The sequence below is a fragment of the Novosphingobium sp. genome, assembly GCF_965228995.1.
Classification (GTDB): Bacteria; Pseudomonadota; Alphaproteobacteria; order Sphingomonadales; family Sphingomonadaceae; genus Novosphingobium.
In genome coordinates this window covers 570,920-797,749 of sequence record NZ_OZ245852.1, presented here as the reverse complement: position 1 = coordinate 797,749, position 226,830 = coordinate 570,920, and the positions used below count along the sequence as shown (strand labels likewise).

The 226,830-nt window shown below is 63.4% G+C and carries 214 protein-coding genes and 2 tRNA genes (1 of these 216 running past the window's edge); 95 read left to right on the top strand and 121 right to left on the bottom strand.

Annotation, left to right across the window (positions count from 1 at the left end):
* From ACO056_RS03615 to ACO056_RS03580, 8 genes are all read right to left on the bottom strand, one after another.
* Positions 1-807, bottom strand: partial view of an electron transfer flavoprotein subunit alpha/FixB family protein gene (locus tag ACO056_RS03615; RefSeq protein WP_421851943.1) — the 5' portion only. Its footprint begins 123 nt before the window's first position; the window shows 807 of its 930 coding nt (coding positions 1-807); the start codon lies at positions 805-807; its stop codon lies off the left edge, out of view.
* Between the two features lie 146 nt (positions 808-953).
* Positions 954-1,700 (bottom strand): electron transfer flavoprotein subunit beta/FixA family protein, encoded by a 747-nt coding sequence (locus ACO056_RS03610; protein WP_421851940.1) that lies wholly within the window; start codon positions 1,698-1,700, stop codon positions 954-956.
* Positions 1,701-1,812: 112 nt separating this feature from the next.
* Positions 1,813-3,834, bottom strand: a complete 2,022-nt coding sequence (locus ACO056_RS03605; RefSeq protein WP_421851937.1) for a biotin carboxylase N-terminal domain-containing protein — start codon at positions 3,832-3,834, stop codon at positions 1,813-1,815.
* Positions 3,834-4,139, bottom strand: coding sequence for a DUF1330 domain-containing protein (locus ACO056_RS03600; protein ID WP_421851934.1), 306 nt, complete (start codon positions 4,137-4,139; stop codon positions 3,834-3,836). The genes ACO056_RS03605 and ACO056_RS03600 overlap by 1 nt, the downstream gene beginning before the upstream one ends.
* A gap of 4 nt (positions 4,140-4,143) precedes the next feature.
* Positions 4,144-6,282, bottom strand: coding sequence for a methylmalonyl-CoA mutase (gene scpA, locus ACO056_RS03595; protein WP_421851931.1), 2,139 nt, complete (start codon positions 6,280-6,282; stop codon positions 4,144-4,146).
* 43 nt (positions 6,283-6,325) lie between these two features.
* Positions 6,326-6,766 (bottom strand): methylmalonyl-CoA epimerase, encoded by a 441-nt coding sequence (mce, locus tag ACO056_RS03590; RefSeq protein ID WP_421851928.1) that lies wholly within the window; start codon positions 6,764-6,766, stop codon positions 6,326-6,328.
* A gap of 2 nt (positions 6,767-6,768) precedes the next feature.
* Positions 6,769-7,947, bottom strand: a complete 1,179-nt coding sequence (locus tag ACO056_RS03585; RefSeq protein ID WP_421851925.1) for an acetyl-CoA C-acyltransferase family protein — start codon at positions 7,945-7,947, stop codon at positions 6,769-6,771.
* 460 nt (positions 7,948-8,407) lie between these two features.
* Positions 8,408-9,934, bottom strand: a complete 1,527-nt coding sequence (locus tag ACO056_RS03580) for an acyl-CoA carboxylase subunit beta (RefSeq protein ID WP_421851922.1) — start codon at positions 9,932-9,934, stop codon at positions 8,408-8,410.
* 244 nt (positions 9,935-10,178) lie between these two features.
* Here ACO056_RS03580 and ACO056_RS03575 point away from each other — a divergent pair, with 244 nt between their 5' ends.
* Entirely contained in the window at positions 10,179-11,600 is a 1,422-nt protein-coding gene (locus tag ACO056_RS03575; RefSeq protein WP_421851919.1) for a helix-turn-helix domain-containing protein, read from the top strand.
* 59 nt (positions 11,601-11,659) lie between these two features.
* Here the strand turns inward: ACO056_RS03575 and ACO056_RS03570 are convergent, their stop codons facing one another.
* Together ACO056_RS03570 and ACO056_RS03565 are read right to left on the bottom strand one after the other, a co-directional pair.
* Positions 11,660-12,133, bottom strand: coding sequence for a hypothetical protein (locus tag ACO056_RS03570; RefSeq protein WP_421851916.1), 474 nt, complete (start codon positions 12,131-12,133; stop codon positions 11,660-11,662).
* A gap of 13 nt (positions 12,134-12,146) precedes the next feature.
* Entirely contained in the window at positions 12,147-13,037 is an 891-nt protein-coding gene (locus ACO056_RS03565; RefSeq protein ID WP_421851914.1) for a metal-dependent hydrolase, read from the bottom strand.
* 78 nt (positions 13,038-13,115) lie between these two features.
* Between ACO056_RS03565 and ACO056_RS03560 the strand changes: the two genes are divergently transcribed.
* Positions 13,116-13,790, top strand: coding sequence for a TetR-like C-terminal domain-containing protein (locus ACO056_RS03560; RefSeq protein ID WP_421851911.1), 675 nt, complete (start codon positions 13,116-13,118; stop codon positions 13,788-13,790).
* An 84-nt stretch (positions 13,791-13,874) separates the two neighbouring features.
* Here the strand turns inward: ACO056_RS03560 and sucD are convergent, their stop codons facing one another.
* Together sucD and sucC are read right to left on the bottom strand one after the other, a co-directional pair.
* Positions 13,875-14,759, bottom strand: a complete 885-nt coding sequence (sucD, locus tag ACO056_RS03555) for a succinate--CoA ligase subunit alpha (RefSeq protein ID WP_421851908.1) — start codon at positions 14,757-14,759, stop codon at positions 13,875-13,877.
* A gap of 3 nt (positions 14,760-14,762) precedes the next feature.
* A complete protein-coding gene (gene sucC, locus ACO056_RS03550; RefSeq protein WP_421851905.1) occupies positions 14,763-15,962 on the bottom strand; it encodes an ADP-forming succinate--CoA ligase subunit beta in 1,200 nt (399 codons plus the stop codon).
* Between the two features lie 219 nt (positions 15,963-16,181).
* Here sucC and ACO056_RS03545 point away from each other — a divergent pair, with 219 nt between their 5' ends.
* The gene (locus tag ACO056_RS03545; protein WP_421851902.1) at positions 16,182-16,958 is read left to right on the top strand and encodes a 3'(2'),5'-bisphosphate nucleotidase CysQ; all 777 of its coding nucleotides are present in this window, start codon (positions 16,182-16,184) and stop codon (positions 16,956-16,958) included.
* Positions 16,959-17,017: 59 nt separating this feature from the next.
* On the opposite strand, the gene ACO056_RS03540 is transcribed toward ACO056_RS03545, so the two are convergent.
* Positions 17,018-18,019 carry an aldo/keto reductase gene (locus ACO056_RS03540; protein WP_421851899.1) on the bottom strand — a complete coding sequence of 334 codons (1,002 nt, stop codon included), beginning with the start codon at positions 18,017-18,019 and terminating at the stop codon, positions 17,018-17,020.
* Positions 18,020-18,098: 79 nt separating this feature from the next.
* Positions 18,099-18,791, bottom strand: coding sequence for an OmpA family protein (locus tag ACO056_RS03535; RefSeq protein ID WP_421851896.1), 693 nt, complete (start codon positions 18,789-18,791; stop codon positions 18,099-18,101).
* Positions 18,792-18,948: 157 nt separating this feature from the next.
* Between ACO056_RS03535 and ACO056_RS03530 the strand changes: the two genes are divergently transcribed.
* Positions 18,949-20,274, top strand: coding sequence for a hemolysin family protein (locus ACO056_RS03530; protein ID WP_421851893.1), 1,326 nt, complete (start codon positions 18,949-18,951; stop codon positions 20,272-20,274).
* A 150-nt stretch (positions 20,275-20,424) separates the two neighbouring features.
* On the opposite strand, the gene ACO056_RS03525 is transcribed toward ACO056_RS03530, so the two are convergent.
* The 3 genes from ACO056_RS03525 to ACO056_RS03515 are packed head-to-tail and all read right to left on the bottom strand — an operon-like array spanning position 20,425 to position 24,439.
* A complete protein-coding gene (locus ACO056_RS03525; protein WP_421851890.1) occupies positions 20,425-20,838 on the bottom strand; it encodes a DUF3035 domain-containing protein in 414 nt (137 codons plus the stop codon).
* Positions 20,838-21,371, bottom strand: a complete 534-nt coding sequence (gene lspA, locus ACO056_RS03520) for a signal peptidase II (RefSeq protein ID WP_421851887.1) — start codon at positions 21,369-21,371, stop codon at positions 20,838-20,840. The genes ACO056_RS03525 and lspA overlap by 1 nt, the downstream gene beginning before the upstream one ends.
* Positions 21,368-24,439 (bottom strand): isoleucine--tRNA ligase, encoded by a 3,072-nt coding sequence (locus tag ACO056_RS03515; RefSeq protein ID WP_421851884.1) that lies wholly within the window; start codon positions 24,437-24,439, stop codon positions 21,368-21,370. The genes lspA and ACO056_RS03515 overlap by 4 nt, the downstream gene beginning before the upstream one ends.
* Before the next feature lie 234 nt (positions 24,440-24,673).
* Between ACO056_RS03515 and ACO056_RS03510 the strand changes: the two genes are divergently transcribed.
* Positions 24,674-25,165, top strand: coding sequence for a TspO/MBR family protein (locus tag ACO056_RS03510; protein ID WP_421851881.1), 492 nt, complete (start codon positions 24,674-24,676; stop codon positions 25,163-25,165).
* Here ACO056_RS03510 and ACO056_RS03505 read toward each other — a convergent pair.
* The 6 genes from ACO056_RS03505 to ACO056_RS03480 form a co-directional block, all read right to left on the bottom strand.
* Entirely contained in the window at positions 25,150-26,082 is a 933-nt protein-coding gene (locus ACO056_RS03505; RefSeq protein ID WP_421855281.1) for a bifunctional riboflavin kinase/FAD synthetase, read from the bottom strand. The genes ACO056_RS03510 and ACO056_RS03505 overlap by 16 nt on opposite strands.
* Positions 26,082-26,582 carry a dihydrofolate reductase gene (locus ACO056_RS03500; RefSeq protein ID WP_421851878.1) on the bottom strand — a complete coding sequence of 167 codons (501 nt, stop codon included), beginning with the start codon at positions 26,580-26,582 and terminating at the stop codon, positions 26,082-26,084. Before ACO056_RS03500 ends, ACO056_RS03505 begins: the two co-directional genes overlap by 1 nt.
* The gene (locus tag ACO056_RS03495; protein WP_421851875.1) at positions 26,583-27,638 is read right to left on the bottom strand and encodes a 5-(carboxyamino)imidazole ribonucleotide synthase; all 1,056 of its coding nucleotides are present in this window, start codon (positions 27,636-27,638) and stop codon (positions 26,583-26,585) included. It lies immediately after the preceding gene.
* Between the two features lie 4 nt (positions 27,639-27,642).
* The gene (gene purE, locus ACO056_RS03490) at positions 27,643-28,131 is read right to left on the bottom strand and encodes a 5-(carboxyamino)imidazole ribonucleotide mutase (RefSeq protein WP_421851872.1); all 489 of its coding nucleotides are present in this window, start codon (positions 28,129-28,131) and stop codon (positions 27,643-27,645) included.
* A gap of 30 nt (positions 28,132-28,161) precedes the next feature.
* Positions 28,162-28,848 carry a 2,3-diphosphoglycerate-dependent phosphoglycerate mutase gene (gene gpmA, locus ACO056_RS03485; RefSeq protein ID WP_421851869.1) on the bottom strand — a complete coding sequence of 229 codons (687 nt, stop codon included), beginning with the start codon at positions 28,846-28,848 and terminating at the stop codon, positions 28,162-28,164.
* Positions 28,849-28,937: 89 nt separating this feature from the next.
* A complete protein-coding gene (locus tag ACO056_RS03480; protein WP_421851866.1) occupies positions 28,938-29,087 on the bottom strand; it encodes a hypothetical protein in 150 nt (49 codons plus the stop codon).
* 139 nt (positions 29,088-29,226) lie between these two features.
* On the opposite strand from ACO056_RS03480, the gene ACO056_RS03475 reads away from it, so the two are divergent.
* Positions 29,227-29,301: transfer RNA gene (locus ACO056_RS03475), tRNA-Thr, on the top strand.
* 196 nt (positions 29,302-29,497) lie between these two features.
* Here ACO056_RS03475 and ACO056_RS03470 read toward each other — a convergent pair.
* The 6 genes from ACO056_RS03470 to ACO056_RS03445 all read right to left on the bottom strand — a co-directional run bounded on the left by ACO056_RS03470 (position 29,498) and on the right by ACO056_RS03445 (position 37,307).
* On the bottom strand, positions 29,498-31,138 hold the full coding sequence (locus tag ACO056_RS03470; protein ID WP_421851863.1) for a recombinase family protein: 1,641 nt from the start codon (positions 31,136-31,138) through the stop codon (positions 29,498-29,500).
* Positions 31,139-31,160: 22 nt separating this feature from the next.
* Entirely contained in the window at positions 31,161-31,613 is a 453-nt protein-coding gene (locus ACO056_RS03465) for a DUF2924 domain-containing protein (protein ID WP_421851860.1), read from the bottom strand.
* Positions 31,613-32,041, bottom strand: a complete 429-nt coding sequence (locus ACO056_RS03460; protein ID WP_421851857.1) for a DUF3489 domain-containing protein — start codon at positions 32,039-32,041, stop codon at positions 31,613-31,615. Before ACO056_RS03460 ends, ACO056_RS03465 begins: the two co-directional genes overlap by 1 nt.
* 784 nt (positions 32,042-32,825) lie before the next feature.
* Complete coding sequence (locus ACO056_RS03455; RefSeq protein ID WP_421851855.1) at positions 32,826-34,343, bottom strand: helix-turn-helix domain-containing protein; 1,518 nt, start codon at positions 34,341-34,343, stop codon at positions 32,826-32,828.
* Between the two features lie 123 nt (positions 34,344-34,466).
* Positions 34,467-35,150, bottom strand: a complete 684-nt coding sequence (locus ACO056_RS03450; RefSeq protein WP_421851852.1) for a hypothetical protein — start codon at positions 35,148-35,150, stop codon at positions 34,467-34,469.
* A 411-nt stretch (positions 35,151-35,561) separates the two neighbouring features.
* Positions 35,562-37,307: a hypothetical protein gene (locus ACO056_RS03445; RefSeq protein WP_421851849.1), complete on the bottom strand. Its 1,746-nt coding sequence runs from the start codon at positions 37,305-37,307 to the stop codon at positions 35,562-35,564.
* A gap of 946 nt (positions 37,308-38,253) precedes the next feature.
* On the opposite strand from ACO056_RS03445, the gene ACO056_RS03440 reads away from it, so the two are divergent.
* Genes ACO056_RS03440 through ACO056_RS03430 form a run of 3 tightly spaced genes read left to right on the top strand, consistent with a single transcriptional unit; the run spans position 38,254 to position 40,045 of the window.
* Positions 38,254-39,507, top strand: a complete 1,254-nt coding sequence (locus ACO056_RS03440) for a metallophosphoesterase family protein (RefSeq protein WP_421851846.1) — start codon at positions 38,254-38,256, stop codon at positions 39,505-39,507.
* Complete coding sequence (locus ACO056_RS03435; protein ID WP_421851843.1) at positions 39,507-39,737, top strand: AAA family ATPase; 231 nt, start codon at positions 39,507-39,509, stop codon at positions 39,735-39,737. Before ACO056_RS03440 ends, ACO056_RS03435 begins: the two co-directional genes overlap by 1 nt.
* Positions 39,734-40,045, top strand: a complete 312-nt coding sequence (locus ACO056_RS03430) for an enoyl-CoA hydratase-related protein (RefSeq protein WP_421851840.1) — start codon at positions 39,734-39,736, stop codon at positions 40,043-40,045. The genes ACO056_RS03435 and ACO056_RS03430 overlap by 4 nt, the downstream gene beginning before the upstream one ends.
* Positions 40,046-40,127: 82 nt before the next feature.
* On the opposite strand, the gene ACO056_RS03425 is transcribed toward ACO056_RS03430, so the two are convergent.
* Both ACO056_RS03425 and ACO056_RS03420 read right to left on the bottom strand, forming a co-directional pair.
* Positions 40,128-42,446 (bottom strand): CoA transferase, encoded by a 2,319-nt coding sequence (locus tag ACO056_RS03425; protein WP_421851837.1) that lies wholly within the window; start codon positions 42,444-42,446, stop codon positions 40,128-40,130.
* Positions 42,443-42,865 (bottom strand): GFA family protein, encoded by a 423-nt coding sequence (locus ACO056_RS03420; protein WP_421851834.1) that lies wholly within the window; start codon positions 42,863-42,865, stop codon positions 42,443-42,445. The genes ACO056_RS03425 and ACO056_RS03420 overlap by 4 nt, the downstream gene beginning before the upstream one ends.
* Positions 42,866-42,979: 114 nt before the next feature.
* On the opposite strand from ACO056_RS03420, the gene ACO056_RS03415 reads away from it, so the two are divergent.
* Both ACO056_RS03415 and ACO056_RS03410 read left to right on the top strand, forming a co-directional pair.
* Entirely contained in the window at positions 42,980-44,413 is a 1,434-nt protein-coding gene (locus ACO056_RS03415; protein ID WP_421851831.1) for an aldehyde dehydrogenase family protein, read from the top strand.
* 41 nt (positions 44,414-44,454) lie between these two features.
* On the top strand, positions 44,455-45,639 hold the full coding sequence (locus ACO056_RS03410; RefSeq protein ID WP_421851829.1) for an acyl-CoA dehydrogenase family protein: 1,185 nt from the start codon (positions 44,455-44,457) through the stop codon (positions 45,637-45,639).
* A 56-nt stretch (positions 45,640-45,695) separates the two neighbouring features.
* Here ACO056_RS03410 and ACO056_RS03405 read toward each other — a convergent pair whose 3' ends face one another.
* The 3 genes from ACO056_RS03405 to ACO056_RS03395 all read right to left on the bottom strand — a co-directional run bounded on the left by ACO056_RS03405 (position 45,696) and on the right by ACO056_RS03395 (position 49,100).
* The gene (locus tag ACO056_RS03405; RefSeq protein ID WP_421851826.1) at positions 45,696-46,721 is read right to left on the bottom strand and encodes an acyl-CoA dehydrogenase family protein; all 1,026 of its coding nucleotides are present in this window, start codon (positions 46,719-46,721) and stop codon (positions 45,696-45,698) included.
* 145 nt (positions 46,722-46,866) lie between these two features.
* Positions 46,867-48,051 (bottom strand): aromatic ring-hydroxylating oxygenase subunit alpha, encoded by a 1,185-nt coding sequence (locus ACO056_RS03400; RefSeq protein WP_421851823.1) that lies wholly within the window; start codon positions 48,049-48,051, stop codon positions 46,867-46,869.
* Positions 48,052-48,194: 143 nt separating this feature from the next.
* Entirely contained in the window at positions 48,195-49,100 is a 906-nt protein-coding gene (locus ACO056_RS03395) for an alpha/beta fold hydrolase (protein WP_421851820.1), read from the bottom strand.
* Positions 49,101-49,247: 147 nt separating this feature from the next.
* Between ACO056_RS03395 and ACO056_RS03390 the strand changes: the two genes are divergently transcribed.
* Entirely contained in the window at positions 49,248-49,943 is a 696-nt protein-coding gene (locus tag ACO056_RS03390) for a TetR/AcrR family transcriptional regulator (protein ID WP_421851816.1), read from the top strand.
* A gap of 33 nt (positions 49,944-49,976) precedes the next feature.
* Here ACO056_RS03390 and ACO056_RS03385 read toward each other — a convergent pair whose 3' ends face one another.
* The gene (locus ACO056_RS03385) at positions 49,977-52,412 is read right to left on the bottom strand and encodes a TonB-dependent receptor (RefSeq protein ID WP_421851813.1); all 2,436 of its coding nucleotides are present in this window, start codon (positions 52,410-52,412) and stop codon (positions 49,977-49,979) included.
* A 114-nt stretch (positions 52,413-52,526) separates the two neighbouring features.
* The gene (locus tag ACO056_RS03380; RefSeq protein ID WP_421851810.1) at positions 52,527-54,134 is read right to left on the bottom strand and encodes a GMC family oxidoreductase; all 1,608 of its coding nucleotides are present in this window, start codon (positions 54,132-54,134) and stop codon (positions 52,527-52,529) included.
* Between the two features lie 169 nt (positions 54,135-54,303).
* Between ACO056_RS03380 and ACO056_RS03375 the strand changes: the two genes are divergently transcribed.
* From ACO056_RS03375 to ACO056_RS03350, 6 genes are read left to right on the top strand one after another with little or no spacing between them, the layout of a single operon-like run.
* Positions 54,304-55,803, top strand: a complete 1,500-nt coding sequence (locus ACO056_RS03375; protein ID WP_421851807.1) for a class I adenylate-forming enzyme family protein — start codon at positions 54,304-54,306, stop codon at positions 55,801-55,803.
* Between the two features lie 11 nt (positions 55,804-55,814).
* Entirely contained in the window at positions 55,815-57,029 is a 1,215-nt protein-coding gene (locus ACO056_RS03370) for a cytochrome P450 (protein WP_421851804.1), read from the top strand.
* The gene (locus ACO056_RS03365; protein WP_421851801.1) at positions 57,014-57,427 is read left to right on the top strand and encodes a Zn-ribbon domain-containing OB-fold protein; all 414 of its coding nucleotides are present in this window, start codon (positions 57,014-57,016) and stop codon (positions 57,425-57,427) included. Before ACO056_RS03370 ends, ACO056_RS03365 begins: the two co-directional genes overlap by 16 nt.
* Positions 57,424-58,590 carry a thiolase C-terminal domain-containing protein gene (locus ACO056_RS03360; protein ID WP_421851798.1) on the top strand — a complete coding sequence of 389 codons (1,167 nt, stop codon included), beginning with the start codon at positions 57,424-57,426 and terminating at the stop codon, positions 58,588-58,590. Before ACO056_RS03365 ends, ACO056_RS03360 begins: the two co-directional genes overlap by 4 nt.
* A gap of 12 nt (positions 58,591-58,602) precedes the next feature.
* Complete coding sequence (locus ACO056_RS03355; RefSeq protein ID WP_421851795.1) at positions 58,603-60,072, top strand: aldehyde dehydrogenase family protein; 1,470 nt, start codon at positions 58,603-58,605, stop codon at positions 60,070-60,072.
* The gene (locus ACO056_RS03350) at positions 60,072-60,614 is read left to right on the top strand and encodes a carboxymuconolactone decarboxylase family protein (RefSeq protein WP_421851793.1); all 543 of its coding nucleotides are present in this window, start codon (positions 60,072-60,074) and stop codon (positions 60,612-60,614) included. The genes ACO056_RS03355 and ACO056_RS03350 overlap by 1 nt, the downstream gene beginning before the upstream one ends.
* Here the strand turns inward: ACO056_RS03350 and ACO056_RS03345 are convergent.
* Positions 60,595-61,245 (bottom strand): TetR/AcrR family transcriptional regulator, encoded by a 651-nt coding sequence (locus tag ACO056_RS03345; RefSeq protein ID WP_421851791.1) that lies wholly within the window; start codon positions 61,243-61,245, stop codon positions 60,595-60,597. The two genes, ACO056_RS03350 and ACO056_RS03345, sit on opposite strands and share 20 nt — an antisense overlap.
* A 56-nt stretch (positions 61,246-61,301) precedes the next feature.
* Positions 61,302-62,516: a cytochrome P450 gene (locus ACO056_RS03340; protein WP_421851789.1), complete on the bottom strand. Its 1,215-nt coding sequence runs from the start codon at positions 62,514-62,516 to the stop codon at positions 61,302-61,304.
* Positions 62,517-62,685: 169 nt separating this feature from the next.
* Here ACO056_RS03340 and ACO056_RS03335 point away from each other — a divergent pair, with 169 nt between their 5' ends.
* From ACO056_RS03335 to ACO056_RS03310, 6 genes are all read left to right on the top strand, one after another.
* Complete coding sequence (locus ACO056_RS03335) at positions 62,686-64,113, top strand: hypothetical protein (protein WP_421851786.1); 1,428 nt, start codon at positions 62,686-62,688, stop codon at positions 64,111-64,113.
* A gap of 21 nt (positions 64,114-64,134) precedes the next feature.
* Complete coding sequence (locus tag ACO056_RS03330) at positions 64,135-65,613, top strand: acyl-CoA reductase (protein WP_421851783.1); 1,479 nt, start codon at positions 64,135-64,137, stop codon at positions 65,611-65,613.
* Between the two features lie 21 nt (positions 65,614-65,634).
* A complete protein-coding gene (locus ACO056_RS03325) occupies positions 65,635-66,600 on the top strand; it encodes an SDR family NAD(P)-dependent oxidoreductase (RefSeq protein WP_421851780.1) in 966 nt (321 codons plus the stop codon).
* A 70-nt stretch (positions 66,601-66,670) separates the two neighbouring features.
* Positions 66,671-67,420, top strand: a complete 750-nt coding sequence (locus ACO056_RS03320) for an enoyl-CoA hydratase/isomerase family protein (RefSeq protein ID WP_421851777.1) — start codon at positions 66,671-66,673, stop codon at positions 67,418-67,420.
* A 3-nt stretch (positions 67,421-67,423) separates the two neighbouring features.
* Positions 67,424-68,563, top strand: a complete 1,140-nt coding sequence (locus ACO056_RS03315) for an acyl-CoA dehydrogenase family protein (RefSeq protein WP_421851774.1) — start codon at positions 67,424-67,426, stop codon at positions 68,561-68,563.
* A 13-nt stretch (positions 68,564-68,576) separates the two neighbouring features.
* Positions 68,577-69,710 carry an acyl-CoA dehydrogenase family protein gene (locus ACO056_RS03310; protein WP_421851771.1) on the top strand — a complete coding sequence of 378 codons (1,134 nt, stop codon included), beginning with the start codon at positions 68,577-68,579 and terminating at the stop codon, positions 69,708-69,710.
* A gap of 310 nt (positions 69,711-70,020) precedes the next feature.
* Here ACO056_RS03310 and ACO056_RS03305 read toward each other — a convergent pair whose 3' ends face one another.
* The 6 genes from ACO056_RS03305 to ACO056_RS03280 form a co-directional block, all read right to left on the bottom strand.
* Positions 70,021-71,451: a PBSX family phage terminase large subunit gene (locus ACO056_RS03305; RefSeq protein ID WP_421851769.1), complete on the bottom strand. Its 1,431-nt coding sequence runs from the start codon at positions 71,449-71,451 to the stop codon at positions 70,021-70,023.
* Entirely contained in the window at positions 71,448-72,500 is a 1,053-nt protein-coding gene (locus tag ACO056_RS03300; RefSeq protein WP_421851766.1) for a DUF5681 domain-containing protein, read from the bottom strand. The genes ACO056_RS03305 and ACO056_RS03300 overlap by 4 nt, the downstream gene beginning before the upstream one ends.
* Positions 72,493-73,863 (bottom strand): site-specific DNA-methyltransferase, encoded by a 1,371-nt coding sequence (locus ACO056_RS03295; RefSeq protein WP_421851763.1) that lies wholly within the window; start codon positions 73,861-73,863, stop codon positions 72,493-72,495. The genes ACO056_RS03300 and ACO056_RS03295 overlap by 8 nt, the downstream gene beginning before the upstream one ends.
* A gap of 575 nt (positions 73,864-74,438) precedes the next feature.
* On the bottom strand, positions 74,439-75,485 hold the full coding sequence (locus ACO056_RS03290; RefSeq protein WP_421851760.1) for a PQQ-binding-like beta-propeller repeat protein: 1,047 nt from the start codon (positions 75,483-75,485) through the stop codon (positions 74,439-74,441).
* A gap of 103 nt (positions 75,486-75,588) precedes the next feature.
* Positions 75,589-76,410: a phosphate/phosphite/phosphonate ABC transporter substrate-binding protein gene (locus tag ACO056_RS03285; protein ID WP_421851758.1), complete on the bottom strand. Its 822-nt coding sequence runs from the start codon at positions 76,408-76,410 to the stop codon at positions 75,589-75,591.
* The gene (locus ACO056_RS03280) at positions 76,403-77,236 is read right to left on the bottom strand and encodes a helix-turn-helix domain-containing protein (RefSeq protein WP_421851755.1); all 834 of its coding nucleotides are present in this window, start codon (positions 77,234-77,236) and stop codon (positions 76,403-76,405) included. Before ACO056_RS03280 ends, ACO056_RS03285 begins: the two co-directional genes overlap by 8 nt.
* Before the next feature lie 132 nt (positions 77,237-77,368).
* Here ACO056_RS03280 and ACO056_RS03275 point away from each other — a divergent pair, with 132 nt between their 5' ends.
* Both ACO056_RS03275 and ACO056_RS03270 read left to right on the top strand, forming a co-directional pair.
* Positions 77,369-78,346 carry a fatty acid desaturase gene (locus ACO056_RS03275; RefSeq protein WP_421851752.1) on the top strand — a complete coding sequence of 326 codons (978 nt, stop codon included), beginning with the start codon at positions 77,369-77,371 and terminating at the stop codon, positions 78,344-78,346.
* A 29-nt stretch (positions 78,347-78,375) separates the two neighbouring features.
* Positions 78,376-78,900, top strand: coding sequence for a TlpA family protein disulfide reductase (locus tag ACO056_RS03270; protein ID WP_421851748.1), 525 nt, complete (start codon positions 78,376-78,378; stop codon positions 78,898-78,900).
* A gap of 47 nt (positions 78,901-78,947) precedes the next feature.
* Here the strand turns inward: ACO056_RS03270 and ACO056_RS03265 are convergent, their stop codons facing one another.
* Positions 78,948-79,685: a hypothetical protein gene (locus ACO056_RS03265; RefSeq protein WP_421851745.1), complete on the bottom strand. Its 738-nt coding sequence runs from the start codon at positions 79,683-79,685 to the stop codon at positions 78,948-78,950.
* A gap of 46 nt (positions 79,686-79,731) precedes the next feature.
* A complete protein-coding gene (locus tag ACO056_RS03260; RefSeq protein ID WP_421851742.1) occupies positions 79,732-80,022 on the bottom strand; it encodes a GNAT family N-acetyltransferase in 291 nt (96 codons plus the stop codon).
* Positions 80,023-80,087: 65 nt separating this feature from the next.
* Between ACO056_RS03260 and ACO056_RS03255 the strand changes: the two genes are divergently transcribed.
* A complete protein-coding gene (locus tag ACO056_RS03255) occupies positions 80,088-81,116 on the top strand; it encodes a threonine aldolase family protein (protein ID WP_421851739.1) in 1,029 nt (342 codons plus the stop codon).
* Positions 81,113-82,051: a DMT family transporter gene (locus ACO056_RS03250; protein WP_421851736.1), complete on the top strand. Its 939-nt coding sequence runs from the start codon at positions 81,113-81,115 to the stop codon at positions 82,049-82,051. The genes ACO056_RS03255 and ACO056_RS03250 overlap by 4 nt, the downstream gene beginning before the upstream one ends.
* Here ACO056_RS03250 and ACO056_RS03245 read toward each other — a convergent pair.
* The gene (locus ACO056_RS03245) at positions 81,961-82,806 is read right to left on the bottom strand and encodes an SDR family NAD(P)-dependent oxidoreductase (protein WP_421851733.1); all 846 of its coding nucleotides are present in this window, start codon (positions 82,804-82,806) and stop codon (positions 81,961-81,963) included. The genes ACO056_RS03250 and ACO056_RS03245 overlap by 91 nt on opposite strands.
* Positions 82,803-84,092, bottom strand: a complete 1,290-nt coding sequence (locus ACO056_RS03240) for a M48 family metallopeptidase (RefSeq protein ID WP_421851730.1) — start codon at positions 84,090-84,092, stop codon at positions 82,803-82,805. Before ACO056_RS03240 ends, ACO056_RS03245 begins: the two co-directional genes overlap by 4 nt.
* Before the next feature lie 144 nt (positions 84,093-84,236).
* On the opposite strand from ACO056_RS03240, the gene pepN reads away from it, so the two are divergent.
* Entirely contained in the window at positions 84,237-86,858 is a 2,622-nt protein-coding gene (gene pepN, locus ACO056_RS03235; protein WP_421851727.1) for an aminopeptidase N, read from the top strand.
* 10 nt (positions 86,859-86,868) lie between these two features.
* Positions 86,869-87,633: a peptidoglycan editing factor PgeF gene (gene pgeF, locus ACO056_RS03230; protein ID WP_421851724.1), complete on the top strand. Its 765-nt coding sequence runs from the start codon at positions 86,869-86,871 to the stop codon at positions 87,631-87,633.
* 80 nt (positions 87,634-87,713) lie between these two features.
* Here the strand turns inward: pgeF and ACO056_RS03225 are convergent, their stop codons facing one another.
* The 3 genes from ACO056_RS03225 to galE all read right to left on the bottom strand — a co-directional run bounded on the left by ACO056_RS03225 (position 87,714) and on the right by galE (position 89,636).
* Positions 87,714-88,337, bottom strand: a complete 624-nt coding sequence (locus ACO056_RS03225) for an HAD-IA family hydrolase (protein ID WP_421851721.1) — start codon at positions 88,335-88,337, stop codon at positions 87,714-87,716.
* Positions 88,338-88,434: 97 nt separating this feature from the next.
* Complete coding sequence (gene ykgO, locus ACO056_RS03220; RefSeq protein WP_054122357.1) at positions 88,435-88,560, bottom strand: type B 50S ribosomal protein L36; 126 nt, start codon at positions 88,558-88,560, stop codon at positions 88,435-88,437.
* A gap of 71 nt (positions 88,561-88,631) precedes the next feature.
* On the bottom strand, positions 88,632-89,636 hold the full coding sequence (gene galE / locus ACO056_RS03215; protein WP_421851718.1) for a UDP-glucose 4-epimerase GalE: 1,005 nt from the start codon (positions 89,634-89,636) through the stop codon (positions 88,632-88,634).
* 137 nt (positions 89,637-89,773) lie between these two features.
* On the opposite strand from galE, the gene ACO056_RS03210 reads away from it, so the two are divergent.
* The 5 genes from ACO056_RS03210 to ACO056_RS03190 all read left to right on the top strand — a co-directional run bounded on the left by ACO056_RS03210 (position 89,774) and on the right by ACO056_RS03190 (position 94,666).
* On the top strand, positions 89,774-90,487 hold the full coding sequence (locus ACO056_RS03210; protein ID WP_421851715.1) for a DUF4136 domain-containing protein: 714 nt from the start codon (positions 89,774-89,776) through the stop codon (positions 90,485-90,487).
* Complete coding sequence (locus ACO056_RS03205; protein ID WP_421851712.1) at positions 90,484-91,068, top strand: DUF4136 domain-containing protein; 585 nt, start codon at positions 90,484-90,486, stop codon at positions 91,066-91,068. Before ACO056_RS03210 ends, ACO056_RS03205 begins: the two co-directional genes overlap by 4 nt.
* Positions 91,065-92,210 (top strand): M14 family metallopeptidase, encoded by a 1,146-nt coding sequence (locus ACO056_RS03200; RefSeq protein WP_421851710.1) that lies wholly within the window; start codon positions 91,065-91,067, stop codon positions 92,208-92,210. Before ACO056_RS03205 ends, ACO056_RS03200 begins: the two co-directional genes overlap by 4 nt.
* A 52-nt stretch (positions 92,211-92,262) precedes the next feature.
* On the top strand, positions 92,263-92,391 hold the full coding sequence (locus ACO056_RS03195) for a hypothetical protein (protein WP_421851707.1): 129 nt from the start codon (positions 92,263-92,265) through the stop codon (positions 92,389-92,391).
* Between the two features lie 145 nt (positions 92,392-92,536).
* On the top strand, positions 92,537-94,666 hold the full coding sequence (locus tag ACO056_RS03190) for a TonB-dependent receptor (RefSeq protein WP_421851704.1): 2,130 nt from the start codon (positions 92,537-92,539) through the stop codon (positions 94,664-94,666).
* A gap of 138 nt (positions 94,667-94,804) precedes the next feature.
* On the opposite strand, the gene ACO056_RS03185 is transcribed toward ACO056_RS03190, so the two are convergent.
* Both ACO056_RS03185 and ACO056_RS03180 read right to left on the bottom strand, forming a co-directional pair.
* Positions 94,805-95,314 carry a (2Fe-2S)-binding protein gene (locus tag ACO056_RS03185; RefSeq protein WP_421851701.1) on the bottom strand — a complete coding sequence of 170 codons (510 nt, stop codon included), beginning with the start codon at positions 95,312-95,314 and terminating at the stop codon, positions 94,805-94,807.
* A 147-nt stretch (positions 95,315-95,461) separates the two neighbouring features.
* Complete coding sequence (locus ACO056_RS03180; RefSeq protein ID WP_421851697.1) at positions 95,462-96,229, bottom strand: class II aldolase/adducin family protein; 768 nt, start codon at positions 96,227-96,229, stop codon at positions 95,462-95,464.
* A gap of 29 nt (positions 96,230-96,258) precedes the next feature.
* Here ACO056_RS03180 and ACO056_RS03175 point away from each other — a divergent pair, with 29 nt between their 5' ends.
* Positions 96,259-96,897: an SOS response-associated peptidase gene (locus tag ACO056_RS03175; RefSeq protein WP_421851694.1), complete on the top strand. Its 639-nt coding sequence runs from the start codon at positions 96,259-96,261 to the stop codon at positions 96,895-96,897.
* A gap of 4 nt (positions 96,898-96,901) precedes the next feature.
* On the opposite strand, the gene ACO056_RS03170 is transcribed toward ACO056_RS03175, so the two are convergent.
* Positions 96,902-98,641 (bottom strand): chloride channel protein, encoded by a 1,740-nt coding sequence (locus ACO056_RS03170; RefSeq protein WP_421855278.1) that lies wholly within the window; start codon positions 98,639-98,641, stop codon positions 96,902-96,904.
* Between the two features lie 194 nt (positions 98,642-98,835).
* Here ACO056_RS03170 and ACO056_RS03165 point away from each other — a divergent pair, with 194 nt between their 5' ends.
* Entirely contained in the window at positions 98,836-100,356 is a 1,521-nt protein-coding gene (locus tag ACO056_RS03165; protein ID WP_421851691.1) for a M20/M25/M40 family metallo-hydrolase, read from the top strand.
* A 246-nt stretch (positions 100,357-100,602) separates the two neighbouring features.
* On the opposite strand, the gene ACO056_RS03160 is transcribed toward ACO056_RS03165, so the two are convergent.
* Genes ACO056_RS03160 through panC form a run of 4 tightly spaced genes read right to left on the bottom strand, consistent with a single transcriptional unit; the run spans position 100,603 to position 102,485 of the window.
* Positions 100,603-100,830, bottom strand: coding sequence for a hypothetical protein (locus ACO056_RS03160; RefSeq protein ID WP_421851688.1), 228 nt, complete (start codon positions 100,828-100,830; stop codon positions 100,603-100,605).
* 57 nt (positions 100,831-100,887) lie between these two features.
* A complete protein-coding gene (locus ACO056_RS03155) occupies positions 100,888-101,247 on the bottom strand; it encodes a hypothetical protein (protein WP_421851685.1) in 360 nt (119 codons plus the stop codon).
* A gap of 1 nt (position 101,248) precedes the next feature.
* Positions 101,249-101,569 (bottom strand): hypothetical protein, encoded by a 321-nt coding sequence (locus ACO056_RS03150; RefSeq protein WP_421851682.1) that lies wholly within the window; start codon positions 101,567-101,569, stop codon positions 101,249-101,251.
* 10 nt (positions 101,570-101,579) lie between these two features.
* Positions 101,580-102,485 (bottom strand): pantoate--beta-alanine ligase, encoded by a 906-nt coding sequence (panC, locus tag ACO056_RS03145; RefSeq protein WP_421851680.1) that lies wholly within the window; start codon positions 102,483-102,485, stop codon positions 101,580-101,582.
* Between the two features lie 121 nt (positions 102,486-102,606).
* On the opposite strand from panC, the gene ACO056_RS03140 reads away from it, so the two are divergent.
* Genes ACO056_RS03140 through ACO056_RS03125 form a run of 4 tightly spaced genes read left to right on the top strand, consistent with a single transcriptional unit; the run spans position 102,607 to position 107,583 of the window.
* Positions 102,607-103,419: a division plane positioning ATPase MipZ gene (locus ACO056_RS03140; protein WP_421851677.1), complete on the top strand. Its 813-nt coding sequence runs from the start codon at positions 102,607-102,609 to the stop codon at positions 103,417-103,419.
* On the top strand, positions 103,416-103,712 hold the full coding sequence (locus ACO056_RS03135) for a molecular chaperone DnaJ (RefSeq protein WP_421851674.1): 297 nt from the start codon (positions 103,416-103,418) through the stop codon (positions 103,710-103,712). Before ACO056_RS03140 ends, ACO056_RS03135 begins: the two co-directional genes overlap by 4 nt.
* Before the next feature lie 36 nt (positions 103,713-103,748).
* Positions 103,749-105,134 carry a phosphoglucomutase/phosphomannomutase PgmG gene (pgmG, locus tag ACO056_RS03130; protein WP_421851671.1) on the top strand — a complete coding sequence of 462 codons (1,386 nt, stop codon included), beginning with the start codon at positions 103,749-103,751 and terminating at the stop codon, positions 105,132-105,134.
* Positions 105,135-105,144: 10 nt separating this feature from the next.
* Positions 105,145-107,583, top strand: a complete 2,439-nt coding sequence (locus tag ACO056_RS03125; RefSeq protein WP_421851668.1) for a ligase-associated DNA damage response DEXH box helicase — start codon at positions 105,145-105,147, stop codon at positions 107,581-107,583.
* A 306-nt stretch (positions 107,584-107,889) separates the two neighbouring features.
* Here ACO056_RS03125 and ACO056_RS03120 read toward each other — a convergent pair whose 3' ends face one another.
* The 4 genes from ACO056_RS03120 to ACO056_RS03105 form a co-directional block, all read right to left on the bottom strand.
* Positions 107,890-108,321 (bottom strand): ExbD/TolR family protein, encoded by a 432-nt coding sequence (locus ACO056_RS03120; protein ID WP_421851665.1) that lies wholly within the window; start codon positions 108,319-108,321, stop codon positions 107,890-107,892.
* A gap of 60 nt (positions 108,322-108,381) precedes the next feature.
* Positions 108,382-108,912 carry an ExbD/TolR family protein gene (locus ACO056_RS03115; RefSeq protein ID WP_421851662.1) on the bottom strand — a complete coding sequence of 177 codons (531 nt, stop codon included), beginning with the start codon at positions 108,910-108,912 and terminating at the stop codon, positions 108,382-108,384.
* A gap of 164 nt (positions 108,913-109,076) precedes the next feature.
* Entirely contained in the window at positions 109,077-109,844 is a 768-nt protein-coding gene (locus ACO056_RS03110; RefSeq protein WP_421851660.1) for a MotA/TolQ/ExbB proton channel family protein, read from the bottom strand.
* A 93-nt stretch (positions 109,845-109,937) separates the two neighbouring features.
* A complete protein-coding gene (locus ACO056_RS03105) occupies positions 109,938-110,594 on the bottom strand; it encodes an energy transducer TonB (protein WP_421851657.1) in 657 nt (218 codons plus the stop codon).
* Between the two features lie 463 nt (positions 110,595-111,057).
* Between ACO056_RS03105 and ACO056_RS03100 the strand changes: the two genes are divergently transcribed.
* From ACO056_RS03100 to ACO056_RS03090, 3 genes are all read left to right on the top strand, one after another.
* Entirely contained in the window at positions 111,058-111,843 is a 786-nt protein-coding gene (locus ACO056_RS03100) for a hypothetical protein (protein ID WP_421851654.1), read from the top strand.
* Positions 111,844-111,919: 76 nt separating this feature from the next.
* A complete protein-coding gene (locus ACO056_RS03095; protein ID WP_421851651.1) occupies positions 111,920-113,236 on the top strand; it encodes a homoserine dehydrogenase in 1,317 nt (438 codons plus the stop codon).
* Positions 113,237-113,254: 18 nt separating this feature from the next.
* Positions 113,255-113,617 (top strand): bleomycin resistance protein, encoded by a 363-nt coding sequence (locus tag ACO056_RS03090; RefSeq protein ID WP_421851648.1) that lies wholly within the window; start codon positions 113,255-113,257, stop codon positions 113,615-113,617.
* 18 nt (positions 113,618-113,635) lie between these two features.
* On the opposite strand, the gene ACO056_RS03085 is transcribed toward ACO056_RS03090, so the two are convergent.
* Positions 113,636-114,073: a hypothetical protein gene (locus tag ACO056_RS03085; RefSeq protein WP_421851645.1), complete on the bottom strand. Its 438-nt coding sequence runs from the start codon at positions 114,071-114,073 to the stop codon at positions 113,636-113,638.
* 138 nt (positions 114,074-114,211) lie between these two features.
* Here ACO056_RS03085 and glpX point away from each other — a divergent pair, with 138 nt between their 5' ends.
* Positions 114,212-115,204, top strand: a complete 993-nt coding sequence (glpX, locus tag ACO056_RS03080; protein ID WP_421851642.1) for a class II fructose-bisphosphatase — start codon at positions 114,212-114,214, stop codon at positions 115,202-115,204.
* Between the two features lie 51 nt (positions 115,205-115,255).
* Positions 115,256-116,401, top strand: coding sequence for a serine hydrolase domain-containing protein (locus tag ACO056_RS03075; protein WP_421851639.1), 1,146 nt, complete (start codon positions 115,256-115,258; stop codon positions 116,399-116,401).
* Positions 116,402-116,405: 4 nt separating this feature from the next.
* On the opposite strand, the gene ACO056_RS03070 is transcribed toward ACO056_RS03075, so the two are convergent.
* The 3 genes from ACO056_RS03070 to rpoB all read right to left on the bottom strand — a co-directional run bounded on the left by ACO056_RS03070 (position 116,406) and on the right by rpoB (position 126,933).
* A complete protein-coding gene (locus tag ACO056_RS03070; protein WP_421851636.1) occupies positions 116,406-118,205 on the bottom strand; it encodes a methyl-accepting chemotaxis protein in 1,800 nt (599 codons plus the stop codon).
* A 185-nt stretch (positions 118,206-118,390) separates the two neighbouring features.
* A complete protein-coding gene (gene rpoC, locus ACO056_RS03065; protein WP_421851633.1) occupies positions 118,391-122,671 on the bottom strand; it encodes a DNA-directed RNA polymerase subunit beta' in 4,281 nt (1,426 codons plus the stop codon).
* Positions 122,672-122,754: 83 nt separating this feature from the next.
* Complete coding sequence (gene rpoB, locus ACO056_RS03060) at positions 122,755-126,933, bottom strand: DNA-directed RNA polymerase subunit beta (RefSeq protein WP_421851630.1); 4,179 nt, start codon at positions 126,931-126,933, stop codon at positions 122,755-122,757.
* 286 nt (positions 126,934-127,219) lie between these two features.
* Between rpoB and ACO056_RS03055 the strand changes: the two genes are divergently transcribed.
* From ACO056_RS03055 to rplL, 3 genes are all read left to right on the top strand, one after another.
* Positions 127,220-127,291, top strand: a tRNA-OTHER gene (locus ACO056_RS03055).
* Between the two features lie 356 nt (positions 127,292-127,647).
* A complete protein-coding gene (gene rplJ / locus ACO056_RS03050; protein ID WP_421851627.1) occupies positions 127,648-128,163 on the top strand; it encodes a 50S ribosomal protein L10 in 516 nt (171 codons plus the stop codon).
* 85 nt (positions 128,164-128,248) lie between these two features.
* A complete protein-coding gene (gene rplL / locus ACO056_RS03045) occupies positions 128,249-128,626 on the top strand; it encodes a 50S ribosomal protein L7/L12 (protein ID WP_421851624.1) in 378 nt (125 codons plus the stop codon).
* Between the two features lie 83 nt (positions 128,627-128,709).
* Here the strand turns inward: rplL and ACO056_RS03040 are convergent, their stop codons facing one another.
* Positions 128,710-129,906 carry an MFS transporter gene (locus ACO056_RS03040; RefSeq protein ID WP_421851621.1) on the bottom strand — a complete coding sequence of 399 codons (1,197 nt, stop codon included), beginning with the start codon at positions 129,904-129,906 and terminating at the stop codon, positions 128,710-128,712.
* A gap of 177 nt (positions 129,907-130,083) precedes the next feature.
* Between ACO056_RS03040 and ACO056_RS03035 the strand changes: the two genes are divergently transcribed.
* From ACO056_RS03035 to groL, 3 genes are all read left to right on the top strand, one after another.
* A complete protein-coding gene (locus ACO056_RS03035; RefSeq protein WP_421851618.1) occupies positions 130,084-131,460 on the top strand; it encodes an MATE family efflux transporter in 1,377 nt (458 codons plus the stop codon).
* Between the two features lie 118 nt (positions 131,461-131,578).
* Entirely contained in the window at positions 131,579-131,866 is a 288-nt protein-coding gene (gene groES / locus ACO056_RS03030) for a co-chaperone GroES (protein ID WP_067906513.1), read from the top strand.
* Between the two features lie 49 nt (positions 131,867-131,915).
* On the top strand, positions 131,916-133,559 hold the full coding sequence (gene groL, locus ACO056_RS03025; protein WP_421851615.1) for a chaperonin GroEL: 1,644 nt from the start codon (positions 131,916-131,918) through the stop codon (positions 133,557-133,559).
* Between the two features lie 149 nt (positions 133,560-133,708).
* Here the strand turns inward: groL and ACO056_RS03020 are convergent, their stop codons facing one another.
* Both ACO056_RS03020 and ACO056_RS03015 read right to left on the bottom strand, forming a co-directional pair.
* Positions 133,709-134,098 (bottom strand): type II toxin-antitoxin system VapC family toxin, encoded by a 390-nt coding sequence (locus tag ACO056_RS03020; protein WP_421851612.1) that lies wholly within the window; start codon positions 134,096-134,098, stop codon positions 133,709-133,711.
* Positions 134,091-134,315 carry an AbrB/MazE/SpoVT family DNA-binding domain-containing protein gene (locus ACO056_RS03015; RefSeq protein ID WP_421851610.1) on the bottom strand — a complete coding sequence of 75 codons (225 nt, stop codon included), beginning with the start codon at positions 134,313-134,315 and terminating at the stop codon, positions 134,091-134,093. Before ACO056_RS03015 ends, ACO056_RS03020 begins: the two co-directional genes overlap by 8 nt.
* Before the next feature lie 170 nt (positions 134,316-134,485).
* Between ACO056_RS03015 and ACO056_RS03010 the strand changes: the two genes are divergently transcribed.
* From ACO056_RS03010 to ACO056_RS03000, 3 genes are all read left to right on the top strand, one after another.
* Positions 134,486-135,673, top strand: coding sequence for a serine hydrolase domain-containing protein (locus ACO056_RS03010; RefSeq protein ID WP_421851607.1), 1,188 nt, complete (start codon positions 134,486-134,488; stop codon positions 135,671-135,673).
* A gap of 235 nt (positions 135,674-135,908) precedes the next feature.
* Complete coding sequence (locus tag ACO056_RS03005; RefSeq protein WP_421851604.1) at positions 135,909-137,567, top strand: M28 family peptidase; 1,659 nt, start codon at positions 135,909-135,911, stop codon at positions 137,565-137,567.
* 120 nt (positions 137,568-137,687) lie between these two features.
* A complete protein-coding gene (locus ACO056_RS03000; RefSeq protein ID WP_421851601.1) occupies positions 137,688-138,494 on the top strand; it encodes a ferredoxin--NADP reductase in 807 nt (268 codons plus the stop codon).
* Here the strand turns inward: ACO056_RS03000 and ACO056_RS02995 are convergent.
* From ACO056_RS02995 to ACO056_RS02975, 5 genes are all read right to left on the bottom strand, one after another.
* Positions 138,491-139,012 carry a GNAT family N-acetyltransferase gene (locus tag ACO056_RS02995; protein WP_421851598.1) on the bottom strand — a complete coding sequence of 174 codons (522 nt, stop codon included), beginning with the start codon at positions 139,010-139,012 and terminating at the stop codon, positions 138,491-138,493. The genes ACO056_RS03000 and ACO056_RS02995 overlap by 4 nt on opposite strands.
* Entirely contained in the window at positions 139,009-140,223 is a 1,215-nt protein-coding gene (locus tag ACO056_RS02990; RefSeq protein ID WP_421855276.1) for a DUF445 domain-containing protein, read from the bottom strand. Before ACO056_RS02990 ends, ACO056_RS02995 begins: the two co-directional genes overlap by 4 nt.
* Positions 140,224-140,306: 83 nt before the next feature.
* On the bottom strand, positions 140,307-143,486 hold the full coding sequence (locus ACO056_RS02985; protein ID WP_421851595.1) for an efflux RND transporter permease subunit: 3,180 nt from the start codon (positions 143,484-143,486) through the stop codon (positions 140,307-140,309).
* 16 nt (positions 143,487-143,502) lie between these two features.
* Positions 143,503-144,720, bottom strand: a complete 1,218-nt coding sequence (locus ACO056_RS02980) for an efflux RND transporter periplasmic adaptor subunit (protein ID WP_421855273.1) — start codon at positions 144,718-144,720, stop codon at positions 143,503-143,505.
* Between the two features lie 336 nt (positions 144,721-145,056).
* On the bottom strand, positions 145,057-145,356 hold the full coding sequence (locus ACO056_RS02975; protein WP_147159651.1) for a DUF1153 domain-containing protein: 300 nt from the start codon (positions 145,354-145,356) through the stop codon (positions 145,057-145,059).
* 536 nt (positions 145,357-145,892) lie between these two features.
* Here ACO056_RS02975 and mnmA point away from each other — a divergent pair.
* On the top strand, positions 145,893-147,086 hold the full coding sequence (mnmA, locus tag ACO056_RS02970) for a tRNA 2-thiouridine(34) synthase MnmA (RefSeq protein WP_421851591.1): 1,194 nt from the start codon (positions 145,893-145,895) through the stop codon (positions 147,084-147,086).
* A gap of 4 nt (positions 147,087-147,090) precedes the next feature.
* Here the strand turns inward: mnmA and ACO056_RS02965 are convergent, their stop codons facing one another.
* A complete protein-coding gene (locus ACO056_RS02965) occupies positions 147,091-147,219 on the bottom strand; it encodes a hypothetical protein (protein WP_421851588.1) in 129 nt (42 codons plus the stop codon).
* A 276-nt stretch (positions 147,220-147,495) separates the two neighbouring features.
* On the opposite strand from ACO056_RS02965, the gene ACO056_RS02960 reads away from it, so the two are divergent.
* Positions 147,496-148,626, top strand: a complete 1,131-nt coding sequence (locus ACO056_RS02960; RefSeq protein ID WP_421851584.1) for a serine hydrolase domain-containing protein — start codon at positions 147,496-147,498, stop codon at positions 148,624-148,626.
* Between the two features lie 6 nt (positions 148,627-148,632).
* Here the strand turns inward: ACO056_RS02960 and ACO056_RS02955 are convergent, their stop codons facing one another.
* Entirely contained in the window at positions 148,633-149,613 is a 981-nt protein-coding gene (locus ACO056_RS02955; protein ID WP_421851581.1) for a cation diffusion facilitator family transporter, read from the bottom strand.
* A 19-nt stretch (positions 149,614-149,632) separates the two neighbouring features.
* Positions 149,633-150,262 (bottom strand): pyridoxamine 5'-phosphate oxidase, encoded by a 630-nt coding sequence (gene pdxH / locus ACO056_RS02950; protein ID WP_421851578.1) that lies wholly within the window; start codon positions 150,260-150,262, stop codon positions 149,633-149,635.
* A 99-nt stretch (positions 150,263-150,361) separates the two neighbouring features.
* Here pdxH and ACO056_RS02945 point away from each other — a divergent pair, with 99 nt between their 5' ends.
* From ACO056_RS02945 to fabI, 3 genes are read left to right on the top strand one after another with little or no spacing between them, the layout of a single operon-like run.
* The gene (locus ACO056_RS02945; protein ID WP_421851575.1) at positions 150,362-151,312 is read left to right on the top strand and encodes a DnaJ C-terminal domain-containing protein; all 951 of its coding nucleotides are present in this window, start codon (positions 150,362-150,364) and stop codon (positions 151,310-151,312) included.
* 4 nt (positions 151,313-151,316) lie between these two features.
* The gene (locus tag ACO056_RS02940) at positions 151,317-152,363 is read left to right on the top strand and encodes a YihY/virulence factor BrkB family protein (RefSeq protein WP_421851571.1); all 1,047 of its coding nucleotides are present in this window, start codon (positions 151,317-151,319) and stop codon (positions 152,361-152,363) included.
* Between the two features lie 13 nt (positions 152,364-152,376).
* A complete protein-coding gene (fabI, locus tag ACO056_RS02935; RefSeq protein ID WP_421851569.1) occupies positions 152,377-153,210 on the top strand; it encodes an enoyl-ACP reductase FabI in 834 nt (277 codons plus the stop codon).
* A gap of 17 nt (positions 153,211-153,227) precedes the next feature.
* Here fabI and ACO056_RS02930 read toward each other — a convergent pair whose 3' ends face one another.
* The 9 genes from ACO056_RS02930 to ACO056_RS02890 form a co-directional block, all read right to left on the bottom strand.
* Positions 153,228-153,830 carry a hypothetical protein gene (locus tag ACO056_RS02930; RefSeq protein WP_421851566.1) on the bottom strand — a complete coding sequence of 201 codons (603 nt, stop codon included), beginning with the start codon at positions 153,828-153,830 and terminating at the stop codon, positions 153,228-153,230.
* 103 nt (positions 153,831-153,933) lie between these two features.
* A complete protein-coding gene (locus ACO056_RS02925; RefSeq protein ID WP_421851563.1) occupies positions 153,934-154,446 on the bottom strand; it encodes a demethoxyubiquinone hydroxylase family protein in 513 nt (170 codons plus the stop codon).
* Positions 154,443-154,937 (bottom strand): disulfide bond formation protein B, encoded by a 495-nt coding sequence (locus ACO056_RS02920; protein WP_421851561.1) that lies wholly within the window; start codon positions 154,935-154,937, stop codon positions 154,443-154,445. Before ACO056_RS02920 ends, ACO056_RS02925 begins: the two co-directional genes overlap by 4 nt.
* A gap of 4 nt (positions 154,938-154,941) precedes the next feature.
* Complete coding sequence (locus tag ACO056_RS02915) at positions 154,942-156,282, bottom strand: S41 family peptidase (protein ID WP_421851558.1); 1,341 nt, start codon at positions 156,280-156,282, stop codon at positions 154,942-154,944.
* Positions 156,283-156,378: 96 nt separating this feature from the next.
* On the bottom strand, positions 156,379-157,587 hold the full coding sequence (locus ACO056_RS02910; RefSeq protein WP_421851555.1) for a murein hydrolase activator EnvC family protein: 1,209 nt from the start codon (positions 157,585-157,587) through the stop codon (positions 156,379-156,381).
* Between the two features lie 4 nt (positions 157,588-157,591).
* Complete coding sequence (locus tag ACO056_RS02905) at positions 157,592-158,017, bottom strand: 23S rRNA (pseudouridine(1915)-N(3))-methyltransferase RlmH (RefSeq protein ID WP_421851553.1); 426 nt, start codon at positions 158,015-158,017, stop codon at positions 157,592-157,594.
* Positions 158,018-158,091: 74 nt separating this feature from the next.
* Positions 158,092-158,499 (bottom strand): ribosome silencing factor, encoded by a 408-nt coding sequence (gene rsfS, locus ACO056_RS02900; protein WP_421855270.1) that lies wholly within the window; start codon positions 158,497-158,499, stop codon positions 158,092-158,094.
* A gap of 103 nt (positions 158,500-158,602) precedes the next feature.
* Complete coding sequence (locus ACO056_RS02895) at positions 158,603-159,253, bottom strand: nicotinate-nucleotide adenylyltransferase (protein WP_421851550.1); 651 nt, start codon at positions 159,251-159,253, stop codon at positions 158,603-158,605.
* 5 nt (positions 159,254-159,258) lie between these two features.
* On the bottom strand, positions 159,259-160,569 hold the full coding sequence (locus tag ACO056_RS02890; RefSeq protein ID WP_421851547.1) for a glutamate-5-semialdehyde dehydrogenase: 1,311 nt from the start codon (positions 160,567-160,569) through the stop codon (positions 159,259-159,261).
* A gap of 354 nt (positions 160,570-160,923) precedes the next feature.
* Here ACO056_RS02890 and ACO056_RS02885 point away from each other — a divergent pair, with 354 nt between their 5' ends.
* On the top strand, positions 160,924-162,069 hold the full coding sequence (locus ACO056_RS02885) for a peptidoglycan DD-metalloendopeptidase family protein (protein WP_421851544.1): 1,146 nt from the start codon (positions 160,924-160,926) through the stop codon (positions 162,067-162,069).
* Positions 162,070-162,073: 4 nt separating this feature from the next.
* Positions 162,074-162,430, top strand: coding sequence for a bactofilin family protein (locus tag ACO056_RS02880; RefSeq protein WP_421851541.1), 357 nt, complete (start codon positions 162,074-162,076; stop codon positions 162,428-162,430).
* Positions 162,431-162,507: 77 nt separating this feature from the next.
* On the opposite strand, the gene ACO056_RS02875 is transcribed toward ACO056_RS02880, so the two are convergent.
* Complete coding sequence (locus ACO056_RS02875) at positions 162,508-163,188, bottom strand: DUF1013 domain-containing protein (protein ID WP_421855267.1); 681 nt, start codon at positions 163,186-163,188, stop codon at positions 162,508-162,510.
* Between the two features lie 174 nt (positions 163,189-163,362).
* The gene (locus ACO056_RS02870; RefSeq protein ID WP_421851538.1) at positions 163,363-164,367 is read right to left on the bottom strand and encodes an NAD(P)H-quinone oxidoreductase; all 1,005 of its coding nucleotides are present in this window, start codon (positions 164,365-164,367) and stop codon (positions 163,363-163,365) included.
* A gap of 129 nt (positions 164,368-164,496) precedes the next feature.
* On the opposite strand from ACO056_RS02870, the gene ACO056_RS02865 reads away from it, so the two are divergent.
* The 6 genes from ACO056_RS02865 (at position 164,497) to ACO056_RS02840 (ending at position 171,152) form a co-directional block, all read left to right on the top strand.
* Positions 164,497-164,715, top strand: coding sequence for a DUF1192 family protein (locus ACO056_RS02865; RefSeq protein WP_421851535.1), 219 nt, complete (start codon positions 164,497-164,499; stop codon positions 164,713-164,715).
* Between the two features lie 183 nt (positions 164,716-164,898).
* The gene (clpA, locus tag ACO056_RS02860) at positions 164,899-167,274 is read left to right on the top strand and encodes an ATP-dependent Clp protease ATP-binding subunit ClpA (protein ID WP_421851532.1); all 2,376 of its coding nucleotides are present in this window, start codon (positions 164,899-164,901) and stop codon (positions 167,272-167,274) included.
* A gap of 93 nt (positions 167,275-167,367) precedes the next feature.
* Complete coding sequence (locus ACO056_RS02855; RefSeq protein WP_421851529.1) at positions 167,368-168,372, top strand: ligase-associated DNA damage response exonuclease; 1,005 nt, start codon at positions 167,368-167,370, stop codon at positions 168,370-168,372.
* A gap of 34 nt (positions 168,373-168,406) precedes the next feature.
* On the top strand, positions 168,407-170,002 hold the full coding sequence (locus ACO056_RS02850) for a cisplatin damage response ATP-dependent DNA ligase (protein WP_421851526.1): 1,596 nt from the start codon (positions 168,407-168,409) through the stop codon (positions 170,000-170,002).
* A 74-nt stretch (positions 170,003-170,076) separates the two neighbouring features.
* A complete protein-coding gene (locus ACO056_RS02845; RefSeq protein WP_421851523.1) occupies positions 170,077-170,478 on the top strand; it encodes a group II truncated hemoglobin in 402 nt (133 codons plus the stop codon).
* Between the two features lie 35 nt (positions 170,479-170,513).
* On the top strand, positions 170,514-171,152 hold the full coding sequence (locus ACO056_RS02840) for a YoaK family protein (protein WP_421851520.1): 639 nt from the start codon (positions 170,514-170,516) through the stop codon (positions 171,150-171,152).
* On the opposite strand, the gene ACO056_RS02835 is transcribed toward ACO056_RS02840, so the two are convergent.
* Genes ACO056_RS02835 through ACO056_RS02815 form a run of 5 tightly spaced genes read right to left on the bottom strand, consistent with a single transcriptional unit; the run spans position 171,130 to position 175,109 of the window.
* Positions 171,130-171,417, bottom strand: coding sequence for a DUF167 domain-containing protein (locus tag ACO056_RS02835; RefSeq protein WP_421851517.1), 288 nt, complete (start codon positions 171,415-171,417; stop codon positions 171,130-171,132). The two genes, ACO056_RS02840 and ACO056_RS02835, sit on opposite strands and share 23 nt — an antisense overlap.
* Positions 171,398-171,967 carry a gamma carbonic anhydrase family protein gene (locus ACO056_RS02830; protein WP_421851514.1) on the bottom strand — a complete coding sequence of 190 codons (570 nt, stop codon included), beginning with the start codon at positions 171,965-171,967 and terminating at the stop codon, positions 171,398-171,400. The genes ACO056_RS02835 and ACO056_RS02830 overlap by 20 nt, the downstream gene beginning before the upstream one ends.
* A gap of 10 nt (positions 171,968-171,977) precedes the next feature.
* Positions 171,978-172,511: a GNAT family N-acetyltransferase gene (locus ACO056_RS02825; RefSeq protein ID WP_421851512.1), complete on the bottom strand. Its 534-nt coding sequence runs from the start codon at positions 172,509-172,511 to the stop codon at positions 171,978-171,980.
* A gap of 7 nt (positions 172,512-172,518) precedes the next feature.
* Positions 172,519-173,514 carry a porphobilinogen synthase gene (gene hemB, locus ACO056_RS02820; protein ID WP_421851508.1) on the bottom strand — a complete coding sequence of 332 codons (996 nt, stop codon included), beginning with the start codon at positions 173,512-173,514 and terminating at the stop codon, positions 172,519-172,521.
* 53 nt (positions 173,515-173,567) lie between these two features.
* On the bottom strand, positions 173,568-175,109 hold the full coding sequence (locus tag ACO056_RS02815) for a M23 family metallopeptidase (RefSeq protein ID WP_421851505.1): 1,542 nt from the start codon (positions 175,107-175,109) through the stop codon (positions 173,568-173,570).
* Between the two features lie 283 nt (positions 175,110-175,392).
* Between ACO056_RS02815 and ACO056_RS02810 the strand changes: the two genes are divergently transcribed.
* Entirely contained in the window at positions 175,393-176,424 is a 1,032-nt protein-coding gene (locus ACO056_RS02810; RefSeq protein ID WP_421851502.1) for a DUF3667 domain-containing protein, read from the top strand.
* A gap of 13 nt (positions 176,425-176,437) precedes the next feature.
* On the opposite strand, the gene ACO056_RS02805 is transcribed toward ACO056_RS02810, so the two are convergent.
* The 7 genes from ACO056_RS02805 to ACO056_RS02775 all read right to left on the bottom strand — a co-directional run bounded on the left by ACO056_RS02805 (position 176,438) and on the right by ACO056_RS02775 (position 185,224).
* A complete protein-coding gene (locus ACO056_RS02805; protein WP_421851499.1) occupies positions 176,438-177,418 on the bottom strand; it encodes a quinone oxidoreductase family protein in 981 nt (326 codons plus the stop codon).
* Between the two features lie 19 nt (positions 177,419-177,437).
* Positions 177,438-179,378, bottom strand: coding sequence for an ATP-dependent zinc metalloprotease FtsH (gene ftsH, locus ACO056_RS02800; protein ID WP_421851495.1), 1,941 nt, complete (start codon positions 179,376-179,378; stop codon positions 177,438-177,440).
* Positions 179,379-179,471: 93 nt separating this feature from the next.
* Positions 179,472-180,401 (bottom strand): tRNA lysidine(34) synthetase TilS, encoded by a 930-nt coding sequence (gene tilS / locus ACO056_RS02795; protein WP_421855264.1) that lies wholly within the window; start codon positions 180,399-180,401, stop codon positions 179,472-179,474.
* Positions 180,402-180,441: 40 nt separating this feature from the next.
* Complete coding sequence (locus ACO056_RS02790) at positions 180,442-181,431, bottom strand: tetratricopeptide repeat protein (RefSeq protein WP_421851492.1); 990 nt, start codon at positions 181,429-181,431, stop codon at positions 180,442-180,444.
* A 96-nt stretch (positions 181,432-181,527) separates the two neighbouring features.
* Positions 181,528-182,490 carry a helix-turn-helix domain-containing protein gene (locus ACO056_RS02785; protein WP_421851490.1) on the bottom strand — a complete coding sequence of 321 codons (963 nt, stop codon included), beginning with the start codon at positions 182,488-182,490 and terminating at the stop codon, positions 181,528-181,530.
* A gap of 119 nt (positions 182,491-182,609) precedes the next feature.
* Positions 182,610-184,883, bottom strand: a complete 2,274-nt coding sequence (ptsP, locus tag ACO056_RS02780) for a phosphoenolpyruvate--protein phosphotransferase (protein ID WP_421851487.1) — start codon at positions 184,881-184,883, stop codon at positions 182,610-182,612.
* Positions 184,884-185,056: 173 nt separating this feature from the next.
* The gene (locus ACO056_RS02775) at positions 185,057-185,224 is read right to left on the bottom strand and encodes a DUF465 domain-containing protein (RefSeq protein WP_421851484.1); all 168 of its coding nucleotides are present in this window, start codon (positions 185,222-185,224) and stop codon (positions 185,057-185,059) included.
* A 298-nt stretch (positions 185,225-185,522) separates the two neighbouring features.
* Here ACO056_RS02775 and ACO056_RS02770 point away from each other — a divergent pair, with 298 nt between their 5' ends.
* From ACO056_RS02770 to ACO056_RS02740, 7 genes are all read left to right on the top strand, one after another.
* Complete coding sequence (locus ACO056_RS02770) at positions 185,523-185,720, top strand: YdcH family protein (protein ID WP_054122704.1); 198 nt, start codon at positions 185,523-185,525, stop codon at positions 185,718-185,720.
* Positions 185,721-185,858: 138 nt separating this feature from the next.
* A complete protein-coding gene (locus ACO056_RS02765; RefSeq protein WP_421851481.1) occupies positions 185,859-186,353 on the top strand; it encodes a DUF1465 family protein in 495 nt (164 codons plus the stop codon).
* A gap of 66 nt (positions 186,354-186,419) precedes the next feature.
* A complete protein-coding gene (locus ACO056_RS02760; RefSeq protein ID WP_421851478.1) occupies positions 186,420-187,379 on the top strand; it encodes an MBL fold metallo-hydrolase in 960 nt (319 codons plus the stop codon).
* Complete coding sequence (locus ACO056_RS02755; protein WP_421851475.1) at positions 187,361-188,032, top strand: DUF4230 domain-containing protein; 672 nt, start codon at positions 187,361-187,363, stop codon at positions 188,030-188,032. Before ACO056_RS02760 ends, ACO056_RS02755 begins: the two co-directional genes overlap by 19 nt.
* Positions 188,010-188,837: an adenylate cyclase gene (locus ACO056_RS02750; protein ID WP_421851471.1), complete on the top strand. Its 828-nt coding sequence runs from the start codon at positions 188,010-188,012 to the stop codon at positions 188,835-188,837. Before ACO056_RS02755 ends, ACO056_RS02750 begins: the two co-directional genes overlap by 23 nt.
* Positions 188,838-188,893: 56 nt before the next feature.
* On the top strand, positions 188,894-189,883 hold the full coding sequence (gene nadA, locus ACO056_RS02745) for a quinolinate synthase NadA (RefSeq protein WP_421851468.1): 990 nt from the start codon (positions 188,894-188,896) through the stop codon (positions 189,881-189,883).
* A gap of 15 nt (positions 189,884-189,898) precedes the next feature.
* Positions 189,899-190,819 carry a CDP-alcohol phosphatidyltransferase family protein gene (locus ACO056_RS02740; RefSeq protein WP_421851465.1) on the top strand — a complete coding sequence of 307 codons (921 nt, stop codon included), beginning with the start codon at positions 189,899-189,901 and terminating at the stop codon, positions 190,817-190,819.
* 12 nt (positions 190,820-190,831) lie between these two features.
* On the opposite strand, the gene ACO056_RS02735 is transcribed toward ACO056_RS02740, so the two are convergent.
* Both ACO056_RS02735 and ACO056_RS02730 read right to left on the bottom strand, forming a co-directional pair.
* The gene (locus tag ACO056_RS02735; RefSeq protein WP_421851462.1) at positions 190,832-192,169 is read right to left on the bottom strand and encodes an MFS transporter; all 1,338 of its coding nucleotides are present in this window, start codon (positions 192,167-192,169) and stop codon (positions 190,832-190,834) included.
* A 5-nt stretch (positions 192,170-192,174) separates the two neighbouring features.
* On the bottom strand, positions 192,175-192,984 hold the full coding sequence (locus ACO056_RS02730) for a hypothetical protein (protein ID WP_421851459.1): 810 nt from the start codon (positions 192,982-192,984) through the stop codon (positions 192,175-192,177).
* 116 nt (positions 192,985-193,100) lie between these two features.
* Here ACO056_RS02730 and lipB point away from each other — a divergent pair, with 116 nt between their 5' ends.
* Together lipB and ACO056_RS02720 are read left to right on the top strand one after the other, a co-directional pair.
* Positions 193,101-193,784, top strand: a complete 684-nt coding sequence (lipB, locus tag ACO056_RS02725; protein ID WP_421851456.1) for a lipoyl(octanoyl) transferase LipB — start codon at positions 193,101-193,103, stop codon at positions 193,782-193,784.
* Positions 193,781-194,122 carry a hypothetical protein gene (locus ACO056_RS02720; RefSeq protein ID WP_421851454.1) on the top strand — a complete coding sequence of 114 codons (342 nt, stop codon included), beginning with the start codon at positions 193,781-193,783 and terminating at the stop codon, positions 194,120-194,122. The genes lipB and ACO056_RS02720 overlap by 4 nt, the downstream gene beginning before the upstream one ends.
* 14 nt (positions 194,123-194,136) lie before the next feature.
* On the opposite strand, the gene ACO056_RS02715 is transcribed toward ACO056_RS02720, so the two are convergent.
* Complete coding sequence (locus tag ACO056_RS02715) at positions 194,137-195,021, bottom strand: HpcH/HpaI aldolase/citrate lyase family protein (RefSeq protein WP_421851451.1); 885 nt, start codon at positions 195,019-195,021, stop codon at positions 194,137-194,139.
* Positions 195,022-195,059: 38 nt separating this feature from the next.
* Positions 195,060-196,169 carry an alkene reductase gene (locus tag ACO056_RS02710; RefSeq protein ID WP_421851448.1) on the bottom strand — a complete coding sequence of 370 codons (1,110 nt, stop codon included), beginning with the start codon at positions 196,167-196,169 and terminating at the stop codon, positions 195,060-195,062.
* Between the two features lie 254 nt (positions 196,170-196,423).
* Between ACO056_RS02710 and ACO056_RS02705 the strand changes: the two genes are divergently transcribed.
* From ACO056_RS02705 to ACO056_RS02695, 3 genes are all read left to right on the top strand, one after another.
* Positions 196,424-197,320, top strand: coding sequence for a DMT family transporter (locus tag ACO056_RS02705; protein WP_421851445.1), 897 nt, complete (start codon positions 196,424-196,426; stop codon positions 197,318-197,320).
* Between the two features lie 347 nt (positions 197,321-197,667).
* Positions 197,668-198,768: an inositol-3-phosphate synthase gene (locus ACO056_RS02700; protein WP_421851442.1), complete on the top strand. Its 1,101-nt coding sequence runs from the start codon at positions 197,668-197,670 to the stop codon at positions 198,766-198,768.
* Positions 198,769-198,862: 94 nt separating this feature from the next.
* Positions 198,863-199,603, top strand: coding sequence for an NTP transferase domain-containing protein (locus ACO056_RS02695; protein WP_421851439.1), 741 nt, complete (start codon positions 198,863-198,865; stop codon positions 199,601-199,603).
* A 9-nt stretch (positions 199,604-199,612) separates the two neighbouring features.
* On the opposite strand, the gene ACO056_RS02690 is transcribed toward ACO056_RS02695, so the two are convergent.
* A complete protein-coding gene (locus ACO056_RS02690; protein ID WP_421851436.1) occupies positions 199,613-200,104 on the bottom strand; it encodes a DUF2141 domain-containing protein in 492 nt (163 codons plus the stop codon).
* Between the two features lie 303 nt (positions 200,105-200,407).
* On the opposite strand from ACO056_RS02690, the gene rpe reads away from it, so the two are divergent.
* The 3 genes from rpe to purH are packed head-to-tail and all read left to right on the top strand — an operon-like array spanning position 200,408 to position 204,605.
* Positions 200,408-201,070 (top strand): ribulose-phosphate 3-epimerase, encoded by a 663-nt coding sequence (gene rpe, locus ACO056_RS02685; RefSeq protein ID WP_421851434.1) that lies wholly within the window; start codon positions 200,408-200,410, stop codon positions 201,068-201,070.
* A gap of 4 nt (positions 201,071-201,074) precedes the next feature.
* Positions 201,075-202,997, top strand: a complete 1,923-nt coding sequence (locus tag ACO056_RS02680; RefSeq protein WP_421851431.1) for a heparinase II/III family protein — start codon at positions 201,075-201,077, stop codon at positions 202,995-202,997.
* Positions 202,998-203,012: 15 nt separating this feature from the next.
* On the top strand, positions 203,013-204,605 hold the full coding sequence (purH, locus tag ACO056_RS02675; protein WP_421851428.1) for a bifunctional phosphoribosylaminoimidazolecarboxamide formyltransferase/IMP cyclohydrolase: 1,593 nt from the start codon (positions 203,013-203,015) through the stop codon (positions 204,603-204,605).
* A 52-nt stretch (positions 204,606-204,657) separates the two neighbouring features.
* Here the strand turns inward: purH and ACO056_RS02670 are convergent, their stop codons facing one another.
* The 10 genes from ACO056_RS02670 to ACO056_RS02625 all read right to left on the bottom strand — a co-directional run bounded on the left by ACO056_RS02670 (position 204,658) and on the right by ACO056_RS02625 (position 211,261).
* Positions 204,658-205,308, bottom strand: coding sequence for a cell wall hydrolase (locus ACO056_RS02670; protein WP_421851425.1), 651 nt, complete (start codon positions 205,306-205,308; stop codon positions 204,658-204,660).
* Between the two features lie 201 nt (positions 205,309-205,509).
* Positions 205,510-205,887 carry a DUF1491 family protein gene (locus ACO056_RS02665; protein ID WP_421851422.1) on the bottom strand — a complete coding sequence of 126 codons (378 nt, stop codon included), beginning with the start codon at positions 205,885-205,887 and terminating at the stop codon, positions 205,510-205,512.
* Positions 205,884-206,435, bottom strand: coding sequence for a PaaI family thioesterase (locus ACO056_RS02660; protein ID WP_421851420.1), 552 nt, complete (start codon positions 206,433-206,435; stop codon positions 205,884-205,886). Before ACO056_RS02660 ends, ACO056_RS02665 begins: the two co-directional genes overlap by 4 nt.
* Positions 206,410-206,871 (bottom strand): PTS sugar transporter subunit IIA, encoded by a 462-nt coding sequence (locus ACO056_RS02655; protein ID WP_421851417.1) that lies wholly within the window; start codon positions 206,869-206,871, stop codon positions 206,410-206,412. The genes ACO056_RS02660 and ACO056_RS02655 overlap by 26 nt, the downstream gene beginning before the upstream one ends.
* Positions 206,872-207,021: 150 nt before the next feature.
* Entirely contained in the window at positions 207,022-207,588 is a 567-nt protein-coding gene (gene hpf, locus ACO056_RS02650; RefSeq protein WP_421851414.1) for a ribosome hibernation-promoting factor, HPF/YfiA family, read from the bottom strand.
* A gap of 55 nt (positions 207,589-207,643) precedes the next feature.
* The gene (dnaQ, locus tag ACO056_RS02645; protein WP_421851411.1) at positions 207,644-208,333 is read right to left on the bottom strand and encodes a DNA polymerase III subunit epsilon; all 690 of its coding nucleotides are present in this window, start codon (positions 208,331-208,333) and stop codon (positions 207,644-207,646) included.
* A 40-nt stretch (positions 208,334-208,373) separates the two neighbouring features.
* Positions 208,374-208,976, bottom strand: a complete 603-nt coding sequence (gene coaE, locus ACO056_RS02640; protein WP_421851408.1) for a dephospho-CoA kinase — start codon at positions 208,974-208,976, stop codon at positions 208,374-208,376.
* Complete coding sequence (aroE, locus tag ACO056_RS02635) at positions 208,973-209,827, bottom strand: shikimate dehydrogenase (RefSeq protein WP_421851405.1); 855 nt, start codon at positions 209,825-209,827, stop codon at positions 208,973-208,975. Before aroE ends, coaE begins: the two co-directional genes overlap by 4 nt.
* The gene (locus ACO056_RS02630; RefSeq protein ID WP_421855261.1) at positions 209,824-210,408 is read right to left on the bottom strand and encodes a Maf family protein; all 585 of its coding nucleotides are present in this window, start codon (positions 210,406-210,408) and stop codon (positions 209,824-209,826) included. Before ACO056_RS02630 ends, aroE begins: the two co-directional genes overlap by 4 nt.
* 10 nt (positions 210,409-210,418) lie before the next feature.
* Positions 210,419-211,261 (bottom strand): pyruvate, water dikinase regulatory protein, encoded by an 843-nt coding sequence (locus ACO056_RS02625; RefSeq protein WP_421851402.1) that lies wholly within the window; start codon positions 211,259-211,261, stop codon positions 210,419-210,421.
* Positions 211,262-211,618: 357 nt separating this feature from the next.
* Between ACO056_RS02625 and hemE the strand changes: the two genes are divergently transcribed.
* On the top strand, positions 211,619-212,656 hold the full coding sequence (gene hemE, locus ACO056_RS02620; protein WP_421851399.1) for a uroporphyrinogen decarboxylase: 1,038 nt from the start codon (positions 211,619-211,621) through the stop codon (positions 212,654-212,656).
* Between the two features lie 3 nt (positions 212,657-212,659).
* Here the strand turns inward: hemE and ACO056_RS02615 are convergent, their stop codons facing one another.
* Positions 212,660-213,628, bottom strand: coding sequence for a hypothetical protein (locus ACO056_RS02615; protein WP_421851397.1), 969 nt, complete (start codon positions 213,626-213,628; stop codon positions 212,660-212,662).
* Between the two features lie 67 nt (positions 213,629-213,695).
* Positions 213,696-214,046, bottom strand: a complete 351-nt coding sequence (locus ACO056_RS02610) for a hypothetical protein (RefSeq protein WP_421851395.1) — start codon at positions 214,044-214,046, stop codon at positions 213,696-213,698.
* A 197-nt stretch (positions 214,047-214,243) separates the two neighbouring features.
* On the opposite strand from ACO056_RS02610, the gene ACO056_RS02605 reads away from it, so the two are divergent.
* The 3 genes from ACO056_RS02605 (at position 214,244) to ACO056_RS02595 (ending at position 216,566) form a co-directional block, all read left to right on the top strand.
* Positions 214,244-214,687 carry a CopD family protein gene (locus tag ACO056_RS02605; protein WP_421851392.1) on the top strand — a complete coding sequence of 148 codons (444 nt, stop codon included), beginning with the start codon at positions 214,244-214,246 and terminating at the stop codon, positions 214,685-214,687.
* Positions 214,688-214,860: 173 nt separating this feature from the next.
* Positions 214,861-216,117: a transcription termination factor Rho gene (rho, locus tag ACO056_RS02600; RefSeq protein WP_292939583.1), complete on the top strand. Its 1,257-nt coding sequence runs from the start codon at positions 214,861-214,863 to the stop codon at positions 216,115-216,117.
* Positions 216,114-216,566, top strand: coding sequence for a hypothetical protein (locus ACO056_RS02595; protein ID WP_421851389.1), 453 nt, complete (start codon positions 216,114-216,116; stop codon positions 216,564-216,566). Before rho ends, ACO056_RS02595 begins: the two co-directional genes overlap by 4 nt.
* A 10-nt stretch (positions 216,567-216,576) precedes the next feature.
* Here ACO056_RS02595 and ACO056_RS02590 read toward each other — a convergent pair whose 3' ends face one another.
* Complete coding sequence (locus ACO056_RS02590; RefSeq protein ID WP_421851387.1) at positions 216,577-216,960, bottom strand: nuclear transport factor 2 family protein; 384 nt, start codon at positions 216,958-216,960, stop codon at positions 216,577-216,579.
* Between the two features lie 185 nt (positions 216,961-217,145).
* A complete protein-coding gene (locus tag ACO056_RS02585) occupies positions 217,146-217,844 on the bottom strand; it encodes a dienelactone hydrolase family protein (protein ID WP_421851384.1) in 699 nt (232 codons plus the stop codon).
* Positions 217,845-217,955: 111 nt separating this feature from the next.
* Here ACO056_RS02585 and ACO056_RS02580 point away from each other — a divergent pair, with 111 nt between their 5' ends.
* From ACO056_RS02580 to ACO056_RS02550, 7 genes are all read left to right on the top strand, one after another.
* The gene (locus ACO056_RS02580; protein WP_421851381.1) at positions 217,956-218,234 is read left to right on the top strand and encodes a DUF6489 family protein; all 279 of its coding nucleotides are present in this window, start codon (positions 217,956-217,958) and stop codon (positions 218,232-218,234) included.
* A gap of 13 nt (positions 218,235-218,247) precedes the next feature.
* Positions 218,248-219,540 carry a tRNA uridine-5-carboxymethylaminomethyl(34) synthesis GTPase MnmE gene (mnmE, locus tag ACO056_RS02575; RefSeq protein WP_421851378.1) on the top strand — a complete coding sequence of 431 codons (1,293 nt, stop codon included), beginning with the start codon at positions 218,248-218,250 and terminating at the stop codon, positions 219,538-219,540.
* 75 nt (positions 219,541-219,615) lie between these two features.
* Positions 219,616-221,463, top strand: a complete 1,848-nt coding sequence (gene mnmG, locus ACO056_RS02570; protein ID WP_421851374.1) for a tRNA uridine-5-carboxymethylaminomethyl(34) synthesis enzyme MnmG — start codon at positions 219,616-219,618, stop codon at positions 221,461-221,463.
* 59 nt (positions 221,464-221,522) lie between these two features.
* Entirely contained in the window at positions 221,523-222,158 is a 636-nt protein-coding gene (gene rsmG, locus ACO056_RS02565; RefSeq protein WP_421851370.1) for a 16S rRNA (guanine(527)-N(7))-methyltransferase RsmG, read from the top strand.
* On the top strand, positions 222,155-222,931 hold the full coding sequence (locus ACO056_RS02560) for a ParA family protein (RefSeq protein WP_421851367.1): 777 nt from the start codon (positions 222,155-222,157) through the stop codon (positions 222,929-222,931). The genes rsmG and ACO056_RS02560 overlap by 4 nt, the downstream gene beginning before the upstream one ends.
* The gene (locus tag ACO056_RS02555; RefSeq protein ID WP_421851364.1) at positions 222,928-223,872 is read left to right on the top strand and encodes a ParB/RepB/Spo0J family partition protein; all 945 of its coding nucleotides are present in this window, start codon (positions 222,928-222,930) and stop codon (positions 223,870-223,872) included. Before ACO056_RS02560 ends, ACO056_RS02555 begins: the two co-directional genes overlap by 4 nt.
* Positions 223,873-223,989: 117 nt before the next feature.
* The gene (locus ACO056_RS02550) at positions 223,990-225,144 is read left to right on the top strand and encodes an acyl-CoA dehydrogenase family protein (RefSeq protein ID WP_421851361.1); all 1,155 of its coding nucleotides are present in this window, start codon (positions 223,990-223,992) and stop codon (positions 225,142-225,144) included.
* Between the two features lie 178 nt (positions 225,145-225,322).
* Here the strand turns inward: ACO056_RS02550 and ACO056_RS02545 are convergent, their stop codons facing one another.
* Together ACO056_RS02545 and ACO056_RS02540 are read right to left on the bottom strand one after the other, a co-directional pair.
* Positions 225,323-226,066 (bottom strand): glycine zipper 2TM domain-containing protein, encoded by a 744-nt coding sequence (locus ACO056_RS02545; protein WP_421851357.1) that lies wholly within the window; start codon positions 226,064-226,066, stop codon positions 225,323-225,325.
* A gap of 245 nt (positions 226,067-226,311) precedes the next feature.
* Positions 226,312-226,794, bottom strand: a complete 483-nt coding sequence (locus ACO056_RS02540) for a GAF domain-containing protein (RefSeq protein ID WP_421851354.1) — start codon at positions 226,792-226,794, stop codon at positions 226,312-226,314.
* Between the last annotated feature and the right edge of the window lie 36 nt (positions 226,795-226,830).

Sequence of the window (226,830 nt, the reverse complement as noted above, 5' to 3'; positions counted from 1 at the left end):
CATGCCCGCAAGGTGCTGGATCGCGCCCGAGATGCCGACCGCGATGTAGACTTCCGGCGCCACGATCTTGCCGGTCTGGCCGACCTGGTAGTCGTTGGGCACGTAGCCCGCATCCACCGCCGCACGCGATGCACCCACACCGGCGCCGAGCTTGTCGGCGAGCGGGATGATCACGCTCTGGAAGGTTTCCGCGTCCTTCAGCGCGCGGCCGCCCGAGACGATGATCTTGGCCGAGGTCAGTTCCGGGCGCTCGCTCTTGGCGATTTCCGAACCGAGGAAGGTCGACGTGCCGGCATCGCCCGCAGCCGCCACAGCTTCCACCGCCGCCGAGCCGCCGGTGGCGTCCGCCTTGGCAAAGGCCGTTCCGCGCACCGTGACGACCAGCTTGGCATCGGTCGATTCAACCGTCGCGATCGCGTTGCCGGCGTAGATCGGGCGAGTGAAGGTCTTGGGGCCTTCGACCGAAAGGATGTCCGAGACCTGCATCACGTCGAGCAGCGCGGCGACGCGCGGCGCGATGTTCTTGCCGGTCGTCGTGGCAGGCGCGACGAACACGTCGTAATCGGCCATCAGGCCGGCGACGAGCGGCGCGACGTTTTCGGCCAGAGCATTGGCATAAGCCGCGTCATCGGCCTTGAGCACCTTGCTCACACCGGCGATCTGCGCAGCGGCGGCGGCAGCGGCATCACAGCCCGAGCCTGCAACCAGCGCGGTCACTTCGCCGATCTGCGCGGCTGCGGTCACGACGGCGAGGGTGGCGTCCTTGACGGAGGCGTTGTCGTGTTCGACCCAAACGAGAGTTTTCATGGCATTTTCCTCCGGGGGTTCAACCCCTGATCCGTCCACCCTGAGCTTGTCGAAGGGCTGTCCTTCTCTTGCGCCGCAGCGCCAACCTTCAAGAACAAGGACAGTGCTTCGACAAGCTCAGCATGGACGGGGTGGGATACGAGAAATCAGGCGACGCCCATTTCCTTGAGCTTGGCGACCAGCGCATCGACGTCAGGCACCTTGATGCCCGCGCTGCGCACCGGCGGTTCGGTGACCTTGAGCGTCTTGAGACGCGGCGCGATATCGACGCCGTAGTCTTCCGGCGTCTTGCTCGCGAGCGGCTTCGACTTCGCCTTCATGATGTTGGGCAGCGAGGCATAGCGCGGCTCGTTGAGGCGCAGGTCGGTGGTGACGATCGCGGGCAGCGCCAGCTTCACCGTCTCCAGACCGCCATCGATCTCGCGCTTCACGACGACGCTGTCGCCCTCGACCGCGATCTCGTTGGCGAAAGTGCCCTGCGGACGGCCGAGCAGCGCGGCGACCATCTGGCCGACCTGGTTCGCGTCATCGTCGATCGCCTGCTTGCCGGTGATGATCAGGCCCGGCTGCTCTTCATCGGCAATCGCCTTGATGATCTTGGCAACCGCCAGCGGCTCGACTTCGGTTTCGCTCACGACGAGGATCGCGCGGTCCGCACCCATGGCAAGCGCGGTGCGCAGCGTTTCCTGCGCCTTCGCTGGCCCGACCGAAACCGCCACGATCTCGGTGACCACGCCCTTTTCCTTCAGGCGGATGGCTTCCTCGACTGCGATCTCGTCGAACGGGTTCATGCTCATCTTGACGTTGGCGAGGTCAACCCCCGTGCCATCCGCCTTCACGCGCGGCTTCACGTTGTAGTCGATCACCCGCTTCACGCAGACCAGGGCTTTCATCGTGTCAGGCCTTTCTCAAACTTGTGGCGCGCGCATAAGTCGCCTTTACGTAAACGTCAATCTCGCCGCAGGTGCGAATGCAGGAAAGTCAGCCTCGGCATCAGCCGCGCTACTACTCCATTTCAAGGATGATCGCATCCACTGCAAGGCTTTCGCCCTGCGCGGCGTTCACCGCCTTCACCCGGCCCGATTTTTCGGCGCGCAGGATGTTTTCCATCTTCATCGCCTCAACGACCGCGAGCGGCTGCCCGGCCTCGACGGTATCGCCCACACCGACAGTCAGCGCCACGAGCAGCCCGGGCATCGGGCAGACGAGGTACTTCGACATGTCCGGCGCGACCTTGGCGATCATGTGCTGCGTCAGCGGCGCGATTCGCGCGGGCAGCACGCGCACATCATGACTGCAGCCGCGTGTCGTCAGCTTGAAGCCCGCCGCGCGCGCGGCGACTTTCACCGTGAGCGGCTTGCCGCCCACTTCGGCCATGACCACCCGGTCCCCCGGCGTGTATTCCAGCGCGAGATCGATTTCCGCGCCATCGACGGTGATCGCATCCTCGTCGACCGAAACGGCATACTCGGCCTCGCCGATCCGCACCGCCCATTCCGACGGCGGATCGAGCGTGACCCCCAGTTGCCCATCGACCTGCCGCGCCCGGTCGGCCCGCGCCGTGGCAAGGAAGCCCGCCAGCGCTGCGAGCGAGCGCAGCGTCTCGTCAGACGTCGCCGCACCGTGGAACCCCTCGGGATATTCCTCAGCAATGAACCCGGTGGTCAGCTCGCCCGAACGGAAGCGCGGGTGCTGCATGATCGCCGAGACGAAATCGATGTTGTGGCCCAGCCCCTCGATCTCGAACGCATCCAATGCCTCGATCTGGCGGTCCGCCGCTTGGTCGCGCGTTTCGCCCCAGGTCACCAGCTTGGCGATCATCGGATCGTAGAACATCGAGACTTCGCCGCCTTCATAGACGCCGTCGTCCACGCGCACCCCGTCCACGCCGCGACGGCCATTCGCCGCGCCATCATCGGTCCAGCCTTCCACCGGCGGATCATAGCGCACCAGACGCCCGGTCGAGGGCAGGAACCCGCGATAGGGGTCCTCGGCATAGACGCGGTTTTCGATGGCCCAGCCGTCGATGCCGATATCGTCCTGCGTGAAGGCCAGCTTCTCACCGGCGGCCACGCGGATCATCTGCTCGACCAGATCGATGCCGGTGATCGCCTCGGTGACGGGGTGTTCCACCTGCAGGCGGGTGTTCATTTCGAGGAAGTAGAAGCTCTCGCCGCTCGGGTCCGCGCCCGAAACGATCAGCTCCACCGTGCCCGCCGAATAGTATCCCACCGCGCGGCTGAGTGCGACGCACTGCTCGCCCATCGCCTTGCGCATCTTCGGCGTCACGAACGGCGAGGGCGCTTCCTCCACCACCTTCTGGTGGCGGCGCTGGATCGAGCATTCGCGCTCGTTGAGATAAAGAATATTGCCGTGCTGATCGCCGAGAATCTGGATCTCGATGTGGCGCGGATTGAGAATGAACTTCTCGATGAACACGCGGTCATCGCCAAACGAGTTCAGCCCCTCGCGCTTGGTCGCCTCAAACCCCTCGCGCACGTCCTTTTCGGAGTACGCCAGCCGCATCCCCTTGCCGCCGCCGCCGGCCGAGGCCTTCATCATTACCGGATAGCCGATCTCGTCCGAGATTCGCACGGCATGCTCGGTATCCTCGATCTCGCCCACGAAGCCGGGGACGACGTTGACGCCCGCCGCCTTCGCCAGCTTCTTCGATTCGATCTTGTCACCCATCGCGGCAATCGCATTCACCGGCGGCCCGATAAACGCGATGCCTTCCGCCGCCAGTGCCTCGGCAAAGCTCGTGCGCTCCGAGAGGAACCCATAGCCCGGATGGACCGCATCGGCCCCGGTCTGCTTGCACGCCGCGATGATCTTGTCCGCGATCAGGTAGGACTGCGCAGCAGGCGAAGGCCCGATATGCACCGCCTCATCCGCCATCTTCACGAACGGCGCGCGCGCATCGGCATCCGAATAGACCGCCACGGTCTGGATACCCATCCGGCGCGCGGTCTTGATCACGCGGCAAGCAATTTCGCCACGGTTGGCGATGAGGATTTTCTTGAACATCAGAGGTCTACACCTTCAATAATGAAGAGGCGCGAGGAACTGGTCTTGTGGCGGATGGCCCCGATGGGTGCGTACTCCGGAGAACGCAGAAACGCTTCCGCCATGGCTGCACTTGCGAACTCGATGATCACGATCCGGCCCCACGGCGCATCGCCTTCCATGCCGATCACATTGCCTCCGCGGACAATGTAGCGGCCGCCAAATTGCTCGAGCAGCGGTGTCACTGCATTGCGATAGTCGGCGAAGCCAGCGGGATCATGAACGTCGATCTCGCCGACAATGTAGCCTTTGGGTGTATCAGTCACGTCCTCACTCCGCCGCCGCCAGTTCTTCGCCCGCCGGCGGCATGTTGTGCCCCAGCAGGCGCAGCATATCCGCTGCTGCCTCAACCACGTTGGTGCCCGGGCCATAGATACCCTGCACCCCCGCCTCGCGCAGGAAGTCGTAGTCCTGCGGCGGGATCACCCCGCCTGCGACAACCTTGATATCGCTGCGGCCCGCTTCGCGCAGGTGGCGGATGAGTTCGGGGATCAGCGTCTTGTGACCTGCCGCCAGCGAAGACGCGCCGACTGCGTCGACCTCGTTCTCCAGCGCCAGCTTGGCGGCTTCCTCGGGCGTCTGGAACAGCGGGCTGCTCGTCACGTCGAAGCCCATGTCGCCGAACGCAGAGGCAATCACGTTCGCGCCGCGGTCATGCCCGTCCTGGCCCATCTTGGAGACGAGCATACGCGGCGCACGGCCCAGACGGCGCGTCACGGCTTCCACACCGTCCAGCACCTGCTGGTAGCGCGAATCGCCTGCATAATAGGCGCTGTAGACGCCCTTCACCGGGGTCGGGTGCGTGCCGTGGCGGCCGAACACGATTTCCATCGCATCCGAAATCTCGCCCAGCGTGGCGCGGTGCCGCGCGGCCTCGACGGCGAGCTCCAGCAGATTGCCGCCGGTTTTCGCGCCTTCGGTCAGCGCATTCAGCGCAGCGCGGCACTTGGTCTCGTCGCGGTTCTCGCGCACCCATTTCAGCCGCGCGATCTGGCCTTCGCGCACCGCCATGTTGTCGACTTCCAGCGTATCGAGCTGGTCCTCGCTGGCGAGGCGGTACTTGTTGACGCCGACGATCACGTCATCGCCCTTGTCCACCCGCGCCTGACGGCCCGCCGCCGCTTCCTCGATCATCGCTTTGGGCCAACCGGCCGCCACGGCCTTGGCCATGCCGCCTTCGGCTTCGACCCGCTCGATGATTGCCCACGCCTTGTCGACCAGTTCCTGCGTCAGCGCCTCGATGTAGTACGACCCGCCCAGCGGATCGACCACCTTGGTCATCCCGGTCTCTTCCTGGATCACGATCTGCGTGTTGCGGGCGATGCGTGCGGAAAAATCGGTCGGCAGCGCAATGGCTTCATCGAGCGCATTGGTGTGGAGCGACTGCGTGCCGCCCAGCATCGCGGCCATCGCCTCGATCGTTGTGCGGATCACGTTGTTGTAGGGGTCCTGCTCCTGCAAGCTCACGCCCGAGGTCTGGCAATGCGTGCGCAGCATCTTGGAGCGCTCGTCCTGCGCGCCCAGCTGCGTCATCACGCGGTGCCACAGCACGCGCGCGGCGCGCAGCTTGGCCACTTCCATGAAGAAGTTCATGCCGATGGCGAAAAAGAACGAAAGGCGGCCCGCGAAGGCATCGATATCGAGGCCCGAGGCGACGCCGTACTTCACGTATTCCATGCCGTCGGCGATGGTGAAGGCAAGCTCCTGCACCTGCGTCGCCCCGGCTTCCTGCATGTGATAGCCGGAAATCGAGATCGAATTGAACTTCGGCATCTCGCGGCTGGTGTAGCCGAAGATGTCCGAGATGATCCGCATGCTCGGCTCGGGCGGGTAGATATAGGTGTTGCGGACCATGAACTCCTTGAGGATGTCGTTCTGGATGGTCCCGTCGAGCGCGGCGCGCGGCACGCCCTGCTCCTCGCCCGCCACGATGAAAAACGCGAGGATGGGGATCACCGCGCCGTTCATGGTCATCGAAACGGACATCTGATCGAGCGGAATCCCGTCGAACAGGATCTTCATGTCCTCGACGCTGTCGATCGCCACGCCCGCCTTGCCGACATCGCCCACCACGCGCGGGTGATCAGAGTCGTAGCCGCGGTGCGTCGCGAGATCGAACGCGACCGAAAGGCCCTTCTGCCCCGCCGCCAGATTGCGGCGATAGAACGCGTTCGATTCTTCGGCAGTGGAGAAGCCCGCATACTGGCGGATCGTCCACGGACGCCCCGCATACATCGAAGCCCGCACCCCTCGCGTGAACGGCGCGAAGCCCGGCAGGCCCGGATCCACCGGCGCGTCCTCCGCCGTGTAGAGCGGCTTCACGGCAATGCCTTCAGGGGTCTGCCAGGTCAGGTCTTTCCCCTTGACCTCCTTGGCCGCCGCCTTCTGCCAGTCTTCGATATTCGCCATGATCTTGTTCCTAATGCCGTTCAGTGCGCGCGAGTGAAGCGGATCAATGCGCCTCTTTCGGCGTCTCCATGATCTCGGTCAGCACCCCGCCCATGTCCTTGGGGTGGACGAAGAAGATCAGCGTCCCATGCGCGCCGATGCGCGGTTCACCCAGCACGCGCTTGCCCAGTGCCTCGAACGCCGCCTTGGCTGCGTGAATGTCCGGCACTTCATAGCACATGTGGTGCTGCCCACCCGCCGGGTTCTTGGCGAGGAACGCGGCGATCCCGGCATTGCCCGGCAGCGGCTCGATCAGCTCGATCTGCGTGCCGTTGAGCGCACCATCTGCGCCGGGTGTATCGACGAAGCACACCTTCACACCCTGCTCGGGCAGGTCGAACGGCTCGTGGATCTTGGTCGCGCCCATCACGTCGCGCCAGAACACAATGCTGTCCGCAATCGAAGGCGTCGCAACGCCGATGTGGTTGAGCCGTCCGAGTTTCATCTTCAAACCCTCTCGATCACCATGGCGATACCCTGACCGCCGCCGATGCACATCGTGATCAGGCCATACTGGCCCCCGGTGCGCTGCAACTCGTAAGCCGCCTTGATCGTCAGGATCGCGCCTGTTGCGCCAATCGGATGGCCGAGCGAAATGCCCGAGCCGTTGACGTTGGTCTTGGCCGGATCGAAGCCCAGCTCCTTGGCCACGCCGCAAGCCTGCGCCGCGAATGCCTCGTTGCTTTCGATCACGTCGATCTGGTCGAGCGTCAGCCCCGCGCGCTTCAGCGCCACTGGCACGGCCTTCACCGGGCCGAGACCCATCACGGAGGGCTCCACGCCCGCATGGCCCCACGCCAGAATCTTGGCGATAGGCTTCAGGCCATGCTCGGCCACCGCTTCGCCGCTCGCCAGCACGACCGCGCCCGCGCCGTCGTTGATGCCGCTGGCATTGCCTGCCGTCACGGTGCCATCCTTCTTGAACACCGGACGCAGCCCCGCCATCCCCTCAAGGCTGGCATCGGCGCGGAAATGCTCGTCGGTGTCGAACACGGTCGTGCCCTTGCGGGTCTTGATCTCGACCGGGACGATCTGCTCCTTGAAATAGCCCGCAGCCGTCGCGGCAGCAGCGCGGCGGTGGCTTTCGACCGCCAGCGCATCCTGCGCCTCACGCGTGATCTGGTGCTGCTCGGCGATGTTCTCCGCCGTCACGCCCATATGGATGTTCTCGAACGGATCGTGGAGCGCGCCGAGCATGACATCCATCATGATCTGATCGCCCATCTTCTGGCCGCTCCGCGCTGTCAGCACCATATGCGGCGCATTCGACATGACCTCGCAGCCTCCGCCGATGGCGATCTGCTGCTCGCCCAGCGCAATGCCCTGCGCCGCCGAGACAATCGCCTGCAGGCCCGAACCGCAGAGCCGGTTCACGTTCATCGCCGGGCTTTCGATGGGAACCCCAGCATTCACCGCCGCGACGCGGCTGACATAGGCGTCCTTCGGCTGCGTCGGCACGACAGTGCCGATCACCACGTTCTCGACCTTGTCCGCGCTGATCCCCGCGCGGGCAATCGCCTCCTTGATCACAATGGTGCCCAGATCCGCCGGACGGAACGAAGCGAGGCTGCCGCCGAACGTACCAATGGCCGTGCGCGCGCCGGAAACGATGAAGATGTCAGTCATACCTACTTGTTCCTCTTGAAGCGATCCCAGAAACTGGGCTTCGGCGCGGCGCTTTGAGCCTTCATAGCTTCCCGCCATCTGTTCCAATTGGCCAATTGCTCTTCTACCGTTGTGACTGCGTCGATCGGAGCAGGGTCAAAAGTATTCAAGTTTGGCGGACCTTCTGGCGGGATCGGATACAAGACAAATCCCCGTCCCATGTCCCTGCACATGCCTGACGGATAAGCATCGCGCCGGGCACCGTTGCACAATGCTCTCCATCCATCGCGCTCAATCTCTTTGCGCATCAGCTCGAGTGCATGAAATGCATCTCGACCGTGCCAGATTGATTTGCCAAGCGTGGAACTTTCAGACCGCATTACAACCGTATGCGGTCCCACTTCGAAGTCCAAGCGACAGGCCTCTGCTCCTCCGTCGGAATCGACTATTGTGATTGTTATGGTTTCAGGGTGTGGCATGCTCACAGCGGGATATTGTCGTGCTTCTTCCAGGGGTTCTCGAGGCTCTTGTTCCGCAGTTTCCGCAGCCCCAGCGCAATGCGCCGCCGCGTCGAATGCGGATGGATCACCTCATCGACGAAGCCCTTACTCGCCGCCACGAACGGGTTGGCGAAGCGGTCCTCGTATTCCCTGGTCTTCACCGCCTGCTCTTCGGGCGAGAGGCCGCGGAAGATGATCTCCACCGCGCCCTTCGCGCCCATCACCGCGATTTCGGCGGTCGGCCAGGCGTAGTTGAGATCGCCGCGCAAGTGCTTGGAAGCCATCACGTCATAGGCGCCGCCATAGGCCTTGCGCGTGATCACGGTGATCTTGGGCACGGTTGCCTCGGCATAGGCGAACAGCAGCTTGGCGCCGTGTTTGATGATGCCGCCCAGTTCCTGCGCGGTGCCCGGCAGGAAGCCCGGCACGTCGACGAACGTCACGATCGGAATTTCGAAGGCATCGCAGAAGCGCACGAACCGCGCGGCCTTCTTGGAGGAATTGATATCGAGCACGCCCGCCAGCACCATCGGCTGATTTGCAACCACGCCCACGGTCTTGCCCTCGATCCGCCCGAAGCCGCAGATGATGTTCGCGGCATGCTTGGGCTGGATCTCGAAGAACTCGCCCTCGTCGAGCGTCTTGGCGATCACCTCGTGCATGTCATAGGGCTGGTTGGCTGAAGCCGGGATGATCGTGTCGAGGCTCGGCTCCAGCCGGTCCCACGCATCTGCCGTCGGCCGCTCGGGCACGCCGGAGCGGTTGGTCAGCGGCAGGTAATCGAAGAACTCGCGCGCCATCAGCAGCGCTTCGATATCGTTCTCGCACGCAAGGTCGGCCACAGACGTCTTGGTCGAATGCGTCACCGCGCCGCCCAGCTCTTCCTGCGTGACGATCTCGTTGGTCACCGTCTTCACCACATCCGGCCCGGTGACGAACATGTAGGAGCTGTCCTTCACCATGAAGATGAAGTCGGTCATCGCGGGGGAATAGACCGCGCCGCCCGCGCAGGGGCCCATGATGAGGCTGAGCTGTGGCACCACGCCCGAGGCGAGCACATTGCGCTGGAAAATCTCGGCATAGCCGCCAAGGCTGGCCACGCCTTCCTGAATGCGCGCGCCGCCGCTGTCGTTGATGCCGATTACTGGCGCGCCGACTTTCAGCGCGGTGTCCATGATCTTGCAGATCTTCATCGCGTGCCGTTCAGACACCGCACCGCCGAACACGGTGAAGTCCTGCGAAAACACATAGACCAGTCGGCCATTGATCGTGCCCGAACCGGTCACCACGCCGTCACCCGGCACGGTCTGCTCGGGCATCCCGAAATCGACGCAGTTGTGTTCGACGTAAGCGTCGGTTTCTTCGAAGCTGCCTTCATCCAGCAGGATATCCAGCCGCTCACGCGCGGTCAGCTTGCCCTTGGCGTGCTGGGCATCGATGCGGCGCTGGCCGCCCCCCATACGAGCCGCCTCGCGGCGCTTTTCCATCTCGGCAATATTGGCTGACATTCAGGAAACCCCGGATTCAGGAAAGGATGGCCTGCGCGGATGCCGCATCGCAACAGCGCTGTCCAATGCAATTCAGCAAAGTTGCAAAGCTTCACTTTGCAAACTACGCTGATGAAACTTGGATTCCTCCCAACCCCGCTCACCCTGAGCCTGTCGAAGGGTGCTGGCGCGACAGTGGCTCATGATGCTTCGACAAGCTCAGCATGAACGGGCGCGGGAATTGATCAGGACGTAGCGCAAACCCATGGCAAACCGCCGCATCTTTGCAGGACAGGCCCTGCGCACGCTGCGCAACCGGCGCGGCCTCCGCCAGTCAGAGATGGCCTCGGCGCTCGGCATCAGCGCGCCCTATCTCTCGCAGCTCGAAACCGATGAGCGCCACCTGACGCCTGCGCTGGCCGAACGCCTGCGCGCGGCCTTCCCGATCGACTGGGCCGATTTTGCGCCGCCCGATGCCGATGCCCTAGCGGAATCGCTGCGCGATGCCCTTGCCGATCCACAATTGCCCGGCGCGATCCCCGCAGAACAGGTCGAGCGCCTCGCCCGCCAGTTCCCCATGTTCGCGGAGAGCTTCGTGGCTCTCCACGGCTTGTTCGCCAAGGGCCGCCAGCGCCTCGAAATGCTCGACGAAGCCATCGGCGCGGACCTTGGCGGCTCTGAAATTGCCGGCGGCCGCCTGCCGTGGGAGGAAGTGCGCGATTGGTTCCACCTCGCCAACAACTATGTCGACCGCATCGACCGCGATGCCGAAGCCCTCGCCCACCAGATCGCCGGGGACGAGGCCAGCCCGCGCATTCGCACCATGCAGCAATGGCTGCGCCGGGAAGGCGTCACCATCGAATGGGCAAGCGGTGCCGCGCTCCGCCGCTTCGATGCCGCGCGGCGCCACTTGCAGCTCGATTCCGCGCAGCCCAACGAGTCGAGCCGCTTCCAGCTCGCCTACCAGGTTGCCGCGCTCGCGCTGTCCGGCCAGATCGCCGAGATCGTCGCTTCCGCACCGCTGCAGACCGAAGCCGCGCGCCACCTCCTCACTGTCGGCCTCGGCAACTATGCCGCCGGCGCGTTGCTCATGCCCTACGAACGCTTCCGCAGCGCCGCGCGCACGCTGCGCCACGATATCGACCGCCTGCGCCAGCTGTTCCACGTCAGCTTCGAGCAGTGCTGCCACCGCCTCTCCACGCTGCAGCGCCCGCAAGCGCGCGGCATCCCGGTGTTCTTCGCCCGCGTCGACATGGCCGGCAACATCACCAAGCGCCACTCCGCAACACGCCTCCAGTTCGGCCGCTTCGGCGGCGCGTGTCCGCTGTGGATCGTCCACGAAGCGGTCGCCATCCCCGACCGCATTCACGTCCAGCTCGCCGAAATGCCCGATGCAGTCCGCTATGTCTCGATCGCCAAGGGCCTCGTGAAGCCCAGCGGCAGCTACTACCGCCAACCCCGCCGCTACGCCGTGGTGCTGGGCTGCGAGGCCGCCCTCGCCGACGAATTCGTCTACGCCGACGGCCTCAACCTGACCAATGAGGACGCCGTCACCCGCATCGGCATCAGCTGCCGCATCTGCCCCCGAGACACCTGCGACCAGCGCGCCTTTCCCCCCAGCGACAAGGCCATCGCGGTCGATCCCAGCCAGCGCGATCTGGTGCCCTACCGGATCGTGGAGGGGTAACCGCTACCCCTCCGTCAGCGCTGCGCGCTGCCACCTCCCCTGTTCGGGGAGGATCTGCATCACTCCTGCCCCCGCACCCGCACCACGATCTCCACGACCGCCCACACCAGTGCGATGATGCCGATGTAGAACAGGAAGAACGGGATCAGGTTCGTCACCGGAGCCGCAAATTTCAAACCCCTGCTATCCTTGAACAGCGCGTCGAACAGCGAGGCGATGGGGAAGCACCATGCCGTCAGCACCAGCATCCGCGCGATGCGCCGCGCTGTTTGCACCGGCAGCGCCATGGCTGGTTGCAGCGCAGCCACCAGCCACAGCATCAGCCCGTTCAGCACGCCTTCCATGTGGGTCATGCGCCAGGCCTTGTCGCTGCCCGGCAGTTGCAGCGCGATCTTGCCCGGGATCGGCCAGAGCTCGATGCTGCCGATCAGGTAGAACACGAAGCCGAACCCCGCGACAAAGCCCAGCAGCATGACAAAGCCGCCCTGCACGATCAGCATCCGCTGCACCGGGCGCAGTTCCAAACCGTCCATCGTCAACTCCTCCTCAGAACGGCACCGGCATTGCGGCGCTAGTCGTATCGATCAGCGCCATCGGCGCGCCGCGCTCTCCCGCGTACGCATGCGCATGCGCCGCAATCCACTCCCGCACCCATGGATGGTCCTTCACTGCGCGCGGATCGTGCCCCGGGACCATGGCGCGCAGCAGGGCGGGGACCGTCCCCACGAGGAACCGCGCCGCCCACCACCACACGCGCAGCCGCGAGGCTGGCTGCCGCCAGCGCCCGTCCTTCAGCAGCAGGGCGCGGTAGCACTTGCGGCTCCATCGGATCACGTCGAGCGAGCCATGCATCACGCCGAACGCGCGCCGCCAGTACCCCGGCGAGACCGCCTGATAGACATCATGCGCCACCAGCTTGTGCTCGGTCTCCTCGACCATGTGCCACAGGATGAATGAGGTAACGCCCGCATCCGCACCGCGAAACAGCTTGGTCCGGTTGCCGACCAACCACTCGGTGAGCCCCAAGGTCATGGCCTCGAAGCCCGCGGCATAGGCCAGCTGCACCGCCAGCGGACGCTGCAGGAGCTGCGCATAAGCCTGCGCCATTTCCGCTTCGATCCCCGCGAGCGCCTCATAGCCCTGCGCGAGGATCACATCGTTGAAGCGCCGGTGCGTGCGGTAGTGCTGCGTCTCCTGCATGCAAAAGTCGCGCGCCTCGCGCCGCACAGCGGGATCCGCGATCAGCTTTGCCGCCTCCCCAAGCGTGGCGACGAGGAACGGCTCCAGATGCGGCATCACGAACGAGGCCCCGTTGATCATTTGCGCGAGTTCGGGCGCGTGGGGGATCCAGTGCGCCGGCGTGTCATCGGCAAATGCGAAGGCGCCCTGCCGCACGGTGATCGGCGTGATCTCGCCCGCCTTGCTCTCCACGCTCATCGCCCACACCCCCGGCCTCGCTCCATAACAGCGTTATACCCCTAGTGTTCGCCCATACAAGCGCTCATGCAATCAACCATGCCGAATCGCCGTTCCTCCGTGGCCGAACCACCCCGCGAAGACCTCGCCGCCCGCCTCCTTGAAGAAGCCGAGGCACTGGTGCGGCGCGACGGGCCTGACGGCATTGCCCTGCGCGAACTGGCCCGAGCCTGCGGCTCCTCGACCATGGCGATCTACACGCTCTACGGCGGCAAGCCCGGCCTCATGCAGGCGCTCTACGCGGTCGGCTTCGCGCGGCTCCACGCCTATGCGCTGTCTGCCGAGCACCGTGAGGCTCCCTTGCGCTGGATGGTGCGGCAGATGCTCGCTTACCGCCGCTTCGCGCTCGAACACACCGGGCTGTACCGGCTCATGTTCGGCGGGGAGAAACGCTTCGCCCCCACCGGCCGCCACAGCAGCTTCACCTCGCTTGCCGTGCCGGTCGAGGATGCCTACCCCGCCTTCGCCGCGCTGGTCGATGCGGTCGGCACCTGCCTCGCACACCACCGGGCAGCCGCGCCGGAACCGGCCGAAGTGCAGGACCTCGCCTTCCTTGTCTGGGGCCAGATGCACGGCCTCGTCGGCCTCGAGATCGCAGGATACGCCGATCCGGCTGACGCACTCGCCCGCTATCAGTCCGCCGTGCGCTTCATCTGCAGCCACTGCGGCGCCGATCCGGCCGAAGTGAACGCCGAACTGGCGGCAGCGGGCTGACCCCCACACCACCACCGGCGAGCCCCAACGAAAAAGGCCGGAGGTTTCCCCCCGGCCCTTTCCTCAAACCAAAGACCGAAAACCTCAGCCCTTCAGCACTTCTGCCAGCGTCTCGCCCAGCAGGCTCGGCGAAGGCGAAACGCGGATGCCCGCAGCTTCCATCGCCGCGATCTTGCTTTCCGCATCGCCCTTGCCGCCCGAAACGATCGCACCGGCGTGGCCCATGCGGCGGCCCGGAGGCGCCGAGCGGCCCGCGATGAAGCCGGCCATCGGCTTCTTGCGGCCCTTCTTCGCCTCGTCGATCAGGAACTGCGCAGCCATTTCCTCAGCGTCGCCGCCGATCTCGCCGATCATGATGATCGACTTGGTCTCGTCGTCCGCCAGGAACAGCTCGAGCACGTCGATGAAGTTGGTGCCGTTCACCGGATCGCCACCGATGCCGACGGCCGTCGTCTGGCCAAGCCCGATGTTCGAGGTCTGGAACACCGCCTCATAGGTCAGCGTGCCCGAGCGCGAGACGACGCCGACCGAACCCTTCTTGAAAATCGAGCCCGGCATGATGCCGATCTTGCATTCGTTCGGGGTCAGCACGCCAGGGCAATTCGGGCCGATCAGGCGCGACTTCGAGCCCTGCAGCGCGCGCTTCACGCGCACCATGTCGAGCACCGGAATACCCTCGGTGATGCAGACGATGAGCTCCATCTGCGCGTCGATCGCTTCGAGGATCGCATCCGCCGCGCCCGGAGGCGGCACGTAGATGCAGCTCGCGGTGGCGCCGGTTGCGGCCTTGGCTTCCGCCACGGTGTCATACTGCGGCAGGCCGATGTGGCTGGTGCCGCCCTTGCCGGGGGTGACGCCCGCGACCATCTGCGTGCCGTAATCAAGTGCGGCCTGCGTGTGGAACGCGCCGGTCTTGCCGGTCATGCCCTGCGTGATGACCTTGGTGGCCTTGTTGACGAGAATGCTCATGGATCAGGAAACCTTCCGGACTTCGGCCACGATCTTCTGCGCGGCATCGCCAAGGTCGTTGGCGGGGACAATGGGGAGACCCGAATTGGCAAGGATGTCCTTGCCCTGCTGCACGTTCGTACCTTCAAGGCGCACGACCAGCGGAACCTGCAGGTTCACTTCCTTCGCCGCCGCGACGATGCCGTCGGCGATGATGTCGCACTTCATGATGCCGCCGAAGATGTTGACGAGAATGCCCTTCACCGCCGGATCCGAAAGGATCAGCTTGAACGCCGCAGTCACCTTCTCGGTCGTCGCGCCGCCGCCCACGTCGAGGAAGTTGGCGGGAAATTCGCCGTTGAGCTTGATGATGTCCATCGTCGCCATGGCCAGCCCTGCGCCGTTGACCATGCAGCCGATGTTGCCATCGAGCTTGATGTAGGCGAGGTCATACTTGCTCGCTTCGATCTCCGCCGGATCCTCCTCGGTCTCGTCGCGCAGCGCGACGACATCGGGGTGGCGATAGAGCGCGTTCGAGTCGAAGCTCATCTTGGTGTCGAGGACGAGCAGATTGCCGTCTTTCGTTTCGACCAGCGGATTGATCTCCAGCATGTCGCAATCAAGCGCCATGAACGCGGCATAGAGCTGGCTCGCGATCTTGGCGGCCTGCTTGTTGAGCTCACCCGTCAGCTTCAGCGCATAGCCCACGGCGCGGCCGTGGTGCGGCATGAAACCCTGCGCGGGATCGACAGTGATCGTGGCAATCTTTTCAGGGGTCGAGTGCGCCACCTCTTCGATGTCCATGCCGCCTTCGGTCGAGACGATCATGGCGACGCGGCCAGTGCCCCGGTCCACCACCATCGAGAGGTAGTATTCCTTGGCGATATCGACGCCGTCGGTCACGTAAAGCCGGTTGACCTGCTTGCCCGCGGGGCCGGTCTGCACCGTCACCAGCGTGTTGCCGAGCATTTCCTTGGCGAACGCCTCGACTTCCTCGACCGACTTCGCCAGCCGCACGCCGCCCTTGGCATCGGGGCCGAGTTCCTTGAACTTGCCCTTGCCGCGCCCGCCCGCGTGGATCTGCGCCTTCACCACATAAAGCGGCCCGGGCAGCTGCTTCGCGGCGGCAACCGCTTCTTCCACGGTCAGGGCAGCAATGCCCGCCGGAATGCCGACGCCGAACCGGCTGAGCAATTCCTTGGCCTGATATTCATGAACGTTCATGCGTGATCCCCGCAAAGAGAGAATGAGAGCAAGCGGTTTGAACCCGGCTAGTCGCGCTGCCTTAAGCACACGACTAAGGGCTTGAAAAGGGTTCGCACACCCCATTTCCGCCTGCATGGATGCATTATCGACCTGCACGGCCGAATACGAATGCATGGCCGGGTCGCCGCGCCCCGCGCCACTTGCGCTCAGGGCCCCAAACCCGCATCGCGGGAAGCAATGATCGACTTCGACCGCTTCCGCCACATCATGGCCGAAGCCGGACGCCTGGCCCTCGCCAGCTGGCCCGGCCACGGCCACGCGCTCGATGTGTGGGACAAGTCTCCGAACAACCCGGTCAGTGCCGCCGATCTCGCCGTTGATGCCTACCTCAAGCAGGAACTCGGCGCGCTGCTTCCCTCCGCTGGCTGGCTTTCCGAGGAAACGGCCGACGATCCCGCCCGCCTCGACAAGGGCCTGTGCTGGCTCGTCGACCCCATCGATGGCACGCGCGATTTCGTCCGCGGCCGCCCCGGCTGGGCCATCTCCGTCGCGCTCATTTCCGAAGGCCGCCCCCTCATCGGCGCACTCGACGCCCCCGCGCGCGGCGAATACTGGCAAGCCATCGCCGGGCAAGGGGCCACCCGCAACGACCTCCCCCTCACCGCCAGCAACCGCCTTGAACTCACCGGCGCCCGCGTCCCCGCCGACGCCCTGCCCCGCGTCGACCACGACCTCGTACTCGTCGACAAGCCCAATTCGATCGCGCTTCGCATCGCCATGGTCGCTGCCAATGAAGCCGATCTCCTCGCCACGCTGCGCTGGGGCTACGAATGGGACATCGGCGCGGCCGCGCTGATCGCGCGAGAGGCAGGCGCGGCGGTGAGCGACGCGTTCGGCGCGCCGCTCGCCTACAACAAACGTGATCCTCGCGCGTTCGGGCTGCTCGCAGCTGCGCCCGCAATCCACGCGGCGGCGGTGGACCGGCTGGCGGAGCGCGCGAGCCGGATGGCTTAGGAAGAGGCCTTCGGTGGGCAAGGGCCATCTCCCTGCCCGCCGAAGGCACAAAAGCAATCCTAAGCCGCCTCGAACTCTTCCGTATCGATCGTCGCCTGCATCACCGGGCCATAGCGGTGCCCCGCCACGGTCTGGTGATTGACCAGCGCATCCACCTCGGCCACCAGCGCCGCCGAAGGTTCCCATTCCCACCGCGCGATATTCTCGGCCAAGTGATCCTGCCGCGATGTGCCCGGGATCGCCACGACATGCGGACCGCGCGCCAGCACCCAGCCAAGCGCCAGTTGCGCCGCCGTCACACCCTCACGCGCCGCCAAGGCTGAAAACGCCTCGGCCAGCGAAAGGTTGTGCGCCCAGTTCTCACCCTGGAAGCGCGGCATGTTCGGCCGGATATCACCCTTGGGCATTGCCGCCGGATCGGGCCGCTCGTCCACCAGCAGGCCCCGGCACACCGGCGAGAACGCGACGAAGGTGATGCCAAGCTCGCGGCAGGTCTCCAGCACCGCGATTTCGGGATTGCGCGTCATCGGCGAATATTCGGTCTGCAGCGCGGCGATGGGATGCTCGGCATGCGCGCGGCGCACCGTCTCGGCAGACATTTCCGAAAGACCGATCCCGCCGATCTTCCCTTCACGCACCAGATCACCCAGCGCGCCGACCGATTCCTCGATGGGCACGGTGAAATCGCGGCGATGCAGGTAATAGAGATCGATGTGATCTGTCTTGAGCAGACGCAACGACGTTTCGAGAGCGCCGCGAATCGTATCGGGCTTGCAATCGATCCGCCGGGCCTTGCCGTCGACAATGATGCCGGTCTTGCTGGCAAGGAAGAAGCGGTTCCGCTGGCCCGAAAGCGCCTCGCCGATCAGCGTCTCGTTGTGGCCATCGCCATAGATCCGCGCGGTATCGAGGTGGTCGTAGCCAAGATCGAGTGCGCGGGCGAGCAGGCTCTTGCCATCCTCGTCGGAGGGCGGGGTGCCATAGGCCCAGCTCAGCGACATGCAGCCAAGGCCGATGGGGTTGGTTTCGCGACCGGCAATCGTGCGGCGGGTGAAAGTCATCGAAGCGCTCCTTTGGATGGAGCGATGCCAGCCGGGTCAACGTGGCGTCAACCCGGCTGGAGTGCACTATTTCACTCTATCACTGCCCTTGGCGTGCGCGGGCAACGTCATCCTGCGTCACCGGCACGATCTTGATTTCCACGCGGCGGTTGGCCGAACGGCCTTCCTCGGTGGCGTTCGAGGCAACCGGCTGCGTTTCGCCGAAGCCCTGGCTGCGCAGGCGGCCCGGGTTCACCCCGCGCGAGGAGAGATAATCTGCCACGGCCCGCGCGCGGTTTTCAGAAAGCGTCTGGTTGTAAGCGCTCGAACCGGTCGAATCGGTGAAGCCGTAAACGTCGATCAGCGAATCCGGATACTGCACCAGGCTCTGCGCCACCTTGTCGAGCGTGTCGCGGAAGCCGGGCTTGATCACCGTGCTGTCGGTATCGAAAGTCACGCCGTTGGGCAGGTTGACGAGGATCGCCTTGCCGCCGTCGACCGGGCTCACGTCCACGCCGGTGCCTGCGGTCTGCTCGCGCAGCTGCTTGATCTGCTTGTCATACGTGTAGCCGACCGCTGCGCCGGCGACGCCGCCGATGCCCGCACCGATGATGCGCCCGGTGCCGCCGCCGATCAGGCCGCCCAGCAGCAGACCCGCCAGCGCGCCGCCGCCCGCACCGATCGCGGTGCGCGAAACTTTCTGCTGACCTGTGTTAGGATCGGTCACGCAGGCCGAGAGGCTGACGAGCGAAACAGCGCAAAGGCTGGATACAAGAACGCGCCGGATTTTCATGGTACTTCCCCTGTGAACGGACTCTCCCGAGAGTGTCCCTTTAAGTGAACGACTGCCGCCTCTTGCGGTTCCGGCCCGTCTATTCGCCTTACCATCCTGAACGCCAGCCGAATAGCAGGCCTTCATGCGGCACCGCAAATCTGCTAGCGCCTTTGCTGTGACCCCTTATCCTTGGCCAGACGCCTTCATCATCCTTGGGCTGGTCCTTCTCAACGCCCTGTTTTCCATGACGGAACTGGCGATTGTCTCGGCACGTCCCGCCCGTCTGAAAGTCGCGGCCGAAGCTGGCAGCAAGGGCGCGAAACTGGCGCTCGAACTCGCGGGCGATCCCGGCAAGCTCCTTTCCACCGCTCAGATCGGCATCACTTTGATCGGCATCGTCGCCGGTGCCTACTCCGGCGCCAGCCTCGGCGGGCCGACCGGCGAGCGGCTTGCCGCGCTCGGCCTGCCCGGCGAATGGGCTCCTATCGTTGGCTTCGTGCTGGTGATCGCGATCACCACCTTCCTCAGCCTCGTCGTCGGAGAACTGGTGCCCAAGCAGCTTGCCCTGCGCGCGGCTGAGCCGATTGCCATCGTCGCCGCCGCGCCGATGCAGTTGATGGCCCGCGTCACCGCCCCGTTCGTGTGGACGCTCGACAGCTCCTCCTCGCTGCTGCTCCGCCTGTTCGGCGTGAACCGCACCAAGGAGCAGGACGTCACTGCCGAAGAACTCCACATGATCTTCGCCGAGGCGACCCGCTCCGGCGTGATCGAGGAAGACGAGCGCGCGCTGATGACCGGGATCATGCGCCTCGCGGACCGCCCCGTGCGCGAAGTGATGACCCCGCGCACCGAACTCCACTGGATCGAGCGCCGCGCCCCCGAAACAGACCTGCGCGCCGCAATTGCCGACAGCCCGCACTCGCTCCTCCTCGTTGCAGACGGTTCGGTCGACAACGTGGTCGGCGTGGTCAAGGTCCGCGATGTGCTCTCGGTCCTCCTGCGCGGCCGCAAGGTCATGCTCACGCGGCTGATGAAGAAGCCCGCGATCGTGCCCGACCAGCTGGATACGATGGACGCGCTGCGCGTGATCCAGCTGGCGGAAGTCGCCATCGCGCTCGTCCACGATGAATATGGCCACCTCGAAGGCATCGTCACCCCGGCAGACCTGCTCGATGCCATCGTCGGCAATTTCGTCGCGCATGGTGACGAAGGCGACGGGCCGATGGTGGTGGAACGCGAGGACGGCTCGCTCCTGCTATCGGGCGCGCTACCGGCGGATGCGCTGGCAGACAGGCTCTCTATCGATCTCCCCGAAGACCGCGATTTCGCGACCGCCGCAGGCTTCGCGCTCTCGGTATTGAAGCGCCTGCCATCCGAAGGCGAGCACTTCCACGATCAGGGCTGGCGCTTCGAAGTTGTCGATATGGATGGCCGCAAGATCGACAAGTTGCTGGCCAGCAAGATCAAGCCGGCCCATGTAGCGCCAGTGCTGGACGGCTAAGGCCCGGCTTCTCCCCATTTTCACGAAGTGCAAATGGGGAGGTGGCAGCCTGAAGGGCTGACGGAGGGGTTAGCTACCCCCCACCACCCGCTGCGCGGGCGGTCCCCCTCACCGTTTGGGCTTCGCCAAAACAGGGAGGAACGGAATGGCTCAGCCCGGAATCTGCGCCTGCGCCTCGCGCCCGTCGCCTTCCGGCGCGGCGAGAATATCGCGCACTGCGGCGCCCTTGGCCACGGTCTTGGTCTTCGGATCGCCGACCACGCTGCGGATGCCCACAGCCGATGCGCCCGCCTTGCCGAGCGTATCCGTTTCCACGGCGCTGCGCGGTGCCGGGCCCCCGAACAGGGCATCGAGCGCCTGCTTCGAGCTATCGACATCCTGCGGGCGCGGCGCGCCGGGGTTGGGCGGCATCAGCGAGAAATCGGGCGGAACCACCAGCGGCGCCTGCCTGGTCACGGCGAACTCGTCGGGCCGGATGCGGTTGAACAGCGAGCCTCCCTGCGAGCACGCGCCCAGAAGGGTAGCGCCACCGGCAAGCATCAGGATCGTCGTGGACTTACGCATCAAACAGTCTCCGTGGCGGTATCATTGTCAGCATCCGCCGGCTGGGCGGGCTTTTCGCGCGAAAGCAGCGACCGGGCAAGCAGTATCAGCACACCAAAGGTGATCGCCGCATCGGCCAGGTTGAAGATGAGGAACGGGCGCCACTGGCCAATATGCAGATCGGCATAGTCGATCACATAGCCGCGCGAGGACCGGTCGTAGATATTGCCGAGCGCGCCGCCCAGCACGAGCGCGAGCGCGGCGATCTCGCCCATAACCTTCTCGCGCAGCATCCACACGGCCACGCCGCACGCGATCAGGCCGGTCATAGCCAGCAGCACGAGCTTGGTCTCGCTCGAATCCGCGGTGAACATGCCGTAGGAGACGCCGTAGTTCTCGGTCCAGCGCAGATCGAAGAACGGCAGCAGCTTGATGAGGCCAACCGCCTGCAGATCGAGCGGCCCCGCCACCAGTTCCTTGATCCCGCGGTCCAGCGCAAACACGCCGAGCGCGAGGGCAAAACCCGCCGCCCGCGAGAGCGCAGGGCTCCTCATGCCGGCAGCCCCGCCACCACGTCGTCGCACCGGGCGCAGAGCGCGCCGTCTTCGGTCACTTCGGGCAGGTGCCGCCAGCAGCGGCCGCATTTGTGAAGCGTGGTTGGCGTGATGGTCACTCCCTCGCCCTGCCCGCGCGTCACTGACGCGGTGATGAACAGTTCGGCGAGATCGGCCTCAGGCGCGCCCGCCGGAACCGTCACTTCCGCCTGAAGGCTCGATCCGATCACCTTGTCGCGGCGCAGCGGTTCGATCGCTTCGGTCACCGTGGTGCGCAGCGCCCGCAGTCCTTCGAACCGAGCCGCCAGCGCTTCGTCGCACCACTCGGCCGGCAATTCGCGCAGTGCGCCCAGATGGACGCTGCCACGATCCGGGAACCGCGTGGTCCACACTTCTTCCGCCGTGAACACCAGCACCGGCGAGGCATAGCGCACCAACGCGTGGAACAGCACATCGAGCACCGACCGATAGGCGCGCCGCTTGGGGTCCGTCGGCGCATCGCAATAGAGGCAGTCCTTGCGGATATCGAAGTAGAACGCGGACAAGTCCTCGTTGCAGAAATCGATCAGCACGCGGGTGTAGGTGTTGAAATCGAAATCATCGATCGCGCGGCGCAGCGTAGCATCCACCTCGCTCAGCCGGTGCAGCATATAGCGCTCCAGCTCCGGCATTTCCGCCGCCTCAACGCCTTCGGCATCCCAGTCGAACCCTTCGAGCGCGCCCAACAGATAGCGGAACGTGTTGCGCAGCTTGCGGTACTGGTCCGCCACGCCGCCAAGGATTTCCTTGCCGATCCGGTGGTCCTCGGTGAAATCGACCGACAGCGCCCAGAGCCGCAGGATATCCGCGCCATATTCCTTCATCAGGTCGATGGGCGAGATCGTGTTGCCCAGGGACTTGGACATCTTCATGCCCTTGGAATCCATGGTGAAGCCGTGGGTCAGCACCGCCTTGTAGGGCGCATGGCCGCGCGTCGCACAGGCTTCCAGCAGCGAGGACTGGAACCAGCCGCGATGCTGGTCCGAGCCTTCGAGATAGAGATCGGCATGCGGGCCGGTGTAGCCTTCAGGCCGCAGCAGATCTGGCCACTTGCCCGATTCGAGCACGAAGGCATGCGTGCTGCCACTATCGAACCACACGTCCAGAATGTCGGTGACGCGCTCGTAGTCCTCAAGCCGGTACTCGGCCCCGAGGTACTCCTGCGCGCGCTCCTCGGACCACGCATCGACACCGCCAGCACGCACCGCCGCCACGATCCGCGCGTTGACGGCGGGATCGGCGAGGTACTGGCCGGTCTTGCGATCGACAAACAGCGTGATCGGCACGCCCCACGCGCGCTGGCGCGACAGCACCCAGTCCGGCCGCCCCTCGACCATCGCGCCGATGCGGTTGCGGCCCTTTTCGGGCACCCAGCGCGTTTCGGCGATAGCCTGCACCGCGATCTGGCGAAGCGTCGCGTTCGGATGCTCCAGCGCGCCGCCCTCGTTGTCCCAGCGGTTTTCCGCCCGGCTTTCGGCGTGCGGCATGTCGACCGGTCGGTCCATCGGCACAAACCACTGCGGCGTGCAGCGATAGATCACCTTGGCCTTCGAACGCCACGAATGCGGATAGGAATGCTTGTAGTCGGCAGAGGCCGCCAAGAGACCACGTGCCTCGCGCAGGTCGGCGCAGATCGGTCCATCAGGAGCGTTGAACTTGGGGTTGATAACGCTGCCCTGCCCGCCGAGCCAAGCCCAGTCAGCGCGGTACTTGCCGTCGCCCTCGACCGCGAAGACCGGCTCGATCCCGTGCGCCTTGCACAGCGCAAAGTCGTCCTCGCCATGGTCCGGCGCCATATGGACAAGGCCCGTGCCGCTGTCGGTCGTGACGAAATCGCCGGGAAGGAACGGACGCGGACGCAGGAAGAATTCGGCCAGCGGCGAGTTCACATCCACATTCCCGTCACCCCGGACTTGATCCGGGGCTTGGCTTTCCCCTTCCGGCGCGGCGCTTGAAGAAGAGCCCAGCCCCGTGTCAAGCACGGGGCGACGGAAAAGGTTGGCCATCGGGTGGCGGCAGATGGTTCCGGCGAGGTCGGAGCCTTTGCCCGACCATTCTTCAAGATCAACAAGTCCAGCGCCGGGCCATGTCCGCCTAAGACGATCTTCAAACTCAGAGCGAAGAGCCGCATCGGCCGCCAACACAATCTTATGTTCTTGCAGCGCTTTTACGCTGGGGTGTTCAAAGATGTCGCCTTCGTACGAGCCTGGCACCGTCACAATGATAGTGAAGAGCCTGTACTCAACCTCCGGCCCATAAGCCAAAGCCTGGTTCACCGGGATCGTCCACGGCGTCGTCGTCCAGATCACCGCATGGGCGCCGACCAGTTCGGAAATCGGCGACTCAACGATCTCGAACGCGACGTCGATCTGGGTCGAGACGATGTCCTCGTACTCGATCTCCGCCTCGGCCAGCGCGGTCTTCTCCACCGGGCTCCACATCACCGGCTTCGCGCCGCGATAAAGCTGGCCGCTTTCCGCAAACTTCAGCAGTTCGCCGACGATGGTGCCTTCCGCTTCCGGGTCCATCGTCAGGTACGGATGGTCCCAATCGCCATTGATGCCCAGCCGCTTGAGCTGCTCGCGCTGCACGTCCACCCACTTCTGGGCATAGGCGCGGCATTCGGCGCGGAATTCGACCGGCGGGACCTCGTCCTTGTTCTTCTTCTTCTTGCGGTACTCTTCCTCGACCTTCCACTCGATGGGCAGGCCGTGGCAATCCCAGCCGGGCACATAGGGCGCGTCCTTGCCGAGCAGGCTCTGCGTGCGGCAGACCATGTCCTTGAGGATATGGTTCAGCGCATGGCCGATATGCATGTCGCCATTGGCGTAAGGCGGGCCATCATGGAGAATGAACTTCTCCGCCCCGGCCCGCGCCTCACGCAGTTGCCGATAAAGCCCCTCGTCCTGCCAGCGCGCGAGAATGCCCGGCTCCTTCTGGGGGAGGCCGGCCTTCATCGGGAAATCGGTCTTCGGCAGGAAGACGGTCGAGCGAAAGTCGCGGGTTTCTTGGCTAGGAGCTTCGGTCATGATCGGCGGGCCTTAGCCTCGCTGCCCGGTTTGCGCAATTTCTGGTTCGCTCGGTGGCCAAACCTGCCCACTCCCCCGTTCGTGTCGAGCGAAGTCGAGACACCTGGCGCGGCGTATGGTGTCTCGACTTCCGGCCCTACCGGCCGGAAGTTTATCCCGAGCGAAGTCGAGGGGCTCGACACGAACGGTCTAAGGTGGTGCAATCCGACTTCATGCCCCGCAAAGGACAACTCCATGCCCGCCCCCAATCTTAGCACCGCGTTCCTGAGGGCCGAAGGGCGCGGCGCGCTGGCCATGAATGTCGCCGTCCTGATCATCGCCACCATCGTGATCAACGGCTTCCTCTTCGCCATCGGCTGGGCGCGGCCGAGCGGGCGGCAGATGCCGATGATCCCGCCCGGCGCAATCGTCGGCCTGATCTGGACCGTGCTGCTTGGCCTGATGGGCGCGGCGCGCTGGGTCTATGTGCGCGGCAGCGGGGATTCCGGCTGGCGTTCGTGGACGCCCTTCGCGCTGGCCGCACTGTGCATCGCCTATCCGTTCTACACCAGCGGACTCCAGCGCAACGCCGCCGCGTTCTGGGGCACGGTGATCACGCTCATCGTCGCGGTTGCCGTCATGCTGGTGCTGCGCGGGCGCGAGCGCCGCGCGCCCTGGCTCATCGTGCCGACCGCATTCTGGGGCGGCTACGTCCTCAGCGTGATGATCGCCTACCCGCCAGCCTGATCGAGGAGCCGCTTCGCCTCATCACAATCGCGCTCCATCTGCGCCACCAGCGCATCGAGGCTATCAAACTTCGCCTCGCCGCGCAGGAAATGGTGGAACGCCACCTCGATCTCCTGCCCATAGAGATCGCCGCTGAAGTCGAAGAAATGCGGCTCGAGCAATTCCTTGGGCGGATCGAACGTCGGGCGAATGCCGAGATTTGCCGCGCCTTTCAGCACGCGCCCGTCTGGCAAGTGCCCCGTCACCGCATAGATGCCGTAGCGCGGCCGCAGATAGGTCCCCACATCGAGGTTCGCGGTCGGGAAGTTGATCGTGCGCCCCACCTTGTCGCCGTGCTGGACCGGTCCGCGGATCGCAAAGGGCCGCGTCAGCAGGCGTGCGGCCTCCTGCGGATCGCCCGCCACCAGCGCCTCGCGAATGCGGCTGGAGGAAACGACCTCACCGTCGAGCAGCACCGGGCCCACCGCGCGCGTCGCCAGCCCCACTTCGGCGCCGACTTCGCGCAGCACATTGATATTGCCGCCCCGCGCGCGGCCGAAGGTGAAGTCCTCCCCCGTCACCACCGCCGCCGCACCCAGCCGCGCCGACAGCAGATCGCGCACAAACGAATCCGCCGTCGTCGCCGCCAGCGTGCCATCAAAGGCAAACACCAGCATCGCATCCGCCCCGGCCTCCGTGAACAGCGCCTCGCGCTGATCTAGCGTGGTCAGGCGGAACGGCGGCGCATCGGGCTTGAAGTGGCGCACCGGATGCGGATCGAACGTCGCGATGATCGCGGGCCGACCTTCAGCGCGCGCCCAACGCACGGCCTCTCCGGCAACAGCCTGATGGCCAAGGTGAAACCCGTCGAAATTGCCCAGCGCGATCACCGCACCGCGCAGCGCTTCGGGCATCGTTTCGCTGGCATGGAGGCGCATCACGCCGCGCCCCGCTCGAAGGTCACGAAGTCGTAGGCGGGATAGCCGCCCTCGGCCGGAAAGCTCTCCCGCGCCGTCTCGCGCCACGGTGCCGCCGGGTAGGGCAGCCGCGTGTCGCCGCCGTATTCGCCGTGGACTTCGGTCAGCTCGTAGCGCTGCGCGAGCCCCTCGAACTGCGCAAGCACATCCGCGCCGCCGATCACCGCGACAGGACCATCCCCCGCCAGCGCCAGCGCGCCCGCGACGTCGTGCACCACTTCGGCCCCGGGTGCGGACCACCCGGTATCGCGCGTCAGCACGATATGGCGCCGCCCCGGCAGCAGCCCCGGCAGCGAGGCAAAGGTCTTGCGGCCCATGATCATCGGCGTGCCCATGGTCAGCGCCTTGAAGCGCTTGAGGTCCGCGGGCAAGCGCCACGGAAGGGCACCCCTACCCTCGATGGTGTCGCCAATCGTGCCATCGCTGGCCCGCGCCACAATGAGCATCACCTGCTGCGCCATCTACAGCACCAGCCTCGTCACATGGCCCATCTTGCGCCCGGGCCGCACCGCCGCCTTGCCGTAGAGGTGCAAGTGGTTGGCCGGATCGGAAAGCAACGCCGGCCAATCATGCGCCTCGTCGCCGATCAGGTTATCCATCACCACGCCCGCCGCGCACAGCTCGGTCGAGCCGAGCGGCAGCCCGCAGATTGCGCGGACGTGGTTCTCGAACTGCGAGGTGAGCGCGCCCTCGATCGTCCAGTGCCCGGAATTGTGCACGCGCGGGGCCATCTCGTTGAACACCGGGCCATCGGCGGTCGCAAAGAATTCCAGCGTCAGCACGCCGACATGGCCAAGGCTATCTGCCACCTGCTTGGCCAGCCCACGCGCCGCGTCCATTTGCGCACGTACCGACGCGCCCGCCGGCACTACCGACTGGCTCAGGATCCCCGCCTTGTGCGCGTTCTGCGCTGAATCCCAGAAGCGCACGTCGCCATCGGCCCCGCGCACGAGGATCACCGAAAACTCGGCGTCGAACGTCACGAAACCTTCGTAGACCAGTGCCGCGTCCGGCAATTCCAGCGCTTCGGCATCAGCGGGCGTCATGATCCGCCACTGGCCCTTGCCGTCGTAGCCGTCTCGCCGCGTCTTCAGGATGCCCGGCGTGCCGATTGTCGCAATCGCCGCCGCCAGATCCTGCGCGCTGTCCACCACCGCCCAGGGCGCGGGCCGCCCGCCGAGCGCCTCGACGAAGCGCTTCTCCGCCGCTCGGTCCTGCGCCACTTCAAGCGAGCGCGTCCCCGGATGCAGCACCGCATCACCGAGCGCAGCGAGCGGCGCGACCGGCACGTTCTCGAACTCGTAGGTCACCACCGCGCAGGCCTTGCCGAACGCTGCCAACGCCTCGGCATCATACCAACCGGCGCACGTGAACCCCGCGCAGACGTCCGCCGCGATCGAATCCGCCTCGGGCGCATAGACATGGCAGCGATAGCCGAGATTCGCCGCCGCAAGCGCGATCATCCGGCCGAGCTGCCCGCCGCCGAGGATGCCGATAGTTTCGCCGGGTGGGATCATCCGCTCACACCGGCCGTTCCGCGACCGAAGCGGTCTGCGCCGTGCGCCACGCCACGAGCCGCTCGCTCAGCGCAGGATCCGAGAGCGCGAGGATGGAGGCCGCCAGCAGCGCCGCATTGGTCGCCCCTGCCGCGCCGATGGCGAGCGTGCCGACGGGAATGCCGCCCGGCATCTGGACGATGGAAAGCAGGCTATCCATGCCCTTCAAGGCCTTGGACTGCACCGGCACGCCCAGCACCGGCAGATGCGTCATGGAGGCGATCATGCCCGGCAGATGCGCCGCGCCGCCTGCGCCCGCAATGATCACCTGAATACCCTCGGCCGCCGCGCCCTTGGCAAAGGCCACCAGCCGGTCCGGCGTGCGGTGCGCCGAGACAATGCGGCACTCATGCGCCACGCCCAGCTTTTCGAGCACGGCCGCGCCGTTCTGCATGGTCTCCCAGTCAGACTGGCTGCCCATCACGATAGCGACTTTTGCCGCGCTTTCAGTCATCCCCACGCATCCCCTCTCGTCCGGCGCGCTTCAGCGCTCCGAAAGATAGTACCGCTCGATCTCGGCGAGATTGTCGTCCAGCTCATAGACGATCGGCTGGCCGGTCGGAATCTCGAGCCCGGTGATATCGGCGTCCGAAATGCCCGAAAGGTGCTTCACCAGCGCGCGCAGCGAATTGCCGTGCGCGGAAACCAGCACGGTCTCTCCCTTGCGCAGCGCCGGGGCGATCTTCTCGTCCCAGCACGGCAGCACGCGCGCGATCGTGTCCTTGAGGCTTTCGGTGTTCGGAACCGCGATCCCGGCATAACGCGGGTCGCTCGCGAGATCGAACTCGCTGCCCGCTTCCAGCGGCGGCGGAGGAATATCGAAGCTGCGCCGCCAGACTTTCACCTGTTCGTCGCCGTGCTTCGCCGCCGTCTCGGCCTTGTCGAGACCGGTCAGCCCGCCATAGTGCCGCTCGTTGAGCCGCCAGTCCTTGTCCTCGGGTATCCAGATCCGCCCGGCGGCTTCCAGCGCCAGATGCAGCGTCTTGATCGCGCGTTTCTGGAGCGAGGTGAACGCGGTCGTGGGCAGGATGCCCTTCGCCTTGAGCAGCTCACCCGCGGCAAAGGCCTCGGCCGCGCCTTTTTCGGTGACGTCCACGTCCCACCAGCCGGTGAAGCGGTTTTCAAGGTTCCACTGAGACTGACCGTGGCGGATAAGGATCAGGCGGGGCATCGAAGGTCCTGCATGTCTGCGTTTCGGTAAGCGCGCGGACCTAGCGCTCCCCTCGCTGTTTGGAAAGCCCTGCCGCACCAGGCCGCGCGCTACGTTTCCGAAGGCGCGTCCTCTGCCGCCGCGCCCAGGGCCCGCGCCTGCGCCTTGCGCCGCCGCAGGTTCTCGCGCAGCCGCAGCGCCAGCCGCTCCTCGCGGGTCAGTGCGGGCTTGTCGTCTGCAAGTGGGGTCTTGTCGGCCATGGCGCGCTTCTCTGCCGCGCCGGCGCGCGGCCTGCAAGCCCGTCCTTGACAAACGCAAGCCCCGCCGCCAAAGCGCGCGCCTGCCCGCCCCGGCATTGCCGGGCTCGGGTGCAAGCAGAGATGCTGGCGGAAATGGTGTGCTGCTGTAGCTCAGTGGTAGAGCGCATCCTTGGTAAGGCTGAGGTCGGGAGTTCAATCCTCCCCAGCAGCACCATTTCGTTAGGCGCGCACGTCGATTTTGAGACGTGCGCGCGTTGGGCTGGAGTAAGCCCGCATTCCTGCGCCATTTCGTCCCTGTAGTCTGCTCTACTCAGGACAGAGACAGCGAGCCGAACCTCGAAAACAGACCCTTTCTGGCCTTGAGTCTCAAAGCGGACTGTTGGTGTCCTGAGGGCAGATTTGGCGGGAATTCAGGCGGTCTTGTTGTCGGCAGAGAATCCCAGCGCAGTGCGCTGCTCCGTCCAATCCTCAGGCAATTCGCTGACGCGCAGAAGCCGCCGTGCGGTCAATTCGATGGGCTGGCGGCCGTCGATGATGGCTGTAACGATGTCGGGCGCGAGGAAGCGCAGCCGTGCAAGCCTGCAAAGATGGCTACGCTTAGTGGCATCCTCAATCCAAGGTTCGGTGTTGATTTGCTGCCATGCCGCCCAGCCCTTGCCTAGAAGTTCGATCAGCTTGCCATCCCGATTGACAGGACGGGCGTCGGGATTGCTGTAGACGAGCCGCAGTTCATGACCGCGCCGCCGGAGCGAAGTTGGCACCTCGATGTCGATGCAATCCGTGATGCCCGATGCGGGAAGCGAGATCGCGAATAGATTCGCAAGTTCGCTCCGGCCGATTTTGATTCGGAGTGTGGCAGCGCTCATGACGATGCGTGCATCGAGCGCTTCAAGCATGGCCGCAAGCGCACTCGGTCGCCGCAGGTTGGCGATGACATCATCGTGCCGCGCAGCGATGGTCAATCTAGCGTCCGCAGCACCAAACTCGGCAGCAAGACGGAATGGATCGTCGAGCAGGCTATCGATGGCCCGGTGGACCATTGTTTCGAGATCGCCTGCCGGAAGGCGCCAGGCGTCAGCGCTGGCTGATGATTTGGTCGTGTAATAACGGTAGCGGCGCCCAGAACGGTTGGCATGTGCTGCGATCAGCGGATTGCCATCGGCGTCCTTTATTCGCCCTGCCAACGGGCTCACAAGACCTGAGCGTGGCCGGGTGCCAAGGCTGGTAAGTCGTATCTGCCCCTCCTCCCATACCTTGCGATCAACGATCGCGTCGTGTGCACCCTTGTAGACTTTGTCGCCGTGACACGTCTCACCGAGGTATATGCGATTCTTCAAGACGTGGCGGATTGCACCCGGCTTGTAGGGCTTGCCGCCCACAATGCGACCGTCGCGCATCATGCGGACCCGCGATTTGATGCCGCGCCGTTCCAGTTCGGAGGTTAAGGCCGCCAGCGTCGGGAACTCGCTGTGCAGTGCAAAGATCAGCCGAACGGTGGCAGCCTCGGCTTCGTTCACGACGAGCACTCGGTCTCTGACGTCATAGCCGACTGGGATGGGCCCACCCATCCACATGCCTTTCTTCTTCGAGGCCGCAATCTTGTCGCGAATGCGCTCGCCGGTGACCTCGCGTTCGAACTGGGCAAACGAAAGCAGCACATTGAGCGTCAGGCGGCCCATTGAATTCGTGGTGTTGAACGCCTGGGTAACGCTGACGAAGCTGGCACCAGCACCGTCGAGCACTTCGACGATCTTGGCGAAGTCCGCCAGACTCCGGGTCAAGCGGTCAACCTTGTAGACAACAATCACGTCTACGTTTCCCTGCTCCACCGCGTCGAGCAAGCGTTGCAGCGCCGGGCGATTTATCGAGCCGCCCGAGAAACCGCCATCATCGTAAACATCGGGCAGCATCGTCCAACCTTCGTGCTGCTGCGACAAGATATAGGCAGCGCATGCCTCGCGCTGCGCGTCGAGGCTGTTGAAGGCTTGCTCCAAACCTTCCTCGGTCGACTTGCGAGTGTAGATCGCGCAGCGAACTGCCCCAGTCTGCACGCGGGGGCCGCCTCGGGTATTCCTACTGGCCATGGCGCGGCACCTGGACTGGAGGTGCTGGCGGGCGGCGCAAGCCGAAGAAGCGAGGGCCTGACCAGTGCGCGCCGGTGATTCGTTCAGCGATTGCCGAGAGCGAAGCCCAGGTGCGGCCATCGAACTGGAAGCCCTCCTCCGTGACCAGTACCGAGTGCATACGGCCGTTCCATTGTCGCATCAGCCGGGTGCCGGGCTTTAACCGGATCGGCAAATCGTCGGCCGTGACAACGCCATTCTTGGCAACTGCCTCTAGGGTCCGCCGGGTCACAGTCGACAAACCGCCCAAGGAGCGCTCTTGCAAAGCATGCGCAATGCCGCGGCGGAGCATTGAATGGGGCACTGCAGGGACTGTCCGTCCACACACCTCAGCCCACCGATCGCGCAGCTGAGCTGGCGACAAGGTCGCCAGCTCAGCAAGGTCGATATCGATTTTGGACATCAGACGGTTGTACGTTCGTCGGTTTGGGCGGTCGCAACAGCGGCTGCAGCTAAACTTGGACCTGCCTGGGCGCCGCCGAAGTCTCCAACCGAGTGGGAGGCATCGACTGAAACTACCGCCGAGGCGGGGACGATGCGATAGCGAGTTGCTTCATCGCTCTTGAAACGCTCGATCGCATGACCTTGTTTGCGCAGGCCCGACAGAGCGGCGCGGGCAGTATGAGGCAGCCAACCAGAGGCATCGATGATCTCCGCAAGCGAGGCGCCACCTGCCCGACTCAGCATATCAATCAACGCGCGCTGCCTCGTCGCTCGCTCGACTTTTGGAGGGGACAAAATAGCCGGTGTATTCGCGGAACCGATTGCCACCTCGCAGCCCATAAGTTGAGGGTCACGGGCCATGCGGCGAGGCTTGCGCGTAGAATTCATTGGGTGGTCTCCTGTTCGGAGCAGCGCCGTGCCGCTCCCACCACCCAAGGCCCCGCCGGTCCGCCGGTCGGGGCTGGTTGTCGACTCAATTCCGGCTAAACCTGACGAACAGAGCAATGCTCGGTTCTGGCATGAAGTCGAACATTATCTGCTCCTCAGTAGCGAGCTGTTTGCCGGACTACGAAGAGATGCGTGACTGCGTGCCGGAATGTTGGTCCTAGCGTTCAAATTACCGCCACTCTGGGTTCACAGGACCAGCCATGCGAGCAAGATCGAGGTCGCGCTGCCAGAAAGGTCAGAATATGGGACAAACTCGCCGTTCCCGCGCCGACGATTACGCGGCAGGTTCGTCACCAAAACCCGACACTCGGCGAGCGCAAATTTTGGTTGGACTGCGACTGCAAATGGGCCGGAAGCCGACAGGCAGGTCCCGGGAGGCGATACTGGCTTAGCGGACGTTCAACGGGCCCAAAAGGCTATGGCAGCAGTCGACCACAAATGGCCGTTTGCGTTCATTGCGGCGAACGTCTGATCCCGACATTAGCTGCCGTTCAGCCCGATCAAGGACCGCGATCGGAACATGCCGAATAGCCGATTGAATACGAGGCCTTCAACCCTTGGGCCGCAAACCGGCACGTCGGAACACTGGTGGATACCAGCCTGACCGCTCTGGGGGGGGGCGAAGTGAGATAAGCGGCTCTTCTTTCATCTTGCTTGTGGCATCCGCTAAGGGCGCTGCTTGCGGAAAGCACTCTCATGCGACGTCACTGCCCGCACCTGATGATCAACTGAAGCTTAGTTCATCGATCCGACAGATGCCTCGGCGCAAAAAGCTCTCGGCCGATGTCGATGCTCCGACAGCGAGGCATTCCCGAAGCAGCTTCAAGAGTATCGGAAGATCAAAGGTCGCATCAGAGGGCATGGCCTGGATGGCCTGACCGATGTGCCCTGCAACAGTTGGGCTGGTGACGGCCGGAAGATTGCCTGCCAGGATATTGGTTAGATAGCCCTTCGGCGTGCCGACCGCCGCATGAAAGGCGGCATCGGGTTTGGTCCAGTCGATATACCGCTTTTTCTTGATGGGTGTCGCCGAAGTCGAATCAATAAAGGCGACAAGCGCATCGCGCGACATGCCGGCCAAGCCTGCAAAATAGTGGAGGGGCAACCGCTCATTCTGGCCGACCTCAAGAGCGAATCGGATATAGTCCGTCGGATCGTTGGGGTGCGTCTGATCGAGGAACGCCTCGAGGATGTGTGCCCGTGTCAGCATGCCAAAATGGTTTGCCGGCTTGCCGTCAGTCTCCAACGCAGTGACATCGCCCACCAGACGAAGCGTCGGCGCTCCCTCAACCTCGCTAAACTGTCCTTCCTTCACGAAGCTCAGCTTCTCAAGCAGTGCCTTGTCGATCTGCAGGGTTCGGCCACCATCGGTCAGCATACCGCTGTCGAGATCGGCGACCATCGAACGCGCCGGGCCCAATTGAAGCAACTTTTCCACCATCGGCAGGATTTGGGCGCGGGCTTCCGCGTCGCGAGCATCTAGAATAGCACGTAGATCGCTGTATTTGATCCGCGATGACTGACCAGGATAGCGATAGAAAATGTCGCCTTCCTTGATTGAACCGACCTGCTTCACCGCGATTACCGGTCGGCTGGCATGCTGCTGCACATGTATCACGCCAATCGTTTTCCCGTCGACGGTTGCCGTCGCGATTCCGAAAACGGGCGTGGGATCGAACATGGCTTTCACACTCGTGGAGAAATCTGCGGGGTCGGCATCGGCAAACTCGCCGGAATCCAAGCCGCCGACCGCGTGACTCCAGTCCTCGCCATTCGGTCCCTTGGTATCCTTGTCATGGACCCCGAAGAACAAAAGACCGCCAGCATTGTTCGCCAAGGCAGCTATCGCGCGAAGCCATTTGTCCTGATGCTTGAAGCCGAAGTTTGCCTTGCATTCGCATCGATCTGTTTCACCACCGCCGAGCCGCCACACCCCATCACTGCCCTTGGAGAAATAGCCGACGATGTTGGCCTGTGACAACGGATTGTCATCTGGTTGAGCAGATCCAGCTGGCGTAAGAGCGGGCGGGTTTGCGAGAAAAGCGTCTACCTCAGATTGTGTCGCCGCAACGATTGCCGTTGAGTTACTGTAAGATCCGTTGCCAATCCCGGTGATCCGGCCACTGTTCACTTTGCGATCGGGCCTGTTGAAATACAGCTGAATATCGCTGTTCTTCATCTTCCGGCCGAGCATCGCTTTAATCAGGGCGATCTCGGTATCCGTGATACTACGCTTCCCCATAGTGCAGTTCCCCCTCTGCCCTGCAGCGTAGTCGACGTTGGCTAACGGGACCATCCTCGCGCGACCATGATAACGAGATAGCGATCAACAAGCCGGGAGGCTGATACGGCAGACGGGTCGAAATTAGGTTAACAGGTCGAGCCGGTTCACCCGTTTCATTTCCTTGCGCACCCAATTTTTGTAGGGCTGTGCGGCTCCTTCGAGTTCTTCGGCCATGTGAATTTCCGTTACCGCGAAATCGTCAGGAACGGTGAATTTCAGGCCGGAGCGCAACAACGCGCCAACGACGTAGTCGTAGCTGACGCTGTGATCCTCATGATATTCGATCGCATACAGGCCAAACGCGTCGGCTATTAGTGGGTCGATGATCGTGTAAATGAATTCCCGCGACAGGGCCTGGAAGTCTTCCCGCGCGGGGACGCAAAAATGCTGGATGGCGTTCCGCGCCAGCCGAAGCCGCTCAAAGCATTTCGGATTGGGGATGCGCTTGCCCGTGGTCGCCCACAATATCTGCGGCAGGCGTTCGAAATCATGTGTGCGCCCGCGCTTTATGAGCGTTTCGATATCGAGTATGCCGCCACGATTATCGTCGAGCCCGAATATATCCTTGAAAATCAGAAGCGGATGTTCTCTGGCGATGATAGCCTTCAGGAACAGCTCCCCCGCATGGGCAGCGTTGAGGACGCAAATATGCTGCCAATGCTCGTTTCCGGGATCGAGATAAACGGCGTGGGTATTGGCTTGCGTCAGAGCGCCGATAGCCAGATTTAGGATACGATCGGGAATCTGTAGCAGCGCAGGGTTCATGTCCGCCACGCTACCGTGCTTCCGTACGCAGCACCATGTCCCCTGGCGCTGCGGATCAACATTACCTCATCTGATCGACTGTTCGGGAATAGGAATGGGTGCCATGAATGGCCGGGAATGGGTCATTCCGCCGTCAGCGGCTTGGCTGGTGCTGACCGGAGGTGGATCCTTAATGGTCCAATTTGCAAACGTCGGCTCTTGTCTGAAACCGCCGTTTAGCGAGCCGGCCGTCAACGACTGCTTCGTACCAAGTGCAGACCTTTTTGTGCGCGACCGCGAGCGCGCATAAACGGCGGCTTTTAGGGAGACCGGTCGTCACGCTGAACGGCCGAGAATGGGGCGCATTGCCTACTAGCAGCGTGGGCCTAATGCCGGTTCAGTTGCGTCTGGGCCCTAGGCTGTATGGCAGGTTCAGTGCGGCATGGCCTCTGCCACGAGCGCCAGCGCGGCTTCGATCCGAGCAATGCGGACCAGCAAAGCCGCTTCGCGTGTCTCGCGCCGTGCCAGCACACTCAAAACGCGCGCCAGACGGAGCGCAAGGTCGCCAATCGCCTCGCGCTCTTGCGCGTCGCAAAGGCTGCCATCAGGGCGCGGTCCGATCTGCAGTGTGGTAGCGTGATTCAATGGCACACGAATCGGCCAGGTTGAGTCGTGATGATCGATCGACATGGCAAGACCGTGCTCGCCGGCTGCGGTCTGACGCACCACCACAGCCGCGCGCTGGACATGTAGTCGCTCGACCAGCAGCTCACAGACAGCATCGATAAGGTGTTCGCGGCCGCCGGCTTCGGCCAGGTCGTCGATCAGGATTGGGCCGTCGCGGCGCAAACGGACGAGGTCGGCGCGAAAGCGATGTTCGACAAAGTGGCCAATGCGATGGTGTAGCGGGCCAATCGCCACCGCAGCAAAGGCTGCGCCCAGTCCGCCGGCCAGCGCACCAATGCTCTCGCCAAACCATTTCTCACCCACGATCTCGATTATCTTTTCGGTGCCGGCAAAGATCGCCACCAACGCCAGCGTCATGCCGCCATACAGCAGCGACCGGCTGATCACCACCGGCGCATCATACAGCCGATAACGCAACAGCGACATCACCAGCCCGCCGGTAATCAGAAGCGCGGTGATCGCATACAACGCCGGGGTGGTAATGAATGTCCAAGGCCCGATCACCGCAGCGGGAAACGCGGGATAGATGATACTGTCCAATATCCATCCCACACCCGCAAACCAGCCGAACGCGAGGACGAACCCCAGCATCGCCCAGCGCCATTGCCGCCGCGCATCGCGGGTTTCGCTGCGATACCGCTGCACCAGCGCACCCAGTGACAGCACCGCGACAACTACCACGATCGGAAAAACCGAGGCAGGCAGCAGCACCATGCAAACGATAAGCGGCAGCAAGGCAAGCGCCAGCCAGCCGGTCCAGCGCGGCCTGAATTCGCCAGTGGGAAACGACAGACACGTGGTGACCAACGCGGCAAAGGCCAGCATGGCAACCGCTTCGAACAGCCACCAGGCACCGTTGACCATAAAGAACCACGCCTGATTGCCCGCAATCGCGGCCAGCGCCAGCAGGCCGACCGACAGCAGGGCAGCCACCGGTTCGGCTCGGCGCCGAAACAGAAGGAGCGCACCGCCTGCCAAGACCACCGGCGCCAGAGCAAACAGTCCGACGCAGAGCCAGGTCATCACTGCGGGTGACAATCCTGCAGGCGCTAGCATCCGCTGCGCCGTGCGTTCGCGGTGGACCAGCTCCACCCGCCGCGCCGCGCCGCCAGGATGGCGCACAGTCAACGTCACAGGCTGGCCCTCGTTGACCAACAATCGACGGTTTGCCTGCTCGGCGGCGATCAGATCGTCATCGTTGTGGCGCGGCACGGCGACGCCATCGATCGCTTCGATCTGGTCACCCACCCGCGCCCCCGCCGCGACCGCCTCCGGCAGGGCAGTTTCAATCCGATTGGCAGAGCTGTCGAAGGATATGCCCAGCGGCAGCCATGCGCGTGACGCCGCAGCGCCAAAATCGAGCATGATCCGGGCCGCGCCGACCGTGCCAACCACCAAAAACACCGCCAACAGGCCCCACGTGGCGGCAATCACGATTTGCTCGCCTCGGCCCATCGTGGGCAGACGCCAGACCGTCGATGTTTGCGCCACGCCCGATACCCCCTTATGACTTGCCTCGCATCAAACGTAGCGCCGGGACATTGGCTGACAAGCCGCGTTTCGGGCAACGTCCCGCAGCACGGGCGCTTGCTGGCACGAACGGGCCTCCGCAAAGTTCGCGGTATGCACGTCGCTGTTCAGAGATTGCCCCGTATCCGATCCAACTGCAGTCGGTGGCACCATGTTGAATCGCGGAATGTGGCGCGAATTCAAACGATATTTTCCAAAAGGACTCCTAGAAAAGCCCGGTTGAAGGCAAGATTGCAGCGCGATTCGGTGTTGCGCAAACCGATTTTGGCGCGGCGTCGAGTGACGCTGACAGATGACCAAACGGCAGCCAATTCGGTTTGTTGCTGTAAGGTGCCGGTCCGGGCCGTCCCGCGTGCGGGCCCAGGCCAAACAATCGTAGGCGGCTCAACCGCAATGACCGGTTTCAGGAACTGGCCCTCAATGCTGGAATGACCAAAATTAGGGCGCATACCTGACGGTCCGCTTCGGCGCGTCTGATTGGCGGCATCTGTCGGGAGCGGACGTTCGTAGTGTTTGATGCGATTGACCGAAGGTGGTCGACACCGGAAGTTCGAACGCTGTCCAATGAGTCTCGCTCAGCGGCCGCAATAGGGCTGTAAGCTGCCTGGCAAGTCCTAAGCTAAGATTCCGCAAAAATAGAATTTCGCCGTAATTGCACCCGGAACAGCTATTAATGGGTAGGTTGCGAATTCAGTGGGTCGAACGGCAGACAGCGAAATCAGCCGTCAAGCAACTATTCAAGCTCTTGCTGACGAAAAGGTCGTTAGTCGCAGCGGTCTTACGAAGCGGCTGACCCTACGCCGGCGCTTCGACACGCTCGCAATTTGGCCCGGATCGTCTAATGTGAGCCAAGCATGGAGCACAGCGGAGTTCGTTCGTCAGAGAAATGACGAACCGGAGGGGGTAAATGGGCAGCTTCCGATTTCTGCATGCGGCCGACGTGCACTTGGACAGTCCGCTTCACGGCCTCGCGCGCTACGAGGGCATTCCGCTCGAGGACGTCCGCGGCGCGACCCGTGCGGCCTTCGACAACCTGATCGACCTGGCGCTCCGGGAGCATGTCGACTTCATGGTGATCGCCGGAGACCTATACGACGGCGAATGGAAGCACATGGGGACGGGCCTCTACTTCGCGCACGCCATGGGCCGACTGGACCGAGAAGGCATCCCGGTCTTTCTGCTTGCGGGCAATCACGACGCGGCCTCGGTGATAACTCGTCAGATACCGTGGCCCGCCAACGTACGGCTTTTCAGCAGCCGCCAGCCTCAGACGCACCTGCTGGAAGATCTCGGCGTCGCGGTGCACGGCCAGAGCTTTGCCACGCCTGCAGTCACGGAAAACCTCGTGGCAAAATACCCCGACGCCATCTCGCACGCCTTCAACGTAGGCGTGCTCCACACCGCTCTTTCCGGCGCTCCAGGGCACGCGCCCTACGCCCCCTGCGACGTTCCCGACCTGATGGCGAAGGGCTACGACTATTGGGCCCTGGGACACGTCCACGCCCAGCAGATCGTCTCCACAGAACCGCACGTCGTCTACCCTGGCAACCTTCAGGGCCGTAACATCCGCGAGACTGGTCCGAAGGGCGCAGTGCTCGTGGAGGTGGCCGACAGGCAGGTGAGCTCCGTTATACCCGTCGAGCTCGACGTGCTTCGCTGGAGCAGGATCGAGGTGGACTGCACGGATGCCCGGATGGACGGTGTTACTGACCTGATCCGTTCCGCCCTGGGGTCCACATTGCCAAGTGAAGGCGCAGGCCGACCGCTGATCGTCCGTGTGGCGCTTTACGGATCCTCGGAGATCGCGGGCACGCTGAAGGACCGCGCGGCGGAACTCCGCGACGAGGTTTGCGCGATCGCCACATCCATCTCGCCCGATCTCTGGATCGAGAAGGTGGTCAGCGAGGTAACCTCACCGCCTGCCGCTCAAGGGCCGGAAGCTGGCCTCGACTTCGCCGAGATCATTGACGAGGCGCCTTCCGATCCAGATCTTATCGCGGAGCTGAGGATTGAGCTCGAGCCGTTCCTCGTGTCGGCCAAGTCCTCACTTGGAGAGCCCGAGGAGGACGAGCTGCGTGCGCTCGCCGAAGCCGGTAGCTGGGACCGCATCCTAAAGGCGAGCGCGACCGCACTGCGGGCTCGCTTGTTAGGGGACGCCTGATGCGGTTCGCCACACTCAGTCTGGAGAAGTATGGCCACTTCGAGGATCGCGTCCTCGAGTTTCGAGCGGGCGCCTCCGACCTCCATCTTATCTACGGCGCGAACGAGGCCGGTAAGAGCACGTCGATGGCCGCGGTAAGGGATCTTCTGTTCGGAATCCCCATGCGGTCGCCCTACAACTTCCGCTTCGACTACCCCGCCAGATCGGTCTCAAGCGAGCAATGGGCATGATCTTGACTGCCCGGCAAGTGACCGCCGCCGAAGGGCTCGAACTGGGATTTGTTCACGAGGTCGTACCTGCTGATGACTTGATGACGACCGCGCGACGCCTTGCGGACGCCATGCTCGCGCTGTCGCCAATGTCGCTCCGCGCCTCCAAGCAGGCTGTCCAAAAGGGACTCGATGAGCCAACACTGGCCGCAGCTTATGCTGGTCAGGAGCGGTATCCGGCAGTCAAGGCCCTGTTCCGGTCGAAGGACAGCCGCGAAGGGCCTTTGGCCTTTGCCCAGAAGCGTCCGCCGAAATGGACAGGGCAGTAGGTGATCGACGCAAATGTGCTAGGCGCGCAAGATCGGCTGGAGTCCGCCTACCCTATTCAGAGTAGGTACTCCCAGCGCCGCGCTAGGTGCCCGCTGCCGCCGCCTTGTCCTGACCGCCGGCTATCGCGTCAGCGTAGGTGCCCGGATCGATTGGCTCAAGCACGCCTGCTTGGATCAAGGCAAAGGTTTCGTTTGGCCGATCGATCCAGTCCGTAAGGACCTGTTCGCTTTGTTCACCCATCAGTGGAGCTGGCCTATCCGGCACATCCGCCGCATTGGAAAGTTTGGAGGACCATCGCTCGGCTATAACAGGCTCAGCCAGATATGGATGGATTTCTGTGCGAAATAGCCCACGCTCGCGGAAATAGGCAAAGTCTGGCAGGTCCGCGACGCGCAGCATCCGCGCAGCGGGCACGCCGGCGCCCTGAAGCTCCAGCATGGAAGCCTCTGCTGTCCGCGCCGCAATCCAGGGCGCGAGAACCGCATCGATTTTGTCGCGCGCCGCAATTCGCTGTGCTGGCGATCTGAGTTCGGAGCCTTCGGCCAGCCCGATTTTTTCGCAAAGTCGTTGCCAATCGTCATCGTTGCGCACGGTGACGACACACCATTCATCGTCGCCGGCTGCACGATAGACGCTCCAGGGCCAGTCGGGAGTCTCGTCGCTGACAAGTCCGGCTGAAGCCCGAGCCACATCCTTCGCAAAATGAGCCAGCATGACTTCTGCCTGCGATACGCTGACAGTCCCGCCCCTCCCGGTGCGAAGCCTGCGGATCAGCATTGCAACGACGGCGGTTGCACCGATCCTGCCGGCGACATGGTCGGGGTAGATAGTCACGGAATCGGAAAAGCTCGCGGGATCATCCGGATAGCGCCACGCCAGCGTCATCCCGGTTGCGGCGCGGACGAGTGGACCATAACCCATGCGGACGCTCCATGGCCCCGACGTCCCGAACGCGGAGCTGTCGGCAACCACAAGCGCTGGATTCATCGACGCGAGCGTATCGAAATCCAGACCGAGCGATTCCATCGTTCCTGGTTTGAAGTTCGACAAAATGATATCGGCCTTGGCAGCCAGCTCCAGGAAGAGGGCGCGACCGACGGGATTACGCAAATTGATCCCAAGGCTCCGCTTGTTGCGGTGTCCTGCTGCAAAACTCGCGGACAAGCCGTAAGACAGGTACGATTGTCGGCTGCCGTCAGGGTAAGCCCGCGACTCGACTTTGACGACATCCGCACCGCCGTCGCCAAGCAATCTGCCCTGCTCGGCACCGACCACGATTACCCCGAGGTCAAGCACGCGAAGCCCTGAAAACGGAAGCGTCTCGCTCGCCATTGGCTTCGGCCAGGAAATCGCAGCGCCCTCATTCTTGGCCGGAGCGGGCCCCATGCGGACGCCATCAATCGTGACCACCCCGTTGGGAATTTTCACTTTCCGGCCCGACGGTAGCATCGCCGGAGCAAACGCTTCCCTTGCCAGCATATGGTCTGACGACAGGCATTCATCAAAAGTCAAAACTGCTGCAATCGGAACCCCGTGTTGCTGACCTTCGCGTTCAAGATCGGCACGCTTGCGATCGGCAAAAAAGGACGCAATCGCAGGCAGAAGGTCGGCTGACTTGTAACGATAGGCCGTATTCTCGAATTCAGGACCGGCAAAGGCCTCGGGCTCTCCCATCCACCGGAACATGCCCTGCCACTGCCGCTTGGCGAGCAGGCATATTCGGACGTACCCATCAGAACAGGCAAGGATCGGGTATTGAATTCCTTTGACGGGCCTGTCGCGCGACAGCAGATGGATGGGCCTGCCCATAGTTGCGCTGCCGTTGATACCGTACCCGGGATCAAGCGCCTGAACCGCGCCATCGAGTGCAGAAAAGTCGATGTGGTCGCCCATTCCGGTCTTGAACGCCCGATAGAGTGCGGTCACGAGCACAAAGGCGCCTTGCGACGCTGCGCATTGATAAGCCAGATCACCGGGCGGGAGCAGCGGCGGCTTGCCCCGAATCCCGGACCGCGAAAGTTCACCTGAGAGGGCATGCAGAACGGGATCTGAGGCAGACCATGCTCTAAAAGCGGTGTCGGTCCCGAAGTCGCTGACTGTCATTGTGACAAGGGCTGGTCGCGCAGCCCGCGCCGACGAAAGGTCAAACGTCGACTTGGAATCCACAACAACTGCATGGGCGGTTGCGATGTGATCAGCGATGGTCGCGCTATCCGGACAGCGCTTTCCGACATTTGAAGCTAGGTCAGTGATTTCGTCTGAAGAAGCGCTTGCTACTATACGCAACACGTCTGCGCCCAGCTCTGCCAGGTACCGGGTGAGCGGCGCCAAGGGGCCGCTCACGGCATCGATCACGACGACTCCAGTGAGCGGCTTGGTGCAGGCAGCGGCTTGCTTCATGCTGGCTGACCCTGCTCGAACGTGGGCAGTCCCTCGGGTATTACGACCCAGGGAAGTTTTGAAGCTGTCCAGATATGAATTGCGGGCGCATGGGCCGATGGGTCGTCGAGCGTTCCCGCCTTGAGCGCCACCATCTTGGGTGTTGCGGACGGCACCGATCGAATTGGCGAACCGCAGTTGCCGCAAAATTCACGCGCGAGTGCTGCGCCGCTGGCTGTCCCGCGGTCATCCCACGACGCCAACTTGCCTTCGATCTGCATTGTGCTGGCCCGAATGATCAGGTTCACGGAATAGGCTGCGCCCGATTGGCGGCGGCACTGGGTACAATGGCAAGCAGCCACGACCAGAGGTGGCGCACTGACCGTATACCGGACAGCCCCGCAGTTGCAGCCGCCCTTCAGCTCGACATCGTCAGCCATTGTCCGTCTCCCAGATTTATGCGCAAGTTTCCATTGCATCACTTACCTAACGTCATTAGATTGTAAATACGCAAAAACTTGTCGAGGCTGAATTGGCCTCAAGGGAGAGTGGTGATGGCGACGTTAGCGCCTGCTGAGTTCAGCATGACAATCGACGGAAAAGCGGTGACAAGCGCCAAGACCATTCCGGTCATCAATCCTGCTACCGGGGAGCCCTTTGCGCTTGCCCCTGAAGCAAGCGCCGATCAGTTGGAGAGCGCCGTCGAGGCAGCAACGCGAGCCTTTCCTGGTTGGCGGGATACGCCCATGGCCGAGCGCAAGGCCGCTTTGATCACGGCGTCCGACATCATCGCAGCGCATGTGCCGGAACTCACCGCGCTTTTCACTCGCGAACAGGGCCGCCCGACAGAGGGCGCGAGGGCCGAGGTCAGTGGCGCGGCGATGTGGCTCAAGGCGACGACTCTTTTAGATATTCCTGTCGATGTCACCGAGGATAGCGAGACACGTCGCATCGAGGTTCATCATGTTCCACTGGGCGTTGTGTGCGGGATTGTGCCCTGGAATTTCCCGGTTTTGCTAGCGATCTGGAAGATCGCTCCGGCGCTGATGGCGGGCAATACGCTTGTCCTCAAACCATCGCCCTTCACGCCCCTTACCACGCTGCGCATCGGCGAGCTAATCCGCGATTGTTTCCCGGCCGGGGTTCTCAACATCATCTCGGGCGGCGACGAACTCGGGCCGATGATGACCGCCCATAAAGGCTTTGCCAAGATTACGTTCACCGGATCGACCGCAACCGGCCGGCGGGTCATGGAAACGGCTGCCAAGGACCTCAAGCGGATCACCCTGGAACTGGGTGGTAACGATGCTGCGATCATCATGCCAGACGTGGACGTCGATGCGATCGCAAGCGAGCTTTTCCAGGGAGCCTTCCACAATACCGGCCAGGTCTGCGTAGTCACAAAGCGGATGTTCATTCACGAGGATATATACGATCAACTCCGCGACCGGCTGCATCAGCTGGCCAAAGAGACTGCAGTCGGCGACGGGGCGCAGCAGGGCAGCACCTACGGCCCGATCCAGAATGCCATTCAATTCGCCAGAGTGCAGGACCTGCTCGCCGAAGCCCGCGCGAGCGGACTGACGATGCTCGAGGGCGCACCGGTTCCCAAACGGGGATATTTCATACCTTTGACGATTGTCGACAATCCCCCGGATAACAGTCGCGTGGTGGTCGAAGAGGCATTCGGTCCGGTTCTGCCTTTGCTCAAGTTCGCCGATGTCGACGAAGTCGTCAGGCGCGCCAACGACACGGAATATGGTCTTTCGGGTGCGGTCTGGTCAAAAGACATAGAGCAGGCAACCGCCATCGCTCATCGGCTGGATACGGGCACTGTCTGGATAAACCAGAATCTCCAATCGACACCCTTCACTCCGCTTGCGGGCGCCAAGCAATCCGGGTTTGGGCAGGAGAACGGCCTTCCTGGACTTCTGGAATTCACGCGGCCAAAATCTATCTACATTCCCAAGTCTGGAGCACTGGCATGAGCGTAAGGTTATCGCCGGCTGACGAAGCCTTTCGCAGCGAAGTGCGGGAATTTCTCGAAACGTCGCTGACACCGGAGATCCGTCGTGCCGGCAGTCGGATGACAAGCGTCTATGCCGACCATGAAGCGCAGATGGCCTGGCAGGCCATTCTGCATGCCAGAGGTTGGGCTGCACCGGGCTGGCCCAAGGAATACGGTGGTGCTGGTTGGAGCGCAGTGCAAAAGCACATCTACGCCCGCGAGCGTGTCGCGGCGGGTGCACCGCCGACCTCGCCGATGGGGATCAACATGGCCGGCCCGGCGATCATAGGGTACGGCACGCCGACTCAGAAGGCGCACTTTCTCCCGCGCATGCTGTCTGGCGAGCACTTCTGGTGCCAGGGCTATTCGGAGCCGCAAGCCGGATCGGATCTCGCGGCGCTGCAGATGCGTGCAGTGCGCGATGGCGACGAACTGGTTTGCTCGGGCTCGAAGATCTGGGTGACGCATGCGAACGTCGCCAACTGGGTATTCTGCCTGGTTCGCACGACGCGTAACGAGCGCAAGCAGCAGGGGATCACGTTTCTGCTGATCGACATGACGTCGCCAGGAATCGAAGTTCGCCCCATAGTGATGAATTCGGGCGAATGGATCCAGAACCAGATCTTCTTCGAGAACGTCAGGGTTCCGGTCGCCAATGTCCTGGGCGAAATCGACCAAGGCTGGACCGTCGCCAAATACCTGCTCGAATTCGAGCGCGGCGGAACGGCTTATGCACCCGAATTGCGCGCAAACCTGGATGCGCTGCGCGAGCAAGTCTCAGCTTCGCGCGCTGAAGGCCGGCAGCACTCCCCCAGCGCACACTTCGATGCGCGCCTAGCCGACGCCGCCATCCAGATCGAAGTTCTCGACGCGCTGGAGATGGAAATCCTCTCGGCACTGTCAAATGGCCGTGCTGCCGGAACCGATGCTTCGATGATGAAAATTCTCGGCACCGAACTCCAGCAGCTTGTCACTGAACTCGCACTCGAAGCAGCCGGTCCTATCGGCAGGGCCTGGCAACCCGGGGTTTCCATGCCCGGCGGGCCACTCCTGGGCTATCCCGGGTCTATCGAAGACTACGCGAGCGGCGAGCCCTGGCAGGCGATCGCGCCGCTCCGCTACATCAACGAACGCGCAGGCACGATCTACGCAGGAACCAACGAGATTCAGCGCGGAATAATTGCCAAAGCGGAATTGGGGCTTTGATCGAGTTCAGGAATCATGCCCTCTCAAGTGACTGTCGATTATTCCATCGAGATTGATCAGGCCGACATCGTGGCGGAAAAACGTTCGAGGTGCTGATCGGCATCGCCAAGTTCGCTCTCGATCACGGTCAGGCGCTTGAAGCAACGTCCAATGGGCAGTTCTATCGTCATGCCCATACCACCATGGAGTTGGACGGCCTGCTGCCCGATGAAGCGTCCCGCCTGCGCCACAGTTACCTTTGCTGCGCTGACCGCTCGCTCACGTTCGATCTGCGGCCCGGCCAGGGCAGCCATTGCCTTTCGCGCGATCGCTCCCGATCGACGGGCCTGGATATTCATGTCAACGAGGCGATGTTGAATTACCTGAAAGCGTCCAATCGACTGACCAAATTGCTCGCGCTGCTTTGCATAGACGACCGTGTCATGGACGAGCCGGCACATTAGAGAAGAGGCTTCAATGGCCAGACAAGCGACTGCCTCGTCGGAAACGATCTCAAGGATGCCCGTCGCGTCTGTCGCGATGGGAATGACAGGGGTCTGGTGGAAGGAAAGATCGGCAGCGTTTCGGCCGTCTATTGTCGGAAAGCCGCGCCGCTCGAATTGAGATTTCTCCGGAACAAGGAATATGGCCGGTTTGCCGTCATATTGAGCAACAACGAGTATGGCGTCTGAGACATCCGCGTCGAGCACGATTGGCGCAGATCCATCGATCATCCAGTGTCCGTCGCTGCAATGTGCCCGCACATTGCCTCGCAAGCGGGCATCAAGTCCCGCTACCGCCACGCGCCAATGATCGGTGGCAATTCGGCGCAAAATCTCGTCCCCCGCGTCGGTGCGCGAAAGGCCAAGAAGCCTGGCAGCGATGATCGACGTTTCGAGAAAACTCGATGCTGCACAGCACTCCCCCAAGGCGTCCAGGACCGGCTCGGCGTCCGCAACGCCCAATCCTAGGCCGCCAAGGTCTACTGGAACACAGAGCGGCACAACGCCGCTATCGCCCAACGCCGGCCAGATGGCGGAAGGCTCCTTTTGAGATAATCGTCCGATGATGGCAGCGCGCAAAATTGCGTGATCTTCGCCCATTTACCAGGCCCTCATGTTTCTGCTTCCTTGGGCTAGTTGCAACAGATGAAGCCAACGATCTACCGGCGCGCCCTCTGCATCTGCAGGCTAAACGGAGATTGAATGCTGCATTAGCAAACAACGCCATAGGAGTTTGCGAAAACTGCTAATAGAGCAATTTTTCAATTGCTTGATAATAACGAATGATATTTTCCTCAAGTCCGCAATACACCAGATTTTCCGGCGTTCCTGCATTCAGGCCTGCGTGCGTAATCTCTGCGGCACGGAAATCTTCATTGCCGAAGACATTGAGGATCATCTCATACGATCTCTGGAAGACCTCTTCGGCTTTTTGGGTCGTGGCCGGACCGGGCGTGAGCATGAAGTAATGGACTGTTGTATGGGCAACGTCGCGTGGCATCAATATCATAACGCTGATATAATACTGACTGGTAACAACGACGAGATTGGGAAAAGTCGTATACGCATGCGTAACTAACTTGTGGACGTTTTCATCAATATTTTCGTCAAGCATGCCGGGATAGTAGCCAATTCGGCCAGAAACCTGCCGAATATTTGCCCCAAATGAACTAACAATACTCGGCGCGTCGACGAAGAGTCCACCAATCGACGCTGCGTGAAGCCGCTGAACGTGGTATCCCTCAAGGAACGGCTCAAGGACCAACTTCCAGTTGGCCTTCAGCTCGAACACCTTGTGGCCATAAACATGGGAATCGGGGATCCCGAGTGCATCAAAATCATTGGCGATCTGGTCGGACACGTTTGAGAAGTCGGGATCGCTACCATCAAGTTGTGCGTAGATCACGCCGCCAACGGTTCGCGATGGGAGCTGCTTCAAGCCACGCTTGGACTTGTCCAACCCTTTGAACATGTCCGCGCGGGCAACGCCGACGAGCTTGCCGTCAAGTCCATAGGTCCAGGAGTGATAGGGACAAGTCACACGACCCTGTATGTGAGGTTCGCAGTCCTCGACGAGCTTGGAACCTTTGTGCTGGCAGGCGTTGATGAAGACCCTGAACTCACTGTCACGCGCGCGCGAGATCAGAAGCGGCACCCCATATGCCTCAACAGCAAGGATGGACCCAGGCTCGGAGAACGACGCCACAAGCGCGACAGGAACGGGAAACCGACGAAAGATGTGCGCCTGCTCGGCCTCAAAGCGCTCGCGACCGGTAAAGTTGCTATTTGGACGCGTTGCTTCCAGGGGAACGTTTACCGCATCCTTTTCAGCTGGGATGAGCCGAATGTCGGCTTGCTGGCTGGAGGTTAAGTCGGCCAACCGGGTTATCCGACGCTCGGCAGGCTTAGGCATGTTTGCGACGTCGTTCATGACTCGTCGATCTCCCATTTGCAGTGCAACGCTAATACCAACCCAACCTAATGGCAATAGATTTATTTCAAGCGGCGCAATTCGACGGGCGTCGCTGCGCCGCGCCAATGTCTGACCCGCAGACATGACGCCTAACCAATCGCTTATTGATGGGAGTGGATGGGAAGGTTGCGCCAGAGAAAATCGATCACACTCGAATTGAATGCATCATTTCTGTCACCGGCTACCATATGTCCAGCACCCGCCACGTCAGAAACTTCCAGGCTCGGCAAGATTGCCTTGAAGGCCGCAACCCCGGCGTCAGTGACCACGTCACTTTTCAAACCACGGACCAGCAGGACAGGAAGATCTGGTCGTTTTCCCAGCACCTTGGCGGAATGGGTGATCAGTTCGAGCTGCTTTTCCGGTTCTGCGTCAACGATCCGGGGATCCCAATGCCAATGCAGGCGCCCGTTCGTTTGGAGCCGCAGATTTCGCATCAGGCCACTCGGACTGCTCGGGCGCGCGCGCTCGGGATTGTATCGCGCCACGGCCAAAGCCGCATCGTCCAAGTCAGCAAAGCCATCGGGATTACCCCGCATGAAGCCAACGATGCGGTCAATCCCCACCCGATCCGGGTGAGGCACTATATCCACCAGCACGACCGCTTCCGGGTTCGTCCCGGTTGCTACCGCATGAATTGCGGTAGCTCCGCCAAGCGAGGCCCCCACAAGAGCGAACGGCGCATCAAGAGTCGAGACGATCACATTGAGATCGGACACTCTGTCGTCCAACTCGTACGCGCCCGATTGCGACCAATCGCTATCACCATGGCCTCGAGCGTCGAAATTGATGACCCGATAACCTCGCATGATCAAAGCATTCATCGCCCCTGACCAACTGTGCCGTGTCTGCCCTCCTCCATGAAGCAGAATGACGGCTGGCGCCGCAAGCGGCCCCGCATCGTCAGCGACAAGCTCTACTCCGTCAGGGGTTTGGTAGCGACGGATAGCCTTCGTTAGCGCTGAAGCGCCGATTCGGGCGTCCTGCTCGAATTCTTTATGTTGCACGACCGTTTGGCCCTTTCCATACCCTCCAATCTAGGGATAATAGATTTTTGCAAATTGCGGCGCCGCGGTCAACGGCTAGCGCCGCTGGTCAAATGGCAGTAGCAACAAGTTGACTATGCGGCCGCCAGAAGAATTAAGGACCGATTGATGCCAGGAAAGTTAGCCGGCAAACTCGATGGCCAGGCCGTTCCAGTCGCGAAGCGCCGCGTGCCACGCGCGGGGCGGCCGACTACCGCTCTGATCACGCGCGACGCAGCCGCCGATGCTGCCCTTTCAATGATAGACCAGAATGGTCTGGAAGCCTTGAGCCTCCAAAGCGTCGCGCGCGTGCTCGGTGTTAGTGCTCCGTCACTCTACCATCACTTCCGCGACAAAGACGAATTGCTCGCCCTTGTTGCACGCAGATTGCTGCAGGAAGTCGGTTCCGAGCAAGCAAGCTGGTCCGTCGACTGGGAAGAGCGGATGATCGAGCTAAGCCTCGCGACGCGCCGCGTCATGCTGCGGCATCCGAACGCTGCGTCGTTGGCACTGCGCTTCTTTCCACGGCAGGTCATGCTCCCCGCATATGAACATTCCTTGGCAGATTGCCCATATCCGGCGGAGTTTCATGTTGTCGTGAGCGATCTGACCGAGAAATTCACGTACGGATCGGCGCTTTTCGCTGCGGCGGCAAAAGCGCACCACATTCCGGCAATGCCACCTGTCGATCCTGCGCATTTTCCCTATCTGGCGAATGCGCTCGAGGTAGCGCCCAGCGACGAGGACGTATTCATCGAAGGCCTTCGCACTCTTCTTGACGGAATGCGCACGCGTTTTGGTAAAACCCGCTTGAAAGCAGTTTAAAGGGGAGCCTTTACAGCTCCCCACTTTCAATATTTAGAACTTGAAGCCGACTTCAACAAAAAGTTCGCGCGGATTCTCAACATATACGTTGAGGTCGGCCCTATTTCCGGCCGGAGTACCTGTTCCGGTCCCGCCGGTAAACGGAATGTCGTTCGAAGTGGTTACGACGAGACGGTTGGTCAGATTGCGCCCGATCAGAGAGATATTCCACCGCTTTTCGGGCCCAAAGAGCGCAATCGAAGCATCAAATTTGGTGTAGGCGCGCTGCACCGCATCAGGGTTGAGTGCATCAGAGAAGTTATACGACGAGGTGTAGCTCATGTCCCCGTTGAAAGCCGCGCTCAGGCCCGACGAGGAGACCGGGACTTCCAATGTCGCGCCGAGCCGGCCTGAGAAATGCGGAGCCTTGGGAGCGATCCGGCCTTCGTAGTCCTGGGCATTGAACGCACCATTGGCAAACTGCAGGTTGCATCCGCCGGCTACGGTCTGGCCTGAATAGCAGGCTCCGACGAAGTTGTGGAATTTGGCGTCGTTATAGGCTCCCGCACCTCGTAAGCTCAGCCCCGCGATGCCAGGGACGCGATAGTTGAAGTCGCCTTCGACCCCTCGGGTTGTCAGCTTGCCAGCGTTGCCTGCGACCTGACCGAGGGTTGATGGATTGAAAAACTGCACCTGCAGATCGGTGTAGTCGTAAGTGTACGCCGTCAGGTTAAGGCTGAGATGGCGATCCATCAGCAAAGTGCGCAGGCCAATTTCGCCACCCTTTGCCTTTTCGGCACCGTAGCGGCCGCTCGCATCGTTCGCCCCAGGAACGATCGATTGCGAGATGTTGAATCCGCCAGCCTTGAAGCCTTGCTTGTAGGCGGCATACAAAGTCGTATCCGCGTTCGGCTTGTAGCGCAGTGTTGCTTCGGGAGAGAGGTTGTGATCGCGGTATCGGTCATCAATCCGCACGTTTGCCGGAAAGAATGCGGCGAACGCGATGTGAGCAGGAAGCGACTGCTCGTAGGAATTGCGCGATTCCAGACTGTAACGTGCGCCTGCCGACAATTCGACCTTCCCTCCGAAATTGTACGTGCCTTGCGCGAAGCCGGACATTGAATCGCTCGAGAAGCCGTTACTCCGGCTGAACGTGATATAAGTTCCTGTTGTCGGATCGAGAGGCACCGGGAACACGTAGGCATCGGTGTTGAACACCATTTTGCCATGAGCGTAGTAGAGTCCTGCTAGGACGTTGAACGGTCCTGCCAGCTTGGACTGGAAGCGAATTTCCTGTGAGAATTGCTTGAAGTCGCTTAATTCGGAAAACCCGGCTGGGTAAGCCTCACCCGAGACGTTGTTTAAGTCTGTCTGTTTGAAATGGTAGTATCCGGTGATCGTCGTCATATCGATCGCGCCACCCGTGATGTTGCCAGTAAGGACCGCGTACTGCGACTTGAAATCGCCATAGAGCTGGCCGTCGCGTGCATAGCGATAGTTGGCCTGGGCGACCTGAATCGGGATGTTCGACTGGTCCGAACGTCCGTTGACCGTGCAGTCGGCGTTGGGGCTAGGAGGGATACCATTGGCGGCAAGTGGTGTGGTGCGGCCACCACCACATAGCCGTTCGATGATGTCGGTTGGCCCACGGTCCTGCAGGCTCGAGTAGCCGCCCTTCAGTTCAAATTTGACCGCCTCTGTCGGTGTCCAGTCGACAGTGCCTCGAACACCGATCGATTCCCCGCCGCCGCGTCGATCAGACGTGATCGTGCGGAACTGACCAGGAATGTAGTTGGTGTAGGTCGGCGCCGCGGTATTGATGAAGGCACCATCGCTCTTCGAATAGCGGCCTGCGAGCCTGGCACTCAACGTATCGGAAATCGGCCCTGAAACATACCCTTCCGCATACTTCTCGCGAGACTTGAACTCATATCCACCGCGCAGTCCCAATTCGAAATGATCGGTTGGTCCATTGCTGACGATGCTGATCAGACCACCAGTTGTGTTCTTGCCGAAGAACAATGCCTGCGGGCCCTTGAGAACCTCCACGCGCTGAATATCGAACTGGGGAAGACTAATTTCGCGGCCGCGGCTCATCGCAAGCCCGTCTATCACGAACGAAACCGACTGGTCGAACCCGGCACTCAGCGCGGTCGAACCGACACCGCGCAGGAAGATGCTCGACGAGGATCCCGACGAAGCCTTGCCGGCAATCAGTGAGGGCACCTGGCTGCTGAGATCTGAGACGGTCGATACCTGGTACTGGGCAAGCCGCTCGCCAGTGACCGCGGTGATGGCGACCGGCGCATCGAGCAGGCGTTCACTGCGTCGACGGGCGCTCACGATAATCTCGTCCGGGGCCGCTGCGCTGGAGGCCTGTTGATCGTCGGCTGGGGCACTCGTCGCGGGGGCAGATTGGGCAAGTGCCGCTACCGGCACCAGAGCAGTGGTCGTCAGGGCAACAAGTGCGAGTTGAATCCTACGAGACATTGGCAAAGTCCTCTCCCTGTGATCCGGACACATTAATGCGTCAGATATCAAAACCTGATCTTGTTAGATTAACGTACCCACGCCCAACCTAATGTCAATAGATTGATTGCTCATTTATGCCGCTGCGTGATCGCGTAAAATGATATCGGCTGCGCGCCAGGCCATCGCCATTGTAGGCCCTTGGGTGTTGCCGGCCGGAATCGCGGGCATAATCGAGGTGTCCATCACACGAAGCCCGACTACCCCGCGCACACGCAGCGCCGGGTCGACGACCGAGCTTGCGTCGTTGCCCATGCGGCAACTGCCAACTGCGTGGTATGCGCAAGTGCCGAACCGATCATACGCCGCCAGTATCTCATCGTCGGTCTCAAATTTTGGTCCGGGCATCGTTTCTTCGCCAATAAGCTCGGCGAGCGGCGCCTGTTTCACATATTCGCGGACGACCCTGACCGCTCCAATCATGGACTGCCGATCGGCATCGTTGGCACGGTAATTTGGCTGGAAACTCGCAGCGGCATCCGGATCAAGCGTGGTGATATGGATGCTTCCACGCGAAGTCGGGCGTAGCGAGTACACCACCACATGCATGCCGGGAAATCGCTCGACATCCTTGCGCTGCTTCGCGAAATCAAAGGAGAAAGGTGCGATCAGGACCTGTGCGTCTGGCCTGTTCAGACCTGGGCGAGACCTGAACCATCCGCCTATCTCGTAAGCGGCTGCGGACATCGGACCGGTCCGCGACAAATAGTAGCGCAGCGTTGAGCGCAGCAGACGCCAGCCATGAAATTCCTTGTTCTGCGAGATGTCACGCGTCAATTTCCATTGCATGATCAGGCCGCGGTGCTCGATAAGCCCCTCACCAACCTCGGGGTTGTGATGAACGACCGGAATACCGAGCGCTTCAAGCCGGCTGGCATCTCCAATTCCTGACCGCTCGAGGACGCCCGGGCTGGCCATGGCGCCACCGCATACGATGACTTCGCCTCGCACTTCCACGCGCTCGCGCGCGCCTGCACGAACATATTCAACGCCATTGGCGCGTGTTCCATCAAAGGTGACCCGGTCGACTGTGCAGTCAGTCAGGATAGTGAGGTTGGAGCGCTTCTCTGCCGGGCGCAGGAATGCGACTGCAGCGCTTTGCCGTTTGCCGCCAGCGATGGTGCGCGGCGCGAAGCCGATGCCGTCGCCGTTGTCGGGGCAGTTGACATCATCCTTGCGCGGCCACCCGAGAGCCTCGCCCGCTTGGATCATGGCAGTAGACAATTTATCGCTAAGCGTCGGCATCGTAATCTTGAGCGGGCCGCGATCGCCGCGCGTCTCTGCCGCTCCCAGTTCGTGGCTTTCGAGCGCGGCGTATGCTGCGCCAATTTGCTGCCAATTCCAGTCGTCGCTGCTCAGTTCAGCGATCGCATCAAAGTCTGCGGGCTGACCCCGGACATACATCATGCCGTTAATCGAACTCGAACCTCCCAGTACACGCCCACGGACCCAGACCTCGGATTGCCCCTCGGTGCAGTCGGCGGGCTCGCTCGCGTATGCCCACAAGTGCTTGGGATCGCTCATCACCTTGGCGAGGCCCTTGGGCATGGCAATGAAAGGGTGGCTGTCACGCGGGCCGGCCTCCAGCAGGCAAACCTTGACCCTTGGATCTTCGGATAAGCGATAGGCAAGGACGCAGCCGGCGGCCCCCGCGCCCACGATCACGTAGTCAAAGCCGTCCATGCATCCTCCTCGGGCGCAGCGCGCCGTTATTCTATTATCGCTAGATAAGCTGTAACCGGCTCAGGCCACAACCCCCTTCAGAGAAAACTATTGCCATTAGGTTGGATCTCACTTAGCCTGCGGGCAAATGAGGGTTTTCGCCAGCCTTATGGCGCTCGGAGAGGCATGAATGTCGCAAACACTGTCGAACGCGCTCGCGTGGTGGGCCCGCATGCGCGGGGAGCAGCCGGCTGTGGTCCTGCGGGGCGAGCGACTCACTTATGCAGAATACAAGGATTGGTCGGATCGGATTGCAGCGATGCTGATCGCCAAGGGCTTGCGCCCTGGAGACAGGGTTGCCGTCTGCTCCGCGAATAGCCTCGCCTACGCAGCCCTGATCATGGGAACAATCCGCGCCGGCGGGATCGTGAATCCGGTCAACTTCCGTTACACGGCACGCGAAATTGCCGACTTGTGCGAATCGACCGAACCCAGGTTCGCTTTTGCAACGTCCGACCATGCGGCCCAGATGATCGATGCAGGGCTCGCCCCGCTCGAAATGACCGAGATTGAATCGCTCCGCGAAGGGCAACCGGCCCAGATCGATCATGATCCCGACCCGGACGCTCCTGTCGTCATCATTGCGACATCGGGTTCCACCGCAAAGCCCAAAGGCGTCGTATTCACAAACCGCTCGATGACGGCCTATGCGGCGAATTGGGCCGTCGAGGAAATCAGCACAGCACCCGGCTCTCGCATCATTAGCCTCGCCCCGCTCAACACATCGGCCGGTTTCGTCCAGCTGATGCATTACGCAACGCAAGGCTGTACAATTTACATGGAACCACAATTCGATGCGCTACGTGCTCTTAGATTGATCGAACAAGAACGAATCACGACCTTCGCAGCCGTTCCCGCATTTTTCGAATTTATCGCGGCCCTTCCTGAGTTTGCAACTGCGGACCTGACTTCAATCAGGCTAGCTACAGCCGGTGGCTCGCGGGTGAGCCGCCAATTGCTCGATGCCTACAAAGCCAAAGGCATCATCATCCGCCAGATCTATGGACAAACCGAAGTCGGCGGGAACGCAACGATCATGCCCGAGCATCTCGCCCTCGACGCACCCGACAAATGCGGTTGGGGGGGCGTGTTTATCGACATCCGCGTCGTGCGGCCCGACGGAACGGACTGCGATCCCAACGAGCCAGGCGAAATCGTGATGCGAGCGCCCGGCATGATGAAGGAATATTGGCGCAATCCGGTAGAAACCGCGAAAACAATTAGGGATGGCTGGCTCTATTCGGGTGACATTGGATCACTGGATGAAAGCGGCATGCTAACCTTCATAGACCGGATGAAGGATCTGATCATCTCGGGTGGGCTGAATATTTCTGCTGCAGAAGTCGAAAAAATCGTCTGTGAATTTCCTGGTGTGATTGAGGCCCTTGCGATTGCGGCGCCAGACGCAAAGTTCGGCGAAACCCCGTTTGTCATCTATCACGGACCAAGCGAAGTCGATGTCGCTGCGTTGATCGCGTACTGCAACGACAATCTCTCCAATTACAAGGTGCCGCGCTACGTCGCCTACTCTGCTGACCCGCTGCCACGCCTTGCCACCGGTAAACTGTCAAAGCCTGCTGTCCGTGAACGCTATGCCGGTGCTCATGAACACCTCGCGCGCGTCCGCTAAGGAGCAACAAAATGAACATTCAATCAACAATTTCTGCTGCTCCTGGCCATGTTCCGGAGCACCTTATCTTCGATTTCAACATCCATGGTGATCCTCGGATCAACGAGGATGTGCAAGGCAGCTATGCTGCCGCGCTGGCTGACGCACCGGACATCTTCTGGACTCGGCTTAATGGCGGTCACTGGATCATCAAGTCGTTCGAAGGCATCTCACAGATCGTAACTGATCCGGAACATTTTTCGGCGCGCGAGATGCAGATACCACGCGTTCCCAATCCTCCGAAGTTCATTCCGCTGAACCTCGATCCGCCTGAAAATCTGCCGTATCGCCGAGCCATGGCGCCGATGTTCGGCCCCATTGCCATCAAGGCCCTCGAGCCGGGCATGCGCGAACTGGCAACCAGGATGGTATCGGCAGTTGCCAAGCAGGGTGGTTGTGACTTTCAGGCCGAAGTGGCCAAGATTTACCCGGTTACCGTTTTCATGGACCTCATGGGAATGGACCTTTCGCGGCTTCATGATTTTCGCGAGCTTGCCGAAGGCTTCTTCAATACGCACAGCGATCCTGCCGAACTGGAGCGCTTGAGTGGCTTGATCCTTGGCGAAATGAAGACCTTGATCGATGCCAAACGCGCAAATCCCGATGACAAGCTGATGTCCCATTTCATCAACGTGGATATTGGCGGGAGAACAATGACCGAGGGCGAAATCCTTGCGATGAGTTTTCTGCTGTTTCTCGGCGGAATGGATACGGTGACCAATGTTACCGGGTTTGCATTCCAGCAGCTCGCACAGATGCCGGACGTCCAAGCGGAGCTCGCTGCCGACCCTTCGCTCGTCAGTGCATTTGCCGACGAAGCAATCCGGCTGTTCGGGGTCGTCAACACGCCACGGCTGGTCGTCAAAGACCAGACAATCGGCGAGGCGAATTTTCGGCCGGGCGAAATGGTCCTGTGCATCCTGTGCCTGGGCAGTCGGGATCCTTCAAAATTTGATCGACCAAACGCGTTCGATCTCCATCGCAAGCGCACCGCACACCTGACGTTCTCGTCGGGTCCTCACTTGTGCATTGGTCACGTCCTCGGTCGCGCCGAGCTCAGAATTCTGACCGAGGAGTGGGTCAAATCCATCCCGGCCTTTTCGGCCACCGCAAACGAGAGCCACGCATTCCGGATGGGAACGGTGATGGCACTGGAGAATCTGCCTTTGGAATGGAAAATAGCGTGAGCCGGCATGATGGCGCCGATGCGCCCTATTGGGACGGCCTTCAGCAGGGCAAGCTCGTCCTCCCTCGTTGCAGCGGGTGTCATCGCTGGGCGTGGCCAGCAGGCCATCGATGCGGAGTGTGCGGCAACCTTGGCAACAGTTGGTTCGAGCTTCCGATGCGGGCGACAGTGTTTGCCTGGACCCGCACATGGCATCGCTTCGGCATGACTGAATCGCTCCCACTCCCCTTCACAAGCGTAGTGGCCGAAGTGGACGATTGCGGCGTGCGGTTACTCGGCCGGTTCGAAGATCAGGACGATGCGACACCGCGAATTGGCGAGTCCCTCGCAGGGCATCCCGGCACGACAACAGTGGGCGACGACCACATCCCGACGATTATCTGGAGTCGCTCACGATGAGCCCGCTGTACGGCAAAACCGCAATCGCGGGGGTTGGCTTGCGCCAGTACAAGCGCGGGAAGTCTCCCTTGCCCGAACGCAGCGTGCTGGTCGATGCCATCCTGGCCTGCTGCGAGGAGGCTGGCTTCGACCCTGCGGACGTGGATGGCTTCGTCTCTTATGGTGACGACCACAACGAGCCGGTGCGCCTGATGCCCGAACTTGGCACCAAGGAACTTCGCTGGTCCGCCGCGGTCTGGGGTGGCGGCGGTGGCGGGATCGCTGGCGCATTCGGGGTTGCGGCGAGCGCCATCCTGACCGGACAGGCCAAAGCCGTCGTTGTGTTCCGGGCCCTGGTTGAAGGCGCAAGCGGTCGCTTGTCTGCCGCCGTGATGGCGCACCACCTCAACGATCACCTGCTTGCGGCCGGCGTAGTCTCGCCCGCGCAATCCTGCGCCATTCGGGCAAACCGGCTGTTCGAATATCACGGTGTGTCACGGCAACTTGTCGAAGAACTGGTTCGCGCTTCGTATCACCACGGCTCCAAAAATCCCGAGGCGGCGAGCTACGGTCAGGCTTTCGACGTCGAAATACTGCGCAATTCCAGAAAGATCGCAGAGCCATTTCGATTGTTTGATTGTTCACGTGAGAACGATGGCGCTGGCGCCCTGCTCATGGTGTCCGCAGAGCTGGCGCGTGACCTCAAGAAGCTGCCGGTCTATCTTCTTGGCTGCGCACAGGGGGCAGACGCCGGGTGGGGCGACCTTCTCGAAAACGATGCGGCTGATCTTTATGCAACAGGCGGGTTCAGGACCATTGCGCGTCGGCTTTACGCTGACACCAACCTTTCGCCCGCCGATATCGATGTCGTCCAGTTGTACGAAAACTTCGACGCGCAGGGTATCATGTCATTGATCGACCACGGTTTCTGCAACTATGAAAATGCCGGCGAAGTCATCCGGTTTTCCAACCTGATTGCCGACGGCGGCAATCTTCCAATTAACACTTCGGGCGGCAACCTCGCCCAGGGCTTTATCCATGGCATTGGTCTGCCGATCGAGGCGGTGCGGCAGTTGCGCGGTGAATCGTCGAACCCGGTCGCGGGCGCGCGAACATGCCTGCTGGCTGGTGGGCCAGGTGCTCCCACGGTCAGCTCGGCCATTTTTGCCAATCAGATCCCGTAAAGGACTACGAACATGCACCACGCTCACCAGATGTACATCGACGGTGCATGGGTTGACCCAGCTGCGCCGCGTCGCATGGACGTGATCAATCCCGCTACCGAAGAGCCAGCTGGACAGGTCGCGCTAGGAAGCGCCGCCGATGTCGATCGAGCGGTCGTCGCTGCTCGTCGTGCTTTTGGCAGCTTTGGTCGAACGAGCCGTCGCGAGCGGATCGAATTGCTCGAGGCGATCATAGCGTCGTACAAGGCACGGCGCGCCGACGTTGCTGCTGCCATCACGGCCGAGATGGGGGCACCGGCCGAGCTCGCAGACAAGCTTCATGGCGCAATTGGCCATATCCACCTGAAAATCGCGCTGAACGTGCTCAAAGATTTCGAGTTCTCGCGCCTGCGCGGTTCAACCCGTATCGAGTACGAACCAATCGGTGTCTGCGGCCTGATCACGCCATGGAATTGGCCAATCAACCAGATTGCCGCGAAAGTCGCGCCTGCGCTCGCGACCGGGTGCACAATGGTGCTCAAGCCGTCTGAACTATCGCCCTTCTCCGCCCAAATCTGGGCCGAAGTGCTGGATGCCGCTGGCGTTCCCGCTGGCGTGTTTAATCTTGTGCAGGGCGATGGGCCGACCGTCGGTGCGGCCATCGCCGCGCACCCCGATATCGACATGGTCTCGTTCACCGGATCGACGCGCGCCGGGATCGAGGTGGCCCGCGGCGCCGCGCCGACGATCAAGCGCGTCCATCAGGAGCTTGGCGGCAAGTCAGCCAACATCATTTTGCCAGATGCCGACGTTGGCGCGGCGGCGGCGGCGGGCTTCCGGGCGATCGTCGCCAACGCAGGCCAGTCCTGCAACGCGCCGACACGAATGCTCGTACCTCGTGCCCGGCGCGACGAGGCAATAGCTGCGCTGGCCGAGACCGCAGCATCGATCACGATCGGTGATCCCCTTAGCAGCCCCGACATTGGCCCGGTCGTCAGCCGTGGCCAGTTCGACAAGATCCAGCGACTGATCGCAGCAGGCGTGGCGGAGGGCGCGACACTCGTGGCGGGCGGACCGGGCCGGCCCGAGGGGCTTGACAAGGGTTTCTATGTCCGCCCAACCGTCTTTTCCGATGTGAGCAATGCCATGACGATCGCGCGCGAGGAGATCTTTGGGCCGGTGCTGTGCGTGATCGCCTACGACACCGTCGATGAGGCGGTCGCCATTGCGAACGACAGTGAATATGGCTTGGCCGGCTATATTCAGGGCGTAGATGAAAGTGTGATCGCAGACGTTGCGTCGCGATTGCGCGTCGGCCAAGTGCTGGTCAACCAGCCCCACCCCGATGGAATGGCGCCGTTTGGCGGCTATAAGCAATCGGGCAATGGACGCGAATGGGGTGATTTTGGCTTCGAGGGCTTCCTCGAAGTCAAAGCCGTCCTGGGCGCAAAGCCGCCAGCCGTGGCGCCGGGCCGGCCTGAACCAGCGACGGTCCTCGCCTGATGGCACGCATCGCGTATCCCGACCTTGCCAGCCAAAGCGACGAAGTGCTGGACCGCTTGCGACGCACCGGGTCGCTCAACGTAAACCGCATGATGAGCCATGCAGAAGGGCCCATGCTCGCCTATTCGAGACTTGGGGTCCAACTTTTGCTCAAGGGCAAACTTGACCCGGTCCTGCGCGAGATTGTCATCCTGCGGGTTGGGCAACTTTGTGGATCTGCATACGAATGGCACCAGCACGTTGCCGTTGCCCGCGCTGTGGCCATGGATGAGGCCACACTTCAGGCCGTGAGTGAGCAAGCGTTCGACAGATTGAGCGATGTCCAACAGATAGCCGTCACGATTGCGGAGGAAATCAAACGTGAAAGCGGTGCGCGAGCCGAAACCATCACAAGAGCTCAGTTACACCTGACGTCGGAGCAATTGGTGGAGCTGATCCTCGTGGCTGGATACTACATCATGACGGCAGGCCTGTTGCTATCGCTCGACGTCGAGATCGAGGATGGGCCGTCACTCGGCGAAACTATGGCAACTTCCCGGTAGACTGGTCCAGTCTGATAGTATTCGTCACGGTCTGGGGCACCAGGAAGGCCGGCGACACAAACTGCCCAACGAGGGCAGACAGTGTCTGCTCGCTGCAATCTGTTTCGACCACCAGACGCCCGAGAGAATATTGCTGAACGATCAACCACAGACCGATGTCTTCTGGAGCTAGCGCGCACGTCGCACCGCCCTGAATTTCATGGTTATTGAGCACCGCACTCCAAGTTGCGGTCGCAGTGAGATGGATGAGGGAGCCTGCATGGAGAAACTTCATGCCGCCCCCAGCCCATCTCCTTGAAACCGGATTGTTTTTTGAAACACTCGTCGAGGCGATCAGGTAGTCCTTAACGACATTTGCAAGCGACCTGCTCAAGTCAGTGCGCGCAAAGAACTGCTCGTCGAAGGTCATCAGCCGAAAGGCAGCGACCGCTTCCATCAGCGTGCTCCGGTCACCGAACTCCCGATACAATGTAATGCGGGTTACGCCGGCCTCTTTGGCGATGTGGTCCATCGTGACGGTTTCGAGCTTATGATCGGCCATGACCGCCATAGCCGCGTCCAGCAGGCGCCTCCGGCGCTTGTTTGGTACGATCCTGGAATAGTCCGCCGACGCGGCAAGGGGCGCCAACATGCTCTATGTTTCCTTACGATTGATCCTGGCAGCCTAAGTATGCAGAAGTGCGAACTTCAAGTGCTCCACTTGATGCCCAACTGCAAAAAAGCTGTCATCGAACCGATCCGTACTTCGCGAGGCACATTCGGATTCAGCGAGAATTGCGGCACAAGACGCAACCATTCCTGAAGCAGGATCCGAAGTTCGAGGCGAGCGAGGAAGTGGCCGACACACAAGTGGGGCCCTGTCGCAAACATAAGATGAGCAGGAGATTTCCGATCCAGCTTGAATTCGAGAGGGTCGGAATTCACGCGATCATCCATTCCCGCAAGGGCCAGCGGGCATAGGACCATATCCCCTTTCATCAGGACCGCTTCACCAAGCTTGCAATCCTGTGTCACGAGCCGGGCCGTCGTTACTACACCCGACGTTCGCAAAACTTCGTCGATGAACGGATCGACGAGCGCGCTGTCCTCGCGCAGGTTGCGTTGCAGTTCTGGCATCCGGGCCAGACGTGCCATCATGAAACCGGCTGCATTCGCCACGGTGTCCAGGCCGGCAAGAAAGAGCAGAAACGCCATCGACTCGACCTCATCCTGCGACAATGGCCGCCCCTTGATGGACTCACTCAGGAGTGCAGTCATCAGATCCTCTTGCGGCGTGGCTTTGCGTTGATCAATTACCTCGCGCAGATGGCCAAGAATGGTGCCCGCCAGAACCTGCCTGCGGGGGCCATTTGGCGTTGCGAACCATTCGACCACGATCGCGCGGAACACGTCGAATTTTTCTGCCGGTAAGCCCATCATGTCCATGAAGACCTGAACCGGGAGCGGCATGCCGACCTCGTTCAGAAAGTCGCACGATCCGCGTTCGCGAACCTGCTCGATGAGGCCGATTGCCCGCATGCGAATATCGTCCGCCATGCGGGAAATCCGCTTGGGCGCAAAATGTTGCATCAGAATGCGGCGGTAGGGCGTGTGCTGCGGCGGATCGAGCGAAAGTGGAATGAGCCTCGATTGCGTAGCAGTTTTTGGCACACCAAGCTGTGCCGATGAGAACCTGTCGGGGTTCATGAGCACTTCGCGCATCAGGTCGTGGCGCGTCGCTACCCAATGACCGCCATTCTGCGGCGTAAAGAAGACATCGGGCGCGCCGCGATGGAGGAAAGTTAGTCCCGCCTGGGTGTCATCAGCCAGCCGGGGATCGTCGCTCAAGGCATATAGGTCAAACGGGAATACCAGACTTGCCGGGACATGGTCGGGGATCGGATCGGAAAGGGCTTGGTTCATGGCCATCCTCACAAAATCTACTGACATTAAAATATCGCTTGCCGGGAGGCCATAGCTGGGTTAGCGAGCCGATGATACAAAAAAGCGTTTTTGTTACATCAGCAGATTCGAGACGACCGTGGCGGCCGCCCCGTCGGGCAAGCCAGCGTGGGACAGAGGAGTTGTGAAGATGGCAGTTCAGAGCGAGACGAAGGATTTCATCGCGGATCCTGTCGAGTATTTCGACTGGTCCACCACGCAGCTGTGGTCGATGCCGAAGGCCGATCGCGAAGCTAAGCAATGGGAAGGACTCAAACTTCGCTTCGAGCAACTCCGCAATCGGATCGGCTATCTGAAAAAGTTGGCGGATCGCGACGGGATCGATTCTCTTGATACCTTAGAAGACGTGATCCCGCTTCTGTTCGAGCACACTGTCTACAAGTCGTACCCGGCTTCGCTTCTCGAAAAAAGCCGGTTCGGAATGATCAATTCGTGGCTCGAGAAGTTGACCACGGTCCCGCTCAAGCATGTCGACGTTTCGCTGTGCGACAGCATCGACAGCTGGATCGCCGTGATGGACGCGCAAACCGACCTGTGCATTCATCACTCGTCGGGCACGAGCGGCACCGTCTCGCTCTTCCCCAAGACCAAGAGCGAGCTTGCCACATTCGGCAAGCTTTACCCCTTGCGCTTCCAGAAATTCGGCGATCCTCGTCCGAACGAGGTGCAACCCAAGGCGCATGTCATTTCTCCGTCGTTCCGGAGTGGCAGTTCCGCGCATTTCCGGATCAACGAACAGTATTTCGAGCGGATCGCGCATGGCGACGAAACGTTCATGCACACCGCCTTTCCCGGACACATGAGCGCGGACGTGCTTTACCTTGCTGGTCGTCTGCGCGCGGCGAAGGCGCGCGGGGACCTTGACCGGCTCGAAGTACAACCCACACTGCTTGCACGGCTCACCGAATTCGAGGCCAGCAATTCCCAGCGGGCCCAACAGATGCAGGATTTTCTCAACGAAGTAACGTCAAGCCTGGCTGGCCAGCGCGTCTTCATGGCCTGCGCGCCGACTTATCTCTGGCCTTTGGCTGAAAAAGGTCTCGCAAGTGGACGCGATCATATCTTCGCGCCGAACTCGGTCATTTCGACGGGCGGCGGCGCCAAGGGCATGGTGCTGCCCGACGACTGGATGGACCAGGTCATGAAGTTTGCTGGCGTTGATCGCCTGCCCTTCAACTACGCCATGACCGAGATGAACGCGAACAACATGCTGTGTGAGAAGGGGCACTATCACATTGCGCCCTGGATCATCCCGTTTGTCCTCGACCCCGACACCAGCAAGCCGCTGGCGCGTACCGGCACCGTTACGGGCAGACTCGCGTTCTACGACCTGCTTCCTGACACGCATTGGGGCGGCTTCATCAGTGGCGACGAAGTCACGATGACTTGGGACCGCGAATGCGGCTGCGGCCGTGAGGGACCGTTCGTTGAAAAATCGATCGCTCGCTACACCGAAATGCGCGGTGGGGACGACAAGATCAGCTGCGCCGCGTCGACCGAGGCGCACGAAGAAGCAATGGATTACCTGTCCGAAGTCCACGCGTCCGCAGCCGCTTGATAGATCCGAAAGGCACCTGAGATGGCAACCGTTCTTCAAACCAATCCCAACCTCGAAATTGCTCCGGCAATTATCCGGGGTAAAGTCATAGAAACCGATCTGGTGAGCTTCGGCGGGCGAAATGGAGATCTAGAGTTTCTGGCTCCCGATCCCATGTCGATCCTGGGTCGTCTGCCCTTGGGCAATCCAAATCGCCTCAGGGACGTCTATGAGCTACGTGTCGACGAGATTATCGAATATCTCGAGAACTTGGGCAAAGCCCTCGACATCCGGACCAATGTCCATTTGCAGCACGCCCTCGCCCTCACCTTGCAAACCACGCCAATGACCGAATCTCTGCTGCGCAATCAGTATGAGCGGCTCCCATCGTTGTTTGCGCGCGAAGAGCTGGAAGACATGGTCTCGCAGATCGGCCGCGAATATCTGGAAGGATGGGTTCACGAGCGGACCACGTCGCGCGGCTCGAAGCGCTACGTGCGCGCTTTCGGAGCGCGCGCTCTGCATATCGTTGCCGGTAACAGCCCGATTTTGTCGGCCGTCACGGTCATCCGGAACTCGGTCGCGCGCGGCGACGCTATCATCAAGGCGCCCTCGAACGATCCCTTCACCGGGATCGCGGTCGCTCGCACAATGATCGACATGGCACCCGATCACCCGCTGACCAAGCACATCAGCATCGCGTACTGGAAGGGCGGCGACGAGGCGTTCGAGAGCAAGCTGTACCAACCGCACAACGTCGAGAAGATCGTTGCCTGGGGTGGGTTTTCGTCGGTCAAACACGTGACGAAATATATCCAGCCGGGCCTCGAACTTGTCTCTTTCGATCCCAAGAGAAGCATCAGCATCATCGGTCATGAGGCGTTCGCGAGCGAAACCACCATGAACGAGGCGGCGCAACGGGTCGCGACCGATTTCGGAGCGCATAACCAAGAAGTCTGCGCAAGTTCGCGGATCGTCTTCGTGATGGCCGGGTCGGACGAAGACGGCATCGCCAAAACCGAAGACCTTGCCAGACGGGCGTATGCCAAATTGATCGCCTTGCCGGACAAGATCAGCACCCCTGCCAAATTCGGGATCAACCGCGACCTGATGAGCCATCTCGATGCCGCTTCGCTTTTGGACGACTTCTACACCGTCGTCGGCACGCGCGATGGCGAAGGTGGCGTGATCGTCTCGAAAATGCCCGAGCCGGTCGATTTTGCGCCGACGCTTACCAACCGCGTCGCCAATTTCGTTCCGGTGGACACGCTCGAGGATATCCTGCCCAGGGTCGATGCCTACTGCCAGACAATCGGCATCTATCCCGAGTCACTCGTCCCCCAAATCCAGGATCAGCTTGCGCTTGCCGGCGGACAACGGATGGTGACGCTCGGCTACGCAGGTGCAGGCGTTACCGGGTTTGGTGCGCCACAGGACGGCATCGAACCCGTCAGGAGGCTCTGCAAATGGATTTTTCGCGAAGAATCTGATCCCGCCGTCACTCCGGCATTGTGGCAATAACGTAAAATTTGGGAGCGAATTATGGCCACGAACGCGGTCAAGGGTGCCGAAACGACGAGCCACGAGATCATGCGTGGCGTGGACTTGAGCGGCAAGTTTGCAGTTATCACAGGGGGAAGCGGCGGGCTCGGCTACGAGACGGCGCGAGCGCTGCTGGCGGCAGGTGCTGATGTCTTCATTGGGGCCCGCACGCCCGCCAAGCTGGCGGAAGCGGCCAAGGCGCTGAGGGAATCCTTTCCTGAACGCATTATCGCATCGATCCCGCTCGATCTCGCCGAACTGCCAAGTGTCGATACGTTTGCGGACGCTGTTCTGGCAATTGACCGTCCGATTGACCTTTTGATCGCCAACGCGGGCATCATGGCGTGTCCGCTGGAACGCAACTCGGCCGGCCTGGAAATGCAGCTAGCGACAAACTACGTTGGCCATGCTGCGCTGGTCAGTCGGCTCGCACCCGCTCTGCGCCGAGCCGGCATGGCAAGGGTCATCGCTGTGACATCGAGCGGGCATCACTTTTCGGATATCCGCTTCGAGGATCCCAATTTCGAGACGAGCGAATACGACAAATGGATTGCCTACGGCCAATCCAAGACAGCCAGTTCGCTGCTCGCCCGCAAGGTTCACGGCGCGATGTCGGCGGACGGCGTGACCGGCCTTGCTGTCCATCCTGGCTTCATCCAGACGGACCTGATGCGGCACCTGTCGCGCGAGGACTACCTTGCGATGAAAGATCGCACCGACATCGAATTGCCGACATCCCGGACATATAAGACGGTCGAGCAAGGCGCGGCGACGACGCTGTTTGCCGCCACCGCCCCGGAACTCGCAGGGCAATTTGCCTACCTCGAGGATTGCGGAGTTGCTCCCCCGGCCACACGTCGAGATACGCTCAATGGCGTCATGCCATGGGCGCTCGACGAACAATCGGCCGAAAAACTCTGGAACCAGATGGAGCTGCTTTCCAAGCGGACGATGCCGCTCGGGTGATTGCCGTTGTGTATTGGACAGTTCAGTTGGTTGCGAGGGCGCCAGCTGACAAAATTGTTGGGGGTGGCAAATGGCCGACGCAGATATCATTCGATCCGACAGCAATGGTTTGGCCACGCTAACCCTCAACAGACCCGACAAGCTGAACGCGCTCAACACGCGCATGTTCGAATTGCTAGGTGAACACGTCGCAGACATTGCGAAGTCGGTCGACACGGTTGGCTGTGTCATCGTGCGCGGCGCCGGGCGATGCTTTTCGGCGGGGCACGATCTCGGCGCCATTGGAGAGGGCGAAAGCGGGGCGCAGCTCAATCTCCAGGCAACGGTCATCGAGCAACTTGCGAACCTTCCGCAGCCCGTCATCAGTGCTGTGCACAACCATTGCTATACTGGCGCACTGGAACTGGCCCTTGCGGGAGACATCATCCTCGCTTCGGCCAACGCGCGATTTGCCGATACCCATGGGCGTTGGGGACTGACCCCGATCTGGGGGATGAGCCAACGGCTGCCCCGCCGGATCGGCACATATAAGGCCCGCGAATTGATGTTCACCTGTCGCAACGTCGATGCACAGGAAGCCTTGTCGATCGGGCTTGCCAATGTCTGTTTCGCCGACGCGGATTTCGACAACGAAGTCCAGAAGTTTGCCGATACGATCCTCGCCAACAGCTGGTTCAGCGCGCGTGCCAACAAGCGCCTGCTGGTCGAAACCGACGGACTGCCACTCAAGGCGGGGCTGGCGCATGAAACCTACCGTAACGAAGGCCATGCCCCCGACGTCGATGCCCGGATCGCCGCATTTGCGGCGCGCAAGGCCTGACGGATGAACCTCGAGTTCAGTCCCGAAGAACTGGAGTTCCGCGACGAGGTTCGCGCTTTCCTAGCGGAAAAGCTCACGCCTCGGTTTGCGGAAGCTGGCCGCAACTGCGCCGGCATCTATTGTGAATTGCCGCTCGCGCGGGACTGGTTTCGCGTTCTGGCCGAGAAAGGGTGGAGCGTTCCCCATTGGCCGGTTGAACACGGCGGCACGGGCTGGAGCCCGGCCCAGCACGTCATTTTCAAGCAAGAGCTGGCGATGGCAAACGCCCCGCCGCTTTCGCCGAATTCGACCCACATGGTTGCGCCAGTGATCATCGCATTCGGCACGGCAGAACAGAAGGCGCATTACTTGCCGCGGATCCGATTGGGCGAGGATTGGTGGGCGCAAGGCTACTCCGAGCCCAACTCGGGATCGGACCTCGCCTCGCTTGCGCTGAGCGCGGTGCGTGATGGGGACGTCTACGTTCTCAACGGGTCCAAGACCTGGACGACCCATGCGCACTTCTCGAACAAGATGTTCTGCCTCGTGCGCACCGATCGCACCGGCAAACCGCAACAGGGCATTTCCTTTCTGCTGTTCGATCTCGATTTGCCGGGCATCGAAATCCGGCCGATTGTCTCGATCTCTGGCGACCATGAATTGAATGAGGTGTTTTTCACCGACGTGCGCGTGCCGGTCTCGGGCATTGTTGGGCAGGAAAACGACGGGTGGACCGTCGCCAAGTATCTACTTCGGCACGAACGCTCCACAATGTGGTCGCCCCTTCTTCGCGCGCGTCTCGAGCGGATCAAGGCGGAGACAAAAGGATGCAGCCTCGCCATGAGGCAAAGAATTGCAGATGCCGATATCCGGCTTTCGGCGCTCGAAATCAGCGAGCTTCGCATGCTGTTCAGCGACATGGATGAAACGCGCGCTTCGCTCATGTCATCGATATCCAAGGTCAGCGGAACCGAATTGCGCCAGCACATTACCGAACTAGGCTTGGCTCTGGCTGGCCGAAGCGGCCTCGTCATGCCCGACAGGCCCGAGCAGACCGGTCGGGGTGTCGCCGTCGCCACCTATCTGAACGATCGCGCAGCTTCCATCTACGCCGGCACGAATGAGGTTCAGCGCGACATCATCGCCAAGATCATCCTGCGCTGAAGGACGACAGACGATGGATTTCAGGTTTTCAGACGAACAACAGATGCTTCGCGACGGCCTGCGGCGCTTTCTCGACGATCGCTACCCCTTCGAACTGCGCGCCACCGCATCACGGAGTGAAACGGGCCTGCTAGCCGGTGTATGGAAAGCCTTGGCTGATGAACTCGGTATACTAGGCGCCGGGTTTTCCGAAGACCAAGGCGGCACCGGTGGGGGCCCGATCGAGCACATGATAATCATGGAAGAGCTCGGGCGCGCGCTCATGCTCGAGCCCTACGTCGAGACCATTGTCTTTGGTGCAGAAATCCTCTCGCGCTGCGGCGGTCAACCGGCTCGACAGTCGCTCAAAGCGATTCTCAAGGGCGAGCTGATCCTCGCATTTGCCTGGGCTGAGCCGGGTTTGGACATGGATTTTACCGGAATTGCAACCCGAGCTGTGCGAGATGAAAAGGGCTGGCGCCTCTCTGGCGCCAAGACAATGGTAACGGCAGCACCCTGGGCATCACACTTGATTTTGCCGGCACGCACGAGCGGCGCGCCGGGAGATGCGTCAGGTATCTCGCTATTTCTGGTCGACAAGGCCCAGGACGGGATCAATACTCAGGACTTTGCGACGATCGACGGACGGCGCGCTACCGACATGACGCTTGATAATGTCAAGATCCCGAGCGATGCGCTGTTGGGTCAGGAAGGGAATGCTTTGCCCCTCCTCGAGGAGATCATAGATCGCGCGGTCGCGGCGTTGTGCGCCGAAGCTTTGGGGATCATGTCCCGGCTTCTCGACGCGACGATGGCCTACACGAAGCAACGCAGCCAATTCGGCAAAGTCCTGGCATCGTTTCAAGTACTCCAGCACCGCATGGCGGACATGCTCATGGAGATCGAATTGGCAACTTCAGCGGTTTATTTGGCGACCCTCAACCTTGACGCACCTTCAGATGTGCGCGCTCGGGCAACGTCCGCAGCCAAGGCGATCATCGGCGCGGCTGGGAAGTTCGTGGGCCAGAATGCCATCCAGCTTCATGGTGGCATGGGAATGACCGACGAGCTTGCCGTTGGCCATTACTTCAAGCGCTTGATGGCAATCAATTTTGAGTTTGGCGACGAGGAACACCACCGCCAGCGGTTCGCCGCGATCCTTTCTTAATCGCGAGATGGCTTGGAACGCTCCTTTTGACTACACAAGCACAGGCTTGGCGGAACGAAAGTTTTGACGATCCAAAGTCTGCGATTGGTCGAATTCTTATTCAGCGATTCCGCTATCCGTTTGCCCGCCCTTCGTTTTGTTATGCAATTTGGACGGTTTGCGATGACCCTGATTGAAGCTGACATCCGGCCTCCGGCCTGCTTGCTAGTTGCGTCGCCAAGACAGTTTGCGCCAGCGCGCAACTGGTCGGCTCTGTCCAGCTGCTGACAACCGAGCCGGAGACCGGTCAGCGACCGGTCAGTCTACCTTCTCAAAACCGAGACCTTGGCATATGCCACCTCAGGTCATCGAGCACCTTATCGCTGATCACCATCGGCGGCTTGAACGGCGCGAACGCCATGATGAACGCGTCAGCGAGGTTGGGAGAGGCTATATTGCGCTTGGCGAGATCCTGCTTGCTCTCGACCTTGACCCGGCCCGCTGCATCAAAGTCACGAAGCGGCATTGTCAGCTCATCGATAAGGCGATCCAGATGGGGCATGGCTGAGTCGATGAAGATCAGCTGATCGGGGTCGAAGGCCTCACCCTTGTGGATCGCGTTGTACGTATTGCGTAGGCGGTCTGCGACCAGCCACCAGGCCTGGGCTTTGAGATTTGAAAAATGATCCTTGTTCTTGGTCTGCGCCGTGTAAATGGCATCCGGGCGGAAAACTGAACCGCCGGCGTTGAACTTGTCATAGCGGACATGGAAACCGCGCTGGTCGCATAAATCTCTGAGCATGGCGCCAACTCCGGCGCCAACCCCGATTGAGTCGTAGATGACATGCGCATTGCGCTGGCGCGCGGTATTAAAGACCCGTGCGGTTGACGCCAGAAGTTCATCCTCGCGGGCCTGCCACATGTCGGCCCAGCTCACGAGCGGGCCATGGGCAAAGACCAGCGCACACTTATCGGCGCCGCAGTCCGCGACATCAAATCCGATCCGATGCCGACCGGCGGGCTCGATGTCGAGCGTCTTGTGCGCATCGATCGCAGCCATGATGTGTGCGCGCTTGATGACCGCATTCTCGTCGTCGCCACGCGGCTCGCCCAGATAGATATGGCGGTAGTCGTCTTCACTAACCGCCCGGCAGGCGGCAATCTCGTGGAGGATGGTCCTGCTGACGAAGGGATTTTCGCTGTAATTGACCTTGCGCTTGATGGTGTTCGGCGGGGTATTGAGGACAAAGTACTGATAGACGAAGTCTGTCGCCAGGCGCGGGTTGAACGTCAGCCAAAATTGGGAGCCTTGCTTGCGCAAGGTGGGGTTGAGAATCTCCCATTGATTCTTGGTCAGGTTGTGCGCTTCCTCGATCCAGCAAACGTCGATGCCCTCCATCGATTTGATCTCGTCGATGTGGCGATTGAGGCCGTAAAATACAAACTCGCTTCCGGTCAGTCGATGAGTGATGCGCTCGCGATGAATGATGAACTGATTACGCAAACCGAATTCGAAAATCCGATTCCTGATGAGCGTATAAACCGATTCTTCGATCCTGTTCTGAAACTGGCGGGTGCACAGGATCTTGGCCTTGGACCGGCACGCGAAGAGCACGGCAACGCCGGCCGCATCCCAGGACTTGGATGCCGCACGTCCACCGTACAGCACCCGCGTGCGTGCAGGCGTTTGCCAAAACTGCTTAAGCGCCGGGTTAAGACGAGGACGGCCGGCACCCACTTGCGGCTTCACCTGCACTTTCATGGCGCAGCGTTATCGCCGCCGCCCAGACCCTCTGAGGCATAACCGTCATAGAATTGGTCGAAGTCAGGTACGGCTTGAACCGGGGGCGCCCCTCCATCGCTATTTTGCCTTTCGATCTGCAGTCGATTGATCAGGCTGGTGGTATTGGCCGCGATGTTGAGTTTGGCCCGACGGGGAATATCGCGCTCGATATCCGCAGCCGAGGCGCTGAGTATATGCAAAGCGTAGACGCAATCAGCACCATCAGGCGAAAGAATTGCAAGATTGATTGTGCCACCGCCGGGATCCGCGATTTCCAGGGCTCCGGTCGGGATCTCCCCTTCAAGCGACTCCAGTTGCGCCTCAAAGCTGGACGGCAAGTGGAAGCGCACAACACCGAGCAAGCGTTCAACGCTGACAACGGCAGTGTCGTAGAGCAAAAGCAACTCACCCGCAGCCTGGTTCGCCCGACTTTGCAGGTGCTCGTGGCGCGCCTGCCAAATACGGTACTCGCCAACGAGCGCGTCAAAGGGCTCTGCCTGCCCTGCATCGATCGGCCCCCTCACCTCGCCCCTGAAGCTGGCGTAATCGAGCACCACGTCGTTAGGGCGTGGCCACACCGGCGCAGTATCGGACGGCGGCGAGACTGCTCGAGCGACGCTCTGCTCGGTCACATATTGAACCAACAAGCTGAAGCGACCCATCGTCTCCTTCTGCTGGCGTTCCACCGCCGACTGCACGTGATCAAGATAGCGCTTGATCGCCGAGGGCTCGCCCTTCACCGCACCAATCGCCAGCTTTTTAATGATCGCTTCGTGCGTGGTGATTTTTGAGCGCACGCCGTTCTCATTGATGGCGATTTTATGGCAGGCTGCCTTCAGGATAATCTGATCGAACGGCGAGATAGTTGCGTCAGACTTGCGCGCCCGGACCTTTTTGGACGCGCCGCCAGGGTTGCCCGACCGGCCTTTCTGAAATTGGCTCGCCTTGGGCGGCTTGGCGTAGCCGACCGGATAGTCTGCTGCGGCGTTTGGCGCGATCGGTGATGACGCCTTCGTTAGCTTAGCCATGAGTGGCCTCCCGCTTACGCGTGGCAGCAGGTCGCTTGGCTTCCGCGGTGCACCTGGTCGCGATCAACTCATTCTGGATAGTCTCGAACCGCTCGCCCGAAGCAACAAGCGTCGAGTCTTTACCTGTGTAGGCCTGCCAGCGCCGGATGATGGTGTCGCAGTAGACTGGATCGAACTCGATCAGGCGCGCAGCGCGCCCGGTCTTTTCGGCGGCGATCAAAGTGCTGCCCGAACCGCCGAAGCAATCGAGCACGATTTCGCCGCGGCGCGAGCAGTCGCGCAAGGCATCAGCGATCATGGCGACGGGCTTGACCGTCGGATGCATTGCCAGCTCTTCGGCTCGGCCGACGCCGATGCTGCTGATGCCGGCGTAGTCCCAGACATTGGTGCGGTAGCGGCCCGTATTGCCGAGGCCAAAGCTATTAGTGTGCGGCGCTGTGCCCTGCTTGAACGCGAAGATCAGCTCGTGCTTTGAGCGATAGAACGCGCCCATGCCGCCGTTCGTCTTGTTCCACACGATGAGGTTCTTGAACTCGGTGAATGCCAGGCGCCCGGCGGTCAGCAGCTCGCCCATGTGGCGCCAATCCATGCACACGAAAGAAATGGCGCCGTCTCGCATATGCACTGCAACATTTCCGAGTGTGACGGCCAGGAAGGTCGTAAACTCGCGCTCGGACATCTCGCCGCTCGCGAAAGCAAACTCCCGGTGCTTGACCTTCCCGAGCCCGGTGACATTGCCATCGATCTTCACATTATATGGGGGGTCTGTGAACACGATGTCGGCGCGCTCATCCCCCATCAGTGCGCGAAAGTCATCGCGGTCCCGCGCATCACCGCACAGCAGCTTGTGCCGACCCAGCTGCCACAGATCACCGCGGCGGCTGACTTGCGGCCCACCAACTTCCAGCGTCGCGTCTTCCGGTGCGTCGTTGGCACCGGGGTCAGAATCGGCCGCCCGGTCTAGCGTCAGGTCGATCTCAGCAAGGCTAAAGCCGGTGAGTTCGACATCAAAATCCATGTCGATCAAACCCTGCAGCTCAATCGCCAGGATCTCGACGTCCCACCCGGCATTCAACGCGAGCTTGTTGTCGGCCAGCACGTAGGCTCGTCGTTCGGCGTCCGAGAGATGTGACAGCGCCAGCGTTGGCACGGACTTCCTGCCCAACAGCTTTGCGGCTTCAACCCGTCCGTGCCCGGCGACAATCTCGCCGTCGTCCGAGACCAGCACCGGGTTGACGAACCCGAACCGATCGATCGAAGCCGCGATCTGTTTGATCTGCTTCTTGGAATGGACCCGGGCATTGCGCGCGTAGGGACGAAGGCTCGCCACATCGCGTTCAATCAACTGGCTGTGGATACCCATTTTTGCGGCCTCCGATGCGATCCCGCTAAGCCTCTTGCATAGTCGAGTTGGCCTTAGGGTGAATGCACTCCAACTATATGTCAATCCTAGGTGCGCATTTTTCTCCAAACGTCCGCTACATCTCGCCAATTGGATATCAAGTTGTTCGCAGTCTTGACGGTACCGTCAATCTTAAGAAGTTACGACGTCGTAATCTCCATTCGTTGTTGTTGACGATACCGTCAACTCTCTAATTTGCGATCCGCTGGTTCATTGACTGCATCGTCAATTTCTACAGATCCGAATCTTCCATCTCGAATCTTGGCGCCACCGGAACCGAGCGAACACGGAGTCCCTTCCGATCGCTTCAACAATCCCTGCAGCGACCGAGAAAATTCCCTGCTGTTGAGTTTTGAATTCCCTGCTCATTTTCCTCCCCGCAAGCGCCCACAAATGGCGGAATTTCGGGGCGAAATTGATCAAATGCGCTGAAAATGGCCCCCAGAATTCGCTGCAAATTTGTATGAGCAGGGAATTTTAGCTAAATCCGCCAACGAGACTGGTACGCCACTGACTGCGTCGCGCACCATTTCCCCTTAATCGCGCCCTGTCTGGCCCAGCGCCGCTTTCGGATCGATCCTGAAAAGATTGCCGGAGAGATAGTCGGCCAGCCAGATCGCCCCATGGCCGAACCGTAGCGAATCTCCACCAGGCCCCTTCCATTGGACCAAGGGTCGGTTCAACTGCGCGTCGATGATGGTCAGCGGCACGTCCACTGCGGTCACCACCACCAGCCCTTTACCAGCAGGTCCGACGCCATAGGCGATGTCGCCGCCGCGGCCTGGCAGCCCGAGCGCAATCGTCGCGAGCACGGCATGATTTTGCGCGTCAATGCGGGTCACGCTGCCATCGCCCTGGTTCAGCGTCCAGATTGCACCGCCGCCAGCCGCAAGGAAGTGCGGCTTGGGACCGGTCGAGACTGTTCCGACGACCGCCCCGGTGCGGGCGTCGACTGCAGTGACAAGATCATGCGCGGTGCTGGTTACCCAGACCGTATCACCGTCAACCGCTGGTACCTGGGAACCATCGACCAGCGTTACACGCCGCGCGGGCTGGTTGGTGGCCGGATCGATGCCGATGAGCGTCTTGCCATCCACCACGAACCACACGGCATCCTTGCCTGCCGCGATCCCGGCTTCAAAGGGTGGCCCCATCGGGATCGTGGCCACAATTGCCCCGCTCACGGCATCGACCCGCAGAACGGAGTTGGCCTTCTTGCTGCAGATCGGGACCCACAGGCTGCCGAAGCCGGCGGCAAGACCAGCGCACGCTGTGCCCGGCAACGGTACGACCATGACCTCGCGGTTGGTTTGGGGATCGATCTTGCGCAGCGGCCCCTGGCCGGCCACCCACACTGCATCGGGTCCGATCAGGACCCAGTCGGAATCGGAATCCGCTACCTTGAACGTTGCGGCACGGGGCAGCGCGGCAAAGGGCTGCTGGATTTCCGGCAGGCCAGGCTTCTCCGCCGGCTCTGCCAGCGCGCCGTGGCTCGGGATCATCGCGGCGAGCAAAAATGCTGCTGCCCGGCTTAAGCGAATGCGCCGGGTGTTGCGGTGCCGTGTGAAGCGATCGTCAGGCATGTGATCCATCGATTTCGCGAGAAACATCGACGAGCGGCCTATCACACCCCCAGCATGCGCGAAATCGGCAGAAACATCCACCTGGCTCCCAGCCTTCGATTGCCTAGGCCAGCCGGGGATAACCAAGCGCCGCCGCATCGCGCTCCAGCGCGAGCACGGCATCATAGTCGCACGCCTCCAGCGCCGTGAAACCCTCCAGCCCCAGCACATCGCGCAGCTCTGCCGTGGCCGGATCACGCGCAAGATCCGCCAGCGCACCCCGCAGCTGATGGACTTCCGCATCGCTCGCCGCGCTCCGCGTGATCAGCGGCAGCCCCGGCGTCTTTGCGGTCTCGGCCAGAATGCGCACGCCTGCGACAGTCTCGGGCGCAAAGCGCGCCAGATTGCCGAACGTCACGCAATCGATCGCGGCCACATCGGCCTCGCCCCGAGCGACCATCGCAATACTCGCGCGGTGGCTGCCGCTTCGGGCCACGGCGGCAAGGAACCGCCCGCCCACTGCATGCGGCGCGAGCGTGTGGCGCAGCAGGTTCATCCCCGAGTTGCTGCCCCAGTCGTTGATCGCCGCCACCGCGCCGCGCAGATCGGAGACAGCACCAACCCCGGCATCCGCACGCACGATCAAGAAGCTGCCGCCCAGCGCCTCGATGCAGCCGGGATGGCGATAGAGCGGCGTTGCCACGAGGCGAACCCGGTTTTGCAGCTGGGTCATGAAGGGATAGCCGCAAGTCTGCGCCAGCAGGAGCCGCGGATCGAGCCACGCCGCATCGTGCGCGATGCTCTCATCCAGCGCCGCCGGCACATCCGCCATTCCCGCCGCCGCAAGCCTTGCGCCGAGATCCGCCCACAGCGCGCGCGTCGCCTCTGCGATCACCGGCGGATCGCGGTACATCGCAAGGCTGGCGAGGCGCAGGCCCTCAGCCAAGTTTGAGCCCCCTCACAAAGTCCGCCGCCTCGTGCGCATGCACGCGGGTGTGGCGAATCAGGCCCTCGAACTGGCGCTGCATGGTCCGGATCGTCTCCGCGTTGCTGAGCACGAGATACATCTGCCCGGCGAAGATCGCGACGCGGGTCGACCCGAAGATCGTATAGGGGATCGAAAACCGCTCGCGCCCGTCGAACAGGAACAGGCGGAACGAGGGATAAAGCTCCTCGATCAGCGCGCCCATGTGCTCCAGCTGCGCTTGTCGGCCCGCTTTCGAAAGACCGCTCCAGATGCCCGCACCGGCCGCGAACTGCTCGAGCGTCTGCAGCGGCATGCAGCATTCCATGTCGGTCCCCGCCGCGCGGTTGTACTCGAGCCGGAACGCGGCATCCTCTACTTGCGCCAACGGGCTCTGGTGGGCGGCCGCCGCTTCATAGGCGATCACTTCGGTGGTGCGCAGCAGATCGGGAATGCGTGCGGGCACATAGCGGATCTTGGCCCCCGCTGCCTCGGCATGCCAACGCATGAGGAGGCTCGCCCCGTCTTCCTCGGTCGTTTCGATCGTGCCGGTCGAGAGCATGGCCCCGGTCACGCCCTCGTCTTCCGAGAGGCCCAGAAGCCAGTCGATCGTCACCGCATGACGCTCGGCAATGGCGAGCAGCGTTTCCACGCGCGGCAGCCGCACCGTGCGGCCCGAAAGCAGTAGCGAAAGCGCCGAACGGTCGATGCCGATGCCCTGCGCGAAGGCAGCCTGGCTGAGCCGCGAGCGCTCGAACACGCTTTGCAGCCGCGCACGAAACACTTCCGCCAATGCGCGCTTGTCCATGACGGCCCTTGCTGTGACTTAAATCAACATTTGCCGCATTTGGTGAACAAATGCAACGCCCCGTCACCATTGTCTCCTTGAATCTCTACTTTTTGGGTTTGATATTCGGACACAGGGGGCAGTTCCGAAATCATGAACGAGCACAGCCGCGCCGAGTTCGAGCAAGTCCTGCGGCGCGCGACCACTTCAGCCATCGAATGGCCGACGCTGGCGCTGATCGCCGCGTGCCACGCCGCCTGGCTGGCCGCAGGCATGCTTCACGCCGCTGCGCCGTGGCTGGCAACCGGGCTGCTCGCGCTGCCGATCGCGCTGCATTCCTCGCTGCAGCACGAGGCGATCCACCGCCATCCCACCCGCAGCGCCGCGTGGAACGAGGCATTGGTCTTCCTGCCAATCGGCCTGCTGATCCCTTATCGCCGCTACCGCGAAACGCATCTTGCGCACCATATCGATATCCGGATCACCGATCCGCACGACGATCCCGAAAGCTTCTACTGGACGGCGGCAGAGCATCAGCGACTGCCCCGCGTGCTGCGCCTGCTGCTCGCGTGGAACGCCTCGGTCGCGGGCCGGCTCGTGATCGGCCCCGCCATCGCAACTGTCCGCTTCCTGCTGGCCGAAGCGCGCCTCGGGCTCAGCCTGCGCGGCGCGGCGGCGCGCGCCTGGCGCGAGGCCTGGGCGCTCCACGCGCTCGGCTTGATGGCGGTTCTGGCCATCATCCATTTCGTCTTCGTGATGCCGTTCCTCGCCTATTTCGGCGCGGTCTACCTTGCCATGGCCCTGCTCGGCCTGCGCGGCTTTGCCGAGCACCGCTGGGCCGAAGCGGTGGATGCGCGTACCGTGATCGTCGAGCGGTCGTGGCTGGGCTGGCTGTTCCTTCACAACAACCTCCACCTCGTCCACCACAAGCAGCCTCACCTGCCGTGGTATGACCTCCCCGAAGCCTTCCGCGCGCACCGCGGCGAATGGCTGGCGCTCAATGAGGGCTATGTCTTCCCAAACTACCGCGCCGTATTCGCCGCCCATGGGCTGCGCGCAAAGGAACCGGTGGTCCACCCTGAGCACCATGGCCTTGCGCCGACGGGCTCACGAAGTCAGACAAGCACCTGAGGATTCGGCCCCGCGCAGGAGAGACCGTGATGAAGGCAACCATGGCCCGCAGGCTCCGGCTTCCCTTGCTGGTCATCGCGGCCGCCGCCTGCATCGGCGCGGCCAAGCCGCAGATCGGCGAACCGGGTCCGCCTCTCGAAATGACGATGATCGACGGCACCAAAGTCACGCTCGCACAGCTTCGCGGGCAGGTCGTGGTCCTCAATTTCTGGGCCACCTGGTGCGGCCCCTGCAAGAAGGAACTGCCGCTGCTCGACGCCTACTACGCTGTCCAGCGCGAGCACGGCCTGCGCGTCTTTGCCGTCACCACCGAGAGTTCGGTCCCGGTAAGCCAGCTCAAGAAGCTCTTCGCCGTCCTGCGGCTCACCCCGCTCCGCTCGATCAGGGGCAAGTACGCCCCGATCAACAATTCGATCCCCACAAACTATGTCTTCGATCGATCGGGCCGCCTGCGCTACGCGCAGGCCGGTGCTTTCGAACTCGACGATCTCAACCGCGAACTGGTGCCGCTGCTGCGCGAACCGGCGCCCGCAGACCTTCCCTCCACGACCTGATCATCCGCCCCTTACCGCGCGGCGCACTGCAAGGCATCGAGGCTGCTTCACGTGCTCTGCGGCGGAACCAGCCCCGCCACCAGCGCCTGCACCGGAGCGCTTGCGGCCAGCAGTCCATGCGCCGGCTGCGCCAGAAAGACGATGGCCGCGCCCCAGGCGAAGGCGGGATGCACCCGGCGATACCGCACCAGATCATGTAACGGCCCCAGCAAGGCAAGGACCAGCACCAGCGAGACCGAAATCGGCACGATCATGTCTATCCCGAACTGACGCACCAAACCCATGCGGGCTATGGCCGGATAGGTCAGCAGCACCAAGGCGCTCACCAGAAGCCGTTTGTGCCATGCGGGTGTCCGGCGCAGGATCAGCGCCCATGCGTAGAGCGCGGCAAACACGAGAAGATCGAGCTGGTCGGTGGCGAAGAGCTCGGCGGGGGTGAAGAACGGCGGGATTGCTCCGCGCGCGATGCACAGCACATTGGTCGCGCTTCCCAGCGGCACCATGATGGCGACGAGTGCGATGGAGAGCAGCCCCAGCCGCTGGTGCAAGGCCCGCGCACCGCTGCGGATCAGCACGCCCTGCACCACAAACAGCAAGACCCACGCAGCCATAACCAGACCATGGATGTGAACCCAAAGCGGCAAACCTTCCGGCGAGGTCACATTCCGGGCGTAGGAGGGACCGAACCCCGCCACGAACACCGCCGCCAGAACCACCGAAATCATGGCCATGAACGGCCGGTCGCGCTCACTGCTGAATCGCAGCGCACCTTCATGCTTGGTCAAACAGCATCCTCCCCGAACTCCCCGCGCCGGAAACCGGCACGCCCCCTCAGGCCAGCAGGTCAGCCCATTCCGGATGGCGCCGGAACGCGGCAGCGACATAGCTGCACTCCGGCACGATCTTCCAGCCTTGCGCCCGCGCATCGGCGATCAGCGCCTCGACCAGTTTGCCGGCAATCCCGCGCCCGCCGATCTCGGATGGCACCAGCGTATGCTCGGTCGTGAGCACATCGCCGCGGCGCACCCAGGTCAGCCGTCCCACCGCACCGCTGTCTGTGACGCGCGCCTGATATTCGCCGTCGGAGCCCTTGTCGATCAGGGTAATCGCTGGATCATCCATCGCTTGTCGCCTCCAAAGGCAAGGTTGCTTCCCCCCGCGCGCCATGCCGGTTAAAGGCAGCGCCCATGAAGTTCTTCTCCGACAACGCCGCCCCTGTCCACCCTCGCATCTGGGCGGCCATGCAGGCCGCCGATAACGCGGACACCGCCTATGACGGAGATGCTCTCTCCGCGCGCCTCGATGGCGCCTTCAGCGATCTCTTCGGCGTTCCTTGCGCCGCGCTCTGGGTGGCGACCGGGACTGCCGGCAATTGCCTCGCGCTGTCGGCCATGGTCCCTCCGCATGGCGGCGTGGTCTGCCACCGCGAAGCGCATATCGAGATGGATGAAGGCGGCGCGCCCGGTTTCTTCCTCCACGGCGCCAAGCTTCTGCTCGCGGATGGTGAAGGTGCCAAAGTCACGCCCGCGACGATCAGCGCTGTGCTGGATGCGATCCGTCCGGGCGTCCATCAGGTCCAGCCGCATGCGATCTCGATCACGCAGGCCACCGAATGCGGCCGCGTCTACACGCCCGCCGAAGTCGCCGCCATCGGCGCGCTGGCCAAGGAACGCGGGCTTGGGCTCCACATGGACGGCGCGCGGTTTGCCAATGCGATCGCGCATCTCGGCTGCCATCCGGCGGACGTCACGGTCCGCGCCGGGGTCGATGCGCTTACCTTCGGCTGCGTCAAGAACGGCGGGATGAGCGCGGAGGCAATCGTGTTCTTCGCGCCCGATCTGATCGACGTCGTCCGCTACCGGCGCAAGCGCGCCGGGCACCTGCAATCGAAGGGCCGCTACCTCGCCGCGCAGATCCTCGCGATGATCGAGGGCGATCTCTGGCTGGAAAACGCCCGCGCCGCCAATGCCGCCGCGCAAGCCATCGCGGCAGCCTGCGGTGATCGCCTGATTCATCCGGTCGAAGCCAACGAACTGTTCGTCGCGCTCGCCCCCGCCGAAGCGGCTGCCTTGCGCGCGCAGGGCCTCGATTTCTACGACTGGCCAGTAACCGACGACGCACCCGCGGGCACCCCGGGCGCCGCCCGCCTTGTGACCGCGTGGAACAGCCCGCCCCATGAAGTGGAGGCGCTCGCCCGCGCCCTTTCCGGGCTATGAGCGTCGATCACCAGACTGCCGAGGCACGGTTCCTCGAGCCGCGCATCCTCGCGCCCTTCCTGATCACCGCGCTGATCTGGGGCTCGACGTGGATCGCGATCAAGTACCAGTTGGGCGATGTGCCGCCCAGCTGGTCGGTTACCTGGCGCTTCACCGGTGCGGCGATCGGCATGTTCGTGTTCGCCGCCTTCAAGCGCTTGCCGCTCATGCCCGACACGCGCGGCCTGATCGTCGCGGCGGTGATGGGCTGCAGCGTGTTCAGCCTCAACTTCCAGTTCGTCTACCGCTCCGAACAGTACATTACCTCAGGCCTCGTCGCCGTGCTCTTTGCGCTGCTGCTGGTGCCCAACACGGTGCTCTCGCGCGTGTTTCTCGGCCAGCGCATCACCCGCGGGTTCATGGTCGGCACTGCTATTGCGCTTGTCGGCATCGGGCTGCTGATGCTCCATGAATACCGTCTGGCGCTCGCGCAGAACGCCGCCATGGGCGCAAAAGTGCTGATCGGCGGCCTGATGGTCATGACCGCACTGCTGTTCGCCTCGGTTGGCAACGTGGTGCAGGCGAGCCCCGCCGCGCGCGGCCAGCCGGTGCCGACGCTGCTCGCCTGGGCGATGATGATCGGCGCGCTCGTCGATGGCACGATTGCGTGGATTCTTTCGGGCCCCCCGCGCTTCGATCTGACGCCGTCTTATGCGGGCGGGGTCGCATACCTCGCCATCGTCGGCACTGTTGTCACCTTCCCGATGTACAACGGCCTCCTGCGCGCGCTCGGGCCCGGCCGCGCCGCCTACAACGGCGTGCTGGTGCCGGTCGTCGCGATGCTGATCTCGACCGTGTTCGAAGGCTACCGCTGGTCGCTGCTGGCCGGTTCGGGCGCAACCTTGGCGATGATCGGACTGGTCGTGGCATTGAGGGCCCGCAACCCCTCGCGGTAAGTCGGATAGGCCGGCCGCCAGCCGAGCACGCGCTTCGCCTTGCCGTTCGCCACGCGCCGGTTCTCTGCATAGAACGCCAGCGCCATCGGTGAGAGCGCGGCTTCCTCCAGCGTCTGCAGCGGCGGCGGGGCGATACCCATCAACCGCGCCGCTTCCTCGATCACCGCATTCTGGCTCAAAGGCTCGTCGTCGGCGAGATTGTAGACGCCCGCCGGACCTGCCATCCCCGCGATCACGCCTGCGGCAATGTCCGAAACATGGACCCGGCTGAACACTTGCCCCTCCATCGCGATGCGCTTCGCCGCACCATCGCGCACCCGGTCGAGCGCGCTGCGTCCGGGGCCGTAGATGCCCGGCAGGCGGAACACCCGCACACGGCTATCGAGGGCCTGCCACGCAAGGTCCGCCGCGGTCCGCGCCGAGCGCCGGCCGCCGCCGACCTCGGCAGTTTCATCAACCCACGCCCCGCCAGTATCGCCATAAACGCCGGTGGAGGAGAGGTAGCCGATCCACTTCGCGGGCGCGGCCTGCAGCGCTTCCCCATAGGCATCGAGCACCGGATCGCCCCCTTCGCGCGCCGGAGGAACCGACGACAGCACGTGGCTCGCCCCGGCGAGCGCCGCGAGGACCGCATCCCTGTCCTCGAAGCGCACCGTGCCATCCCGGCCCGTGCCTTCCACGTCCCAGCCCGCCGCCCGCAACTGCGCCGCGAGGACCTTCGAGGTATACCCCATGCCGAAGATGAGCAGCCTCACGGCTTGGGGTCCGGCATGGGCGGCGGCACGACTTCGCTGGCGTTCGGCACGTGGTCCTTCTTCCATTGCATCGCCATGCGCACCCGCGTCTTGCCCGAGGGGTGATCGAAGAACAGCATTTCCTCAAGCGGCCCCGGCGCGATCTTGCGATAGTCTGAAAGCTTCATCGCCGTCCCGGCAAAGCCATCCGGCTCGCGCGCGGCATCGAGCCCGAAGGCATCGGCCTCGCTCTCCTCCACCCGCACGATCGTGTTGATCACGGGCGTCGCGAGCAGCACCAGCACGCTCATCACCCCGCTCAGCACCGGCAGCGAGGCGGGATCGCCGATGCCTGCAATACCCCACCGCCGCCCGCCATAGCGGATCAGCGGCGAGGTGATCCGTCCGGCCAGCCACAGCAGCGTGCCGAAAACGAGCGTGAACAGCGCGATCCGCTTCCAGATATGGCCCAGTGCATAGTGCCCGATCTCGTGCGCCATCACCGCTGCCGTCTCGGCAAGGCTGGTCTTGCGATAGAGGTTGTCGTTGAGCGAAATCCGCACCGTGGGGCCGAGGCCGGAGACGTTCGCGGAAATCCGGTCTGATTGGCGCGAGGCGTCGATCAGGTAGATATGCTCGGCCGGGACATGGCTCGCCGCAGCGATCTGCACGATCCGTGCGCGCACCGGCCCGGCCGGCAGTTCGGTGGAGGTGTTGAACAGAGGGAACAGGAAGATCGGCGCAAGCAGCATGATGGCCGTCATCGCAGTGGCGACGACCCCGGTGCCGATAAGCCACCAGCGCACGGGGTATTTGCGGATCACCGCATAGATGATCAGCAGAAACAGGCTCCCGAACACCGCGCTCAACACCAGCCCGATCACCTGATCGCCCAGCCAGGCCGCCAGCGACTGGTTCATCAGCCCATACTGCTTTTCGCGCCAGAAACCGGTGTAGACCGACCAGGGCAAGCTCAGCACGCTATCGGCAAGGAGGAACACCATCGCGCAGGCCATGATCCCCAGCCAGGGCCGCCAGCCGCGCCGATGCATACCGTCGCGCACCTTGGGCAGCAGCCGCAGGCGCAGCAGCAGCCAGCACAGCCCGACCGAAAGCAGCGTCCCCCACAGCTGAAGCCATTCGCCCCCTTCGAAGTAGGCATCGGACCGGGCCTTCGCCGGGGCGCTCAGCGTCGCCAGCCACAATTGCGTCGCATGATCGACATCGAACGCGGCGGCATGAGCAAGGCCGGGCACAGCCGCGAGCAGCCCCGGAGAAGCAAGTGCAATCAGTCTTGTCAGCGGCATGGTTTGCGACCCCGTCCCCTTGCCATATCCCATGGCGCATGGGTGCGGCCCGGTCGCGGCCCCGTCAAGCGCTCTTGCCGGGAACTTTTAGACGCCCGCCGATTTTGCGCTTTCCCGCAGGCGCAGGCTCCCTACATTGGGGACATGAACGATCTTTCCCACGCCCCCGCCGTCGCCGCCCCCGTGATCCAGCGCGCGGATTACCGTCCGCCCGAATGGCTGGTGCCGGGAATCGCGCTCGATTTCGCGCTCTCCCTGACCGCCACGCGGGTGCGCGCCGATCTGGTGGTGGAACGCAGAGGCGCGGCGCGGGGGCCCCTGCGGCTCGATGGCGATGGCATTGCCGCCAGGACGGTGCTGGTCGACGGCGCCGCGCACAACGATTGGCGCATGGACGGCACCAGCCTGGTGATCGACCTGCCCGGCGACCGCCACACGGTGACAATCGAGACCGAGATCGATCCATCCGCCAACACCCAGCTTTCCGGCCTCTACGCCTCGAACGGCATGCTCTGTACCCAGTGCGAGGCCGAGGGCTTTCGCCGCATCACCTTCTTCCCCGACCGACCGGACGTTCTCAGCCGCTACACCGTGCGGATGGCGGGCGACAAGGCGGCCTTCCCGGTGCTTCTCTCCAACGGCAACCCGGTCGCTTCAGGCGAGGATGCTGACGGCACCCACTGGGCCGAATGGCATGATCCCTGGCCCAAGCCTTCCTACCTCTTCGCGCTCGTCGCGGGCGATCTCGTTGCCTCGCGCGATAGCTTCACCACCCGCTCGGGCCGCAAGGTGGACCTCGCCATCTACGTCCGCGCCGGAGACGAGACGCGCACCGGCCACGCGATGAAGGCGCTGATCGATTCGATGCGCTGGGACGAGGAAGTCTATGGCCGAGAGTATGATCTCGACCTGTTCAACATCGTCGCCGTGGCCGATTTCAACGCGGGCGCGATGGAGAACAAGGGCCTCAATGTCTTCAACACGCGCTACATCCTTGCCGATCCCGAAACCGCGACCGACGGCGACTACGACGCGATCGAAGGCGTCGTCGCGCACGAATACTTCCACAACTGGTCGGGCAACCGCGTCACTTGCCGCGACTGGTTCCAGCTGAGCCTCAAGGAAGGCTTCACCGTTCTGCGCGACCAGCAGTTCAGCGCGGACATGGGCTCGGCCCCGGTCAAGCGGATCGAGGACGTGCGCATCCTGCGGGCCGCGCAGTTCCCGGAGGATTCGGGCCCGCTCGCCCACCCGATCCGTCCAGATTCCTATCAGGAAATCAGCAACTTCTACACCGCGACGGTCTATAACAAGGGCGCGGAAGTGATCCGCATGATGACCGTGCTGGCGGGCCCCGAACGCTTCCGCAAAGGCACCGATCTCTACTTCGACCGCCACGACGGCGAGGCGGCAACTTGCGAGGATTTCGTCCGGGCCATCGAAGACGGTGCCGGGCTCGACCTCAAGCAGTTCCGCCGCTGGTACGAACAGGCCGGCACCCCGCGCGTGACCGCCAAACTGGTCCATGCCGAAGGTACTGCCACGCTCACCCTCTGCCAGACCGTGCCCGCCACCCCCGGCCAGCCGGACAAGCAGCCGATGGTCATCCCGCTGCGCACCGCACTGTTCGATCGCGCCACCGGCAAGCACCATGGCGAGCAGCTCCTCGTGCTGACCGAGGCCGAGCAGACCTTCACGTTCTCCGGCTTCAGCGCGCCGCCGGTCCTTTCGATCAACCGAGGCTTCTCGGCTCCCGTCGCCATCGACATGCCGATGCCGACCGCCGACCTCGTCTTCCTCGCCGCGCATGATGACGATCCCTTCGCGCGCTACGAGGCGATGCAGCAGCTCATGGTCCGCCACCTCGTCGCTGCTGTCTCTGGCGAGCTGGCCGACGAGGCGCGCGGCGAAGGCCTCGCTGCCATCCGCGATGTCTACGCAGCGGTTCTGGCCGATACCGCGCTCGACGATCTCATGCGCGGCGAACTCCTTATCCTCCCCGGCGAAGGCTATATCGCCGAACAGCTCACAAAGGCCGATCCCGCGCGCATCCACGCCGAGCGCGAGGCGCTGAAGCGCTGGCTCGGCAGCGAGCTCGCCGCGCAGTGGCGTGCGCTCCACGATCGCTGCACGGCCGTGCCCTACAGCCTTGAGGCAGCCGCACGCGGCGCGCGCAAATTGAAGACGCAGGCGCTTGTCTATCTCGCCGCCAGTGAACCCGCTGCAGCCGCGCACCGCGCCAAGGCCCAGTACGACGCGGCAGACAACATGACCGATCGGCAGGGCTCGCTCATGGTCCTGGCCGGGATCGGCGCTGCGGAGTGCGATGCAGCCCGCCGCGCCGCGCTCGCCGATTTCCGCGCGCGCTTTGCCGGCAATGCGCTGGTGATCGACAAGTGGTTCTCGATCCAGGCCGGCGCGCTTCACCCCGATACCCTCGCGCATGTCACCGCGCTTGCCGATCACCCGGATTTCACGTTCACCAACCCCAACCGCGTGCGCGCGCTTTACATGGCCTTTGCCGCCAATCCGCAGGCGTTCCATGCCGCCAGCGGCGCAGGCTACCGGATGATTGCCGATCTCATCCTCAAGCTCGATCCGATCAACGGCAATGTTGCGGCGCGCTTCGTGCCGCCGCTCGGCCGCTGGCGCCGGATCGAGCCTGTACGCGCCGCACTGATGCGCGCCGAGCTTGAACGCATCGCCGCCGCCCCCGGCCTCTCGCGCGATGTGCGCGAACAGGTGAGCAAGAGCCTGGAAGGATAAGGGATTGGGGATGAACGAGCCGGTTGAAGCACTGGCCCACCCGGCGCTGGCAGGTGCGGCGCATGGGTTCCTCGGTCGGCGCGGCGGGGTCAGCACAGGCCTCCATGCCGGGCTCAATGTCAGCTACAGCGAGGACGATCCCGCACACACCGCTGAAAACCGCCGCCGCGCCGGCGCTGCGGTGCTGCCAGGTGCGCGGCTTCTCACCTGCTTCCAGATCCATTCGCCCGACGTCGTCACCGTCACGGCGCCGTGGGATGATGCGGACCGGCCCAAGGCCGACGCACTCGTCACGAACCAACCCGGCCTGCTCCTCGGCATACTCACCGCCGATTGCGCGCCGGTGCTGTTCCATGATCCGCACGCGGGCGTGATCGGGGCCGCGCATGCGGGGTGGAAAGGCGCCATCGGCGGCGTGACGGACCGCACGGTCGAGGCGATGGAAGCGCTCGGCGCAGACCGCGCGCGCATCGCTGCCGTAGTCGGCCCCTGCATTGCGCAGAAAAGCTACGAAGTGGATGCCGCCTTCGAAACTCGCTTCGCGTCCGAAGACGCAGACAACGCCCGCTTCTTCAAGGCGGGCCGCGCCGGGCACAGCTGGTTCGATCTCGAAGGCTATGTCGCCGCGCGGCTCGCCGGATTCGGCGTCGGCACTGTCGCCATGCTGGGCGAGGACACTTACTCGCAGACAGAGCGCTTCTACTCGTTCCGCCGCTCAACCCATGCCAGTGAAGTTGCCTATGGCCGCCAGATTTCGCTGATCGGCCTGCGCTGAGTGCAAGACAGTCCCTGTCCCCCTCGTCCCCTGTCCCCTTCGTCATTCCCGCGAAGGCGGGAATCCAGCGCGAACAAACGCTAAAGCAGCCCCATCCCGCGCAGATCCGCTTCCAGCGCCCCGGCCCCTCGCGTGAAGTGATGCACCCGCCAGCCGAGCGCCGCGGCGCTGGCGATATTCGCGGCGTTGTCGTCGATGAACAGCATCCGCTCCGGAGCATGGCCAAAGCGGCGCGCGGCGAGGTGGAAGATCGCCGGATCGGGCTTGGCCAGCCGTTCGACGCCGCTCACCACGACATCGCCCATATGATCGAGCACGGGGAAAGTAGGGCGGAACATCGCCCAGGTATCTGCGCCGAAATTGGTGATCGCAAACTGCGGCACGGCGTTCGCCGCCAGCGCCTCGACCAGCGCGGGCGTGCCTTCGATCGGCCCGGGGATCGTATCCAGCCAGCGCGGGGCATAGGCCTCGATCAGCGCGCGGTGCTCAGGGAATGCCGCCACCTTCTCCGCGATCAGGTCCGCCAGCGGCTCGCCCCCATCGTGGCGGAAGTGCCACGGCACGGTGACGACATGCGCGAGGAACCAGTCGAGCTCGGCCGGATCGTCGATCAGCTTCTCATAAAGGTAGCGGATGGACCACTGCACCAGCACGTGGCCGATATCCCAGACGACCGCATCGACCTTGTCGCTCACGTCGTTCATCCCTTCCGCACATGCAAAAAGCCTCCGCGAGTGGCGGAGGCCTTCTGCCGGTTCAAGACCGTGCGATCGCAATGCCCCGCCGAAGCAGGGCCAGCAATCAGCCCTGGCGCGCCTTGAAGCGCTTCTGGGTCTTGTTGATGACGTAGGTGCGGCCGCGACGGCGGATCACACGGTTATCCCGGTGGCGATCCTTTAGCGACTTCAGGCTGTTGCGAATCTTCATGGCGAATCCTTATGCCCGAGCCGACCGGGCCGAAATTGGAACGCGGCGGTTATGCGCGAGGAACAGGAAAGTCAACCGTCCCCGCGGATCTCGCCAAGTTTCCGTTCCCACGCCAGTGCGTGGCTCACGATCACGTCCAGATCGGCATAGCGCGGCACCCAAGGCAGCGTCGCCTTGATCCGCCGGTTGTCCGAAATCAGCGAATCGGGATCGCCCGCACGGCGCCCTTCCAGCTTGCGCTCGATCTTGAGGTTGGTCACCCGGTCCACCGCATCGAGCACCTGAAGCACCGAGAACCCCTGACCATAGCCGCAGTTCATCGTCAGGGAGCGATCAGGCTCTGCGATCAGGGCCTCCAGCGCCAGCACATGCGCAGCTGCCAGATCGGAAACGTGGATATAGTCGCGCACCCCGGTGCCGTCTGGCGTATCGAAATCGGTGCCGAACACGCCGACATGGCTGCGCTTGCCAAGGGCGGCTTCCACCGCAACCTTGATCAGGTGCGTCGCCCCGGCAGTCGATTGGCCGGTGCGCGCTTCCGGGTCCGCACCGGCCACATTGAAGTAGCGCAGCGCGCAGTAGTTCAGCGGATGCGCCCGCGCGGTGTCCGCCAGCATCGTCTCGGTCATCAGCTTCGACATGCCATAGGGATTGATCGGCGATTTGGGGCTGTCCTCCGTCACGGGCGAGACTTCCGGGATGCCATAGGTCGCCGCAGTCGAGGAGAAGATGAAGTGCTTCACACCAGCCTCCACCGCCGCCGCGATCAGCGCGCGGCTCTTGGCGGTGTTGTTGTGATAGTACTTGAGCGGGTTCTCGACTGATTCCGGCACGATAATCGAACCGGCGAAATGCATCACCGCGCCGATCTTCTGCTCGGCAAAGATCCGCGCCAGCAAAGCGCCATCCTCGATATCGCCTTCATAGAGCGGCACGCCGTCCGGAATCGCGAAGCGGAAGCCGGTGGTCAGATTGTCGATCACCACAACCGGCCAGCCCGCATCCTTCAGCGCCAGCACCGCGTGGCTGCCGATATACCCGGCGCCGCCGGTGACGAGAACGGGAACCTGGCCCATGCGAATCACTCTCCTCTGGTAATGCTGCACTGCACTAGCAGCCTCCTCATGCGTTGGAATCGACAAACGAACCGTTCATGCGCAAGACAGGCCGCAGGACGTAGTTTCCGCGTTCGTCCGTCCCGAAAGGCCTCTGCATGAAGTTCACCACGCCCCTGTTTGCCGCGCTCCTCGTCTGCAGCGCGGCGCCGGTGCTTGCGCAAGGGATGCCGGGTGAGGGCCGCTGGGGCGGGGGGTGGCATGACGAAGACCGGATGGATCCCGATCCGCGCTATCCGTCCTCGCGCCAGAGCGTGCAGCCCTCGAAGAAGATCGATGTCACCGCCTACCGCTCTGCCGATGCCGAAGCGCTGCTCGGCAAGGGCCGCATCGTGATCAGCCGCTTGCCCACCGATGCGGGCGACAACGACGACGGCAAGCTCCCGGTCTATGAAGCCGCGGTGATCGACGAGCTCGCCCGGCGCGGCTATGATACGGCCACGGCGATGGACCCGGGGCAGATCGCCGAAATCGGAGTGAGCCACAGCGTGGCCGTCCCCGAAGAAGCCCCGCGCAAGAAAGTCAGCGGCGCCATGAGCACCACCATCAGCAATCGTGGCAGCGGCTTCGGTCTCGCGCTCGCGGTCGATCTCACCAAACCCGCCAAGGCCATCGTCGCCACCAGGCTCGATCTGCGCATCCGCGACAAGGCCAGCGGGCGCGTCCTCTGGGAAGGCCATGCCGAAGGCGAAGCGCGCGAGGAAGACGGCGGGATCAACAACAGCCAGATGGCCGCCCGCCTTGCCACTGCGCTGCTCAAGAAGTTCCCCGATGGTCAGGTCGTCCAGCCGCTTGCGGCGATGACGCCGTGAAGGCGCGCTTCCTCCTCGCCGCGCTAGCGCTTGTCGCTGCGCCAGCGCTCGCCGCCCCGGTCGAAGTCACGCGCTTCCACACCCCCGAAAGCGTGACCGCGCTGGGCCGAGGCGCGGTTTCCGTCGTCGCTGCGACCGGCATGGACGCAAACAGCCTCGAAACCCGCGTCTGGCTGCAGGCCGTGGAAGCCGAATTAGCCGCACTCAGGTTCGGCACGGCGACGCCGGGCGCCGCCGATGCCGTGGCCGAAGTGCGCGTCGAGCGCGAAGTCCAGCGTACCGAACGCCAGCGCGGCCCCGTCTCGGTCGGGGTCGGCGGCGCGACGGGCGGGTGGAACAGCGGTGTCGGGCTTGGCCTCGGCTTCAGTCTCGGCGGGGGTCCGAAATCGCGGGTCTATACCCGGCTTGTCGTCACCATCCGCAGCCGCGCCACCGGGCTTTCGCTGTGGGAAGGCCGTGCGGAGAATGTCGAAAACGAGAAGGCCAAGGCCGCTGCCGTCGATCAGGCCGCGCCGCGTCTGGCCCATGCGCTGTTCTCGGGCTTCCCCGGGACGTCGGGGGCGACTATCACGGTCAAATGACCCCAGAATCCAAACGCACCGCCATTACCGTCGACGCAGGCTTTGACAGCGGCAATATCGAAGTCCTCGGCGTCGACGGCGCCACCGCACGGCTCGCCATCCGGCGCGATACCAGTTCCGAATTCTTCCAGTGGTTCCACTTCCGCGTCAGCGGCTGCGCGGGCCGCGCTTTGGAACTCAGGATCACTGGCCTCGCCTCGGCCGCTTACCCTGATGGATGGGTCGGCTACCGCGCCTGCGTTTCGGAAGACCGCGACATCTGGACCCGCGCCGAGACCCGCTATGAGGCGGCGGTGGATGGCGGGACGATGACGATCCGCTACACGCCCGAAGCGGCCACTTGCTGGTTTGCTTATTTCGCACCCTATTCGATGGAACGGCACCACGATCTCGTCGCCGAGATGGCCGCGAGCGATGGCGTCACCCACCGCGTGCTCGGCACCAGCCTCGATGGCCAGCCGATTGACTGCCTCTCCGTTGGCGAAGGCGAAACGCAGGTCTGGCTGATCGCGCGCCAGCACCCCGGCGAATCGATGGCCGAATGGTGGGTGGAAGGCGCGCTCGACATGCTGACCGATCCGGCCGATCCGCACGCCCGGGCCCTGCGCAAGCGCTGCCGCTTCCATGTCGTGCCCAATTGCAATCCCGATGGTTCGCGGCGCGGGCACCTGCGCACCAATGCCGTGGGCGTGAACCTCAACCGCGAATGGCACGAACCCAGCGCCGAGCGCTCGCCCGAAGTCCTCGCGATCCGCAATGCCATGGACGAGACCGGCGTCCACTTCGCGATGGACGTCCACGGCGATGAGGCGATCCCGGCGGTATTCTTCGCCGGCTTCGAGGGCATCCCCGGCTGGACCGAGCCGCAGGGCGAAGGCTATCGCCGCTACCGCGCAATCCTCGAGCGGCGCACGCCCGATTTCCAGACACGGCGGGGCTATCCCGCGGCGCGGCCCGGCAAGGCCAACCTCTCGATGGCCACCAACCAGATCGCGCAGCGCTTCGGTGCGGTATCGATGACGCTCGAAATGCCGTTCAAGGACAACGACGACCTGCCCGATCCGGTGCAGGGCTGGAGCCCGGAGCGCAGCAAGCTCCTTGCGCGCGAATGCCTCGCCTCGCTGCTCGAATGGCTTAGCTGATCTCCGCAGGCTCGTTTACGGATTGTTAGGCAATCGGGCGCATGTTTGCGTTATGGCCCGTGCTATCGCCCTTGCTGCTGCTGCTCCCGCTGCCTCTCTGGCGGAACTGCTGCGCTCCGCCATCGTGATTGGCTCGGCGCTCGCGCTGATCCTCGCTGGTCGCGCTTTTCCGCTGTTCTGACAGCGGCCTGACCCCTCCTGACCGTGACCTTGACCGGCGGCCCCAGCGGCTGCCGGCTTCTGTTTGCGCGCACCATATTATCGCGAAGGATTCGCAATATCATCCTTGCATGTGCGAATGACTCGCAATAGAGAACCTCTTGAGAATGCCTCTCAAGAAGGAACTGCTCGTGAAAACCCTTGCTGCCCTGCTCTTCGCCTCCAGCGCTCTCCTGCCCATTGCTGCGCAGGCAGAGGCGGTTCCGATGGCAGCGGATGCCGGGGATGCGGGCGAAAGCACCGATCGCCATCCCATCGTGGTGACCGGCCAGGTGGAGAGCTACCGCAGCGATACCGCCGCCGGCCTCAAGGCGCCCACGCCGCTGCTCGATGTCCCCCAGTCGGTCACCGTGCTCAGCCGCGAACAGCTCGATGATCAGGGCGTGACCCAGCTCGGCGATGCCCTGCGCTATGTCCCCGGTGTCGTCCTCGCGCAGGGTGAGGGCAATCGCGATCAGATCGTGCTGCGCGGCCAGAACACCACCGCCGATTTCTTCATCAATGGCCTGCGCGATGACACGCAGTACTACCGCTCGCTCTACAACATCGACCATGTCGAAGTGCTGCGCGGCGCCAATGCCTTGCTCTTCGGGCGCGGCGGCGGTGGCGGCGTGATCAACCGCGTGCGCAAAGCGCCCTCGCTATCCGGCCAAAGCCTCGACGCGAACGCGGCAGTCGGCACGTTCGGCGATTTCGCGCTGGCTGCCGATATCAATACCCCGTTTTCACGCGATATCGGAGCGCGCCTCAACGGCACTTACGAGGAGTTCGACAACCACCGGCAGGACTTCCACGGCCGCTTCATCGGCGTGAACCCCACGCTGGCCTTCGCACCGAGTGCGGGCACCAGGATCGACCTTTCCTACAATTACGACGATGATAGCCGCACCGCCGATCGCGGAGTGCCTTCGCTGAATGGCAAGCCGCTCGAAGGGTATCGCGATACGTTCTTCGGCCGCAAGGACACCAATATCGCTGCGGTGAAAGCGCATATCGTCGAGGCGCGCCTCACCCAGCAGCTGGCCGACAGCCTCACGCTCGCCGTCGCCGGCCAGTACAGCCACACCGACAAGTACTACGCCAACATCTTCGCGGGTGCCGCAGTCAATCCGGCCACGCAGACCGTCTCGCTCAGCGCCTACAACAGCACGGTCCGGCGCGAGAGCTGGATCGGACAGGCGAACCTCACCTGGCAGGGCAAGACCGGCGGCATCGGCCACACCGTGATTGCCGGGATCGAAGGCAGCGATCAGGCTACCGACGCGGCGCGGCAGGAAGGCATTTTCCCGGGCAACAAGGCCTCGGCCACCGTCTCGCTGGCAGACCGCCTCGATATCCCCGCGATCACCTTCAGCGCGCCCAGCCGCTCGACCCATGCCAAAGTAACCACGTTCTCGGCCTATGTGCAGGACCAGATCGAACTCGCGCCTTTCCTCCAGATCGTCGGCGGCGTGCGCTATGACAGCTTCAAGATCCGCGCCGACAACCTCCTGAACAGCACCAGCGCCGGGCGCACCGACAACAAGTGGTCCCCGCGCGCCGGCGTGATCGTGAAGCCCCGCGCCAACCTCTCGCTCTACGGCAGCTATACCAGGAGCTTCCTCCCCCAGTCGGGCGACCAGTTCAGTGCGCTCGATGCGACGCAGGCCACGCTCGCGCCCGAAGAGTTCCGCAATCTCGAAGTGGGCGCAAAGTGGGACGTGACGCACGCACTGGCCCTGACCGCCGCGGCCTACCGGCTCGACCGCGAAAACTCGCGCTTCAACGATCCCGTCACCGGCCTGCCCCAGCTTTCGGGCAAGACCCGCACTCGGGGCATAGAGCTTTCCGCCACCGGCCGGATCCTGCCGCAATGGCAGGTCAGCCTGGGTTACGCCCTGCAGGACGGCAAAGTCCGCTCCTCGACCACCGCCGCCCCCGCCGGCCGCGCGCTGGCGCTGCTCCCCGAAAGCCAGATCACGCTGTGGACCCGCTACGACGTCAGCACAAAGCTCGGCTTCGGCCTTGGCGTGACGCACCAGTCCTCGGCCTACACCACCGTTAGCAACACGGTCACCCTGCCAGCATGGACCCGCGTCGATACCGCAGTGTTCTACAAGCTGACCAAGGCGGTCTCGGTCCAGCTCAACGTCAACAACCTGCTCAACGAACAGTATTTCCCCACCGCGCACACCGACAACAACATCTCCACCGCCCAGCCCCGCAGCGCGCGGCTCGCCGTGCGGATGGGATTCTGAAGACCACCCTTCGTCATTCCCGCGAAGGCGGGAATCTAGTGCCGCACACGCAGCGCTGGCCGCTCTGGATTCCCGCCTTCGCGGGAATGACGAGGGTTTTGCGGTGGTACTGACTCACGGGATGCAAGAAAGCCCCGCCTACAACCCCGGCGTGGTCGCCGTCACCGGCACTGGCAGCGGCACGCCGGGCTCCACCCCCCGCGCGATCCGACCGGCGCGCTGGATCGTGCGCACCAGCCGCGGATAGACCCCGCAGCGGCAGATATTGGTGATCGCGGCCTTGATATCGGCTTCGGTCGGATCGGTATTGTGCGCCAGGAGCGCCGCTGCCGCGATCACCAGCCCCGGGGTGCAAAAGCCGCACTGGATCGCCTGCTCAGCCACGAACGCCTGCTGCACCGGGTGATTGCGATCGGCCGAGAGGCCCTCGATCGTGGTGATCGAGCGCCCTTCCGCCTCACCCAGCGACAAGGTGCAGCTCGGCATGGCTTGCCCGTCGACAATCACCATGCAGGCCCCGCATTCGCCGGTGCCGCAGCCATACTTGGTGCCGGTCAGATTGGCGGCATCACGCAGCGCCCAGAGCAGCGGCGTGTCGCTCTCCAGCTTGATCTCGATCGGCTGGTTGTTGACGGTGAGGATGGCCATATGCAGTCGGCTCTAGCAGGATATTGATCCCAGCCCTTACTCCGCTCACCCTGAGCTTGTCGAAAGGTGCTTGCACGGCGGTGGCGCAAGATGCTTCGACAAGCTCAGCATGAGCGGTTCGTTTGGGGGGCTAGAGCGCGGACAAGATCAATCCCGCCAGGAGCGGTCGATCTGGTCGATCCGCCGCGTCCAGGCGTTGAAATCGCCGACGCCGGGGCCGCCACCCGGCGGGTTCGCCATGTTGAGATCGCGCTGGTGCACATTGATCACGTCCTGCGAGATCATCACCGGCGGCCGGCCCATCGATAGCGTCGCCATCTGGATTTCGCACGCGCGCTGCAGCGCCCACATCTGCACGAACATCGCCTGCAGGCTCTTTGCCATGACCACGGGACCGTGGTTGCGCAGCATGAGGATGTTCTTGTCGGCAAGGTTCGCCAGCAGCCGCTCGCCTTCCTCGGCGCGGACGGTGATGCCTTCGAAGTCATGGTAGGCCAGCCGTCCCATGAAATTGCAGGCGTAGAAGTTGATCGGCATCAGCCCTTCCTCGAGGCTGCACACCGCCATCGATGCCGTGGTGTGTACGTGGCAGATGGCGTGGGCCCAATCGAGGTGGCGGTGGAAATAGCCGTGCTGGGTAAACCCGGCGAGGTTCACCGGGTGCGGATTGTCATCGAGCTTGTTGCCGTCGATGTCGATCTTGACGAGGTTGCTCGCGCAGACTTCGGAATAGAGCAGCCCGAACGGATTGATGAGGAAGGCGCCTTCCTCGTCCGGCACGCGCAGCGAGATGTGGTTGTAGACCGATTCGGACCACCCCATCAGATCGAAGATGCGGTAGCAGGCAGCCAATTCCTGCCGCGCCTGCCATTCGGCATCGCTGCAGTTGATGTTGGGGCGGATTTGGGTGGCCATCGCATACTCTCCCGCTATCATTCTCGCAGATGTGCAATCTCTATCGCATGACCAGCAACGCGCAAGCCATCGCGCAGCTTTTCCGGGCCGATGTCGCCGGGCGCAATCTCCCGGCACTGACCGAGGTCTACCCGGACAGCCAAGCGCCGGTGATCGTTGCGGAAGGCACGGGACGCGCCCTCACGATGATGCGCTGGGGCTGGCCCCCGTTCGGTGAGGTGAAGCGCCCGATCACCAACGTGCGCAATCTCGCCTCCCCGATGTGGCGCAGCGCGCTCGCCGATCCCGCGCGGCGCTGCCTGGTCCCAGTCACCGCGTTTTCCGAATGGTCCGCCGCCCCCGATCCGCTGACAGGCCGCAAGCGCAAGCACTGGTTCGATCTGCGCGCCGACTCTCATGAGGGTGAGCCGCTCTTCGCGTTTGCCGGCCTCTGGCGCCCCACCGAGGAAGGCCCCCGTTTCGCCTTTCTGACTTGCGCCCCGAACGAGATTGTCGGCCGCATCCACCCCAAGGCGATGCCGGTGCTGCTGCATACGGTCGAAACCTTCGACCGCTGGCTCAGTGCAGACGCCGCAGGTGCCGCTGCCATGCAGTTGCCACTGGCCGATGCCCTGATGCGCGAAATCGCCGGGGAAGCGCCCATGCCGCCACAAGGCAGCCTGTTCTGAAGGCTCACACTTCCCCGAACAGCGCCCGCTGCGATTTCTCCAGCTCGTCGAGCGTCCGCCGCCGCGCATGGCGTTCGGTGACGACGCCGACGACAACGCCGCTTTCGTCGACCACGGCCAGTTCATCCGCGCTGAGCCGGTCGAACATGGCGATGACCGTGTAGGCATCATCGCCCGGGCGGAGCGAAACATCGGTCATCCCGGCGAGCGCCGCGATCGGCGCATCGGGCGCAAGGTCCGGGGCATAGGCGGCGGCGGTCGGCACGATGCCGCGATAGCGCCCTTCGCCGTCCACCAGCAGCGCCTTGCTCGCGGAGCCGAGCGGCACGCGCGCCCGAAAAACGTCCACCGGGCAGCTCTCCGGCACTTGCACCCAATCGCGCCGCATCATGCGCGCGGCGGTGAGGCTCGCCGCCCAGCCGATATCGCGCGGGCCACGGATCGTGGAGCCGCGCACATGCAAGCGCCATGTCGAGAAGGAATAGCCGAACAGTTCGCGGGTCGTCGCGCTCGAAAGCAGCGCCGCAGTCAGCACGACCCCCATCAGCGCAAAGTCGTGCGTCGTCTCCAGCATGAGCAGCGCGAGCGTCATCGGCCCGCCCACGATCGACACGCTGAGCGCGGCCATGCCGACCAGCGCAGCGTCGTTGGGGCTGACCATGAGACCGATCCCGGCGGCATTGACCAGCCCTGCAAAGATCTGCCCGGCCAGCGAGCCAATGAACAGCGAGGCAAAGAACAAGCCGCCGCGAAATCCGAAGCTGAGCGAGATGATCGAGGCAGCGATCTTCAGCCCCATGATGATCAGCAGCACCTGCACGACCGGCTGCAGCACGAGATTGAGATGCAGCGCGCCATGGCCTGCAGACAGGGTCTGCGGCGAGGCAAGCGCCAGCGGGATCAGCAGCACACCGCCTGCCACCGGTTTCCACCGGCCGAGCCAGGCCCAGCGCTGCACACGCGATTCGGCGAGCGTCACCAGCCGCATGATCACGATGCCAAGCAGCGCGCAGGCAAGGCCAAGCGCGGCGTAGAGCAGATAATCGGTGAGCGTGATCGCCGTGTCATCGCTCAGCGCGATGAGCCATGGCTCGCCCCCCAGCGCCTTGGCGGTGTAGACCCCGGTCAGTGCCGCTGCGATCACAGGGGCGATCGCAGCAGGGGTGTAGCTGCCGATGACGATCTCGAAAGCGTAAAACGCGCCCGCCAGCGGTGCCCCAAACGCGGCCCCGATCCCCGCACCCGCACCGGCCCCGACCAGCGTGCGCAAATCATTGCGGCGCAGCTTGAGCCACTGGCCGAGCATCGAGGCGAAGCCGCCGCCCATCTGCGTATAGGCCGCTTCCAGCCCGACCGAGGCGCCGGCGCCATTGGACAGGATGGTCTGCACCGCGATCACGATGTTGTCCGCCGGTGCAATGCACCCGCCGTGGAGCGCATTGGCCTCCACCACGTCGACCGGCGTGCGCACGCGCTTGCCCAGCGCAAGCGTGAAGAGCACCAGCGCCAGCCCGCCCAGCGGCAATGCCAGCAGGCGCCAGGTATGATGGATCTGCCCCAGCGCGCTGAGGCGGTTGAAAGTCACGCCGTAAAGCACTTCCTGCAGACCGTGCGCGAGTGTCTGCTGCACGCGCGTGAGCAATCCTGCGCCGCCTCCGGCCGCGGCAGCGAGCAGGATGAAGGCAGCCTCACTCTGGCGCAGGCGCTGGCGGCTGCGGATGATCCGCGGGCGGGCCCACCCCATCAAATCGTCAAGCACAGGCGCGCTCCTCGATCGCAGGGCCGAACCGACTCGGAGAACAATATCAAACAGATGGCCATGGCAGGATCAGTCCGCAATGGTCCCATCTCGCGCCGTTCGCAACCCGGTCCTGCTGGACTTTGGGCATTCCACGCTTCACACTCGGACCAAAACTGGGGCCACGGAACAGGGGCGAAATGGCAAAGCATCTCAAAGTCGCATTCGCAGGTCTGGCCGCGTTGGCTGCCCTTGCCAGCCACCCGGCGGCGGCGTCCGAAAAGGCAGACCGAGCCAAGGTAGCAGCTGCCATCAGCGCCGATCACGACGCTGCGGTGGAGCGGCTGCGCGCGTGGATCAAGCTGCCCACGATCGCCAATATGGGCATCAACCACAAGGAAGGCGCCGAATACATGCGCCAGCTCGCCCTTGATGCCGGGTTCCAGACCGCCAGGGTCATTCCCACCGACGGCGTTCCGGGGGTATTCGCCACGCTCGACGCCGGCGCGAAGACGACGCTGGCGATCTATTTCATGTACGACGTGAAGCATTACGATCCGAAGGAATGGTCGTCTCCGCCGCTCGAAGGCCGGATGGTCGATCGCCCGGGCGAGGGTAAGGTCATCGTCGGGCGCGGGGCGGTCAACCAGAAGGGGCCGGAAACCGCGTTCCTCACGGCCTTGCGCGCCTTCAAGGCATCGGGCGTGAAGCTGCCGGTGAACCTCGTGCTCGTGGCCGAGGGCGAAGAGGAAATTTCCTCGCCGCACTTCTCGCAGATCGTCACGCATCCTGACGTTTTGCCAGCCCTGTCCAAGGCGGTGGGCGTGATCATTCCCGATGCGGGCCAGTCGGTTGACGGGCAGGTAACGCTACTGCTCGGCGCGAAAGGCGCGGTCGAGCTGCAATTGATCGCAAGCGGCGAAAAGTGGGGCAAGGGGCCGACGAAGGACATCCATTCCAGCCTGATGGCCAATGTCGATAGCCCGGCGTGGCACCTCATCAAGGCGCTGAACACGCTCGGCGCGGACGATGGCCACACCCCTGCCATCGATGGCTGGTTCGACAACGTGAAACCGCTGACCGAGCGCCAGAAGCAGCTGATCGCCGCCGATGTCGCGGCCGGCAATGAGGCGGACGACAAGAAGAGCCTAGGCATCAAGCAATGGTACGCCGGTGAGGATTATCTCACCGCCTCATACCGTCTCGCCTCGCAGCCCACCGTCAACATTCAGGGGCTGGTCAGCGGCTATATGGGCCCCGGCGGCAAGACCATCCTGCCCGGCCGAGCGGAAGCCAAGATCGACCTGCGGCTGGTGCCGGACATGACCAAGGACGAAGTCGTCGAAAAGCTGAAAGCCCACCTCGCCAAGCGCGGCTTCGGCGATATCGAGGTCAACGTAAGCGGCGGCTACGGCCCGACCCAGACCGACGAGAACAGCGCGCTGATCAAGGCCGAGCAAGCGGCGCTGGCCGGCGCAAAGATCCCGCAGACCATGTCGGCGCGGTCTGCCGGCAGCTGGCCGGGGGTGATCTTCACCGGGCCGCCGCTGCGCTTGCCCGCAGGCTCGTTCGGTGCCGGGCGCGGCGGCGGTGCCCATGCCCCCGACGAATGGTTCCTGATCGACAGCAACAACCCCAAGGAACTCGGCTTCGACCAGCAGGCGACCCTCTTCGCGGACTTCCTCTACGAAGTCGCGCGGGGCGGTCCTCAAAAGCCCTGAACTGCAATTGGCAGGAAATCACCATCACTGAAGAGCTTGATGAAACACTGGGCAGGCCGGAGCGGCGCTTTCTGCGCCGGATCTTCAACGGTCGCACCGTGCCCATTTGTGCCGATGGCCGGCCATTTCTGACCTACAAGGAGGCCAGCAGGTATCTCTTGTCCTTGGCACCCGAGGCGCGGGAGCAGGCCTATTTGCAGATGAAGAGCGCCGCCGCCCCCGAAACCGCAGACAGCTGAGGACCGCCTACGAATCGCTCGGCATGTCTGCGATCTGATCCGCAGCAGCGGTCGCTTCAGCGCTGAGCTCGCGCAAGGCCTTCGCGGTGTGCGCCAACAGACCGTCGCTGATCGGCCGCTCGCCATTGATGAACCGCCGGATCGCGCGCTCGTCGATCCTGAGGCGGCGCGCAAAGGCCGTGGTGCCGCCAAACAGCTGCACACAATAGGCGAAGTGATCCTGTCGATTCTGCATGGCGGCTCTCATAGATCGTCCTGCGGCTCAGGCAATGCAGGCCCGGCACCGCCGCACTTACTGAAAGCGCAGCGTATTCTCGAACCCTTCGCCCGCCTTGGTCATCTTCGCCAGTTTCCTGAGCATGGCCCTGACATAGCGCTCGAACCGGCGATCATCGTAGATCCCCGTGACCGGGTATTCCTCCTGGCCGAGCAAGTCCTTGAGGCGATCGGCCAATGCGGCCCGGTCATCCTTGCTGGCCGCGATCCGCAAGGCCCGGCAGACCCATTCCTCCGCTGCCGCCTTGTCGTAATCGTCCTGCGCGGAATAGCCGCGCTTGTCCGCCACCACCTGATCGAGCCGTGCGGCTTCCTGCCGGCATTCCAGCCACTTGCGGACCTGCGCGCCGTCCCATGACTTGGCTGCAGCGCTCAACCTAGTTGCCGTCCGCATCGACCATGAACACCACCGTCTTGCCGCGCGATTCAGGCTCCCATCCGGCATCGAGTGCAGAGCGGATACCACGCATCACAACCGCATCGCTGACCTGTAGCCGTCCGCGCGGCAGGCCTTTCATCAAGCGCTTGGGCGCGGGAAACTCCAGCATGGCTTCGCGCTGCGTGTCTTTGCGCCGCAAGCTGATCGTCATGCCCTTCCAGCCATGATTTTCGCTCCACTGCGGCTCGCTGCGCAGCTCCCATTCGTAGGGTTGCCCATCGACATCGACGGTACCGGATAGCCTGTGGATCTGGGTCATGCTGGCACGCCTAGCAGGTTTGGCTGGCCACTACCGCCACATTATCGATCAGACGTGCCTTGCCGAGATGCGCCGCCACGAGCAGCCGCGCCGGACTGCCATCCCAGTTGGCCAAGTCTTCCAGCGTCGCCGCATCGCGCAAGTCGGCGTAGTCCACCACGCGGAAGCCTGCGGCGAGCACTTCGGCGGTGAGGTCGGCGAGGATGCCGGCCACCGCCTCCCCCGCGATAATCCGCGCCGCGGCCGCACGCATCGCCCGGTTCATTGCCGGAGCGGCGGCGCGCTCCTGCGCCGTCAGATACTTGTTGCGGCTGCTCATCGCGAGGCCGTCCGCCTCGCGCACTGTCGGCACGCCGATGATGTGCTCGGCCCGCGGGTGTGTCATATCCAGATCCCGCGCCATGCGGCGGATGATCGCGAGCTGCTGCCAGTCCTTCTCGCCGAACAGCGCGATATCGGGCTGGACCTGGTTGAACAGCTTGGTGACGACCGTCGCTACACCGTCGAAATGCCCGGGCCGCGCCGCGCCGCACAGCACCGCATCGAGCCCGCCCACTTGCACGCTCGTCGCATAGCCCGGCGGATAGATTGCCTCGACCGTCGGTGCCCACAGCACATCGACACCCTCCGCTTCGAGCAGCGCGGCATCGGCCTCGAGCTGGCGGGGATAGGTCGCGAGGTCCTCGTTGGGGCCGAACTGACGCGGATTGACGAAGATCGAGACGACCACATGAACCGCCCGGGCCTTCGCCTCGCGCACAAGCGTCAGGTGGCCTTCATGCAGCGCGCCCATCGTGGGCACGAGTGCCAGCACCGGTCGATCCATGGGCTGCTCCGGGGGCCGATCGGAATTGTCCCCCGATTTCAGCGCAGCGAGCGCGGTGCGCAGCGGTTCCAGAGCAGTCAGGATTTGCACGCGCCACGGCTCTCCAGTAATCCCCGAAACGGGGCTGACAGTCCCCGAAAGGGAATGGCCCTCTAGCCCCGAGCGCTGCCCGGCGGCAAGGGGGGCCGCCACTCACAGAAAGGATGATCGCTTGTCCGCCGCCCCTTATCGAATCGTCTTCGCCAACGAAAAGGGCGGCACCGGCAAGTCCACCACGGCTGTCCATGTCGCGATCGCGCTGGCCTATCAAGGCGCGCGGGTGGCAGCGATCGATCTCGATGCCCGCCAGCGCACGATGCACCGCTACTTCGAGAACCGCGCTGAAACGATGCGCCGCCGCGCCATCACGCTGCCGACCGCGACTTTCGCGGTCAATGACGGCACCAGCACCGAGGATCTCGATGCCATGGCCGGCGAACTGGGTGCGAGCCACGATTTCATCGTGTTCGACACCCCCGGCCGTGACGATCCGCTTGCCCGCCATGTGGCGACACAGGCCGATACTCTCGTCACCCCGCTCAATGACAGTTTCGTCGATTTCGACCTGATCGGGCAGGTCGATGCCGAAACCTTCAAGGTCCGCCGCCTCTCCTTCTATGCCGAACTGATCTGGGAAGCCCGCAAGAAGCGCGCGATGGCGACGATCACGGACGCGCGGAAGGAAATGGACTGGGTCGTTGTGCGCAACCGCACCGGCTACACCGAAGCGCGCAACCAGAAGCGCATCGATCAGGCGTTGATCGAGCTTTCCAAGCGTGTCGGCTTCCGTATCGCCAGCGGCCTTTCCGAACGCGTGATCTACCGCGAACTGTTCCCGAGCGGCCTCACCCTGCTCGACAAAGGGCATCTTGGCGAGCTTGGCACCAGCCACCTTGTCGCGCGGCAGGAGCTGCGCACACTGGTCGCGGGCCTTGCGCTCAGGATCCCGGAGCGGGGCCAACTCGCGATGGAACCCGTGCTTTGAAGTTCCTGGTCCTCGCCGCACTCGCCTGTCTTGCGGTCAAGATGCTGGCAGGCCGCTGGCCGTGGGAACTCTGGGGCCCGGGCGCGAAGGAAGCATCGGAAAAGCGCGCGCGCAACTTGCTCGGCCTGCGGGCCGACGCGGGTTATGACGAAATCATCGACGCGCATCGCCGCCTGATGATGAAAGTCCACCCCGATCGCGGCGGCACCAACGATGCCGTGCACGAAGCCAATGCCGCGCGCGATCTTCTGCTTGCGCGCATTTCTGCGCGCGGGCCCGATGCACGGGGGTGATGACCCCATTTTCACCGCGCTGAGCGGCTTGCGAGGGTGAGCCACCAGTTTCACCCCAGCGTGCTGCGCGAATACGATATCCGCGGCACGGTCGGCAAAACGCTCGGGCCCGGCGACGCCTACGCCCTTGGCCGCAGCTTCGCCACGCGCGTCCTGCGGGATGGACGGCGCACAGTGGCCGTCGGCTATGACGGCCGCCTCAGTTCACCCGCGCTGGAAGAAGCACTTGTCGCCGGGCTCTGCGCCAGCGGTGTTGATGTCTGCCGCATCGGCCTCGGCCCGACACCGATGCTCTACTACGCGGCGGCCTCAATGCCAGAGGTGCAGGATGGCATTCACATAACTGGCAGCCACAATCCCCCCGATCAAAATGGCTTCAAGATGGTATTTCACGGGGGTCCGTTCTTCGGTCCAGATGTACTCGATCTCGGCCGCCTCGCTGCCAGGGGGGATTGGGCGCAGGGCAGCGGGACGGCCGAGTCCGTCAACATCATGGATGCTTATGTCGAGCGACTGCTCGCCGGGCTCGAGGGCATCGCGCCGGACGCCTTGGAGCGCCTCGCGATCGGCTGGGATGCCGGCAACGGCGCCGCCGGCCCGGTGATCGAGCGCATTTGCGCCCGTATCCTTGGCCGCCATGTCCTGCTGCACACGCATGTTGATGGAACGTTTCCCAGTCATCATCCCGATCCCTCCGTCGACGCCAATCTCGCCGATTTGCGGGAGGCCGTCGCGTTACGACGGCTCGACTTCGGACTTGCATTCGACGGCGACGGGGACCGGCTGGGAGTTGTCGACGCCAATGGCCGCACGCTGGCGGGCGACGAGCTGGTCATGCTCTTCGCCGAGGATGTGCTGAAAAGGCAGGCAGGCGCGACAGTTATCGCGGATATAAAGGCCAGCGGCGCCTTGTTCGAGCGGGTCCGCAGGCTCGGCGGCACCCCGCTGATGTGGAAAGCCGGGCACAGCCACATCAAGTCCAAAATGAAGGAGACTGGCGCGCTGTTGGGCGGCGAAGTGACCGGCCACGTGTTCCTCGCGGACGATTACTACGGATTCGATGATGCGCTCTACGCCGCCGTCAGGCTCATCGCGGCGACTATCCGCCTTGGCCAGACTGTGACGGAGCTGCACGATGCCATGCCCGTGATGGTCAATACGCCCGAGCTGCGCTTCGCGGTGGACGAAGCGCGCAAGTTTGCCGTGATCGACGAAGTGCGCGCCCGGCTCGCCGCTGATGGCGCAGACATGGTGGCCATCGACGGTGTACGAGTCACGACCCCCCACGGCTGGTGGCTGCTGCGCGCCTCCAACACCGAGGCCATGCTCACTGCCCGCGCGGAGAGCGCCAGCGAGGAAGGCCTCACCCATTTGCTCGCTGCCCTCGACACGCAATTGGCGGCATCCGGCATAAGGCGCTAGTGTCTGGCGGGTGACCGGCAGCGCTATCCCTCCCGAAATCGAGGCCTGGTTCACCGGGCGCGGCTGGCGCGTGCGGCGGCATCAGGCCAAGATGCTGGATGCTGACGACGCGGGACGCCACGCTCTGCTCGTCGCCGATACCGGCGCGGGCAAGACGCTGGCGGGCTTCCTCCCTACCCTCGCCGCCTTCACCCCCTCACGCCTTGGCGAGGCACCGCCGCCCGAGGGGCTGCACACGCTCTACGTCTCACCGCTGAAAGCGCTGGCGCATGACGTGCAGCGCAACCTGCTCACGCCGATCACCGAGATGGGCCTCCCCATCACGGTCGAGACCCGCAGCGGTGATACACCCTCCGACCGCAAGGCCCGTCAGCGCGCGCGGCCGCCGCATGTGCTGCTGACCACGCCCGAATCGCTTTCGCTCCTCCTCAGCTATCCCGAGAGCGCGCAGCTGTTCAGCACGCTGCAGCGCGTGGTGATCGATGAGGTGCATGCCTTCGCCACCTCCAAGCGCGGCGATCTGCTCGCGCTGGCGCTGACGCGGCTTCAGGCCCTCGCGCCGGGGCTGCGCCGCGCTGCGCTTTCCGCCACGCTGGCTGATCCGGAGAGCTTCCGCGCCTGGCTTGCGCCGTGGGGCGATCTCGATAGCACCGTGCTGGTCCAAGGCGAGGCCGGGGCGCCGGCCGAAGTCGAGATCCTGCTCCCGGACGATGGCCAGCGCGTGCCATGGGGCGGGCACGCGGCGGCGTGGGCGCTGCCGCAGCTCTACGAAGCGATCCGCCGCAACCGCACTACGCTGGTCTTCACCAACACGCGGTTCCTGGCCGAATACATCTTCCAGCTGCTGTGGGATGCCAACGAGGACAAGCTCCCCATCGGCATCCACCACGGCTCGCTCTCCAAGGAGGCGCGGCGCAAGGTGGAAGGTGCAATGGCGCGCGGCGAGCTGCGGGCGCTGGTCTGCACCGCCAGCCTCGATCTTGGCGTCGATTGGGGCGATATCGACATGGTCGTGCAGATGGGAGCGCCCAAGGGTTCCTCGCGCCTGCTCCAGCGGATCGGGCGCGCCAACCACCGGCTCGATCAGCCGAGCCGCGCGATGCTCGTACCCGGGAACCGGTTCGAGTTTCTCGAGGCCATGGCCGCGCGCGATGCCGTGAACGAGGGCCAGCGCGATGGTGAGGACTTCCGTGCCGGCGGGCTCGATGTGCTGGCCCAGCACGTCATGGCGATTGCCTGCGCGGGCCCGTTCGGCGAAGCGGATCTGCTCGCCGAGGTTCGCTCCTCAATGGCCTATGCCTGGGTCGATGAAACGATCTGGGAGCGGGTGCTGCAGTTTGTCGCGACCGGCGGCTATGCGCTGCGGGCCTACGACCGGTTCCAGCGCATCGTGCGGCTCAAGGATGGCACCTGGCGGCTGACCCATCCCCAGCAGGCTGCGCGGCACCGCCTCAACGCGGGGATCATCGTCGATTCCGAAATGCTTGAAGTGCGCTTCCGCAACGGTCGTTCACTGGGGAAGGTGGAGGAAAGCTTCGGGGCAGGCCTGAAGCCGGGCGATACCTTCCGCTTCGCCGGGCTGGACCTCGAGGTCGAAGGCGTCCGCGATCTCGAGCTGATCGTGCGCGGGGCGAAGTCTGCCGGGCAGATCCCCAGCTACAATGGCGCGCGCATGCCGCTGACCACCCACCTCTCCACCCGGGTGCAGGCCATGCTGGCCGACCGCACCGGCTGGGGTCGCTTTCCCGACGATGTGCGCGAGTGGCTGGAAGTGCAGGACTGGCGAAGCCGCTTGCCCGCGCCCGGCGAACTGCTCGTCGAAAGCTTTCCGCACGGCGGGCGGGCCTATACCGTCTACTATACGTTCGAGGGGTGGAACGCGAACCAGTCGCTCGGCATGCTGATCACCCGGCGCATGGAAGATGCAGGGCTCTCGCCGATGGGTTTTGTTGCCAACGACTACGCCCTCGGCGTCTGGGGCCTGCGCCCGGTGAAGGATCCGGCGCGGCTCCTCTCGCCCGATATCCTCACCGATGAATTCGTCGAATGGGTGCAGAACTCTTACCTGCTGCGCCGCGCCTTTCGCGAAGTCGCGGTGATCTCGGGCCTCGTCGAACGTCAGCAGCCGGGCGCGCGCAAGAGCGGGCGGCAGGTCACTTTCTCGACCGACCTGATCTACGATGTACTCCGCAAGCACGAGCCTGAGCACTTGCTGCTCGAGGCGGCCTGGGCCGATGCCCGCGCGCGAATGACCGATGTCGGCCGCCTCGGCGCGCTGCTCGACCGCGCGGCTGCCGAACTGGTCCATGTCGAGCTCGACCGCGTAACGCCGCTGGCCGTGCCGCTGATGGTGATGATCGGGCGGGAATCGGTGCCGGCAGGCATGGCGGATGAAGAACTCCTGCTCGAGGCCGAAACCCTCGCTTCAGCGGCGATGCGGCCGGAGTGAAGAGTGGTTTCGCGCAGAGGCGCGGAGACGCAGAGAGAAGCCAGCACGAGGAGTTGGCCAGCGGCGCAGCCGCATATCTGGATGGCCAGATGATCTGCCCGCAGTTACGCGTCACGAGGCAAATTCCCGGCAGCGTTGCACGACGCCGCGCACTATTCTTCTCCGCGCCTCCGCGCCTCCGCGCGAAACCCTTCACTTTGCGGACGCTGCGATCTCCGGGCAGACCTGATTTGAAACTGCGTTTTGCCACGAAAAAGGGGCGGATCGCTCCGCCCCTTGGTCGTCTGTGGCTGAGAGCCCGCGTCGTTACTTGCTGAACGTCGCGAAGTTCTCGTTGCCCACGAAGCCGAACTTGCTGACCTTCACCTGGGTGATGATCTTGAGCATCCGGTTCGCGATTTCGTACGAGGCATATTCCTCGGGCTGGAACTGAAGTTCCGGCTCGGGGTTCATCGCCTTGGTCGCCTGAAGCAGCGAGACAAGGTTGCCCTCGGTGATCGGCGAACCGTTCCACAGAATCACGTTCTGGGTGGTCAGGACCAGCTTGTTCTTCACCGGGTCGACATGCGGCTTGTCCGTCGGCGGAGTCGCCTGTGGCAAGTCGATGTTGACCGAGTGCGTGGCCACGGGGATGGTGATGATGAACATGATGAGGAGCACGAGCATGACGTCGATCAGCGGCGTCGTGTTCATTTCCATCATCGGCGAGCCATCGTCTTTGCCGCCGCTCATTGCCATAGGGGGTACTCCTGTTTGGTCTCGTTGGCCCGGGTTAAGTCGCGCCAAAACTGACTAGCGTTAGCCGTTCGGATCAACCGGGGTGGAGATGAAGCCGACCTTCGGATAGCCCGCGATCTGCACGTTGTAGATCGTACCGGCGACGCACTTCCAGGGGACGTTCACGTCGCCGCGGATGTGCACTTCGGGGATCTTGTCGGGCTCCATGTTCTGCGCGCCGCCGGCCCGCTTCACGATCGCATCAAGCCGGTCGAACGCCATCTTGTAGAGTTCGTTGTTATCAACCGGCGTGACGTTGTTGATGTAGACGCGGCACTGGCCGGTCCGCGAGGAGCCCTCATAGCCGCCCTGGCCCGGGCTGCGCCCGCCGGCATCGGTCGACACCACCGTCACGAGCAGGTTCTCGACCTTGTCCTGCGTCTCTTCAGACGGCAGCACAGGGACCTTGAGCTTCTCGACGGTCTGGATCGCGACCGGAACCGCGATGAGGAAGATGATCAGCAGCACGAGCATCACGTCCACGAGCGGCGTGGTGTTAATGTCCGACATTGGGCGTTCTTGGCCGCCCGCGCCGCCTGCAGAAATTGCCATTGGTTAGTTCCTATCCGATCATTCCACGGTGAACCGGGTCTTTGCTGGCTTCTGGAGCCCTCTTAGCCCCGGCTGGAACCCGCGTTGTTCCCGAAGAGGGGAGGCAGGCCAACTTGTTACAGATTGGCCCACCGATCCCCGCTTCGCCTCCGCGTTTTCGGGTCTTACTTCTTGGCCGGAGCCGCAGCCGGAGCGGCGGGCTTGGCAGCCGGCGCAGCCGACACGGCAGGCTTGACCACGCCCTTCGAGGCGAGGTTGGCGAGCACGTCGGTGCTGAAGCCGGTCAGCAGTTCGGCGATGCGCTTGTTGCGGGCCTGCAGGTAGTTGTAGGCAAGCACCGCGGGAACCGCGACGAGCAGACCGAGCGCGGTCATGATCAGTGCTTCACCGACCGGACCCGCGACCTTGTCGATCGAAGCCGAACCGGCGATGCCGATGTTGATGAGCGCGCCGTAGATGCCGACCACGGTACCGAACAGACCGATGAACGGCGCGGTCGCACCGACGGTCGCGAGGAACGGCAGGCCGCCTGCGAGCTTCGAGTTGATCGTCGATTCCGAACGGGCGAGCGAACCGTGCATCCAGTCGTGACCTTCGGTCTCGTCCATCTTGCCGGCAGCGTCTTCGGCCGAGAGACCGTCGTCGACGATCTGGCGCCATGCCGAGTTCTTCTCGAGCTTGGTCGCGCCTTCACGCATCGTCGGAGCGCGCCAGAAGGCCGCAAGCGACTGATACTGCTTCATGAGCTTGGCCTGCTCCGCCCACTTCGTGAAGAGGATGAAGAACGAACCGACCGACATGATCAGAAGGATGGTGAAGGTGGTCAGCGGAATCCAGGCGGGCTTGCCACCAGGAAACAGAACTTCCGCGATACCAAACTTGTTCTGGGGCGCGGCAGAAGCGGCAGCTGCGGCGAGCGTGTGGATGAGCATTCGGGTCTTCCTCTTCAATATATCGTAAACGGGGTCAATTTAGGTAAGCTCGGGCGCCGCGGCCCTCCCCGAGGGAAGGCCGCGCCTGTAAGGTCAGTCCTTCGGAATCACCCACCGGATCGAGTTGGTGTACGAACCGGTTGTGGGATTGCCTTCGCCGTCGGTCGCCGGCGCAAAGCGGGCGCGGCGGCGGACGTTGTCGCACGTTGCCTGATCGAGATCGGGGCTACCGCTCGACCTGGTGACTTCGCACGACGTGACCTTGCCGTCAGTACCAACGGACACGCGGAAGCCAGTCACGCCTTCCCGCTCTTCACGCAGTGCGCGCGAAGGATAGTCGTTCGACGTCGCCCAATTGCCGGGGCTGCCCTTGGGGGCCGGGCCCTTCGGCTGGAACTTGGGCGGCGGCGGCGGAGGCGGCGGCGGGGGAGCCGACGTCGTGAACACCGGAGCCGGAGGCGGTGCCTGAGTCACCGTCTCGATCTGTGGCGCAGGCGCGTTGAACGAGATCGGCGGCGGCGGCGCCACGATGGGCGGCGGCGGCTGATCCTTCGGGGGTGGGGGCGGCGGGGGCGTTTCCGGCGGCTTCTCGGGCTCGATGTTGACCGCCGAGGTCACCTCTTTGACCTTCTTGTACGCCTCGTAAGCCAGCCCCGTTACCAGAGCGTAGCCCAAGGCGACATGAAGGATCGCAACGATGATGAGCGCGGTGATCTTGTTACCGCTCATCTGTTGGTCAGCGTATGCCATTCAGCTCCAAAACTCCTGATACTCCGCAACGTCACACATCCGGTGGATGCTTACGTTCACGGAATCGCGCATGGAATCACCCATCCAGCGCGATTGGCCAATCCAGCGATTTCATTCCACCCTGCCGGCAAACCGGACCGCCGACATCGGGTGCAAGGAACCCGGCGGCGGCTTTTGCGGGCTTTCATTGTTGAAATCCCCGACAACGGCGAGCTTTAACGCCGAAGCCAAAGGGGCGCAAATGCTTTATCGGTTAACCCTCAATTCACGGTTTCGCTGCCTGAAACACGTCTTGGCACAGCCGCCATCGCCTTTCGGCGCCAGCGATTCTAAGGACTCAACCATGCCCCGCACCAGATGTTCCCGCCGGAAACGCACATTCCTTCCATTGTGGGCAGGGCTCCTCGCCGCAGCCACGCTCAGCCTTGGCGGCGCAGCCGCAAGTTACGGACAGGAAACGGCTTTGTCCGTTCCGATGGCGCCAGGGCTCGAGGCGGATCCCGACCTTGCCTACGCCGATCTCGTCGATCTTGCGCTGCCCGCGCAGGTCGTGGTGAAGGCCGAAGTGCGCAAGGCGGTGCGCCTCAAGCCCGAGGAAGCGCCCGGCCTCCCCGCCGGCCGCGCCCGGCTCTATATAGAGGCCCGAACGCAGGCGCTGCTGATCGGCGACAATATCGGCGAATCGATCCGCTTTCTCGCCGATGTCCCGCTCGATGCCCGCGGCAAGCCGCCCAAGCTGAGCAAGGCGCAAGTCCTCGTGCTGGCGCGCGCTGTGCCGGAGAGACCGGGCGAACTCCAGCTCGTCGCGCCAGACGCCATGCTGGCGCTCACACCGGCGCGCGAGGCGACGCTGCGGGCGATCCTGACCGAGACCACCCGCCCAGATGCGCCGCCTGCGATCACCGCACTGCGCGAGGCGCTGCACGTCTCAGGCAATCTCGCCGGCGAGGGTGAAACCCAGCTGTTCCTTGGCACAGCGACCGGCGCACCGGTCTCGATCTCGGTGCTCAGGCGCCCCGGCCAGCCGACGACCTGGGGGGTGAGCTTTACCGAAATCGTCGATTCGGCCGCACGCCCACCGCTCCCCTCCACGCTGGCCTGGTACCGCCTCGCCTGCGGCTTGCCCGCTCGCCTGCCGGACCGGGCAAACATCTCCGCCACGCTCGCCGATCGGCGAATCGCGGCAGAGGATTATGGCCAGGTTCTGGCCGATCTCGGCCCCTGCGCTCGCAAGCGCGCCGCACCCTGATACGCACTCGCTACCGGCGGTTGCGGGGTGGGATCAGCTACCCTAAGGCGCGCCATAAGAATTTACGGGGATCATCATGAGCGAACCTTTGCGCATCGCGCTGGCAGGCCTTGGCACCGTCGGAGGCGGCGTTATCCGCCTGCTTGAGGCCAACGCGGGCCTCATTACGCGCCGTGCCGGCCGCCCTATCACGATCAGCGCGATCAGCGCCCGCAATCGCGGCAAGGACCGCGGCGTGGATCTTTCTTCCTATGCGTGGGAAGACGACATGGTGATCCTTGGCGAGCGGCCTGATGTCGATGTCGTGGTCGAGCTTGTCGGCGGTGCCGACGGCCCGGCGCTGGCGCTGGCGCGCACGACATTCGAGGCAGGCAAGGCGCTCGTCACCGCCAACAAGGCGATGATTGCGCACCATGGCCTCGAACTTGCCACCAAGGCCGAGGCGGCGAAGGTCGCCTTCAAGTTCGAAGCGGCGGTGGCTGGCGGGATCCCGGTGATCAAGGCGCTCAAGGAAGGCGCGGCGGCCAATCACATTGACCGCGTTTACGGGATCCTCAACGGCACCTGCAATTACATCCTCTCGACCATGGAAGACACCGGCCGCGATTTCGCCGCCGTCCTGGCCGAGGCGCAGGCCAAGGGCTATGCTGAAAGCGATCCCACTTTCGATATCGACGGGATCGACGCGGCGCACAAACTCGCAATTCTTTCGAGCATCGCATTCGGCACCGCAGTCGATTTCGGCCCCGTTGCGGCTACCGGCATCCGCCGCGTGCTCGCTGCCGATATCGCGCAGGCCGATGCGCTGGGCTACTACATCCGCCTGATCGGCATGGCCGAGACCGAGATCGACGCCGCCGGGCAGCGCCGCCTGTTCCAGCGCGTGCACCCCATGCTGGTCCACCGCGATCACCCGCTCGCCCATGTCGACGGGGCAACCAATGCAGTCGTCGCGGAAGGCAACTTTGTGGGCCGGCTGCTGTTCCAGGGCGCAGGCGCGGGCGATGGGCCGACTGCGAGCGCCGTCGTTGCAGACCTTATCGACATCGCGCGCGGCGATATCGGCGCGCCGTTCTCGATCCCCGCTGCCGAACTGGAAAGCGCTGCTCCGGCGGATAGCGGCCACCGCACCGGCAAGGCCTATCTGCGCTTCACCGTGGCCGACCGCCCCGGCGTGCTGGCGGAGATCACTGCCGCGATGCGCGATGCCGGGGTTTCGATCGAAAGCCTGATCCAGAAGAGCCGCGCCGCGATCGGCAGCACCGAGTCCGTGCTCGTCGCCATGGTGACGCACGAAGGCCCGGAAAGTGCGATCGCCGAAGCGCTGCGCCTGCTCGAAGGCTCGTCCAGCCTCGCCGCACCGCCGCTGGTGATGCACATTCTCGAGGATTGATCCGCCTTGACCGGAGCCGTGAGTGATCGGGCCACGCCCAACCTGCCTTCGCGCAGCTTTGAGGCAACGGCGCGGTTCTACGCGGCGATCGGCTTCAGCGAATCATGGCGCGACACGGGCTGGATGATTCTGAAACGCGGCGGCCTCACCCTCGAGTTCTTTCCCTATCCCGATCTCGATCCGGCCACGAGTTCGTTCGGCAGTTGCCTCAGACTGGCTGATGTCGAAGGCTTCTATGCGGAACTCGTCGCTGCGGGCATCCCGGAGAAGACCTCCGGCTGGCCGCGCCTGCACCGCCCGAAGCGCGAGGCCTGGGGCGGGCTGGTCGGCGCGCTCATCGATCCGGACGGCAGCCTGCTGCGGCTGATCCAGGAGCCGTAAGCCCAACCGTCTTTGCGATCACGGCGCCCTGATCTCTCCGCGCGCGATCCTGTCCGCATCCGAATCGGGCGGTGCCTCGGGCAGCTTGGTGATATCGAAGAAATACATCGGCGCCGGGACCGAACCGAAGCCGATGCAACCCCGGCTGCAATCGGGCAGCCCGCTGACATTGGGCGCGCGCGGCAGTCCATCGCGGGTGGAGTGCGCCGAATCAAGCTCGCCCCGCAGCGGCAGGCGCTCCTTCTCGTTCGCCTCGCGCCCGCCGCAGACGACGATCGCGCCGTCCGGTCCGGATTTCTCGCATTTCTTGGGCTGGCCTGCGGTCAGCAGCCGCTGCGCGATCTGGGCATTGGTATCGGCAGCCGCAGAATCAGCCGGTGCGGCGGCACTTGCCGCGGGCGCTTGCGCCGCATCTGAAGCCGGTGCGGACTGCGCCCGCGCCGTCCCCATTGCCATGATCGACAGGTTTACGCATAGGAATGCGCGCAAGATCAACTTGGGCGCGTACTTGTAGACCATTCCGCGCCTCGACAACCCTGCATACTCCCGTCTAGGGCGAGGGGTAGCTTCCGCCAACGAGCCTCAGGAGTCAATGTGACCGACACGCGCCCCGCCCCAGCCGCCTCGCAGGTTCTCGACCGCGTCCTCGTCCTCGAGATGGTCCGCGTCACCGAAGCCGCCGCAATCGGGGCCGCCCGCCTGATCGGGCGCGGTGACGAAAAAGCAGCAGACGCCGCCGCGGTTGAAGCCATGCGCGCAGCCTTCAACGAACTCTATATGGACGGCACCGTGGTGATCGGTGAGGGCGAGCGCGACGAGGCGCCCATGCTCTACATCGGCGAAAAGGTCGGCGCCGCACCGGGCAAGGGCCCCAAGATCGACATCGCACTCGATCCGCTCGAAGGCACCACGATCACCGCCAAGGCCGGGCCCAATGCGCTCGCCGTGCTCGCCGTTGCGGAGGAAGGCGGCCTGCTCAACGCGCCGGACGTCTACATGGATAAGCTCGCGGTCGGCCCTGGCTATCCCGATGGCATCATCGATCTGGGCCGCTCGCCCAGCGAAAACGTCAAGGCCGTAGCTGCTGCGAAGGGCGTCGAGCCTGAAGATATCATCGTTTGCGTGCTCGACCGGCCGCGCCACTCCGACCTTATCGCCGAATTGCGCGCGCTGGGCTGCGGTATCAGCCTGATCCCGGATGGCGACGTTGCCGGCGTGATCGCGGTGACCAACGAGGACACCGGCATCGATCTCTACATGGGCACCGGCGGCGCGCCCGAAGGCGTTCTGGCGGCGGCAGCGCTGCGCTGCGTCGGCGGACAGTTCAAGGGCCGCCTGCTGTTCCGCAACGAGGACGAAAAGGCCCGCGCGCGCAAGTGGGGCATCACGGACCTGAACAAGGTCTACGACCTCAAGGAACTCGCCAAGGGTGACTGCATCTTCGCCGCCACCGGCGTGACTGATGGTTCGCTGCTCGCGGGCGTCAAGGTCAACAAGAGCGGGGTGATGACGACCGAAAGCGTCGTGATGCGCGCCAGCTCGGGCACGGTGCGCTGGGTCAAGGGCGAGCACCGCAAGCCGCGCTGATCGCACAGGCTCCTGCTGAAGGGAGCCGGCGGACAAACTGGGGGAAGAGAGATGAAGGGCATCGCCGAATTCGAGGCCGTTGTTGCGGCTGCCAACCTGCCCGGCGCTGTCGCGCTGATCACCGACAGCAAGGAAACGCGCTACCAGCACGTGTCCGGGATGGCCGATGCCGTGAACGGCGTGCCGATGCGCGAGGATACGCTGTTCCAGATTGCCTCGATGACCAAGGCGCTCACCAGCGTCGCGGTGCTGCAGCTGGTCGAACGCGGCAAGCTCGATCTCGATGCACCCGTCGGACCGATCCTGCCCGAACTGGCCGAGCCGCAAGTGCTGGACGGGTTCGACGCTGATGGTGCGCCGATCCTGCGCCCGGCCGCAACCCCGGTTACGCTGCGCCACCTGCTGCTGCACACGTCGGGCTGCGGCTATACCTTCATGGATGCCGATCTGCTGCGCCACGCCATGGCCACCGGCAAGATGGCCGCCGGCAAGCGCGCCAGCCTCGATCTGCCGCTATGCTTCGATCCCGGCACCAAATGGCAATACGGGGTCGGGATCGACTGGGCCGGCCTTGCCGTTGAAGCCGTGACTGGCATGACCCTGGGCGAATGGTTCGAACAGGAGATCACCGGCCCGCTGGGGATGACCCAGACCCGCTTCCGCGCCGAATGGGATGCTCATGAGGCGCAAGTCCATGTGCGCGAGGCCGAGGGCGGCTTCAAGACGCAAGGCATGGTGCTTGGCGGCGGTGAATATCACAACGGCGGCGGCGGCCTCTCCTCGACCGCAGGCGATTATGCCCGCTTCCTGCGCATGATCCTGCGCGGCGGCGAACTCGACGGGGTGCGCGTGCTGTCAGCGGAAATGGCCCGGATCGCGCGCGAGGATGCGCTCCCGGCGCACCTCTCCGCGGGCGAGATGACCACCGCGATGCCCAGCTTCGCCAGTGCATTCAATCCGCTCCCCGGCCAGCGCGGCGGCTGGACGCTGGGCGGCTTCCTCGTCAACACAGAAACCGGCCCCGCCGGCCGTTCGCCGGGCAGCCTGCACTGGGCTGGCATCTTCAACTGCTATTACTGGATCGATACCGACCGCGATCTCGCTGGCGTGATCCTCGCGCAAGTAGCGCCGTTCGCCGATCCCGGCGTGCTCGACAGCTTCGCCGCGCTGGAACGGATGGCCTGCGCGAACGGCTGACCGGTCAACTCGCCAGCGCGAGCGGCAACCGGCCGGACGAACCCTTGATCACGGACTTGCGTCGCATCGTAGCGGGCGCGACGACCGCCGCCGGCCGGTGCGCCCTATCGCGGGTGCGGAACGTCGCCACCAGTTCGTTGAGGCGCAAGGCTTCGGCGGCGAGGTTGCGCGTCGCGGCGGAGGATTCTTCCACCATCGCCGCGTTCTGCTGCGTCATCCGGTCCATTTCGCCCATCGCCGTGTTGATCTGGCTGAGGCTCGCGGCCTGGCGTGTTGCAGATCCGGCGATGCTGCCCGTCAGCGCACCGATTTCGCTGATTCGCCGCAGGATCGCCTCGAGCCGGGTGCCGCTATCCCGCACCAGTTCGACACCCGCGCCCACTTGCTCCCCGCTGGCGGTAATCAGTGTCTTGATGCTCTGCGCTGCATCGGCGCTGCGCTGGGCGAGCGCCCGCACTTCGGTGGCGACCACCGCGAAGCCCTTGCCCGCCTCCCCGGCGCGCGCCGCCTCGACCCCGGCATTGAGCGCGAGAAGATTGGTCTGAAACGCAATTCCGTCGATCACACTGATGATCTGGCCGATTTCCTGCGCGGAATGCTCGATGGCCGCCATCGCCTCGATCGCCCGCCGCACGACTTCGCCGCCCTCGCCGGCCTCGCGGTCGGCCTGCGCGATGGTCTGGCTCACGGCCTGCGCGCCGCTCGCTGTCTCGTGGACGATGCCGGTCACGGCGTTCATCGCGCTTGCGGTCTGAGCGAGCCGCGCGGCCTGCGCCTCATTGCGCGAGGCCAGATCCTGCGCCGCCGCGCCGATTTCGGAGATGCTGCCCTGCACGCTCGCCGTACCGACTCGCACGATACGCAGCGCTTCCGCCAGCGAGGCCACGGCCGCGTTGTAATTCTCGCGCAGCGTCTCATAGGCGGGCGGGAAAGACTGATCGAGCTGATGCTCAAGGTCCTTGGCCGCAAGCCGTGCAAGCCCCGCCGAAAGGGCCTCGACCACGGCTGTCTGCTCATTCGCGGCTTGCCGGCGCCACTCCTCCGCCTCGCGAAATACCTGCATCGCACGGGCGACCTGCCCGATCTCGTCAGGCCGCGCAGTGCCTTCGATCGGGACGCTGGTGTCGCCATCTGCCATGCGCTGCATCGCCGCTGCAGTGTCCACCAGCGGCGTTACCACCAGCTTCTGCGCGGCGCGTGCGCACCACAGGATCAGGCCGACCATGCCTAAAGCCAGCACGGCAAGGCCCGTCAGCGCCAGACCGGTCATCTTCACGTTGTTACCGGCCGTTTCGGCGCTGTACGTGCGGCTCAGCGCAACGATGCTGCGCACCTGGTCGCGCTGCACGCGGTAGATCGGCGCGATATCCATGGAGAAGGCCTCTTCCATCGCCGTGCGATTGCCGCTCGACACGGCGGGGAGGAACTTGCTGTCCATGACCTGCCAGAACCTTTCGGCCGCGGCGATCGTGTCGTTCAGGGGCTGGCGCAGCGGCCCGGGCACCGGCGCGGTCTTCCAGTAGGCCTTGCGCGCCTCGAACTCGGCACGCTCATCCTTGAGTTCGTCCAGATAGGCTCCGGCGCGTACGGGATCGCGCAAGATCAGCGAGGCGTTGAGATAAGGTTCGACTACGAACGCCGGCGGCGGCAGCACGTCCGCAAGCATCTCGGCCTGAAGCGCGCTGTCCTGCGTCATCGGACCATCGGCGCGGATGGCGTAGACCACGGCCGAGGCGAGCGCGATGATCGCCAGGAGCAGGCCAATCAGAAGCCGGGCGCCGATACGCGCCTTATCGCTGAGCATGCAGATAACTCCGATTCGGGACTGCCGGAGAAAGGCGTCCTTTGCCGGAGCTCTACGCACCAAGGCCTTGCCACGAGCCGCTCGGTAACCCTGCAAAAACTACGTACGACCTTGCCATGAAACCAAAAACCCCGCCGGCAGGGCCGGCGGGGTCTTCAGTTCAAGCACCGGGGTGGTTCAGCCGATCAGGCCTCGTCACCCTCGATCAGGTAATCACCGGCATCGGCGTCGAGACCGTGGGTTTCACCCTCGACGGCCGCGAGCGGATCGTTGCCGATTGCCGCTTCCGGGCCCTGTGCCAGCTCTGCGGCATGCTCTTCGGCTGCCGAAGCGGGCGCGATGAGCGATTCCTGCAGCTTGCGGTACGAAGCGCGCAGCGCGGCATCGCGGCTGGTGGCCGCAACGCGCAGACGGTTCATGCCCGCACCCGTGCCTGCCGGGATCAGGCGGCCGACGATCACGTTCTCCTTGAGGCCGATCAGCGAGTCCCGCTTGCCTTCGACCGCCGCCTGCGTGAGCACGCGGGTGGTTTCCTGGAACGAAGCCGCCGAGATGAACGAACGCGTCTGCAGCGAAGCCTTGGTGATGCCCAGCAGCACCGGCTTGCCTTCGGCCGGGGCCATGCCCGGAGCCAGCTTGGCGTTGTATTCGTTCATTTCTTCCAGATCGACCTGCTCACCAGCCAGCAGCGTGGTATCGCCACCGTTGGTGATCTCGACCTTCTGCAGCATCTGGCGAACGATCACCTCGATGTGCTTGTCGTTGATCTTCACGCCCTGCAGACGGTAGACTTCCTGGATTTCCGCAACGAGGTACTCGGCCAGCGCCTCGACCCCCATCACTTCCAGAATGTCATGCGGGTTGGGCGAACCGGAAATCAGGTTATCGCCCTTCTTGACCCAGTCGCCTTCCTGAACGTCGATCACCTTGGACTTGGGGATCAGGTACTCGACCGGCTCGCCTTCCTCGGGGATGATCGCGATCTTGCGCTTGGCCTTGTAGTCGCGAACGAATTCGATGCGGCCCGAGATCTTCGCGATGATCGCGTTGTCCTTCGGGATGCGCGCTTCGAACAGTTCGGCCACGCGCGGCAGACCGCCGGTGATGTCGCGGGTCTTGGCGGCTTCGCGGCTGGCACGCGCCAGCACGTCACCTGCCTGAACCGTCTGGCCATCCTCGACCGAAAGCGTGGTGCCCGGCGCCATCAGATAGCGGCCGGTTTCACCCGAGTTCTCGTCAAGCAGGGTCAGGCGCGGACGGAGATCTTCCTTCTTCGCGCGCCCACCAGCGCGGTTTTCGGTCACGACGCGCTGGGCGATGCCGGTCGCGTCGTCGACCAGTTCGGTCAGCGTGCGGCCGTCGATGAGGTCCTGATAGCGGACCACACCCGGCTTGTCGGTGATCACCGGCAGGGTGAACGGATCCCACTCGGCCAGGCGTTCGCCCAGCTTCACCGTGGCCCCGTTCTCGTGGATCAGGTGCGTACCGTAGGGCACGCGGTGCATCGCGCGTTCACGGCCCTCGTTGTCGAGCACCACGATCTCGCCGTTGCGGGCAAGGCTGAGGCGGCGACCGCGCGAGTCGGTGATTGTCGGGATATCACGGTACACCACAGTACCGTCGCACAGCGATTCGAGGTTGGACTGCTCGTTGACCTGCGCAGCACCACCGATGTGGAACGTACGCATGGTCAGCTGCGTGCCCGGCTCACCGATCGACTGCGCCGCGATGACGCCGACCGCTTCACCGATGTTCACCGGCGTACCGCGCGCAAGGTCGCGGCCATAGCAGGTGCCGCACACGCCGACTTGCGCCGCGCAGATCAGCGGCGAGCGGATGCGCGCCGACTGTGCGCCCGCAGCCTCGATCTTCGTGATCGCGGCTTCGTCGAGCAGCGTACCCTTGGGCATCAGCACTTCGCCGGTCTTGGCCTCGATCATGTCCTCGGCCAGCGTGCGGCCCAGAATGCGCTCGCCAAGCGAGGCGATCGTCGCGCCGCCCTGCACGATCGCGCGCATTTCGAGCGCCCGCTCGGTGCCGCAATCGTCGATGGTGACGACGCAGTCCTGCGAAACGTCGACAAGACGGCGCGTCAGATAGCCCGAGTTGGCAGTCTTCAACGCGGTATCCGCAAGACCCTTACGAGCGCCGTGGGTCGAGTTGAAGTACTCAAGGACGGTCAGACCTTCCTTGAAGTTCGAAATGATCGGCGTTTCGATGATTTCGCCCGAAGGCTTGGCCATCAGGCCGCGCATACCGGCGAGCTGCTTCATCTGCGTCGGCGAACCGCGCGCGCCCGAATGGCTCATCATGTAGATCGAGTTGACCTGCGCCTCACGGCCCTGATCGTCGAGCGGAGTGGCCTTGATCTCTTCCATCATGGCCGCCGCCACCTGATCGCCGCAACGGCTCCAGGCGTCGATCACCTTGTTGTACTTTTCCTGCTGGGTGATCAGACCGTCCTGATACTGCTGCTCGTAGTCGGCCACCAGTTCCTTGGTCTCACCCACCAGCGCGTCCTTGCTGTCGGGGATGATCATGTCGTCCTTGCCGAACGAAATGCCCGCCTTGAACGCATTGCGGAAGCCCAGCGCCATGATCGCGTCGGCAAACAGCACCGTGTCCTTCTGGCCGGTGTGGCGATAGACCTGATCGATGACGTCGGCGATTTCCTTCTTGGTGAGCAGGCGGTTGACCAGCTCGAAGGGAACCGTGCTGCTCTTGGGCAGGCATTCGCCGATCAGCATGCGGCCCGGCGTCGTGTTGTAACGCTTGAGGTACTGCTTCCCGCTCTCGTCGGTCTGCGGCACGCGCGCCACGATCTTGGTGTGCATGGTGACGGCACCGGCGAACAGCGCCTGATGCACTTCAGCCATGTCGGCCATCATCATGCCTTCGCCCGGCTCACCCTGACGGTCCATCGACAGGTAATAGAGGCCCAGCACCATGTCCTGCGAAGGCACGATGATCGGCTTGCCGTTGGCAGGCGAAAGGATGTTGTTGGTCGACATCATCAGCACGCGCGCTTCGAGCTGGGCTTCCAGCGAAAGCGGCACGTGGACGGCCATCTGGTCACCGTCGAAGTCAGCGTTGAACGCCGAGCAGACGAGCGGGTGCAGCTGGATCGCCTTGCCTTCGATCAGCACGGGCTCGAAAGCCTGGATGCCAAGGCGGTGGAGCGTCGGTGCGCGGTTCAGCATCACCGGGTGCTCGCGGATCACTTCATCCAGGATGTCCCAGACTTCCTTGCGCTCCTTCTCGACCCACTTCTTGGCCTGCTTCAGGGTCATCGAGAGACCCTTGGCATCGAGGCGGGCGTAGATGAACGGCTTGAACAGCTCGAGCGCCATCTTCTTGGGCAGGCCGCACTGGTGCAGCTTGAGCTCGGGACCGGTCACGATCACCGAACGGCCCGAATAGTCGACGCGCTTGCCGAGCAGGTTCTGGCGGAAGCGGCCCTGCTTGCCCTTGAGCATGTCGGACAGCGACTTCAGCGGACGCTTGTTGGCGCCCGTGATGATGCGGCCGCGGCGGCCGTTGTCGAACAGCGCGTCAACCGCTTCCTGCAGCATGCGCTTTTCGTTGCGGACGATGATGTCCGGCGCGCGCAGCTCGATCAGGCGCTTGAGGCGGTTGTTGCGGTTGATGACGCGGCGATAGAGATCGTTGAGATCCGAAGTCGCGAAACGGCCACCATCGAGCGGCACCAGCGGGCGCAGTTCGGGCGGGATGACCGGGATCACGTCGAGGATCATCCACTCCGGACGGTTGCCCGAATCGATGAACGATTCGACGACCTTCAGGCGCTTGATGATCTTCTTGGGCTTCAGCTCGCTCTTGGTGGTGGCGAGTTCCTCCAGCAGGTCCTTGCGTTCCTGCTCGAGGTCGAGGTCCATCAGCATCTGCTTGACCGCCTCGGCGCCGATTCCGGCCGAGAACGCGTCTTCGCCGTACTCGTCCTGCGCGTCGAGCAGTTCGTCTTCGGTGAGCAGCTGGTAGCGCTCGAGCGGGGTGATACCCGGCTCGATCACGACATAGCTCTCGAAGTAGAGGATGCGCTCAAGCTGCTTGAGCTGCATGTCGAGCAGCAGGCCGATGCGCGAAGGCAGCGACTTCAGGAACCAGATGTGCGCGACCGGCGCGGCCAGCTCGATGTGGCCCATGCGCTCGCGGCGCACCTTGGTGACGGTGACTTCGACGCCGCACTTCTCGCAGACGACGCCCTTGTACTTCATGCGCTTGTACTTGCCGCAGAGGCACTCGTAGTCCTTCACCGGGCCGAAGATGCGCGCGCAGAACAGGCCGTCACGCTCGGGCTTGAACGTGCGGTAGTTGATCGTTTCCGGCTTCTTGATTTCGCCGAAGGACCAGCTGCGGATGCGCTCGGGGCTCGCCAGACCGATCTGGATCTGGTCGAACGTCTCGGGCTTGGCGATCTGGTTGGTGAACTTGGTAAGGTCGTTCATTCTTCATTCCTCGCTTGGAGGGAAACTCTAAGGGCGATCAGTCAGTTGGCCGGCGGGCAGGTGCCGCGCCGGCCATTCGACTGTCACTCCGCCGCCATCGGCATCCCGTCATCGTCGTCCGGCTCGTCGATCGACGAAAGTTCGACGTTGAGACCCAGGCTGCGCATTTCCTTGACGAGCACATTGAAGCTCTCGGGAATGCCGGCCTCGAAGGTGTCGTCACCCTTGACGATCGCTTCGTAAACCTTGGTGCGGCCGACCACGTCGTCGGACTTCACCGTCAGCATTTCCTGCAGCGTGTACGCAGCGCCATAGGCCTGCAGCGCCCAGACTTCCATTTCGCCGAAGCGCTGGCCGCCGAACTGCGCCTTGCCGCCCAGCGGCTGCTGGGTGACGAGGCTGTAGGGCCCGATCGAACGTGCGTGGATCTTGTCGTCGACAAGGTGGTGGAGCTTGAGCACGTACTTCATGCCCACCGTGACCTTGCGGTCGAACGCCTCACCGGTGCGGCCGTCATAGAGCGTCACCTGGCCCGATTCGTCGAGGCCTGCGAGCCGCAGCATGTCGGTCACGTCCTTTTCGACCGCGCCGTCGAACACCGGCGAACCCATCGGCACGCCCTGGCGAACCGACTGGGCGAGGTCGACGATCTGATCATCGCTGCGCGCGTCGATCTCGGCGGTGTAGTTATCGCCGTAGATCTCCTTGAGCAGGTCGCGGACCGCTTCAGGCGGCTGCCCGGCTTCGGGGTTCGGATTGGCTTCGCGCCACGCATCGAGCGCCGCGCCGATCCGCTTGCCGAGGCCACGCGCGGCCCAGCCGAGGTGCGTTTCGAAGATCTGTCCGACGTTCATGCGCGAAGGCACGCCCAGCGGGTTGAGCACGAAGTCGACCGGCGTGCCGTCCTCGAGGAACGGCATGTCTTCCTGCGGCAGAATGCGGCTGATGATACCCTTGTTGCCATGACGGCCGGCCATCTTGTCGCCCGGCTGCAGCTTGCGCTTCACCGCGACGAAGACCTTGACCATCTTGAGCACGCCGGGCGCCAGTTCGTCGCCGCGTTCGAGCTTCTCCTTGCGGTCCTCGAACTTCTCCTGGATCGCGCGGACGGCGGCGTCGTACTGTGCCTTGACCGCTTCCAGCTGCTGCTGGCGCGCGTCGTCGGCGAGGGCGAACTTCCACCACTCGTGGCGCTCGACATCGGCGAGCACCTGCTCGGTGATCTCTTCGCCCTTCTTCACGCCCTTGGGTGCTGCGGCCGAAACCTCACCGACCAGCATTTCCCTGAGACGGTTGAAAGTCGCGCGGTTGAGGATCGCGCGCTCGTCCTCGCGGTCCTTGGCGAGGCGTTCGATTTCCTCGTTCTGGATCGCGCGGGTACGGTCGTCGATCTCGATGCCGTGACGGTTGAACACGCGCACATCGACGATCGTGCCCGAAACGCCCGGCGGCAGACGCAGCGAAGTGTCGCGCACATCGCTCGCCTTTTCGCCGAAGATCGCGCGAAGCAGCTTCTCTTCCGGCGTCATCGGCGATTCGCCCTTGGGCGTGATCTTGCCGACGAGAATGTCACCGGGGTGCACTTCGGCGCCGATGTAGACGATGCCCGCTTCGTCGAGGTTGCGCAGGGCTTCCTCGCCGACGTTCGGGATGTCGCGGGTGATGTCTTCCGGCCCAAGCTTGGTGTCGCGGGCCATGACTTCGAACTCCTCGATGTGGATCGAGGTGAAGACGTCTTCCTTCACGATGCGTTCGCTGATCAGGATCGAGTCTTCGTAGTTGTAGCCATTCCACGGCATGAACGCGACGAGCACGTTCCGGCCGAGCGCCAGCTCGCCGAACTCGGTCGAGGGACCGTCGGCGATGATCATGCCCTTTTCGATCAGATCGCCCACCTTCACCAGCGGACGCTGGTTGATGCAGGTCGACTGGTTCGAACGCTCGAACTTCTGCAGGCGGTAGATATCAACGCCCGACTGGCCGGGTTCGATATCGCCCGAGGCGCGGATCACGATGCGGGTCGCGTCGACCTGATCGACCACGCCCGAACGCAGCGCCGAAATCGCCGCGCCCGAATCGCGCGCAACGGTTTCTTCCATGCCGGTGCCCACGAACGGCGCGTCGGCCTTGACCAGCGGCACCGCCTGGCGCTGCATGTTCGAGCCCATCAGCGCGCGGTTGGCGTCGTCGTTTTCAAGGAACGGAATGAGCGAGGCGGCAACCGACACCAGCTGCTTGGGGCTGACGTCCATGAGCGTCACGTTCTCGCGCGGGCTCATTACGAATTCGCCGTTCTGCCGCGCCGAGACGAGCTCTTCCTGGAACGAACCGTCCGGATTGAGCTCGGCCGAGGCCTGCGCCACGGTGTGCTTCTGCTCTTCCATCGCCGAGAGATAGACCACGTCGCCGGTGACCTTCTGGTCCACGACCTTGCGGTACGGCGTCTCGATGAAGCCGTACTTGTTGACGCGGGCGAAGGTGCTGAGCGAGTTGATCAGACCGATGTTCGGGCCTTCCGGCGTTTCAATCGGGCAGATGCGGCCATAGTGCGTCGGGTGCACGTCGCGCACTTCGAAGCCGGCGCGCTCGCGGGTCAGACCACCCGGCCCGAGCGCCGAAACGCGGCGCTTGTGGGTGACTTCCGAAAGCGGGTTGGTCTGGTCCATGAACTGCGAGAGCTGCGAGGAACCGAAGAACTCGCGCACCGCGGCCACAGCGGGCTTCGCGTTGATGAGGTCGTTCGGCATCACGGTCGAGACGTCGACCGAGCTCATGCGCTCCTTCACCGCGCGCTCCATGCGCAGCAGGCCGACGCGGTACTGGTTTTCCAGCAGCTCGCCCACCGAACGGACACGGCGGTTGCCGAGGTTGTCGATGTCGTCGACTTCGCCCTTGCCGTCCTTGAGGTTCACCAGCTCCTTGACCACGGCGAGGATATCATCGGTGCGCAGCGTGGTGATGGTGTCCGGGCAATCGAGGCCAAGACGCATGTTGAGCTTGACGCGGCCCACCGCCGAAAGGTCATAGCGGTCCGGATCGAAGAACAGGCCGTCGAACAGCGCTTCAGCGGTTTCGCGCGTCGGCGGCTCGCCGGGGCGCATCACGCGGTAGATGTCCGAAAGTGCCTGGTCGCGGTCCTCGGCCTTGTCGGCCTTCATCGTGTTGCGGATCCACGGACCCGTGTTCACGTGGTCGATGTCGAGCAGTTCGAGCACGTCGACACCAGCGCGGTCGAGCACTTCGAGGTTCTCAGGCGAAACTTCGTCGCCCGCCTCGATCCAGATGCGACCGGTGCTTTCGTCGATCATGTCCTTGGCGGCATAGCGGCCGAAGATTTCCTCGGTCGGGATGAGCAGATTCTGCAACCCGTCCTTGGCCGCCTTGTTGGCTGCGCGCGGGCTGATCTTGGTGCCGGCGGGGAACACGACTTCACCCGAAGCGGCATCGACGATGTCGAACGCGGGCTTCGTACCGCGCCACTGGTCGAGCACGAAAGGCACCTTCCAGCCGCCCTCGGCACGCGCCCACACGACTTTGTCGTAGAAGAAGTCGAGGATCTGCTCGCCGTTGAGGCCGAGCGCATAGAGCAGCGCCGTCACCGGCAGCTTGCGCTTGCGGTCGATGCGGACGTTGACGATGTCCTTGGCGTCGAACTCGAAATCGAGCCACGAACCGCGATAAGGAATGACGCGTGCGGCAAACAGATACTTGCCCGAAGAGTGGGTCTTGCCGCGGTCATGGTCGAACAGGACGCCCGGCGAGCGGTGCATCTGGCTGACGATGACGCGTTCGGTCCCGTTGATGATGAAGGTGCCGTTGTCGGTCATGAGCGGGATATCGCCCATGTAGACGTCCTGCTCCTTGATATCGATGAGGCTCTTGGTCTCGGTCTCGCTGTCGACTTCGAAAGTCGCGAGCTTGAGCGTCACCTTCATCGGCGCGGCATAAGTGATCCCGCGCTGGCGGCACTCGTTGACGTCGTACTTCGGCGCCTCGAGCACATAGCCGTCGCGCTCCTTGATATCGAGGCTGGCGGTGCCGGCGAAGTCCTGGATCGGGAAGACCGAGCGCAGCGTCTTCTCCAGACCCGAGACATAGCCCGTGGCCGGATCCGAACGCAGGAACTGCTCGTAGCTTTCGCGCTGAACCTCGATCAGATTCGGCATCTGCACCACTTCGTGGATGTCGCCGAAGATCTTGCGGATGCGCTTCTTGAAACCGGCGCGTGCCGGCTTGGCCGAGGGAGTTGCCTTGGTAGCCATGGAAGGTTCAACCTCTTGTCTGTCACTCAGGCCGGGCAGGAAACCCGGCGGAAACCACACGCGGCGTGTGGTGCCAACGCACGAAACGCCAAACGCCACCCATGGATTCCAGCTGGATTCCCGGTGGTAATTGGCATCATCGCGTCAGACGAAACCCGGACCGCTTCCTTCCTGGGCAATCCCCCGCGTATGGGACCGCCTTGCTCGAAGTGGTGGGCAGAGCCGGCGAAATAGGGGTGATGGGCACCATTGTCAATGTGCGACGACCGGTTAGGACGGTCGCGAACGGCGGTAGCACAACTGGAGAGTGCACCGTGAAATACCGGAACGACGTGCGGTTCAAGCCCCACCCGTCGCTCACCTCTGTTGGCGCCTCAAGTCAGAAGTACGCCCCGGTTTGCTTGACTCTTCGCCGCGCTTGCGCCAATGCGCCCGCCGACCAGACGGGCTTCGGCTCAGAAAGTCATCCGTCCGAGACAGCTGGCGCAGGCTTCCTGCTTAATCTCCAGCCTAGACGGGGAAAAGAGATTCCGGGCGCCAAAAGCGCCCACGGCCTGATGATCCGCTCCTATGCGGAACGCCAGCCATTCGTGCGGTTTTCCGCACGCTCCTTCCCCCCTCAACGGACTCGCCCGTGGTGCCCCTGGTGCCATGGACATACGTAGCCGGTCGTCGGGGGCATGCCCCCTTCGGCCACATGTGAAGGAGTATGGCATGGATCGTTCGCAGAAAGCCGAATCGGTCGCCTTCCTGACCGAGGTGTTCAACGAGGCAGGCACGGTGGTTATCACCCGCAACCTCGGCATGACGGTGGCCCAGTCCACTGCCCTGCGCATCAAGGTCCGCGAGGCGGGCGCTTCGTTCAAGGTTGCGAAGAACAGTCTGGCCAAGATTGCCGCCAAGGGCACCGCGTACGAGGGCATGGTTGACCTCTTCACGGGTCCCACCGGCATCGCCGCTTCGGCGGATCCGGTGGCGGCCGCCAAGGTCATCGTCGATTTCGCCAAGACCAACGACAAGCTCGAAATCGTTGGCGGTGCAATGGGTTCGGTGGTTCTCAACGTCGATGGGATCAAGGCACTCGCCACGATGCCCTCGCTCGACGAGATGCGCGCCAAGCTCATCGGCCTCATTCAGGCTCCGGCGACCAAGATCGCCCAGCTCACGACCGCTCCGGCGGCCAAGCTGGCTCGTGTCTTTGCTGCCTACGCCGAGAAGGATGCCGCGTAAGCGCCAAAAACCGGCGAACGCAATCTTCGGACTGTTTTTCCAATCATTCGCCCGTCCGGGCAAATCACATTGAGGAGTTATCATCATGGCCGATATCGCCAATCTCGTTGCAGAACTTTCGAAGCTCACCGTTCTCGAAGCCGCTGACCTCGCCAAGGCTCTCGAAGAAGCATGGGGCGTCAGCGCCGCCGCTGCTGTTGCCGTTGCTGCGCCCGCCGGTGGCGGCGAAGCCGCTGCTCCGGTCGAAGAGAAGACCGAATTCGACGTCATCCTGACCGGCGACGGCGGCAAGAAGATCCAGGTCATCAAGGAAGTGCGCGCGATCACCGCCCTCGGCCTGACCGAAGCCAAGACCCTTGTGGAATCGGCTCCGAAGGCGATCAAGGAAGGTGTCAACAAGGCCGAGGCCGAGGACATCAAGGCCAAGATCGAAGCCGCTGGCGGCACCGTCGAGATCAAGTAAGATCTTGCAGTTTCGCGGGTGTCTTGAAGCATCCGTGTGACGGAAAGGGCGGGCCGCAAGGCCTGCCCTTTTTGTTTGCGGCCTCAATGAATGTCGATCTGCCGCACCGGGGGCAGGGCAAACTGGAACAGCAGCGCGCCGACCGCGCTCACCCCGGCGACAAAGAGAAACGCGCCGACGTAGGAGCCCGTCGCATCCACGATCGCGCCGGTCACGATCGGTCCGATGATTCCCGAAATGCTGGCTATGCCGGTCTGCCACCCGATCCAGCTGCCGGCGAGACGTGGCCCCGCGTAAATCTGGCCCAGCGCGAAAACCATCGTGGGGCCGATGCCCATTGCCGCGCCCGTCAACAGGAGCCAGCCGAGCACGGCCGCCGGCGAAGCTGCATAGGCGATGCCCAGCACCCCGATGACCATGCCGATCTGCCCGAGAACGGCAAACCGGCGTCGCACCAAACCTTCATCGAGTCCGCGCCGGATCAGAAGATCCGAAACCTGGCCGCAGCCCACCGATGACAGGGCCTGAACCACGTAAGTCGTGGTGGCGAAGGCAGACATTGTCGCAATCGAAAAGCCGCGGCTGGTGGTGAGATAGAGCGGCAGCCACACGACGACAAAGAAGGCGCAGAAGTTCGCCGTCGCATTGCACAGGCCCATCAGCCACAGCGCGCGGTGCGAAAGCAGCTGCAGATAGGGCATGTGCAGGCTGGCCTGCGCGGGTTCGCGGCCCTGCGGCAACGCACGCACGGCGGCAAACCACGGCGCAAGCCAGAGCAGCGTGCCCGCGCCGAACAGGATGAAGATTGCCCGCCAGCCCCAACCACCAAGAATCGCGCCGCCCGCCAGCGTGCCGACGGCCGGCCCCAGCGCGATGCCGACGCCCACGACCGCATTGGCCAGGCCGCGCCGCTCCGGCGGGACATGGCGGGCGATCATCTTCGAACTTCCCGAAAAGGCGCAGCTTTCGCCCAGACCCAACATCATGCGCAGCAGGATGAGGCCGGTGAGGCCGCTGGCAAAGCCCGTCAGCAAAGTGCTGGTGGCCCACACCGCCACACCCATGGCATAGAGGCGGTAGACCGAGACCCGGTCCGCCAGCCACCCGACCAACGGGTGTGCTGGGCCATAGAGCCAGAAAAAGGCCGAAACGGCGATGCCGAACTGCGTGGCGGTGAGGTGCAGGTCCGCCTTCATCAACGGCGCCGCGATGCCGATCGCGCCGCGATCGACGAAATTGAGCAGCACCGCGAGGCCCAGCAGCGCGACAAGTACGGTCACTGCCCTGTTATCGGCCCTGTTATCGGCCCTGTTATCGGCCCCATTGCCGACCCGTGCCTCCTGCGCCCCCGATGCCGCCATTCCGCCGCCCTCCCCGATCCGGCCATGAGGGTAGGGGCGCAGCCGCAGGCCGACAACACCTGTTCTTTGCGCGCCACAACCCCTATGGGCCTCCCCATGTTCGAGGCAGCCCCCACCCGCTGGAGCGATGAATGGCGCGCGACGCTGCATCTTGCCGCGCCGCTCGTTGGCGCGAATCTGCTGCAGATGGCGGTCTTCGCGGTCGACGTTATCTTCGTCGCGCGGCTCGGCCCCGTGGCGCTTGCCGCCTCGGCGCTCTCGGTCTCGCTGTTCGGCCTGCTCATCTGGAGTCTCACCGGCCTTGTCGGCGCGGCCTCCCCGCTGATCGCGGCAGAGATCGGTGCTCGGCGCCACGCCGTGCGTGAAGTGCGCCGCACCGTGCGCATGGCAGGCTGGGCCGGATTCATTGCCGCAGTTGGCGCGATGGGTGTGTGCATGCTTGGCGGACCGCTGATGCGGATCACCGGGCAGAGCGAAGACGTCATCGCGCTCGCCGTGCCGTTCCTCAACGTGCTGATGTGGGCCTCGATCCCGGCCGTAATGGCCGCGCTGCTGCGCACGGTGGTGTCCACGCTCGGCCGCCCGATGATCGGTACCGCGATCAACGGCCTTGCCGTCGCGGTCAACGCGCTGGGCAACTACACCTTTGTCTTCGGCCACTTCGGCGCGCCCGCCATGGGCCTGACCGGCTCGGCGCTTTCAAGCATCGTCACCAGCGCCTGCATGCTGGCGGCCTATGTCGTCGTCATCCGCCGCGATCGCCGCCTCAAGCGCTACCGCTTTGGCGGGCGCTGGTGGCGGCCTGACTGGACGCGCTTCGTCGATGTGCTGCGCATCGGCCTTCCCATCACCGCCACGATCATTGCCGAGGCGGGCATGTTCAATGGCGCCGCTTTCCTGATGGGCCGCATCGGTGAAGTAGAACTGGCCGCCCACACCGTCGCGCTGCAGTTTGCCGCATTCACCTTCCAGGTCCCCTTCGGCATTGCCCAGGCCGCGACGATCCGCGTCGGCCTCGCCTTTGGCGCGCGCGACAAGGCCGCGATCACGCGCTCCGGTCAGGTCGCGATGGTCCTCGGCATCGGCTTCATGGCCGCGATGGCGACGCTGATGCTGGTCTTCCCGAACCTCATCCTCGCCGCCTATATCGACCCGGCAGACCCCGCCAACGCACGGCTGGTGCAGCTTGCCACGCAGTACATGGTCGTCGCCGCCGCCTTCCAGATCTTCGACGGCGCGCAAGCGGTTGGTGCGGCGCTGCTGCGCGGCCTGCAGGACACGCGCGTGCCAATGGGCATTGCCCTGTTCGGCTACTGGATTCCCGGCATCGGCACCGCGCTGTGGCTCGGCCTGATGACCCCTCTGCAGGGCCTCGGCGTATGGATCGGCCTTGCCGTCGGCCTCATCGTCGTTGCCGCGCTGCTGCTCTGGCGCTGGCATCGCCGCGCCGCACTGGGACTCCTTCCGGCCTAAAAAACTTGCGCGCCGGAGGTTGACCTCCCTTCTCCCCCCACCCATATGCGGCATGCTGGCACTCTCCCCCCGAGAGTGCCAAGTGCCAATTCATTTTCATGGAACAAGGGAGATACCCATGACCTTCCGTCCGCTGCACGACCGCGTGCTCGTGCGCCGAGTCGAAGCCGAGGAAAAGACCGCCGGCGGCATCATCATTCCCGATAGCGCCAAGGAAAAGCCCGCCGAGGGCGAAATCGTTGCCATCGGTTCGGGCGCCCGCGCCGAAAACGGCACGATCACCCCGCTCGACGTCAAGGTCGGTGACCGCGTCCTGTTCGGCAAGTGGTCGGGCACCGAAGTCAAGGTCGGCGGCGAAGACCTGCTGATCATGAAGGAAGCCGACATCCTCGGCGTGATCGGCTGATCCAGCCGGGCCTTCTTCCTCAACTTCATTTCATTCAAAGGAAATCATCATGGCTGCCAAGGACGTAAAGTTCGGCCGCGACGCCCGCGAACGCATTCTGCGCGGCGTCGACATCCTCGCTGATGCCGTCAAGGTCACGCTGGGCCCCAAGGGCCGCAACGTCGTGATCGACAAGAGCTTCGGCGCGCCCCGCATCACCAAGGACGGCGTTACCGTCGCCAAGGAAATCGAGCTCAAGGACAAGTTCGAGAACATGGGCGCGCAGATGCTGCGCGAAGTCGCCTCGAAGACCAACGACCTCGCGGGTGACGGCACCACCACTGCCACCGTGCTGGCCCAGGCGATCGTGCGCGAAGGCATGACCGCGGTTGCCGCCGGCATGAACCCGATGGACCTCAAGCGCGGCATCGATATCGCCGTCGGCAAGGTCGTCGAAAACCTCAAGGCGCGCTCGACCCCGGTCGCCGGCACTGCGGAAATCGCGCAGGTCGGTATCATCTCGGCCAACGGCGACGTCGAAGTCGGCCAGAAGATCGCCGAGGCGATGGACAAGGTCGGCAAGGAAGGCGTGATCACCGTGGAAGAGGCCAAGGGCCTCGAATTCGAACTCGATGTCGTCGAAGGCATGCAGTTCGACCGCGGCTACCTCTCGCCCTACTTCATCACCAACCCCGACAAGATGACGGTCGAGCTCGACAGCCCCTACATCCTGATCCACGAGAAGAAGCTCTCGTCGCTCCAGGCGATGCTGCCGGTTCTCGAGGCCGTGGTGCAGACGGGTCGTCCGCTCCTCATCATCGCCGAGGACATCGAAGGCGAAGCGCTCGCCACCCTCGTCGTCAACAAGCTGCGCGGCGGCCTCAAGGTCGCGGCCGTCAAGGCTCCCGGCTTCGGTGATCGCCGCAAGGCCATGCTGGGCGATATCGCCACGCTGACCGCCGGTGAAATGATCTCCGAAGACCTCGGCATCAAGCTCGAGAGCGTCACGCTCGCGATGCTCGGCCAGGCCAAGAAGGTCACCATCGACAAGGACAACACCACCATCGTCGATGGCGCCGGTTCGGCTGACGAGATCAAGGCCCGCGTCGAGCAGATCCGCGCCCAGATCGAAGTCACCACCAGCGACTACGACCGCGAGAAGCTGCAGGAACGCCTTGCCAAGCTTGCTGGCGGCGTGGCCGTGATCAAGGTCGGCGGCGCTTCGGAAGTCGAAGTCAAGGAGCGCAAGGACCGCGTTGACGACGCGCTCCACGCGACCCGCGCTGCGGTCGAAGAAGGCATCGTCCCCGGCGGCGGCACCGCGCTGCTCTACGCAACCAAGGCCCTTGCCGGCCTCAAGGGCGCCAACGACGACCAGACCAAGGGCATCGACATCGTGCGCCGCGCGATCATGGCCCCGGTTCGCCAGATCGCCACGAACGCCGGCCACGATGGCGCGGTCGTCTCGGGCAACCTGCTGCGCGAAGGTGACGAGAGCCAGGGCTTCAACGCTGCGACCGACACCTACGAGAACCTGAAGGCTGCCGGTGTCATCGACCCGACCAAGGTCGTGCGCACTGCCCTGCAGGACGCAGCCTCGGTTGCCGGCCTCCTGATCACGACCGAAGCCGCGATCAGCGAGAAGCCCGACGACAAGCCCGCGATGCCCCCGATGGGTGGCGGCATGGGCGGCATGGGCGGCATGGACTTCTAAGTCCGGCGCTTACCAGGCACCAAGAATTGGGGCCGGAAGGGAAACCTTCCGGCCCTTTTTCTATGTTTGGGTTGATTCAGGAGACTGAGAACTAGTGAAGCTTCGAGGACGATAGCCATCGGATCTTCACTTCCATTTCTCCCGGCCCGCTATCGCGCCAATTCTATCGCAATCCCCAAATCCAGCCCGACCCACGCCCCGTCCGTCGTGAGCGCTGTCGCCCCCTGCTCTGCGGCGAGAGCGAGGCAAGCGCGGTCGCCGAAGGAGAGGCTGTTGGCGCGGGTGGCGGGGCGGAGGGCCCCGGCGCGAAGGGCGGCTTGGGTATCGAAGGGGCGCACGTCCAGATCAAGGTCTGCGAGGCTTTCGACGATAGCCTCTTGCGGCACGCCGCGCTCGGCCAGTTTGGCGACGACTTCGGAAAGATTGACCGCGCTGATGCAGGCCTGCCCGAAGTGCGCCTCGACCGTTTCAGCGCCGCGTTCGCCGAGCATGGCGGCGAGGAGGGCTGAGGCATCGAGCACGTAGCGCGGGTCACTCATCGTCGGCGGCGTGTTTGCGATCTGCAACCAATTCGTCTGACAGGCTCACGCCAACAGGAATATGTGCGCGCAGGCGCGCCTGCACCCGGCTCAGCACGCCGCGCACCGGGCGCACGTGCAGTTCGCCATCGACAATGCACATGATCACCGGATCGCCATCGGCAAGCCCGAGTTCGCGCCGGATATCGGCCGGCACTTGCAGACGGCCCCCGCTCACCAACTTGCCCCGCTGTGCATTCATGTCGAAATACCCGCTTAGTGTCGATTTTGAGCTATTATACATTTTTGCCTGATCTGTCGATTATGCTGCGACCTGTCGCCGCAACGCCGTAGACAGCCGCCATCGCATCGCTAACCTCACGCACCAAAGCAAAGGGGGGATGCAGGATGCGCAAACGGACGGTTGCATTGATCGGCGCGGGGGTTCTGGGGCTCGCCGGGATCGGCTGGTACGCCAGCCTCGATGCAGAAACACGGGGCCTGCTCGCCGCCTTGCCCACCAATCGCGATGTTCTGATGTGGACGGTCCCGCAGCGCGATGCGGCGTTCAGGGCGATGGACCGCTTGCCCGTGCTCGCCGAGGCGCGGGAAATTGCGCCTTCGGATCACCCTCTGCCGCTGCCGTCGGGCAAGCCGCTCGTCATACCCGGCGTCGAAGCCTACATGGCCAGCCAGCGCGCGGCCGGGTTGGTGATCGTGCAGGATGGCAAGGTGCGGTTTGAACGCTACGGCCTCGGCTTCGGACCCACAGGCCGCTGGACCAGTTTCTCTGTGGCCAAGTCTTTCACCTCCACGCTCGTCGGCGCGGCGATCAAGGACGGCTACATCAAGAGCCTCGATGACAAGGTCAGCCGGTATATCCCGGACCTCAGGAGGTCGGCTTATGACGACGTGAGCGTGGCGCAGCTCCTCACCATGAGCTCGGGCGTGCGCTGGAACGAGGACTACGAAGATCCCAGGTCCGATGTCGCCTCGTTCAACAACGCCGAGCCCGAGAAGGGCATGGACGCAACGGTGAGCTACATGAGGAAGCTCCCGCGCGCGCATCCGCCCGGCACCGTCTGGCACTACAACACGGGCGAGACCAACCTGATCGGGGTGCTCGTCTCCTCGGCCACGAAAAAGCCACTCGCGCAGTATCTCGAGGAGAGGATCTGGAAGCCCGCAGGCATGGAAGCGAAGGCAACGTGGCTGCTCGGCAAGACCGGCCACGAAATCGCCGGCTGCTGCCTCCAGGCTGCGACACGCGATTTCGCGCGGATGGGGCTGTTCGTGCTGGCGAACGGCAACGCGGGCGGCCAGCAGATCGTACCCGCCGACTGGTTCGCGGCAGCCACGCACAAGCAGAAGGACATCGGCGAGCCGGGCAAGGGTTATGGCTATCAGTGGTGGACTTATGACGACGGCACGGTCGCCGCGCAGGGCATCTTCGGCCAGGGCATCTTCATCGATCCCAAGCGCCGGCTGGTGATCGCCAGCAATGCCGATTGGCCCCGCGCCGATGCAGGACCGCAACCTGCCGCGCGCGAGGCCTTCTACCGCAAAGTTCAGGGGCTGATCGACGCGGGGGAGTGATTACGGCTGTCCTACAAGCGCCGCACCGGGATAGGCGGGCAGCATGTCCCCGCAGCCCGCCTTCATCTTCGCATCCCGCTACCTCAAGGGCCGCCGGGGCGGGCCGCGGCAATTGCTCTCTGGACTGTGTCAACTGTGTCAACTTGACCTAAATTCATCGCGAATCCCCCAAGGGCCAATGGACAAAACCTGTAACCCGAACTTAGAGGCAACGACTCGTATGGGGGGAATGGCGATGCGCAAGGCGGTATGGGGCACGGCCCTCGGGATACTGGCATGGGCCGGCACCGCGCATGCCGATGGCACGAAGCTTGCGCCCGTGCCTGCGGCACAGAAAGCAGGATTCGACCAGATTCGTGAAGCGGACTTGCGCGCTGACCTCACCTTCATCGCTTCCGATGCGCTGGAGGGCCGCATGTCGCTCCAGCCCGGTGATGATGCAGCCGTCCAGTGGATCGCCGCCGAATTCGCCAAGGCCGGGCTCCAGCCAGCCGCCACCGATGCAAACGGCAAGCCGAGCTACCTTCAGAGCGTGCCGCTTATCGAGTATCGCTCAAACCCTGCCGCCAATTCGCTCACGCTCCGGCTCGGCAATGCCGAGCAAAGCTGGAAGGCGCCCGAACTCATTGGCGGCTACCGCGACGACGTGGACCTCACCGCCCCGCTCGTCTTCGCGGGCTTCGGCATTACCGCGCCGGGCGTAGGCTACGACGATTACAAGGGCCTCGATGTGCGCGGCAAAGTCGTGCTCGTGTTCGAGCATGAGCCGCAGGAAAACGATCCTGCCTCGCGCTTCAATGGCACCGGCAACACGCGCCACGCCACCAATCGGGTGAAGGCGCTCAACGCCCAGGCTCACGGTGCGCTGGCCGTGCTTGTCATGGCCGAACCGAACCGCAAGCACCCGTCCAACCTCGAACGCTACAACCGCATCGGCGGCAGCGCCAAGCGCGTCCCCCCGCTTCCGGGACAGGCGCTGCTCGACGATGAGTTGCACATTCCGGTGCTGACTGTCTCGGATGTTGTCGGCTCTGCTCTGCTCGCCAAGGCGGGGATGACCCCGCAGGCGCTGCAGAGCGCCATTGATGGGTCGTTGGCGCCGCAGTCGCGTGCCCTCGCTGATACGACGGTTGCGCTCCATCTCGAGAACGTGTCGCGCAGCCGGGGCGTGTCGGCCAATGTCGTCGGCTTGCTGCCCGGCTCCGATCCCTCGCTCGCACCCGAAACGGTGATCATCAGCGCGCACCACGATCACGATGGCAGCAACGGGCCGGAGATCTGGCACGGCGCTGACGACAACGGTTCGGGCACCGTCGGCGTTGTCGCGTTGGCGCGTGCCTTCATGGCGAATTCCGTGAAGCCGAAGCGCTCGATTCTGTTTACCGTGTTCGCGGCGGAGGAGCGCGGGCTTCTCGGCAGCTACTACATGGCCATGCATCCACTGCGCCCGCTCGCCACAACGCGCGCCCTGATCAATTTCGACATGATCGGCCGCAACGAGGAACCGAGTGACCAGACCACCGGGCTACTCGATATCCCGAAGGACACCACCAACCGTCTGAACCTCATCGGCGCGCCCTACAGCCCCGATTTCAACCGTGCCGTGCAAACCGCCAATCGCAGCGTGGGCCTCGATCTCGATGATCGGTTCGACCACGAAAATGCACTCAACGTGTTCTTCCGGAGCGATCAGTTTCCCTTCGTTCTGAAGGATGTACCGGCGATGTGGTTCAACACCGGCTTCCACCCCGATTACCACCACACCACCGACACTGCAGACCGGATCAACTACATCAAGATGACGAAGATCGTGAAGCTCGCCTACCTCTCCGCCTGGCGGTTCGCCAGTGAGGCAACGCCACCGGCTTTCGTGCCCGATCCCGCGGGCCACTGACATCCCAGCCGCCGCACACCTGTCCCCTGAGGCCTAGTGTGAATTCAGTTTGACAGTCTATTTGTAAAGACGGATTGTCACTCATCGGGCAGCGTCGCTGCCAGCCATGGAGGGCCGCCTATGCCCGACCAGTTTCCCCTTGAGCCTACACCCAGCCTGTCAGTCGAGACCGTCGTCTCGGTGCGCCACTGGAATGAGTTCCTGTTCTCCTTCACCATCACCCGCCCGCCAAGCTTCCGCTTCCGGTCGGGCGAATTCGTGATGATCGGCCTGATGGGCGACAACGGCCGCCCGCTGCTGCGTGCTTATTCGATGGCCTCGCCCGCCTATGACGAAGTCCTCGAGTTCCTCTCGATCAAGGTGCCCGATGGCCCGCTGACCTCGCGCCTCCAGACGATCAAGGAAGGCGATCACATCTATCTCGGCCGCAAGCCGACCGGCACGCTGGTGGCAGACGCCCTGCTGCCAGGCCGCCGCCTTTTCCTGCTGGGTACGGGCACCGGCCTTGCGCCGTGGATGTCGCTGATCCGCGATCCCGATATCTACGACCGGTTCGAACAGATCGCCGTGGTCCATTCGGTGCGCGGCGTCTCCGACCTTGCCTATCGCGATATGCTGGAAGCACGGCTGGCCGACGACCCGCTTGTCGGCGAAATGGCTGTCGAGCGGCTGACCTACATCCCCACGGTGACACGCGAGGCGTTCCACACCAGCAAGCGGATCGAAGGTCTGATGCTCGACGGAACGCTGTTTCAGGGAACGCTGGGCGAGCCGAAGAACTTCGATCCGGTGCACGACCGCGTCATGCTCTGCGGCTCGATGACGATGATCAAGGAAGTGGCGGCGATGCTGGAGGGCTTCGGCTTCACCGAAGGCGCCAATTCGCATCCCGGTGAATATGTGATCGAGCGCGCCTTTGTCGGTTAGGCCGGCCGTTCGAGCAGGATCAGCGTGGTGTCCCCGTCTACCTGCTCGTCATAGCGGACGAAGCCGAGCTTGGCCGCGACCGCCAGCGAGGGCAGGTTGGTATCGTTGATCATGCAGCCCACGCGGCGCCCCGGGAAAGTGGCGTCGAACCATGCCAGCGAAGCGCGGGCCGTTTCGCTGGCGATACCCTGTCCCCAGGTCTTGCGCGCGAAGATCCAGCCGATCTCCGGCGTATCGTCCAGCCCCTTCCCAAACCCGCGCCACGAATGGAATACCCCGCAGATCCCGAGCACTTCATCGCTACCCCGTGCGCGGCAGGTGAAGATGCCATAACCGAACAGCGCCCACGAACCGGCGTTACGGCAAAGCCGATTGAATTCCTCGACAGTACCGGTTGGCCGACTACCGAGATGCTGGCGGACTTCCTCATCGGCAAGCAAATCGATCAGCGCTTCATGGTCGCGCGCTGCGGGCCGCCACAGATCGAGGCGTTCGGTCGAGAATTCAGGTCCGCTCATAGCGCGACGTCTACCGCGTGGATCGCCACACCGACAAGTCCGCCGACGAGTGTTCCGTTGATACGGATGAATTGAAGGTCGCGGCCGACCGCACCCTCGATCCGGTCGGTTACGGTCCGCGAATCCCAGCGGCGCACCGTCTCGGACACCAGCCGGACGATCTCGTCCCCATATCGGGTAACGACACCAACCAGAGTACGCCGCGCGAACCGGTTGACCAGCACCTGCAGGCGCGAATCCTGCTGCAAAGCGCGGCCCAGCTCCGCCAGCGAGGCCCCGATCCGGTCGCTGCCCTCACCGCGCGCAGCGCCGCCGGAACGAACTGCCCGCAGCAATTGCGCCCTGCCGCGCTCCCACAAGCCATCGAGCCAGGCGGCAAAGGCAGGGTTCGCCAGCACATCACGCTTCATCGCTTCTACCCGTGCATGCATCGCCGGGTCGTTCACCAGAGCATCGGCCAGTGCGCCGAGGCTTTCCTCGATCTTCAAGCGCAGCGGATGATCCTCGATCACCACGGTCTCGGCGAGAAGCTTGTAGAGACCATCAAGGATTCCGCTCGCGAGCCGCTCATCAAGTCCCGTCCAGCGCATGACGGTATTGGCCTTGTCATGGATCATCCGGCGCACGAGATCCTCATTGGCCTCGAGCGCTTCGGCTGATCGGCGGATCAACGCCTCGATCAGCGGCATGTGCCGGCCTTCCGCGATCATGGCAGCAAGCAGGTTACCAAGCAGCGGAGCCAGCGCGAGCCGCTCGATCCGGCTACGCAGCGCCGCCTTGGCCATCCCGCCGAGCTTCTCCTGATCGAGCGATCCAAGCACATCGGCGATGAGGCTGGCTGCACCGGCCCCGAGCCGACTTTCCCCCTGGCGCGGATTGGCGAGATAGTTCCCGGCAGCATTCGCGGCGTTCAGGCTGCGCAGGCGGCGGGCGACGACCGGCGGGGTCAGAAAGTTCGCGCGCAGGAACGCCGCCATCGAATCGGCGATGCGGTCCTTGTTGACCGGTATGATCGCAGTGTGCGGAATGGGCAGGCCGAGCGGATGGCGGAACAGCGCGGTAACCGCGAACCAGTCGGCGAGGCCGCCCACCATGGCGGCTTCGGCAAAGGCGCGCAGGAAACCCCAGCCGGAGTGGTGCACTTCAAGCTGCCGAGCCGCGAGGAACAGCAGGGCCATCAGGAGCAGCAATGCGGTGGCGAACAGCCGCATCCTGCGCGCAGGATCAGTCATTCGCCGCGCGAGGGCCGAGGGATACGCCGGGTTGGCGGCGGAAGGAGCACTTCGCGTCGCGCTCACTCCGCCGGGAAGGCCTCACCCGCAGCATGTCCGTGCCTCTCACGCGCGGCCTCACGCGGGTCGTACGAAAGTACCCGTCGGCCAATCCACGGACCGACCCGCTTCTCGACACCGTCCGCAAGGCTGAACCCGGCAGGGACAAGCAGCAGTGTGAGCAAGGTCGAGAGAGCAAGTCCACCGATCACCACAATACCCATCGGGGCTCGCCAGCCGGCATCGCCGCCGAGCGAGACAGCCGTGGGCACCATGCCCGCAATCATCGCCACGGTGGTCATCACGATCGGCTGGGCGCGCTTGTGGCCGGCCTCGATAATCGCCTCCAGCTTGGGCGTTCCCTTGGCCATCTCCTCGATCGCAAAGTCGATCAGCAGGATCGAGTTCTTGGCAACGATCCCGAAGAGCATGAGGACGCCGATAAAGACGGGGAGCGACAATGCCTGACCTGTCGCAAGCAGCAGCAGCAGCCCGCCCAGCGGCGCCAGGAACAGCGAGCCCATGTTCACCAGAGGCGAAATGAACCGGCGATAGAGCAGGACGAGGACCGAGAAGACGAGCAGCACACCGGCAGCCAGCGCCACCATGAAGTTGTAGAGCATCTCCTGCTGCCAGCGATCCTCACCAGCAGGGGCGTTGGACACGCCCTGCGGCAGGTTCTTCATGATCGGCAGCGCCTTGATCGCCGCATCGGCAGTGCCTTTGACCACGCCTGGAGGGAGGTCGGCACCGACAAAGACGCGGCGGTTCTGATTGTAGCGCTGAATGCTCGTCGGCCCTGATCCGAACCCGATGGTCGCCACGCGCGAAAGCGGGACCGAGCCGCCCGATGTGGTCGGCACGGGAAGGTTCTGCAACGTGGACAGATCGCGGCGTGAGGAAACAGGGAGCTTGACCCGGATCGGCACCTGACGGTCCGAAAGCGAGAACTTGGCGCTGTTCTGATCGATTTCGCCCTGGGTGGCGATGCGGATGACCTGGCTCAGTTCCTGCGTGGTCACCCCCAGGGATGCGGCCAGATCGAGATGCGGCGTGATCACGATCTCCGGCCGCCGCAAATCGGAACTGATGCGCGGTGCGACCACTTGCTTAAGCTGGCTCATCTGCTCGACAAGCGTCTGCGCTGTCTTCTGCAGCAGGTCTGGATCAGAGCCGGAGAGCATGACGCTGATGGCCCGGCCCGAACCGCCGCCGGGACCGCCGCCATTCTGGTTCATGAAGCTGACGCGCGCATCGGCAACCTTTTGCAGGCGCGGCGTCAGCGCGCGTTCGAAAGCCATGCTGGACCGCTCGCGGTTGCGCTTCAGTTCCAGGAAAATGCGGCCATTGCCTTCATTGATGCGCTCAAGCGCAACGTCGATCTCAGGCTCATCCTTCACGAGCGCGAGGATTTCATCGACCTTTTGTTCGGTCTGCTCAATCGTGGTTCCAGGCACCATCTCGATAGTGATGCGGCTGAAATCGCCGTCCGTCTCAGGGAAGAACTGCGACGGAATGACGAAGAAAAGGACCACAGTGAAGGCGAGCGCTCCGGTTGCGACGCCCATCATCCACAAACGGTGATCACGCAGCCGTGCACGGAACCAGCGCCGCGGGAAGCGTTCGCGGTAGGCGGCAACGCCGCTGGTATCGAGCGACCACTGGAGCACCCGCATGTAGCGCTGCATCCAGGGCCCGTTGCCATGCTCTGCCTCGCCGTGCGCCTTCAGGAAGTAGGCAGCTATCATCGGTGTGATCATGCGGGCCACGAGCAGCGAGAACAGCACCGCAATGACCACGGTCAGGCCGAAGTTCTTGAAGAACTGCCCCGAGACGCCGGGCATCAGCGCCACGGGGAGAAACACCGCAACGATCGAGAAAGTCGTAGCAACGACCGCCAGACCGATCTCGTCGGCCGCGTCGATGGCGGCCTGATACGCCGATTTGCCCATGCGCATGTGGCGCACGATGTTCTCGATCTCCACGATCGCATCGTCGACGAGGACGCCCGCGACGAGGCCCAGCGCGAGTAGCGACATCGTGTTGAGCGTAAATCCGATCAGGCTCATCAGCCAGAACGTCGGGATCGAGGACAGCGGAATGGCGATGGCAGACACGATCGTCGCACGCCAATCGCGCAGGAAGAAGAACACCACGATAACCGCCAGCACGGCACCCTCGACCATCGCCGACATCGAGGACTTGTACTGATCCTTGGTGTAGCCGACGCTGGAGAACAGCTGGATGAAATGCACCCGGCCGTTCTGTTCCTTCTCGATCTTGCCGAGTTCCTTGACCGTATCGTCAAACACGCTGACGTCGGATTGCCCGCGTGCACGAGCGATGCTGAAGGTCACGACGGGCTTGCCGTTGTGCTTGGCGATCGATGTGATCTCGCTGAAGCTGTCTCGAACATCGGCAACATCTGAAAGCCGGACGGTACGCCCACCGGAGATGCCCACCTCGGTGCGGGAGAGCTCGAAGGCGCTCTCGGCATTGCCGAGCACGCGCACGGCCTGGCGCGACCCTGCCACTTCGGCGCGGCCGCCCGCGGCGTTGAGATTGACTTGACGCAGCGCGGCATTGATCTGCGTGGCGGTAACGCCTTGTGCCTTCATCCGCATCGGATCGAGGGTGACCGCGATTTCGCGGCTCACCCCGCCATTGCGATCGACTTCGGCCATGCCGGGAACCGAGAGCAGACGCTTTCGCACGGTATCGTCGATAAACCACGAGAGCTGCTCGATGGTCATGTCATCGGCAGACACCGCAAAGTAGGCGATTGGGTCTGACGACGTTTGCGCCTTGACCACTTGTGGTTCGAGGATGCCTTCCGGCAGATCTCCGCGAACCTGATCAACCGCGTTCTTGACCTCGTTTACCGCGGCATTGATGTCCGTCCCGATGACGAACTGCACCATTGTCTGACTGGAGCCTTCGGTCGCCGTCGATGTCAGCGTATCCACCCCGGCAATCGTCCGGACCGCAGATTCGATGCGCTGCGTGATCTGGTTCTCGATCTCAGTCGGGGCAGCGCCCGGCTGGGAAATCGTGACAATGACCATCGGAAATTCAATGTCCGGCTGGTCCTGCACCTTCATGCTCATGAAGGCCACGATCCCCGCCAAGGTGAGACCGAGGAACAGGACTATCGGCACTACCGGGTTGCGGATCGACCAAGCGGAGATGTTGCGGAAGTTCATGCGCGGCGCCCCTCGCTCACGAGCCGGGGCGGGGGGTGGATGCGGCAGCACTTGCCACGACCGGCCGCACGACATCCCCCGGGTTGAGGAACCCGCCAGCGCGCATCACCACCCGTTCGTCGCCCGAAAGGCCTTCGGCAATCACGATGCCTTGCGCCGTCACGTCGCCGGTCTTCACCGCCCGCCGCTCGACCTTGTTGCCCTGACCAACCACATAGACAAAGGGTCCCGTCTGATCGGACAGGATGGCCGATTCCGGCAACATCGGTGCCGTGACCGAACCACTGCGGATCTGCGCGCTTGCAAAGCCGCCGGGACGGAGCGCGCGGTCATAGGCCAGCGCGATGCGGGCGATGCCCTCACGCGTTTGCGCATCGATCGTTGGCGAAAGCTGCCAGATCTGGCCGGTGAAAGGACTGCTCGTGCCGACCGGTGTCACTTCAGCCGCCTGGCCGACCGCGAGCCGCGCGAGATCATTCTCGGCGAGGCGCGCCTGCATTTCGAACTGGCCATCCTTGGCGATCCGGAACAGGACCCCGCTGCCGGGGCTGACGATCTGGCCGGGCTCGACCCCGCGCGTGAGCACGAGACCTGCAGCCGGAGCAACGATGTTCAGCCGCGCACTGCTTGCACGAAGCTGGCCTAGTTCAGCGGCCGCGACCTGGACCTGAGCGACGGCGGCGTCACGCGTCGCGGTGAGGCGATCGACATCCGCCTTGGAAATGAACCCGCGCTCGACCAGCTTGAGTGCGCGGTCGAGGTTCGCCTGCGCGATCCGCGCGTTGGCGCGCTGAACTTCGATATTGGCCGCCTGGCCGGCGATCTGCTGCGCCTGGACTGAACGATCAACCACGGCAAGAACCTGCCCGGCCCGGACCCAATCGCCCGCATCGACCAGCACGCTGATGACGCGGCCGCCTTCGCCGGCGATGCCCACCGGCATTTCGCGCCGTGCCGCAATCGTGCCGCTGGCGGTGATCGTGCCGGTTACGCTGGTGCGGCCAGGGGCAATGACGCTGACCGACTGGGCCTGTGCATTGCGGGCAGACGCTGCGTCTGTCGCCGCTGGCGCCTTGTGCATCAGGTACCAGCCGAGAGCGAGTACAAGCGCGACGACAACCGCCACGATCGCCATGCGACCGCGCCCGCTACCGCCTGATCCGAGATCGACATCACCCATCGCCGGTTCAATGGCGGGCTGGATCCCGGTTCTGATCGTCGCTTCGTAATTCATCTCGTTCACGTGCCTTAGTCCCGGTCGGGCGACGAACTGCCGAAGACGACGACCGATCCCCATCCTGGCGGAAGTGTGTTATCCGACTATATCACTTCCCGCAAGCGCGGGAGCTTCGCTGTTGCCGCACGCAAGCTTTGTCTTAGCGCTGCATCCGACGAGTGACAATTGCGGCTCGACGAAGCGCATGAACTAATGATTTGAGCGTGGCGAGGTTGCAACCGCATTCGCGCCGCGAAGCCCAACCCTTCGGGGCAAACCAAAGCAAATGGCCGCCCCGGCGATCGGGACGGCCATTGCATGACGCAGAGCGCGTTCCTGGCAGGCGCCAGAATTTCAGAACTTCAGCTGGCGCTCGTAGAGATCGCGGTAATGTTGAATACGGGTCACGCGCAGGCCCTGCATGCCCGAGCGGTCGACGGCACGCTGCCAGGAGGCGAACTCCTCGAGCGTAAGGCTATAGCGTTCGCAAACCTCGTCAATCGTGAGGAGGCCGCCGTTGACGGCCGCGACGACTTCGGCCTTGCGGCGCACGACCCACCGGGTGGTCGAGGGCGGCGGAAGGCTGTCGAGCGTCAACGGCTCCCCGAGGGGGCCAATGACTTGCGAAGGCTTGATCTTCTGGTTCTCAATCATGTCAATTCTCGTCTGGTCGACGTTGCGGGGCGACTTCGGGAACTGACCCCTTTGTGGCGTCCACATCATTTCCAATCGTTGAAGAGGCGGGGTTAACAAGCTCTTCAACTTCCGTTTCAACGCTCCTGAGCAACACCGCAGCCGGTTCATGGAAACTGGAACCAGTCCAACCGTGAGGTCCGGATGTGTTGCTATTCGAACCCGAACTCCGGGCAACTACCGATCCTGCCTCTGCCCCTGGCAGCACACCACGGGTATCGTGCGCCGCCACCAGCCGGGCGCACAATTCGCTCCAGCCGAGCGGGCGCAACCCGCGGTTCGAATCGCCAGGAGGTGGCGGCCATGAATCGGAAAATCTCATCTCCATGAGCCGGGCTCTAGCCCACGGTCCTATAAGGGAGGGTAAAGCCCGCCTTCACCAAGAGTTAGCTTTTGCCTCCACGGGCTCAAGCAGGACTCGTGCCCATTTTGATCTGCCACTGGCGCACGAAAGGCCCTATGGGGCGGGAATGCAAAGCAAGTTGGGCACAAACGGGATGGTCGCGACTCCCGGCAGCGAGACTGATCCGGCCGCCGGGCTGAAGCTTAGCGAGCGCGATGTCGCACAACTTTTTTCTCTCCCCACCGGAAAGGGACCACGGCGAATCGTCGTCGCCATGTCCGGTGGTGTCGACAGTTCGGTTGTCGCCGGGCTTGCCGCTGCGAGCGGGGCCGAAGTGATTGGCGTGACGCTGCAGCTCTACGACTACGGCGCCGCTACCGGTCGCAAGGGGGCCTGCTGTGCCGGCGACGATATCCGCGACGCCCGCGCGGTCGCTGATCGGCTCGGCATCGCGCACTATGTGTTCGATCATGAATCGCGATTTCGCGAGGACGTGGTCGAGCGATTTGCGGACGACTACCTCGCCGGGCGTACGCCGATCCCGTGCATTCGCTGCAACATGGGGCCGAAGTTCACCGACCTGCTCACCATGGCGCGCGATCTTGGCGCAGACTGCCTCGCCACGGGTCACTATGTGCAGCGCATCGAGACTGCGCAGGGGCCCGAGCTTCATCGCGCGGTCGACCCTGCCCGTGATCAGTCGTACTTTCTCTATGGCACGACCGCGGAGCAATTGGCGTTCCTGCGCTTTCCACTCGGCGGTCTGCCCAAGCCCGAGGTGCGCGCTATGGCATCGGCGCTGGGCCTCGGTGTCGCCGCCAAGCCCGACAGCCAGGACATCTGCTTCGTGCCGGATGGCGACTACGCAGCAATCGTCACCAAGATCCGGCCGGAAGGTTCGGCACCGGGCGAGATTGTCCATGCCGAAACCGGCGCCGTTCTGGGAACGCATCGCGGCGTGATCCACTACACTGTCGGCCAGCGCCGCGGGCTCGAGATCGGCGGGCAAAGCGAACCGCTTTACGTGACGGCGCTGGACGCAGCGGCACGCCAGGTGATCGTCGGGCCCAAGGCCATGCTCGCTGTCGGTTCGGCCCGACTGGGCGAAACCAATCGCATCGGCCCGATGCCGAGCGGGCCATCGCTCACGGCCAAGGTCCGCTCGCTGGCCAAGCCGGTGCCCGTCGAAGTCGATGGCTCGCTGGGCGAGGGGCAGTCCTGCGTGATCCGCTTCCTGCAGCCGGAATACGGTGTCGCTCCCGGGCAAGCTGCTGTGCTTTATGACGGCGAGCGGGTGATCGGGGGCGGCTGGATCGAGGAAACGACGCCCTGGGCCGGGGGCAATTGAAGCTTCAGTTGCCCCAAGGCTCCAGCACGCAGCCCCAGCCTTCACGGTAGCTTGCGGTCTGTCGCGCGATCAGCGGAAAACGGGCCGTGACGCTGCGCGTGGACGTATCCTCGGACAGCGTGATGAGATCCATTCCAGGCTCGAAATCCTTCCGGCAATCGCCCAGCGATCTGCCACCGACAAAACGGCAGGAGCAGGCGACCCGTGCGCCGTACGCAGTCCCGGTGACCGCATAGCCGTGAAGCTGGGGCCAGATAAATGCCCCGGCTGCGACCATGACGGCAAGCACAAGCAATCCCCAGCGCAGGCGCCGCCTGCGCGGCTGCGTGGGAGGGGAGGCCGGTGTGGGGGATGCTGCTGGTTTGACCATTGCCATACGGGGTCGATCTGGAGGAAAGCTGGCCGCCTGATGGCCCGCCCTTTCCTTGCCCTTATCGCTCCGCTCACGCTTGTGCCAGCCCTGTTCGGCTGCAGCCCGGCTGCGCCGCCCCCGCCCCCGCCCGTATCCGCCGAAGCGCTGAAAGCGGTCTCGGAAAATCCCGGTGTGCCGCGCGAAGAACTGGCGCGGCGCGTCGACGCGCTGTTCAGCGAGAAGGACGCAGCGGAAACCCGTGCCCTGATCGTCATGCAGGGCGGGCGCGTGATCGCCGAGCGCTATGCGCCGGGCTATCACGAGAACACCCGCTTCGTGAGCTGGTCGATGGCAAAATCGATCACCGGCGTCATGATCGGCATGCTCATCTCGGACGGTCGGCTGCGGCTGGACGAGCCTGCGCCGATTCCCGCCTGGCAACGCCCGGGCGACCCGCGCGGCGAGATCACGCTGCGCCAGTTGCTCCAGATGCGGTCTGGCCTGCGCCATGCCGAGGCCATCTCGCCGCCGTGGAAATCGGACGAAGTTCGCATGCTGTTTCTCGACGGGCGCGATGCGATGGCTCGCTACGCCGAGGATCAGCCGCTGCAGTATGAGCCGGGACGCAAATGGGTCTATTCGACGGCCACCAGCGTGATTCTCGCCGATCTCGCAGCACGCGTGCTCTCTCCGGCACCGGACCCCGAGAGCCGCCGCCGCGCCGTGTCGGAGTACCTCCGAACGCGGTTGTTCGACCCCGTCGGCATGCACTCGATGCTGCCCGAATTCGATGCCTCAGGCACCCTCATCGGTGGCAGCCTGATCCATGGCTCGGCCCGCGACTGGGCGCGCTTCGGCGAGTTCCTGCGCAATCGGGGCGCGGTGGCGGGCGCGCAGCTGGTCCCGCGCCAATGGATCGACTTCATGGTGACGCCCTCCCCGCGGGAGACGCAGTATGGCGCACAGATCTGGCTCAACCGGACGCCGACGACGGGCAAGCCCGCCCTCTTCCCGGAGCGCGGGCCGCGCGACCTGTTTGCCTGCCTTGGCCACCTTGGCCAGTTTGTGCTGGTATCCCCATCCCGGCAGCTGGTCGTGGTCCGCCTGGGGAAGACGCAGGAGGACCGGCTCGATCCAGTAACGGCGCGGCTTGGTGAACTGGTCGCGCTGTTTCAGCGATCCACCTAGGGCCACTCAGCGCCGGGGAGGCCCACCCTGCGCCAGAAGCGCCGAGCTGGTCCCATCGGCCGCCGGCGCGAGCAGGTCATGCGCGCCGAGGTCTGCCTCATCGACATGGCCATCCGGATCGGGGTGGATCAGGATTTCAACGCCGGGGAATGCCTCGAGCAGCTTTGCCTCGATCTCGTCCATCACCCGATGCGCTTCGGTTACGGTCATCCGTCCATCGACCCAGACATGGAACTGCACGAAATCCCGGTTGCCGCTGGTGCGGGTACGCAGATCGTGCAGACCCTTGAGTTCAGGATGCTGGGCCACAACAGCGAGAAAGCGTTCGCGCTTTTCGAGTGGCCATTCGTGATCCATCAACTGCTCGATCGCAGCCTGCGATGCATTCCAGGCACCCCAGCCGAGCCAGAGCGCAATGCCGAAAGCGAACAGCGCATCCGCACCGGCAAGCCCCAGCCAGTGATCCAGCGCCAATGCGGCGATCACCGCAATGTTGAGCACAAGATCGGAGGCATAGTGCAGATTGTCCGTCGCGATGGCCAGGCTGCCGGTCGCCCGGATCACGCGGCGCTGATAGGCGAGGAGCAGAAGCGTTGCCCCGATCGCAACCAGCGACACAAGCATGCCCGCTTCCGCCTCGCCCGGGCGTCCGCCGCCCATGAACTCGTCGATCGCGCGCCAGGCGAGGCCCAGCGCCGATAGCGAAATCAGCACGACCTGGAACATGGCGGCGAGAGCTTCGGCCTTGCCGTGGCCGAACCGGTGATTCGCATCGGCAGGCTGTGCACCGATCCATACGCCAAGCAATGTGGCCATGCTGGCAACAAGATCCAGCCCCGTATCGGCAAGGCTGCCGAGCATCGCGGTGGAACCGGTCGCCACGACCGCATAACCCTTCATCGCCAGCAGCAGCGCCGCGACGGAAATGCTGGCATAAGCAGCGCGGCGGTTGAGATCGCCGTGATCAGGGCTGCGGGTCATATCCATCGAAGAACCTCGCTATCGCTCATGGGTAGAGCAGCGAGCTAGTCCAATCGCCGCCTTCCAGCCGCGTGAAGCGGCGGCGTTCGTGGAGGCGATAGGCCCGATCCTGCCAGAACTCGATGGCATGCGGCGTCACGCGATAGCCGGACCAGTGCGCGGGGCGCGGGACGGATCCATCGGGATACTGCGCACGCAGCGCTTCGACCCGCGTCATGTAGACATCGCGTGATGGCAAGGTGCGAGATTGATCCGAGGCGGCAGAGCCGAGGCGCGACTCCGGATGGCGGCTCGCAAAATAGGCGTCCGCTTCGGCCGGAGTGACTTCCTTGATCGTGCCTTCGATTCGCACCTGACGACGCAGGCTTTTCCAGTGAAACAGCAGCGCGACCTGGGGATTCGCTGCCAGCTCACCACCCTTTCGGCTTTCGAAATTGGTGTAGAAAACAAATCCATCGGGCCCGTGGCCCTTGAGTAGAACCATGCGGACCGAGGGAGCCGCGCCGGGCGTGGCTGTCGCCAGCGCCATGGCATTCGGATCGTTGGGCTCGCTTGCCTTCGCCTCGGCAAACCAGTCCTCAAAGATGGCGAAGGGATCGGACTCGGGAATGGCTTCATCTTGGGCATCGGTGGGCACGGCTTGGGTCCTGTCCATTCCAGATCGCGGGCATTCGGTCGCCGTTGCCCTAGCTTAGCCGAACTGCAGTGCAAAGCGAGCCTTGCGGGTAAGCGGGCGCGACCCTAGCTAGAGGTTATGGCTGATCCTTATTCCATTCTTGGCGTGCCGCGCACTGCGAGCGAGAAGGACATCAAGTCCGCCTATCGCACGCTTGCGAAGGAACTGCATCCCGACCGCAATGCAGGAAAGCCCAATGCAGCCGAGCGCTTTGCCGAAGTGACGCAGGCCTATGACCTGCTGTCCGACAAGGACAAGCGCGCCCGGTTCGACCGCGGGGAGATTGACGCGGACGGCAACCCCGCCGGCCCCTTCGGTTTCGGCGGCGGCGCGGGAGGCGGTTTTGCCGGGGCGCAGCGCGGTTATCGCCATGACGGCTTCGAAGGCTTCGGCGGAGCCGGCAATGAAGGCATAGATCTCGGCGACATCTTCGAAGGCCTGTTCGGCGGGCGCGGCGGAATGGGGGCTGGCGCAGGCGCAGGCGCGGGTGCGCGGCGGCGCCCGGCCCCGCGCGGCGCGAACGTAACCTACGCGCTGAAGGTTCCTTTCAACGAGGCGGCCCGGCGCGAGCCGCAGCGGGTGACTCTGGCTGACGGCAAGACAATCGACCTCAAGCTTCCACCCGGCCTGGTGGATGGGCAGCAGGTCCGTCTCGGCGGCAAGGGAGAGCAGGGCCCGGGCGGCTTTGGCGATGCGATCGTCACCATCGAGATTCTGCCAAGCCCCTATTTTCAGCGGGACGGTGACAACATCCTGCTCGAGGTACCGATCAGTCTCGACGAGGCAGTTGGAGGCGCAAAGGTTCGCATTCCGACGGTCGAAGGCCCGGTGATGATGACCGTCGCGGCGGGGAGCACCAGCGGCAAGGTACTACGGCTCAAGGGGCGCGGCTTCACGCGCAAGAACGGCGAGCGCGGGGATCAACTGGTAACCCTCCTGGTGGACATTCCCGCAGAGGATCCCGATCTCAAGGCGCGCCTCGAAGGCTGGCGTGACAGCCGCGATTTGCGTGCCCGGTTCGCAGTCTAGCATCATGGGCGGCGACGCCTCCGAGCGCACGCCGCCCGGGCCTGCCGAGCCGAGCCTTCCGGTGGCCGACCTTTCCCCTGAGGCCCGGCGGCGCGCAGCGGTGGCTCAGCGCCGCGGGCTGGTCGACCTCGACACCAGCCGCGCATTGCGCCTGCGCGCGCTCGAAGTGCTGCGCCGGGTGTGGACAGGCGTGATCCTCGACGGCACGATCCACGCGGGCAATTTCGCCTACATGGTGCTCATTGCGCTATTCCCGTTCTTCATCACCGGAGCTGCGATGTTTTCGTTGGTGGGGGAGGCGGACGATCGGACGGCCGCGGTAAACACCGTGTTGATGGCCATGCCGCCTGTGGTTGCAAACGTCCTTTCACCCGTCGCCCATGCCGTGATCGAGGCCCGCACCGGCGGCTTGCTCTGGATTGGCGGCCTTGTGGGCCTGTGGACCGTCGGCAGTCTGGTCGAGACGATCCGGGATATTCTGCGCCGCGCCTACGGAACCAGCGTGGTCCATGGCTTCTGGCGCTACCGGCTCATGTCGACCGGACTTATCATCGCGTCGGTCGTCCTTATTCTGGTGTCGATCGCTGCGCAGGTGGTCATCGGCACGGTGATGGAGACGGTCACGACGTTTCTGCCGAGGGCGACGAACCTCATCGCCGCTCTGGCACTATACCGTGTGATCCCGGCGCTGGTGCTGTTTGGCTCGCTGTGGCTACTGTTCATCTCACTGACGCCGCGCGCTTACAGTTCCCGGGTCTATCCAAAGTGGCCAGGTGCGCTCTTCGTTACCCTATGGTGGCTGGCGGTTACCACGGTACTGCCCAAGCTTCTGCGGCACCTGTTCGTCTACGATCTGACTTACGGAAGCCTGGCCGGGGTGATGATCACGCTTTTCTTTTTTTGGCTGATTGGCCTAGGGATGGTCGTAGGAGCCGAACTCAACGCTGCTCTGGCTGAAACGCCGGAGGAGCAGGACCTGGTTGGGCAGGCCGACAACCGGGCTCGCGCCGCGAAAGCAGGCGCGGCCGTCCAGATGCAACAGGATGAGTGAAGCAAGAGGTCGCATGACAGGACTTATGGAAGGAAAGCGCGGCCTGATCATGGGCCTCGCCAATGACAAGTCGCTCGCTTGGGGAATCGCTCGCAAGCTGCATGAACAAGGCGCCGAGCTCGCCTTTTCCTATCAGGGAGAAGCGCTCGAGAAGCGCGTTCGTCCGCTGGCCGCCAGCCTCGACAGCGATTTCCTGATTGAATGCGACGTCTCCGACATGGCCGCGCTCGATACGGCATTCGACACGTTGGCTGCGCGCTGGCCGACAATCGACTTTGTTGTCCATGCCATCGGCTTTTCCGACAAGACGGAGCTGCGCGGGAAATTCATGGACACCTCGCTCGACAACTTCCTGATGACGATGAACATCTCGGTATACAGCATGGTGGCCGTGACCCGGCGCGCCGCCGCGATGATGCCGCAGGTCGAGGACGAAAACGGCGTCATGAGTGGCGGCGGATCGATCCTGACGCTCACTTACTATGGCGCCGAGAAGGTCGTCCCGCATTACAACGTGATGGGGGTGGCAAAGGCCGCGCTCGAGGCTAGCGTGCGCTACCTCGCCAATGACTGCGGCCCCGAGGGCATTCGCGTCAATGCGCTGTCAGCTGGCCCGATCAAGACGCTCGCCGCGAGCGGGATCGGCGATTTCCGCTATATCCTCAAGTGGAACGAGCTCAACTCACCCTTGCGGCGCAACGTTACAATCGAAGACGTTGGCGGAGCCGGGCTATACCTGCTGTCCGACTTGTCTTCAGGCGTGACCGGCGAAGTGCATCATGTCGATTCGGGTTATCACACCGTTGGCATGAAGCAGGAGGATGCCCCGGATATCGCGCTTGGCTGATGCGAAAGCCCGGTTGATCAGGGCGGGGGCGGAGCTGTGAGGGGCGCGCCCGCCGTGGACGGCGCTGGCGCGGCAGTCTGCGTCTCGCCGTCGCGCTCGCGCTTCAGCTTGGCCTCGTATTCCTTTTCCAGCACTTCGACCCGCGCTTGCTCGGCCGCCGTATCGGCGTCGATAGTCTTGAGCCGCTTGGCGCGCTCTTCGTCGATGAGCTTGCCGAACTGAACGTCGCTGGACTGCTTTTTCTCGGCATAGGCGCTGTTGATGAGCTGCGACATGCAACCGGTGGCTCCTCCCGCTCCGATCGGCGAGCAGGAATTGGTCCCAAACGCGCCCACGGTTTCGTAGGCTTTGACCCGCTGCGTCCAACCCTGGTTGACCGAATCATTGGGGTTATCGCGCAGCGGCTTGGGGATACGGAAACGCTCGGATTCATCCTTGCGGGCGCAGACCGTGATCGAACCATCGGTCGAAGCCGGGCAGGGATCGTCGCCATAGACGATCAACTGGTTGATCTTCTCGCTCGGATTGTCCTGCGCTTGCGCGGCCGCCGGCAGCGGCATTCCGAGAAGCGCAACAAGGGCCATTGCGGGGGCAAGGGCAGCGAAGGATTGGCGCTTCATCGCGGTTAGGCTCCAGCTAGGGGTAATGCCGGGTGATATAAGGCCTCGACGGCGTGAACGATAGCTGAAGTCAGTACCTTGCGGTGGATCAAGCGGACTTCGATCAGATACGTTTCGACACCGCAATCGCCACACGGCAACCCATGCGGATTGCATTGAAAAGCAGCGGATAGGCCGGCGCGCGCTCCGCCCCGGATGCAAGCGCTGTATCGCGGTGCTCGCGCTCGTCATCCCGAAACTCGCGGATCAATGTCGAAAGCTCAGGGTCCTCATCGCCCAGCTGATCAAGCTGAGCGGTATAGTGACGGTCAATTTCGGTTTCGATGGCGGCGGTGCAGGCCATCGCCGCTTCGGGTCCGATCAGCGCCGTCGCGGCGCCAAGGGCAAATCCCGCTGCGGACCAAAGCGGCTGCAACACGGTCGGGCGTACGCCGCGCTTCACGAGTAGCGCGTCGAACCGTTCGCGGTGCGAAGCTTCCTGCTGGGCCATCGCGGCAATTTCACCGGAGATGGACGTGCGGTCGCCCATGACGGCCAGTTGCCCGGCATAGATGCGAATGGCTCCAAACTCTCCGGCCTGGTTGACCCTGATCATCGCTTCGCGTGTTTCAGTCATCGCGTAAGTCCCTTGCTGCGGCGGCTGAGGAGCACAAGGATCAGCGCCGAACAGGCTACCGAAATCAGGAAGTTGAAGCCAGCAAGGCTCACCCCGAACAAGGTCCAGGCCGGCGTATCGCACCGGATCAGCGGAGCATTCATGATCGATGCAAGCGGGTCGCTGCCGAGGCTGGTCGATGAACACGCCGTGGGCCCTTGCCACCATCCATATTCAACACCGGCGTGGAAGGCACCAATGGCGCCGCTCACGCCGATCGCAACTGCCGCCAGAACGACGAGTGCCCTGCCAAGGCGCGTTCCTCGCGTTACATATGCGGCAAGGGCAAACCCGATTGCCGCAAAGTGGGGGTATCGCTGCCACCAGCACATATCGCACGGTGCGAGGCCGAAACCATATTGCGCGATATAGACCGTCAGGATCAGTGCACTCGGCACCAACACGGCCAAGAGATATGCCCCCTGCTCGGGTCCTGTCACCGGCTTCGTCATACGATCACCGCTTGCGGGCAGCGAGCGCCTGTGGGGCGGTCCGCCCCAGCGTCTGAAGCGCATAGTAGAGCTGGAAGTCGTCGATGCCCTTGGCCTTGAGCTCCTCGGGCGTCATCTTGAAGCGGGGATCCTGCACCTTGTCGCGCTCGAGATCCTTGTCGTCCTTGATCTCGTTGATCAGGTGGCCGCGGAGGTCGCTTTCACGGTAGAACCGGAGCGCGCGCTTGCGCAGGTCCGGGTCCGAGATCTGCGGCACGGCAATATCGGGATCGATTCCACCTTCCTGCACCGAACGGCCGGACGGGGTATAGTAGCGCGCCGTAGTGAGCTTGAGCGCGGTATCGCGAGTCAACGGCATCAGCGTCTGCACACTCCCCTTGCCGAAGCTGCGCTGGCCCATGAGAACCGCGCGGTGCTGATCCTGCAGAGCGCCTGCGACGATCTCGGAAGCGGAGGCAGAGCCTTCGTTGATCAGGACGACCATCGGAATACCCTTCGCGATATCGCCAGGGGTCATCGATTCGGCGTTGTAGGTCTCGTTGTCGCGCGGATAACGCCCGCGCTGCGAAACGATCACGCCGTGATCCAGAAACAGGTCGGAAAGCGCCACCGCCTGATCAAGCAATCCACCCGGGTTGCCGCGCAAGTCTAGCACCAGCCCGGTCACCCTGCCGCCGGTCTTGGCCTTGATCTGCTTGAACGCATCGAGCACTTCGCTGCCGACGTTGGCGCTGAAGCTCGAGACGGAAATCACACCGACATTGCCGTCGACCTTCCAGTCGACCGGCTTCAATTCTATGATCTGGCGCGTGATCTTGACCTCGATCGGTTCATCGCGGCCAGTGCGGAACAGGGTGAGGCCGATCGTGGTGCCAGGAGGCCCGCGCATCTGGTCAACCGCTTCATCGAGCGTGCCGCCGTAAATCAGCTTTCCGTTGATATGGGTGATGTAGTCGCCAGCCTTGACGCCGGCGGCGTCTGCCGGGCTGCCCTTGGTGGGAGCGATGACCTTGACCGCACCATCATCCATCGTGACCGAAAGACCGAGCCCGCCATACGAACCATCGGTCTGCGTGCGCAGGTTCTCGAAATCACGCGCATCGAGATACGAACTGTGCGGATCGAGTGCAGCAAGCATGCCGTTGATCGCGCCCTTGATCAGTTTGTCGTCATCGACCGGTTCGACATAGCTCGTCTTGATCCGCTCGTAGACAGCCATCAGCTTGCTGAATTCCGGCCCGGAGCGAGCATCCACGGCGGCAAGGCCGGCGGTAGTCGCCGGAATGAACGCGACGGCACTGACAAGCGCAGCGGCACGTAGCAGGGGAACGAACTTGAACGCCATGATCGTCTTTCGGCAAAGAGTGCAGAGCCTTGGGTCCGCTTCTATAGAGCCGGGACGATTAACGCCAGATGCGCCGGAGCCATGCAGAAAGGGCAATCAGCGACCGACGAGTGCGAGCGGATTGACCGGTGTGCCATCCTTGCGGAGTTCGATCGTCACCGTAGGCCGGCCCTGCCCGGCGAGGCCCAGCGGCGATCCTTGCAGCACATTTGCCGCGACAGTAACGTCGAGCCGCCCAAGGTTGGTGATCAGCGATGTCCAGCCACCATCATGGTCGATGATGATGATCCGCCCGAAACCGCGATAGTCTCCGGCAAAGGCAACCCGGCCTGCCGCAGGCGCGACAATCTGCGCACCCGCTGCAGGTGCCAGGGTCACGCCGATCGAGCGGGTGGCGCCAGTAGCATCGCCGAACCCGCTGACGATCCGGCCGCTCACCGGCATGATCCAGGAAAGGCCGTCACCAGTTGCGCGGTCAGGCGCTCGTTGATCGACAACGAGCATGGAACCAGGCCGGTCCGGGCGCGGCACTGGTCCGGGGAGGGCAGCCAACTGGCTGCGCAAGGTCCCGTCGGCCCGGAGTCGCTCCATAAGTGCCGTAATGTCGCGCGTATCCTCGGCAAGTGCCAGCGCACGATCAGCCTCGCGGCTGGCGATGCCTTGCGCACTGCGCGAAGCAATGCGCTGGCGGCTTTCCACCGCGACGAGTTGCTGGCGCCGTGCCGTCAGCGATTCTTCGCTCGACTTGAGGTTCACGGCAGCGTGCCGCGCCCTGTCTTGCAACTGGCGGCCGCGCACGATTTCCGAACGTAGTCCGGCTGTGCGGCGCTGAACTTCGGGAAGCATCGTCTCGAGAACGGCACGGAGATAGACGGTCTCGCGAAGCGTGTCGGCGCGCATCAGACTGAAAACGAGCGGGCGGCGGGACATCAACTGCAACGCCGCGGTAAGACGCACCACCGGCTCTTGCCGGGCAGCGATACGCAGCCGTAATGCCGCGCGCTGCTGGTCGATCTCCCGCACGCTGGCCTGCGCGATTGCAATCTCGGCCTCCGATTGCTGGATCCGCGCGGCAACTGCTGCTGCCTCACTGGCGGTCCGATCTGCCGCTGCCGTCGCGCGCCGCGCAGCATCCTCGAGCGCATCGCCGCGCTGACGGGCCTCCGCCAGCGCCCGTGTTGCCGCGCGCAGGGCGTCGCCAGCCTCGTCCGCTGATTCGAACGGAGCGTCCTGCGCCACAACCTGCCATCCGGCAGCGCATGCCAGCGCCAACGTCAAGGCGATCAAGGCAGCGCGTGACGTCATGGCTTCAGTCATCGCGGTGGTAAGGGTGGCCGGAAAGGATGCTCGTTGCCCTCCAGAGTTGTTCGGTGAGCATGGCGCGGGCGAGCATGTGCGGCCATGTGGCGGCGCCGAATGCAAGCAGAAGGTCCGCATCGGCTCTCAGCGCCCCATCGTGCCCGTCCGCAGCACCGATGAGGAAGCGCGCTTCGCGGATACCATCATCGCGCCAACGACCCAGCAGCGCGGCAAAGGCCGTGGATTTTAATTGCTCACCGCGCTCGTCCAACGCCACGGTGCGCACCGGCGTGGCGGCAGGAGTCGGTATTGTACCGCCCCGGTCGGGCAACTCCGTAACCTTGAATCCCCACGTGATCCGACGCGCATAGCGGTCAACCAGCTCCGCCTCGGGCGAGCGACCAATTTTTCCGCGGGCGATGACGTGCAGCAGCATGGTCGTGCCCTAGCCCAGAATGTCTGCGCAATGAATCCCTGCGTTTCCGGACCTGTGGAGCGCAGCTCCGGGCGTCAGGCGGCGCCCTGATCTCCGAACGCCCACATGCGCTCAAGATTGTAGAAACTGCGCACTTCCGGTCGGAACAAGTGAACGACAATATCGCCTGCGTCGATCAGCACCCAGTCCGCCGCAGGCAAGCCTTCGATCCGGACATGGCCGAATCCGCCCTGCTTGATGCGCTCTGCAAGCTTTTGCGCCATGGAAGCAACTTGCCGGGTCGACCGGCCCGAGGCGATCACCATGTGATCAGCCACCGAACTCTTGCCCTCAAGCGGGATCGTGACGATTTCCTGCGCCTGATCATCGTCGAGCGAGCGCAAGACCAGTTCCAGAACGGAACCAGGCGCAGCGGCCAAAGTTCCGGAAGCAGAACTGGAGGTGATACCGGCTTCGACCGGCAAGGGCTGTAGACTTGTCATGGGTGTGTAGATGGTCTCCATGGCTGACGGTTCAATAACTCCGGTTGGAAGAGCGGCAGCTGGTTCAATGCCGCTGACAGAAAACGAGAAGGCAGACTGGCGCTCAATGCGCCCTCGCCTCGGGTGCAGGCAGAATTGCCCGGTGGGTCAACATATCGCGCTGATGCGCATGTTCGGCGCGGCGATGCCAGTACGGATCAGCAGCACGGATCGCCGTGGCTGATCGGACGTCGGGGTCAAAGCGCAAGATGATCAGCGCCGGGGCGCTCCGCTTTGCGCCGATAAAATCCTGACTGTGCCGCCGACGCCAGCGGCGCAGCCATGCCATGGCGGGGCTCGCCATAGCTTTAGCATCATACCCCGGACGGGCGATAACGGCAATCGGCATCTCGCGTGCGATTCGCCGCCAGCCCCACCATCGATGAAACTGCGCAAGGTTGTCGGTTCCCATCAGCCACACAAAGCGTCGCCGAGGGTAGCGGCGCTTCAGCTTCCGAAGCGTATCGACGGTGTAGCGGGTACGAAGTTCTACCTCGACGGTCGTAACCCGGATCGGAGCTCCTCGCGCAGCCTTCCTGGCCGACGCAAATCGCGCCTCAATCGGCGCCATTCCGGCAACTGGCTTGAGCACGTTCCCAGGCGAAACCAGCCACCACACCTCATCCAACCCCAGCGCTTCAAGCGCGAAGAGGCTGATCCGCCGATGCGCCCCATGCGCGGGATTGAAACTGCCGCCAAGCAGGCCAGTGAGCACAGGTTTCAGGGGCGGATCTGCCCGGAACCAAGAACCAGCCACTTGTAGGTGGTAAGCCCCTCAAGCGCGACCGGACCACGCGCGTGCAGGCGGCCGGTGGCAATGCCGATCTCCGCGCCCAATCCGAACTCCCCGCCATCGGCGAACTGGCTCGAGGCATTGTGAATGACGATGGCGCTATCGACTTCCGACAAAAACCGTGTGGCGACAGCTTCATCTTCGGTCACGATGGTGTCGGTATGTCCCGAGGCGTGGCGGGCAATGTGCGCGAGCGCAGCGTCCAGACCGTCCACGACCGCAACCGAGAGCACGGCATCGAGATATTCCGTTTCCCAGTCCGCCGCGTCAGCCGGCTTGATCCGGGGATCAATTGCGCAGGCCCGTGCGTCGCCGCGCAGTTCGCATCCAGCTTCAAGCAGTGGCGCGACGAGACCGTGCGGATCCGGGAATTGCGCATCGACAAGCAGCGTCTCCAGAGCCCCGCAAACGCCGGTCCGGCGCATCTTGGCATTGAGCGCAATGGCGCTCGCCATCGCGGGATTGGCCGAGCGGTCGATGTATGCGTGATTGATCCCGTCGAGATGTGCGAGAACAGGCACGCGCGCATCGGCCTGGACCCTCGCCACAAGGCTCTTGCCGCCGCGCGGCACGATCATGTCGATCAATCCCTCCGCTGCGAGCATTGCGCCTACTGCTGCCCGGTCCTGCGTTGGCATCAGTTGTACCACCTCGGCGGGCACGCCGCCTTCGATCAGGCCTTCGACCAGGGCCGCATGGATTGCACGATTGGAGCGCGCTGCTTCGCTACCTCCCCGTAGCAACGCGGCGTTGCCCGAACGGACGCAAAGCGCGGCGGCATCAGCCGTAACATTCGGCCGGCTCTCGTAGATGATCCCGATCAGGCCAATCGGCACGCGCACGCGGCGCAGGACCATGCCGTTGGGGCGATGGCTTTCATCGATGATCTTGCCAACGGGGTCCTCAAGCGAGGCCACTTGCTCGACCGCAGAGGCCATTGCCTCGATCCGCGCCGGATCGAGGCGGAGCCGGTCGACCATGGCAGACGAAAGTCCCGCCGCGATGCCATCGACAACATCATGCCCATTGGCCTCGAGAATGGCCGGCGCGGCTCGCCGCAGCGCCTTGGCGCCAAGAAGAAGCGCCTCCGCACGCCTGGCAGACGGCAAGATTGCAAGCGCGCGCTGCGCTGCGCGGCCAGCACGGGCAAGCCCTTCGACAAGGGCCGAAGTGTCGATTGCGTCCCCGGCGTTGGGGAGATCACCGACTACGGGATGGGTAGAGACTAGCGCGTTCATGGCGCGCCCTTACCATCCCGGGCGCAGGCTGTCAGCCGGAATGGCCTTGCAAGCCCGACAGCCCGCCGAGTCGCTAACATTTGCCACTTACCGGACTGACGAAACGGCCGATCACCAGCTTCTTTCGGGTCAGGACCATGCGTTTGGCACGGCTCGTCGACGCTGAGGCACGACTCATCCTGCTCGGTGAGCTGTGGATTCGACCCGATTGCCGGGGGCGACTAAGCGGCACGCTCCCGAATGACGATACAGCAACGCATAGGGACGGGGGTCGCTATCTTACCAGTAACAACTCGGTCCAAAGCGGGACCGCCAGAGGATGGCGGGCGTCCGTCATCCCGCTGGCGAGCGCTTGTGGAGCGCGTTCGCAGCTGGTTCCCCGACCGCGAATTCTTCATGCGCTCGAACGGGCATGTCCGCTTCATCCGCATTTCGGCGCAACTGCAGATGCGCGTGGCGGGAGCGGTGGCGGGAGCTGTTTTGCTGTGGGTGCTGATGATGGGGTGGATGGTTATCAGCCAAGCCATTGCTGCCTATAATCAGGCTTCGCTGCTGGAGCGTGAGGCTGCGGTCGCTACTGCGGAGAGCCGCGTCGCGAAATATCGTTCTGGCCTCGGCTCAGTCGCCAGCGATCTGGCAAAGCGTCAGGATTTCATCGAGAAAAGCGTGCAGGGCGCGATCGGACCTCTGCCTCGAACATTACCATCAGGCACGGTTTCTGACAGCACTGAGGAAGCCGGCAAGACCGTTCGCAAGATCTCGATGGAGCTCCCGGAAGTAACCGGACTGGCCAAGGTCGAGGCGCGGCAGTTGGCCTTCATCGAAACACTGACCCGCTATGCCGATGCACGTTCGGCACGCGCGGAGATGGCCATGCGGCGCCTTGGGTTGAACCCGCGCGCTGTGGCCGCAGCGGACCGCGGTGCAATGGGTGGCCCCCTGATCCCCATGGCCACCGGCTCAGAAAACAAGCTGGATCCGCGATTCGCCCGCTTTGGTGCCAGTCTCGCCCGGATGAGCGCGATGGAGCAGGCCCTTGTCCGCATCCCGAACACGCTTCCGGCGAGTCTGGATTACATCTCGAGCGGCTTCGGCTACCGCGTCGATCCCTTTACCGGCGGCGGCGCGTTCCATGCCGGACTTGATTTTCGCGGTCCGATCGGTGCGCCGATCCTCGCTGCTGCGGCTGGTACGGTCAGCTTCACCGGCGTGAAGCAGGGTTACGGCAACTGCGTGGAGATCAGTCACGGCAACGGTTTGCTGACGCGCTACGCCCACATGTCGCGAATTGCCGCCCACGTGGGAGAGGCCGTTGGCCCCGGCCGGGTGATCGGCGCGATCGGCAGCACTGGTCGCTCGACTGGACCCCATCTGCATTTTGAAGTTCGGATTGCCGACCGTCCGGTAGATCCGCGACCGTTTCTGGAGGCGATGCCGCATGTTTTCCAAAAAGCCAGTACCGGGAACGGACACGGCCTCCCGGGCGGCCGGGCAGGGTAGCGCCATGGCCGCGCCCACTTTCTCGGTGCTCGGAGCCGACCTTGCCGTCAAGGGTGACATCACGGCCAGTGCAGAACTGCACATCGACGGACATGTCGAAGGTGACATCACGTGCTCGGGCCTCGTGCAGGGCGAAGCGAGTGCGATCCATGGCGCGATTCGCGCACAGACTGCACGTCTTGCCGGGACGGTTCGCGGCGGTATCGAAGTGGGCCAGCTCGTCGTACTCAAGTCCGCCCGGATTCACGGCGACGTGAAATATGAGGTGCTGACCATCGAGCAAGGCGCCCATATCGACGGCCGACTAAGCCACGGACTTGAGACCGTCGACAACGACACCGCGCTGAATCTCGCCAGCTGAAAAGAAAAACCCCTCCCGCGAGGGAGGGGTTCTGCTGCTTCCGAGCCCTTAACGTCAGAGCGATTCGCGAAGGGCGATCAGCTGTCGGAAAGACCTTCGGCGCGGCGGGCTTCCAGCCATGCAGCCGCTTCGGCTTCCTGCGCTGCCTGCGACGCCGCCTTGGCATGAGCTTCGCGTTCGGCGCGAAGTTCCTCGATCAGGGCCTCACGGTCATTACCGAGGCGCAAGTTACTGGCCGTATCGTCTTCCTCGATCCCGGCCCGCTTCGCAGCCTTGGCGACCAGCGCATCAAGTTCGCGCTGCGAACACAGGCCCAGCGTAACCGGGTCCTTCGGGTTGATATTGGAAATGTTCCAGTGGCTGCGATCCCGAATCGCGGCAATCGTGTTGCGCGTGGTGCCGATCAGCTTGCCGATCTGCGCATCCGAGATTTCCGGATGATTGCGAAGGATCCATGCGATGCCGTCCGGCTTGTCCTGCCGCTTGGATACCGGCGTGTACCGTGGGCCCTTGGTGCGGCTTACCGAGATCGGCGCCTTCTGCATCCGCAACCGATATTCGGGAGTGGCCTGTCCGCGTTCGATCTCGCTCTGGGTCAGCTCACCAGAGTGGACCGGATCGCGGCCGGTATACTTGGCACCCGCCAGATCGTCGGCCATCGCCTGCACTTCGAGGATATGCAGGCCACAGAACTCGGCAATCTGCTCGAACGTCAGCGCGGTGTTGTCGACAAGCCACGATGCCGTGGCATGAGGCATCAGCGGAAAGGTTGACTGGTTGCTCAAGGGGAGCCCCTCCGGACAGCGGAAACAATAAGGGCCGCCCCTTGCGGAGCGGCCGTCGTGCCCGCGATGTAGGCCACGAGGCTGCTTACGGCAAGCCCATTCCCGACGATTCGCCAGACGATTCGAAAGCCAGGACCGCCTTGCAGCCTATTGATCTGCGGCGAGCACAATCTTCCCGATATGGGCACCGGCTTCCATTCTCGTGTGCGCAGCCGCTGCCTCGCGAAGCGGGAATGCCATATCCATGACAGGGCGAAGCAATCCTTCCGCCACCAGCGGCCAAACGGTCTTGTGAATCTCGTCAGCCAGCAAGCCCTTGAATTCATTTGAGCGTGGTCGCAGCGTCGAGCCGGTGAGCGTCAGCCTCCGGCGCATTACCTCAGCCATGTTAAGCTCGGCCCGCACTCCACCCTGCACCGCGATGGTCACATGCCGGCCATCATCGGCGAGGCATTGCAGATTTCGCGCCACATAGTCACCGGCGACCATGTCGAGCACGAGATGCACACCGTTACCGCCAGTGATTCGCGCGACCTCCTCGACGAAATCGCTGGCCTTGTAGTCAATCGCATGGGCCGCTCCCAGCGCCAGCGCAGCCGCACATTTGTCAGGCCCGCCGCATGTCACGATGACCTCAAGGCCAAACAGCTTGCCGAGCAGGATGGCCATGGTGCCAATCCCGCTGGTGCCGCCATGCACCAGCACGCGCTCACCTTCGCTCGCCCAGCCGCGTTCAAAGACATTGTGCCAGACAGTAAACAGCGTTTCGGGCAATGCCGCCGCCTGATCGAGGGGGAGTCCTTCCGGCACGGGCAGGCACAAGGCCGCCTCGGCCAGGCAGTATTCGGCATATCCGCCACCTGCCACCAAGGCGCACACCATCTGGCCGGCAAAGGGTGCCGTGACGTCGGCCCCGGTCGCCACGACCTGACCGGAAATTTCAAGGCCGGGGATCGGCGAAGCGCCTGGCGGAGGCGGATAAAAGCCCTGCCTCTGGATCACATCCGGCCGGTTGACTCCGGCATAAGCGACGCGAACCAGGACCTGGCCGGGCCCCGGTATAGGAACTGGCAGAGTTTCCGGTCGCAGCACTTCTGGCGCGCCCGGCGAATCAAATCCCACGGCGATCATCGTCGCTGGTACCGGCTGCATGCCTTGCCCCCTGATCCGATGCGGCTGCTTGGTATGTGTTTGCACCGCTAATTGGTAAACAGCTTGCAGCGCCAAGTACCTATGGAGCCGGTTGACAGCAAGGCTCAAGCGGCCACAAAGTGTACGGCGATGGAACTTGATGAGCGCCCGCGCCCCAAAGGCGATCTGGCCACCCAGCTGGCGCTGGAGCCGCTCGACAGTTATTCGCATCACGAACTGGACGACCGGATCGCCTTGCTTGAGGCTGAGATCGCCCGCGTGATCGCGCATCGTGGCAAGGCGGCCGCGCATAAGCGGGCGGCAGAAGCGCTGTTTGGTACGCCCTCACCACAGGGCAGTGGATCATGATCTGCGCCGCCCTTCACGTTAGCGGGCGGCGTACCCATATTGTCACTGTGGCGGGCACCGAACCCGACCAGATGTCACTTTTGCGCAGCGTCGGTTTAGCCCCGGTTAAGCGCAAGCATGTTCATCTCCCGCAAGGGAACCAGCCGAGATCGGTCATCCCACGGCCGACGAGAAAGTAGTGCCATGCCCAGTTTCGCGCAAAGCCTTGAAAAAACGCTGCATTCTGCGCTCAGCAATGCATCGGAGCGCAGCCACGAGTATGCGACTCTGGAGCACCTCCTGCTCGCACTGATTGACGACCCCGATGCGGCGCAGGTCATGCAGGCCTGCGGTGTCGATCTGGGAGACCTTGGCGAGGTCGTACGCCAGTACCTCGACCAGGAGTATCAATCGCTCAAGACTCAGGACAAGGCGGACCCGCAGCCGACTGCGGGCTTCCAGCGCGTGATCCAGCGCGCCATCCTCCATGTCCAGTCTTCTGGCAAGGACACGGTCACCGGGGCCAATGTGCTCGTCGCATTGTTTTCCGAACGCGATTCCTATGCGGTCTACTTCCTGCAACAGCAGGACATGAGCCGGCTCGACGCCGTGAGCTTCATCAGCCACGGGATCGGAAAGGGCGGTCGCCAGGTCGAAAGCCGCAGCCCCAAGGGCAGCGAGGAGGCCCAGCCGCAGCAGGAAGAAAAGGCCGACGCCAAGGGCGGCGCGAAGAAGGATTCGGCGCTCGATCAGTTCACCGTCAATCTCAATGAGAAGGCGCTGAACGGGAAGGTCGATCCGCTGATCGGCCGCGGCCCCGAAGTAGACCGCACGATCCAGATTCTCTGCCGCCGCTCGAAGAACAATCCGCTCTATGTCGGCGATCCCGGCGTGGGCAAGACCGCAATCGCGGAAGGCCTCGCGCGCAAGATCGTCGAAGGCGAAGTGCCTGAGGTGCTCAGCGAAGCTGTGATCTATTCGCTCGACATGGGCGCACTGCTGGCAGGTACCCGCTATCGCGGCGATTTCGAGGAGCGCCTCAAGCAGGTCGTCTCGGAGCTTGAGAAGATGCCGCACGCGATCCTGTTTATCGACGAGATCCATACGGTGATCGGTGCCGGCGCCACCAGTGGCGGAGCCATGGATGCGTCCAACCTCCTTAAGCCTGCGCTTTCGGGCGGCACGATCCGCTGCATCGGTTCGACCACCTACAAGGAGTTCCGCAACCACTTCGAGAAGGATCGCGCCTTGCTGCGGCGGTTCCAGAAGATCGACGTGAACGAGCCCACCATCGAGGATACGATCAAGATCCTCAAGGGCCTGCGCACGGCGTTCGAGGAACACCACAAGGTTCGCTACACGCCTGATGCGATCAAGACCGCAGTGGAACTCTCTGCGCGCTACATCAACGACCGCAAGCTGCCCGACAAGGCGATCGACGTGATCGACGAGGTCGGCGCGATGCAGATGCTGGTACCACCCTCCAAGCGAAAGAAGGTGATCACTGCGCGCGAGATCGAACAGGTCATCGCGACCATGGCGCGCATTCCGCCCAAGTCTGTCTCGAGCGACGACAAGAAGGTGCTCGAGCATCTCGACCGCGACCTCAAGCGGCTGGTGTTCGGCCAGGACAAGGCAATCGAGGTACTGTCTTCGGCGATGAAGCTCAGCCGCGCGGGCCTGCGCGATCCCGACAAGCCGATCGGCTCGTTCCTGTTCTCGGGCCCCACTGGTGTCGGCAAGACCGAAGTGGCGCGCAGCCTTGCCCAGATCATGGGCATCCCGCTGCAGCGCTTCGACATGTCGGAATACATGGAGCGCCATTCGATCAGCCGCCTGATCGGTGCGCCTCCGGGCTACGTCGGCTTTGATCAGGGCGGCCTGCTTACCGATGCGATTGACCAGCAGCCGCATTGCGTCCTGCTGCTCGACGAGATCGAGAAAGCGCACCCGGACCTGTTCAACATCCTCCTGCAGGTCATGGATAACGGCCGGCTTACCGATCATCACGGCAAGACGGTCGATTTCCGCAACGTCGTGCTGATCATGACGACCAACGCCGGCGCCAGCGACATGGCGCGGCAGGGTATCGGCTTCGGCGATGTATCCAAGGCGGATGCGGGCGATGAGGCGGTGAAGAAGATGTTCACCCCCGAATTCCGCAACCGGCTCGATGCGATCGTGCCGTTCGCCTACCTGCCGCCGGAAGTCGTCAGCCGGGTGGTCGACAAGTTCATCCTCCAGCTCGAACTGCAGCTGGCGGAGCAGAACGTGCACATCCAGTTCGATAGCGATGCGCGAGCCTGGCTCGCAAAGCAGGGGTATGACCGGCTTTATGGTGCGCGTCCGATGGGCCGCGTCATCCAGGAGAAGGTCAAGAAGCCGCTGGCCGAGGAGCTTCTGTTCGGCAAGCTCGCCAATGGCGGCGAGGTGCACGTCAGCCTCAAGGAAGAGGAAGGCAAGCAGACTGCGCTTTCTTTCGAGCTGACCCCGGCGGCGCCGAAGCTGGTCAAGAAGAAGGCCCGCAAGGGCAAGGGCGGTTCGGCCACGGCTGAGGAGCCGAACGCAGATGAAGCCTGAGAGCAGCAATGGGTAACGAAAAGGGCGGAGCCTTCGGGTCTCCGCCCTTTTTGTCTCTGGCAACCTGAAGGCAATCCCGGCATTCGTGACAGCGTGTCTGGTTGTTTCACGTGGATCAAAGCGGACCCGATGGGAATCCGCATCGTACCGGCAGATGCCTGGATCGATCCTTCACGCCCTGTCGAACGGGCCCTGATCACCCACGGGCATGCTGATCATGCCCGTGGCGGGCATGGCCGAACCACTGCGACGGCGGAGACCCTGGCCATCATGGCCATTCGCTACGGCGTAACGGATGGTGCGGTGCCGGCCGTGTATCATGAGCCGATCCGAATTGGCGGAAGTGTCACCGCAACTTTCCTGCCAGCCGGCCACGTGCTGGGCTCGGCACAAATCCTGCTTGAGCATGCAGGCGAGCGCGTTATCGTGACTGGGGACTACAAACGCAGTCCCGATCCGACCTGCATGCCATTCGCCGCCACCCCGTGCGACCTCTTCATCACCGAGGCCACGTTTGGCCTGCCGGTGTTCCAACATCCTCCAATCGCCGACGAGATCGCCAAACTGCTCGATGCGCGGCGCGAAAATCCGGGCCGCTGCGTGCTTGTGGGCGCTTATGCACTCGGAAAGGCACAGCGGATCATCGCCGAACTGCGGGCAGCCGGCTGGCGCGAGCCGATCTATCTCCACGGCGCCATGGAAGCGATGTGCCGGCTCTATGAGTCGCTTGGAGTTCCACTCGGAGATTTGCGATCCGTTGCCGGCGTACCGAAAGCTGCGCTGGCTGGTGCCATCGTTATCTGCCCACCTTCAGCGCTCAATGACCGCTGGAGCCGCCGATTGCCTGATCCGCTGACCGCCATGGCGAGCGGATGGATGCGCGTGCGTCAGCGCGTGCGCCAGCGGGGTGTGGAACTGCCGCTCGTGATCTCGGATCACGCCGACTGGGCCGAACTCACGGCGACCATAGCTGAAGTAAATCCCGGAGAGACCTGGATTACCCATGGGCGCGAGGATGCGCTCCTCCGGTGGTGCGAACTGCACCAACGCAGGGCTCGTGCCCTCGCATTGACCGGGTACGAGGACGAAGATGACTAGGTCGCAGGCATCCGCAAAAGGCAGGGGCTGATCGATGCAGCGCTTTGCCGCCCTCCTCGACAGCCTGCTGCTGACGCCCTCGCGCAACGGGAAACTTGAATTGATCGCGGACTACCTTCGCGAGACGCCTGATCCAGATCGCGGATGGGCACTTGCGGCGCTGACAAACGCGGTCGATTTTCCCGCGATCAAGGCTGGAACGGTTCGTGGCCTGATGGCGGGTCGCGTTGATCCTGTCTTGTGGTCACTCTCGCGCGACTTTGTTGGCGATACTGCCGAAACGGCCAGCCTGCTGTGGCCGGAGCCGGAGCCTGCTCCACCGCAACCTCCGCCCACACTTGGCGAGGTGGTGACAATTCTGTCGAACGCCACCCGCGCAAATGCTCCGCCTTTACTAGCGGGGCTGCTGGACCGGCTGGACACCCCCGGGCGCTATGCCCTGATCAAGTTTGCGACCGGAGCACTTCGCATCGGCATATCGGCACGGCTTGCCAAAGTGGCCTTTGCGCAGGCGTTTGCGGTGCAGGTCGACGCGGTTGAAGAGTACTGGCACGGCCAGCAGCCGCCCTATTCAGACTTGTTCGCATGGGCGGCGGGGACGGCACCGGCGCCGCGCACGGATCTGTTGCCGCTATTCCGCCCGTTCATGCTCGCCCATCCGCTGGAAAACGAGAACATCAGCCTCGCGGACTATGTGGCCGAATGGAAATGGGACGGCATCCGGGTTCAGCTTGTCCACGTCGGGGGCGAAACCCGAGTCTATTCGCGAGGCGGCGACGAGATTTCAGCAAGCTTTCCCGAAATCGCAGGCGCGTTGCACATTCCGGCCGTACTCGATGGCGAATTGCTCGTCCGGGGCACGGCGCAAGGTGGAGAGGCGGGAGGCGCAGCCAGCTTCAACGCGCTGCAACAGCGGCTCGGGCGCAAGGCCGTATCAAAGGCCCTTCTGGCCGACGCGCCGGCCTTTGTGCGGGTCTATGATCTTCTGATCGTGGACGGAGAAGACCTGCGCGAGCAGCCGTGGACACAGCGGCGTGCAAGGCTGGAGGCACTCATGCCGCGCCTTGATCCGGCGCGCTTCGACTTGTCTCAGACGATTCACGCCGAGGACATGGAGGCGCTCGCCGAAATACGCGCTGGCGCCCGAGATGCGGCGATCGAGGGCGTCATGCTCAAGCACCGCCAATCACCCTATGTCGCAGGGCGCCGGACCGGCCTGTGGTACAAGTGGAAACGCGAGCCCCTGCTGATCGATTGCGTCCTGATGTACGCACAGCGCGGCTCGGGCAAACGCTCCTCGTTCTATTCCGATTTCACGTTCGGCTGCTGGAATGGTGATCCGGATGCGGGGGCGGAGCTGCTTCCGGTCGGCAAGGCTTACTTCGGATTTACAGACGAGGAGCTCCGCTTTCTCGATCGACATGTCCGCCAGCATACGGTCGCAAAGTATGGACCAGTCCGCGAAACCGATCGCAGCCTCGTATTCGAAGTGGCATTTGACTCGGTCCACTTCAGCAAGCGGCACAAGTCCGGGCTGGCGATGCGCTTTCCGCGCATCCACCGAATCCGACACGACAAACCCGCCCATGAAGCGGATCGGCTTGAAGCCCTGCGCGCACTGGTAACTTGATCTCGGTCAAGGCGGCTCGCTTCGCAAACTGGCAGGCGTTGGCTTGCCGCATTATCATGCTGGAGTGAGCATTCTTGGCCACAACAACCGAAACGTCCGTTGCCAGCCCTTATGAACGGATCGGAGGTCTGGCCGTTTTGCGCCAGATCACCGAGCGTTTCTACGAACTTATGGAATCCGAGCAGGCATTTGCGTCGCTGCGCGCAATGCACGCTCCGGATCTGACGGCCATGCGCGAATCGCTCCCGCTGTTCCTTGCCGGCTGGAGCGGGGGGCCGCGGACCTGGTGGGAAGCCAATCCGGGCAAATGCATGGTGAGCATGCACGCGCCCTTCGGCATCAACAGGGAAACCGCCGGACAATGGGCAGATGCAATGCGCCGTGCGATTGCCGACGTTGCGCCCGGCGACACCGCCATCGCCGAAGCGCTCGCAGATGTGCTGGACCGAATGGCCAGGGGCATGGCGAAGGCTTGATTGGCGGAGATCGGGCAAACGGCTAGTGTGCCGCCATGCTGAGTTATGATCAGGATCGACGCAGGCTGGCGATCGCTCTCTCCGGCCTTGCCGGGTTCGTCGATGCTGTCGGCTTCCTGTCGGCCAATGGCTATTTCGTATCGTTCATGTCCGGCAATTCGACCCGGCTGGGCGTTGCGCTCAGCAGTGGGTCAAGCGTTGCGCTCGTACCGGCTTTGCTGATTGCCGGATTTGTCTGCGGCGTGACACTCGGCGCATTGATCGCGCTACGAACTGGCGGGCGACGGAAGCCCATGATTCTCGGCATGGTAGCGACGCTCTTGTTGATCGGTGCGACGGCGCGCTGGGCGGGCCATGAGACCGTCATGTTAGCCTCACTCGTGCTTGCCATGGGGGCAACCAACAACACTTTCCAACGCGGCGGCGAAGTGACGGTAGGCCTGACTTACATGACAGGCGCTCTCGTTCGTCTCGGACAAGGATTGGCGCTCTGGCTTGCTGGCAAGGCCGAGCCAGGATGGATACAATGGGGTCTTCTATGGGCCGGTTTGTTGATTGGCGCAGTGCTCGGCGCGTTCTTCCAAAGCCAATTGCCCTACGGCTGCCTGTGGATCGCGGCAGCATGGGCAGGAATGATGGCCTTGGTCGCGATCAGGCTGCCGGCGGAATCCTGAACAGTTTTTCCCGCGAAGTTGCGCCGCGCAACAAGGCAATATGCGAAGGCGGAATGGCCAGGGCTTGTGCCAGCAGATCGACGACAGCGGCGGTTGCCTTGCCGTCCTCGGGCTTTGCCCTCACCTTCGCCAGGACTCGGCCGGACATGATCTCGACCCCTTCGCTTCGGGCGCCGGGCGTCACACGCACAGAAAGCCTGCCTTCGCCGTCGACGAGGGACCTCAGCGCCTCGGCGGCGGGAAAATCAGTCCTTGGACGTGCCATGGCTTGCCAACGCCTCGCGATGGGCGCGCGCATTGCCCACATAGTGCGCAACACCGAGCTGCATCTCACGGATCGCGATGTCGGTCAGATCGCGCATAAGGGCCGCCGGGCGACCGCCCCATAGCTGGCGCGAAGCGACGCGTTTGCCCGGTGTGAGCAGTGCGCCGGCCGCGAGCATCCCATCGCCCTCGATTACCGCGCCGTTCATTACGACGGCACCAAGCCCGACGAAGGCGCGGTCCTCAAGCGTGCAGCCGTGCAGCATGACCATGTGCCCGACGAGGACATCCTCGCCGATCAGAGTCGGAAAACCTTCAGGATGACGCGGATCGGGGCTGTCGCAGTGGATCACGGTCCCGTCCTGAATATTGCTGCGCGCGCCAATCACGATCCGGTTCACATCACCGCGAATCACGCAATTGTACCAGACAGAGGCCTCCGGCCCGATCTCGACATCACCGATAATCCTGCAGCCCGGCGCGATGAACGCGCTCGGGTGTATGCGCGGCGCCTTGCCGTGAATGGCCGCAATGGTGACGTCCTGATGCATGGCGCTCCCCTCAGACGGCCAGTGGTGATGGCCGATGAATGCGATAGAGAATGTGGGGACGCAGCGGATCTCCTTCCGCAAGCTCGGGATGATTGAAGTCCTCAGCGGGATACCGGATCATTCCGAGCCGCTCCATAAGTCCCCTACTACGAGTATTGCCCAGATTGGTGATTGCCATGATTGCCGGGACGGGCAGGTGTTTCCAAGCCCACTCAAGCGACGCTCCGGCTGCCTCACGCGCGAAGCCCTGCCCCCAGGCGTGATAGGCCAGACGCCAGCCGATCTCATACTGGAAAATCGGCGGACGTGGGGGAAGTATCCCGCAAAAACCGATGAAGTCGCCCCGCGTCCTCCGCTCCAGCGCCCAGAATGCATGCCCCTGTTCGCGTTCGGTCGCGATCATCCGGTCAACCGCCGCGTCGCTTTCAGCGCGCGTAAGCGGAGGCAGATATTCCATGACGCGCGGATCGCAGGCCATGGCCCAGAACGGCTCGCGGTCATCGTCGCGCCAAGGGCGCAAAATGAGCCGGTCCGTCTCGATCATGGAGGAATCAGGCGCCCATCAGCCGCGCCGCATGGAGCGCATGGTAAGTCAGGACTCCCGAACAGCCGGCACGCTTGAAAGCCAGCAGGGTTTCCAGCACCAACGCATCGCGATCTCCGGCCCCAACCGCAGCCGCCGCTTCGATCATCGCGTACTCGCCGCTGACCTGATAGGCAAAGACGGGTACCTGGAAGGCCTCCTTCACGCGCAGCGCGATGTCGAGATAAGGCAGGCCGGGCTTGACCATGACACTGTCGGCGCCTTCGGCGAGGTCGAGCTCAACCTCGCGCAAGGCTTCCTCGGCATTGCCGGGATCCATCTGGTAGGTCTTTTTGTTGCCCTTGAGCAGGCCGCGCGATCCGACCGCATCGCGGAATGGGCCGTAAAAAGCGGAGGCATATTTCGCGGCATACGCCATGATCTGGACGTTGATGTGGCCGCCCCCTTCCAACGCCTCGCGGATGGCGCCGATCCGGCCGTCCATCATGTCAGACGGAGCGATGATATCCGCGCCTGCTGCCGCCTGGTTGAGGCTCTGCCCGACAAGAACGTCGACCGTCGCATCATTGAGGACATAGCCTTCGTCGTCAATCAGCCCGTCCTGGCCGTGGCTGGTGTACGGGTCCAGAGCGACGTCGGTCAGTACGCCCAGCGATTCGCCGCAGGCATCCTTGATGGCCTTGATCGCGCGGCACATGAGATTGTCAGGATTCAGCGCTTCTGCGCCATCCTCGCTGCGGCGATCCGGCTGCGTGTTCGGAAAGAGCGCAATGCAGGGAATGCCTGCAGCGGCGGCTTCGCGCGCGCGCTCAGCCACGAGATCTACCGACCAGCGCGATACCCCGGGCAAGGATCCGATCGGGTCTTCAACGCCGCGACCTTCTGTCACGAACAGAGGCCAAATCAAATCGGCAGGGGTGACAAGCACTTCGCGGTGCAGGGCGCGGCTCCACGCGGTGGCGCGTGTGCGGCGGAGGCGGATGTTGGGATAGCCGGCAGACATGTGCATGTTCTAGGCGCTACCGCCCTATTGGGCAACCGGGCCGACATGCCCGCCTAGCGCGGCGTGCCTACGATGGCACCAGGCCGAACGGAAAGAAGCGCCTGCAGACGCGCCTTGAATGCGGCAACCTGCTTCGGATCCACGGCTTGCGGGCGCTGAACCATCCGGACCGAAAGGGGATCCACTGCCTGCCCGCCACGATAGACCTCGTAGTGGAGGTGCGCACCCGTCGAAAGGCCAGTCGATCCGACATAGCCGATGATCTGCCCCCGTCGGACGGCCATCCCCGGTGCTACAGCTATGCGGCTCATATGGCCGTAGCCGGTGGCAATGCCGCCGCCGTGATCAAGGCGTACGTAGTTGCCATGCCCGCCGTGCCAACCGGCGTATTCAACGCGGCCGTCGGTCACCGCGTAGATCGGTGATCCCCACGATGCTGCGTAATCGATACCAGAATGCATGCGCACGTAGCCAAGGATCGGATGACGCCGCATGCCAAAGCCCGAGGTCATGTGCCCGGCAACCGGCGCGCCGAAGAACCCTGCATTGGTCTGTCCGCCCCCGGTCAGGTCTGCCAGCGAGGTAAAGCTGCCGTCTGGCCCCCAACGCAGCAACTGCGCCCGCGGCTGACCGGAACGAACGACCCCGGCGTAAAGCAGATCACCGGCTGCGCCTTCGCCATCCGCAGCATGCTTGTAGGAGACGACAAGGTCAAAAGTGTCCGTCGGTGCAATCTCTTCGAACGGCAGCACCTGATCGATCGCCCGCAAATAGTCCTGAACCGCGCTTGGCGGTGCACCGGCAGCCCGCGCCGAACGATAGAGGCTCGCGCCGACGAGTCCCTGAACCCGCAGCGGGGTCACATCGATAGCAATAGCCTTGCGAGCGAGGGTCAGGCCGCCAGCTTGCCGATTGATCGACAGGGCCAGATCGAAACGCGGTCGAAACCCGATGGCCATCAGCGGTCGGGGGTCAGACGCATTGCTACGCGCGCCAAGCGTTATGGAAAAGCGGGTGCCCGGTGCAATCTCCGACAAGGGGACCGCACCTGCGATCATGGCTGCGACTTGCCCGGCATCCCCGGAACCAACGCCGGCGCGTTGCAGCATGCGCGGGAGACTGTCGTTCTCACCAATCGTTGCCGATAGCTGTATCTCGGGCCGTTCCGGGGCCGCAGCAAGCCGTGTTACCGCGTCGGTCGCAGCGAAATGGCGCCCCTGCGTAGAACCGGTGGAGAATGATCGCAGCGATTGCGCGCGGAATTCGACCTGCGACGCTTCATCCAGCGCAACCAGCGGCGCTGCCTCGAGCGGCGCGAAACGCGGCCAGAACATGATTGCCATGAGGATGAGGCCGACGAGCAGAGCGAGGCCGCGAAACCATCCGGCACTGCCGACATTCTCGGCAAGATCCGGCGCAAGCGTGCGCCGATCCGCCCAAGCCTCAACGCGGCGACAGAACCGCGTCCACCACTTGGCGAGCGGATGATCGCTCTCACGAAACGTTGGGAGGGGCGGTGGCGGTGCTTCCAGCGGCGGCAGAATGGGTGTCCGGCGAGCAGGCGCCGCGCCGGGACGTGCGCGACCAAAGGTCACGTTCCCGGCCAGCCCCAATTCCTCACGCGGGCCCAACACTCCGGCAGCTTCCCTTTTCAGCGCGGAAACCGACACGCCCGGTCTGGTTTCGCATCGTGCAGACACTGCCACAGCCCTGCACCTTCAAGGTTAATTCAGCGTAAACTGGCTTACGCGGACAACTCCAACGGACTGAAGGGATTTCCAATCCGCTCCGGGCTTACCGGGTTCCGGGCATGGTCACCGGCCGAAGGATTGGCTAACATGGCACCAGTCGGATTCAGCGAGGCGGGGCTGCGGGGGCATGAGCGAAGCACAAGTACTGGGTGATGCCATCGGCGCGGGCCTGACGGCGCGCGCGTTCGAGCCCAACGCTGGTGAAGGCAGCGATGGACATACGCATGAAAGCGCTTGTCTCAATTGCAGTACGCCCCTCATCGGCAGCCACTGCCACAATTGCGGGCAGACAGCGCACGTGCATCGCACGCTCGGCGCGTTCTTCCACGATCTGCTCCACGGCGTATTCCATTTCGAGGGCAAGATCTGGCGCACGCTGCCGATGCTCATCTTCCGGCCGGGGCGGCTGACGCGAGAGTACATCGATGGTCGCCGCGCAAGCTATGTATCGCCATTGGCCCTGTTCCTGTTCAGTGTGTTTGTCATGTTTGCGGTCATCCAGCAGACCAGCGGCGAACTGAACCTGGGCAAGGACGAGCAGGTTCAGATCAATGTCGGGTTGTCCAAAGGGGCGAACGAGGTTGAAAAGTCGCTCAAAGCTTCGCGGGCCAAGCTTGCGGAGGTGGAAGCGAAAGGGGGCGATACGGACGACCTCGAAACCCAAATCGCCCAGCAGGAACGCGCCCTGGCCGCCATGCACCGACTGGGTGGAGAGAAGCTTTCTTCAACCGGCTTTTCGGTTCTCGACAACGTGATCGACGAGACCAAGGCCAATCCCAAGCTGGCGCTCTACAAGATGCAGAGCCACGCCTATAAATACAGCTGGGCGCTTGTCCCGCTTTCGGTCCCGTTCCTGTGGCTGCTGTTTCCGTTCAGCCGGCGCTTCCACCTCTATGACCACACCGTGTTCGTCACCTACTCGCTCAGCTTCATGACGCTGCTCTTCGCGGCCAGCATGGTCGCAGGAGCCGTTGGAGCTCAGCCGTTGGCCGGTCTGCTGGCACTGGTACCGCCAATCCACATGTACAAGCAGTTGCGCGGTGCCTACGGCGTCTCGCGTCCTGGTGCTCTCTTGCGCACCGGGGCGTTGCTGGTCTTCGCTATGACGGCACTGATGATCTACCTGATCTCGATCGCCGCGGAAGCTGGCGCAGGCTGAATACGCGAAACGCTCAGCAATCGAGCACAAAGGGGCCGGCTGCGCGCGCCTCTAGCGCCGCATGCGCTTCCGCCGCTTCGCCAAGCGCAAAACGTCCGCCGAGCGTAAGCGGCAATTCACCTGCCGCAATCGCGGCGAACAGTCTCCCTGATGCGGCCACTAGCGTGTCGCGCGTCGAGATATAGGGCCACAGGAATGGCCGCGAGACTTTCGCGGACTTAGCGCCCAATCGAGAAAGGTCGAACGCCGGGATGGGGCCAGACGCCTGTCCGTAGTGGACAAGGTGGCCCTTGATGGAAAGCGATGCCAGAGAACCCTCGAAGGTATCCGCGCCCACTGCATCGTAGGCCGCGCCCACACCGTCACCCTGTGTGAAAGCCATGACACGCGCAGCGACGTCTTCCTCGCGATAGAGGATAACCTCGTGGCAGCCTGCCGCCTGCGCGATCGCCGCTTTCTCCGGTGATCCCGCAGTGCCGATCACGCGCCCGCCCCTGATGCGAGCCATGCGGGCGACGAGCTGGCCGACACCGCCCCCTGCCGCCTGAACCAGAACCGGCATGCCCGGCCGAACCGGCTCGACCTCGTCAACCAGCGCCTGCGCAGTGAGCCCCTTAAGGAACCATGCTGCCGCGACACCGGAATCGATTCCCTCAGGCACTGGTACGGCAAGGGATGCGCTTATAATGCGCAGGCGGGCGTATCCTCCGTAGTTCCGGGCGATGTAGGCGATCCGATCGCCCACCGCGAAGTCCGTCACACCCTCGCCAATCGCCTCCACGGTGCCTACCGCCTCAAGGCCCGGGATGCCGGGGAGATCGAGGGTGCGGTATGAGCCCGAGCGAACGTAGATATCGTGGAAATTGACGGACGCAGCATGCTGGCGAACAAGCAGCTCGCCAGTCGCCGGCGCAGGCACCTTGATCGGTTCAAGCTTCATTACATCCGGCCCGCCATAAGCGCGGATGACGATTGCCTCACTGGCGGTGCCCATAGAGAAGGTCTGTCCTAGCTTACGCCCCGGCGGGTTGGGGGTCGCCCGATCCGGTGAAACGGCGTCCGGCGCGAGGCACCGTGGCACCCTGCGAGGTCACAGGGCGTGCAGGACCGCTTGGCGCCTCGGGACGATCAAGCTTGCCGTTTTCCATGAGCGCGCGGATTTCCTCGCCGCTCAGGGTCTCGTACTCAAGCAGCGCCTGAGCAAGCAGATGAAGCTTATCCTCATTGGACTTGAGGATATCGGTCGCCCGGGCATGCGCGCCGTCAACCAGTGTGCGGATCTCGCTGTCGATGAGCTTGTTCGTCTCGTCGGACATCATGGTGCGCTGCGAGCCACCCATGCCCAGATAGCCTTCCTGCGCTTCCTCGTACTGAAGCGGCCCCAACTTGTCGGACATGCCCCACTTGGTGACCATGCTGCGCGCCAGGCTGGTGGCATACTGAATGTCGGAAGAGGCGCCGGAGGAGACCTTGTCGTACCCGAAGATCAGCTCTTCGGCGACGCGACCGCCCATGCTCACCGAAAGGTTCGCGTGCATCTTGTCGCGGTGGTAGGAATAGCTGTCCCGCTCGGGCAGACGCATAACCATGCCGAGAGCACGGCCACGAGGGATGATGGTGGCCTTGTGGATCGGATCGGACGCAGCCTCGTTGATCGAGACGATAGCATGCCCGGCCTCGTGATAGGCGGTCATCTTCTTCTCGTCGTCGGTCATCACCATCGAGCGGCGCTCCGCGCCCATCATGACCTTGTCCTTGGCGTCCTCGAATTCCTGCATGGCGACCAGCCGCTTGTTGCGGCGGGCGGCCAGCAGCGCCGCCTCGTTCACGAGATTGGCAAGGTCCGCCCCCGAAAAACCCGGGGTGCCGCGCGCAATCACCCGTGGCAGCACGTCAGGAGCAAGCGGCACCTTCTTCATGTGCACGCTCAGGATCTTCTCGCGACCATCGATATCCGGGATCGGAACGACCACCTGACGGTCAAAGCGGCCGGGACGAAGCAGCGCGGGATCGAGCACATCCGGCCGGTTGGTTGCGGCAATGATGATGATGCCCTCGTTCGCCTCAAAGCCGTCCATCTCGACAAGGAGCTGGTTGAGGGTTTGCTCGCGCTCATCGTTCGAATTGCCAAGACCATGGCCACGGTGGCGGCCGACCGCATCGATTTCGTCGATGAAGACAATGCAGGGCGCGTTTTTCTTCGCCTGATCGAACATGTCACGCACGCGGCTGGCGCCGACGCCGACGAACATTTCTACGAAGTCCGAGCCGGAAATGGTGAAGAAGGGAACACCGGCCTCGCCAGCAATCGCGCGCGCCAGCAAGGTCTTGCCAGTACCCGGCGAGCCCACCAGTAGTGCTCCCTTGGGAATCTGGCCGCCCAGCTTGGAGAAGCGGCTCGGATCGCGCAGGAACTCGACGATTTCCTGCAGTTCCTCGCGCGCTTCGTCGATGCCGGCTACGTCATCGAAAGTGACCTTGCCGGAACGTTCGGTCAGAAGCTTGGCCTTGGACTTGCCAAAGCCCATCGCACCGGAACCGCCACCCTTCTGGACCTGCCGAAGCGCGAAGAACGCCACACCGAGGATGAGAAGGAACGGCAATGACTGCGCGAGAATATAGAGCAGAAGGTTCGGCTCCTCCTGCGCCTTGCCCGCATAGCGGACGCCATGCTCCTGAAGGAGTTTGGTCAGTTCGACATCGCCTGGGACCGGGACAGTGCTGAATTGCTGATCGTTCTTGAGCGTGCCGTTGATCCGGTCTGGCCCGACCTGCACTTCGCGGACGCTATCCTGAACGACACTGGCACGGAAATCGGAATAGGGAATCATCGTACCGGCCGGATCGGTGCGCGTGTTGAACATTGACACGACAAGCAGGAGGGCAAGGAAGATGCCACCCCAGATCAGGAGGCTCTTGATCCAGGGATTGCCCTGCGGCTGGTCGTCATTCATGGCGCGGCTTTCGATCCGGGATGATTTCTGTCCATCCAATGTAGGACGCCCATGGGGAATGGCAATATAACCCGAGGTGCGAATTTCTTGCCCCTAGGGACTTCCCGTTGACGGATCGGCTAACTGGCGCGGTTTTGGCGCAAGTGCGAACCGCCATTCGGATTTACGGCCATCGCCTCGCACCCCGGCCAGCGTGGCAATCCCACCATCGCGGAGGCGATCGTGCCAACGCGCGAGGGCGTTTCCGCGTGGCCTACCGATCCCAAAGTCTTCGACAATGCGCTCAAGCACCCTCAGCGCCACAGACCTTGGCACATCATCCGGATCCCAATACCGGATACGCCCCTCTGCTCTGACTGTGGCAAAGCAGCGCGCGGCTGCCCATTCAATGGCTTCATCCGCTTCGGCAAGATGCCGCGCGCTGGCAGCGATGACCAACGGATCGAGACCCTGGTTGCGGCTCAGCTGCGCACGCAATCTGGCTCGCTCGAAACGGACGTCACTGTTCGAGGGATCAAGCACGGGTTCGATGCCGGCTCCGGCAACAATCCTGGCCAGATCGCTTCGGCGCCAGCCGAGCAGCGGACGAAGCAGACGGCATTGCTGCTCTCCGGGCAGCGGAGAACTGGCTCGCATGGCCGCAAGACCGCGAACGCCAGCTCCGCGTGACAGTCGCATCAACAGCGTCTCGGCCTGATCATCGGCATGGTGAGCCGTTACGAGGGCGCCCAGCCCATTCCGGATGGCCCACTGGCCCAGTACGGCATAGCGGGCCTCCCGCGCGCGCTCCTGCAAGGCAGGCCCCGGGGAAAGCGCAATGGTCAGCGTTTCGTGCTGAATGCCGCGCGCTTCGCACAACCTCGAGACATATCGTGCCTCGGCAGCGCTTTCCGAGCGGAGACCATGGTCTACGGTTGCGGCCATGAAAGAGCCCGGAAGTGCGGCTTGCGCAAGCAGCAGCAGGCCAAGGCTATCCGGCCCGCCCGATACAGCAAGGCCTACCGGCTCCTTCCCGGGCCAAATCGCGTTCCAATCCGCAGAGAAGCGGGTTTCTTGCGCGGTATCAATTGCAGACTACCGGCTTGGTCGCCGCCTCGTATTGCGACTTGAGCCGCCCGGCCAGTTCCGACGGATAAGTCTGGCGGAACTCCGCGAACGCAACACACGCGCGCTTCTCCTCCTTGAGCCGGCTCATCGCGACCCCAAGATAGAGCAAGCTGTCCGCCGCCCGATCACCCTTGCGATCGGACTGATAGTTCTGGAGGAAATACTGCGCAGCAGTCCCGGGCTTTCCATCGTCCAGATAGGCCCGCCCGAGCAGATTTCGGGCATAGCTGATGCGAGCATGGCGCGGATACTGCTGCACCACGCGCAGCAGTTGCTGTTGCGCCTCGGGGAAGAACTTGGCTTCCCACAAACGGTAGCCGTAAGTGTATTCATCCTCGCCCTTGTCATCGGTCGAGGGCTTCTCGATCGCCATGACGGCCGCCACGCGATCGGGTGACGCCTCGGGCTTCACAGCCTCAAGCTTGGCAGTCACAGGTTTCGGGGCGGGTTTCGCTGGCGCCGATGGTTCTGCTGCTGGCGTTTGCGCTGCAGCTGCCGGAACTGACGAGGGCTGCGGGGTAGCAGTTGTTGCCGTCACCGCCGCAGACCCGGCCGTTTCAAGCGCAGCAAGTCGAGCATCAACCTTGGCAAGGTGATTCTGGTTTTCCTCGGTCGCTGCGGTCAGCCGCTGCAACTGCGCTTCCACAGCGTCCATGCGCGTCAGCAGGTCGGTCACGGCAGTCGGTGTTGGGGCAGGCGGAGTGGCACCCCCCGTGGGCGGGGTAATCTCTGGCCCGAACGTCTTGCCCGCACCGTCCGGAAAGACCTTGCGTTGCACCGCCCGGAGCTCGGCCTCGATCCGCTTCAAGCGAACATCGGTGCTTTCCGGTGCGGATTGCGCATGGGCAGAGGGCTGGTATCCGAATGGCCCAAGCGTTGCCGCGAGGGCAACGAGAGCCAGGGCCATCGCCGAACTTTTGCGGCCAGAGCCAAACATGATCTTCATTGTCACTCCCGTCGGATCATCGCGTCTTCCATGCGCCGCCTTGCGGTGCGCACGCAAGCATCTGGACGAGAATTGGTTGCCCGATCGATGGGTTTCTCACAGTTCGCCGCTATTTTTCGGGGCATCGCTGCGAAGTGGCGCACCGCTCGCTACTGCTCCCGATGCTGGCGCTGCCGGGCGGGCGCGCAGGCTGATCCCATCGACCGGCACGTCCTTCATCACTCTCTCGGCCTCGGCAAGGCGCGGTATCTGCTGGCCCGCGACCGTGATCGCAAGGGCGTCAGGCCGGCCGGTCCACAGCTTGGGCTCCACTGCATCGCCGGGAATGGTGTAACTTTCGCCCTTGGCAAGCTGCTTTTGCATCAACTGCTTGCCCTGCCCATCGTAGAACTTGACCCAAATGCCCTGTTCCAGCGCCGTGAAGACCACCGGGCCATTCGCCGACGGCTGGGCACCGGCTGCCTGCGGTACCGGGACCGCATTCCGTACCGGATCCGGCGCCGGTTGCTCGGGCGCGCTGACGAGCGACGGCAACGACACCGCCGGCGCATAATAGCTGCGCCAGAAAATCCCGCCCATCGCGAGAATGCCGCCTACGAGCAAAAGCGCGAGCCAGCCCACGAGTCGGGAAGGTGTCTTGGCAGGATCGCCAACCTCGAACTGGTTGAGCGTTTTCGGCTCGACGCGGGGAATGCTGCCCTGCAGTTCCAGCCGGACTGCATCGGCAATCTCGGCATCGCCAAGCCCAACGACACGCGCATAGGCCTTGGCAAAACCGATCGCATAGGGCCGACCTGGCATCGCGCTGTAGTTGCCTGCCTCAAGCGCCTCGATATGGCGAAGCGTAACACGCGTGCGAAGCGCGATGTCAGCGGTACTCAGTCCAAGCGCCTCACGGGCAGCAACGAGTCGAGCGGAAACGCCGGCTTGCGCATTGTCACCCATGTGTGAGCCCGGCGAAGTCAATTCCGCTCCGGAGCCAGCCGGTTCATGCGAGTGGTCAATCGAGACCCTGTTGCGATCGCCGTCCTTGGCCACGGCGTAGCTCCCGTCGTTCATTGTTGTTCCGGGTATTCTCTATCTGGATGCGAGCCCGTGCGGAGGCAGCATGCCCACAGCCGAAAAGTCAATAATTTTGAGTCTGTAACGGCATGATGTGACGCGTTGATGCGATGAGTTCAATCGTAGTCAATTCCACGCGCGGTAGCCCACGCAGCGATTTCAGCGCGCAGATTGGCGGGCGGACTGGCGAGCCAGCCTTCCATTGCCGCCTGGATGGCAGGTAGCTCGACCTTTCGGACAAGCTCCTTGATCGGCCCGACAGCAGCCGGCGTAATCGAAAGCCGGGTTATGCCGATCCCGAGCAGGGCAAGTGCCTCGAGCCGGCGGCCGCCCATCTCGCCGCACACGGTAACATCGGTGCCCGATGGAGCCACGGTCAGCACGACGCGGCGCAGAAACCGCAAAATCGCGGGAGAAAGCCAGTCATACCGTTCTGCAAGTTTCGGATTGGCGCGATCGGCTGCAAAAAGAAACTGGGTGAGGTCATTCGTTCCGATCGAGAGGAATGACAGCCTCGGCGCCAGCACATCGAGGCATTCCGCCAGCGCCGGCACCTCTAGCATCGCGCCATAACGTATCGCATCGGGCAGCAGCTTCTTCTGCTGCTTGAGGAACGTAAGCTGGCTCTCGAACACGGCACGTGCCGCATCGAACTCCCACGGCTCGGTGACCATCGGGAACATCACATTGAGGGTGCGTCCGCCAGCGGCTTCCAGTAGCGCGCGTGCCTGCACTTTGAGCAGGCCCTCCCGCTCTAGGGCCACACGCAGCGCGCGCCATCCCATGGCCGGGTTCTCTTCGGTCTCGCCATCGTTGTGGCGCAAGTAGGGAAGAACCTTGTCACCGCCGATGTCGACAGTGCGGAACACGACCGGCCGATCGCCCGCCGCATCTAGCACATCGCGGTAAAGTCGAGTCTGGCGCTCACGCGCGGGGAGAGTTGCCGAAACCAGGAACTGGAACTCGGTCCGGAACAGACCGATGCCATCCGCCCCGGTCAGGTTGAGCATCGGCATATCATCACGCAGGCCGGCGTTGATCATGACCCGAACGCGCTGGCCATCTGCCGAAACCGGTTCGATATCGCGCATGGCCGCATACAACGCCTGCCGTTCGCGATTTCGCGCAAAGCGCGCCTCAAATGCCTCGATGAGGGTAGGCGCAGGCCGAACATCGACGACGCCCTGGTCGCCGTCGAGCAGGAGGTGATCGCCCTCACGAACCTTTGCGCGGAGCGCCCGAATGCGCCCGACGACCGGGATGCCCATGGCCCGCGCGACGATGACCACGTGGGCCGTCAGCGATCCTTCCTCCAGGATCACACCCTTGAGGCGCCGCCGATCGTATTCCAGCAGCTCGGCCGGGCCGAGGTTCCGCGCGATCAGGATCGCATCGCCCTTGAGCCCGAGACTGGCCGCCGTCCCAAGCTGGCCGGAAACGATGCGCAGCAGGCGATTGGACAGATCCTCCAGATCGTGCATGCGATCCGCCAGCAACGGGTCGTCGATCTGGCGCATGCGCATGCGGGTACGCTGTTGCACTCGCTCGATTGCCGCCTCTGCGGTGAGACCCGAATCGATCGCTTCGTTGATCCGCCGGCTCCAGCCCTCGTCATAGGCAAACATGCGATAGGTCTCGAGGACCTCCTCATGCTCTCCGCCCATGCCGAACTCGGCCTGGCTCGCCATCCGGTCGATCTGCTCGCGCATCTTGTCGAAGGCGAGATAGACGCGCTGGCGCTCCGCCTCGGTGTCTTCCGCGACGACCTGTTCGATGGTCACGCGGGGCTGGTGGAACACCGCAATTCCGCTGGCGAGACCCTTCACCAATGTGAGGCCAGTGATCCGCTCGTGACCGGTCAGGTGCGCGTCCGCGCCCAGAACATCTTCCTCGTCGATCAGGTCTGCGTTGGCGATAAGCTCGGACAGCACCATTGCCACGGTCTGGAGCGCCTCGATCTCCACTTCTTCGTATCGCCGCGGTTCGACATGCTGCACGCCGAGGACGCCTACGGCACGCGCACGGCGAACGATCGGTACGCCGGCAAACGAGTGGAAACGTTCCTCACCGGTTTCAGGGAAGAACGCGAAGTCAGGATGAGCCGCCGCCTCGGCAAGATTGAGCGTTTCGATGTTCGCGGCGATGGTGCCGACCAGGCCTTCGCCTACCGCCATCCGCGTTACATGGACGGCCGCCTGATTCAGACCGCGCGTTGCGAACAACTCAAGCATACCTTCGCGCAACAGATAGATCGAGCAGACCTCGCTGTTGAGCTTGTCGCCAATGATGTCGACGATCTGGTTGAGCTTCGCTTGGGCACCGGCGCGCGATGCCATGACATCGTGAAGCGATGTCAGGATCGCGCGGGCAGCGGCAGCAGCGGTGATCATGGGTGAAGGCCTAGCGCAGACAGGGCGGTTTGCAAACTGCGCCGCCTTAGACGTTCATGAATTCGTATCCGGCCTGAGGGGAAGACCCTCTGAAATGTTCCTCCGAAACTTCGGTTGCGGCGGGTCGGTCGGCGTGCCCGGCCAACCCGCCGCAATCCACAGGCTAAGTGAGGTCAGTGAACCTGTTGAACCTGCGCAAGCTCTTCCTTGATTCGCAGCTTTCGGAGCTTCAGTTCCTTGAGTAACGCGTCGTTGGGCGACGGGCGGCCCTGTTCATCGGCAATCCGCCGTTCAAGACCAGCATGTTTGGATTCAAGAGCGCTGATATGCGACAGTTCCATGCGGCAACCTCCTCAAGGACACCAGCTTCGACCCACTCCGGCAGCAGGATCGCTACCGAAGCATGTGGGGCCGAAATTTCGCGCCGGCATGGACGGGTCAGCCTCGACTCGTCCGAGCGGGCGCGTTGTCATGCTCCCACAATCGCCGTATCTTGCAAGTCTATCTGCGTCGGGATGTCCAACACGCGCGTTTGTGCGTATCCGGTTGCAGGGATCTGTTAACGCATGGCGGCCTGCAATTTCGCCTGATGGTGGAACGCAGCCTGGCTGTGCAGGGTGATATCTGGGAGTGGTGCGGTTGACCGAAGACGAAATGCGCAAGCGGCTTGAAATGCTGCGGATCGAGCATCGCGATCTCGACGCAGCCATCGATGCCCTGTCCGGAACCGGCGCGCACGATCAATTGCAAGTCGCGCGGCTCAAAAAGCGGAAGTTGCGGCTGAAGGACCAGATCGCCTTGCTCGAAGACTATCTGATTCCCGACATTATTGCCTGATTACAGTTTCTTGACTCCCGCTGAACGACAAAGCCACAACCAGGTTAGGCGTATCGTTCCGGCACAGTTTCAAAACGTGGTGAACGCGCCACAGGGCACGTGTTGAAGGGGGGGCCGGGATGGGCTTAAGCGCATGCCATGGCTCTCATGCCCAACCTCAATCCGCGCATAATCGAGGCGCTTTACAGCGAGGCACTCGTGCTCGCCGAGGAAGTTCGCGCGGTATTTGATCGGCTGCGCCAAGGCCAGGACAAACGAGCGCTGGTCGGAGCGAACGACGATCCCGATGCAGATCTGGCGCATGTGCAAGTAAGCTGTGAAGCCCTGCGCACAACGACAAGAATCATGCATTGCCTGGCCTGGCTGCTGAACCACCGTGCCTATTTTGCCGGAGAACTCAGCGAGTTGCAGCTGCGCAGGCATGGTCGGCTGATTGGCAATTTCCCGCTGAGCGATCCCGTCCAGGTGATGAACCTCCCCCCGGACGGCCAGCGCTGCGTTCAAGCCAGTGAGCGGCTCTATGCCCGCATCCAGCGCCTTGAGCGTGCATGGCGAGGCGATACGGAAGCGCCTGGCAGCGCCATCGAGCGCTTGCGCCACAGACTGGCAGCAGGAGGGCCGGCCGCGTCCTGATTTTCAGCAAACCGGATCAAGCGACGCAGCGTTGCGCCGTTGCCCGAAAATCCCCATATCATCTTCATGGCTTCAACCAATCCTGCGCCGGGCGTCTCCATCCCCGATCGGTCCGAATGGAACACCGGTCATGCGGTTCTGCTCGAACCCCAGGTGCGACGCGTTCTGGCCCCAAATCCCTCGCCTTACACGTTCAACGGGACGCAGACCTATCTGGTGGGTAGCGGGCGGGATGTTGCCGTAATCGATCCGGGTCCGACTGGTGCGGGCGTGGCCGGCCATGCCGATACCAACGGCGAAGGGCATGTCGAGGCCGTCCTCAAGGCAATCGCGGGCCAGCGCCTGATGGCCATCATGTGCACGCATACTCATCGAGATCACAGCCCCGCCGCACTGCCGCTGCAAGCCGCAACCGGGGCCCCGATCATCGGCTGCGCAGCGCTCGCCATCGATGATAGCGGCGCCGGTGTCGGCGTCAGGGCTGATGCGGAGTTCGATCCACTCTACAAGCCCGATCGGGTTCTGGCGGAAGGGGAGCGGTTATCCGGCGATGGCTGGACGCTCGAAGCGGTTGCCACCCCGGGCCATACCAGCAATCACTTGTGCTATGCGCTGCTTGAAACGGGCGCGCTGTTCACGGGTGATCACGTGATGGGCTGGTCAACCACCGTCGTGTCACCACCAGACGGCGAAATGAGCGCCTACATGCTCTCGCTGCAGAAACTCCAGACGCGCGAGGATCGGGTCTATTACCCCGCGCATGGCCCGGCCGTCACCAAGCCGCAACAGCTTGTGCGGGGTATGATCGGCCATCGGCGTCAGCGTGAAGCGCAGATCCTGCGCCTTTTGGGCGAGGCCTCGTTCACGATCCCCGAGATGGTCACCCAGATGTACAAGGGCCTTGATCCACGCCTCAATGGTGCGGCTGGGCGCTCGGTGCTTGCACATCTCATCGACCTCGAGACGCAGGGCCGCATCGCGCGCGGACCAGAGGCGCCGGAGCTCCAATGGACCTTGATCGCCTGACCACCAAGGCCCCGCCACCAGGTCCGGCAAATCCGGTATCCCGGCGGCCGGCAATCCTGCCGTGGCTGCTGTTCCTGTGCGCTGCGGCGGTCGCTGCCTGGCTGGCATGGCAGATGTGGCGGCCGGCGCCGATAGGCGATCCGCTTGCCACGAGCCTGGTCGCGTTCGACAAACAGGATCGCCTCACAGTGTTCAGCGCCGAACTGGCACCGGTCGTCGCGAGTGATGACAGCCGATTGTTTGGCCTCGTCACATCTCGTCAGGTCGCGGTCATCCCGGCAAGGGTCGACTATGCAATTGATCTCGGAAAAGTCGGCCGGGACCGCATGCGGTGGGACCTGGCAAGCAGGACGTTAGCAGTGCGCCTGCCCGCGCTCGAGGTTACTCGCCCGAACCTTGACGAAGCGCGCGCGCAATATCTGCGCGAAGGCGTGTGGATTACACGGGCCGCGCAGGACAAGCTGACGCGCGACAATACCAAGCTGGCCGAAAGGCTGGCTGTGGAACAGGCGGCCAACCCGGTGCTGATGGATCTCGCGCGATCTGCGGCGAAGGACGCCATCCGCCAGAACCTTGCTATCCCCTTGCAGGTTGCCGGGTTCGGCGACGTCAAACTATCAGTTTCGATTGATGGAGAAACGGCAAGGCAATAGCTTGCCCGTTCGGGAACTGTTTCGCCCAGGCAACATGATGCGGGCGAACCATCGGAGTGGGGCAATGGACTTCGCAGCACTGCATTCGAACGATTCCTATCTTTCGGACCAACGGTTTTTCACGCGCCTGGCCCAAGTGCTTGCCGGCCTCATCGTATTCGGTTTTCTGCAGTGGGCGCTGCGCGGCTTCGTCAATCCGGTTCGGACTCCGCTCTATATTCACGCCCACGGCGTTGCCATGCTCGGCTGGCTGGGCACGATCGCTGCGCAAAACAGCCTTGCAGGAAGCGGGAATCTCGCGCTGCATCGCCGGCTTGGCTGGGCTAGTCTCGCTCTCGTTCTCGCCATCGTGGCCCTTGGCACATTCGCAGGCCGGATGGCGCTGGCGACGCACCGGGTTCCGCCGTTCTTTACCGATTCCTATTTTCTGGCCCTCACGCATGTCGAGGTGGCCGTCTTCGCGCTCACCGTCATGTCCGCCATAGCCTTGCGCAGGCAAACCCAGTGGCATCGGCGCCTTATGATCGCTGCAACCGTGGTCCTGATGGAACCCGCTCTCGGGCGGCTCCTGCCCATGCCTTTGCTGGGTCAGATCGCCGGGGGATGGATCGAGGCAGCGCTACAAGTAGGCTTCCTCGGCATCATGGCTCGCCACGATCTGAAAGTGCTTGGCCGCGTCCATCCTGCCACGCTGGTCGGCATGGGCCTCGTCGTCGCAGTGCATGCACTCATCCAGGTGCTGGCCGGGATGCCGATAATGGCATCATACGTAGAGTCTATTGCCCGTAGCTCCGGCGGTGCCTAAGTGCCGGCTCATGGAATGAGGGCACCGGCCCTCCAGCGACCAGGGGATTTCGAGGTATGACAGCCCAGCCCGCCAATCTTTCCGGTCTCGATCTGCGAGCCGAGATCGACCGGCTGCGCAAGGACCGCAATGCGGTGATCCTGGCGCACTATTACCAGAAGCCAGAGATTCAGGATCTTGCCGATTTCGTCGGCGATTCACTCGAACTTTCGCGCAAGGCTGCGGCGACTGGCGCAGACGTCATCGCCTTCTGCGGTGTGAAGTTCATGGCGGAAACTGCCAAGATCCTCAGTCCCGAGAAGATCGTGGTCCTGCCCGACATGGATGCCGGCTGCAGCCTTGAGGATTCATGCCCGCCCGAGAAGTTCCGCGCATTTCGCGAGGCACACCCGGATCACATCGCACTCACCTACATCAACTGCTCGACAGAGGTGAAAGCACTCAGCGACGTCATTGTGACGTCGTCGAGCGCGGAGACGATTCTCGCGCAGATCCCGCCAGAGCAGAAGATCATCTTCGGCCCCGACCGGCATCTGGGCGGCTATCTCAATCGCAAGTTCGGGCGCGAAATGCTGCTCTGGCCAGGCGTGTGCATCGTGCACGAGGCTTTTTCCGAAACCGAACTGCTGAAGCTGATGGCCCAGCATCCTGGCGCACCCGTTGCGGCCCATCCGGAATGCCCGCCGACGATCGTCGACCATGCGGACTATGTCGGATCGACCAGCGGTATCCTGCAGTTTGCGCGCACGTTTCCCGGCGACACGCTGATCGTCGCAACCGAGCCGCACATCATTCACCAGATGCAGCTCGCACTGCCGGAAAAGACGTTCATCGGCGCTCCGGGGGCGGACGGAAACTGCAACTGCAACATCTGTCCCTACATGGCGCTCAACACGCTCGAGAAGCTCTACGTTGCGCTGCGCGATCTGACCCCGCGGGTGGAAATCGATGAGACCTTGCGGCTTGATGCCAAGAAGAGCCTCGATGCCATGCTCGCCATGGCCAGCGGGACAATCGGCCATGGTGATCTCGGCGCGCGCAAATAAGGCAACAGGGGCGGCATGAGCACTTCCACATCGACAGCCCGTTCAGCGCCGGGCAAACGACCGGTGCGGGCGCGGGAGATGCAGGACGCGCTCAACCACTACCTTTATCACCCGCTCGCCTGGCAGCTTGCCCGCCTCCTCGCATCAACGCCGATCACTCCCAACATGGTCTCCGTTTTCGGCGGACTGATGGTTGTGGCCGCAGGTGCGGTCTACTGGAGCACGACCGGACCGCTCTGGGCCTTGCTCGGCATGCTCCTCCACATGTCATGGCATGTGGTTGATGGCGCAGACGGAGATCTCGCCCGCATCACCGGTCGCACCAGCCCGCTGGGTGAATTGGTGGATGGAATCTGCGACTATGCGAGCCACATCATCCTCTATGTGCTGCTTGCGCTGGTCCTGACCCGCACGTTCGGCTCGGGGTGGGCCTGGTTCTGGACGCTGGCCGCGGGCGCCAGTCATATCGTGCAGGCCAATCATGTCGAAGTGCAGCGCCGCTTCTACCAGCACTGGACCTATGGCACGCCATGGCTGCACAATTCGAGCGGCAACGAGCAGGTCCTGTTCAGCGACAAGCGGGGTGTCGGCTGGCTGCTGCGCGCCTTCGTGGCCGGGTACCTGCGTCTTGCTGCAGGGATGAGCCCGAACGCCCTGCGGATTGATGCCGCCGTGATCAAGGCGATGGCCAATGACCCGGCACTTCTGGCCCGGATCAGAGCCGAAGTTCAGCGCGAACAGCGGCCTCTGCTGGGCATGCTCCGGTATCTCGGGCCCAATCCGCGCGCGATCCTGCTGGGCATTTCGATGATCGCCGGCAGTCCGCTCTGGTACTTCCTCTACCTGTCGGTGGCCCTCAATCTACTGCTCATGCTGTCGGTGCGGCTTCACGATGCCGCGGCTGGCCGCGTCGTATCCCGCCTTGAGCTGCCTTAAAGCCCTCTCCCGTCAGGCAGCGATATCGCGGCGCATGCCGAATGTGCAGATAAGGATGACAGTCAGGGCCAACAGCTCGACCACGCCCCACGCCAGCCAGTTTGAATGGTTGTAAAGCCAGACGCCGATCGCCGGAGAAATGATATAGGCCGAGCCGTTGACAGCCGCGACAATCCCGGCTGACTGCCCCTGCTCGGCCGGAGTTACGGCAAGGCTCGCGCCAGACGTAAATCCTGGGCGAAACAAGCCAAATCCCAGCGAGCAAATGGCAAAGCCGGTCGCGATGGCATGGAGATCTCGGCCGGCGGCCATGCCAAGTGTGCCAACGGCCACGAGGCTCATGCCCCACAGCGTCGAAGTGCGCGGCCCAAGCTTCATCATCGGGATCAGGCCCCACTGCGCCAGCAGCGTAGCGACCGCGCCGCACATCAGGACCAGACCGATCGGCCCGGCCGCCGCGTCGGGCTGATGACGCAGGCCCAGCCGGTCGAGGAGCAGGAAGCCTACGACGCCGAGCAGGATCGACTGGGCCTGCCCGCCCAGCGTCCCGGCCGCGAGCCATGCCCGCAAACGCGGATCGCGCCAGTGCAACCTGCCCGCATTTGAGTTGGCCGAATGCCCATCGGACTCGATTTCGCCTTGGAGGTGGTCGCTGGCGCTATCGTCCGGCTTCCCCATACGCGGGCTTGAGGAAGCGCTCATGGGCTCCCCGAGGATCTCGCCGCGACCGGCAAAGCGCGGATCATCGTCGGGAAGCCGGAGCCGCAGCAGGACGAGAACGATGACAGCTGCCAGCGTAAAGCCAGCAAACGGACCAATCAATCCAAGGCCGGGCAGGATCAGCAGCGGTGCGAGCGCTGGACCCAGTACGGTGCCCAAACCGAAGCTGGAGGACACCATCGACAACGCCTGCGTGCGCTCCGTCCGGCTGGTCCGGCTGGCGACATAGGCCTGCACCGCGGGCGGGGCCGCCGAGCCGAAGCCGCCGTAAAGCGAGCGCGCCGCTGCGAAGAAGAGAATTGCGGTCAACCCGCTGACGGCCCCTCTCAATCCGGCATAAAGGGCCGCCCCGCACAAGGCGAATGAAATGGCGAAGCCGACAAGGCCCAAGGCCATCATCGCCTTGCGCCCACGCCGATCGGAGCGCCGCGCCCAGAACGGCGCGAGCAGCATCCACAGCAGGGCAGACCAGCTGTAGGCCAGGCTCACCCAGACATCGGCGATCCGAAGGTGCGTACCGATCGATGGCATGACCGACTGCATTGCGGTATTGCCCGCCGCAGTAACCAGCATGACCATGAACAGCAGTGCCATGCGGCTCCGCGGCAGCTGGACGTCAGCCTCGTCCATCGGCGTCACCGGTCGGCAGGGCCAGCCGGATCGCTGGCCAGTTGGCTATAGATGGCCGCAAGCATGGCCACGAAGTAGGTATAAGCGATGGCAAGCAGCACGCCGGCGACACCTTCGCCGAGCAGGCGCTGGGGCTCCCCCTTGAACATGAGCACCAGCACAACGCCAACGAACATCATGACCAGGCCGTAGACGACGAGAAACACGAAAGCGGCCAGACCGATGAAGAGGAGAATCCGCCCGGCATTGCGCCGCGTAAGCCGGACGCTTTCCCGGATCGCGGCAACAGGGTTCCGAACCCCGGTCCCGGCAACGACGGGCCCGACGAGCATGGTGCGCATGATCGGATAGAGCAGGAGCCCCAATGCCACTGAAACCGCAAGCCGATCAGGCAGAAGCAGGGCCAGCACGCTAGCCAGAGCCATCGAAACCGGCAGGATGGCGAGGGCTATGAGTAGTTGCGCAGCGAAATACGAGGGCAGGGCGCGGATGCTATGCCGAATGGCCTGCGCCACCGTGGGTCTGGCCGTATCGAGCATGGCGACCAGCATCGTCAGCATCCCGGCCATGGGAAACAGCGAAAGGAGCAGCAGCACCGGCAAGGAACTGGCATAGTAATCCTGCATACAGGCCAGCACCTGCGCCTCGTTCATTTCGGGCGTCATCGCTGGCAAGGGCACGAAGACGGCACTGGCAAGACCAGGCAGCACGAAAAAGACCCCGGCAATAGCCATCAGAAGGTCGCGGTTGGCCGCAACCATGCGCGTGGCACTTGCCCAAGCCGCACTGCTGTCCAACGTCGTCACGGCAGTCATATCCCTTTCAGGCGCTGCCCTAGCAGGACCGAAAGGGATGCGCACCCCCCGCTGCGGTGCAATCAACCCCTACTCACCCTTGCCAGCAAGCGGGCACGCGTTCATGCGCATGAGCCATGCAAGTTCCGGATCAGATAGAGATCAGGCAGGCTACGGACCTGATACCGTATCGTGAAGCCCTCGACGACATGACGGCTCGCAACGCCGCCGTCCATGAAGGCGCGGCAAGCGAGCTGATCTGGCTGCTCGAACACCCGCCGGTCTACACAGCAGGAACGAGCGCCGCGGCCGATGAATTGCTCGACCCTCGCTTCGATGTCGTCGAGGCCGGACGAGGCGGGCGCTACACCTACCACGGTCCTGGCCAGCGCGTTGGCTATCTGGTCCTCGATCTCGGGAAACGCGCGCGCGATGTGCGGGGGTTTGTCCATGCCGTCGAAGGTTGGGTTATCGATACGCTGGGCGAATTCGGGGTCGAGGCATGGCGGGCAGAGGGACGTGTCGGCATCTGGACGCGCGGCGCAGATGGCGGAGAAGCCAAGATCGGCGCAATCGGAATCCGCATCCGCCGCTGGGTGACGATGCACGGCTTCTCCGTGAATCTGGCGCCAGACCTCACACATTTCGGCGGAATCGTGCCCTGCGGCATCGAAGATTATGGCGTCACCAGCATGGCTGCCCTCGGCATTTCGGTTGCGTCAGAAGAATGGGATCGGGCATTGCTGGCCAGAACCGAAGCCTTTCTGACCCGGCTCGAACCGCACGTTACCGACGGCACTGCCGCCAAGGACCTTTCATGATCCGTTTGCTGCCATCACGATCATTGCTTCTCGTCCTCGCGCCGCTGCTGCTGCTTGGCGCGTGCGGCAAGTCGTCCACGCCGCAGGCAGGTCCAACCGCCAGCGGGGAAATCCTGCCGGGTTCGGTCAGTGACGCGATGCTTGATACCGATCGGTCGCAGGCTCAGGCGCCCTTGGCTCCAGTAGCCCACAGCGCTGCACCAAAGGTCGATACGAGCGCAGCGGCGGACGCGTCGGATCCCGCCACTGATGCTGCTGCGCCCACTGAAGCGGGCCAAAACGATCAGGAAGTCGCCCGGCCAAAGCCAGCCAACACGTCAAAGCCCACGACACCCTGATCGAAAGCGCCTTGCTAATCGATCCCGAGCAGCGCTTTTGCTTGCCGCAAGTGCGGCTGATCGAGCATCCGGCCGTTTAGCTGGAGCGCGCCTACCCCCGGGTTTGCCGCGAAGGCATCGACAATCGCCCGCGCGTGGGCAAGCTCGTCTTCGCTCGGCGTAAAGGCAGCATTGATCAGCGGCACTTGTGAGGGATGGATCGCCAGCATGCCGGCAAAGCCATCGGCACGGGCCGCTTCCGCCGCGCGCCTGGTGCCTTCGAGATCCCGGAAATCAGCATAGAGCGTATCGATTGCCCAAACGCCGCGGGCATGCGCGACAAGCAGGGTCTGGGCACGCACGAAGCGGAACGCATCTGTCCATTGGCCATCTGCATCGCGCTTGCGCGCTGCCCCAAGCTCGGCGGAGAGGTCCTCGGCGCCCCAGGTCAGGCCCGCCAGCCGGGGCATTGAGGCGTCCATATAGGCTGAGATCGTAAGCGCGGCGCGCGGCGTCTCGCTTACCAGCGGCAGAAGGCGGGTCTGGCCGTTCGGAATGCCATGCCGCTGTTCGAGTTCGTAGATCTGCGCCGCGACTTGCCGGATCTGCTCAGGCCCTTCCGCTTTGGGCAGCATGATGCCCTCCGGCGCGCCAGACATGACGGCCGCAAGGTCCTCCTGCCACAGGCCGGTTTCGACAGCGTTGATCCGCACCCACCGCGCCTGCTTGCGCATCGTGATCTGGCGCTTGTGCACTTCCAGCCAATCGCGCGTGATCCGGCGCGCCGCCGGCTTGGCAGACACGGCAACCGCGTCTTCCAAGTCGACGATCAGCGCATGGGCGCCCGTCTCCGGCGTCTTGAGCAGTTTCTTCTCGCTATCGCCGGGAACAAACAGCCAGGATCGCGGAATCGTGCGCATATGGTGCTCCTAGGGCCTTTTCGTGCGGTGCGGCACGCTCACGCGGTGGCGTGGGCCTGTTCCTCGGCAAGCGTGGGATAGTCGATGTATCCAGCCTCGCCGGGGAAATACCACGTTTGCGGCACGCCGACATTCGGCGCGAGCTCCGCACCGATCCGAATGCGCTCCACGAGATCGGGGTTCGAGATGTAAGGCCTGCCGAAGCTGATCGCGTCGGCTCGCCCGGAAGCGATATCGGCTGCCGCGCGCTCGGGCGTGTAGTCGCTGTTGAGCACCAACGGTCCGGAATAGTGCGCGCGGAAGACGTGATCCTGCGGCGGTACGGTCGTCGCGCCAAAGGTGCCGTCCGGCCCCGGCTGGCGCAGTTCGATGAACGATACCTTCAGCGCCTCGAGAACCCGGGCCGCCTCGGCATAAAGGGTGGCTGGATCACTATCGTCGACACCCTGGCTCTCGCCATTGGGAGACAAACGGATCGACACGCGATCGGCACCCCAGATCGCGACCAGGCGTTCCATCACCTCGCGCATCAAGCGCACCCGGTTTGCCGGGCTGCCGCCGTAGTCGTCGTCGCGAAGATTCGAGGAATCGCGAAGGAACTGGTCGATCAGATAGCCGTTCGCGCCGTGGAGCTGCACGCCATCGAACCCGGCACGCTTCGCGTTCTCGGCGGCGTTGCCATAGTCGTCTACGATCCGCGGCATCTCATCAAGGCGCAGCGGCCGGGCAACGACATTGTCCATGCGGCCTTCCGGCGTATGGGCATGGCCCGGAGCCTTCGTTGCAGAAGCGGAAACGGGCAGCTCGCCGCCAAGGAAATAGGGGTGCACGATCCGTCCCATGTGCCACAGCTGCAAGATGATGCGCCCGCCCGCCTCATGCACCGCCTCGGTAACGGGCTTCCATGCTTCGACTTGCGCTTCGCTCCAGATCCCCGGCGCGCTCGGCCAGCCGGACCCTTCACGGCTGATCCCTGTTGCCTCGCTGATGATAAGGCCGGCGCTTGCCCGTTGGCGATAATAGGTCTGCATGATCTCGGTCGGGACGGCATCGGACTGGGCGCGGCCGCGCGTCAGCGGCGCCATCACGATGCGGTTCGGCGCGGCAATCGCACCAAGCTGGATCGGCTGGAAAAGCGATTCGTGCATGGACTGGGCTCCTTCTCGGAATGGGAATGCAGATACAGATTGAGGACCTGCGCTGTGCGCACAGGACTGCAGAAAGTGGGGCTTGGGAAACCCGAGCGGGCGCTCTATGGCCGTCATCGGAAATGGGACTTCGCCTGATCGGCGTCAGCCCCCTAACCTGATAGCCTGACCCCGTCGCGCCCGACAGGGTTTCCATTTGCAATCCAGCTAGGATGCCGGTGTCCGCATGACAAGCGCGAGTTGACCTGCGGACCATGACAAGCATCGACGACCGGCGTGAGGTCACGCCACCCAATCCATGGCATTTCGTCGCGCTGCTGGGCGGCAACTTCGCCCTCGCGCTAGGGCCATGGTTCGTGCGCTTGGCCGACTCAGGCCCGGTTTCGGCCGGGTTCTGGCGCTTGTTCCTGCCGCTTCCGCTCCTCGCCGTGCTAGCGGTCCGGCAACGCGGACCCGTCAGGCCAGCGACGACGCTTGCAACCTGGCTCCTGATAGTCGCGGCCGGGGTGTTCTTTGCTCTAGATCTGGCGAGTTGGCATATCGGGATCGCCCATACGCGGCTCGGGAACGCTTCGCTCTTCGGAAACTCCGGAAGCCTGATCCTGATGGCCTGGGGCCTCATCGCCGCGCGGCGGTTACCCCGGCGAGTGGAGGTCGCCGCCATCGCCTCGGCTGTCTGCGGGGCCGCCATTCTGCTGGGACGATCGCTGGAGATCGACCGCGCCACCTTGATCGGCGACCTGTTCTGCATTCTCGCAGGGCTATTCTACGTCTTCTACATCCTCTTGCTTCAGGGCGCGCGTGGCCGGATGGAGAGCTGGGAACTGCTGTGCACATCCACCATGGCGAGCGCTCCCGTAATGCTCGGAATCGCGGTCTGGATGGGTGAACCGATCTGGCCGCACGTGTGGTGGCCATTGGTCGCCCTGGCCTTCTGCAGTCAGGTCGTTGGCCAGGGCCTGATCGTTTTCGCCCTTCGCCATTTCTCCGCCCTTATCATCGGCGTCGTCCTGCTCACCCAACCGGCCGTTTCGATCCTCGTCGGCTGGCTGGCGTTTGGCGAGACTATGGGGGCACTCGATGCAATGGGGATGGCGCTGATCGCCGCCGCACTGCTACTCGGGAGGCTGAGCGAGAGCAAAGCGCATTGATTCGTGACCAACTCCCAGCCAATTACGCGGGCTGCCACTAGGGGCAAACCCATGGTGGAGGGCGTTGGAAAGCCAATGTATGTTGCGTTGCAGCATTCGCTGTCAGGGCGTGACGCTCCCCTCAAGTTATGGTTTTTTTGTGGAAAATTAGCGCCTACGCACCACCTCACCTGCGCGCCCCTCACCAGCTTTCGCTATTGCGGTAGTGCGAGAGGGTGACCAGCTTGCTGCGACAATCTCCGCGCTTGCATGACGCAGCGGAAATATCCTTGCAATCTGGTCCTTTTGTGTGGAGTGAGGCAGTTTAGTTACAACGGCATTCCGTTTGTCCAAGGGGATCGGTTTAAATGAAGCCAATCAAGGTCGCAGTGATCGGCGTGGGCAACTGCGCAAGTTCGCTGGTGCAGGGTGTAGAGTTTTACCGCAACACCAACTCTTCCGCTGGCCTGATCCATGAGCGGATTGGCGGTTATGGCGCCGGCGACGTCGAGTTCGTGATGGGTGTGGACGTTGACGCCCGCAAGGTCGGCAAGGATATCGCCGAGGCCATTTTCGCAGCTCCCAATTGCACCGCCGTGTTCCAGCCGACCGTTCCCTCTACGGGTGCCAAGGTCATGATGGGCAAGATCCTCGACGGTGTTGCCGATCACATGACCGGCATGGGCGAGCGCGGCTTCATCATCGCCGACGCGCCCGAAGCCACGCGCGAATCGATCATCGCCGCGCTGCGCGAGACCGGCGCAGAAGTCCTGCTGAACTTCCTGCCTGTCGGTTCGGAAGCAGCGACCGAGTTCTACATGGAATGCGCGCTCGAAGCGGGCGTCGGTGTGGTCAACTGCATGCCGGTGTTCATCGCCAGCCGTCCCGAATGGGAAGCCAAGTTCCGCGCCAAGCGCCTCCCGATCGTGGGTGACGACATCAAGGCGCAGGTCGGTGCGACGATCGTTCACCGCGTCCTGTCCAGCTTGTTCGGTGCTCGCGGCGTGACGGTCGAGAAAACCTACCAGCTCAACACTGGCGGCAACACCGACTTCATGAACATGCTCGATCGCCAGCGCCTTGGTTCCAAGAAGGAATCGAAGACCGAAGCAGTGCAGGCCATGCTTGCCCAGCGTCTTGCCGACGAGAACATCCACGTCGGTCCCTCGGACTATGTTCCGTGGCAGAAGGACAACAAGCTGTGCTTCCTGCGTCTTGAAGGCACGCAGTGGGGCAATGTCCCGATGAACCTTGAGCTGCGTCTTTCGGTCGAGGACAGCCCGAACTCCGCCGCTTGCGTGATGGACGCGATCCGCTGTTGCAAGGTGGCGCTGGAGCGCGGTGAAGGCGGGGCGCTGATCGGTCCCTCGGCTTATTTCTGCAAGCACCCTCCGCAGCAGTTCAACGACGATGTCGCGGCACAGCTGGTCGATGAGTACATCTCGGAAACGGCGCTCGCTGCCGAGTAATCGTCGAACCTGAGCGAATTTGACGGCGCCGGTCCTGAAGCAGGATCGGCGCCGTCTGCGTTAAGGCAGCCTGCCTGGAAAGAGGACTCACCCCATGGATGCCGTGATCATCGCTGCCGGCTATGGCAGTCGGCTGGCTTCGCTATCGCCATCAAAGCCGCTGACGCCGGTCTGCGGGGTACCGCTGATCGAGATCGGTATCCGTCAGGCCGCCGCTGCAGGGGTGACGCGGGTCGTCGTGGTCACAGGCCACCGGGCCGAGGCAGTCGAGGGGTTCCTGGCCGACCTTGCACACCGCGTGAACGTCGAAATCGAGCCTGTGCGAGTGGCCGACTGGAGCAAGCCCAACGGGTATTCCGTCATGGCCGGTGCTGAGCGGTGTGAGGGCGACTATCTGCTGATGATGGCCGATCACATGTTCGATAGCGCGATTCTGGCCGCTCTCAGCAATGTCGGCGACAAAGCCCGTGACGTCACACTGGCCATCGACTTCCACACTGACAGCCCCCTCGTCGATCCGGACGATGCGACCTGGGTAAAGCTCAGCACAAACGGTTTCATCAGCGCCATCGGCAAATCCATCCCCACATGGGATGCGGTCGATTGCGGGGCATTTCTCGCTACACCGCGCCTGGCTGAAGCCGTCGCGGCGGCCATCGCCTCGGGCAAGCCGGGCAGTCTTTCCGATGGCATGCAATGGCTGGCCGACCGCGGCCGCGCTGCGACCTACGACATCGGGGAAGCATGGTGGATGGATGTCGATGATCCGCGCGCCCACACGCTCGCAGAGGAACTGGCTCCCCGCCATCTCACCGCCGCGTTTGCGGCGACCTGAGCAATAGGATCAGAACCGCTTCAAATTGATCGTGATGGATTGATTGGGGTGCTCGATCTTCACAAGGACCGAGCGAAGCGATGGCGGGCCAAGGAAAATCGTCGGATTGTTGGAAAATCCGACGGCTTCAGTCGGTATACCGAACAGGCCGCCCCGATTGATCGTTCCTGACGAATCCTCATCATGGTAGATTGCGATCGCGTAAGTGCCGGGACGCGGCACAAACAGGCAGAACCTGGTCTGCACTGCCGTCGCCGGGGTACTGGCAACGTAGAGCGATCCGTTCTTGACGAGGAAACGCTTGGGCTCATTCGGGTAGAGCGTTGCGGTGATAAGCCCCTTGCTATTGCGCACGCGGTCGACCGAGATGTTGATCCAGGTGTCACTTGCCGGACCGATACAGGCCGGCGCCGCGTTTGCGGTCGTCACCAGCGCGCCATGCGGCGCGATCATCAGTCCCAGCAGCATTGCCAGGGCGGTGCGCCACTTCGGCAGGATCATGGTATCTTTCCCGAGATCGGCGACTTCTGGAGGAAGCCGCGCGGACAGGGCGGGGGAATAGGCAGGCTTTGCCCCGTTCGGCAAGGCTAAGGTTGTAACAACATTTCGCAGACAGTCTGACCGTATCGGGCAAGCGCCAGCACGCTTTGCGCCGAATCGGCGCGGAATAGGGATAATCCGTGTGGAAAAGCGAGGCATTCGCGCTTGTTCCGCTGATTCGCGACCGGTAATCGCAAAGGGAGATGGTCGCCACCGCGCGTGTTAGCGCCAACTGCCGCCGATCCCTGTTTGCGAGATTTCGTAATGGCTGCGCCGCTGATTTCCCCTTCGATTCTGTCAGCCGATTTTGCCCGGCTGGGTGAGGAAGTGCGGGCGATCGACGTCGCTGGCGCCGACTGGATCCATGTTGACGTCATGGATGGCCATTTCGTGCCGAACCTCACTATCGGGCCCGGCGTCGTCAAGGCGCTTCGCCCTCACAGTGCAAAGCCGTTCGACGTCCATCTGATGATTGCGCCGGTCGACCCTTATCTTGAGGCCTTTGCGGCTGCAGGCGCGGATATCATCACCGTTCATCCCGAAGCTGGTCCGCATATCCACCGCACCGTCCAGGCCATTCATGCGCTGGGCAAGAAGGCCGGCATCGCGCTCAATCCGGCTACGCCGGCAAAGATGCTGGATTACCTGATTGAGGAAATCGATCTGGTCCTGGTCATGAGCGTCAATCCCGGCTTCGGCGGGCAGAGCTTCATCACCAGCCAGCTCCGCAAGATCGAAGCCCTGCGCAAGATGATCGAAAAGAGCGGGCGGCAGATCCACCTCGAGGTCGATGGCGGAATCGATGTCGTAACCGGCAGGCAATGCATTGACGCCGGAGCTGACGTTCTGGTCGCAGGTACGGCATCGTTCAAAGGCGGGCCTTCATGCTACGCCGCCAACATCGCCGCGTTGAAGGCTGCGGACTGACGCCATGGCTCGCCTCTTCCCCGGAACCCGTGAAGCCCCGGAGAAGGGCGCAGTCCCCGGGCCGGCGGTGGGCTCGACGCTCGATGAAGCTCAGCCCGGTCCAGCACTACCGCTTGGGCCGGAACCGGAACCACTGGTCATTGCCGCGCCGAAAGCGCGGTCCATTCCAGCGACAGAACCTTCGGAGCCCGCGCCGGGCGATGCCGATGTCGGGCCGCTCGAAACCGGACGGGCCTTGGCTCTGGCCGATTTTTCGCCGCCGCAGGTCAGCGCTGGCGAACGCCTGATCCGGCTCGCATATGGGCTTGGTCTCCCCCCGACCGCCCTCAACCCGTTTCGCAAGCGTGCCCGCCCGCGGCTCACCGCCACAGTCGCGAGCCCGATTCCCGGTGATCCGGCGTCTGGCACCGCGCTCAGGGCCGGGCACTTTCTGCTTCATGGCGTCAAACTGCCAATCGCCGATACCGAATTTACCGGCCCACGCCTCTCACCGCCGTTCGAGCGGCTGGTTCACGGCTTTGGCTGGCTCGGCGATCTGGCGAGTTGCGCATCGCGCCCGCAATGTGCGCCGGTCGCCGAACGGATCTTTGCCGCATGGCTCACGGCCAACCCGCGCCCGGGTGCGGGCCCGGCGTGGGCAATCGGCAATACCGGGCATCGGCTGCTGTCGTGGTTGATCCATGCACCCCTGCTGCTTTCGAGCCAGGATCGCAAACTCCGCGCGCGGGTGCTGACGACCTTTGACGAAACGGCTCGCTGGCTCGATCGCCATGTCGGACGGGCTGAAGATACCCTCGCCGAAGTGGCAGGCTGGACGGCCATCACCGCTGCCGGCCTGCTCCTGGCCGATGGCCGCGCGCGCAGGCTCTATGGCGAAGGCGGGCTGATCCGTGCCCTTGGCAATCTGGTCAGCGATGATGGCGGCGTGCTGTCACGCAGCCCGCTCGGCCAGATCGAGGCGATCGAACTGCTGATCGAACTGCGCGCCTGCTATGCAGCTGTGCGCAGCACACCGCCGTCTCAGCTTGATACCATCCTCGAACTGCTTGTGCCGCCTCTCCTAACTCTCATCCATGGCGATGGCAGCCTGGGCTCGTGGCAGGGCGCCGGTGCGGTGTCCGCAGAACGGATCGCCGCGCTGATCAAGGCCAGCGGTGTTCGAACCCGCCCGCTTCGCGATGCGCGTCATTGGGGATATCAGCGGGTCAGCGCGGGCAAAGCCGTGCTGCAATTTGATGCTGCCCCGCCGCCGCTCGCGCGCCATGCACGCGATGGCTGCGCATCGACGCTGGCATTCGAACTCAGTCATGGCGGAGAACGTCTGATCGTCAATTGCGGCGGTGCTGCCTTTGCCGGCGGGCTTATCCCCTTGAGGCTTGCCCAGGGCTTGCGCGCCACGGCTGCACACTCGACATTGGCGATCGACGATTTCAACTCCACCGCGGTCCTTATCAACGGCAAGCTCGGCCCGGGCGTTTCCGAGGTTGAGGTCGACAGGCGGATCCTGAGCGGTGATGGCGGCGGTGCCACGCGGATCGAAGCGAGCCACAACGGCTATGTGGGCCGTTACGGCCTTACACACCGACGCATCCTGATCATCCGCGACGATGGCAGCGAACTGCGCGGGGAAGACTTGCTCGTGCCGACCGGGCGGCGCGGAAAGCGCGGGATGATCGGCGTTGCCTTGCGCTTTCACCTCGGCCCTCATATCGAGCTCGCGCAAGGGCGTGATGGTCTTGGCGTCACGCTTGCGCTCCCCGATGGCAGCCTCTGGCAGTTCCGCTCGGGCCGCGACCCGGTCACGCTCGAGGAGAGCTTGTGGTCTGACGGCATGGGCCGGCCGCTTGCCACGCGGCAGCTGGTTATCTCGGCCAAGATTCCGCGCAGCGGCGAGTCGTTCTCGTGGCTGCTCAAGAAGATGCGCTAGACAGGACTTTCCATTGTGACTGACGTGACGATCAAACGGGCGCTGCTTTCAGTGTCCGACAAAACCGGCCTTGTTGGCCTTGGCCGCGCCCTTTCCGCACAAGGTGTCGAGCTGGTCTCGACTGGCGGAACGGCCGCTGCACTGCGTGCTGCAGGCCTTACCGTGCGCGACATATCGGACCTCACCGGCTTTCCCGAAATGATGGACGGCCGCGTCAAGACGCTTCATCCCAAGGTCCATGGCGGCCTGCTGGCCGTGCGCGACGATCCGGCGCATGCGGCCTCGATGGCAGAACACGCCATCGGTGCGATCGACCTTGTGGTGGTCAATCTCTACCCCTTCGCCGCAACGGTCGCCAAGGGCGCGGGCCGCGAGGAAGTGATCGAGAACATCGATATTGGCGGCCCGTCGATGGTGCGCTCAGCCGCCAAGAACCACCACTACGTAACCATCGTGACCGACCCGGCCGATTATCCCGTGCTCATCGCTGCGATTGAACAGTCCGGCGGGGCGACAAGCCTCGATTTCCGCAAGGCCATGGCAGCCAAGGCATTTGCCGCAACCGCTGCCTACGACGCTGCCATCGCGCAGTGGTTCGCGGTTACCGACCAGCAGCAGCATTTTCCGCAAACGCTGCTTTCCGCCAACAAGCTCGTTTCCACCTTGCGTTACGGCGAGAACCCGCACCAGAGCGCCGCACTTTATGTACCGGCCCAAGGCGGCACGACACATGGTCTGCCGCAGGCCCGGCAGATGCAGGGCAAGGAACTGTCCTACAACAATTACAATGACGCCAATGCGGCATTGGAGCTCATTGCCGAATTCGGTACGGACCGGCCTGCGGTCGTCATCGTCAAGCACGCCAACCCCTGTGGTGTGGCGGTGGCCGAAACGCCGCTCGAAGCATGGAAGGCCGCGCTCGCCTGCGATTCGGTTTCGGCATTTGGCGGAATCGTCGCACTCAACCGCCCGCTCGATGGCCCCACGGCCGAAGCGATCTGTGAAATCTTCACCGAAGTTGTCGTCGCACCGGGTGCGGATGACACCGCTCTGGCGACCTTTGCACGCAAGAAGAACCTGCGGCTCCTGCTGATCGATGAGCTTCCTGCCTCGAACCGTACCGGCCTGGTCACGGTCCCCATCGTGGGAGGCGTGCTCGTGCAGGATCGCGATAACGGCGAATTGACCGACGACATGCTGCAGGTGGTCACCAAGCGCCAGCCAACCGCGCAGGAACTGGCCGATTGCCGGTTCGCCTGGACGGTGGCCAAGCACGTGAAGTCGAACGCCATCGTCTATGCCCGTGAAGGCGTGACGGCGGGGATTGGCGCTGGCCAGATGAACCGGCGCGACAGCGCCCGGATCGCCGCAATGAAGGCGCAGGAAGCCGCTGAAACCTACGGTTGGGCCGCGCCCCGCACCGTTGGCTCCGCGGTCGCCTCGGACGCGTTCTTGCCCTTCGCGGATGGCCTGATGGCCGCAGTGGAGGCCGGTGCTACAGCAGTGATCCAGCCGGGCGGCTCAATTCGCGATGATGAAGTGGTTGCTGCGGCTGACGCGGCCGGCATCGCGATGGTGTTCACCGGGATGCGCCACTTCAGGCATTGATCCCGGATCTACCCACCGGGCGCGATTTCCTATCGTGCCCGGTGGGATAATCTCAGCGATAGAAAACGTGGTTGTCGACCCGCGCCATGCGGATCTTGCCCCATGACGGCGCGACATGCGCGGCATGGAAGAACATCGCGCCCTCTACCGGGCTTTTCCATGCACCGCTGTCGGCGATGACCGCGATCTTCACGGCCTGCTGCCACAGATGGCTGTCATGGTTCACCGGAGGCATGCCATTGGCGTGTATGAAGGAGAACTGCGAGGGCTGGTAGACCACGCCGCAGTACGAACTGGGGAAGCGGCCCGACGATGCGCGCGTAACGATCACCCGGCCCACTGCGAGCTGGCCTGCAAGCGTTTCGCTGCGGGCTTCGAAATAGATCGCGCCGGCCAGGCATTCCATCTCGTGGGAGAGTGCTGCGGGCAGCGCGGTGCGTTCAACCAGATCAGCAAGCGACGCAGCGTTGGGGAGAGCCTCCCCATTGTCGGGATCGGTCCGCTCCGGTTGGGGAAGGGGCTGTTCGGCCGGCCGGAACACGCTCTGGCGAGGTTCGACGGTTATGGCCGACGATCCGGGTGCTTCTGCGACCGGGACCTGGATGTCCTGTGCCTTGGCACCGGATCCGCCGGTGCTGACCAGGATGGTAGCAAGACTTGCGGCAATGCAAACGGCACTGGCAACGCGGAACTGAAGGCTCATGCATCTTTGTCATTAGGCGGTGAGCGTCAACTCAAGGCGCGATTGGTTCCGGTATCGCAGGTTGTTCCTGCAGGACCGGATGCCGCTCGAAGGCCTTGGCGTCTGCCCCCCGTCTGCGTGCTGGCGAGGGCGACCGCTATGCCGTCCCATCGCTGCCTACGCATGGTAGAGTGGGGCCCCTTATGGTCTGGGAACGGCAAGTCAACCCATGAATCCGGGTTTGTTCTCACTTCTAGCCAGATTCCCGATAAACCGTTCGCCTTCAGCGATGGTCAGCTCGACGACCCACAAGTCCCGGTCCTGAGCAATCCGCCGCGCCAGGTAACTTTCAAACTCCTGTTTGTTTTCAGTAACTTGGGCCTTAGACAAAGCCCATCCGCGCGTTCCGTCCGCCTTCGGCAGCCGCTCAAATGCGCGCGCAAGCGTCTGACCAAAGCCTTGATTATCTAGGATAACTATCAGGATCGTGCCGCTATCCGGCTCGCCCCGGTGCAGCACCATGCCAAAGCCGCCGCCGGTCTCCGCCAGGCGAATCAGCGCCGAGGCCTCCATCGCTGCCGGAAGGCGTCCATCGCTCATGGCAATGACGCGCCCGGAGAGGCGCTGCTGACATAGCCCGGCAATGCCGAAAGCGCGATGCGCGAGCGCTGAAACGTGCCCGTACCCCGCCCCACCTCGTTGCCCGCTGAATCGATGATGCGCGCTTCCGCGAGGATCACGCGGCGTCGCCCGGAAACCCAGCGGCCTTCCGCAACGGCCTCGCCTTGTTGAAGCGGGCGGGTGAACAGCAGATTGAATGCCGTGGTAAGCAGGAACCGGTCTGTCACCAATGTGTTGGCAGCGTAGAAGGCAGCATCGTCGAGCATCTTGAAATAGAGTGTGCCGTGCGCCGCTCCCGCCGCATGGCAATGCTCCGGCCCCACTTCGAAGCGAATGCGGGCGAAACCTTCCTCGATGATCTCGAGGTGCGAGGGAAACTCGCGATTGATCGGAGCGGAAGCATAGAGGCCCTCAAGCGCACGCCAGTGGCGCCGGGCTCCCGTTAATTCGGGGAAAGGGCCAGAAATATCGCCAGAAGCATCGGCAGTCCCTGCCGCAAGTTCAGGCGGCGTCGCGGTCGATGACATTGACGAGCAATGCGTAGATCGCATCGGCATCGGGTGCAGCGATGAGCCGTTCATGCATGCGTTCGTCGCGCATGAGGCGCGAGATCGCCGCAAGAGCCTGCAAGTGCGTCGCGCCAGCCTGCTCGGGCGAGAGGAGGCCGAACACGCAATCCACCGGCATTCCATCCGACGACGCGAAATCGACGGGGCTCTCAAGCCGGAAGAAGGCCGCAACCGGGCGTGCGAGGCTTTCAAGGCGGGCATGGGGAATGGCGACGCCGCGCCCGAAACCAGTGCTGCCAAGCGTTTCACGCTCTTCGATCCGTTCGAGCACGGTGGCGCGATCAAGCCCGTAGACCTCGCCGAAACAATCCGCGAGCGCGCCAAGGATCTGCGTCTTGGTTTCGGCACGAACGATGCGCACCGCCTGAAGATCGATCGAGAAAAGAGCGGTCATGGAAACAGTGATGCCGGAAAATGCGCTCGCGCGCCTGATGTGGAGCGGCCCATGCGCCCGAACGCGACGCGGTGCAAGCACCGAATCGCGTTCGCCGCGCCACTGATCACTACGGTGAACATCAGATCGCCACCAGTCTTGCCGCTGGGGTTACTTGGCCGGTTCGACCCAGCCTATCGAGCCATCGCCGCGCCGATAGACCATATTGTGCACGCCCGTACCGGCGTTCTTGAACAGGAGTGCATTGGTGTTGCGCAGATCAAGCATCATCACTGCATCCGATACGCTGGCAGTCGGCACGTCGACGCGCGTTTCCGCGATCACCAGTGGTGCGTCGGACGGCTCCTCGGTCTCGGTCTCTTCGACGACGAAGACCGTGTAGGCTGCATCTTCCTCGCGCCGGGCGTGATCGGCCTGATCCTGCCGAGCGGTGATCCGGCGCTTGTAACGGCGCAGCTGCTTGTCGATCTTCTCGGCCGACTGATCGAGCGCAATGTGGGCATCCTGTGCCACCGCGCTGCCCTTCAGAATGAGGCCCTGCGCGACATGCGTGACGATATCGCAGCGGAACCCGCCATGCGGCGCTTTGCCAAGCGTCACGTGCGAAGTGAGCGCGCGTGAGAAGTACTTGTCGACAATCGCGGACAGGCGCTCTTCTGCATGAGCTTCGAAAGCGGCGCCGGTATCGACCTGGTGGCCCGAAACGCGAATATCCATAAGTCCACTCTCCTTCGCTCAATCATTTGCCCGGATTGGACCAGGCAAGGCAGAATCATTGCAGCCAGATGGCTCCCTTGATCGCCTCGACAAAGGCAGCATGCCGGGCGACCTCTTCGGTGCTGGGTGCATGGGGCCGCGCCGGGCGAAGTGCGCGCGGGGACGCAGTGCGGATCGGAGCAGCGATCGCTGCGGCCTTGACCTCAATTTCAGCGGCGAGTTCCAGGCCAATCTGCCTACCGCCCATAAGTTCGACGTAGAGCTGGGCAAGCAGTTCAGCATCGAGCAACGCCCCGTGGCGCACGCGGTGGCTGCGATCGATCCCGTAGCGCGAACAAAGCGCATCGAGGCTGAGCTTTGCACCGGGATGCTTGCGGCGAGCGATAGCCACCGTATCGACCATCCGCGACCGATCGACCGGGGGCAGCTCGCACAGGGCAAGCTCTGCATTGAGGAAGCCGAAGTCGAACCCGGCGTTGTGCGCAACAAGCGGCGCATCGCCCAGAAAGTCGAGCAGTTCCTGAGCGTGCTCGGCAAAGCGCGGCTTGTCGGCCAGGAAGGCGCTGGAAAGGCCGTGCACCGCCTCAGCCTCGGCTGGCATCGAACGTTCCGGGTTGAAATAGGCGTGAAACACGGCGCCTGTAGGCACACGATTCACCATTTCGATGCAGCCAATTTCCACCAGCCGATCACCGCTTTGCGGGTCGAGGCCGGTCGTCTCTGTATCGAAAACGATCTCACGCATTTGCCGTAGTCTGGACCCGTGGGCAGGGGCTTGCAAGGCTTCACCGTGGGTTTTTTTGCCGTATCGAAGAGACCAGAGCCGAAACCTGCTCGCGGGTTTCGGCAAGCGTTACCCCTGTATCGATAACATGGTCGGCAAGGGCGCGCTTCTCGGCATCAGGCACTTGCAGCGACAGGATCTGGGCGAATTTCTCCGGGGTCATCCCGGGCCGTGCAAGAACGCGGGCGCGTTGCATCTCTGCAGGTGCGGAGACAACTGCAACGGCATCAAGTCCGGCACCGTGGCCCTTTTCATAGAGCAGCGGGATGTCGAACACCACGAGCGCTTCACCGGCATGCTCGAGCAGGAATGTGGCTCTTTCTTCCGCGACGGCCGGGTGAACGATCGACTCAAGCCGGGCTAGCGCTTCCGGATTACCGAACACCTGCGCACCCAGCGCCGGACGATCCACGCCGTGCGGTCCCGTCGTGCCGGGAAAAGCGGCTTCGATGGCCGGCAGCAGTCTGCCGCCCGGCGCTTGCAAGCGATGAACGGTCGCGTCGGCATCGAACACCGGCACACCAAGCTCTCGCATCATCAGCGCCACTGCGGATTTGCCCATGCCAATCGAACCGGTCAGGCCAAGGATGAAAGGATGGCTCATGCGCCGAGGACCTTGCGCAGGTCGGCATCCGCATCGCGTGGCGGCTGGGCGCCGAAGAAGCGGCGGAAGGCGTGATCGGCCTGGCCGATGAGCATCGACAACCCGTCGATGGTCCGAAATCCGGCAGCGCGGGCCGCCTGCAAGAACGGAGTTTCGAGCGGGCTGGTCACGATGTCGTAGAAGATCGAGCCTGGCGGGGCGTGGCTCATGTCGAAGGCCAGCGGTGGCTGCCCCGTCATCCCGAGCGAAGAGGCGTTCACGACGAGATCAAGGCACCCCTCGCGGTCATCGAATGTGAAGTCGGTGGCATCCGCAAAGTGCGCGATATCGACGGCATGGTGTTCGCCGGCCGGATCGAGTTCATCGAGCAGGGCGCGGGCCTTCTCCGGATTGCGACCGGCCAGCACGATGACAAGTTGCGCCTCGGCGAGGCCCTTGATGATCGCGCGTGCCGCACCACCGGTGCCGAACACGCGTGCCATGCGGAAGTAGTGTGTCCGCCCGAGCTCGGTGCGCAAGGGTTCGAGAAAGCCCGGGACATCGGTGTTGTAGCCGACGAGTTCGCCCGCTTCCGGCACGACCGTGTTGACTGCGCCAACCGCAGCCGCCAGCGGATCGAGCCGGTCGAGTAGGGGTATCACGGCCTGCTTGTGCGGCATGGTGACATTGCAGCCGCGCCATCTTGCGTCACCGCGGCGGGCGCCCAAAAACTCGGCAAGCGCGCCTGTGCGAACGTGGGTTGCCGTATAGGTAGCTTTTATATCAAGGTGTTGTAGCCAGAACCCGTGGATTGCGGGGGACTTGGACTGGGCAATCGGATCGCCGATCACTTCGGCATAGGGGAGGCTCATGCGGGCAGCTCGCCTTGCGTCCGGAGTGCGCCGAGGAGGGCAAGCAGCGGCATGCCAAGCACCGTGAAGTGGCTGCCTTCGATATGTTCGAACAGCTGGACGCCCAGCGCCTCGATCCGGAACACGCCCACGCAGCCGCTCACGGCCGGCCATTCCTGCGCCAGATAGCCTGCGATGAAATCACTCGAAAGGGTGCGCACACGCAGCTTGGCGGTTTCAACATGGCGCCACACCGGCACAGCATCTCGCACGAGAATCGCCGCGGAATGCAGGTGCATGGTCTGCCCGGAAAAGAAGGCCAGGTGACGCGCTGCATCTTCGCGGGTCGCGGGCTTGTCGAAGGTGCGGCCACAAACCTCGACCAGTGAATCGCCCCCGAGCACCAGCCGGCCGGGCGCGCCGACCGAAACGGCGAGGGCCTTGGCCTCCGCCAGGATCATCGCGATCTCGCTGCCGGGCACACCGATCAGCTCGCGCTTGATCTCGGCCTCGTCGACATCCGAACCGCGCGCTTCGAAGGGCACGCCGGCTGCGGTCAGCATCGCTTTCCGGCTTGCGCTCTGGGATGCCAGTATCAACATGTCCTCACCTTCAAAACGCATGCCCTCCGCCGCCCACACCGCCATCGGGGCGGCGCTCGTTATAGAGGTTGATGATCGCGGCGGCGGTTTCCTCGATGGAACGGCGCGAGACGTCAATCACCGGCCAGCCATTATCCGCGAACATCCGCCGCGCGAACTGCACCTCGCGCGCCACGTGCTCGCTATCGACATAGGCCGTCTCGGGCGCCTGATTGAGCGAAAGCAAGCGGTTGCGCCGAACCTGGATCAAACGCTCGGGACTGGTCGTCAGCCCCACCACGAGCGGGCGCCGCAAGCTGAAAAGTGCGGGCGGCGGCGGACTTTCGACCACGATGGGAATGTTCGCCACACGGTAGCCGCGATTGGCGAGATAGATCGCAGTCGGTGTCTTGGACGAACGCGAGACACCGGCGAGGACGATATCGGCGATTTCCCAATCTTCCCAGGCGATGCCGTCGTCATGGGCGATCGTGAACTGGATCGCTTCGACCCGGCGGAAATAGGCATCGTCCATCGCGTGCTGCCGCCCGGGTCTCCCCTTGGCCGCCTGCCCCAGCTGCGCCTCAAGCGCGAGGGTCACCGCATCGAGCGCGGGAACGCTGGGCAGGCCCAGCGCGGCACAGCGGCTTTGCAAGAGCTCGCGCGTTTCGGCATTGACCATGGTGAACAGCACGAGGCCGGGATTTGCGGTGATTTCCCCCATGATCCGGTCGAGGTGCTGCTGCGAGCGAACCATCGGCCAGAAATGGCGCACGACATCGGCGTCATCGAACTGCGCCAGCGCCGCCTTGGCGATCATTTCGAGCGTTTCGCCGGTGGAGTCCGACAAGAGATGGAGGTGCAGGCGCGCCATGCAAGTTCCTGATCCGCCCCGGAAAGGAGCTGTGACCCCCACGGGAGAGAACTGTGGAGAACGCTAGGATAAACCACGGGAGGAAAGCGTCGACAAGTTTGCGATGCGATTCTGCCCCCGGCTTGGGTCTGCGAGCCGCCACATTGCGAACAGGCTAACAGATCTGTCCACAGGCGGGGGACAGTGGGGACAAGTTTCGCTTGCTCCTGCAACCGTTCAGAGTCGCTGACACGCTTTTTTGTGGAGACAGCGGGACAATTCGGGCAGATGCGTGTCGTCCCCGCTTTCCACAGGGCCAACTAACTACCTCAATCTGATTCAAAAGAATCTATAGATTTGATTTGGACCGACGCACTGATGTCTAGCCCTGCCGAAAAGCCGCTTCTCGCCACCCTCAAGGGAGCCAATCTTTCCCGCCGTCCGATCTGGCTGATGCGCCAGGCGGGGCGCTACCTTCCCGAATATCGCGAACTGCGGGCCGAAAAGGGTGGTTTCCTTGCGCTGGTCTACGATTCCGAGGCTGCTGCAGAGATCACGCTGCAGCCGCTGCGCCGTTTCGGCTTTGATGGGGCGATCCTCTTCTCGGATATCCTGATCGTGCCCTACGCGATGGGCCAGGATCTCCAGTTTCTCGCCGGCGAAGGCCCTGCGCTTTCCCCACGCCTGCTCGATGTGGGTCTGGAGACGCTCAGGAGCGTGCCTGAACGCCTTTCGCCGATCTATGACACTGTGGGCCTGGTCAGCGCCGCTTTGCCGCCTGAGGCGACCATGCTGGGCTTTGCAGGCAGCCCCTGGACCATCGCGACTTACATGGTGGCGGGCGAAGGCAGCCGCGACCAGCATGAGACGCGCGCGCTCGCCTACCGCGATCCGGGTGCCTTCCAGGCGATCATCGACGCGATCGTTGATGTGACCATCGAATATCTCAGCGGACAAGTGAAGGCTGGCGCCGAAGGCTTGCAGCTGTTCGACAGCTGGGCCGGCAGCCTCGCCCCCGCCGAATTCGAACGCTGGGTGATTGCACCCAATGCGCGGATCACCGAGACGATGCACAAGTTGCACCCCGAAGTTCCGATCATCGGTTTCCCCAAAGGCGCGGGCGAGAAACTTGCGGCTTACGCCGAGGGCACTGGCGTGGATGCCATCGGTGTGGACGAGACAATCGACCCGGTCTGGGCCGCAAAGACTCTCCCCGCCGGGCTGCCGGTGCAGGGCAATCTCGATCCGCTGCTGCTGCTGGCTGGCGGGCCTGCCCTCGAAGACGGCGCGCGACGCGTGCTGGACGTGTTTGCCGACCGGCCGCATGTGTTCAATCTGGGCCATGGCATCGGCCAGTTCACTCCCATCCCGCACGTCGAGCGGCTGCTCGAAGTCGTGCGGGCTTGGGAGCGCTAAGAGTCAGAACCGAACCTGCACCCCGGTGGAGCCGATCACGCGCGGCACCAGCTGGTAGCCGCTGACGCGCTGGTAAAGTGGCAGTTGCACATTGGCGTAGAGCGACAGCGTGGGCGTGAGTTTCGCATTGAGGCCGGGGGCGATGTAGACCTGTTCGCCGCCGCTGTTTTCCTGATCCGACGCCAACCCGCGCTCGTGCCCGGAAATGCGGGTGTTGATCTGGATTTCGGGGATCAGGCGGCCCCGGGTCGAGCCGAGCTTGAGATCAAGGTATTGCAGCGAGAGTGACGCTTCGCCAACCGCGCCCGGCCGGAAGCCTTCGCGCTTGGCCAGCGGAACGGTGATCTGGCCCTGCACGATGAGTGCAACCTCGCTGCCAAGACGCCGGTAGTGATAGGCGCCAAGCAGCGCCTGCACGGTGCCAGTGCCTGGCTGGAGACCGCGATCGATCGTCTCGCCTGCACCGGGTCCGCTGCTGAAGGTGCGATGAAACGGGCCAGTCGGCAGGACCAGCCCAACTTGCAGGCCGGTAACACTTCCGGGGCGTGAAAGGCCCTGCCAGCGCACTTGCAAGCGCATATCACCGATGCCCTTGCCGTTCGAACGTGTTTCCTCGGTGGTACCCTCGGCGATGGTCCGGTGCGGCCGCCAGATGATCGGTAGCGCGACGTTGATGCCCCAGTCGCTCGCGAACTGACGGTCGTAGGCGAGGGTCAGGTAGTGGTTGTCAGTGCTGCGTTCGATCTCGCGTTCGGGCGGGAGCGCGATGGTCTTGAAGTCGATCGGATCGGTGCCAGATTGCAGGCGTGACTGGGGAATAAAGTCGTAACGGATGGTCACGGCCTGGCCCGGTTGGGTCACCAGACCTTGCGAAAGCCAGTCCGAGGTGAAAGTGCAGCCGCAGCTGGCGCAGGCAAAAGCGGGGATAGGCATGAACGCGGCGATGAGCGCCGCAACGGATAGAGCACGCATAGAAAGATCCATCGATAGAGCAGGGCGCCGGCGCACGGGGCGCGCGACGAACATCGGATAAGAAAGCTCAAGCCGCGACGGGTGGTGCTCTTGCTGGTGGATGTGCGTGGTAGGTTTTCGCGGGCTCGACGGTTTCAGGTGAGCCCTGCTGCGGCAGGGCTGGCTGCATGCGCGGCGCGATTGTCCAGCCCCCGGGGGTGCCGGCGGCTCCGGTCTGTGCAAGGACGGCAAAGGGGCAGATTTGGGCCGCATGGGTCTTGCCCGGTTTCTCGCCAATGGGCACGGCGAGCCGCGCAGCCGCACCCGAACCGTCGCAGAGCAGGACGGTGATGCCGCGCGCCGCATCGGGCGCGGTCATCATGCCCTGCGGGATCAGCGCCCTCAGCGCAAAGGCCAGCACGAGCACAAGTATCGCCATATGGCGATGCCGGAACACAGACTGGCGCAAGCGGGTCATGGGCCTGCGCGGTATGCCGATGCACCGATGCCTGCAAGCCCTTCGCGCCAAGGTCGTTCCGGCAAGCCTGCGCTTGACCACGCGCGGTTGCCGCGCCACGAGGGCACTTTCTCGTTCTGTCCCTTACGGATGGGACAGGAATCCGCTACATTCGCGTCATGCTGCAGGTACTTGCGATGCTCTATCTTTGGCTCAAGGCAGGCCATGTCATTTTCGTGATCTTCTGGATGGCGGGGCTGTTCATGCTGCCGCGTTTTTTCGTCTACCATCAGGAAGCGCCGGAAGGTTCGCCCGAGAACGCGATCTGGATCGACCGCGAGCGCAAGCTGATGAAAATCATCATGTGGCCATCCTTGTTCGCGGTTTGGGGATTCGGCCTCGCGCTGGCGGTGAGCGGAGAGTGGTTCACGCAAGGCTGGTTCCACGCGAAGCTGGCGCTGGTGCTGGTCCTGAGCGCGTATCACATGTGGTTGGCAAGTTATGCCGCCAAGCTGGCGCGCGGGGAGCGGCAACTGACCGGGCGGCAGTTGCGCTTGCTCAACGAGATTCCCGGGGTGACTGCGGCGCTGATCGTGATGCTGGTAATCGTCAAGCCGTTCTGATCAGGCTGTTCCAGGCTGGCTGTTCTTTGATTGACGCATACCGCGGCGGGGCCTAAACGCGCTGGTGCATTCCGGTTTGGCAGCGCTTTCATGCCCTGCCCCCATTGGTCCGCTTTCCCCAAGCCCAACGACCCTCCGGCGCGCGCGATTGCCCTTACTCGGATAATGAAAAGATGCATCTCAAGGAACTCAAGAAGAAGACGCCCGCCGAACTCGTCCAGATGGCCGAGGAACTCGATGTAGAGGGCGCAAGCACGCTTCGGCGGCAGGATCTCATGTTCGCCATTCTCAAGGAAGTGGCGGAAGACGGTGAGGAAATCCTCGGGATCGGCACGATCGAAGTGCTGCCCGATGGCTTCGGCTTCCTGCGCAGCCCCGAAGCGAACTATCTGGCCGGGCCCGATGACATTTATGTCTCGCCCAACCAGGTCCGCAAATGGGGCCTGCGCACCGGCGATACGGTTGAAGGCGAAATCCGCGCACCCAAGGACGGCGAGCGCTATTTCGCCATCACGCGCCTCATCAAGGTCAACTTTGATGAGCCGGATGCCGTGCGCCACCGTGTCAATTTCGACAACCTGACACCGCTTTACCCGAACGAACGCCTGCGGCTTGATACGCTGGACCCGACGGTCAAGGACAAGTCGGCGCGCGTGATCGACCTCGTGAGCCCGCAGGGCAAAGGCCAGCGCGCGCTGATCGTCGCCCCGCCGCGCACCGGCAAGACCGTGCTGCTGCAGAATATGGCCAAGGCGATCACCGACAATCACCCTGAAGTGTTCCTGCTCGTGCTGCTGGTCGATGAACGCCCCGAAGAAGTCACCGACATGCAGCGCAGCGTGAAGGGCGAGGTCATTTCCTCGACCTTCGACGAGCCCGCCAGCCGCCATGTGCAGGTTGCCGAAATGGTGATCGAGAAGGCCAAGCGCCTCGTCGAGCACAAGCGCGATGTCGTGATCCTGCTCGATTCGATCACTCGCCTCGGTCGTGCCTACAACACCGTGGTGCCAAGCTCGGGCAAGGTGCTGACCGGCGGTGTTGACGCCAATGCGCTGCAGCGGCCGAAGCGCTTCTTCGGCGCGGCGCGCAACATCGAGGAAGGCGGCTCACTCTCGATCATCGCCACCGCGCTGATCGACACCGGCAGCCGCATGGACGAAGTGATTTTCGAAGAGTTCAAGGGCACCGGCAACTCGGAAATCGTGCTTGACCGCAAGGTTGCGGACAAGCGCATCTTCCCGGCGCTCGACGTGGGCAAGAGCGGCACCCGCAAGGAAGAGCTGCTCGTGCCGCAGGATCAGCTCAGCAAGATGTGGGTGCTGCGCCGCATCCTCATGCAGATGGGCACCATCGATGCGATGGAATTCCTGCTCGACAAGATGAAGAACTCCAAGACGAACGAGGACTTCTTCGCCACGATGAATCAGTGATCGAAGGCGCCGACGCGCCTGATGCGATGATCCGGCTGGCCGTGCTTGTCTCCCGGCCGGAAGCACTCGTTTTGGCGTCGATGCTTGAAGATCATGGCATTCCGGTTTGCGTCGGTGGCTCGGCGCATGCATCGGTTTCCGTCAATTCATTGGCTCTCGGCGGGCATTCACTCTGGATTCCCGCCGATGCCCACTATTCGGCAAGTGCGTTGCTCATCGAAGTGCTCGATGCCGAGGAGTGGGGCTTCTCGAATGGACTACGCCGGGCAGTGCTCAGATTCTGCGGGCTTTGGGCAGGCCTTCATGCGGCGATCATGTTGCCGTTCGTTCTCGGCGGAGGCTTGCCAGCCGTGACACTGCTTGATGTTCCGCTCGCGCTCCTGGCGATACCGGCGAATCCTCAAGGTCGTGGTGATTACAACCTTCACCCCGACGCTGTGGCGGGCTGACGGGCGGCGCTCAGCTATTCTGTAGCGCCGCTGCCATCATCTCCCACAGCTTGTTCATGGCTTTGAGCGGCCGCACCATCACCTTGAAATCGATGATCTTTCCTTCGAGGTCGAAGCGGATCAGATCGATGCCGTTGATTTGGATGCCATCGACCGTCGCGGTGAATTCGAGGAGGGCCTCAGGACCGTCAACGAGTTCGCGGACATAGGTGAAACCGGTATCGGCGAACACCTGTCCGGCGGCGGTGAGGTACATCAGGACTTTGGCATGCCCTGCCTGCGGGGTGTGCACCACCGGCGAATGAAACACCGCCTCGGGTGCGATCAGCTCGGCCAGCAGTGCGGTGTCGCCAGTCTGCATGTAGCGGTGCCAGGCGGCGAGGCCGGTATGCATGAGGTCTCTCTCCTTGTCGTGTCGCGGCCTTGTGGCACGCCCGCGCGGACCCGCCATTGATCCAGCGCAGGTTTGCGCTAACCCTGATGACAAGACAACCGTTTCGCCACAGGCCTTGATCGCAGGAGGGCTCGCTGCGCAAAGGGCGTGGACTGCAAATCTGGCAGCGCGGCCTGATCAGGAATTCAGGTCAAGTGCGCCTTGAAGAAATCGCGGGTGCGTTCATCCGCCAGCTGCGCGCCCGCTTCATCCCGGCGTGAACCCATTTCGGCCGCGAACCCGTGATCCAACCCGACATAGTCGTGCAGCACGACCTTGGGATGCGCATCGAGCGCGCCATGGATTGCGGCCTGCGCTTCGGGCCCGACGAAGTGGTCGGCCGTCGGGATATGGAGCATGAGCGGATTGGCGATCGCGTGCGACTCGTTCAGCATCTGATCGATCATTACGCCGTAGTAGCCGACCGATGCATCGATGTCGGTGCGTGCAGCAGCCATGTAGGCCATGCGCCCGCCGAGGCAGAAGCCGACCAGCCCGACCTTGTCCACCGCTTGCTCATGGCGCAGCCAACGGATTGCCGCCTCGATATCCTGCACGCCAAGATCGGGGCTATATTGGCCGAAATAGCCGAGTGCCTGCTGGAACTGCTCGGGCACATCGGGATCGAGTTCTGCGCCGGGGGCAAAGCGCCAGAAGATATCGGGCGCCAGCGCGACATAGCCAAGCGCAGCCCAATCATCGCACTTCTTGCGGATGCCCGCGTTCACGCCGAAGATTTCCGGAATGACGATGATGGCGGCTTCGGTCTGTTCCTCGGGCGTGGCGATGTAGACAGAAATTTCGTTGTCGCCGCCAAGGGTGGGGATCGTCGTCTTCTCGCCCATGATGCTGATCCTTTCCGGAAGGTTGTTCGTCGAGGCCCTGATTGGCGCTGTCCATGGACTTTGCCAAGAGCACATGACAGTGTTGCTGCGGGTTGAGCGAAAGGTGCGTCCATGAAAGTCAACGTCGAGGTGGAATGCACGCCTGAAGAGGCGCGCCGCTTTCTGGGATTGCCGGATGTGACGCGGGCCAACGACGTCTATGTCGATGCAATTGCCAAGGCAATGCAGGGCATGAACAGCGTCGACCAGCTTCAGGGCTTTGCCAAGCAGATCGCGCCGATGGGCGAGATGGGCCTGAAGCTGTTCCAGCAGTTTGTCGAGCAAGGTGCGGGCGCGGCGATGGCCGGGTTCAAGGCTGGCACCTCGGGCGGCGAGAAGCCCAAGACCTGAACGATCTTCGCCGGTGACCGATACGATATTTGCGCTTTCGTCCGGCGCGCCGCCTGCCGCGATTGCCGTCATCCGCGTGAGCGGGCCGCATGCCGGCACTGCGCTTGAGGCATTGGCCGGCCGGTTGCCGTCGCCGCGCCGGGCGGTACTGGCAGCACTTCGCGATGGCAGGGGTGAAGCGCTTGATCAGGCCTTGGTACTTTGGCTGCCTGGGCCCGCTACCGCGACCGGTGAGGACTGCGCGGAACTCCATTTGCACGGCGGACGCGCGGTGGTGGCGGCAGTGGAAGCCGCGCTTGGTGCACTACCGGGACTGCGCCGTGCCGAGGCCGGCGAATTTACCCGCCGCGCTTTTGCCAATGGCCGCATCGATCTCGCCGAAGCTGAAGGGCTGGCGGATCTGCTCTCTGCAGAAACTGAACTGCAGCGGCGCGGTGCGCTGGCGATGGCGGGTGGGGCGCTGTCGCGGCGGGTGGCGGAATGGCGCGGCCGGGTGCTGGCCCTGGCTGCATCAATCGAGGCCGCGCTCGACTTCGCGGGCGACGATGACATCGCCGATGATGGCGGCTTGCCACCGGGGTTTGTCCAAGGCTGTCTGTCGCTTGGGGAGGAGCTTGAAGCTTGGCTAGCCCGGCCGCGCGCAGAGCCTCTACGCGAGGGCTTCCGGGTTGTACTGGCAGGCCCGCCAAATGCGGGGAAATCAACGCTCTTCAATGCGTTGGTTGACGACGATGCGGCCATTACCGCAGCGGAACCCGGGACAACGCGCGATGTACTGGTGCGGACGGTGGCGATTGGCGGGGTGCCGTTTGCGTTTGTAGATACCGCCGGATTGCGGGATGAGGGAGCGGGGACGATCGAGCAGATCGGGGTTGCTCGTGCCCGGGCTGAGGCAGAGCGTGCCGATCTTGTGCTTTGGCTTGGACCAGAGGGCGAAGGACCCGTGGACCGGACAGTGTGGGAGATCGCAGCGCAATGTGATCGGAGCGATGTGCCGACAAAAGATCATGCTCAGTACCGGCTTTCTGCTGTGACCGGGGAGGGGCTTGATGCGCTGCGCACCGGGTTGGTCAATCACGCGCGTGCTGCGTTGCCGCTACCCGGAGCGGTCGCGCTAAATGCCAGGCAGCACGTGCTTATCGCAGACGTTGCCAGCGCGGCAGAAGAGGCTGCACGTTGCAGCGATCCGTTGCTTGCGGCGGAGCATCTGCGGCTTGCACGTGTGGCGCTTGATCGGCTCATCGGGCGATCTGGAACCGAGGACATGCTTGATGCACTGTTCGGGCGGTTTTGCATCGGCAAGTGATGTTTCACGTGAAACACTAATGGCAGTGCGCTGCCTGCTTTGACGCCGCAGCGCGAATCGCATATCGCGGTTCGCATGCATCAGTTCGACATCATCGTGGTCGGCGGCGGTCACGCCGGCGTCGAGGCGGCGGCGGTCGCGGCACGGATGGGCGCGCGCACGGCCATGGTAAGTTTCGATCCCGCCACGATCGGTGCCATGTCGTGTAATCCGGCAATCGGGGGTCTCGGCAAGGGGCACCTCGTGCGTGAAGTCGATGCCTTTGATGGGCTGATCGCCCGCGCTGCTGACGAGGCCGGGATCCATTACCGGATGCTCAATCGCAGCAAGGGGAGCGCGGTCCAAGGGCCGCGGGTGCAGGCGGACCGGCGCCTGTTTCGGGCTGCAATCCAGCGCATGGTTGCGGCCCAGGATGGACTGACCGTCGTGGCGGGTGAGGCGGCAGCGCTGCGCGTGGCTGGCGGGATAGTCTGCGGTGTCGATCTCGCGGATGGAACGGCGCTGGCGGCAAGGTCTGTGGTGCTTTGCACCGGTACGTTCCTTGGCGGCCGCCTGTTCCGCGGCGAAGAGCGGATGGAAGGTGGCCGGATCGGGGAAAGCGCCGCGCACCGGCTAGCGCAGCAGTTGCGCGAGGCAAAGCTTCCCATGGCCCGGCTCAAGACCGGGACACCGCCTCGGCTTGATGGCCGGACCATCGATTGGTCGCGCCTGCCCGTGCAGCCGAGCGATGCCGAACATTGGACCATGTCGCCGCTCACCGGCACCCGGCCGCAGCCGCAAGTGTTCTGTGCGATCGCCCGCACCAATGAGCGGACCCATGATGCTATTCGGGCCGGCCTTGATCGCTCGCCCTTGTTCAGCGGCGCGATCGATGCGCAGGGGCCCCGCTACTGCCCTTCGATCGAGGACAAGATCCACCGATTCGGCGATCGCGATGGCCATCAGGTGTTCCTCGAACCTGAGGGCCTCGACGATCACGTGATCTATCCGAATGGCGTTTCAACTTCGCTGCCGACCGACGTCCAGATTGCGATGATGCGCTCGATGGAGGGGCTCGAGGCTGTCGAGATTTTGGTGCCAGGTTATGCGGTAGAGTATGACCATATTGATCCCCGCGCGCTGCGGCGCAGTTTGGAGCTGCGTGAGCTTCCGGGCCTGTACTGCGCCGGACAGATCAACGGGACGACCGGTTATGAGGAAGCGGCGGCACAGGGCCTGGTCGCCGGCATGCATGCCGCATCGGCTGTGCTGGAGCGCCAGGCTCCTCCGCTTGATCGCGCAGCAAGCTACATGGCCGTGATGGTCGACGACCTCACGCTTCATGGAGTCTCGGAGCCGTATCGCATGTTGACGGCACGGGCGGAGTATCGGCTGCGGCTGCGGGCGAACAACGCTGCCACGCGGTTGACGCCGCTTGGTCTCGCTGCGGGTACTATTGGTGCGGAACGGGCGGCCTGGTTTGGGGCTCGCGAAAAAGCGCGGGCCCGGACGGAGACGGCGCTCTCCCAGGAGGTGCTGCCGGGCGCGCTCAGTGAGCTTGGCGTGATGGTTCGGGCAGATGGCGTGCGCCGCTCGTTGATGGAGTGGTTGCGCTTTCCTGAGGTCGACTTTGCCGCACTGGCGCCGTGGCTGGGTGCGGCGATGCCTTGCGCGGATCTCGCCGAGGAAATGGCGGAAGACGCGGCTTATGCGCCTTATCTTGCGCGGCAAGATGCCGAGCTCAAGCAGTTGCGCGCCAGTGATGGTGTGCCGCTGGGCGACTATTTTCCGTATCGTGAGGTGGCGGGTCTTTCGCGCGAGATGGTCGAACGCCTTGAGCAGGCGCGGCCTGATACACTGGCGGCGGCGGGTCGGGTGCCGGGGATTACACCAGCGGCGCTGGCAAGCCTGTTGGTTGCGGCGCGGCGCCGGGCGGCCGCATGATGGGACTGACAAGTGAGGGGGAATCGCGAGACTGGCTGAGTGCCCGCCATGGCACGGCCATGGCCCGGCTCGAATTGCTGGTTGATGCGCTCGCCGATGAGAATGGGCGGCAGAACCTGGTCTCACGACCGTCGCTCGATCTCGTTTGGCAGCGCCACATCGTAGACAGTGCGCAGCTGCTCCATGTTTCACGTGAAACAGTCCCCGATGGGCCCTGGCTTGATCTCGGGAGCGGGGCAGGTTTCCCGGGTCTGGTGATCGCGGCGCTCCAGCCGGAGCGACCCGTCACGCTGGTTGATTCGCGGCGGCTGAGGACCGAGTGGTTGGCCCGCGCTACGGCGCTGATGGGACTGACCAATGTTCAAGTCGTACTGGCGCGTGTCGAGGATCTCGAGGACCAGACTTGGCAGGTGGTTTCCGCCCGTGCTTTTGCGCCGTTGGACCGGCTGCTTGATACTGCCGCACGTTTTTCCACACCCGAGACGCTGTGGTTGTTGCCGAAGGGTGCCAAAGCACAGCATGAGGTGGAAACGCTCGGTACGAACTGGAATCATGTGTTTCACGTGGAACAATCGTTGACCGATCCCTTGGCTGGCATCATCGTTGGCCATCTGCACGGACGTACCGATACGGAGCGCACTGTCGCGGGGCGCACGGGCAAAACCGCAAAACGCAAGCGAGGTTCAGGCCGATGATCACGATAGCCGTCGCGAACCAGAAGGGCGGGGTGGGCAAGACCACCACAGCGATCAATATTGCCACGGCGCTCGCGGCGACGGGGTGGAAGGTCTTGCTGATCGATCTCGATCCGCAGGGCAATGCGTCAACCGGGATTGGTGTCTCCGCAGCCGAACGCGAGCGGTCGTCCTATGATCTGCTCATCGAGCAGGCGAGCGTCGCCTCGTGCATGATTCCGACGCGGATCCCGGGACTGGATCTGATTCCGGCAACGGTCGACTTGTCTGGCGCCGAGGTGGAGCTGGTCAGCGAGACAGACCGGACGGGCAAGCTTCGGGCAGCCTTGGCGGAGGATGCAGGCCACGAGATCTGCCTTATCGATTGCCCGCCTTCGCTGGGCCTGCTCACGCTCAATGCGATGACCGCTGCCAGTTCGCTGCTCGTGCCCCTGCAGTGCGAGTTCTTTGCGCTGGAGGGGCTGAGCCAGCTTTTGCAGACGGTGGAGCGGGTGCAGGAGCGGTTCAATCCGGATCTGGGCATCCTCGGCATCGTGCTGACCATGTATGATCGCCGCAACCGCCTGACCGATCAGGTGGCCGATGATGTGCGCTCGTGCCTGCATGGCCTTGTGTTCGACGCGGTTATTCCGCGCAACGTGCGGCTGTCCGAAGCGCCGAGCCACGGGCTTCCGGCACTGATCTACGACCATGCCTGCGCCGGATCGCAGGCCTACATGAAGCTGGCGCGCGAACTCATTGGCCGTCTGCCGGAGCGGAGGAAAGCAGCATGAGCGGCGAGGCGGACACGGGCGCGGTCGCCAAGGCAGTGAAGCGGCCCGCGCTGGGGCGGGGCCTTGGGGCACTTCTGGGTGAGACCCGGCGCGAGGAGGCGGTTTCGCGGATCTCCGTCTCGGCACCGGGCGAGCAGGTTGTCAGCGGACTGGCTTCACTTTCGGTCGCCTCGATCGAGCCGCATCCGGACCAACCACGCAGGCACTTCGACGAGGACGCGCTGGAGGAACTGGCGCGCTCGATTGCCGCACGCGGCGTAATTCAGCCGGTGGTGGTGCGCCCCATGGGCGGCGGACGCTACCAGCTTGTTGCAGGCGAGCGGCGCTGGCGTGCGGCCCAGCGAGCGCGTGTCCATGAGATTCCTGCGATCGTCCGGCAGCTGGATGACCGCGAAGTGACCGCGCTGGCGTTGATTGAAAACCTCCAGCGTGAAGATCTGAACCCCATCGAAGAAGCCCGCGCCTATCAACGCCTTTCCGAACAGGACGGGCTGACGCAGCAGGAGATCGCCACTTTCGTCGACAAGTCGCGCAGCCATGTGGCAAACTTGATGCGGCTGCTGGTGTTGCCGAGCGAAGTGCTCGACATGGTAGAGCGTGCGCAGCTTTCGATGGGCCATGCGCGTGCTTTGGCGGTTCTGCCCGACCCCGTTCCGCTGGCGCGTGAGACGGTCGCCAAGGGACACTCGGTCCGCGACGTCGAGCGGCTAGCAAAGCGCGCGATGCGGCCCGAATCGGCACCACGGCGTGCGCGGGCCGAGCGTGATCCTGCAAGCTCGGCGGATATTGCCGCTGTGCAGGCCCATCTCGAGGAATTCCTCGGGCTCAAGGTGACGATCCAGGCTGATGCCGACCCACGGACCGGGGCGGTTACGATTCGCTACAAGACGCTCGATCAACTCGATCTCATTTGCCAGCGGCTGACCGGCGGAACGATCTGAGGCCCCTGATCTTGCCCGGAAGGGCTAGTTAATCGGTCGATTAATTTCGATTGACCGGACGGGAGCGGTTTGCCTATCTTTCAGGGTAATAAGAGACCTGAAACCGGAGAGCATGCCATGTCGCTCGATCTGATTCCCCGCACTGCTTATAACGCGGACCACGAGGCTTTCCGCCAGACGGTGCGGCGCTACCTTGAAACCGAAATCGCGCCGCATGCCAATGAATGGGCCGAGGCGGGCATCGTGCCCAAGGCGATCTGGCCCAAGGCGGGCGAGCTCGGCATGCTCTGCCCGACTGTGCCTGAGGAGTACGGCGGCCTCGGCCTCGATTTCGGCTACAACGCCATCGTCGATGAAGAGAGCGCCTACTACGGCCGTGTCGCGACAGGCTTTTCGCTGCAGTCCGACATCGTGGTGAACTACCTTGTCTCGTACGGCTCGGAAGAACAGAAGCGCAAGTGGCTGCCCAAGATGGTCTCGGGCGAAGTGGTCACCGCCATCGCCATGACCGAGCCCGGCACTGGCTCCGATCTTCAGGGCATGCGCACCAGCGCCAAGAAGGACGGCAACCATTACGTGATCAACGGGTCGAAGACCTATATCACCAATGGTCAGAACGCCGACCTGATCCTCGTGTGCTGCAAGACCGACACCGAGATTCAGCCTGCGTGGAAGGGCGTCTCGATCGTGCTGGTCGAGGCGGACCGCGAGGGCTTCAAGCGCGGTCGCAACCTTGACAAGATCGGGCAGGACGAAGCGGATACCTCGGAACTGTTCTTCGAGGACGTGCGCGTGCCCATCACCAACTGCCTCGGCGAAGAGGGCAAGGGCTTTATCTACCTGATGAGCGAACTCCCGCAGGAGCGCCTTTCGATCGCCGTCAGCGCGCAGGCTTCGGCACAGAAGGCGTTCGACGACACCGTCGCTTTCACGCGTGAGCGCAAGGCGTTCGGCAAGCCGATTCTGGATTTCCAGAACACGCGCTTCACGCTGGCGGACCTCAAGTCCAAGTTGCAGGTGGGCTGGGCGCACCTCGATTGGGCTTTGGCCCGCCACCTCAAGCGCGAGTTGACGGCCGAAGAAGGTGCGGCCGCCAAGCTGTGGCACACCGAACTGCAGTGGGAGATCATGGACAAGTGCCTCCAGCTCCACGGCGGTGCCGGCTACATGAACGAATATGCGATTGCCCGCGCCTGGCGCGGTGCGCGCGTGACGCGCATCTTCGGCGGCACGAACGAGATCATGAAGGAACTGATCGGGCGCAAGCTGTAACGTTCTGTTCTGGAAGTCGTTTTCGGCATTACTTGCATGTTTTTCGTGTCACCCCGGAGCGCTGCTTCGGGGTGATGCGATTTAAAGGCTGGCGAACTCCCGGCCAGAGATCGTCGGGCACATCAAAAAAGCCCGCCGGTTTCGCGGCGGGCTTTTCCATTTACAGCCAGCAGCCTGATCAGCTGCCAGTGTAGACGCGCTTTTCCTTGATGAGCTTGGTGCGGACAGGACGCCATGTGCGGCGCACGCGTTCGCGAACGTAGGTCACCGTCTCGGTACGGGTTTCGACGCAGGGCTGCTGAGGCCCTTGGACGGTCATGACCGGGACCATCACGTAGCCATAGGCCGGATAGCCATATCCTTGGGCATAGCCGCCATTGGGAAACACGCCGGGATAGGGCGCCGGACCATAGCCCTGGGCAGGCGCATAGCTGCTGAAGAACTCGTCGCATTCGCGCTCGCGGTTCTTGTCGACCGAATGGCCGATCGCGCCGCCGGCAACCGCACCAACGGCAGCGCCTGCCACAGTGCCGATCACGCGGTTACCCGAGGCGACGCGATTGCCGATCACCCCACCGACAACACCGCCTATCACTGCACCGGTTGTGCCGCTGTGGCGACGACCGACACCTTGGCACTTGTCGACCATCTCACGGTAGCGTGGATCCGATTCGGGCGGTGGCGGGCCATACGACATCGGTGCGGCGGGATAGGCGCCCTGCGGGGGCTGCATGGCACCTTGGGGGGGCGGGCCCGCTTGCGGCTGCCACTGTCCTTGCCACTGGCCCTGCCACGTGCCCTGATAAGCGCCGGGATAGCCCGACTGCCAGCTGCCCTGGACCGGCTGTCCATGCACCAGCGCAGGTGTAGCTAGGCCGGTTGCCATGCTGGCTGCCATGAGGGCGCGGAAAAAACTGGCCATCGTGTTCCCCTCAATGCTTGCGCCGCAGACGCTCCGGGCGAGGCATTAACCTATGGTTTAGCATCTTGCGGCGCACGCGACCAAGGGTCTCGGCGAGCCTGTGCCGGAATGGGGCAGGGCAGGTGCGGGAAGCCCCGAATCCGGCCTGAGGCCGCAATCGGGCAGCCAGCCCTCCCGGCGGACCGCTTCGCCCGATATGTTCGCCAATCGGGCGCCTTGATGGCGCGGTTTTATGAGTTTACGGCCTAAATCCCGTCCGCGATGGCTGCGGCAAGCGCTTCGATCCCGGCGGCGTCTTCTGCGTCAAATCGGGCGAGCAGCGGGCTGTCGAGATCGATGACTGCGATGACTAGGCCGTCGCGCTTGACCGGCACGACGAGTTCGGACCGGCTCGCGGCATCGCAAGCGATATGGCCGGGGAAGGCGTGCACATCGGGCACGAGCTGCGTTTCGCCGGTCGCGGCGGCGGTGCCGCAGACACCTTGGCCGAGCGCAATGCGGATGCAGGCCGGCCTGCCCACGAAGGGGCCGAGCACGAGTTCGCCATCGACCATGCGGTAGAACCCCGCCCAATTGAGATCGGGCAGGAACTCCCCGAGGAGCGCGGCGCAATTGGCCATGTTGGCCACCGCGTCGGGTTCGCCGTGGGTGATCGCGCGGACGGCATCGACCAGATCGGCGTATAGCGCGGGCTTGGGCTGGCCGGTGGCAGGGGCAAAATCGTACATGGCCGGGGTCTAGCAGGCCGCCATCTCAACTGCGAG

Excerpts from the sequence above, each read along its gene's own strand:
- ACO056_RS03610 (WP_421851940.1), bottom strand. The coding sequence starts at position 1,700 with ATGAAAGCCCTGGTCTGCGTGAAGCGGGTGATCGACTACAACGTGAAG.
- ACO056_RS03605 (WP_421851937.1), bottom strand. The coding sequence starts at position 3,834 with ATGTTCAAGAAAATCCTCATCGCCAACCGTGGCGAAATTGCTTGCCGC.
- scpA (WP_421851931.1), bottom strand. The coding sequence starts at position 6,282 with ATGGCGAATATCGAAGACTGGCAGAAGGCGGCGGCCAAGGAGGTCAAG.
- mce (WP_421851928.1), bottom strand. The coding sequence starts at position 6,766 with ATGAAACTCGGACGGCTCAACCACATCGGCGTTGCGACGCCTTCGATT.
- ACO056_RS03585 (WP_421851925.1), bottom strand. The coding sequence starts at position 7,947 with ATGACTGACATCTTCATCGTTTCCGGCGCGCGCACGGCCATTGGTACG.
- ACO056_RS03580 (WP_421851922.1), bottom strand. The coding sequence starts at position 9,934 with ATGTCAGCCAATATTGCCGAGATGGAAAAGCGCCGCGAGGCGGCTCGT.
- ACO056_RS03575 (WP_421851919.1), top strand. The coding sequence starts at position 10,179 with ATGGCAAACCGCCGCATCTTTGCAGGACAGGCCCTGCGCACGCTGCGC.
- ACO056_RS03570 (WP_421851916.1), bottom strand. The coding sequence starts at position 12,133 with ATGGACGGTTTGGAACTGCGCCCGGTGCAGCGGATGCTGATCGTGCAG.
- ACO056_RS03565 (WP_421851914.1), bottom strand. The coding sequence starts at position 13,037 with ATGAGCGTGGAGAGCAAGGCGGGCGAGATCACGCCGATCACCGTGCGG.
- ACO056_RS03560 (WP_421851911.1), top strand. The coding sequence starts at position 13,116 with ATGCCGAATCGCCGTTCCTCCGTGGCCGAACCACCCCGCGAAGACCTC.
- sucD (WP_421851908.1), bottom strand. The coding sequence starts at position 14,759 with ATGAGCATTCTCGTCAACAAGGCCACCAAGGTCATCACGCAGGGCATG.
- sucC (WP_421851905.1), bottom strand. The coding sequence starts at position 15,962 with ATGAACGTTCATGAATATCAGGCCAAGGAATTGCTCAGCCGGTTCGGC.
- ACO056_RS03545 (WP_421851902.1), top strand. The coding sequence starts at position 16,182 with ATGATCGACTTCGACCGCTTCCGCCACATCATGGCCGAAGCCGGACGC.
- ACO056_RS03540 (WP_421851899.1), bottom strand. The coding sequence starts at position 18,019 with ATGACTTTCACCCGCCGCACGATTGCCGGTCGCGAAACCAACCCCATC.
- ACO056_RS03535 (WP_421851896.1), bottom strand. The coding sequence starts at position 18,791 with ATGAAAATCCGGCGCGTTCTTGTATCCAGCCTTTGCGCTGTTTCGCTC.
- ACO056_RS03525 (WP_421851890.1), bottom strand. The coding sequence starts at position 20,838 with ATGCGTAAGTCCACGACGATCCTGATGCTTGCCGGTGGCGCTACCCTT.
- lspA (WP_421851887.1), bottom strand. The coding sequence starts at position 21,371 with ATGAGGAGCCCTGCGCTCTCGCGGGCGGCGGGTTTTGCCCTCGCGCTC.
- ACO056_RS03515 (WP_421851884.1), bottom strand. The coding sequence starts at position 24,439 with ATGACCGAAGCTCCTAGCCAAGAAACCCGCGACTTTCGCTCGACCGTC.
- ACO056_RS03510 (WP_421851881.1), top strand. The coding sequence starts at position 24,674 with ATGCCCGCCCCCAATCTTAGCACCGCGTTCCTGAGGGCCGAAGGGCGC.
- ACO056_RS03505 (WP_421855281.1), bottom strand. The coding sequence starts at position 26,082 with ATGCGCCTCCATGCCAGCGAAACGATGCCCGAAGCGCTGCGCGGTGCG.
- ACO056_RS03500 (WP_421851878.1), bottom strand. The coding sequence starts at position 26,582 with ATGGCGCAGCAGGTGATGCTCATTGTGGCGCGGGCCAGCGATGGCACG.
- ACO056_RS03495 (WP_421851875.1), bottom strand. The coding sequence starts at position 27,638 with ATGATCCCACCCGGCGAAACTATCGGCATCCTCGGCGGCGGGCAGCTC.
- purE (WP_421851872.1), bottom strand. The coding sequence starts at position 28,131 with ATGACTGAAAGCGCGGCAAAAGTCGCTATCGTGATGGGCAGCCAGTCT.
- gpmA (WP_421851869.1), bottom strand. The coding sequence starts at position 28,848 with ATGCCCCGCCTGATCCTTATCCGCCACGGTCAGTCTCAGTGGAACCTT.
- ACO056_RS03480 (WP_421851866.1), bottom strand. The coding sequence starts at position 29,087 with ATGGCCGACAAGACCCCACTTGCAGACGACAAGCCCGCACTGACCCGC.
- ACO056_RS03465 (WP_421851860.1), bottom strand. The coding sequence starts at position 31,613 with ATGTCCAAAATCGATATCGACCTTGCTGAGCTGGCGACCTTGTCGCCA.
- ACO056_RS03460 (WP_421851857.1), bottom strand. The coding sequence starts at position 32,041 with ATGAATTCTACGCGCAAGCCTCGCCGCATGGCCCGTGACCCTCAACTT.
- ACO056_RS03455 (WP_421851855.1), bottom strand. The coding sequence starts at position 34,343 with ATGGGGAAGCGTAGTATCACGGATACCGAGATCGCCCTGATTAAAGCG.
- ACO056_RS03450 (WP_421851852.1), bottom strand. The coding sequence starts at position 35,150 with ATGAACCCTGCGCTGCTACAGATTCCCGATCGTATCCTAAATCTGGCT.
- ACO056_RS03440 (WP_421851846.1), top strand. The coding sequence starts at position 38,254 with ATGGGCAGCTTCCGATTTCTGCATGCGGCCGACGTGCACTTGGACAGT.
- ACO056_RS03435 (WP_421851843.1), top strand. The coding sequence starts at position 39,507 with ATGCGGTTCGCCACACTCAGTCTGGAGAAGTATGGCCACTTCGAGGAT.
- ACO056_RS03430 (WP_421851840.1), top strand. The coding sequence starts at position 39,734 with ATGATCTTGACTGCCCGGCAAGTGACCGCCGCCGAAGGGCTCGAACTG.
- ACO056_RS03425 (WP_421851837.1), bottom strand. The coding sequence starts at position 42,446 with ATGAAGCAAGCCGCTGCCTGCACCAAGCCGCTCACTGGAGTCGTCGTG.
- ACO056_RS03420 (WP_421851834.1), bottom strand. The coding sequence starts at position 42,865 with ATGGCTGACGATGTCGAGCTGAAGGGCGGCTGCAACTGCGGGGCTGTC.
- ACO056_RS03415 (WP_421851831.1), top strand. The coding sequence starts at position 42,980 with ATGGCGACGTTAGCGCCTGCTGAGTTCAGCATGACAATCGACGGAAAA.
- ACO056_RS03405 (WP_421851826.1), bottom strand. The coding sequence starts at position 46,721 with ATGGGCGAAGATCACGCAATTTTGCGCGCTGCCATCATCGGACGATTA.
- ACO056_RS03400 (WP_421851823.1), bottom strand. The coding sequence starts at position 48,051 with ATGAACGACGTCGCAAACATGCCTAAGCCTGCCGAGCGTCGGATAACC.
- ACO056_RS03390 (WP_421851816.1), top strand. The coding sequence starts at position 49,248 with ATGCCAGGAAAGTTAGCCGGCAAACTCGATGGCCAGGCCGTTCCAGTC.
- ACO056_RS03385 (WP_421851813.1), bottom strand. The coding sequence starts at position 52,412 with ATGTCTCGTAGGATTCAACTCGCACTTGTTGCCCTGACGACCACTGCT.
- ACO056_RS03380 (WP_421851810.1), bottom strand. The coding sequence starts at position 54,134 with ATGGACGGCTTTGACTACGTGATCGTGGGCGCGGGGGCCGCCGGCTGC.
- ACO056_RS03375 (WP_421851807.1), top strand. The coding sequence starts at position 54,304 with ATGTCGCAAACACTGTCGAACGCGCTCGCGTGGTGGGCCCGCATGCGC.
- ACO056_RS03370 (WP_421851804.1), top strand. The coding sequence starts at position 55,815 with ATGAACATTCAATCAACAATTTCTGCTGCTCCTGGCCATGTTCCGGAG.
- ACO056_RS03365 (WP_421851801.1), top strand. The coding sequence starts at position 57,014 with ATGGAAAATAGCGTGAGCCGGCATGATGGCGCCGATGCGCCCTATTGG.
- ACO056_RS03360 (WP_421851798.1), top strand. The coding sequence starts at position 57,424 with ATGAGCCCGCTGTACGGCAAAACCGCAATCGCGGGGGTTGGCTTGCGC.
- ACO056_RS03355 (WP_421851795.1), top strand. The coding sequence starts at position 58,603 with ATGCACCACGCTCACCAGATGTACATCGACGGTGCATGGGTTGACCCA.
- ACO056_RS03350 (WP_421851793.1), top strand. The coding sequence starts at position 60,072 with ATGGCACGCATCGCGTATCCCGACCTTGCCAGCCAAAGCGACGAAGTG.
- ACO056_RS03345 (WP_421851791.1), bottom strand. The coding sequence starts at position 61,245 with ATGTTGGCGCCCCTTGCCGCGTCGGCGGACTATTCCAGGATCGTACCA.
- ACO056_RS03340 (WP_421851789.1), bottom strand. The coding sequence starts at position 62,516 with ATGAACCAAGCCCTTTCCGATCCGATCCCCGACCATGTCCCGGCAAGT.
- ACO056_RS03335 (WP_421851786.1), top strand. The coding sequence starts at position 62,686 with ATGGCAGTTCAGAGCGAGACGAAGGATTTCATCGCGGATCCTGTCGAG.
- ACO056_RS03330 (WP_421851783.1), top strand. The coding sequence starts at position 64,135 with ATGGCAACCGTTCTTCAAACCAATCCCAACCTCGAAATTGCTCCGGCA.
- ACO056_RS03325 (WP_421851780.1), top strand. The coding sequence starts at position 65,635 with ATGGCCACGAACGCGGTCAAGGGTGCCGAAACGACGAGCCACGAGATC.
- ACO056_RS03320 (WP_421851777.1), top strand. The coding sequence starts at position 66,671 with ATGGCCGACGCAGATATCATTCGATCCGACAGCAATGGTTTGGCCACG.
- ACO056_RS03315 (WP_421851774.1), top strand. The coding sequence starts at position 67,424 with ATGAACCTCGAGTTCAGTCCCGAAGAACTGGAGTTCCGCGACGAGGTT.
- ACO056_RS03310 (WP_421851771.1), top strand. The coding sequence starts at position 68,577 with ATGGATTTCAGGTTTTCAGACGAACAACAGATGCTTCGCGACGGCCTG.
- ACO056_RS03305 (WP_421851769.1), bottom strand. The coding sequence starts at position 71,451 with ATGAAAGTGCAGGTGAAGCCGCAAGTGGGTGCCGGCCGTCCTCGTCTT.
- ACO056_RS03300 (WP_421851766.1), bottom strand. The coding sequence starts at position 72,500 with ATGGCTAAGCTAACGAAGGCGTCATCACCGATCGCGCCAAACGCCGCA.
- ACO056_RS03295 (WP_421851763.1), bottom strand. The coding sequence starts at position 73,863 with ATGGGTATCCACAGCCAGTTGATTGAACGCGATGTGGCGAGCCTTCGT.
- ACO056_RS03290 (WP_421851760.1), bottom strand. The coding sequence starts at position 75,485 with ATGCCTGACGATCGCTTCACACGGCACCGCAACACCCGGCGCATTCGC.
- ACO056_RS03280 (WP_421851755.1), bottom strand. The coding sequence starts at position 77,236 with ATGGACAAGCGCGCATTGGCGGAAGTGTTTCGTGCGCGGCTGCAAAGC.
- ACO056_RS03275 (WP_421851752.1), top strand. The coding sequence starts at position 77,369 with ATGAACGAGCACAGCCGCGCCGAGTTCGAGCAAGTCCTGCGGCGCGCG.
- ACO056_RS03270 (WP_421851748.1), top strand. The coding sequence starts at position 78,376 with ATGAAGGCAACCATGGCCCGCAGGCTCCGGCTTCCCTTGCTGGTCATC.
- ACO056_RS03260 (WP_421851742.1), bottom strand. The coding sequence starts at position 80,022 with ATGGATGATCCAGCGATTACCCTGATCGACAAGGGCTCCGACGGCGAA.
- ACO056_RS03255 (WP_421851739.1), top strand. The coding sequence starts at position 80,088 with ATGAAGTTCTTCTCCGACAACGCCGCCCCTGTCCACCCTCGCATCTGG.
- ACO056_RS03250 (WP_421851736.1), top strand. The coding sequence starts at position 81,113 with ATGAGCGTCGATCACCAGACTGCCGAGGCACGGTTCCTCGAGCCGCGC.
- ACO056_RS03240 (WP_421851730.1), bottom strand. The coding sequence starts at position 84,092 with ATGCCGCTGACAAGACTGATTGCACTTGCTTCTCCGGGGCTGCTCGCG.
- pepN (WP_421851727.1), top strand. The coding sequence starts at position 84,237 with ATGAACGATCTTTCCCACGCCCCCGCCGTCGCCGCCCCCGTGATCCAG.
- pgeF (WP_421851724.1), top strand. The coding sequence starts at position 86,869 with ATGAACGAGCCGGTTGAAGCACTGGCCCACCCGGCGCTGGCAGGTGCG.
- ACO056_RS03225 (WP_421851721.1), bottom strand. The coding sequence starts at position 88,337 with ATGAACGACGTGAGCGACAAGGTCGATGCGGTCGTCTGGGATATCGGC.
- ykgO (WP_054122357.1), bottom strand. The coding sequence starts at position 88,560 with ATGAAGATTCGCAACAGCCTGAAGTCGCTAAAGGATCGCCACCGGGAT.
- galE (WP_421851718.1), bottom strand. The coding sequence starts at position 89,636 with ATGGGCCAGGTTCCCGTTCTCGTCACCGGCGGCGCCGGGTATATCGGC.
- ACO056_RS03210 (WP_421851715.1), top strand. The coding sequence starts at position 89,774 with ATGAAGTTCACCACGCCCCTGTTTGCCGCGCTCCTCGTCTGCAGCGCG.
- ACO056_RS03200 (WP_421851710.1), top strand. The coding sequence starts at position 91,065 with ATGACCCCAGAATCCAAACGCACCGCCATTACCGTCGACGCAGGCTTT.
- ACO056_RS03195 (WP_421851707.1), top strand. The coding sequence starts at position 92,263 with ATGGCCCGTGCTATCGCCCTTGCTGCTGCTGCTCCCGCTGCCTCTCTG.
- ACO056_RS03190 (WP_421851704.1), top strand. The coding sequence starts at position 92,537 with ATGCCTCTCAAGAAGGAACTGCTCGTGAAAACCCTTGCTGCCCTGCTC.
- ACO056_RS03185 (WP_421851701.1), bottom strand. The coding sequence starts at position 95,314 with ATGGCCATCCTCACCGTCAACAACCAGCCGATCGAGATCAAGCTGGAG.
- ACO056_RS03180 (WP_421851697.1), bottom strand. The coding sequence starts at position 96,229 with ATGGCCACCCAAATCCGCCCCAACATCAACTGCAGCGATGCCGAATGG.
- ACO056_RS03175 (WP_421851694.1), top strand. The coding sequence starts at position 96,259 with ATGTGCAATCTCTATCGCATGACCAGCAACGCGCAAGCCATCGCGCAG.
- ACO056_RS03170 (WP_421855278.1), bottom strand. The coding sequence starts at position 98,641 with ATGGGGTGGGCCCGCCCGCGGATCATCCGCAGCCGCCAGCGCCTGCGC.
- ACO056_RS03165 (WP_421851691.1), top strand. The coding sequence starts at position 98,836 with ATGGCAAAGCATCTCAAAGTCGCATTCGCAGGTCTGGCCGCGTTGGCT.
- ACO056_RS03160 (WP_421851688.1), bottom strand. The coding sequence starts at position 100,830 with ATGCAGAATCGACAGGATCACTTCGCCTATTGTGTGCAGCTGTTTGGC.
- ACO056_RS03150 (WP_421851682.1), bottom strand. The coding sequence starts at position 101,569 with ATGACCCAGATCCACAGGCTATCCGGTACCGTCGATGTCGATGGGCAA.
- ACO056_RS03120 (WP_421851665.1), bottom strand. The coding sequence starts at position 108,321 with ATGGCAATGAGCGGCGGCAAAGACGATGGCTCGCCGATGATGGAAATG.
- ACO056_RS03115 (WP_421851662.1), bottom strand. The coding sequence starts at position 108,912 with ATGGCAATTTCTGCAGGCGGCGCGGGCGGCCAAGAACGCCCAATGTCG.
- ACO056_RS03110 (WP_421851660.1), bottom strand. The coding sequence starts at position 109,844 with ATGCTCATCCACACGCTCGCCGCAGCTGCCGCTTCTGCCGCGCCCCAG.
- ACO056_RS03105 (WP_421851657.1), bottom strand. The coding sequence starts at position 110,594 with ATGGCATACGCTGACCAACAGATGAGCGGTAACAAGATCACCGCGCTC.
- ACO056_RS03095 (WP_421851651.1), top strand. The coding sequence starts at position 111,920 with ATGAGCGAACCTTTGCGCATCGCGCTGGCAGGCCTTGGCACCGTCGGA.
- ACO056_RS03085 (WP_421851645.1), bottom strand. The coding sequence starts at position 114,073 with ATGGCAATGGGGACGGCGCGGGCGCAGTCCGCACCGGCTTCAGATGCG.
- ACO056_RS03075 (WP_421851639.1), top strand. The coding sequence starts at position 115,256 with ATGAAGGGCATCGCCGAATTCGAGGCCGTTGTTGCGGCTGCCAACCTG.
- ACO056_RS03070 (WP_421851636.1), bottom strand. The coding sequence starts at position 118,205 with ATGCTCAGCGATAAGGCGCGTATCGGCGCCCGGCTTCTGATTGGCCTG.
- rpoC (WP_421851633.1), bottom strand. The coding sequence starts at position 122,671 with ATGAACGACCTTACCAAGTTCACCAACCAGATCGCCAAGCCCGAGACG.
- rpoB (WP_421851630.1), bottom strand. The coding sequence starts at position 126,933 with ATGGCTACCAAGGCAACTCCCTCGGCCAAGCCGGCACGCGCCGGTTTC.
- rplJ (WP_421851627.1), top strand. The coding sequence starts at position 127,648 with ATGGATCGTTCGCAGAAAGCCGAATCGGTCGCCTTCCTGACCGAGGTG.
- rplL (WP_421851624.1), top strand. The coding sequence starts at position 128,249 with ATGGCCGATATCGCCAATCTCGTTGCAGAACTTTCGAAGCTCACCGTT.
- ACO056_RS03035 (WP_421851618.1), top strand. The coding sequence starts at position 130,084 with ATGTTCGAGGCAGCCCCCACCCGCTGGAGCGATGAATGGCGCGCGACG.
- groES (WP_067906513.1), top strand. The coding sequence starts at position 131,579 with ATGACCTTCCGTCCGCTGCACGACCGCGTGCTCGTGCGCCGAGTCGAA.
- groL (WP_421851615.1), top strand. The coding sequence starts at position 131,916 with ATGGCTGCCAAGGACGTAAAGTTCGGCCGCGACGCCCGCGAACGCATT.
- ACO056_RS03020 (WP_421851612.1), bottom strand. The coding sequence starts at position 134,098 with ATGAGTGACCCGCGCTACGTGCTCGATGCCTCAGCCCTCCTCGCCGCC.
- ACO056_RS03010 (WP_421851607.1), top strand. The coding sequence starts at position 134,486 with ATGCGCAAACGGACGGTTGCATTGATCGGCGCGGGGGTTCTGGGGCTC.
- ACO056_RS03005 (WP_421851604.1), top strand. The coding sequence starts at position 135,909 with ATGCGCAAGGCGGTATGGGGCACGGCCCTCGGGATACTGGCATGGGCC.
- ACO056_RS03000 (WP_421851601.1), top strand. The coding sequence starts at position 137,688 with ATGCCCGACCAGTTTCCCCTTGAGCCTACACCCAGCCTGTCAGTCGAG.
- ACO056_RS02995 (WP_421851598.1), bottom strand. The coding sequence starts at position 139,012 with ATGAGCGGACCTGAATTCTCGACCGAACGCCTCGATCTGTGGCGGCCC.
- ACO056_RS02990 (WP_421855276.1), bottom strand. The coding sequence starts at position 140,223 with ATGCGGCTGTTCGCCACCGCATTGCTGCTCCTGATGGCCCTGCTGTTC.
- ACO056_RS02985 (WP_421851595.1), bottom strand. The coding sequence starts at position 143,486 with ATGAACTTCCGCAACATCTCCGCTTGGTCGATCCGCAACCCGGTAGTG.
- ACO056_RS02980 (WP_421855273.1), bottom strand. The coding sequence starts at position 144,720 with ATGAATTACGAAGCGACGATCAGAACCGGGATCCAGCCCGCCATTGAA.
- ACO056_RS02975 (WP_147159651.1), bottom strand. The coding sequence starts at position 145,356 with ATGATTGAGAACCAGAAGATCAAGCCTTCGCAAGTCATTGGCCCCCTC.
- mnmA (WP_421851591.1), top strand. The coding sequence starts at position 145,893 with ATGGTCGCGACTCCCGGCAGCGAGACTGATCCGGCCGCCGGGCTGAAG.
- ACO056_RS02965 (WP_421851588.1), bottom strand. The coding sequence starts at position 147,219 with ATGGATCTCATCACGCTGTCCGAGGATACGTCCACGCGCAGCGTCACG.
- ACO056_RS02960 (WP_421851584.1), top strand. The coding sequence starts at position 147,496 with ATGGCCCGCCCTTTCCTTGCCCTTATCGCTCCGCTCACGCTTGTGCCA.
- ACO056_RS02955 (WP_421851581.1), bottom strand. The coding sequence starts at position 149,613 with ATGGATATGACCCGCAGCCCTGATCACGGCGATCTCAACCGCCGCGCT.
- pdxH (WP_421851578.1), bottom strand. The coding sequence starts at position 150,262 with ATGGACAGGACCCAAGCCGTGCCCACCGATGCCCAAGATGAAGCCATT.
- ACO056_RS02945 (WP_421851575.1), top strand. The coding sequence starts at position 150,362 with ATGGCTGATCCTTATTCCATTCTTGGCGTGCCGCGCACTGCGAGCGAG.
- ACO056_RS02940 (WP_421851571.1), top strand. The coding sequence starts at position 151,317 with ATGGGCGGCGACGCCTCCGAGCGCACGCCGCCCGGGCCTGCCGAGCCG.
- fabI (WP_421851569.1), top strand. The coding sequence starts at position 152,377 with ATGACAGGACTTATGGAAGGAAAGCGCGGCCTGATCATGGGCCTCGCC.
- ACO056_RS02930 (WP_421851566.1), bottom strand. The coding sequence starts at position 153,830 with ATGAAGCGCCAATCCTTCGCTGCCCTTGCCCCCGCAATGGCCCTTGTT.
- ACO056_RS02925 (WP_421851563.1), bottom strand. The coding sequence starts at position 154,446 with ATGACTGAAACACGCGAAGCGATGATCAGGGTCAACCAGGCCGGAGAG.
- ACO056_RS02920 (WP_421851561.1), bottom strand. The coding sequence starts at position 154,937 with ATGACGAAGCCGGTGACAGGACCCGAGCAGGGGGCATATCTCTTGGCC.
- ACO056_RS02915 (WP_421851558.1), bottom strand. The coding sequence starts at position 156,282 with ATGGCGTTCAAGTTCGTTCCCCTGCTACGTGCCGCTGCGCTTGTCAGT.
- ACO056_RS02910 (WP_421851555.1), bottom strand. The coding sequence starts at position 157,587 with ATGACGTCACGCGCTGCCTTGATCGCCTTGACGTTGGCGCTGGCATGC.
- ACO056_RS02905 (WP_421851553.1), bottom strand. The coding sequence starts at position 158,017 with ATGCTGCTGCACGTCATCGCCCGCGGAAAAATTGGTCGCTCGCCCGAG.
- rsfS (WP_421855270.1), bottom strand. The coding sequence starts at position 158,499 with ATGACAAGTCTACAGCCCTTGCCGGTCGAAGCCGGTATCACCTCCAGT.
- ACO056_RS02890 (WP_421851547.1), bottom strand. The coding sequence starts at position 160,569 with ATGAACGCGCTAGTCTCTACCCATCCCGTAGTCGGTGATCTCCCCAAC.
- ACO056_RS02880 (WP_421851541.1), top strand. The coding sequence starts at position 162,074 with ATGGCCGCGCCCACTTTCTCGGTGCTCGGAGCCGACCTTGCCGTCAAG.
- ACO056_RS02875 (WP_421855267.1), bottom strand. The coding sequence starts at position 163,188 with ATGCCTCATGCCACGGCATCGTGGCTTGTCGACAACACCGCGCTGACG.
- ACO056_RS02870 (WP_421851538.1), bottom strand. The coding sequence starts at position 164,367 with ATGCAGCCGGTACCAGCGACGATGATCGCCGTGGGATTTGATTCGCCG.
- ACO056_RS02865 (WP_421851535.1), top strand. The coding sequence starts at position 164,497 with ATGGAACTTGATGAGCGCCCGCGCCCCAAAGGCGATCTGGCCACCCAG.
- clpA (WP_421851532.1), top strand. The coding sequence starts at position 164,899 with ATGCCCAGTTTCGCGCAAAGCCTTGAAAAAACGCTGCATTCTGCGCTC.
- ACO056_RS02850 (WP_421851526.1), top strand. The coding sequence starts at position 168,407 with ATGCAGCGCTTTGCCGCCCTCCTCGACAGCCTGCTGCTGACGCCCTCG.
- ACO056_RS02840 (WP_421851520.1), top strand. The coding sequence starts at position 170,514 with ATGCTGAGTTATGATCAGGATCGACGCAGGCTGGCGATCGCTCTCTCC.
- ACO056_RS02835 (WP_421851517.1), bottom strand. The coding sequence starts at position 171,417 with ATGGCACGTCCAAGGACTGATTTTCCCGCCGCCGAGGCGCTGAGGTCC.
- ACO056_RS02830 (WP_421851514.1), bottom strand. The coding sequence starts at position 171,967 with ATGCATCAGGACGTCACCATTGCGGCCATTCACGGCAAGGCGCCGCGC.
- ACO056_RS02825 (WP_421851512.1), bottom strand. The coding sequence starts at position 172,511 with ATGATCGAGACGGACCGGCTCATTTTGCGCCCTTGGCGCGACGATGAC.
- hemB (WP_421851508.1), bottom strand. The coding sequence starts at position 173,514 with ATGTCTGCCGGCTATCCCAACATCCGCCTCCGCCGCACACGCGCCACC.
- ACO056_RS02810 (WP_421851502.1), top strand. The coding sequence starts at position 175,393 with ATGAGCGAAGCACAAGTACTGGGTGATGCCATCGGCGCGGGCCTGACG.
- ACO056_RS02805 (WP_421851499.1), bottom strand. The coding sequence starts at position 177,418 with ATGGGCACCGCCAGTGAGGCAATCGTCATCCGCGCTTATGGCGGGCCG.
- ftsH (WP_421851495.1), bottom strand. The coding sequence starts at position 179,378 with ATGAATGACGACCAGCCGCAGGGCAATCCCTGGATCAAGAGCCTCCTG.
- ACO056_RS02790 (WP_421851492.1), bottom strand. The coding sequence starts at position 181,431 with ATGAAGATCATGTTTGGCTCTGGCCGCAAAAGTTCGGCGATGGCCCTG.
- ACO056_RS02785 (WP_421851490.1), bottom strand. The coding sequence starts at position 182,490 with ATGAACGACGGGAGCTACGCCGTGGCCAAGGACGGCGATCGCAACAGG.
- ptsP (WP_421851487.1), bottom strand. The coding sequence starts at position 184,883 with ATGATCACCGCTGCTGCCGCTGCCCGCGCGATCCTGACATCGCTTCAC.
- ACO056_RS02775 (WP_421851484.1), bottom strand. The coding sequence starts at position 185,224 with ATGGAACTGTCGCATATCAGCGCTCTTGAATCCAAACATGCTGGTCTT.
- ACO056_RS02765 (WP_421851481.1), top strand. The coding sequence starts at position 185,859 with ATGGCTCTCATGCCCAACCTCAATCCGCGCATAATCGAGGCGCTTTAC.
- ACO056_RS02760 (WP_421851478.1), top strand. The coding sequence starts at position 186,420 with ATGGCTTCAACCAATCCTGCGCCGGGCGTCTCCATCCCCGATCGGTCC.
- ACO056_RS02755 (WP_421851475.1), top strand. The coding sequence starts at position 187,361 with ATGGACCTTGATCGCCTGACCACCAAGGCCCCGCCACCAGGTCCGGCA.
- ACO056_RS02750 (WP_421851471.1), top strand. The coding sequence starts at position 188,010 with ATGGAGAAACGGCAAGGCAATAGCTTGCCCGTTCGGGAACTGTTTCGC.
- nadA (WP_421851468.1), top strand. The coding sequence starts at position 188,894 with ATGACAGCCCAGCCCGCCAATCTTTCCGGTCTCGATCTGCGAGCCGAG.
- ACO056_RS02740 (WP_421851465.1), top strand. The coding sequence starts at position 189,899 with ATGAGCACTTCCACATCGACAGCCCGTTCAGCGCCGGGCAAACGACCG.
- ACO056_RS02735 (WP_421851462.1), bottom strand. The coding sequence starts at position 192,169 with ATGGACGAGGCTGACGTCCAGCTGCCGCGGAGCCGCATGGCACTGCTG.
- ACO056_RS02730 (WP_421851459.1), bottom strand. The coding sequence starts at position 192,984 with ATGACTGCCGTGACGACGTTGGACAGCAGTGCGGCTTGGGCAAGTGCC.
- lipB (WP_421851456.1), top strand. The coding sequence starts at position 193,101 with ATGCAAGTTCCGGATCAGATAGAGATCAGGCAGGCTACGGACCTGATA.
- ACO056_RS02720 (WP_421851454.1), top strand. The coding sequence starts at position 193,781 with ATGATCCGTTTGCTGCCATCACGATCATTGCTTCTCGTCCTCGCGCCG.
- ACO056_RS02715 (WP_421851451.1), bottom strand. The coding sequence starts at position 195,021 with ATGCGCACGATTCCGCGATCCTGGCTGTTTGTTCCCGGCGATAGCGAG.
- ACO056_RS02710 (WP_421851448.1), bottom strand. The coding sequence starts at position 196,169 with ATGCACGAATCGCTTTTCCAGCCGATCCAGCTTGGTGCGATTGCCGCG.
- ACO056_RS02705 (WP_421851445.1), top strand. The coding sequence starts at position 196,424 with ATGACAAGCATCGACGACCGGCGTGAGGTCACGCCACCCAATCCATGG.
- ACO056_RS02700 (WP_421851442.1), top strand. The coding sequence starts at position 197,668 with ATGAAGCCAATCAAGGTCGCAGTGATCGGCGTGGGCAACTGCGCAAGT.
- ACO056_RS02695 (WP_421851439.1), top strand. The coding sequence starts at position 198,863 with ATGGATGCCGTGATCATCGCTGCCGGCTATGGCAGTCGGCTGGCTTCG.
- ACO056_RS02690 (WP_421851436.1), bottom strand. The coding sequence starts at position 200,104 with ATGATCCTGCCGAAGTGGCGCACCGCCCTGGCAATGCTGCTGGGACTG.
- rpe (WP_421851434.1), top strand. The coding sequence starts at position 200,408 with ATGGCTGCGCCGCTGATTTCCCCTTCGATTCTGTCAGCCGATTTTGCC.
- ACO056_RS02680 (WP_421851431.1), top strand. The coding sequence starts at position 201,075 with ATGGCTCGCCTCTTCCCCGGAACCCGTGAAGCCCCGGAGAAGGGCGCA.
- ACO056_RS02670 (WP_421851425.1), bottom strand. The coding sequence starts at position 205,308 with ATGAGCCTTCAGTTCCGCGTTGCCAGTGCCGTTTGCATTGCCGCAAGT.
- ACO056_RS02665 (WP_421851422.1), bottom strand. The coding sequence starts at position 205,887 with ATGAGCGATGGACGCCTTCCGGCAGCGATGGAGGCCTCGGCGCTGATT.
- ACO056_RS02660 (WP_421851420.1), bottom strand. The coding sequence starts at position 206,435 with ATGTCATCGACCGCGACGCCGCCTGAACTTGCGGCAGGGACTGCCGAT.
- ACO056_RS02655 (WP_421851417.1), bottom strand. The coding sequence starts at position 206,871 with ATGACCGCTCTTTTCTCGATCGATCTTCAGGCGGTGCGCATCGTTCGT.
- hpf (WP_421851414.1), bottom strand. The coding sequence starts at position 207,588 with ATGGATATTCGCGTTTCGGGCCACCAGGTCGATACCGGCGCCGCTTTC.
- dnaQ (WP_421851411.1), bottom strand. The coding sequence starts at position 208,333 with ATGCGTGAGATCGTTTTCGATACAGAGACGACCGGCCTCGACCCGCAA.
- coaE (WP_421851408.1), bottom strand. The coding sequence starts at position 208,976 with ATGAGCCATCCTTTCATCCTTGGCCTGACCGGTTCGATTGGCATGGGC.
- aroE (WP_421851405.1), bottom strand. The coding sequence starts at position 209,827 with ATGAGCCTCCCCTATGCCGAAGTGATCGGCGATCCGATTGCCCAGTCC.
- ACO056_RS02630 (WP_421855261.1), bottom strand. The coding sequence starts at position 210,408 with ATGTTGATACTGGCATCCCAGAGCGCAAGCCGGAAAGCGATGCTGACC.
- ACO056_RS02625 (WP_421851402.1), bottom strand. The coding sequence starts at position 211,261 with ATGGCGCGCCTGCACCTCCATCTCTTGTCGGACTCCACCGGCGAAACG.
- hemE (WP_421851399.1), top strand. The coding sequence starts at position 211,619 with ATGTCTAGCCCTGCCGAAAAGCCGCTTCTCGCCACCCTCAAGGGAGCC.
- ACO056_RS02615 (WP_421851397.1), bottom strand. The coding sequence starts at position 213,628 with ATGCGTGCTCTATCCGTTGCGGCGCTCATCGCCGCGTTCATGCCTATC.
- ACO056_RS02610 (WP_421851395.1), bottom strand. The coding sequence starts at position 214,046 with ATGGCGATACTTGTGCTCGTGCTGGCCTTTGCGCTGAGGGCGCTGATC.
- ACO056_RS02605 (WP_421851392.1), top strand. The coding sequence starts at position 214,244 with ATGCTGCAGGTACTTGCGATGCTCTATCTTTGGCTCAAGGCAGGCCAT.
- rho (WP_292939583.1), top strand. The coding sequence starts at position 214,861 with ATGCATCTCAAGGAACTCAAGAAGAAGACGCCCGCCGAACTCGTCCAG.
- ACO056_RS02590 (WP_421851387.1), bottom strand. The coding sequence starts at position 216,960 with ATGCATACCGGCCTCGCCGCCTGGCACCGCTACATGCAGACTGGCGAC.
- ACO056_RS02585 (WP_421851384.1), bottom strand. The coding sequence starts at position 217,844 with ATGGGCGAGAAGACGACGATCCCCACCCTTGGCGGCGACAACGAAATT.
- ACO056_RS02580 (WP_421851381.1), top strand. The coding sequence starts at position 217,956 with ATGAAAGTCAACGTCGAGGTGGAATGCACGCCTGAAGAGGCGCGCCGC.
- mnmG (WP_421851374.1), top strand. The coding sequence starts at position 219,616 with ATGCATCAGTTCGACATCATCGTGGTCGGCGGCGGTCACGCCGGCGTC.
- rsmG (WP_421851370.1), top strand. The coding sequence starts at position 221,523 with ATGGCCCGGCTCGAATTGCTGGTTGATGCGCTCGCCGATGAGAATGGG.
- ACO056_RS02560 (WP_421851367.1), top strand. The coding sequence starts at position 222,155 with ATGATCACGATAGCCGTCGCGAACCAGAAGGGCGGGGTGGGCAAGACC.
- ACO056_RS02555 (WP_421851364.1), top strand. The coding sequence starts at position 222,928 with ATGAGCGGCGAGGCGGACACGGGCGCGGTCGCCAAGGCAGTGAAGCGG.
- ACO056_RS02550 (WP_421851361.1), top strand. The coding sequence starts at position 223,990 with ATGTCGCTCGATCTGATTCCCCGCACTGCTTATAACGCGGACCACGAG.
- ACO056_RS02545 (WP_421851357.1), bottom strand. The coding sequence starts at position 226,066 with ATGGCCAGTTTTTTCCGCGCCCTCATGGCAGCCAGCATGGCAACCGGC.
- ACO056_RS02540 (WP_421851354.1), bottom strand. The coding sequence starts at position 226,794 with ATGTACGATTTTGCCCCTGCCACCGGCCAGCCCAAGCCCGCGCTATAC.